General features: G+C 56.0%; 244 protein-coding genes and 1 tRNA gene (2 of these 245 running past the window's edge). 134 read left to right on the top strand and 111 right to left on the bottom strand.

Features of this window, described 5'->3' with window-relative positions:
* The 4 genes from tgtA to CDI07_RS03695 form a co-directional block, all read right to left on the bottom strand.
* Positions 1–316, bottom strand: partial view of a tRNA guanosine(15) transglycosylase TgtA gene (gene tgtA, locus CDI07_RS03710; RefSeq protein ID WP_088180324.1) — the beginning only. The gene continues 1,427 nt to the left of window position 1, outside the view; the window shows 316 of its 1,743 coding nt (coding positions 1–316); it begins with the start codon at positions 314–316; its stop codon lies off the left edge, out of view.
* A gap of 41 nt (positions 317–357) precedes the next feature.
* Positions 358–1,266, bottom strand: coding sequence for an inorganic phosphate transporter (locus CDI07_RS03705; RefSeq protein WP_088180323.1), 909 nt, complete (start codon positions 1,264–1,266; stop codon positions 358–360).
* Between the two features lie 92 nt (positions 1,267–1,358).
* On the bottom strand, positions 1,359–2,408 hold the full coding sequence (locus tag CDI07_RS03700; RefSeq protein WP_088180322.1) for a glycosyltransferase family 2 protein: 1,050 nt from the start codon (positions 2,406–2,408) through the stop codon (positions 1,359–1,361).
* Positions 2,409–2,432: 24 nt separating this feature from the next.
* On the bottom strand, positions 2,433–2,732 hold the full coding sequence (locus tag CDI07_RS03695; protein WP_088180321.1) for a hypothetical protein: 300 nt from the start codon (positions 2,730–2,732) through the stop codon (positions 2,433–2,435).
* Positions 2,733–2,822: 90 nt separating this feature from the next.
* Between CDI07_RS03695 and CDI07_RS03690 the strand changes: the two genes are divergently transcribed.
* Positions 2,823–5,423, top strand: coding sequence for an ATP-dependent helicase (locus CDI07_RS03690; RefSeq protein WP_088180320.1), 2,601 nt, complete (start codon positions 2,823–2,825; stop codon positions 5,421–5,423).
* Here CDI07_RS03690 and CDI07_RS03685 read toward each other — a convergent pair.
* Positions 5,415–6,119, bottom strand: a complete 705-nt coding sequence (locus CDI07_RS03685; RefSeq protein ID WP_088180319.1) for an ATPase domain-containing protein — start codon at positions 6,117–6,119, stop codon at positions 5,415–5,417. The two genes, CDI07_RS03690 and CDI07_RS03685, sit on opposite strands and share 9 nt — an antisense overlap.
* Positions 6,120–6,203: 84 nt before the next feature.
* On the bottom strand, positions 6,204–8,048 hold the full coding sequence (locus tag CDI07_RS03680) for a prolyl oligopeptidase family serine peptidase (RefSeq protein ID WP_088180318.1): 1,845 nt from the start codon (positions 8,046–8,048) through the stop codon (positions 6,204–6,206).
* Between the two features lie 92 nt (positions 8,049–8,140).
* Between CDI07_RS03680 and CDI07_RS03675 the strand changes: the two genes are divergently transcribed.
* Positions 8,141–10,060, top strand: a complete 1,920-nt coding sequence (locus CDI07_RS03675; RefSeq protein ID WP_088180317.1) for a GNAT family N-acetyltransferase — start codon at positions 8,141–8,143, stop codon at positions 10,058–10,060.
* Here CDI07_RS03675 and CDI07_RS03670 read toward each other — a convergent pair.
* From CDI07_RS03670 to CDI07_RS03660, 3 genes are read right to left on the bottom strand one after another with little or no spacing between them, the layout of a single operon-like run.
* On the bottom strand, positions 10,026–10,772 hold the full coding sequence (locus CDI07_RS03670; RefSeq protein ID WP_088180316.1) for a heparan-alpha-glucosaminide N-acetyltransferase: 747 nt from the start codon (positions 10,770–10,772) through the stop codon (positions 10,026–10,028). The two genes, CDI07_RS03675 and CDI07_RS03670, sit on opposite strands and share 35 nt — an antisense overlap.
* Positions 10,773–10,810: 38 nt before the next feature.
* Complete coding sequence (mrtA, locus tag CDI07_RS03665) at positions 10,811–11,413, bottom strand: CPBP family archaeomyxosortase MrtA (RefSeq protein ID WP_088180315.1); 603 nt, start codon at positions 11,411–11,413, stop codon at positions 10,811–10,813.
* Positions 11,414–11,446: 33 nt separating this feature from the next.
* Complete coding sequence (locus tag CDI07_RS03660) at positions 11,447–12,499, bottom strand: peptidylprolyl isomerase (protein WP_394335165.1); 1,053 nt, start codon at positions 12,497–12,499, stop codon at positions 11,447–11,449.
* A 178-nt stretch (positions 12,500–12,677) separates the two neighbouring features.
* Between CDI07_RS03660 and cysS the strand changes: the two genes are divergently transcribed.
* The 4 genes from cysS (at position 12,678) to CDI07_RS03640 (ending at position 16,264) form a co-directional block, all read left to right on the top strand.
* Positions 12,678–14,108: a cysteine--tRNA ligase gene (gene cysS, locus CDI07_RS03655; protein WP_088180313.1), complete on the top strand. Its 1,431-nt coding sequence runs from the start codon at positions 12,678–12,680 to the stop codon at positions 14,106–14,108.
* 90 nt (positions 14,109–14,198) lie between these two features.
* A complete protein-coding gene (locus CDI07_RS03650; RefSeq protein WP_088180312.1) occupies positions 14,199–14,846 on the top strand; it encodes a phosphoribosyltransferase in 648 nt (215 codons plus the stop codon).
* Positions 14,847–14,867: 21 nt separating this feature from the next.
* On the top strand, positions 14,868–15,191 hold the full coding sequence (locus CDI07_RS03645) for a hypothetical protein (RefSeq protein ID WP_088180311.1): 324 nt from the start codon (positions 14,868–14,870) through the stop codon (positions 15,189–15,191).
* 92 nt (positions 15,192–15,283) lie between these two features.
* On the top strand, positions 15,284–16,264 hold the full coding sequence (locus CDI07_RS03640; RefSeq protein ID WP_088180310.1) for a metal ABC transporter solute-binding protein, Zn/Mn family: 981 nt from the start codon (positions 15,284–15,286) through the stop codon (positions 16,262–16,264).
* A gap of 44 nt (positions 16,265–16,308) precedes the next feature.
* Here the strand turns inward: CDI07_RS03640 and CDI07_RS03635 are convergent, their stop codons facing one another.
* From CDI07_RS03635 to CDI07_RS03620, 4 genes are read right to left on the bottom strand one after another with little or no spacing between them, the layout of a single operon-like run.
* On the bottom strand, positions 16,309–17,202 hold the full coding sequence (locus CDI07_RS03635; RefSeq protein WP_088180309.1) for an ABC transporter permease: 894 nt from the start codon (positions 17,200–17,202) through the stop codon (positions 16,309–16,311).
* Entirely contained in the window at positions 17,199–18,251 is a 1,053-nt protein-coding gene (locus CDI07_RS03630; RefSeq protein ID WP_088180308.1) for an ABC transporter permease, read from the bottom strand. Before CDI07_RS03630 ends, CDI07_RS03635 begins: the two co-directional genes overlap by 4 nt.
* Positions 18,232–19,770 carry an ABC transporter ATP-binding protein gene (locus CDI07_RS03625; RefSeq protein ID WP_088180307.1) on the bottom strand — a complete coding sequence of 513 codons (1,539 nt, stop codon included), beginning with the start codon at positions 19,768–19,770 and terminating at the stop codon, positions 18,232–18,234. Before CDI07_RS03625 ends, CDI07_RS03630 begins: the two co-directional genes overlap by 20 nt.
* A gap of 45 nt (positions 19,771–19,815) precedes the next feature.
* Positions 19,816–21,045, bottom strand: coding sequence for a BMP family protein (locus CDI07_RS03620; protein ID WP_088180306.1), 1,230 nt, complete (start codon positions 21,043–21,045; stop codon positions 19,816–19,818).
* Between the two features lie 123 nt (positions 21,046–21,168).
* Here CDI07_RS03620 and CDI07_RS03615 point away from each other — a divergent pair, with 123 nt between their 5' ends.
* Both CDI07_RS03615 and ftsY read left to right on the top strand, forming a co-directional pair.
* Positions 21,169–21,618 carry a hypothetical protein gene (locus tag CDI07_RS03615; RefSeq protein ID WP_088180305.1) on the top strand — a complete coding sequence of 150 codons (450 nt, stop codon included), beginning with the start codon at positions 21,169–21,171 and terminating at the stop codon, positions 21,616–21,618.
* Between the two features lie 139 nt (positions 21,619–21,757).
* The gene (gene ftsY / locus CDI07_RS03610) at positions 21,758–22,663 is read left to right on the top strand and encodes a signal recognition particle-docking protein FtsY (protein WP_088180304.1); all 906 of its coding nucleotides are present in this window, start codon (positions 21,758–21,760) and stop codon (positions 22,661–22,663) included.
* On the opposite strand, the gene surE is transcribed toward ftsY, so the two are convergent.
* Positions 22,660–23,433, bottom strand: coding sequence for a 5'/3'-nucleotidase SurE (gene surE, locus CDI07_RS03605; RefSeq protein WP_088180303.1), 774 nt, complete (start codon positions 23,431–23,433; stop codon positions 22,660–22,662). The two genes, ftsY and surE, sit on opposite strands and share 4 nt — an antisense overlap.
* 60 nt (positions 23,434–23,493) lie before the next feature.
* Between surE and CDI07_RS03600 the strand changes: the two genes are divergently transcribed.
* The 9 genes from CDI07_RS03600 to CDI07_RS03560 all read left to right on the top strand — a co-directional run bounded on the left by CDI07_RS03600 (position 23,494) and on the right by CDI07_RS03560 (position 30,527).
* Positions 23,494–24,468 carry an archaeosine biosynthesis radical SAM protein RaSEA gene (locus CDI07_RS03600; RefSeq protein ID WP_088180302.1) on the top strand — a complete coding sequence of 325 codons (975 nt, stop codon included), beginning with the start codon at positions 23,494–23,496 and terminating at the stop codon, positions 24,466–24,468.
* Positions 24,469–24,618: 150 nt separating this feature from the next.
* Positions 24,619–24,891, top strand: a complete 273-nt coding sequence (locus CDI07_RS03595; protein WP_088180301.1) for a 2-oxoglutarate ferredoxin oxidoreductase subunit delta — start codon at positions 24,619–24,621, stop codon at positions 24,889–24,891.
* Positions 24,892–24,893: 2 nt separating this feature from the next.
* A complete protein-coding gene (locus tag CDI07_RS03590; RefSeq protein ID WP_088180300.1) occupies positions 24,894–26,084 on the top strand; it encodes a 2-oxoacid:acceptor oxidoreductase subunit alpha in 1,191 nt (396 codons plus the stop codon).
* Complete coding sequence (locus tag CDI07_RS03585) at positions 26,084–26,938, top strand: 2-oxoacid:ferredoxin oxidoreductase subunit beta (RefSeq protein WP_088180299.1); 855 nt, start codon at positions 26,084–26,086, stop codon at positions 26,936–26,938. Before CDI07_RS03590 ends, CDI07_RS03585 begins: the two co-directional genes overlap by 1 nt.
* Positions 26,939–26,943: 5 nt before the next feature.
* A complete protein-coding gene (locus CDI07_RS03580) occupies positions 26,944–27,456 on the top strand; it encodes a 2-oxoacid:ferredoxin oxidoreductase subunit gamma (protein WP_088180298.1) in 513 nt (170 codons plus the stop codon).
* Positions 27,453–28,601 carry a 2-oxoacid:acceptor oxidoreductase subunit alpha gene (locus tag CDI07_RS03575; RefSeq protein ID WP_088180297.1) on the top strand — a complete coding sequence of 383 codons (1,149 nt, stop codon included), beginning with the start codon at positions 27,453–27,455 and terminating at the stop codon, positions 28,599–28,601. The genes CDI07_RS03580 and CDI07_RS03575 overlap by 4 nt, the downstream gene beginning before the upstream one ends.
* On the top strand, positions 28,602–29,447 hold the full coding sequence (locus CDI07_RS03570; protein ID WP_088180296.1) for a 2-oxoacid:ferredoxin oxidoreductase subunit beta: 846 nt from the start codon (positions 28,602–28,604) through the stop codon (positions 29,445–29,447).
* Complete coding sequence (locus CDI07_RS03565) at positions 29,444–30,004, top strand: 2-oxoacid:ferredoxin oxidoreductase subunit gamma (protein ID WP_088180295.1); 561 nt, start codon at positions 29,444–29,446, stop codon at positions 30,002–30,004. Before CDI07_RS03570 ends, CDI07_RS03565 begins: the two co-directional genes overlap by 4 nt.
* 49 nt (positions 30,005–30,053) lie before the next feature.
* A complete protein-coding gene (locus tag CDI07_RS03560) occupies positions 30,054–30,527 on the top strand; it encodes a DUF192 domain-containing protein (protein ID WP_088180294.1) in 474 nt (157 codons plus the stop codon).
* Here the strand turns inward: CDI07_RS03560 and CDI07_RS03555 are convergent.
* Complete coding sequence (locus CDI07_RS03555) at positions 30,524–30,871, bottom strand: 6-carboxytetrahydropterin synthase (protein WP_088180293.1); 348 nt, start codon at positions 30,869–30,871, stop codon at positions 30,524–30,526. The genes CDI07_RS03560 and CDI07_RS03555 overlap by 4 nt on opposite strands.
* Before the next feature lie 160 nt (positions 30,872–31,031).
* On the opposite strand from CDI07_RS03555, the gene metG reads away from it, so the two are divergent.
* Complete coding sequence (gene metG, locus CDI07_RS03550; RefSeq protein WP_088180292.1) at positions 31,032–33,263, top strand: methionine--tRNA ligase; 2,232 nt, start codon at positions 31,032–31,034, stop codon at positions 33,261–33,263.
* Positions 33,264–33,267: 4 nt separating this feature from the next.
* On the opposite strand, the gene CDI07_RS03545 is transcribed toward metG, so the two are convergent.
* The 9 genes from CDI07_RS03545 to CDI07_RS03505 form a co-directional block, all read right to left on the bottom strand.
* Positions 33,268–34,209 carry a helix-turn-helix domain-containing protein gene (locus tag CDI07_RS03545; protein WP_088180291.1) on the bottom strand — a complete coding sequence of 314 codons (942 nt, stop codon included), beginning with the start codon at positions 34,207–34,209 and terminating at the stop codon, positions 33,268–33,270.
* A 49-nt stretch (positions 34,210–34,258) separates the two neighbouring features.
* On the bottom strand, positions 34,259–35,392 hold the full coding sequence (locus tag CDI07_RS03540; protein ID WP_193432408.1) for a hypothetical protein: 1,134 nt from the start codon (positions 35,390–35,392) through the stop codon (positions 34,259–34,261).
* Between the two features lie 154 nt (positions 35,393–35,546).
* Positions 35,547–36,386, bottom strand: a complete 840-nt coding sequence (locus CDI07_RS03535) for a helix-turn-helix domain-containing protein (protein WP_088180290.1) — start codon at positions 36,384–36,386, stop codon at positions 35,547–35,549.
* Positions 36,387–36,418: 32 nt separating this feature from the next.
* Complete coding sequence (locus tag CDI07_RS03530; protein WP_088180289.1) at positions 36,419–37,627, bottom strand: hypothetical protein; 1,209 nt, start codon at positions 37,625–37,627, stop codon at positions 36,419–36,421.
* A 61-nt stretch (positions 37,628–37,688) separates the two neighbouring features.
* The gene (locus CDI07_RS03525; RefSeq protein WP_088180288.1) at positions 37,689–37,970 is read right to left on the bottom strand and encodes a hypothetical protein; all 282 of its coding nucleotides are present in this window, start codon (positions 37,968–37,970) and stop codon (positions 37,689–37,691) included.
* A 30-nt stretch (positions 37,971–38,000) separates the two neighbouring features.
* Complete coding sequence (locus CDI07_RS03520; protein WP_088180287.1) at positions 38,001–38,753, bottom strand: sulfite exporter TauE/SafE family protein; 753 nt, start codon at positions 38,751–38,753, stop codon at positions 38,001–38,003.
* A 71-nt stretch (positions 38,754–38,824) separates the two neighbouring features.
* Positions 38,825–39,589 (bottom strand): sulfite exporter TauE/SafE family protein, encoded by a 765-nt coding sequence (locus CDI07_RS03515; protein WP_088180286.1) that lies wholly within the window; start codon positions 39,587–39,589, stop codon positions 38,825–38,827.
* 28 nt (positions 39,590–39,617) lie between these two features.
* Complete coding sequence (locus tag CDI07_RS03510) at positions 39,618–40,613, bottom strand: M42 family metallopeptidase (RefSeq protein ID WP_088180285.1); 996 nt, start codon at positions 40,611–40,613, stop codon at positions 39,618–39,620.
* Positions 40,614–40,622: 9 nt separating this feature from the next.
* Positions 40,623–41,624, bottom strand: a complete 1,002-nt coding sequence (locus tag CDI07_RS03505; RefSeq protein WP_088180284.1) for a 2-hydroxyacid dehydrogenase — start codon at positions 41,622–41,624, stop codon at positions 40,623–40,625.
* A gap of 125 nt (positions 41,625–41,749) precedes the next feature.
* Here CDI07_RS03505 and proS point away from each other — a divergent pair, with 125 nt between their 5' ends.
* The gene (gene proS / locus CDI07_RS03500) at positions 41,750–43,198 is read left to right on the top strand and encodes a proline--tRNA ligase (protein WP_088180283.1); all 1,449 of its coding nucleotides are present in this window, start codon (positions 41,750–41,752) and stop codon (positions 43,196–43,198) included.
* 51 nt (positions 43,199–43,249) lie between these two features.
* On the opposite strand, the gene CDI07_RS03495 is transcribed toward proS, so the two are convergent.
* A complete protein-coding gene (locus CDI07_RS03495) occupies positions 43,250–43,645 on the bottom strand; it encodes a pyrolysin (protein WP_088180282.1) in 396 nt (131 codons plus the stop codon).
* A gap of 89 nt (positions 43,646–43,734) precedes the next feature.
* Here CDI07_RS03495 and CDI07_RS03490 point away from each other — a divergent pair, with 89 nt between their 5' ends.
* Both CDI07_RS03490 and CDI07_RS03485 read left to right on the top strand, forming a co-directional pair.
* Complete coding sequence (locus CDI07_RS03490; protein ID WP_088180281.1) at positions 43,735–45,342, top strand: carbamoyltransferase; 1,608 nt, start codon at positions 43,735–43,737, stop codon at positions 45,340–45,342.
* 79 nt (positions 45,343–45,421) lie between these two features.
* A complete protein-coding gene (locus CDI07_RS03485; protein WP_088180280.1) occupies positions 45,422–46,591 on the top strand; it encodes a pyridoxal phosphate-dependent aminotransferase in 1,170 nt (389 codons plus the stop codon).
* Here the strand turns inward: CDI07_RS03485 and CDI07_RS03480 are convergent.
* The 3 genes from CDI07_RS03480 to CDI07_RS03470 are packed head-to-tail and all read right to left on the bottom strand — an operon-like array spanning position 46,588 to position 48,649.
* A complete protein-coding gene (locus CDI07_RS03480) occupies positions 46,588–47,232 on the bottom strand; it encodes a metallophosphoesterase (RefSeq protein WP_088180279.1) in 645 nt (214 codons plus the stop codon). The two genes, CDI07_RS03485 and CDI07_RS03480, sit on opposite strands and share 4 nt — an antisense overlap.
* Positions 47,233–47,243: 11 nt before the next feature.
* Positions 47,244–48,104: a M48 family metalloprotease gene (locus CDI07_RS03475; RefSeq protein ID WP_088180278.1), complete on the bottom strand. Its 861-nt coding sequence runs from the start codon at positions 48,102–48,104 to the stop codon at positions 47,244–47,246.
* 2 nt (positions 48,105–48,106) lie between these two features.
* Entirely contained in the window at positions 48,107–48,649 is a 543-nt protein-coding gene (locus CDI07_RS03470) for an adenylate kinase family protein (protein WP_088180277.1), read from the bottom strand.
* A gap of 140 nt (positions 48,650–48,789) precedes the next feature.
* On the opposite strand from CDI07_RS03470, the gene CDI07_RS03465 reads away from it, so the two are divergent.
* The gene (locus tag CDI07_RS03465; RefSeq protein WP_088180276.1) at positions 48,790–49,005 is read left to right on the top strand and encodes a hypothetical protein; all 216 of its coding nucleotides are present in this window, start codon (positions 48,790–48,792) and stop codon (positions 49,003–49,005) included.
* A 33-nt stretch (positions 49,006–49,038) separates the two neighbouring features.
* Here CDI07_RS03465 and CDI07_RS03460 read toward each other — a convergent pair whose 3' ends face one another.
* Positions 49,039–50,256: a methionine adenosyltransferase gene (locus CDI07_RS03460; protein ID WP_088180275.1), complete on the bottom strand. Its 1,218-nt coding sequence runs from the start codon at positions 50,254–50,256 to the stop codon at positions 49,039–49,041.
* Between the two features lie 326 nt (positions 50,257–50,582).
* On the opposite strand from CDI07_RS03460, the gene CDI07_RS03455 reads away from it, so the two are divergent.
* From CDI07_RS03455 to CDI07_RS03435, 5 genes are read left to right on the top strand one after another with little or no spacing between them, the layout of a single operon-like run.
* A complete protein-coding gene (locus CDI07_RS03455; RefSeq protein ID WP_088180274.1) occupies positions 50,583–51,203 on the top strand; it encodes a haloacid dehalogenase in 621 nt (206 codons plus the stop codon).
* Between the two features lie 28 nt (positions 51,204–51,231).
* Positions 51,232–51,807 (top strand): endonuclease V, encoded by a 576-nt coding sequence (locus CDI07_RS03450; RefSeq protein WP_088180273.1) that lies wholly within the window; start codon positions 51,232–51,234, stop codon positions 51,805–51,807.
* Complete coding sequence (locus CDI07_RS03445) at positions 51,804–52,442, top strand: DUF120 domain-containing protein (protein ID WP_088180272.1); 639 nt, start codon at positions 51,804–51,806, stop codon at positions 52,440–52,442. The genes CDI07_RS03450 and CDI07_RS03445 overlap by 4 nt, the downstream gene beginning before the upstream one ends.
* Positions 52,439–52,957, top strand: coding sequence for a hypothetical protein (locus CDI07_RS03440; RefSeq protein WP_088180271.1), 519 nt, complete (start codon positions 52,439–52,441; stop codon positions 52,955–52,957). Before CDI07_RS03445 ends, CDI07_RS03440 begins: the two co-directional genes overlap by 4 nt.
* 41 nt (positions 52,958–52,998) lie before the next feature.
* The gene (locus CDI07_RS03435) at positions 52,999–53,208 is read left to right on the top strand and encodes a PRC-barrel domain-containing protein (RefSeq protein WP_088180270.1); all 210 of its coding nucleotides are present in this window, start codon (positions 52,999–53,001) and stop codon (positions 53,206–53,208) included.
* On the opposite strand, the gene CDI07_RS03430 is transcribed toward CDI07_RS03435, so the two are convergent.
* Positions 53,209–54,672, bottom strand: a complete 1,464-nt coding sequence (locus CDI07_RS03430; protein WP_088180269.1) for a DHH family phosphoesterase — start codon at positions 54,670–54,672, stop codon at positions 53,209–53,211. It lies immediately after the preceding gene.
* Positions 54,673–54,786: 114 nt separating this feature from the next.
* Here CDI07_RS03430 and CDI07_RS03425 point away from each other — a divergent pair, with 114 nt between their 5' ends.
* Positions 54,787–56,535, top strand: coding sequence for a hypothetical protein (locus CDI07_RS03425; RefSeq protein WP_088180268.1), 1,749 nt, complete (start codon positions 54,787–54,789; stop codon positions 56,533–56,535).
* Between the two features lie 105 nt (positions 56,536–56,640).
* On the opposite strand, the gene CDI07_RS03420 is transcribed toward CDI07_RS03425, so the two are convergent.
* Entirely contained in the window at positions 56,641–57,390 is a 750-nt protein-coding gene (locus CDI07_RS03420) for a hypothetical protein (protein WP_145954971.1), read from the bottom strand.
* 133 nt (positions 57,391–57,523) lie between these two features.
* Here CDI07_RS03420 and CDI07_RS03415 point away from each other — a divergent pair, with 133 nt between their 5' ends.
* The 7 genes from CDI07_RS03415 (at position 57,524) to CDI07_RS10160 (ending at position 64,517) form a co-directional block, all read left to right on the top strand.
* Positions 57,524–58,318, top strand: a complete 795-nt coding sequence (locus CDI07_RS03415) for a winged helix-turn-helix domain-containing protein (RefSeq protein ID WP_088180266.1) — start codon at positions 57,524–57,526, stop codon at positions 58,316–58,318.
* Between the two features lie 28 nt (positions 58,319–58,346).
* The gene (locus tag CDI07_RS03410; protein WP_226996604.1) at positions 58,347–59,261 is read left to right on the top strand and encodes a UbiA family prenyltransferase; all 915 of its coding nucleotides are present in this window, start codon (positions 58,347–58,349) and stop codon (positions 59,259–59,261) included.
* A 57-nt stretch (positions 59,262–59,318) separates the two neighbouring features.
* Entirely contained in the window at positions 59,319–60,188 is an 870-nt protein-coding gene (locus CDI07_RS03405; protein ID WP_088180264.1) for a DMT family transporter, read from the top strand.
* A 262-nt stretch (positions 60,189–60,450) separates the two neighbouring features.
* Positions 60,451–61,023, top strand: coding sequence for a CBS domain-containing protein (locus CDI07_RS03400; protein ID WP_088180263.1), 573 nt, complete (start codon positions 60,451–60,453; stop codon positions 61,021–61,023).
* 95 nt (positions 61,024–61,118) lie between these two features.
* Positions 61,119–62,330, top strand: coding sequence for a hypothetical protein (locus tag CDI07_RS03395; protein ID WP_088180262.1), 1,212 nt, complete (start codon positions 61,119–61,121; stop codon positions 62,328–62,330).
* Positions 62,331–62,419: 89 nt separating this feature from the next.
* Positions 62,420–64,285 (top strand): ABC transporter substrate-binding protein, encoded by a 1,866-nt coding sequence (locus tag CDI07_RS03390; protein WP_343232457.1) that lies wholly within the window; start codon positions 62,420–62,422, stop codon positions 64,283–64,285.
* Between the two features lie 64 nt (positions 64,286–64,349).
* Positions 64,350–64,517, top strand: a complete 168-nt coding sequence (locus tag CDI07_RS10160) for a hypothetical protein (RefSeq protein ID WP_168169231.1) — start codon at positions 64,350–64,352, stop codon at positions 64,515–64,517.
* Here CDI07_RS10160 and CDI07_RS03385 read toward each other — a convergent pair.
* Genes CDI07_RS03385 through CDI07_RS03375 form a run of 3 tightly spaced genes read right to left on the bottom strand, consistent with a single transcriptional unit; the run spans position 64,511 to position 67,304 of the window.
* Positions 64,511–65,224, bottom strand: coding sequence for an ABC transporter permease (locus tag CDI07_RS03385; protein ID WP_226996603.1), 714 nt, complete (start codon positions 65,222–65,224; stop codon positions 64,511–64,513). The genes CDI07_RS10160 and CDI07_RS03385 overlap by 7 nt on opposite strands.
* Positions 65,221–66,162 (bottom strand): ABC transporter ATP-binding protein, encoded by a 942-nt coding sequence (locus CDI07_RS03380; RefSeq protein ID WP_088180260.1) that lies wholly within the window; start codon positions 66,160–66,162, stop codon positions 65,221–65,223. Before CDI07_RS03380 ends, CDI07_RS03385 begins: the two co-directional genes overlap by 4 nt.
* Positions 66,159–67,304, bottom strand: a complete 1,146-nt coding sequence (locus CDI07_RS03375) for a PQQ-binding-like beta-propeller repeat protein (RefSeq protein ID WP_088180259.1) — start codon at positions 67,302–67,304, stop codon at positions 66,159–66,161. The genes CDI07_RS03380 and CDI07_RS03375 overlap by 4 nt, the downstream gene beginning before the upstream one ends.
* Before the next feature lie 267 nt (positions 67,305–67,571).
* On the opposite strand from CDI07_RS03375, the gene hydB reads away from it, so the two are divergent.
* The 4 genes from hydB to hydA are packed head-to-tail and all read left to right on the top strand — an operon-like array spanning position 67,572 to position 71,647.
* Positions 67,572–68,678: an NADPH-dependent hydrogenase/sulfhydrogenase 1 subunit beta gene (hydB, locus tag CDI07_RS03370; RefSeq protein ID WP_088180258.1), complete on the top strand. Its 1,107-nt coding sequence runs from the start codon at positions 67,572–67,574 to the stop codon at positions 68,676–68,678.
* Complete coding sequence (hydG, locus tag CDI07_RS03365) at positions 68,675–69,559, top strand: NADPH-dependent hydrogenase/sulfhydrogenase 1 subunit gamma (RefSeq protein WP_088180257.1); 885 nt, start codon at positions 68,675–68,677, stop codon at positions 69,557–69,559. Before hydB ends, hydG begins: the two co-directional genes overlap by 4 nt.
* Before the next feature lie 10 nt (positions 69,560–69,569).
* A complete protein-coding gene (hydD, locus tag CDI07_RS03360; RefSeq protein ID WP_088180256.1) occupies positions 69,570–70,361 on the top strand; it encodes an NADPH-dependent hydrogenase/sulfhydrogenase 1 subunit delta in 792 nt (263 codons plus the stop codon).
* Positions 70,358–71,647: an NADPH-dependent hydrogenase/sulfhydrogenase 1 subunit alpha gene (gene hydA / locus CDI07_RS03355; RefSeq protein WP_088180255.1), complete on the top strand. Its 1,290-nt coding sequence runs from the start codon at positions 70,358–70,360 to the stop codon at positions 71,645–71,647. Before hydD ends, hydA begins: the two co-directional genes overlap by 4 nt.
* 82 nt (positions 71,648–71,729) lie before the next feature.
* Here the strand turns inward: hydA and CDI07_RS03350 are convergent, their stop codons facing one another.
* The gene (locus CDI07_RS03350; protein ID WP_088180254.1) at positions 71,730–72,458 is read right to left on the bottom strand and encodes a hypothetical protein; all 729 of its coding nucleotides are present in this window, start codon (positions 72,456–72,458) and stop codon (positions 71,730–71,732) included.
* A gap of 113 nt (positions 72,459–72,571) precedes the next feature.
* Here CDI07_RS03350 and CDI07_RS03345 point away from each other — a divergent pair, with 113 nt between their 5' ends.
* A complete protein-coding gene (locus CDI07_RS03345; RefSeq protein ID WP_088180253.1) occupies positions 72,572–73,021 on the top strand; it encodes a hydrogenase maturation protease in 450 nt (149 codons plus the stop codon).
* An 18-nt stretch (positions 73,022–73,039) separates the two neighbouring features.
* Here the strand turns inward: CDI07_RS03345 and CDI07_RS03340 are convergent, their stop codons facing one another.
* From CDI07_RS03340 to lonB, 4 genes are all read right to left on the bottom strand, one after another.
* Positions 73,040–73,333 carry a hypothetical protein gene (locus tag CDI07_RS03340; RefSeq protein ID WP_088180252.1) on the bottom strand — a complete coding sequence of 98 codons (294 nt, stop codon included), beginning with the start codon at positions 73,331–73,333 and terminating at the stop codon, positions 73,040–73,042.
* Between the two features lie 111 nt (positions 73,334–73,444).
* Entirely contained in the window at positions 73,445–74,782 is a 1,338-nt protein-coding gene (locus CDI07_RS03335) for a SufD family Fe-S cluster assembly protein (RefSeq protein WP_088180251.1), read from the bottom strand.
* Positions 74,775–75,521 carry a Fe-S cluster assembly ATPase SufC gene (sufC, locus tag CDI07_RS03330; RefSeq protein ID WP_088180250.1) on the bottom strand — a complete coding sequence of 249 codons (747 nt, stop codon included), beginning with the start codon at positions 75,519–75,521 and terminating at the stop codon, positions 74,775–74,777. The genes CDI07_RS03335 and sufC overlap by 8 nt, the downstream gene beginning before the upstream one ends.
* 103 nt (positions 75,522–75,624) lie before the next feature.
* On the bottom strand, positions 75,625–77,532 hold the full coding sequence (gene lonB / locus CDI07_RS03325) for an ATP-dependent protease LonB (RefSeq protein ID WP_088180249.1): 1,908 nt from the start codon (positions 77,530–77,532) through the stop codon (positions 75,625–75,627).
* Between the two features lie 117 nt (positions 77,533–77,649).
* Between lonB and CDI07_RS03320 the strand changes: the two genes are divergently transcribed.
* From CDI07_RS03320 to CDI07_RS03290, 7 genes are all read left to right on the top strand, one after another.
* Positions 77,650–78,453: a DUF2666 family protein gene (locus CDI07_RS03320; RefSeq protein WP_088180248.1), complete on the top strand. Its 804-nt coding sequence runs from the start codon at positions 77,650–77,652 to the stop codon at positions 78,451–78,453.
* Positions 78,454–78,530: 77 nt separating this feature from the next.
* Positions 78,531–78,914 (top strand): RidA family protein, encoded by a 384-nt coding sequence (locus tag CDI07_RS03315; protein WP_088180247.1) that lies wholly within the window; start codon positions 78,531–78,533, stop codon positions 78,912–78,914.
* A gap of 26 nt (positions 78,915–78,940) precedes the next feature.
* The gene (locus CDI07_RS03310) at positions 78,941–79,312 is read left to right on the top strand and encodes a Mov34/MPN/PAD-1 family protein (RefSeq protein WP_088180246.1); all 372 of its coding nucleotides are present in this window, start codon (positions 78,941–78,943) and stop codon (positions 79,310–79,312) included.
* 57 nt (positions 79,313–79,369) lie between these two features.
* Positions 79,370–79,747 carry a helix-turn-helix transcriptional regulator gene (locus CDI07_RS03305; RefSeq protein ID WP_088180245.1) on the top strand — a complete coding sequence of 126 codons (378 nt, stop codon included), beginning with the start codon at positions 79,370–79,372 and terminating at the stop codon, positions 79,745–79,747.
* Between the two features lie 4 nt (positions 79,748–79,751).
* Entirely contained in the window at positions 79,752–80,048 is a 297-nt protein-coding gene (locus CDI07_RS03300; RefSeq protein WP_088180244.1) for a MazG nucleotide pyrophosphohydrolase domain-containing protein, read from the top strand.
* 170 nt (positions 80,049–80,218) lie between these two features.
* The gene (locus CDI07_RS03295) at positions 80,219–80,668 is read left to right on the top strand and encodes an Lrp/AsnC family transcriptional regulator (RefSeq protein WP_088180243.1); all 450 of its coding nucleotides are present in this window, start codon (positions 80,219–80,221) and stop codon (positions 80,666–80,668) included.
* A 77-nt stretch (positions 80,669–80,745) separates the two neighbouring features.
* A complete protein-coding gene (locus tag CDI07_RS03290; RefSeq protein ID WP_088180242.1) occupies positions 80,746–81,459 on the top strand; it encodes a DUF92 domain-containing protein in 714 nt (237 codons plus the stop codon).
* Positions 81,460–81,588: 129 nt separating this feature from the next.
* Here the strand turns inward: CDI07_RS03290 and CDI07_RS03285 are convergent, their stop codons facing one another.
* From CDI07_RS03285 to CDI07_RS03245, 9 genes are all read right to left on the bottom strand, one after another.
* Entirely contained in the window at positions 81,589–82,644 is a 1,056-nt protein-coding gene (locus tag CDI07_RS03285; RefSeq protein ID WP_088180241.1) for an SPOUT family RNA methylase, read from the bottom strand.
* A gap of 84 nt (positions 82,645–82,728) precedes the next feature.
* Entirely contained in the window at positions 82,729–83,331 is a 603-nt protein-coding gene (locus CDI07_RS03280) for a 30S ribosomal protein S3ae (RefSeq protein ID WP_088180240.1), read from the bottom strand.
* A gap of 15 nt (positions 83,332–83,346) precedes the next feature.
* A complete protein-coding gene (locus tag CDI07_RS03275) occupies positions 83,347–83,607 on the bottom strand; it encodes a KEOPS complex subunit Pcc1 (protein ID WP_088180239.1) in 261 nt (86 codons plus the stop codon).
* Positions 83,597–85,024, bottom strand: coding sequence for a DHHA1 domain-containing protein (locus tag CDI07_RS03270; protein WP_088180238.1), 1,428 nt, complete (start codon positions 85,022–85,024; stop codon positions 83,597–83,599). The genes CDI07_RS03275 and CDI07_RS03270 overlap by 11 nt, the downstream gene beginning before the upstream one ends.
* 28 nt (positions 85,025–85,052) lie before the next feature.
* Positions 85,053–85,508 carry a 30S ribosomal protein S15 gene (locus tag CDI07_RS03265; protein ID WP_088180237.1) on the bottom strand — a complete coding sequence of 152 codons (456 nt, stop codon included), beginning with the start codon at positions 85,506–85,508 and terminating at the stop codon, positions 85,053–85,055.
* Positions 85,509–85,591: 83 nt separating this feature from the next.
* Positions 85,592–86,080 carry a lamin tail domain-containing protein gene (locus CDI07_RS03260; protein ID WP_088180236.1) on the bottom strand — a complete coding sequence of 163 codons (489 nt, stop codon included), beginning with the start codon at positions 86,078–86,080 and terminating at the stop codon, positions 85,592–85,594.
* 192 nt (positions 86,081–86,272) lie between these two features.
* A tRNA-Met gene (locus tag CDI07_RS03255) sits at positions 86,273–86,347 on the bottom strand.
* A 109-nt stretch (positions 86,348–86,456) separates the two neighbouring features.
* A complete protein-coding gene (locus tag CDI07_RS03250; protein WP_088180235.1) occupies positions 86,457–87,164 on the bottom strand; it encodes a hypothetical protein in 708 nt (235 codons plus the stop codon).
* Between the two features lie 13 nt (positions 87,165–87,177).
* The gene (locus tag CDI07_RS03245; RefSeq protein ID WP_145954970.1) at positions 87,178–87,618 is read right to left on the bottom strand and encodes a hypothetical protein; all 441 of its coding nucleotides are present in this window, start codon (positions 87,616–87,618) and stop codon (positions 87,178–87,180) included.
* A 144-nt stretch (positions 87,619–87,762) separates the two neighbouring features.
* On the opposite strand from CDI07_RS03245, the gene CDI07_RS03240 reads away from it, so the two are divergent.
* Genes CDI07_RS03240 through CDI07_RS03230 form a run of 3 tightly spaced genes read left to right on the top strand, consistent with a single transcriptional unit; the run spans position 87,763 to position 90,617 of the window.
* Positions 87,763–88,923, top strand: a complete 1,161-nt coding sequence (locus CDI07_RS03240) for an aconitase X catalytic domain-containing protein (protein WP_088180233.1) — start codon at positions 87,763–87,765, stop codon at positions 88,921–88,923.
* 9 nt (positions 88,924–88,932) lie between these two features.
* Positions 88,933–89,325 (top strand): DUF126 domain-containing protein, encoded by a 393-nt coding sequence (locus tag CDI07_RS03235; protein ID WP_088180232.1) that lies wholly within the window; start codon positions 88,933–88,935, stop codon positions 89,323–89,325.
* A 41-nt stretch (positions 89,326–89,366) separates the two neighbouring features.
* Positions 89,367–90,617, top strand: coding sequence for a site-2 protease family protein (locus tag CDI07_RS03230; RefSeq protein ID WP_088180231.1), 1,251 nt, complete (start codon positions 89,367–89,369; stop codon positions 90,615–90,617).
* Here CDI07_RS03230 and CDI07_RS03225 read toward each other — a convergent pair.
* Entirely contained in the window at positions 90,607–91,032 is a 426-nt protein-coding gene (locus CDI07_RS03225) for an HTH domain-containing protein (protein ID WP_088180230.1), read from the bottom strand. The two genes, CDI07_RS03230 and CDI07_RS03225, sit on opposite strands and share 11 nt — an antisense overlap.
* 258 nt (positions 91,033–91,290) lie before the next feature.
* Here CDI07_RS03225 and CDI07_RS03220 point away from each other — a divergent pair, with 258 nt between their 5' ends.
* The 5 genes from CDI07_RS03220 to prf1 all read left to right on the top strand — a co-directional run bounded on the left by CDI07_RS03220 (position 91,291) and on the right by prf1 (position 93,992).
* The gene (locus CDI07_RS03220; RefSeq protein ID WP_088180229.1) at positions 91,291–91,467 is read left to right on the top strand and encodes a class III signal peptide-containing protein; all 177 of its coding nucleotides are present in this window, start codon (positions 91,291–91,293) and stop codon (positions 91,465–91,467) included.
* 71 nt (positions 91,468–91,538) lie between these two features.
* The gene (locus CDI07_RS03215) at positions 91,539–91,727 is read left to right on the top strand and encodes a hypothetical protein (protein ID WP_088180228.1); all 189 of its coding nucleotides are present in this window, start codon (positions 91,539–91,541) and stop codon (positions 91,725–91,727) included.
* A 52-nt stretch (positions 91,728–91,779) separates the two neighbouring features.
* Positions 91,780–92,340 carry a HEAT repeat domain-containing protein gene (locus tag CDI07_RS03210; protein WP_088180227.1) on the top strand — a complete coding sequence of 187 codons (561 nt, stop codon included), beginning with the start codon at positions 91,780–91,782 and terminating at the stop codon, positions 92,338–92,340.
* 92 nt (positions 92,341–92,432) lie between these two features.
* On the top strand, positions 92,433–92,669 hold the full coding sequence (locus CDI07_RS03205; protein WP_088180226.1) for a pro-sigmaK processing inhibitor BofA family protein: 237 nt from the start codon (positions 92,433–92,435) through the stop codon (positions 92,667–92,669).
* 75 nt (positions 92,670–92,744) lie between these two features.
* The gene (gene prf1, locus CDI07_RS03200; protein ID WP_088180225.1) at positions 92,745–93,992 is read left to right on the top strand and encodes a peptide chain release factor aRF-1; all 1,248 of its coding nucleotides are present in this window, start codon (positions 92,745–92,747) and stop codon (positions 93,990–93,992) included.
* 2 nt (positions 93,993–93,994) lie between these two features.
* Here the strand turns inward: prf1 and CDI07_RS03195 are convergent, their stop codons facing one another.
* Positions 93,995–94,876: a dihydrodipicolinate synthase family protein gene (locus tag CDI07_RS03195; protein ID WP_088180224.1), complete on the bottom strand. Its 882-nt coding sequence runs from the start codon at positions 94,874–94,876 to the stop codon at positions 93,995–93,997.
* A 96-nt stretch (positions 94,877–94,972) separates the two neighbouring features.
* Here CDI07_RS03195 and CDI07_RS03190 point away from each other — a divergent pair, with 96 nt between their 5' ends.
* Positions 94,973–96,046: an ATP-binding protein gene (locus CDI07_RS03190; RefSeq protein WP_088180223.1), complete on the top strand. Its 1,074-nt coding sequence runs from the start codon at positions 94,973–94,975 to the stop codon at positions 96,044–96,046.
* Here the strand turns inward: CDI07_RS03190 and CDI07_RS03185 are convergent, their stop codons facing one another.
* Positions 96,047–97,975 carry an arginine--tRNA ligase gene (locus CDI07_RS03185; protein ID WP_088180222.1) on the bottom strand — a complete coding sequence of 643 codons (1,929 nt, stop codon included), beginning with the start codon at positions 97,973–97,975 and terminating at the stop codon, positions 96,047–96,049. It abuts the gene before it with no gap.
* Positions 97,976–98,044: 69 nt separating this feature from the next.
* Between CDI07_RS03185 and CDI07_RS03180 the strand changes: the two genes are divergently transcribed.
* The gene (locus CDI07_RS03180; protein WP_088180221.1) at positions 98,045–98,323 is read left to right on the top strand and encodes a lipoate protein ligase C-terminal domain-containing protein; all 279 of its coding nucleotides are present in this window, start codon (positions 98,045–98,047) and stop codon (positions 98,321–98,323) included.
* A 10-nt stretch (positions 98,324–98,333) separates the two neighbouring features.
* Positions 98,334–98,903, top strand: a complete 570-nt coding sequence (locus CDI07_RS03175) for a stage II sporulation protein M (RefSeq protein ID WP_088180220.1) — start codon at positions 98,334–98,336, stop codon at positions 98,901–98,903.
* Here the strand turns inward: CDI07_RS03175 and CDI07_RS03170 are convergent.
* Positions 98,835–99,968, bottom strand: coding sequence for a DUF354 domain-containing protein (locus CDI07_RS03170; RefSeq protein WP_088180219.1), 1,134 nt, complete (start codon positions 99,966–99,968; stop codon positions 98,835–98,837). The genes CDI07_RS03175 and CDI07_RS03170 overlap by 69 nt on opposite strands.
* Before the next feature lie 284 nt (positions 99,969–100,252).
* On the opposite strand from CDI07_RS03170, the gene CDI07_RS03165 reads away from it, so the two are divergent.
* Together CDI07_RS03165 and wecB are read left to right on the top strand one after the other, a co-directional pair.
* Positions 100,253–101,539 (top strand): UDP-N-acetyl-D-mannosamine dehydrogenase, encoded by a 1,287-nt coding sequence (locus tag CDI07_RS03165; protein WP_088180218.1) that lies wholly within the window; start codon positions 100,253–100,255, stop codon positions 101,537–101,539.
* The gene (wecB, locus tag CDI07_RS03160; RefSeq protein WP_088180217.1) at positions 101,536–102,669 is read left to right on the top strand and encodes a non-hydrolyzing UDP-N-acetylglucosamine 2-epimerase; all 1,134 of its coding nucleotides are present in this window, start codon (positions 101,536–101,538) and stop codon (positions 102,667–102,669) included. Before CDI07_RS03165 ends, wecB begins: the two co-directional genes overlap by 4 nt.
* On the opposite strand, the gene CDI07_RS03155 is transcribed toward wecB, so the two are convergent.
* Together CDI07_RS03155 and CDI07_RS03150 are read right to left on the bottom strand one after the other, a co-directional pair.
* The gene (locus CDI07_RS03155) at positions 102,666–103,271 is read right to left on the bottom strand and encodes a hypothetical protein (RefSeq protein WP_145954969.1); all 606 of its coding nucleotides are present in this window, start codon (positions 103,269–103,271) and stop codon (positions 102,666–102,668) included. The genes wecB and CDI07_RS03155 overlap by 4 nt on opposite strands.
* Positions 103,272–103,433: 162 nt before the next feature.
* Positions 103,434–104,693 carry a radical SAM protein gene (locus tag CDI07_RS03150; protein ID WP_088180215.1) on the bottom strand — a complete coding sequence of 420 codons (1,260 nt, stop codon included), beginning with the start codon at positions 104,691–104,693 and terminating at the stop codon, positions 103,434–103,436.
* A 188-nt stretch (positions 104,694–104,881) separates the two neighbouring features.
* Between CDI07_RS03150 and CDI07_RS03145 the strand changes: the two genes are divergently transcribed.
* The 16 genes from CDI07_RS03145 (at position 104,882) to CDI07_RS03070 (ending at position 116,859) form a co-directional block, all read left to right on the top strand.
* Positions 104,882–105,382, top strand: a complete 501-nt coding sequence (locus tag CDI07_RS03145) for a hypothetical protein (RefSeq protein ID WP_012571457.1) — start codon at positions 104,882–104,884, stop codon at positions 105,380–105,382.
* A gap of 267 nt (positions 105,383–105,649) precedes the next feature.
* Positions 105,650–106,156, top strand: a complete 507-nt coding sequence (locus CDI07_RS03140; protein WP_088180214.1) for a Na+/H+ antiporter subunit E — start codon at positions 105,650–105,652, stop codon at positions 106,154–106,156.
* Positions 106,153–106,407 carry a monovalent cation/H+ antiporter complex subunit F gene (locus tag CDI07_RS03135; protein WP_088180213.1) on the top strand — a complete coding sequence of 85 codons (255 nt, stop codon included), beginning with the start codon at positions 106,153–106,155 and terminating at the stop codon, positions 106,405–106,407. Before CDI07_RS03140 ends, CDI07_RS03135 begins: the two co-directional genes overlap by 4 nt.
* A complete protein-coding gene (gene mnhG / locus CDI07_RS03130; RefSeq protein ID WP_088180212.1) occupies positions 106,404–106,823 on the top strand; it encodes a monovalent cation/H(+) antiporter subunit G in 420 nt (139 codons plus the stop codon). The genes CDI07_RS03135 and mnhG overlap by 4 nt, the downstream gene beginning before the upstream one ends.
* Positions 106,820–107,104 (top strand): DUF4040 domain-containing protein, encoded by a 285-nt coding sequence (locus CDI07_RS03125; RefSeq protein WP_014788046.1) that lies wholly within the window; start codon positions 106,820–106,822, stop codon positions 107,102–107,104. Before mnhG ends, CDI07_RS03125 begins: the two co-directional genes overlap by 4 nt.
* Positions 107,105–107,106: 2 nt before the next feature.
* Positions 107,107–107,814 (top strand): Na(+)/H(+) antiporter subunit B, encoded by a 708-nt coding sequence (locus CDI07_RS03120; protein WP_088180211.1) that lies wholly within the window; start codon positions 107,107–107,109, stop codon positions 107,812–107,814.
* Positions 107,811–108,155 carry an NADH-quinone oxidoreductase subunit K gene (locus CDI07_RS03115; protein WP_088180210.1) on the top strand — a complete coding sequence of 115 codons (345 nt, stop codon included), beginning with the start codon at positions 107,811–107,813 and terminating at the stop codon, positions 108,153–108,155. Before CDI07_RS03120 ends, CDI07_RS03115 begins: the two co-directional genes overlap by 4 nt.
* Positions 108,152–109,639, top strand: a complete 1,488-nt coding sequence (locus CDI07_RS03110; RefSeq protein WP_088180209.1) for a proton-conducting transporter membrane subunit — start codon at positions 108,152–108,154, stop codon at positions 109,637–109,639. The genes CDI07_RS03115 and CDI07_RS03110 overlap by 4 nt, the downstream gene beginning before the upstream one ends.
* Positions 109,636–111,480 carry a proton-conducting transporter membrane subunit gene (locus tag CDI07_RS03105; protein ID WP_088180208.1) on the top strand — a complete coding sequence of 615 codons (1,845 nt, stop codon included), beginning with the start codon at positions 109,636–109,638 and terminating at the stop codon, positions 111,478–111,480. The genes CDI07_RS03110 and CDI07_RS03105 overlap by 4 nt, the downstream gene beginning before the upstream one ends.
* Positions 111,481–112,374, top strand: a complete 894-nt coding sequence (locus CDI07_RS03100) for a respiratory chain complex I subunit 1 family protein (protein ID WP_088180207.1) — start codon at positions 111,481–111,483, stop codon at positions 112,372–112,374.
* 10 nt (positions 112,375–112,384) lie between these two features.
* A complete protein-coding gene (locus CDI07_RS03095) occupies positions 112,385–112,975 on the top strand; it encodes an NADH-quinone oxidoreductase subunit B family protein (protein WP_088180206.1) in 591 nt (196 codons plus the stop codon).
* Positions 112,966–113,565, top strand: coding sequence for an NADH-quinone oxidoreductase subunit C (locus CDI07_RS03090; protein WP_088180205.1), 600 nt, complete (start codon positions 112,966–112,968; stop codon positions 113,563–113,565). Before CDI07_RS03095 ends, CDI07_RS03090 begins: the two co-directional genes overlap by 10 nt.
* Positions 113,566–113,575: 10 nt before the next feature.
* Positions 113,576–114,760: an NADH-quinone oxidoreductase subunit D gene (locus CDI07_RS03085; protein ID WP_088180204.1), complete on the top strand. Its 1,185-nt coding sequence runs from the start codon at positions 113,576–113,578 to the stop codon at positions 114,758–114,760.
* Between the two features lie 5 nt (positions 114,761–114,765).
* The gene (nuoI, locus tag CDI07_RS03080) at positions 114,766–115,500 is read left to right on the top strand and encodes an NADH-quinone oxidoreductase subunit NuoI (RefSeq protein WP_088180203.1); all 735 of its coding nucleotides are present in this window, start codon (positions 114,766–114,768) and stop codon (positions 115,498–115,500) included.
* Positions 115,501–115,620: 120 nt separating this feature from the next.
* Positions 115,621–116,217, top strand: coding sequence for a DUF996 domain-containing protein (locus tag CDI07_RS03075; RefSeq protein ID WP_088180202.1), 597 nt, complete (start codon positions 115,621–115,623; stop codon positions 116,215–116,217).
* A 57-nt stretch (positions 116,218–116,274) separates the two neighbouring features.
* A complete protein-coding gene (locus tag CDI07_RS03070; protein WP_226996602.1) occupies positions 116,275–116,859 on the top strand; it encodes a DUF996 domain-containing protein in 585 nt (194 codons plus the stop codon).
* Between the two features lie 41 nt (positions 116,860–116,900).
* Here the strand turns inward: CDI07_RS03070 and CDI07_RS03065 are convergent, their stop codons facing one another.
* Together CDI07_RS03065 and CDI07_RS03060 are read right to left on the bottom strand one after the other, a co-directional pair.
* Positions 116,901–118,202: a uracil-xanthine permease family protein gene (locus tag CDI07_RS03065; protein ID WP_088180200.1), complete on the bottom strand. Its 1,302-nt coding sequence runs from the start codon at positions 118,200–118,202 to the stop codon at positions 116,901–116,903.
* 76 nt (positions 118,203–118,278) lie between these two features.
* Positions 118,279–119,622 (bottom strand): leucine/methionine racemase, encoded by a 1,344-nt coding sequence (locus CDI07_RS03060; RefSeq protein ID WP_088180199.1) that lies wholly within the window; start codon positions 119,620–119,622, stop codon positions 118,279–118,281.
* A gap of 117 nt (positions 119,623–119,739) precedes the next feature.
* Between CDI07_RS03060 and CDI07_RS03055 the strand changes: the two genes are divergently transcribed.
* Positions 119,740–120,201, top strand: a complete 462-nt coding sequence (locus tag CDI07_RS03055) for an Lrp/AsnC family transcriptional regulator (RefSeq protein ID WP_014012145.1) — start codon at positions 119,740–119,742, stop codon at positions 120,199–120,201.
* Here the strand turns inward: CDI07_RS03055 and CDI07_RS03050 are convergent.
* Both CDI07_RS03050 and CDI07_RS03045 read right to left on the bottom strand, forming a co-directional pair.
* On the bottom strand, positions 120,198–121,274 hold the full coding sequence (locus CDI07_RS03050; protein ID WP_088180198.1) for a Xaa-Pro peptidase family protein: 1,077 nt from the start codon (positions 121,272–121,274) through the stop codon (positions 120,198–120,200). The two genes, CDI07_RS03055 and CDI07_RS03050, sit on opposite strands and share 4 nt — an antisense overlap.
* Before the next feature lie 10 nt (positions 121,275–121,284).
* On the bottom strand, positions 121,285–122,625 hold the full coding sequence (locus tag CDI07_RS03045) for a DUF438 domain-containing protein (RefSeq protein WP_088180197.1): 1,341 nt from the start codon (positions 122,623–122,625) through the stop codon (positions 121,285–121,287).
* A gap of 110 nt (positions 122,626–122,735) precedes the next feature.
* On the opposite strand from CDI07_RS03045, the gene CDI07_RS03040 reads away from it, so the two are divergent.
* The 3 genes from CDI07_RS03040 (at position 122,736) to CDI07_RS03030 (ending at position 124,509) form a co-directional block, all read left to right on the top strand.
* Positions 122,736–123,212, top strand: a complete 477-nt coding sequence (locus CDI07_RS03040; protein WP_088180196.1) for a DUF1858 domain-containing protein — start codon at positions 122,736–122,738, stop codon at positions 123,210–123,212.
* 26 nt (positions 123,213–123,238) lie between these two features.
* Positions 123,239–123,625 carry a transcriptional regulator gene (locus CDI07_RS03035; RefSeq protein ID WP_088180195.1) on the top strand — a complete coding sequence of 129 codons (387 nt, stop codon included), beginning with the start codon at positions 123,239–123,241 and terminating at the stop codon, positions 123,623–123,625.
* A gap of 71 nt (positions 123,626–123,696) precedes the next feature.
* Entirely contained in the window at positions 123,697–124,509 is an 813-nt protein-coding gene (locus tag CDI07_RS03030; protein WP_088180194.1) for a hypothetical protein, read from the top strand.
* A gap of 40 nt (positions 124,510–124,549) precedes the next feature.
* On the opposite strand, the gene CDI07_RS03025 is transcribed toward CDI07_RS03030, so the two are convergent.
* Together CDI07_RS03025 and CDI07_RS03020 are read right to left on the bottom strand one after the other, a co-directional pair.
* Positions 124,550–125,278, bottom strand: a complete 729-nt coding sequence (locus tag CDI07_RS03025; protein ID WP_088180193.1) for a cytochrome C biogenesis protein CcdA — start codon at positions 125,276–125,278, stop codon at positions 124,550–124,552.
* A 61-nt stretch (positions 125,279–125,339) separates the two neighbouring features.
* Positions 125,340–125,921, bottom strand: coding sequence for a CGP-CTERM sorting domain-containing protein (locus CDI07_RS03020; protein WP_088180192.1), 582 nt, complete (start codon positions 125,919–125,921; stop codon positions 125,340–125,342).
* A 92-nt stretch (positions 125,922–126,013) separates the two neighbouring features.
* Here CDI07_RS03020 and CDI07_RS03015 point away from each other — a divergent pair, with 92 nt between their 5' ends.
* On the top strand, positions 126,014–126,478 hold the full coding sequence (locus CDI07_RS03015; RefSeq protein WP_088180191.1) for a hypothetical protein: 465 nt from the start codon (positions 126,014–126,016) through the stop codon (positions 126,476–126,478).
* Positions 126,479–126,578: 100 nt separating this feature from the next.
* Positions 126,579–126,827, top strand: a complete 249-nt coding sequence (locus CDI07_RS03010) for a hypothetical protein (RefSeq protein ID WP_088180190.1) — start codon at positions 126,579–126,581, stop codon at positions 126,825–126,827.
* A gap of 3 nt (positions 126,828–126,830) precedes the next feature.
* Here the strand turns inward: CDI07_RS03010 and CDI07_RS03005 are convergent, their stop codons facing one another.
* Complete coding sequence (locus CDI07_RS03005) at positions 126,831–127,298, bottom strand: YbhB/YbcL family Raf kinase inhibitor-like protein (protein WP_088180189.1); 468 nt, start codon at positions 127,296–127,298, stop codon at positions 126,831–126,833.
* A 170-nt stretch (positions 127,299–127,468) separates the two neighbouring features.
* Between CDI07_RS03005 and CDI07_RS03000 the strand changes: the two genes are divergently transcribed.
* From CDI07_RS03000 to CDI07_RS02980, 5 genes are read left to right on the top strand one after another with little or no spacing between them, the layout of a single operon-like run.
* Positions 127,469–128,197, top strand: coding sequence for an SDR family NAD(P)-dependent oxidoreductase (locus CDI07_RS03000; protein ID WP_226996601.1), 729 nt, complete (start codon positions 127,469–127,471; stop codon positions 128,195–128,197).
* Between the two features lie 36 nt (positions 128,198–128,233).
* Positions 128,234–128,695, top strand: coding sequence for a DUF2284 domain-containing protein (locus CDI07_RS02995; RefSeq protein ID WP_088180187.1), 462 nt, complete (start codon positions 128,234–128,236; stop codon positions 128,693–128,695).
* A gap of 12 nt (positions 128,696–128,707) precedes the next feature.
* The gene (locus CDI07_RS02990) at positions 128,708–129,163 is read left to right on the top strand and encodes a hypothetical protein (protein ID WP_088180186.1); all 456 of its coding nucleotides are present in this window, start codon (positions 128,708–128,710) and stop codon (positions 129,161–129,163) included.
* A complete protein-coding gene (locus tag CDI07_RS02985) occupies positions 129,157–129,639 on the top strand; it encodes a hypothetical protein (RefSeq protein WP_088180185.1) in 483 nt (160 codons plus the stop codon). The genes CDI07_RS02990 and CDI07_RS02985 overlap by 7 nt, the downstream gene beginning before the upstream one ends.
* On the top strand, positions 129,620–130,621 hold the full coding sequence (locus CDI07_RS02980; protein WP_394335164.1) for a PIN domain-containing protein: 1,002 nt from the start codon (positions 129,620–129,622) through the stop codon (positions 130,619–130,621). The genes CDI07_RS02985 and CDI07_RS02980 overlap by 20 nt, the downstream gene beginning before the upstream one ends.
* Here the strand turns inward: CDI07_RS02980 and CDI07_RS02975 are convergent, their stop codons facing one another.
* The 11 genes from CDI07_RS02975 to CDI07_RS02925 form a co-directional block, all read right to left on the bottom strand.
* Entirely contained in the window at positions 130,622–130,936 is a 315-nt protein-coding gene (locus CDI07_RS02975; RefSeq protein ID WP_088180183.1) for a hypothetical protein, read from the bottom strand.
* Positions 130,905–131,519 carry a hypothetical protein gene (locus CDI07_RS02970; RefSeq protein ID WP_145954968.1) on the bottom strand — a complete coding sequence of 205 codons (615 nt, stop codon included), beginning with the start codon at positions 131,517–131,519 and terminating at the stop codon, positions 130,905–130,907. Before CDI07_RS02970 ends, CDI07_RS02975 begins: the two co-directional genes overlap by 32 nt.
* A 55-nt stretch (positions 131,520–131,574) precedes the next feature.
* On the bottom strand, positions 131,575–132,900 hold the full coding sequence (locus tag CDI07_RS02965; RefSeq protein WP_088180181.1) for a RuvB-like helicase: 1,326 nt from the start codon (positions 132,898–132,900) through the stop codon (positions 131,575–131,577).
* 63 nt (positions 132,901–132,963) lie between these two features.
* On the bottom strand, positions 132,964–133,911 hold the full coding sequence (locus CDI07_RS02960) for a hypothetical protein (RefSeq protein ID WP_088180180.1): 948 nt from the start codon (positions 133,909–133,911) through the stop codon (positions 132,964–132,966).
* On the bottom strand, positions 133,908–134,939 hold the full coding sequence (locus CDI07_RS02955) for a zinc ribbon domain-containing protein (RefSeq protein WP_226996600.1): 1,032 nt from the start codon (positions 134,937–134,939) through the stop codon (positions 133,908–133,910). Before CDI07_RS02955 ends, CDI07_RS02960 begins: the two co-directional genes overlap by 4 nt.
* Before the next feature lie 122 nt (positions 134,940–135,061).
* Positions 135,062–135,502, bottom strand: coding sequence for a hypothetical protein (locus CDI07_RS02950; protein WP_088180179.1), 441 nt, complete (start codon positions 135,500–135,502; stop codon positions 135,062–135,064).
* Between the two features lie 9 nt (positions 135,503–135,511).
* Positions 135,512–136,273, bottom strand: a complete 762-nt coding sequence (locus CDI07_RS02945; RefSeq protein ID WP_088180178.1) for a 7-carboxy-7-deazaguanine synthase QueE — start codon at positions 136,271–136,273, stop codon at positions 135,512–135,514.
* A gap of 39 nt (positions 136,274–136,312) precedes the next feature.
* Complete coding sequence (locus CDI07_RS02940; protein WP_088180177.1) at positions 136,313–136,636, bottom strand: helix-turn-helix transcriptional regulator; 324 nt, start codon at positions 136,634–136,636, stop codon at positions 136,313–136,315.
* 7 nt (positions 136,637–136,643) lie between these two features.
* Positions 136,644–136,862, bottom strand: coding sequence for a hypothetical protein (locus tag CDI07_RS02935; protein WP_088180176.1), 219 nt, complete (start codon positions 136,860–136,862; stop codon positions 136,644–136,646).
* A gap of 110 nt (positions 136,863–136,972) precedes the next feature.
* The gene (locus CDI07_RS02930; protein WP_088180175.1) at positions 136,973–137,224 is read right to left on the bottom strand and encodes a hypothetical protein; all 252 of its coding nucleotides are present in this window, start codon (positions 137,222–137,224) and stop codon (positions 136,973–136,975) included.
* A 53-nt stretch (positions 137,225–137,277) separates the two neighbouring features.
* Positions 137,278–137,778 (bottom strand): hypothetical protein, encoded by a 501-nt coding sequence (locus CDI07_RS02925; protein WP_088180174.1) that lies wholly within the window; start codon positions 137,776–137,778, stop codon positions 137,278–137,280.
* Positions 137,779–138,416: 638 nt separating this feature from the next.
* Between CDI07_RS02925 and CDI07_RS02920 the strand changes: the two genes are divergently transcribed.
* The 9 genes from CDI07_RS02920 (at position 138,417) to CDI07_RS02875 (ending at position 143,649) form a co-directional block, all read left to right on the top strand.
* On the top strand, positions 138,417–138,677 hold the full coding sequence (locus CDI07_RS02920; RefSeq protein WP_014012168.1) for a 50S ribosomal protein L37ae: 261 nt from the start codon (positions 138,417–138,419) through the stop codon (positions 138,675–138,677).
* 33 nt (positions 138,678–138,710) lie between these two features.
* Entirely contained in the window at positions 138,711–138,860 is a 150-nt protein-coding gene (locus CDI07_RS02915; RefSeq protein ID WP_012571411.1) for a DNA-directed RNA polymerase subunit P, read from the top strand.
* A gap of 52 nt (positions 138,861–138,912) precedes the next feature.
* Positions 138,913–139,545 carry a ribosomal biogenesis protein gene (locus tag CDI07_RS02910; protein ID WP_088180173.1) on the top strand — a complete coding sequence of 211 codons (633 nt, stop codon included), beginning with the start codon at positions 138,913–138,915 and terminating at the stop codon, positions 139,543–139,545.
* Positions 139,497–139,766: a KEOPS complex subunit Pcc1 gene (pcc1, locus tag CDI07_RS02905; RefSeq protein ID WP_088180172.1), complete on the top strand. Its 270-nt coding sequence runs from the start codon at positions 139,497–139,499 to the stop codon at positions 139,764–139,766. Before CDI07_RS02910 ends, pcc1 begins: the two co-directional genes overlap by 49 nt.
* A gap of 63 nt (positions 139,767–139,829) precedes the next feature.
* Positions 139,830–140,180 carry a prefoldin subunit beta gene (locus CDI07_RS02900; protein ID WP_088180171.1) on the top strand — a complete coding sequence of 117 codons (351 nt, stop codon included), beginning with the start codon at positions 139,830–139,832 and terminating at the stop codon, positions 140,178–140,180.
* Between the two features lie 29 nt (positions 140,181–140,209).
* Positions 140,210–140,542, top strand: coding sequence for a DUF3194 domain-containing protein (locus CDI07_RS02895; RefSeq protein WP_088180170.1), 333 nt, complete (start codon positions 140,210–140,212; stop codon positions 140,540–140,542).
* A complete protein-coding gene (locus CDI07_RS02890; protein WP_088180169.1) occupies positions 140,520–141,503 on the top strand; it encodes a bifunctional oligoribonuclease/PAP phosphatase NrnA in 984 nt (327 codons plus the stop codon). The genes CDI07_RS02895 and CDI07_RS02890 overlap by 23 nt, the downstream gene beginning before the upstream one ends.
* Position 141,504: 1 nt before the next feature.
* A complete protein-coding gene (locus tag CDI07_RS02885) occupies positions 141,505–141,831 on the top strand; it encodes a hypothetical protein (protein WP_088180168.1) in 327 nt (108 codons plus the stop codon).
* A 1,092-nt stretch (positions 141,832–142,923) separates the two neighbouring features.
* Complete coding sequence (locus tag CDI07_RS02875; protein ID WP_088180167.1) at positions 142,924–143,649, top strand: tRNA-binding protein; 726 nt, start codon at positions 142,924–142,926, stop codon at positions 143,647–143,649.
* Positions 143,650–143,745: 96 nt separating this feature from the next.
* On the opposite strand, the gene CDI07_RS02870 is transcribed toward CDI07_RS02875, so the two are convergent.
* The 3 genes from CDI07_RS02870 to CDI07_RS02860 all read right to left on the bottom strand — a co-directional run bounded on the left by CDI07_RS02870 (position 143,746) and on the right by CDI07_RS02860 (position 147,755).
* Complete coding sequence (locus tag CDI07_RS02870) at positions 143,746–145,605, bottom strand: aldehyde ferredoxin oxidoreductase family protein (RefSeq protein ID WP_088180166.1); 1,860 nt, start codon at positions 145,603–145,605, stop codon at positions 143,746–143,748.
* The gene (locus CDI07_RS02865) at positions 145,605–146,429 is read right to left on the bottom strand and encodes an aldo/keto reductase (RefSeq protein ID WP_088180165.1); all 825 of its coding nucleotides are present in this window, start codon (positions 146,427–146,429) and stop codon (positions 145,605–145,607) included. Before CDI07_RS02865 ends, CDI07_RS02870 begins: the two co-directional genes overlap by 1 nt.
* Before the next feature lie 90 nt (positions 146,430–146,519).
* Positions 146,520–147,755, bottom strand: a complete 1,236-nt coding sequence (locus CDI07_RS02860) for a 2,3-bisphosphoglycerate-independent phosphoglycerate mutase (protein ID WP_088180164.1) — start codon at positions 147,753–147,755, stop codon at positions 146,520–146,522.
* Positions 147,756–147,883: 128 nt separating this feature from the next.
* Between CDI07_RS02860 and CDI07_RS02855 the strand changes: the two genes are divergently transcribed.
* Complete coding sequence (locus CDI07_RS02855; protein WP_088180163.1) at positions 147,884–148,390, top strand: HIT domain-containing protein; 507 nt, start codon at positions 147,884–147,886, stop codon at positions 148,388–148,390.
* Here the strand turns inward: CDI07_RS02855 and CDI07_RS02850 are convergent.
* From CDI07_RS02850 to CDI07_RS02835, 4 genes are all read right to left on the bottom strand, one after another.
* Entirely contained in the window at positions 148,377–149,075 is a 699-nt protein-coding gene (locus CDI07_RS02850) for a hypothetical protein (RefSeq protein WP_343232455.1), read from the bottom strand. The genes CDI07_RS02855 and CDI07_RS02850 overlap by 14 nt on opposite strands.
* Before the next feature lie 43 nt (positions 149,076–149,118).
* Positions 149,119–149,871: an FAD-dependent thymidylate synthase gene (gene thyX, locus CDI07_RS02845; protein WP_088180162.1), complete on the bottom strand. Its 753-nt coding sequence runs from the start codon at positions 149,869–149,871 to the stop codon at positions 149,119–149,121.
* 91 nt (positions 149,872–149,962) lie between these two features.
* Positions 149,963–150,619 carry a DUF996 domain-containing protein gene (locus CDI07_RS02840; RefSeq protein WP_088180161.1) on the bottom strand — a complete coding sequence of 219 codons (657 nt, stop codon included), beginning with the start codon at positions 150,617–150,619 and terminating at the stop codon, positions 149,963–149,965.
* A 100-nt stretch (positions 150,620–150,719) separates the two neighbouring features.
* Positions 150,720–151,253 carry a DUF996 domain-containing protein gene (locus CDI07_RS02835; protein WP_088180160.1) on the bottom strand — a complete coding sequence of 178 codons (534 nt, stop codon included), beginning with the start codon at positions 151,251–151,253 and terminating at the stop codon, positions 150,720–150,722.
* Positions 151,254–151,486: 233 nt separating this feature from the next.
* Here CDI07_RS02835 and argF point away from each other — a divergent pair, with 233 nt between their 5' ends.
* Both argF and CDI07_RS02825 read left to right on the top strand, forming a co-directional pair.
* Positions 151,487–152,434, top strand: a complete 948-nt coding sequence (argF, locus tag CDI07_RS02830; RefSeq protein WP_088180159.1) for an ornithine carbamoyltransferase — start codon at positions 151,487–151,489, stop codon at positions 152,432–152,434.
* A 69-nt stretch (positions 152,435–152,503) separates the two neighbouring features.
* The gene (locus CDI07_RS02825; RefSeq protein WP_088180158.1) at positions 152,504–153,433 is read left to right on the top strand and encodes an RsmB/NOP family class I SAM-dependent RNA methyltransferase; all 930 of its coding nucleotides are present in this window, start codon (positions 152,504–152,506) and stop codon (positions 153,431–153,433) included.
* On the opposite strand, the gene CDI07_RS02820 is transcribed toward CDI07_RS02825, so the two are convergent.
* Positions 153,430–154,404 carry a hypothetical protein gene (locus tag CDI07_RS02820; protein WP_088181530.1) on the bottom strand — a complete coding sequence of 325 codons (975 nt, stop codon included), beginning with the start codon at positions 154,402–154,404 and terminating at the stop codon, positions 153,430–153,432. The two genes, CDI07_RS02825 and CDI07_RS02820, sit on opposite strands and share 4 nt — an antisense overlap.
* Entirely contained in the window at positions 154,404–154,982 is a 579-nt protein-coding gene (locus CDI07_RS02815; RefSeq protein ID WP_088180157.1) for a metallophosphoesterase, read from the bottom strand. Before CDI07_RS02815 ends, CDI07_RS02820 begins: the two co-directional genes overlap by 1 nt.
* Positions 154,983–155,041: 59 nt before the next feature.
* Between CDI07_RS02815 and CDI07_RS02810 the strand changes: the two genes are divergently transcribed.
* The 5 genes from CDI07_RS02810 to speB all read left to right on the top strand — a co-directional run bounded on the left by CDI07_RS02810 (position 155,042) and on the right by speB (position 159,673).
* A complete protein-coding gene (locus CDI07_RS02810; protein WP_088180156.1) occupies positions 155,042–156,130 on the top strand; it encodes a saccharopine dehydrogenase family protein in 1,089 nt (362 codons plus the stop codon).
* On the top strand, positions 156,108–156,767 hold the full coding sequence (locus CDI07_RS02805) for a 16S rRNA methyltransferase (RefSeq protein ID WP_088180155.1): 660 nt from the start codon (positions 156,108–156,110) through the stop codon (positions 156,765–156,767). Before CDI07_RS02810 ends, CDI07_RS02805 begins: the two co-directional genes overlap by 23 nt.
* Before the next feature lie 103 nt (positions 156,768–156,870).
* Positions 156,871–158,250, top strand: coding sequence for a sodium-dependent transporter (locus tag CDI07_RS02800; RefSeq protein ID WP_088180154.1), 1,380 nt, complete (start codon positions 156,871–156,873; stop codon positions 158,248–158,250).
* Positions 158,251–158,323: 73 nt separating this feature from the next.
* Positions 158,324–158,734 (top strand): translation initiation factor IF-5A, encoded by a 411-nt coding sequence (locus CDI07_RS02795; protein ID WP_088180153.1) that lies wholly within the window; start codon positions 158,324–158,326, stop codon positions 158,732–158,734.
* A 72-nt stretch (positions 158,735–158,806) separates the two neighbouring features.
* The gene (speB, locus tag CDI07_RS02790) at positions 158,807–159,673 is read left to right on the top strand and encodes an agmatinase (RefSeq protein WP_088180152.1); all 867 of its coding nucleotides are present in this window, start codon (positions 158,807–158,809) and stop codon (positions 159,671–159,673) included.
* Between the two features lie 5 nt (positions 159,674–159,678).
* On the opposite strand, the gene CDI07_RS02785 is transcribed toward speB, so the two are convergent.
* Together CDI07_RS02785 and CDI07_RS02780 are read right to left on the bottom strand one after the other, a co-directional pair.
* On the bottom strand, positions 159,679–160,368 hold the full coding sequence (locus CDI07_RS02785; protein WP_088180151.1) for a hypothetical protein: 690 nt from the start codon (positions 160,366–160,368) through the stop codon (positions 159,679–159,681).
* A 136-nt stretch (positions 160,369–160,504) separates the two neighbouring features.
* Entirely contained in the window at positions 160,505–161,851 is a 1,347-nt protein-coding gene (locus CDI07_RS02780) for a sodium:proton antiporter (protein ID WP_088180150.1), read from the bottom strand.
* Positions 161,852–162,013: 162 nt separating this feature from the next.
* Here CDI07_RS02780 and CDI07_RS02775 point away from each other — a divergent pair, with 162 nt between their 5' ends.
* Both CDI07_RS02775 and CDI07_RS02770 read left to right on the top strand, forming a co-directional pair.
* Positions 162,014–162,508 carry an HPP family protein gene (locus tag CDI07_RS02775; RefSeq protein ID WP_088180149.1) on the top strand — a complete coding sequence of 165 codons (495 nt, stop codon included), beginning with the start codon at positions 162,014–162,016 and terminating at the stop codon, positions 162,506–162,508.
* Positions 162,496–163,812, top strand: a complete 1,317-nt coding sequence (locus CDI07_RS02770) for a cation:proton antiporter (RefSeq protein ID WP_088180148.1) — start codon at positions 162,496–162,498, stop codon at positions 163,810–163,812. The genes CDI07_RS02775 and CDI07_RS02770 overlap by 13 nt, the downstream gene beginning before the upstream one ends.
* Before the next feature lie 23 nt (positions 163,813–163,835).
* On the opposite strand, the gene CDI07_RS02765 is transcribed toward CDI07_RS02770, so the two are convergent.
* Positions 163,836–164,306: a hypothetical protein gene (locus CDI07_RS02765; protein ID WP_088180147.1), complete on the bottom strand. Its 471-nt coding sequence runs from the start codon at positions 164,304–164,306 to the stop codon at positions 163,836–163,838.
* Positions 164,307–164,381: 75 nt separating this feature from the next.
* Here CDI07_RS02765 and CDI07_RS02760 point away from each other — a divergent pair, with 75 nt between their 5' ends.
* Together CDI07_RS02760 and CDI07_RS02755 are read left to right on the top strand one after the other, a co-directional pair.
* Positions 164,382–166,100, top strand: a complete 1,719-nt coding sequence (locus CDI07_RS02760; RefSeq protein WP_088180146.1) for a chloride channel protein — start codon at positions 164,382–164,384, stop codon at positions 166,098–166,100.
* A 9-nt stretch (positions 166,101–166,109) separates the two neighbouring features.
* The gene (locus CDI07_RS02755) at positions 166,110–167,384 is read left to right on the top strand and encodes a TIGR00375 family protein (protein ID WP_088180145.1); all 1,275 of its coding nucleotides are present in this window, start codon (positions 166,110–166,112) and stop codon (positions 167,382–167,384) included.
* On the opposite strand, the gene galT is transcribed toward CDI07_RS02755, so the two are convergent.
* Positions 167,377–168,360 (bottom strand): galactose-1-phosphate uridylyltransferase, encoded by a 984-nt coding sequence (galT, locus tag CDI07_RS02750; RefSeq protein WP_088180144.1) that lies wholly within the window; start codon positions 168,358–168,360, stop codon positions 167,377–167,379. The two genes, CDI07_RS02755 and galT, sit on opposite strands and share 8 nt — an antisense overlap.
* An 89-nt stretch (positions 168,361–168,449) precedes the next feature.
* Here galT and CDI07_RS02745 point away from each other — a divergent pair, with 89 nt between their 5' ends.
* The 8 genes from CDI07_RS02745 to CDI07_RS02710 all read left to right on the top strand — a co-directional run bounded on the left by CDI07_RS02745 (position 168,450) and on the right by CDI07_RS02710 (position 176,993).
* A complete protein-coding gene (locus CDI07_RS02745) occupies positions 168,450–169,415 on the top strand; it encodes a thiamine-phosphate kinase (protein ID WP_088180143.1) in 966 nt (321 codons plus the stop codon).
* Between the two features lie 40 nt (positions 169,416–169,455).
* Positions 169,456–170,337 carry a flippase-like domain-containing protein gene (locus tag CDI07_RS02740; RefSeq protein ID WP_088180142.1) on the top strand — a complete coding sequence of 294 codons (882 nt, stop codon included), beginning with the start codon at positions 169,456–169,458 and terminating at the stop codon, positions 170,335–170,337.
* Complete coding sequence (locus CDI07_RS02735) at positions 170,313–171,536, top strand: glycosyltransferase family 4 protein (protein WP_088180141.1); 1,224 nt, start codon at positions 170,313–170,315, stop codon at positions 171,534–171,536. Before CDI07_RS02740 ends, CDI07_RS02735 begins: the two co-directional genes overlap by 25 nt.
* On the top strand, positions 171,536–172,258 hold the full coding sequence (locus CDI07_RS02730) for a polysaccharide deacetylase family protein (RefSeq protein WP_088181529.1): 723 nt from the start codon (positions 171,536–171,538) through the stop codon (positions 172,256–172,258). The genes CDI07_RS02735 and CDI07_RS02730 overlap by 1 nt, the downstream gene beginning before the upstream one ends.
* Before the next feature lie 24 nt (positions 172,259–172,282).
* A complete protein-coding gene (gene amrS / locus CDI07_RS02725) occupies positions 172,283–173,329 on the top strand; it encodes an AmmeMemoRadiSam system radical SAM enzyme (protein WP_088180140.1) in 1,047 nt (348 codons plus the stop codon).
* Between the two features lie 2 nt (positions 173,330–173,331).
* Positions 173,332–174,156: a hypothetical protein gene (locus CDI07_RS02720; protein WP_088180139.1), complete on the top strand. Its 825-nt coding sequence runs from the start codon at positions 173,332–173,334 to the stop codon at positions 174,154–174,156.
* 200 nt (positions 174,157–174,356) lie between these two features.
* A complete protein-coding gene (locus CDI07_RS02715; RefSeq protein ID WP_088180138.1) occupies positions 174,357–176,168 on the top strand; it encodes an S-layer protein in 1,812 nt (603 codons plus the stop codon).
* Between the two features lie 45 nt (positions 176,169–176,213).
* Positions 176,214–176,993 (top strand): hypothetical protein, encoded by a 780-nt coding sequence (locus CDI07_RS02710; protein WP_088180137.1) that lies wholly within the window; start codon positions 176,214–176,216, stop codon positions 176,991–176,993.
* Here CDI07_RS02710 and CDI07_RS02705 read toward each other — a convergent pair.
* Positions 176,983–178,728, bottom strand: coding sequence for a radical SAM protein (locus tag CDI07_RS02705; RefSeq protein ID WP_088180136.1), 1,746 nt, complete (start codon positions 178,726–178,728; stop codon positions 176,983–176,985). The two genes, CDI07_RS02710 and CDI07_RS02705, sit on opposite strands and share 11 nt — an antisense overlap.
* 86 nt (positions 178,729–178,814) lie before the next feature.
* Here CDI07_RS02705 and CDI07_RS02700 point away from each other — a divergent pair, with 86 nt between their 5' ends.
* Positions 178,815–179,357 (top strand): ferritin family protein, encoded by a 543-nt coding sequence (locus CDI07_RS02700; RefSeq protein ID WP_088180135.1) that lies wholly within the window; start codon positions 178,815–178,817, stop codon positions 179,355–179,357.
* Here the strand turns inward: CDI07_RS02700 and rsmA are convergent, their stop codons facing one another.
* The 5 genes from rsmA to CDI07_RS02675 form a co-directional block, all read right to left on the bottom strand.
* Positions 179,358–180,179, bottom strand: a complete 822-nt coding sequence (rsmA, locus tag CDI07_RS02695) for a 16S rRNA (adenine(1518)-N(6)/adenine(1519)-N(6))-dimethyltransferase RsmA (RefSeq protein ID WP_088180134.1) — start codon at positions 180,177–180,179, stop codon at positions 179,358–179,360.
* Positions 180,176–180,796, bottom strand: coding sequence for a DUF655 domain-containing protein (locus CDI07_RS02690; protein WP_088180133.1), 621 nt, complete (start codon positions 180,794–180,796; stop codon positions 180,176–180,178). Before CDI07_RS02690 ends, rsmA begins: the two co-directional genes overlap by 4 nt.
* A 69-nt stretch (positions 180,797–180,865) precedes the next feature.
* Positions 180,866–181,228 carry an RNA polymerase Rpb4 family protein gene (locus CDI07_RS02685; RefSeq protein WP_088180132.1) on the bottom strand — a complete coding sequence of 121 codons (363 nt, stop codon included), beginning with the start codon at positions 181,226–181,228 and terminating at the stop codon, positions 180,866–180,868.
* 2 nt (positions 181,229–181,230) lie between these two features.
* Entirely contained in the window at positions 181,231–181,527 is a 297-nt protein-coding gene (locus CDI07_RS02680; RefSeq protein WP_088180131.1) for a 50S ribosomal protein L21e, read from the bottom strand.
* 143 nt (positions 181,528–181,670) lie between these two features.
* Positions 181,671–182,831: a tRNA pseudouridine(54/55) synthase Pus10 gene (locus CDI07_RS02675; protein ID WP_088180130.1), complete on the bottom strand. Its 1,161-nt coding sequence runs from the start codon at positions 182,829–182,831 to the stop codon at positions 181,671–181,673.
* A gap of 45 nt (positions 182,832–182,876) precedes the next feature.
* Between CDI07_RS02675 and CDI07_RS02670 the strand changes: the two genes are divergently transcribed.
* From CDI07_RS02670 to gatE, 3 genes are all read left to right on the top strand, one after another.
* Positions 182,877–183,170, top strand: a complete 294-nt coding sequence (locus CDI07_RS02670) for a transcriptional regulator (RefSeq protein WP_088180129.1) — start codon at positions 182,877–182,879, stop codon at positions 183,168–183,170.
* Positions 183,171–183,275: 105 nt separating this feature from the next.
* Positions 183,276–184,595 (top strand): Glu-tRNA(Gln) amidotransferase subunit GatD, encoded by a 1,320-nt coding sequence (gene gatD, locus CDI07_RS02665; protein WP_088180128.1) that lies wholly within the window; start codon positions 183,276–183,278, stop codon positions 184,593–184,595.
* A 5-nt stretch (positions 184,596–184,600) separates the two neighbouring features.
* A complete protein-coding gene (gene gatE / locus CDI07_RS02660; protein ID WP_394335163.1) occupies positions 184,601–186,484 on the top strand; it encodes a Glu-tRNA(Gln) amidotransferase subunit GatE in 1,884 nt (627 codons plus the stop codon).
* Positions 186,485–186,500: 16 nt separating this feature from the next.
* Here the strand turns inward: gatE and CDI07_RS02655 are convergent, their stop codons facing one another.
* A complete protein-coding gene (locus CDI07_RS02655) occupies positions 186,501–187,184 on the bottom strand; it encodes a hypothetical protein (RefSeq protein ID WP_088180127.1) in 684 nt (227 codons plus the stop codon).
* A gap of 213 nt (positions 187,185–187,397) precedes the next feature.
* Between CDI07_RS02655 and CDI07_RS02650 the strand changes: the two genes are divergently transcribed.
* Positions 187,398–188,051, top strand: a complete 654-nt coding sequence (locus CDI07_RS02650) for a hypothetical protein (RefSeq protein WP_088180126.1) — start codon at positions 187,398–187,400, stop codon at positions 188,049–188,051.
* Here CDI07_RS02650 and hmgA read toward each other — a convergent pair.
* On the bottom strand, positions 188,048–189,274 hold the full coding sequence (hmgA, locus tag CDI07_RS02645) for a hydroxymethylglutaryl-CoA reductase (NADPH) (RefSeq protein ID WP_088180125.1): 1,227 nt from the start codon (positions 189,272–189,274) through the stop codon (positions 188,048–188,050). The two genes, CDI07_RS02650 and hmgA, sit on opposite strands and share 4 nt — an antisense overlap.
* 17 nt (positions 189,275–189,291) lie before the next feature.
* On the bottom strand, positions 189,292–190,035 hold the full coding sequence (locus CDI07_RS02640; protein WP_088181527.1) for a MinD/ParA family protein: 744 nt from the start codon (positions 190,033–190,035) through the stop codon (positions 189,292–189,294).
* A gap of 153 nt (positions 190,036–190,188) precedes the next feature.
* Between CDI07_RS02640 and tdh the strand changes: the two genes are divergently transcribed.
* From tdh to truA, 4 genes are all read left to right on the top strand, one after another.
* The gene (gene tdh, locus CDI07_RS02635) at positions 190,189–191,241 is read left to right on the top strand and encodes an L-threonine 3-dehydrogenase (RefSeq protein ID WP_088180124.1); all 1,053 of its coding nucleotides are present in this window, start codon (positions 190,189–190,191) and stop codon (positions 191,239–191,241) included.
* 71 nt (positions 191,242–191,312) lie between these two features.
* Positions 191,313–192,818: a phenylalanine--tRNA ligase subunit alpha gene (locus tag CDI07_RS02630; protein WP_088180123.1), complete on the top strand. Its 1,506-nt coding sequence runs from the start codon at positions 191,313–191,315 to the stop codon at positions 192,816–192,818.
* A 10-nt stretch (positions 192,819–192,828) separates the two neighbouring features.
* Positions 192,829–194,553: a phenylalanine--tRNA ligase subunit beta gene (pheT, locus tag CDI07_RS02625; protein WP_088180122.1), complete on the top strand. Its 1,725-nt coding sequence runs from the start codon at positions 192,829–192,831 to the stop codon at positions 194,551–194,553.
* A gap of 243 nt (positions 194,554–194,796) precedes the next feature.
* Complete coding sequence (truA, locus tag CDI07_RS02620; RefSeq protein ID WP_088180121.1) at positions 194,797–195,600, top strand: tRNA pseudouridine(38-40) synthase TruA; 804 nt, start codon at positions 194,797–194,799, stop codon at positions 195,598–195,600.
* On the opposite strand, the gene CDI07_RS02615 is transcribed toward truA, so the two are convergent.
* A complete protein-coding gene (locus CDI07_RS02615; RefSeq protein ID WP_088181526.1) occupies positions 195,547–196,941 on the bottom strand; it encodes a DEAD/DEAH box helicase in 1,395 nt (464 codons plus the stop codon). The genes truA and CDI07_RS02615 overlap by 54 nt on opposite strands.
* Positions 196,942–197,014: 73 nt before the next feature.
* Between CDI07_RS02615 and CDI07_RS02610 the strand changes: the two genes are divergently transcribed.
* Positions 197,015–198,280, top strand: coding sequence for a UbiD family decarboxylase (locus CDI07_RS02610; RefSeq protein ID WP_088180120.1), 1,266 nt, complete (start codon positions 197,015–197,017; stop codon positions 198,278–198,280).
* A 3-nt stretch (positions 198,281–198,283) separates the two neighbouring features.
* On the opposite strand, the gene CDI07_RS02605 is transcribed toward CDI07_RS02610, so the two are convergent.
* From CDI07_RS02605 to CDI07_RS02590, 4 genes are all read right to left on the bottom strand, one after another.
* Positions 198,284–199,201 carry an ABC transporter ATP-binding protein gene (locus CDI07_RS02605; protein WP_088180119.1) on the bottom strand — a complete coding sequence of 306 codons (918 nt, stop codon included), beginning with the start codon at positions 199,199–199,201 and terminating at the stop codon, positions 198,284–198,286.
* A gap of 5 nt (positions 199,202–199,206) precedes the next feature.
* Positions 199,207–200,085 (bottom strand): ABC transporter permease subunit, encoded by an 879-nt coding sequence (locus CDI07_RS02600; protein WP_088180118.1) that lies wholly within the window; start codon positions 200,083–200,085, stop codon positions 199,207–199,209.
* 238 nt (positions 200,086–200,323) lie between these two features.
* Entirely contained in the window at positions 200,324–201,115 is a 792-nt protein-coding gene (locus CDI07_RS02595; protein ID WP_088180117.1) for an N-glycosylase/DNA lyase, read from the bottom strand.
* Position 201,116: 1 nt separating this feature from the next.
* Positions 201,117–202,085: a beta-ribofuranosylaminobenzene 5'-phosphate synthase family protein gene (locus CDI07_RS02590; RefSeq protein ID WP_088180116.1), complete on the bottom strand. Its 969-nt coding sequence runs from the start codon at positions 202,083–202,085 to the stop codon at positions 201,117–201,119.
* Positions 202,086–202,157: 72 nt separating this feature from the next.
* Here CDI07_RS02590 and folP point away from each other — a divergent pair, with 72 nt between their 5' ends.
* Positions 202,158–202,976: a dihydropteroate synthase gene (folP, locus tag CDI07_RS02585; RefSeq protein WP_088180115.1), complete on the top strand. Its 819-nt coding sequence runs from the start codon at positions 202,158–202,160 to the stop codon at positions 202,974–202,976.
* Here folP and CDI07_RS02580 read toward each other — a convergent pair.
* Genes CDI07_RS02580 through sppA form a run of 3 tightly spaced genes read right to left on the bottom strand, consistent with a single transcriptional unit; the run spans position 202,954 to position 205,431 of the window.
* Positions 202,954–203,949, bottom strand: coding sequence for an AI-2E family transporter (locus tag CDI07_RS02580; protein WP_088180114.1), 996 nt, complete (start codon positions 203,947–203,949; stop codon positions 202,954–202,956). The two genes, folP and CDI07_RS02580, sit on opposite strands and share 23 nt — an antisense overlap.
* Complete coding sequence (locus tag CDI07_RS02575) at positions 203,939–204,421, bottom strand: PH1570 family protein (protein ID WP_088180113.1); 483 nt, start codon at positions 204,419–204,421, stop codon at positions 203,939–203,941. The genes CDI07_RS02580 and CDI07_RS02575 overlap by 11 nt, the downstream gene beginning before the upstream one ends.
* A gap of 5 nt (positions 204,422–204,426) precedes the next feature.
* A complete protein-coding gene (gene sppA, locus CDI07_RS02570) occupies positions 204,427–205,431 on the bottom strand; it encodes a signal peptide peptidase SppA (protein WP_088180112.1) in 1,005 nt (334 codons plus the stop codon).
* Positions 205,432–205,525: 94 nt separating this feature from the next.
* On the opposite strand from sppA, the gene CDI07_RS02565 reads away from it, so the two are divergent.
* Positions 205,526–206,332: a sugar phosphate isomerase/epimerase gene (locus tag CDI07_RS02565; RefSeq protein WP_088180111.1), complete on the top strand. Its 807-nt coding sequence runs from the start codon at positions 205,526–205,528 to the stop codon at positions 206,330–206,332.
* On the opposite strand, the gene CDI07_RS02560 is transcribed toward CDI07_RS02565, so the two are convergent.
* The 5 genes from CDI07_RS02560 to CDI07_RS02540 form a co-directional block, all read right to left on the bottom strand.
* Positions 206,327–206,713: a ribonuclease III family protein gene (locus CDI07_RS02560; RefSeq protein ID WP_088181525.1), complete on the bottom strand. Its 387-nt coding sequence runs from the start codon at positions 206,711–206,713 to the stop codon at positions 206,327–206,329. The two genes, CDI07_RS02565 and CDI07_RS02560, sit on opposite strands and share 6 nt — an antisense overlap.
* Positions 206,710–208,035 (bottom strand): hypothetical protein, encoded by a 1,326-nt coding sequence (locus CDI07_RS02555; protein WP_226996621.1) that lies wholly within the window; start codon positions 208,033–208,035, stop codon positions 206,710–206,712. The genes CDI07_RS02560 and CDI07_RS02555 overlap by 4 nt, the downstream gene beginning before the upstream one ends.
* Positions 208,036–208,122: 87 nt before the next feature.
* Complete coding sequence (locus CDI07_RS02550) at positions 208,123–208,410, bottom strand: DNA-directed RNA polymerase subunit L (RefSeq protein WP_088180109.1); 288 nt, start codon at positions 208,408–208,410, stop codon at positions 208,123–208,125.
* The gene (locus CDI07_RS02545) at positions 208,400–209,032 is read right to left on the bottom strand and encodes a DUF2067 family protein (RefSeq protein ID WP_088180108.1); all 633 of its coding nucleotides are present in this window, start codon (positions 209,030–209,032) and stop codon (positions 208,400–208,402) included. The genes CDI07_RS02550 and CDI07_RS02545 overlap by 11 nt, the downstream gene beginning before the upstream one ends.
* A gap of 2 nt (positions 209,033–209,034) precedes the next feature.
* Positions 209,035–209,622 (bottom strand): exosome complex RNA-binding protein Csl4, encoded by a 588-nt coding sequence (locus CDI07_RS02540; RefSeq protein ID WP_088180107.1) that lies wholly within the window; start codon positions 209,620–209,622, stop codon positions 209,035–209,037.
* A 123-nt stretch (positions 209,623–209,745) separates the two neighbouring features.
* Between CDI07_RS02540 and CDI07_RS02535 the strand changes: the two genes are divergently transcribed.
* A complete protein-coding gene (locus CDI07_RS02535; RefSeq protein WP_088180106.1) occupies positions 209,746–211,626 on the top strand; it encodes a threonine--tRNA ligase in 1,881 nt (626 codons plus the stop codon).
* On the opposite strand, the gene CDI07_RS02530 is transcribed toward CDI07_RS02535, so the two are convergent.
* From CDI07_RS02530 to CDI07_RS02515, 4 genes are all read right to left on the bottom strand, one after another.
* On the bottom strand, positions 211,616–212,350 hold the full coding sequence (locus CDI07_RS02530; protein ID WP_088180105.1) for a hypothetical protein: 735 nt from the start codon (positions 212,348–212,350) through the stop codon (positions 211,616–211,618). The two genes, CDI07_RS02535 and CDI07_RS02530, sit on opposite strands and share 11 nt — an antisense overlap.
* A gap of 34 nt (positions 212,351–212,384) precedes the next feature.
* Positions 212,385–213,065 (bottom strand): TBP-interacting protein, encoded by a 681-nt coding sequence (locus CDI07_RS02525; protein ID WP_088180104.1) that lies wholly within the window; start codon positions 213,063–213,065, stop codon positions 212,385–212,387.
* 100 nt (positions 213,066–213,165) lie between these two features.
* Positions 213,166–213,960 carry a polyprenyl diphosphate synthase gene (uppS, locus tag CDI07_RS02520; RefSeq protein WP_088181524.1) on the bottom strand — a complete coding sequence of 265 codons (795 nt, stop codon included), beginning with the start codon at positions 213,958–213,960 and terminating at the stop codon, positions 213,166–213,168.
* Positions 213,961–213,965: 5 nt separating this feature from the next.
* Complete coding sequence (locus tag CDI07_RS02515) at positions 213,966–214,490, bottom strand: gamma carbonic anhydrase family protein (protein ID WP_088180103.1); 525 nt, start codon at positions 214,488–214,490, stop codon at positions 213,966–213,968.
* Between the two features lie 71 nt (positions 214,491–214,561).
* Between CDI07_RS02515 and hjc the strand changes: the two genes are divergently transcribed.
* From hjc to cyaB, 5 genes are all read left to right on the top strand, one after another.
* Complete coding sequence (gene hjc / locus CDI07_RS02510) at positions 214,562–214,963, top strand: Holliday junction resolvase Hjc (protein ID WP_088180102.1); 402 nt, start codon at positions 214,562–214,564, stop codon at positions 214,961–214,963.
* On the top strand, positions 214,953–216,479 hold the full coding sequence (locus CDI07_RS02505) for a hypothetical protein (RefSeq protein ID WP_088180101.1): 1,527 nt from the start codon (positions 214,953–214,955) through the stop codon (positions 216,477–216,479). The genes hjc and CDI07_RS02505 overlap by 11 nt, the downstream gene beginning before the upstream one ends.
* A gap of 73 nt (positions 216,480–216,552) precedes the next feature.
* Complete coding sequence (locus CDI07_RS02500; RefSeq protein ID WP_088180100.1) at positions 216,553–217,590, top strand: lysyl aminopeptidase; 1,038 nt, start codon at positions 216,553–216,555, stop codon at positions 217,588–217,590.
* Between the two features lie 170 nt (positions 217,591–217,760).
* Positions 217,761–218,315: an archaemetzincin family Zn-dependent metalloprotease gene (locus CDI07_RS02495; protein ID WP_088180099.1), complete on the top strand. Its 555-nt coding sequence runs from the start codon at positions 217,761–217,763 to the stop codon at positions 218,313–218,315.
* Positions 218,312–218,759: the 5' portion of a class IV adenylate cyclase gene (gene cyaB / locus CDI07_RS02490; RefSeq protein ID WP_088180098.1), read on the top strand. 107 nt of this gene lie beyond the right edge of the window; 448 of the gene's 555 nt are visible here — the first part of the coding sequence; the start codon lies at positions 218,312–218,314; its stop codon lies off the right edge, out of view. The genes CDI07_RS02495 and cyaB overlap by 4 nt, the downstream gene beginning before the upstream one ends.

Raw genomic sequence — 218,759 nt, 5'->3', positions numbered from 1 at the left:
TAACGTCCACACCGCCGTAGCGCATGAGCTGGAAGGAGCCGGAGTCAACCTCGACAATGCCATCGTAGTGGAGAAGCTTGTGGATTCCCATATCGATGGCCTTCTCTCTGAGCTCGGGCGTCTTGTAGATGATGTAGGAGTTAGTGATTATCATTCCAAAGCCCATCTCCTTGAGTTCCCTCGGCGTCACTATCAGCTGCTTCGGGTTGATGACCGGCATTATCGCCGGAGTCTCTATCGTTTTTCCGTTAACGGTCAGCTTTCCTATCCTTCCGGCGGCATCTCTCGCCTTAATCTCAAACTTGAACTCGACCATCTCTCAACACCGCTAAGCCCTTCGGTGGGGGGTTTAAAAGCCTAAGCCAGAAACGTTATGAGAACGTAGGATATCGCACCCGCGAAAACCGGCGCGATTACCCAGCCCTTCACGATTCCCACGAGGAGTTTGAGGTTCACGCGCTCGCCCTTGTAAAGGCCCAGGCCGCTTATGGCCCCGACTATGGCCTGACCCGAACTGACGGGAAGGCCTATCAGGTTGGCCGAGCTGACGGCTAGAGATGCCCCGAACTGGCTCGAAAAGGCCGAGGTTGGCCCGAGGGGTGAGATGTCCCTCCCGACCGTCATCATCACGTCGTAGCTGAAGGTCAGCGCTCCCATGGTTAGGGTAAGCGCCAGGAGGAGCTTAAACGGGCCGTCTATTCCGAGGCCTTCCATCAGCCCGGCCACGTTCGAAAGCTCGTTGGCGCCGAGGTTGAAGGCCGAAAAGGCCGCCGCGGTGAAGACGAGCCACTTCTGGGTCAGCTCGAGGTTCCGCAGACACTTTATCCTTCTCAGCAGGGGCTTGTAGAGCCTGTAGACAGCCACCGCGAAGAGAGCGGCGACGATCGGTGAGAGAACCCACGCCGATGCTATCCTGCCGACCGTTCCCCAGTCAACCGGCAGTCCGAGGGCGAGGGAAGCCCCGACGAGACCACCTATTATGGACTGGGTCGTTGAGATTGGCCTTCCCCAGAGGCTCGCAAGGGTTACTGCAGAGGCCGCGCTGAAGAGGACGAGTCCGACCTCACCCGAGGACATACCTTTGGCGAGCCCGGAGACCGTTCCGGAAACGCCGGAACCTCCAAGGAAGACCCCTAGAGTGGTGAATATCCCTATGATGAGCACGGCTCTCTTGAAGCCCAGTACGCCTGAACCAACGGCCGTTCCAACTGCCTTTGCACTGTCGTTTGCACCTATCGCCCACGCCATGAAGAGCGCCGTTATCATCGTCATCACTATAGTCTATTTGTTGCCCCATAATCTATATAGTCTATGTAGTACGGAAGTGAGCACTTAAAAGGGTTTCGCCCGGTATCCCATCATACCCTCCGGAGGAGCACCGAGAGATAGCCGTAGACGTGAAGAGTAAGGTAAAAGGCCGCCCAGAACCAGACTATAATCGGAAACAGGAGCGCGTTTATCAGCCTTCCGCCCTCGAAGAGGGTCGGTAAAAGCATCGTGAAGGTCTCGAAGAACCACCAGAGGGCGAAAAGCTCGAACCGGCCGGTGAGAAGGAGAAGCGGAGGAACAATCACATCGAAAAACGCCACAGCATCGGAGAGGAGCAGAAAGGCCAAATCCTTCGTGAAGCCTCCCCCGAGGTTTTTCAAATCCCCCAAAAACCAGCGCTTCCTCTGGCGCCAGAGGACGGCAAGGCTCTTGGGCATCTTCGTCCATACCCTCGCGCGGGGAGCGTAGACAACCTTCCCAAACTCCTTCACGGCCTTCGTCGTGGCATAATCCTCGACGATATCCTCGACGAAGCCGCCGATTCTCTCAAGGGCCTCCCTGCGGAAGGCAGCTATCGGGCCGGGGGCGAGGCTCAGGTCGTCCAGCTCCTTGGCCCTGCGGAACATCGCTATCCGGAGATGCTCCGCGTCCTGCGCCATCTCAAGGAAAGAACCTCCAGAGACGCGAACCTGGCCGCCGACTCCGAGGACTTCATCCGAGTAGAAGCGTCTCACAAGCTCCCCAACGGCATCAGGTTCAAGATAACTGTCGGCGTCGGTTGTGACTACAACCTCGCCGGAAGCCTTCGAGAGGCCGAAGTTCAAAGCCCTCGCCTTTCCACCGTGCTCCACCCTGTAAACCTTCAACCTGGCGTTTTTGACAGATGAAGCGGCCTCGAAGGTGCCATCCTCGCTCCCATCATCGACAACTATGACCTCAAAGTCGGGGTAATCCTGGGCAAGGGCAGATTCGATGGCGTTAAGAACCCTCCTCCCCTCGTTGTAGGCGGGGATTATTATGGAGACCCTGGGCTTCCATTCCTGAATTCTGTAATTCTTGAAAAGGCTAATTATGTAATTGAAGAAAAAGTAGCCGTCCCAGAGGAAGATGACGACGAGACCGAGGAGGAGCGGGTTCATGTTGGGAATTCCGGTGGGGAGCTTTTAATCTTTATCCGGGAGTTCTAAGGAGAGGGATTTCCCAATCCTGTACCTCACCACGTACCTCCCGTGCTCGAACTCGTCTTCCTCGGCCTCCAAAACATCCACGGGCTCGATTTCCAGGCCGAAGTCCAGGGCCTCCCACTTGATGTCATCGAAGTAGTCGTAGAGCCCGCACGTGGCGCAGAAGGAGCCGGAGAACTCGATGATGACCTCATCTCCTTCAACTCGAAGTATTTTCGCTTGAGCCTCGCTTCCGTGGAGCCTGTTGAACTCCTCTATGACACGCCTCAGGGATTCCATGTTCCCACCGATTTTAGTTCTCAATTGGCACTTAAAAAGTTTGTTAAGATAACCGAATAGCTTAAAAATCGAAAACCGAACCAACCTTCGATGAGCGGGGAAAGGATACGCTACGCCGAGAGGGAATACACCGATGAGAAGATATTCGAGATACTCAGCGAGCCAGTTAGGGAGTGGTTTAGGCGGAAGTTTGGAACCTTCACCCCTCCTCAGCGCTACGCGGTTATTGAAATCCACAAGGGCGAGAACGTGCTCATCTCGTCTCCAACCGGTTCGGGGAAGACGCTCTCGGCCTTTCTCGCGGCCATAAACGAGCTGATACTTTTGGCCAAGGCCGGGAAGCTTGAGGATAAAATCTACGTGCTCTACGTCTCCCCGCTGAGGGCGCTCAACAACGACATCAAGAGGAACCTTGAGGGTCCCCTGGCCGAGATAAAGGAGGTGGCAAAGGAGCTCGGCTATGAGATTCCGGACATAAGGGTGGGCATAAGGACGAGCGACACATCGAGTTACGAGAAGAGCAAGATGGTGAAGAGACCGCCACATATACTCATAACAACCCCCGAGAGCCTCGCCATAGCCCTAAACGCCCCGAAGTTCCGCGAGAGGCTCAAGACGGTCAAATACCTTATCATAGACGAGGTTCACGCGTTGGCGGAAAATAAGAGGGGAACCCACCTCGCGCTAAGCGTCGAGAGGCTCGCCAGTTGGTCGGAGAACGAGTTCGTGAGGATAGGCCTGAGCGCGACGATACACCCCCTTGAAGAGGTCGCGAAGTTCGTCTTCGGTTTTGACGACGATGGGAAGCCGAGGCCGGGCCTGATAGTTGACGTCAGCTTCGCCAAGGAGACGAAGATATGGGTCGAGAGCGTGGTTGACGACCTCGTTTACACGGACGCCGGGACGCTCAGCAATGCCCTGTACAGCCGCTTAGCGGAGCTCATCAGGGAGCACAGGACAACACTCATCTTCACGAACACGAGAAGCGGCGCTGAGAGGGTCGCCTACAATCTGAAAAAGCGCTATCCGGAGTTTGAGGGGTTGATCGAGGCACACCACTCAAGCCTTTCGAGGGAGGTTCGGTTGGACGTTGAGGAGAAGCTCAAGAGGGGGGAGCTTAAGGCGGTTGTGACTAGTACATCCCTAGAGCTTGGAATTGACATCGGTACAATCGACCTTGTAATCCTTATCGGTTCGCCAAAGAGCGTCAACAGGGCTCTGCAGCGTATAGGGCGTGCTGGCCACAGGCTTCATGACATCAGCAAAGGAGTGATTTTAGCTCTCGACCGCGACGACCTGGTCGAGGTTACCGTCTTGGCACACAACGCGAGGAACAGAAGGCTCGACCGGATAAGGATTCCCAAGAACCCCCTCGATGTCCTCGTCCAGCATCTCCTCGGAATGGCTCTCAATCAGGTGTGGAACGTTGAAGACGCGTACAGGCTTGTGAGGCGCGCTTATCCGTACAGGGACCTGCCCTTTGAAGACTTCATGAGCGTTCTCCGCTATCTCGCCGGGGAGTACGCTGGCTTGGAGGAGAGGAAGGTTTACGCCAAGATATGGCTTGAAGATGGCCGCTTCGGAAGGCGCGGCAAGATGACGAGGGCCATCTACTACATGAACACCGGTACGATACCGGACGAGGCAAAGATCAGGGTTTACACCATGGACAAGCAGATGATCGGAACGGTTGAGGAAGAGTTTGCCGAAAGGCTGATGCCCGGCGACATCTTCGTCCTGGCGGGCAGAACCTATGAATTCATAAAGAGCAGGGGCAACAAAATTTACGTGATTCCCCGCGAGGGGGCGAAGCCGACCATTCCGGCATGGTTCTCGGAGATGCTCCCGCTCAGCTTCGACCTTGCCCTCGACGTGCAGCGCTTTAGGAAAGAGGTTGCCGGCCTTGTAGGCAACCGCCGCGCCAAGAGCCTGCTCATGAGGAAGTACAGTATAGACGAGAGGGCCGCTAAGGCGATTTTGACTTATTTCCGCGAGCAGGCGAAGTATTCAACGGTCCCGGACGACGAGACGGTTCTCGTCGAGGAAGTCCTCGGGGAGAAGCGCAACCGCTACTTCTTCCACACACTCATCGGGAGGCGCGCAAACGACGCTTTAAGTAGGGCCTTCGCCTACCTCGTGAGCAAGTGGAAGAACTGCAACGTTGGGATAGCGATAAACGACAACGGCTTCGCCCTGCTCCTCCCGCCCGAGAAGAGGTTGAGCGAAGAGGAGATAAAACAGCTTTTCGAGCTTGAAGACCTCCGTGAGACTCTCAAGAGGGCACTCGACAACACGGAGCTCCTCAAGAGGCGCTTCAGACATGTGGCAAACCGAGGTCTCCTGATACTGCGGAGGTACATCGGAAGGAGCAAGCGCCTCGGCAGACAGCAGGTTATGGCCGTTGCACTGCTCAAAGTGCTCAAGGAGAACCACCCGAACTTTCCGCTGCTCAAGGAGGTCTACCGCGAGATAATGGAGGACAAGATGGATGTTGAAGCTGCCGAACTCTTCCTCAGCTGGGTCCGGGAGGGAAGGATAAGGGTGGTGGTCGAGCACAACGAACTCCCAAGTCCGTTCGCCTTCAACCTTGAGGTGATAGGCTCAAGCGACGTGGTCCTCATGGAGGACAGAAGGGAGATGATAAAGCAGCTCCACAGAAAGATAATGGCGATGATAGAGGCATCAGGGTAGTGAAATGACGCGGTCGTGGTGGACGACTATTCCCCTGTCGGTTATCTCGTAGGGGCGCATGCTGGAATCGAAGCCGCTTCCTCTGAACTTCAGTATCTTCAGTCCGCGGTAGAGCGTCCCCTGAATGTCAAACATCCTCAGCTCTATCAGCCCGCTGACGAGGTACTCCTCGATGTCGGTCTTCTGGAGCTCGGACGTCATCAGAACGGTGGCCCTCATGCGCATCATTGATTTTATGAACCCCAGGAACGCCTTTCGGTACTCCATCTCGTCGGAGGCGGTGAGCTTCAGCATGGTCACGGGGTCGAGCACGACCCTGGTGTAGTGCCTCTCCCTTATCTGCTCCCTTATCGCGTTTGTCATCTTCTCCAGACTGCCTGCGAACGACTCGAAGAAGTCCTCCACGAGGACGTACCTCTCCGAGGTCGGGGTTGCATCTATCAGAGTGAATCGGCTGTCGTTGATTCTAAAGCCCATCTTAGCCATGTCCGCCCTAAGGTTCTCGGCTGGCTCTTCGAGCGTCACGTAGAGAACGTTCTCACCGTTGGCGATTCCCGCCATTGCGAAGTGCATTGCGAGCGTTGTTTTACCCGTACCGGGAGCACCTTTGACGAGGTACGTCCTTCCGGGTATTAAACCGCCCCTGAGCATGACATCGAGTCCTGGGATACCCGTTGATATCCTTTTGCCGTACATGATTCCGCCCCTAGTTTATTACTCTCATTCCTAGATATAAGAACTTTTCGAGCTTCACGGAACAAAATGGAAATGGTTGAGATATCAAACCGTCCTGATGACGAAGGCCACGAGATCGGTCAGCTCCCTCGCCCTCGTTTCGGGTGAGGCGCCCATGTGGCCGCTCTTGGTCTCGACGCGGAGGTAGACGGGAGCGCCTACCTCTTTCATCATCATGAAGAACTTGAGCGCGTGCGCAGGGTGAACGCGGTCGTCGTGGAGACCGGTATAGATGAGCGTCGGCGGATACTTGGCGGGCTTCACGTTGTGGTACGGGCTGTACTTCAGCAGGAACTCCCTGTCCTTCGGGTCGTCAGGGTTTCCGTATTCGGGAACCCACACGCTGCCAATGTAGAGCCTGTGGAACCGAAGCATGTCGATGACGGGGTAGCCTATCAGCGCAGCGTCCATGACGTCCGGCCTCTGGGTGAGCGTTGCCGAGACCAAAAGTCCGCCGTTGCTCCTGCCCCACGCGGCAACCCTATAACCTTCGGCCTTGAGCTTGCCGAGAACCGCTATGAAGTCATCGAAGACGTTCTGCTTGTTCTCCCTCATTCCGGCGCGATGCCACTCCTCACCGTACTCGGAACCTCCGCGGAGATTGGCCATCGCAAACGTTCCGCCGCGCTTTATGAAGGGTATCGCCTGTGGGAAGAACCTCGGGGTTAGGGCTATGTTGAAACCGCCGTAGCCGAAGACCCACGCCTTCTTCTCGTCCCTCTCGCCCTTCACAAGGAAGTAGTGAACCCTCGTCCCGTCCTTCGAGACCGCGAAGTCCTCATCGACCCTGAAGTCCCCTTCAACCTCCTGCCCCTCTACGAGTTTAAGCTTCCCATCGAACTCGTAGAGCCTGTACGGAACCGTGAAGCTCTCGTATCTTATGAGCGCCTTCTTTCCATCGGTATCGAGGGGATGGGCGCTTCCCGGAAGGTCGAACTTCACTTCATCCAGCTTTTCACCGTCCAAAGAATAGATCTCAAGGCGGTAGCTCGCGTGGACGAGCCTGCCGGCGAGTATTTTCCCGTCCACGATGATTGCCCATTCTAGAGGGAATTCGCCTTCAGGAATAATCTCGGCAACTTCGCCGTCTCGGACTGCCACGACCTTTCCGAGGCCTTTCCCTTCCCTCGTGAGGACGTAGAGCTTTCCGTCGATTACATCGATCGGCTCGGCGGGCACCTCCGCTGAATATGCCTTCTCCCACCTCTCCGGCTCCGCTACCGGTCCGACGTATATCTCCGCCCTGTTCCAGCCGAAGGTCACCGTTACCATCGCCGTCTCCCCGTCGGTGCTCTTCCTCAGCGAGATGAAGTAGCCGGAGCCAAGGCCCTCGCCGAAAACCATCCTCTCCCCACTGCCGTCCTTCCAGAAGAGCCTCACCGCTGGAGCCTTAACCCCGTCGGGCGTTTCACCATGCCTGTAGAAGCGGGAGAAGTAGTAACCGTCCTCAAGGAAGGTTACGTTCCAGACCGAGGGCTTCATCTCGTCGATGAGCTTTCCGGTTTTGAGGTCTATGGTTCGGGTTATCCCCTCGTCGGCGCCGCCTATCGAGAAGCTGTAGGCTAGGAACCTTCCCTTCCCGTCGGCGGTGAAGCCTTGGAGCAGAACCTCGTCGTTGAACTCCTCCTCAAGGGCTTTGGAGTCAACTATGACATCGCCACCGAGCCATCCGATAAGCTGTCTCTCCTTCTCCTTGTACATCGCTATGATGCCCTTCTCGGTGAGCTTCGCACCGTAGAGCGTCGACATCGAATAGTACTCCCAGACCTCTGAAAACAGTTCGTCGCTCAGCTCCCCAATGAACTCCCTAAAGCGCTCGTTCTCCTCCTCGACGAGCCTGAGAACCCGCTCATCTTCGAGGTTTTCCATCCAGGCGTAGGGGTCTTTCATGAAAATCACCATCTTAACGTTGAAGTTTAGAAATAAAAAGGTTGTGAGGTAATGTTATAACCTTTCGCGACGAATTCATGGGGGTGGTTCTCATGATGATACGCGGGAAGGTTGTCGGGAGCGAAATCCCGCGCTTCAAACACCGCTGGTTTGGAATCCTTGAGGTCGAGAGCAGTGGGGAGAGGCTCAGGCTCTACATGACCGGCACCGTGGCCCAGTGGTTTTTGACGGGCGACGAGGTGGAGATAGAGGTTCTCAACGAGCCGAAGGAGAGAAACGGGATCAAAGTCCTTGACTTCGATGATTACCGGCTCTGGAAGTTCTACGGTGGGGATAAAATTCCGGTCTGGCCCCTCTGGGAGAGGGAGCTTGAGGCAAAGCGCTACTCACCGCTCACCGGAGAGCTCCTCTACACCTACAGGCTCAGGGCGAGAGAAGCTAAATATGAGAGCGATTTTGAAGCCATAGCGGAGCTTGAGCAATACCACTACGCCAGCCAGAAGGAGAAGGTCGCCCTATGGCGCTGCGAGAACGGACACATCTTCGAGGCGAACACGAGGGAAGCCTGCCCCGTCTGCGGAAGCGAGGAAGTGCACATACTTGAGATAAAGGGCTCGACGCCCGCTTCGAGGTTCCTCATAATCGAACTGGTGGAGAGGGAGGAGTACGAGCCGAGAATCCTGAGCTACGTCCGCATTGATCCCCCTATACCCCTCATGCACCGCAGACTGCCCAACGGCGATGTCGAGAGAAACATCCGCGAAAAGGTATTTCCAGAGGACTGGTTCCATCCGGCCTTCTGGCCCGAGAAGATCATGGAGGAGCTCTACGACGAGCTCAAACGGAAATACAAGAGGAGAATCGCCCGCTCGTACCTCTGGGAAGAGGCCAAGTGGAGGGCTTTAGCAGAGACCAACACCGCTGGGGCGAGGATTGCTAGGGTTGTCGTTCACCCCGACTACCGCTCCGACGGCCTCGGTCAGCTGAGCGTTAAATCCGCCCTTGAGTGGGTCGCCGAGAGAAGAATCCCCGAGATGAGGAAGAGAAAGCACCTCGTCGAGACCATAGCCCAGATGGCCCGCTACAACCCCTTCTTCGAGAAGGTCGGCTTCAAGTTCCTCTGGGAGACCGCCAGTGGAAGGCCGGTTCTCTTCTATCCGCTGACAGAGGAGGCGAAGGAGTATATCGAGAGGTTTCTGAGGGAGGACCCCCACGCGCCGGAGGGCGGGAGGCTGTGGAAGCCCAGCTACGGGAAGGTTGAGCCTCTGAGCGGGCCGATAAGGTTCATCAACGTGAGCAAGGTCTTCGAGAGCGAGCTCGACATTAAAGGATTGCCGGAGGAGATTCAGGAACTTCTAATGGCCTTTGGCGTGAGACACCGCGTCATTCAGAGACCCGTCCTGAGGAACCTCAACTTCGAGGTAGAGCCCGGGGAGCTGATAGCGGTCGTAGGTGCGAGCGGGGCAGGAAAGACGACTCTCCTGAGGCTGATCCTTGGAGCCGCCAACGGGTGGTGGGAGGAGAGGTTCAGGCCCACCGGTGGGGAGATAGAGGTTCCGGAGAACGTAAAGGTCTCGGTCCTGATACCCGGCGAGTTCGAGCCTAACTTCGGCTCCGAGAGCATACTGGAGCACGTTTACCGGAAGATCAGGGACATAAACGCCGCGGTGGAGATACTCAACAGGGCAGGGCTAAGTGATGCTGTGCTGTATCGGGCCAAGTTCTCTGAGCTGAGCACCGGACAGAAGGAGAGGGCAAAGATAGCCTCGCTTTTGGCCGAGAAGCCCAACCTCCTCCTGATGGACGAGTTCGCGGCCCACCTAGATACGCTCACTGCAATGAGGGTGGCCAAGAAGGTTGCGGAGATAATAAGGGAAGCGGGCATAACTGCTCTCATAATCACTCACAGGCCGGAAGTTCTAAGAGCGTTGGACCCGGACAAGGTGCTCTTCGTCGGCTACGGGACGGCGAGGATATCTAAACCGGAAGACCGGGAAGAGGACCGTAAATGAGCCTCAGCAGGGCCACGAGGATCGGCTGGTGAATCACGTAAATCAGGAGAGTGTGCCTTCCGGCGAAGGCAACGAAGTGAACCAGCGGATTCGATGGAAGGGCTATCTCCTTTTTTCTCCTCCCGTCCGGATAGAAAACGCTCCCGGCAGTCATCCCGAGGAGGAAGACCCCGAACCAGGGGAATATCGGGAAGTAATCGGGGGCGAAGTAGTTCTCCGGCATGATTCCAATCGGCAGAAGCCAGAGGCCATCGTGGAAGTTTCTAAGGACGAGGTATCCGAGGATAAAGAACGCCGCCCAGAGAGCGTTAAGACGCCCGAACCTGTGGAAAAACATTCCGAGAAGGGTGGCGACCGCGAGGAGATGGAGGATTCCAAAATGTATGGTTATCCCCAGTGAATACGTGGTGGCAGTAATCAGCAGCCCAAGGCCGAAGAGCTTGAAAAAGCGCCTGAGGTACTTCCCGTACGGTCTCGGAGTTTTCTCCAGCGTTCTGGAGTAGCTTATCCACATGGAGAGGCCCGAGGCGAAGACGAATACCGTGGCGGTGGTGACGGCAAACGCCATCCAGAAAGTCCTGTGGGAGGAGTATCCAAGGAACAGCCACAGGTCCGTGACGAAGTTGGAGACCACCATCATCGTTATTCCGATGCCACGGAGCAGGTCTATCTCCCAGTAGCGGCGGTCGGTGTACACCTCGGAGCCGAACATAGGATGGGTTTCTACCTCCTACTAAATAGGGCTTTCGCTCAGAGGAGAACGCAGAGCAGGTCGAAGAGAACCGACCCGAACCAATGGAGCAGAAAACTGGGGATGAAGCTCTCGCTCTTGAGGTCGAGCTTGGCGAAGATTATCCCCGCCACGAACGAGTATGGAACCTCTATTCCCGGCTTACCGATGTGCACGAGCGTGTAGGGGATGTCCTGTGCTAGTATGCCAAGCCATTCGTTCTTCCTGGCCAGCGGAAAGAGAATAATCCCGCGGTAGAACGCCTCGTGGGAGAACATTATCACCCCAACGGCCAGCTCCTTGAGGAAGAAATCGCCCCAGCCGGAGTACTCGAATATCGGGTAGTATTCCTTCATAGAGGGTACGTTTGCGCCGTAGAGGCTCAGGGGAATCGTCAGCAGAAACAGTATCAGCGCCCATTTGTAGCCATCTTTCTTTCCAATCTGCACTCCCAGTTCAGCGGGCTTAAATCCAAAGAGCCTCGCGAGGAGCAGGGGCGCGGCGAAGTAGAAGATGAAGTTGTAGCCTGCCCACCGGAAAATTCCGCCCCCACTGTAGCGGACGATGAGGATGAAGGGCATCAATGCAACATACAGAACCCAGGGGTTCCTCTTGAGCCTCATGGAGAAAAGTTGGGGGAGGAGAATAAAAGCCTTTCACTCCTCCTTCTTCTCACCGGCTTCCTCGGCCGCCTTGGCCTTCTTCTTGCTGGTGGTTTTCTTGGTCGTCGTTCTCCTGGTCTTCCTGCCCTTGGTGCTCTTCCTGGTGGTCTTCCTCTTGGGCTTCTTCTCCTTCTCAGCCTCTCCTGCCTCCTTGGTCTCCTTCGGTTCTTCGGTCTTCTCCTCGGTGACTTCTTCCGGCTTCTCCTCGACCTTCTCGGCCTCGGGCTCTTCTTTGACCTCTTCAGGCTTCTCCTCTGCCTCTTCCTTCTCCTCAGCCTTCTCCACGAGGGGCTCGCTGACCTCTTCCTCGAGCTCCACGACCTCCTTCTCCTCCTCGGGCGGCTTGAGGAGCTCGTCGACAGAGGGCTTGAAGGTAACCTCCTCGTAGCCTATGAACTTGAGGTCGCTCTCGAGGAGTATCTCGCCGAGGACGAGGGTGTTCTTGTCGACCTCGTTGAGGAGCTGGCCGAAGTCAACGGTAACGTCCTTCTCGCCGACCTCAATGATGACCTTCTCGGTGTCGACCATCGGCATGCGGAGCTCTATGAGGGCCTTGACCTTCTCAATCGGGTCTTCGATCTTCTCAACTATCTCGACCTCGTAGACGAGGTGCTTGCCCGCGTAGGGGTGGTTGAAGTCAACCCTTACTCTACCTCCGCTGACGGTCATGACCTTGCCCTTGAGCTTCCTTCCACTCTCGGTCTCTATCTCAACCGGCATTCCAGGGAACGGGTAGATGCCCTGCCTCCTGAACTGTCCGAGGGTGAAGGTCTTTATGAGCTTGGGGTCGCGCTTTCCGAAGCCCTTCTCGGGCGGGACTATTATCTCGTACTTCTCCCCGACCTCGAGCCCCTCGAGCTGCTCGTCGAGGCCTCCGAGGACGTGGCCCGCTCCAACGGCTATCGGAACCGGACCGTAGATTCCCTTCTCCGAGTATATGCCCGCTTCCTTGGCGACATCCTCAAAGGTGGTGTCGAATATCTCACCGGTCTCCTTGACCTTTCCGGTGTAGTGGAGCCTTATGACGTCTCCCTTCTGAACCTTCATCATCGTAACCTCCTTTCACTGCTCTAACCCCGATTGAAGGGGTCGGTTTTTAAGCTTTTGCCGAGGCACGGGGGCGGCAAAGGGTTCGGAAACAATCGAAAGCCATGCCCAAATCTGCCCAGAGCGAAGGCGATAACCTAATAAAAGGGCTTTGCAAAGTTCCCCCGGTGGTGAGAAGATGGCCATAAGAGTGTACAACACCCTGACGAAGCAGAAGGAGGAGTTCAAGCCCATTAGAGAAGGCGAGGTCAGGATGTACGTCTGTGGGCCGACGGTTTACGATTACACTCATCTCGGTCACGCCAGGACATACATAGCCTTCGACGTTATCCGGAGATACCTGGAGCACCGCGGTTACACGGTTCTCCTGGTGATGAACTTCACGGACATAGACGACAAGATAATCCGGAGAGCCAACGAGACCGGTGAGGACCCGAAGGAGCTGGCCGAGAGGTTCCTCCGCTACTTCCTCGAAGACATGAAAGCTCTCAAGGTCAAGCCGGCCGACATCTATCCCCGCGTTACCGAGCACATCGAGGACATCATAGACTTCGTGAAGAAACTGGAGGAGAAGGGTTACGCCTACGAGGGAAGCGACGGCGTTTACTTCGAAGTCCAGAGGTTTAAGGACTACGGAAAGCTGAGCGGGATAAAGCTCGAGGAACTCAGGAAAGGCGCTCGCGTCGAGCCCGGCGAGGGCAAGAAGAACCCGGAAGACTTCGCCCTCTGGAAGAAGGCCAAGCCAGGAGAGCCGAAATGGGAAAGCCCGTGGGGCGAGGGAAGACCGGGCTGGCACATAGAGTGCTCCACGATGAGCACCAAGTACCTCGGCGAGAGCTTCGACATCCACGGGGGCGGCAACGACCTAATATTCCCGCACCACGAGAACGAGATAGCCCAGACGGAGGCATGCACTGGACAGCAGTGGGTTCGCTACTGGCTCCACACCGGCTTCCTGATGGTGAACGGCGAGAAGATGAGCAAGAGCCTCGGCAACTTCGTGACGATAAGGGAGATGCTCGAACGCTACGACCCGGAGGTTATCAGGCTCTTCGTCCTCCAGAGGCACTACCGTTCACCGCTCGACTACACGGAGGAGGGCATGGAGCACGCCAAGAACAACCTCGAGAGGCTCTACAACACCCTCGAGAACATCCGCGTGGCCATGGAGAGGGCGGAGATTTCCTTCAAGTGGGGTCAGGAGGAGTTCGAGACCTACGAGGCGATAAGGAACGCGAGGGAGAAGTTCTACGAGGCGATGGACGACGACTTCAATACCGCTGAAGCCATGAAGGCAGTCTTCGAGGCCAGCAACGCCGTCAACAGGTATCTGACGAAGGTTGAGAAGCCGAAGGAGAGCATCCTCCGCAAGGCGATGGAGTTCTTCAGAATAGTCAGCGAGGTCTTCGGCATCTTCGAGGACTACTTCAGGGAGCAGAGGGCCGGCGAGGAGAAGGCGCTCATTCAGCTGCTGATAGACGTCCGCGCCCAGCTCAGAAAGGAGCGCAACTTTGCCCTGGCCGACAAGATAAGGGCCGAGCTCAGGGAGATGGGCATCCAGCTTGAGGACACGCCCCAGGGAACGATATGGAAGCGGGCCAGGCTCTGATTTTCCCACCCTCTTTTGCCATCTTCCAGTCAAATCCCAGAGCGTAACGCTTAAATATAACCTTCCCCTTGCTCCGTTAAGGGAAATGCAATGAAGAAGTTTCCGGCTTATCTCGCTTCTTGGGACGACATAGAAAGATGGGCAAAGGAAGGTGCCTGGAAGGTTCTGGAGGACGGATGGAGGCCGGACGTTATAGTCGGCCTCGCGAGGGGCGGCTGGGTTGCTGCAAGGCTCTACTGCGACTACCTAGGAGTCAAAGACCTCGTCAGCCTCAAGGTCGAGCACTGGGGCGTTACGGCGACCCCTGACGGAAAGGCCAGGCTCAAGTACGGAAGCAACTACGACCTGGGCGGCAAGAAGGTTCTCATAGTGGACGACATCAGCGACACCGGCGAGAGCCTAACGCTAGCGAAGAACTACGTCGAGGGACAGAAGCCGGCTGAGATAAAGGTCGCGACGCTCCTCACCATAAAGGGCTCGCGCTTCAAGCCGGACTACTACGGCGAGGAAATCGACTGGGCCTGGATAGTCTTCCCGTGGAACTTCGTCGAGGATATGATAAACCTCGTCGGCAACCTCTTCGAGGAGAGGGATGCTTTAACCACGGATGAAATCATCGAGCTGTTCAAGGAGCTTCACGGCATGGAGGTTCCGAAGGGCAAGCTTGAGGAAGCTCTCCGCATGGCTGAAAGAAGGAAGGTTTTTAAATTCCGGGAGGGTGCCTGGCGCAGGGCATGATGAAGTCCGGGAAGTGATAGTTTGAATAAGGAGAAAAAGGTCGAGGAGATCAAGAATCACAGCGTTTACGCTAGGGAAATCTACGACATGCACAGCGACAGCATAGACAGGGTTCTCGAAGACTACGACGACCTCAAGGAGGACTACCTGAACGACCACTCGCGGGCGAGGATAGTGCGCATAGTCTTCAACGAGGACAACGGCCTTCCACTGGCGATAGAGTTCAACAGGAAGGACGACAGCTTCAAGGGGTTCACGATAGCCATCGGCAAGCCCCACATCAAGAGCAACGGGAACGGAAAAGGGGAAACTGAAAACGCCCCTCAGGGAGAGACCAACGGCTGAGCTACTTTTTTACCCCCATTCTAAGCCTCTCCTGCACGAGCCTTCCGACAGCTTTTAAAATCGAAGGACGAACCGAATTAGGGTGACCGAAAATGAAGAGGTTACTGGTAATCATGATTCTCATCACCGGCATGATCGCACCGTTCGCAGGCGCGGCGAGTGAGAAACCTCTCGTCGTGGTCAGCATAGCCCCGCTGGCGGCAATAGTTCAGGATGCGTTCGGTGATTCGGTGAATGTGGTCTACCTGATCCCACCAGGCGCTGACCCTCACGAATACCAGCTCACGGCGAGCCAGATAGAGCTCCTGAGGAAGGCAAGCGTCATCGTGACGACTGGCGGCCATCTCCCGGTGGAGAAGAAGATAGCCGAGCTGAAGGCGGAGGGCACCGTAACGGGTGAGACGCTCTTTCTTGAGGATTACAAACGCGAGGGCTTCAGGTATCTCCCGGAGTACTGGTACGGGAACAAGGACAATCCCCACGGCGTCTGGCTCGACCCCACGAACGCGCTGGCGATCGCAAGGGCCACCGAAAAAGCCCTGGAGAAAGCAGACCCCCTCAACGCCGAGACATATCTGGAGGGATACCGGGACTTCGAGGTGAGGGTGAGGACGATAATGGAGGCATATCGCGTCCTCGTTGATGGGAACCACACCGCGGTGATCCAGATGCCCCCCGACCAGTACGCCCTGGAATGGCTCGGAATCAAAGCAATCGCCTCGATAAAGCCGGAGGAAGAGGTGCCGGCCATAGGTGTGGATGAGCTCGTTCCCACCGCGGCCAAGGCAGACGTTGTGGTCTACGCCGTGGACAGCCCCGACCAGCTCAAGGACGCGGCGAGGGAGCTGTCCGCCAAGAGTGGGAAGCCGGCCGCCGAGATAAGGGTCTTCTGGAAGGACGAACCGTATACCGAAGTTCTCAGGGAGAACAGTGCCGCGATAATCCGGGCCCTCGGAGGAAAGGCGCCTGAGGAAGGGCCTGCGACGAAGACCGACGTGAGCCGCTACGTTGCGGTCTCCCTCGTGGTTGGAATCGTTCTGGGGACGGCGTTGGGCGTAGTTCTCAAGAAGTGACGCTTTTCTTTTTTGCAAAATTCAAAAGGGGGAGAAAAGGGAGATCACTCCCTCTTGTAGGGCCTTCCGTCCCACTTCGGCGGCCTGGCCTTGCCGATGATTCCCGCCACGATGATGATGGTCATTATGTAGGGCAGCATGAGGATGAACTGCCCGGGGATTATGTGCTTCGGTGCCAGCCATGTGGCGAGGGCGTCGAAGAATCCAAAGAGCCAGCCGCCTATCAGCGAGACCAGCGGGTTCCAGCCGCTGAAGACCATGTTGGCCAGCGCTATGAAACCCCTGCCTCCGGACATCGTCTTGTGAACCAGCCCGAGCCAGTCGACGCTCATGAAGGCTCCGCCGAGTCCAGCCAGGGCGTGTCCGTAGACCGTTGACCAGAACCTGTACTTCTCGACGTTTATACCCAGCGCATCGGCGGCCTCCGGGTTCTCACCGACGGAGCGGACGCGCAGACCGAGCGGGGTCTTGAAGAGCACCCACCAGGTTACGATGGCTATCGCTACGGTCACCAAGACCATTGGACTCAGCTCGCCGTAGGGCGTTTTCCAGTGCCACATCTGGGCATCCTGAGGAAGCTGGTGCTGTCCGGCGGTTCCCCAGTAGGCCAGTATGCCGAAGGGAACCACACCCATGGCGAGCAGGTTGATGCCTATACCCGGGATGACGTGGTCGCCCTTGAGGTAGACGGTGAGGGCACCGTGGAGCATTCCGAGCAGGACGCCTATGAGTATTCCGCCGATGAGGCCAACGACGGCGTTGTGCGCAAGCTCGGCGAATATCGCGCCGAAGAAGGCGCTCATCAGGAGAACGCCCTCGTAGCCGATGCTGACCACACCGGCGCGCTCGCTCCAGGCGGCACCAACGCTGGTGAGCACTATCGGCACCATGGCCATGAGGGAGGTGAACAGTATAGTGAGGACGTCACCAACGTTCATTGGGCAGCCCCCCTGTGGATGGCTTTCCTAATCAGGTCGTACAGGCTCGGGATGGCAACGGTTATGACTATGATTCCCTGTATGACCTTGATGATTTCGAGCGGAACCTGTGCCTGCGCCTGCATCAGTGCAGTTCCAGCGCGGAGCATTCCGAAGAATATTGCCGCGAGGATGATTCCAAGCGGATGGTTCCTGCCGACCAGAGCGACACCGATACCGTCGAAACCGAAGCCGTAGATGTTCGCTCCTCCCTGGCTGATGGCATAGGTTGGCCCCTCACCCATTATCTTCATGGCACCACCCAGTCCGCTGAGCAGGCCACCGATGAGGAACGACCACATGACGGCCATCTTCGGGTTCATTCCGGCGTAGCGTGCGGCTTTCTCGTTCATTCCGCTGGCGCGCATTCCAAATCCCATGGTCGTGTGCCAGAGCAGGAAGTACGTCAGCAGTGCGGCGATTACCGCAATTATGATGGCTATTGAAAGGCCGTAGCCGATTTCGGGGAGTCTAGCTGCCACCGGGATTCTGATGGTCTTGTTGGGGTCGTTGGGGTTGGCGTATGGCCCGACTATGAGCCAGAGCACGAAGAACCAGCCTATCCAGTTGAGCATTATCGTGGATATGACCTCGTGGACGCCGCGGTAGACCTTGAGAACCGCCGCCGGAAGCGCCCAGAGTGCTCCGAGGAGCATGCCCATGACGAGGCCGAAGAGCATGTTGTCCCAGACGTTGGTGAATATCACCGCCGCTATGGCGCCGAAGTAGAAGGAGCCCTCAGCACCTATGTTGAATATTCCCGTCCTGGTGCCTATCGCGAAGGTCAGTGCCGTGAGCATTATCGGGGTTGCGTATCTGAGGGTCGAGGCTATTCCGTAGGTGCTTCCGAGGGCGCCCTGGAAGAGCCAGTAGTAGGCCTCGAAGGGGTTGTAGCCGAAAGCCAGGAGGACTATTGCACCTATGAGGAAACCGACGAATATGGCTATAAGGCTCTCGATGAACGGACGAACGTTCAAGGATTTGAGGAGCTCACTTCCTGATTTCTTCATAGCGGATACCTCCCATCATCATACCGATCTCTTCCGTGGTGACCTCTTCGGGCTTCACAATGCCCATGAACTCGCCCTCGTAGATTATTCCCATCCTGTCGCTGAGCTGGACAACTTCGTCGAGGTCTGCCGAGACGAGGAGAACGGCTTTGCCTTCGTTTCTGAGCTTCACGAGGTAGTTCCTGATGTATTCGGTTGAGGCGACGTCAACACCCCTCGTGGGCTGGGAAGCCACTATGAGCACGGGCTTCTTGCTGACCTCCCTGGCAACGATGAGCTTCTGCTGGTTGCCGCCGCTGAGGCTCTTGACCGGGGCGTCAACACCGGGGGCAACTATCTCGAACTCCTCTATGAGCCGTCCGGTGTGCTCCCTGGCCTTGTTCCAGTCTATCGTTCCCTTCCAGCGCTGGAACTCTCTCATCCACTGGAGACCGAGTATCGCGTTCTCCGTGACGGTCATGTTGAGTATCAGTCCCATGTGGGTTCTGTCCTCTGGGATGTGAGCCATTCCCGCCTCGTAGAGTTCCTTCGGGCTTCTACCAGTTATCTCCGTCCCATTCAAGATCACATGACCTTTCTCAGGCCTCCTCAGTCCGGTTATGGCCTCGATGAGTTCCGTCTGACCGTTGCCCTCGACGCCGGCTATTCCGAATATCTCGCCGGCCCTTACCTCGAAGGACAGCCCCCTAACGGCATCCTCGCCCCTGTCACCCTTGACCCAGAGGTCCTTGATCTCAAGTATAGGCTCCCCGGGCTCCTTGGGCGGCTTCTGTATCCTGAGAACCACGTCCCTTCCAACCATCATCCTCGCGAGTAGCTGCGGCGTTGCCTCACTCGTGTTGACGGTTCCTATGACCTCGCCCTTCCTGATGACGGTGACACGGTCGGTGAGCTCCATGACCTCGTTGAGCTTGTGGCTGATGAAGATTATCGTCTTCCCCTCGGCCTTCAGCTTCTTGAGAACGGCGAAGAGCTCCTCGACCTCGAGGGGCGTCAGTACCGCCGTCGGCTCGTCGAGTATGAGGACGTCAACGTCCCTGAAGAGCATCTTGAGGATTTCAATCCTCTGCTGGACTCCAACGGGCAGGTCCTCCACCGGAACGTCCAGGGGGACCTTGAAGTTCAGATCCTCCATGAGCTCCTGAAGCTTCTCGGTGGCCTTATCAACATCAATCTTTGAAAACAGTCCATGGCCCTCCATGCCCAGGATTATGTTGTGGAGGGCATCGAAAACCTCAACGAGCGTGAAATGCTGATGAACCATACCGATGCCGTGAGCGATGGCATCGGAGGGGCTCTTGAACCTGACCTCCTCGCCCCTTATGAAGATTTTACCCGAAGTCGGATGAAGCATGCCGAAAAGGACCTTCATGAGGGTGGTCTTTCCGGCGCCGTTCTCACCGAGGAGACCCAAAATCTCGCCTTTATACACGGTAAGGTCAACGCCCTTGAGGGCCTTAGTGCCGTCCGGATACACCTTGACGATTCCCTTCATCTCGATTATCGGTGTCCTCTCCATTGCAGCACCCCCTTTTTAAGTGGAGAAAAGAAAGGGGTTAAGAGCTCACTTGGCGAGCTCCATCATTTCCTGCCAGGTCTTGGCGGCGCGAACCTTCTCTATGCCTTCCTTGTCCATCGGAGCCGGGACCTTGATGGTGCCGGTCTTGATCTTGCCCTCAAGATCATTCACGGCTTCCCATATCCAGGCCGGAACCTGAGCCCTGGTGTCCTCGAGGTACTTCTTGAGTTCGTCCTTGCTGTTGAAGCCGAGGTCCTTGAGCTTCTGCTTCTGGGTGTCCTCCGGGAGCGAGTCGAACATGGCCATAACGTCGTCAACGCTGCTTATGCCGACACCGCCCTCCTTGAGGCCGAGCTCGACGATACCGCCCTTGAAGTTGCCCTCAACGGCATCCTTAACTGCGGTGTAGACACCGACGTCAACGCGCTTCATCATGCTGGCTATGATAACGCCTGGCTTGATCCAGTCCTGGGCTGAGTCAACACCGATGGCGAAGGGCGGACCCATCTTCTTGCCCTGGGAGTCGAGAACCTCTGAAACGGCGTCGAAGACACCGAGACCGGTTCCACCGGCGACCTGGTAGATAACCCACGCGCCCTGGGCGAGCTGGGCCCTGGCGGCCGCCTTACCCTTGGCAGCGTCGTTGAAGGTTCCTGTGTACTGGTAGATGACGTCTATGCTGACGTCCTTTCCGGTCTTCTGCTTGTAGTAGTCCTCGGCCCACTTGACACCGAAGCGGTAGCCGGCCTCGAACTTGTAGAGAACCGGTATCTCCATACCGAGGACGATTCCAACCTTGTCCTTGCCGTCGTTGGCCGCTATAAGGCCAGCGAGTGCACCGGCAAGGGCAGAACCTTCGTTCTCCTTGAACAGGATGCTCATGACGTTGTCCTTGTCAGGGATGTAACCATCGATGATGGCGAACTTCTGGTCGGGGTACTCGTCGGCAACCTGCTTGACGGCGTCGGTCATCATGAAGCCGACGGCTATGATAACGAGGTACTTCTTCTGGCTTGCGAGGGTCTCAAGGTTCTTGACGTAGTCGTCCTCGCTGTTGCTCTGAAGTTCAACCAGGTCCAGGTTGAAGTCCTTTGCGGCCTTGGACGCTCCGAGGTAGGCCATGTCGTTGAAGCTCAGGTCACCCCTGCCACCAACGTCGTAAACGATGGCAATGGCGCCCTTGGTGGATTCCTTTTCACCTGGAGAAATGCAGCCACTGGCCACTACACCGAGAGCCAAGAGGCCAATTAAAAACAAGCTAAACAGCTTCTTCATGCTAACACCCCGCGAGTTTTCAAAGGTATACCCGTAAAGCGCAATATATACTTTATGGTTCCCAGGAGGCCGAAAATTTGAGAAAGAATTTTAACCTTGGAGTAAAAGTTTTTTGTGATGACCATGCTGAAGAAAATAGCCGAATTAAATTCGGGAGCGGTTTTAATTACCGGCGACGGGAAGAGACTTGCGAGAATATACCTGAGCGCATGGGGAAAGGCAGGGAGGCGCATACTTGCTGAGTATCTGCCGTTCCAGGTCGACGGTGACGTCTACATAGGCTCTCCCTTCGAGAGCGACGACTTTGAGGTGTACCTCATAGTCAACCCGCTCTCACGCTCCAAGGCGGAGAGGGAAAAGCTGAAGGACTGGCTGGGGGAGCACAGGGACAAGCTCGTACTGCTCTACGAGCACAAGTACGTGAAGGACTCCATAACCCGCTATGGGATGAAGGAATTCATCGATTATCTAATCGCCTACAAGAGAGAAACCGTTGGCTTCGAAAGGTTGGACGTCATGCGCCTTGAGAACGGGAGGGTAGTGGAGAGCAAGACCTACGTCCGGAGGTACTGAGTTTATAAGCGGTGGAGCAGAGTTAAACCCGCCCGATGACGAGCGGTTTCGGGTCTGAGGTGTGATGACACCAGCTATCGCCGAGGGCACTTCATAATTATTATATAGGCATAAGTCGCTCGCTCATGGGGTGGTAAAGATGCTGGGAAAACTCAAGGAGAAGTTAGGCTCATTCGTGGACAAGGTCTCGCAGACTGAAATAAGCGAGAAGGACGTTGAAAACGCGCTCTGGGATCTGGAGATAGAACTTCTCGAGGCTGACGTTGCCCTCGAAACCGTCGAGGAGCTCAAGGAGAGGATAAAGGAGAAGCTCGTCGGCCAGAAGGTCAAGATAGGAACGAACAAGAAGGCCCTGGTTGAAGAGGCCGTCCGCGAGGCCGTTCTTGAGGTCCTGACACCCGAGAAGAAAATAGACCTCCTTGAGCTGATAAAGTCCAAGGAGGAGAAGCCCTTCGTCATAGCCTTTGTGGGCTTCAACGGCTCCGGAAAGACGACCACCATAGCCAAGCTCGCCCACTGGCTCAAGAAGAACGGTCTCGGCGTCGTCATAGCCGCGAGCGACACCTTCCGCGCCGGGGCGATAGAGCAGGTCGAGGAGCACGCAAAGCGCGTCGGCGTCAAGGTCATCAAGCACTCCTACGGTGCCGACCCAGCCGCCGTTGCCTACGACGCGATCCAGCACGCCAAGGCCAGGGGACTTGATGTTGTTCTCATAGACACCGCCGGGAGGAACGAGCTGAACAGGAACCTCATGGACGAGATGAAGAAAATAGCGCGCGTAACCAAGCCAGACCTGGTGATATTCGTCGGCGACAGTTTAGCCGGCAACTCCGTCGTCGAGCAGGCGAAGCAGTTCAACGAGGCGGTGAAGATCGACGGCGTAATCCTCACCAAACTGGACGCGGACGCAAGGGGCGGCGCCGCTCTGAGCATAAGCCACGCGATAGGTGCTCCGATACTCTTCGTCGGCGTCGGTCAGGGCTACGACGACCTAAAGCCCTTCGACGAGAAGTGGTTCGTGAAGAGTATCTTTGGAGAGGCTTAGAACAGCCTCTCAACTTCCCTCAAATCAACCCTCGCGGTCATGTCTATGTTTATCGGGGTCACACTGACTTTTCTCTCCACCTTCAGGGCGTAGGCATCCGTCCCGGGTTCGAACTCCCTGCATTTTCTGCCGACTATCCAGTAGTACGGGTTGCCCTTGGGGTCTATGCGCTCCTCGACCGTCGGCCGGTACATCCTGTGGGCAAGCCTCGTGACCGCTATTCCGGTCTCCTCGGTGGCGTCGTCCGGAACGTTCACGTTGAGCATGTCGACGCCTTCCGGAAGACCATCCCTCAGAACGGCCCGCGCCACCTTCCTCAGGAAGTGAGCGGCTATGGAGAAGTCAACCTCGCTTCCCTCGCCGAATTTGTACTTCTCCCGGCTGACCTCAAGGCTTATCGCCACGCTCGGAATCCCGTTGGTCGCCGCCTCTATGGCCGCGGAAGCAGTTCCCGAAACGGTTATCTCGGTGCTTAGGTTTTCCCCAAGGTTGATGCCGCTTATGGCCAGGTCAAAATCGGTGAAACGGGCCAGGGCGAATATTACACAGTCAACGGGCATTCCATCAAGACCGTAGGCCACCTTCGCCCCGGGAACGTCAACGAGCTTGGCCCTGAGGGGACGGTGAAGGGTCATGGCCCTTCCGCTGGCACTCCTCTGGAAGAGCGGCGCGACCACGTAAACCTCACCGAGGTCTTTCACGGCCTCGACAGCGGCTCGCAGCCCTTTGGAATAAATCCCGTCATCGTTCGTGATGAGTATCCTCGGCATGTTTGGGACTAGGCCCTCACCTTTAAAAACCCTAACTTCCAGCGAGGCTTAGGTGAGAGAATGACATACTGGACGAGCGAGGACAACGTCGCCGGGGAGCCTGGAACGGCACTTTTCATAATCCTGCCCACGATAGGATGCTACCGCTTTAGAATCAATCAGGCCTGCTACATGTGCGCCTACCCCACGGCCGCGCCAAAGGTAAAGTGGAGCCAGGACGCCATAGTGGACTACGTCAAAGAGGCCCTCAAGAAAATCGAAGGCAAAAAGGGGCCCTTCGCGGTCAGAATGTTCACCTCGGGCTCTTTCCTTGACAACGGAGAGCTTAAGCCCGAGACGAGGAGGAGAATCTTTGAAATTCTGGCCGCTCTGGATGAGGTCAGGGAGATAGTCATCGAGAGCCGGAGCGAGCTGGTCCGCTACGATGCCGTTAGGGAGCTGGCCGAGATAGTCCCCGATAAGCACTTCGAGGTTGCGATCGGCCTTGAGACGGCAAACGACGACATCGCCGATGTCTCAATCAACAAGGGCAACACATTTGAGGACTTCGTTAGGGCCGCGGAGATAACCCACGAGGCCGGGGCGAATGTCAAGACCTACCTCCTGCTGAAGCCTATTTTCCTGGGCGAACGCGACGGCATAGAGGACGCCAAGGAGAGCATAATCAAGGCCGAGCCATACACCGACACCTTCTCGATAAACATCACCGACATCCAGAAGGGAACGCTCTACGAGCGGCTCTGGGAGAAAAAGGAGTACCGCCCACCGTGGCTCTGGAGCGCGGTTGAGGTTCTAATCTGGGCAAAGAAGCGCTTCCCGGACAAGAGAATCCTGAGCGACCCCGTTGGAGCCGGTTCAAAGCGCGGGCCGCACAACTGCCTCACCGACTACGATAAGACCATAGGAAGGGCGATAAAGAAGTTCTCGGCGACTCAGGACCTGAGCCACATCGAGAACCTCAAGCCCGAGTGCCGTGAGAGGTGGGAGTACATAGTTGAGAACGGCCTCCTCGACTGGCAGCTGGTGACGTGGTGAAGTTATTTCGCTTTTGAAAGAATTTTCATGCTTTCTTTTCGCCGGCCTTATAACGCCTCTCGTGATTCTTTGATGCTCATTTATGGGCCCTCACGAAAGCTTTAAATGTTGACAAACGTAAAAGGGCTTAGCAAATCGCGGGTGATGCTTATGGCAGATGTCGAAGGGAAAACCGTGGTCGAAAGGTCTGACTACCTCGTTACCGGCAAGGCGGAAGGAATCGTTGAAATCGACGTGGACACTTTTCTGTGCAAGGGCTGTGGCATTTGCGTCGAGATGTGCCCGAGAAAGGTCTTTGAATGGAGCAAGGAGCTCAGCGAGAAGGGTGTCCACTACCCCGTCCCGGTTCACGCCGAGAAGTGCGTCAAGTGTAAGCTCTGCGAGCTTCTCTGCCCGGACTTTGCCATAGCCATAAGGTGGTGACAATGATTATTCGTGGAAACGAGCCTGAACAGCTCAGGCTCCTTAGAAAGCTCTACAAACCGGGCAACTACTTCATGCAGGGCAACGAGGCGGTAGCCTACGGCGCGCTCTTCGCCGGGTGCCGCTTCTACGCGGGTTATCCGATAACCCCCTCCAGCGAGATAGCGGAGACTATGGCTCGCGAACTGCCGAAGCTCGGCGGCTACTACCTCCAGATGGAGGATGAGATTGGGAGCATAGCCGCGATGGTCGGCGCCTCATGGACCGGGTTCAAGGTTATGACCGCCACCGCCGGACCCGGGTTCAGCCTCATGCAGGAGAACCTCGGCTACGCCGTGATGACCGAGACCCCGCTCGTTCTGGTCGACGTCCAGAGGAGCGGCCCCTCAACGGGACAGGCCACGAAGGGAGCGCAGGGCGACTTCTTCCAGGCCAGGTGGGGAACCCACGGCGACCATCCGATCGTTGCCGTTTCTCCGACGAGCGGGCAGGACGCCTTCTGGGAGACTATAAGGGCCTTTAACATTGCCGAAAAGCTGAGAACCCCCGTTGTGGTGCTCTTCGATGGAGTGCTCGCCCACACTAGGGAGCAGATAAAGATTCCGGACGTTTCGGAGGTCGAGATAACCTACCGCAAGCTTCCGGAGAACGAGGAAGAGGCAAGGCTCCCCTTCGGCGACCCCCATGGCGACGGCGTTCCGCCGATGCCGCTCTTCGGTCACGGCTACTTCACCCACGTTACCGGTTCGACTCACAAGGAGACCGGCCTGAGGGACGTTTACACCCCCGAGGTTCACGATAGGCTCGTGAGGAGAATCCACCGCAAGATTGAGAAGAACCGCGAAGTTTACGAGAAGTACGAGGAGCACTTCACGGAAGACGCCGAGATACTCGTCGTCAGCTGGGGAGTAACTGCGAGACCAGCCCTCGGAGCGGTTCTCCGGGCCAGGGAGGAGGGGATAAAGGTCGGCCTCTTCGTGCCGAAGACCGTCCACCCGTTCCCGGCCGAGAGAATGAGGGAGCTTGGAAAGCGTGTTAGAGCAATACTCGTCGCAGAGATGAACCTCGGCCAGATGATAATAGAGGTCGAGCGCTACGTTAACGACGACGTCCTCCTCAAGGGCGTGAACAAAATCGGCGGAGTGCCTCTGACCGTTGAGGAGATCCTCCGCGAGATAAGGGGTGTTGCCTGATGGCGAAGAAGATATACTCCACCTACCCGATGGTTAAGTACCTCCGCAAGGAGGCCCTACCCACAGCCCTCTGTCCCGGCTGTGGCGGCGGAACTGTCCTCAACGCCTTCGCGAACGCGATAGATAACCTCAAGATTGACCCCAAGGACCTCGTCGTCGTTAGCGGTATAGGCTGCTCCGCCTGGATAGCCTCACCGTATTTCCTCGCGGACACGCTCCACACGACCCACGGGAGGGCGATAGCCTTCGCCACCGGCGTCAAGGTGGGCCTTCCCGACAAGAAGGTCGTCGTCATAAGCGGTGACGGTGATCTGGCGAGCATAGGCGGCAACCACCTGCTCCACGCCGCGAGGAGGAACATAGACATAACCGTAATCCTCGTCAACAACTTCATCTACGGAATGACGGGCGGCCAGGTCGCCCCTACGACGCCCTTCGGCGCTAAAACCACCACCAGCCCGTACAGGAACATAGAGCACCCGCTCCAGATTTCCGAGACTGTTGCCGCCGCCGGAGCGAGCTACGTTGCCAGGTGGACCACTGCCCACGTCTACCAGCTCATCGAGAGCATAAAGAAAGCCCTCCAGGTTAAGGGCTTCTCGCTCGTCGAGGTCATCTCCCAGTGTCCCGTCCAGTTCGGAAGGAGGAACAGGATGAAGGAGCCGGCCGAGATGCTCAGGTGGTTCCTCAAGAACTCAGTCCCGGTCAGCAGGGCGAGAAACATGAGCCCGGAGGAGCTTGAGGGCAAGTTCGTCATAGGGGAGATAGTCAACAGGGAGAGGCCGGAGTTCACCACGGAGCTTAACAAGCTCATAGACGAGGTTCAGGAGCATTTCGGCCTTAAGGAGGAGTGAGAGCCATGCAGGTTAGGTTCGCAGGCATAGGCGGCCAGGGCGTTGTCCTGGCCGGTGTTATACTCGGCGAGGCCGCCGCCATAGAGGGACTGAACGTCGTCCAGACCCAGGACTACAGCTCCGCGAGCAGGGGCGGTCATTCCATAGCGGACGTGATAATATCCAAGGAGCCGATTTACGACGTCATAGTCACCGAGGCGGACGTTCTCGTCGCACTCGCCCAGCTCGGCTACGACACCGTCAAGGACGAGCTGAGAAAGGATGGGCTGTTGATCATAGACACCGACCTGGTTAAGCCCGATAGGGTCTACATCGGTGCCCCGTTCACGCGCCTGGCTGAGGAGAGCACCGGTCTGGCACTCACCGTTAACATGGTCGCCCTCGGCTACCTCGTGGCGAAAACCGGCGTTGTGAAGAAGGAAAACGTCGAGGAGGCCATAAGGAGGAGGGTTCCCAAGGGAACCGAGGATATAAACATCAAAGCCTTCAGGGTCGGTTATGAGGAGGGATGCAGATGAGATACCCTTTTCCGGTCGGTAAGAGTGATTTCATTCAGGGTGATGAGGCGATAGCAAGGGCGGCGATCCTCGCGGGATGCCGCTTCTACGCGGGTTATCCAATCACGCCCGCGAGCGAGATATTCGAGGCCATGGCCCTCTATATGCCGCTGGTGGACGGCGTGAGCATACAGATGGAGGACGAGCTGGCGAGCATGGCGGCGATAATAGGGGCTTCATGGGCCGGGGCCAAGGCCATGACTGCAACGAGCGGCCCAGGATTCAGCCTCATGCAGGAGAACCTAGGCTACGCGATAATGACGGAAACTCCGGTCGTTGTCGTGGACGTCCAGCGCGGCGGTCCATCAACGGGTCAGCCGACCCTCGCGGCCCAGGGCGATATAATGCAGGCCATCTGGGGAACCCACGGCGACCATTCACTCATAGTTCTCAGTCCCTCAACCGTCCAGGAGGCCTTTGACTTCACCATAAGGGCCTTCAACCTGGCCGAGAAGTACAGGACGCCGGTGGTTCTTCTCACCGACGCGGAGATAGCCCACATGCGCGAGCGCGTTTACGTTCCCCTGCCGGAGGAGATCGAGATAATCGACCGCAAGCTTCCGGCTAACGAGGATGAGGCGAAGTTCCCGTTCGGCGACATACACGGCGACGGCGTGCCGCCGATGCCAATATTTGGCAAGGGGTACAGAACCTACGTCACCGGTCTCACCCACGACGAGAGGGGAAGGCCCAAGACAGTGGACGCGGAGGTTCACGAGAAGCTCGTGAGGAGAATAATCGAGAAGCTGGAGCGCAACAGGGAGAACATAATCTCCTACGATGCCTTTGAGCTCGATGACGCCGAGATAGCGATAGTGAGCACTGGCATAGTCTCCCGCTCGGCGGTAAGGGCCGTTAAGATACTCCGCGAGAGGGGCGTTAAGGCCGGCCTTCTTAAGCTCAACACGATATGGCCCTTCGACTTCGACATGATCGAGGAGCTTGCCGAGCGCGTGAAGAAGGTATACGTCCCGGAGATGAACCTCGGACAGCTCTACCACCTCGTCAAGGAAGGCGCCAATGGAAAGGCGGAGGTCGAGCTGATAGCGAAGATAGGCGGCGAGGTTCACACTCCGATGGAGATAGTCGAGAGGGTGGTGGGCTGAATGTACCTGAAATCCGCTTACGAGATTCGCGACAAGTACCTGAGAAAGGACATGCTCCCGACGATATTCTGTCCGGGCTGTGGAATAGGCTCGGCGCTCCAGTACACTCTCCGCGCGATAGATGACCTCGGCCTCAACCCGGACGAGATAGTATGGGTCAGCGGAATCGGCTGTTCCTCCCGCGTTCCGGGCTTCGTCAACTTCGACGGCCTCCACACGACCCACGGGAGGGCCTTAGCCTTCGCCACCGGCATAAAGCTCGCCAATCCGGACCTCAAGATAATCGCCTTCATGGGCGACGGCGACGCGGCAGCCATCGGTGGGAACCACTTCATCCACGCCATCAGAAGGAACCTCGACGTCACGGTGATACTCATCAACAACTTCACCTACGGAATGACCGGCGGGCAGGTCGCGCCGACCGCTCTGAAGGGCCTGCGCGGAACGACGGCACCCTACGGCCAGTTCGAGAACCCATTCGACATAGCCGACCTCGCGGTTTCGGCTGGAGCCAACTACGTGGCAAGGTGGAGCGTCTTCAACTACCTCCAGGGAATCAACAGCATCAAGAAGGCCCTCAACAAGGAAGGATTTACCCTCGTCGAGTTCCTCTCGCCGTGCCCGATAAGCTTCGGAAGGAGGAACAGAATGAAGACCGCTCCGGAACTGCTCCGCTGGTATCAGAAGATAACCGTCCCGCTCGCGAAGGCCAAGAAGATGCCACCGGAGGAGCTCGAGGGCAAGATAGTCATCGGAGAGTTTGCCGACAGGGACAGGCCGGGTCTCGTGAGGGAGTACGAGGCGTACAAGAAGCGTGCCAAGAAGATGATGGGGTGGGAAGAATGAGGAAGGAGATACTCTTCAGCGGCTTCGGCGGTCAGGGAGTCATCCTGGCGAGCGTCATCCTCGGGAGGGCCGCGGCGGTCTACGAGGGACTCTACGCCGTTCAGACACAGGCCTACGGGCCGGAGTCTAGAGGTGGAGCGAGCAAGGCAGAGGTGGTCATAAGCGACGAGCCCATAGACTACCCCAAGACCCTCAATCCCGACTGTGCCGTCTTCTTCTCCCAGGAGGCCTACAACAAGTACCTCCAGACTGTGAAGAGGGGGGCACGGATAATAGTCGAGGAGGAGCTCGTTCCGCACAGGGACACCGAGTTCGAGAAGGGGCTTGAGGTGGTCTCGCTGCCGCTCACGGAGATAGCCGAGGAAACCACCGGACTGAGCCTCACCATGAACATCCTCACCCTCGGAATCCTGACGGCGTGGACCGGCGTCGTGAGCAGGGAGGCCATAGAGAAGGCCGTTCTGGATGCGGTCCCCAAGGGCACTGAGGAGATAAACCTCAAGGCACTTCACAAGGGCTTCGAGCTCGGGGAGAAGGCAAAGGCCGGAGACCTCTAATTCCCTTTCTTTCCCAAAAACTTATCAACCCGCGCTCCCATTTCTTACCATGCTCGTCAACGAGACCAAGGAGAGAACATGGCACGGGCATGTGAAGCTGGCGGACAGCTTCTTTAAGCGCTTCAGGGGATTAATGCTGGTTAGAAACGTCAACTATGCCCTGGTCTTCGTTCTTCCGGCGGAAACCAAGGCCAACGCATCGATCCACATGTTCTTCATGCTGAGCGATATAGACGTAATCTGGCTGGACTCCGCGAGACGAGTGGTGGACTTTAAAACTGCCCGGAAATGGCGGTTCTACGCTCCGAAAGAGCCGGCCAAGTACATAATAGAAGGGCCGGTGGGCCTGATAAAAACGCTCGACGTTGAGGAGGGCGATTTGATAAGCTGGACCCCAAGCGAGGAGAAGGAAAGGGCCGTGCCGGTGAAGGTGTCGCTGCCCGATGGTCTCTCCTTCGAGAAGGGAACCAACGGAATGGCGCTCACAGAGAGCGTGAGGGAAGTTAAGGTGAAGGGGAACTAAAACTCAAACTCCACCCCGTTCTCTTCTCCTTCCCAGAGGATCACTCTTTTGAGCCTGACATCACCAGGCAGTTTTTTTCCGACCTCTTCTGCAATCCACAGGGCCACATTCTCGGTCGTCGGGTTCTCGAAGAGCGTGTTTAGGTTCCTGTGGTCGAGCTTCTCAATGATTTCGTTCACGATTCTCCTCAGCTCGAGGAAGTCCATTACGTAGCCGTTCTCCAGGGGGCCTTCAACGGCCACTTCAAGCCTGAACGTGTGGCCGTGTATCTCCTCGGGCTCTCCGTTGATCAGAACAGCATGGGCCGCCTCGAATTTGAAGCGCTCGATGATTCTGGCTTTCATGAGGGTCACCACAGTCCATGGATGCCATCCAAACTAAAACCTTTGGGCAGAGATTATGCATAACTCAACATATTTCGGCCATTTAAAAATAACCCACCGTAATGCTTAAAACCCGCAGGTCTTATAAGGCTCTAAACCCATTGCCGGGACGGTGGTTAAAATGGTCAGGTACATGGTAACATCCGCTCTTCCTTACGCTAACGGTCCGATTCACGCGGGACACCTGGCAGGAGCGTACCTTCCAGCGGACATCTTCGTGCGCTACCTTAGACTTAGGGGCGAGGAAGTCTTGTTCATCTGCGGAACCGACGAGCACGGGACGCCGATAACCTTCCGCGCGCTGAAGGAGGGAAGAAGCCCGAGGGAGATAGTTGACGAGTTCCACGAGCACATAAAGACGACCTTTGAGAGGGCAAAGATAAGCTTTGACTACTTTGGAAGGACTGAGCTGCCGGTTCATTACCGGGTAAGCCAGGAGTTCTTCCTCAAGGCGCTTGAGAACGGCCACCTAGTCAAGAAGGTCACCAAGCAGGCCTACTGCGAGCACGACAAGATGTTTCTGCCCGACCGATACGTCATAGGCACCTGTCCCTACTGCGGCGCCGAGAACCAGCGCGGTGACCAGTGTGAGGTCTGCGGTCATCCACTGACGCCGGAGAAGCTCATCAACCCGCGCTGTAACATCTGCGGCAACCCGATAACCTTCAAGGACTCGGCCCACTACTACATCCGCATGCAGGACTTTGAGGAGCGGCTGAAGGAGTGGGTTCTCGGCCAAGAGCACTGGAAACCGAACGTCAGGAACACCGTTCTCGGCTGGATTAACGAGGGCCTCGAAGAGAGGGCCATGACGAGGGATCTCAACTGGGGAATACCCGTCCCCCTCGACGACGAGGACGTTAAAGGAAAGGTGCTCTACGTCTGGTTCGAGGCCCCAATAGGCTACATCTCGATCACAATCGAGCACCTGAAGAGGGAGGGAAGGGAGAACGAGTGGAAGAAGTTCTGGCTCAACCTCGACGGCGAGACCAAGGTCATCCACTTTATCGGCAAGGACAACGTGCCCTTCCACGCGATATTCTGGCCCTCCTTCCTGATGGCCTACGGAAAGTACAGGGATGAGGAAGTCGAGGCCGAGTGGAACCTGCCCTACGACATTCCCGCCAACGAGTACCTCAACCTCGAGGGCAAGAAGTTCTCCACCAGCAGGAACTGGGCCATATGGGTTCACGAGTTCCTAGACGCCTTCCCGGCAGACTACCTGCGCTACTACCTCACCGCCATAATGCCCGAAACTCGCGATAGCGACTTCAGCTTCGCCGACTTCAAGAGCAAGATAAACGAGGAGCTCGTTAACAACCTCGGAAACTTCGTTCACAGGGCGATGACCTTCGCCAACCGCTACTTCGATGGAACCGTGCCGGAGAGGGGCGAGCTGGACGACCTCGACAGACAGGCCTTCGAGGAAATCGAGAAGGCGTTTGAGGAGACCGGGGAGCTGATAGCCCGCTACAAGTTCAAGGACGCGTTAAAGCGGGTCATGGAGCTCGCCATCTTCGGCAACCGCTACTTCGACTACCAGAAGCCGTGGAAGACCGCCAAAACCGACCGCGTGAGGACGGCAACCACCGTGAACATATCCCTCCAAATAGTCAAGGCCCTTGGAATCCTGCTGGAGCCGTTTCTCCCCGATGCCAGCGAGAAGATATGGCACCTCCTCAACCTTGAGGAGCTCAAGCGCTGGAAGTTCACCGAGATTCCGGCCGGACACAGGGTTAGGAAGGCCACCCCGATGTTCAAGAAAGTAACCGACGAGGACATCATCTACTTCATCGTGAACTACATAGCACGGGGCAACCCCAAAAGCGCCAGGCTGCTCCTCGATAAGTATTACAAGCGGGACGATGTGATGAAGATTGCCCTCGAGCGCTTCGGGGAGGCCAAACGGGAAGAGGCCATGGCAATCCTTAAGAGCATCTATGGGGATGAAATCGGGGTCAAATCTGAAAAGCCCGGAAAAGTCTCGAAGAAGGAGAAGGTGAAGAAAAAGGAGGAAGGTGAAAGCATGGGATACATCAGCTTTGATGACTTCCTGAAGCTCGACCTGAGGGTCGGAAAGATAATCGAGGTCAAGGATCACCCGAACGCCGACAGGCTCTACGTAGTCAAGGTCGATTTGGGCGACGAGGTCAGGCAGCTCGTCGCTGGTTTGAAGAAGTACTACAAGCCGGAAGAGCTGCTCAACCACTACGTCGTCATCATAGCAAACCTCGAACCCAAGAAGCTCAGGGGAGTAGAGAGCCAGGGAATGCTTTTAGCAGCTGACGACGACGAGAACGTGGCTTTGCTCATGCCGGATAAAGAAGTAAAGCTGGGTGCGAGAATAAGGTGAGTGCTCAAAGTTTGAGCTCCACCCAGTTCTCCCTCTTCTTCTTGTAGACCCTCACGAGTCCCTGTTTCTCAAGGCGCTGGAACATTCTCCAGGCGGTCGTCTTCGGGATACCGAGCATCTCTCGAACTTCTGCCTGCTTGGCCCTACCGCCCCTGTCGAACAGATAGAGCAGGGCTTTCTCCTCGTCCTTCGTCAGTTCGTACTCCTTGAGGCGCCTCTCGAAGTCCTCCCTGCCGATGCCAGCGGTTTCTCCTCCATCATGGCGTCTCATGTAGACGAAAACTCCACCCACTGCAAGGACGAGGAAGGCTAGGACGCCGATCATCGTCCAGTCCCGGTTTGTGGAACCGCCGCTAGGAGCTTTGGCCGGTGTACTCGGAGTTGGTGATATCCCCAAGTTGGGAGACTCCGTAGTCGTTCCAGACACTGGCGGAGCTGTCATTGAAGTAGTTCCCGGTGGCCGGAATTCGAGAACATACGAAACCGTCTGGTTTCCAGCGGGCATGAGTATGGAGTTGCCGTTTATCTCGAGGGGTATGTCCGTCAGGTCAACTATAACCGCGTTGTCAGGAAAGGTTATTTTAACAGGGAGATTTGAACTGAAACGGATGCCCCATATGGAGCCATTCTTCGTAGTCAAGTCGGGGGTGTAATACGTTACCCTAATCCTAGTGGCGTTTTCAAAGTACACCACGAGCATGGAACCGTTTATTTCATTGGGGAGGGGATTTCCAGCCCCATCCACAACGGTTAGACCTTCAATGTCAGCCGCGAGGAGGGGGATGGAAACGCTAACGGTGTAATTCTCAGGCTGGATAATCTCCACTACCTTGACGTATCCATCCGGATAGACGATGAGTTCGCGGGATTCGGTGGAGTACTGCCCGCTCACGAGGGTGGTGAGCATTACTGAGATTATGAGCACAAGGACTGAATTGTTCCTCATTCAAGCACCTCCGGGCTTGGAAAAATGAAACGAAGCTGACAGAGACAGTTCAATCGGAGTCCCAGGGATCCCAGCACTCCGTTTCATTCATCCAGTCCTCTTCATCGGGGAAGTTCTCTTCCCAGGCATCCCAATTCATGTCATCGTCCATGCTACCCATCCATGGATCCTCTAGCTCCATAGTGATTTCCATCATCTCAAAGAGTTCCTCGTTTAGGACTTGAATCATCTCAAGCGCTTCATCATACTGAGCACTCTCAACGAGAAGGTTGAACTGCTCGTACATCGTCTGAAACTCTAGGAATTCCTCCTCAATACCGGTGGCATTCATCGTCATGTTTTCAAAGGGAGTTATTAGTTTTTCCATAAGCTCCATCTGTCTCTGCAGCTTCTCCATGAAAGTCCTGCTTATCTCCTCTGCCCTTGCAAAGACTATTCTCTCCGAGAGTTCTTCGACGGCATCCTCAAGCTTGTCCATGAGCTCCTCCGCGTACTCGAGGTCGCTCCGAAGAGAGGTGACGTTGCCGCTATCGAGGTCCTGGGCAACGACCATGTAGGCGGCCTTGGTCTCGTTGTAAAGCTCCATGACAGAGGTGACGTTGAGACCCTCGGCCTTGGCCTCTGCAATGACTTTCTCAACGTACGGGAAGTACTCCTCAGCCCTGTGAAGCTCTTCTCTAGCTTCCATTATCGTCTCATAGTACTCGTGCTCTTCCTCCATCTTCTTTTCCTCGTGCTCCCCATAGTGGTCAATGATATCCTCGATAACCTCTCTGTAGAGGCACAGAGCCTCCATGGAGGCGTTTATGCTGTCGCTGTAATTGCCTGCGTTGTAAAGCTCCCATGCCCGAGCACGCATTTCCTCAGCCCGGGAGTAGAGATCAAGGGTATAGTTAGAAATCGTGACGTTGCTCTCATTGAGCTCGGCTATCAGGCAGGCAGTGTAGTTGGCGACCTTATCCACTATCACGAGCAGATTGTAGGCCTGAATCGCGCTTATGTTCGTCTCGTTGGTGATGTTTGTGACATCAACAGGGGTGGCGTTGCTGGCCGGAATGGTCTGGTTGTCCACTACTGTGGTGTTGGTTGCAGTGCCATTCACACTGGCCGCCCATGCCGCGGTACTGAGCGGTAGCAGTGCCCCTATGAAGATCACCAGCAGAGTTTTCATACTCATCTTCATGGCCCTCACCTGACACTGTGTAGGTATCCACACGTATATTAGGAACCCGCCGGACTTTGCTCGTTTCAGAACGTTTCTCCACGTTTCTTTCTGCGGGAGAAGTGCTCAAGAAGAGAAAAGAAGTATTCAAACACCCCTGCTATATGCGGCAGCCCTAAAACCTGAGCTCCACCCAGTTTTCCTTTCTGCCCTTCAGAACCTTCACAAGACCCTTCCTCTCGAGGCGCTTGAACATCCTCCAGGCGGTGGTCTTCGGCAGGCCTATCGCCTCCCTAACCTCGGCCTGGCTGGCCTTCCCGCCTTTGTCGAAGATGTAGAGCAACGCGCGCTTCTCCTCCTCGTTGAGGTCGAGGTTCTCAAGCCTGGCCTGGAACTCCTCGCGGGTCGGCATTGAGCTCTGACCCCTTTTCTTTCTCCATAGGGCGTAGGCAGAGCCCCCGACTACCGCGAGCCCTCCAAGGAGAGCGAGATACGACAAACTGCCTGCCCCGCTCTCCCCTCCGACCCCTCTGCCGTTGAGCGTGTAGGAAACGCTCTGGTTTCCGGGGGGCATGGTTATTGAGTTCCCTGCTATCTCAAGCGGTATGTCGCTCAGGTCAACCACTATGGCGTTTTCGGGCAACACAACTGTGAAGGAATCGTTGGTCGCAACGTGAAGCGTCCACACCATGCCCTCCTTCGCGGTCAGGTCGGGGGTGTAGTAGGAGACCTTGACTACCTCGGCGTCCCCGGAATAGATGAGGAGACTTCCGTTCTCAAGCCGGAAGTTCAGGGGGTTTCCGTCCTCGTCCTCAACGATGACGTTTTCGTAATGGTCTCCTATGAGAGGAAGTTCAATCTGGGAGGAGTACTCCGCGGGCAGGAGTTCATATTCAACCTTGACGTAGCCGTCATCGTAAACCGTCAAAACCAGGGATGAGACGGTATATGCACTAACCCAAGGCAGGAGGATGAGCGTTGCCACCAGGAAGACTGCAACTTGCCTGAGTCTCATTTAAGCATCCCTCCGTAATGAAAAAGGAAAGGTCAGGAGTGGGCGAGTATGAACTCGTCTACCCTGTGGAGCATCTCTAGGGCTATCGCGAAGTGGGCCTTGGCCTGGAGGGGCTTCTTTGCCTTGAGAAGCTCGACGCCTATCCTGAGCTCCTGGGCGGCCACCTTCAGCTGAACCTCCGCCCTGGTGGTGTCGACACCCCTGCCCTTAAGCTCGCGGAGTGCCTTTGCGTCCTTCTGAATCCTGTTGTTCATCTCCCTGAGGAAAGCGCGGACGTCCTTCAGCTTTTCATCGAGCTCCCTCTCGCGAACCTTCCTGAGTACGAACTCAACGGCGTTGTGGAACTCAACTATGGTTTCCCTGTTATCCTTCATGACGGTCAGAGCGTCCTCCCACTTGCCCTCGTCCGCGAGAGCCTTGACCTGATCGTAAACCTCCGAGAAAGCATCGAGCCTCTCCTGGAGCTCCGTCACGTTGTAACCGTTCTGCTCCCCGACTTCGATTGCCTTCTGAGCTATCTCCATTCCCTTCTCGCCCTTGATCAGGAAGTCCTTGACGATCTCCTCGGCGTTTGCATAGGCGAGCTCCTCGCGGACCTTTCTCAGCTCCTCGTCGAGGAGAGCTTTCTTCTCCTTGGCAACTTCATAGTCTGCCTTCGCCTTTTCGTAGTCCCCGGCCTTAAGGTCATCTAGCACAACTTTGTAGGCATCCTTGGTCTCGTTGTAGAGCCTGGTGAGGTTGCTCACGTCTATCCCTTGGTTCTGGGCGATGTTTATTGTCTTCTCAACGAACCTGAAGTACTCCGTCATGCGCTCGATTTCCATCTTAATGCGTTCCCTTACATCCTGGACCCTCTCCTTGGCCTCCTTGAGAGCTGAGAGGGCAACCTTGTAGTGGTGCATGGCAGTGAGGCTGTCCAGTATCGAGTTGTAGTAGTCGCCGGCCTCGTATTCACTCATCGCCTTTTCCTTGTAGTCCTCTGCGAGCTCGTAGTGGGTTAATATCGTCGAGTTCTCGGGCAGCTTGTCCTTTATGGGTTCTATCTTGTCCTCGGCGAACTTGCTCAGCCTCTGAAGCTGGTCAATCAGCTGACCCGCTATCACCATCTCCCTGGTGCTGTTGTCCATTGCCACTCCGGTGTACGATTCGGTGGTGTTGTTGCTCTCAGCTAGACCCAGCGGTATTACGCTGCCAAGGAGCAGCATTGCCAGGGCCAGTGCAAAGCCCTTCATCCCCTTCATGGACATCACCGATGAAGGCTAGGCTCTGAACCTATTTGAGGACTCCGACGGAACGAACGTTTCAGAGCGTTCCATTCTTCTCAAGCTCCCTTATATGAAGTGCTGTGGCACATATTCCCTCCACCACGTTCCCAAAATGCGGAATCTCACCGAACTGGGCGTACAGGCTTCCGTAGTTCGGGTGCCACGCATCGACCTGCTCGCGTCCCCTGGCGGTGATGATGTACACCACCCACCCCCTATCCTTGAGGGTCTCAACGAGCTTCCATGCGTTCGTCATGTCGTTTTCATCCTCTATCTCGACTCCGTACTCGGTCTTGATTTTCTCGAACACTTCTTTCATGTTCTTCCCCAGAGGAACTAGTCAAGGAGATTAAAAACCTTTGAGTGCCTTGAGGAGGAGCCTCACCGCTACCATTATCAGAAGAACCGAGAACAGTATCTTAAACCGCCTTGGATGAAGCTTCGGAACCAGTCTGGCCCCCACGGCGGCCCCTATTATGAGACCTGGGGATAGCAGGAGCGCCGTTTGAAGGTCCACCTGCCCGAGTCCGATGTGGGTGGCCGTTCCCACCAGAGCCGTGAAGAACAGGGCGAGGCTGGACGTTCCAACAGCGTAATTCACGGGGAGACCCGCGAGGGTGTGGAAGAGGGGGACGTTCAATACCCCTCCGCTGACCCCCAAGAGTCCGGAGGTCAGGCCGGAGAGGGCACCGATTAGCGGGACCTTCCGGTAATTTATCCTCAGTGCCTCCCCGCGGTTTCTTACATCGTTTCGTTTGACGAAGACGTAGGCAACGTAGATTAGGAGAAGGCCGAACACTGCCTCCAGGATGTTTGAGTTCAGCATTCCCGAGAGGTACGCGCCTATCACCGCGGCCGGAATTGAAAAGACCTCCTTCAGGAAAGCCACTCGGTAGAGAACCCTGCCGGCCCGAATGTGAGCGTAGGCTGAGGAGAGGGAGCTTATCGTTATGCACGCGAGGCTGGTTCCGATAGCCACGTGAATGGGCAGTCCAAGGAACACCAGCGAGGGAACTATGAGGAACCCGCCTCCGACTCCAAACAGACCCGCTATGGTGCCTATGAGGGTACCTATTAAAACGGCCATCGCAGGGTTAAGCATTCCGCATCGGCCCGGTATCTCCGGGAGGGTTTATATAATTTAGGAGGGGTGAATCAAAGGAGAAGAGGGCCTCACGGAACAGGAAGTCCAAGGCCCTTCAGAATCATTCTCAGAGCCAAGAGGGCCATGACGACCGCGAAGGCCTTCTTCAGGCTGCTCGCCCTCGTTCTCTTCGCTATCCTCGCACCGAGCTGGGCGCCTATGATGAGGCCCGGAACAAGGAGAACCAGCCACTGGGTCTCCACATTGCCCATGGCGTAGTGTTTGAGCGCTCCAGCCGTTGCGGTGAAGACTATCGCAAAGCTTGAAGTTGCCACCGCGTAGTGTATCGGCAGGCCGAGGTAAGTCAGGAAGGGCACGTTGATTATGCCCCCACCTACGCCGAGGAGGCCGCTCGCTATCCCTGCGAAGAAGCCTCCAAGTGGAACCAGCTTGTAGTTAATCTCAACGTCCTCGAGCCTGACTTCACTCGGTTCGGCCGTTTTCTTGCGGTATATCCTCACCGCGACGATAATCAGCGCGAGACCGAAGATTACCTTCAGCTGGGCGGCACTTATAAAAGAAGTCAGCCACGCGCCGATGTAGGCACCGATTACGGCCGTCGAGGCCAGCAGAAGGCCGGCCTTGTAGTGTATTCTTTTCTGCCTTGAGTATGCTACCGCCGAGCTGAGGGATGTAAAGACGACAGCGGCGCTCGATGTGCCTACCGCGTGGTGTATCTCGACGCCGAGGAAGTTCAGCGTCGGAACTATCAGGAATCCGCCACCGAGGCCAAAGAGCGCCGCGAGTATGCCGATGAATATCCCGACTGCGAAGTAGCCGACGTATTTTAGCACCAAATCACCCCCGTCTTTGATTGAACGCTCACAGTTCGAAGGCTATCGCCTCTATGAGTTTTATCAGGGCCTCGAGGTCGGCCAGGTGGAGGATCTCGACTTCGCTGTGGAGGTACCTTATCGGAACGCTCAAAGCGAGAACCTCGCTCTTATGCTGGAAGGCCGATGCATCCGTTCCGCCGCCCGTGACACCTATCTGAAGGGGAATCTCGTTTCTCGACGCTATCTCGGTAACCTTTCTGGCGAGCTCCCTCGTGTAGATCGCGGAGTTATCAACGGCTCTTATCACCGCTCCCCCGCCGAGCTTCACATCACCGGTCAGGTCGCCGCAGCAGGCAAAGGAATCGACGGCGAAGGCGTACTTCGGTGAGTACCTCTCGGCCAAAAAGCGGGCACCCTTAAGACCAACCTCCTCCTGCACGGTGAAGGCAAAAATCCACCTTCCGTCCAAATCGTGGTCCACCAGGTCCTTTATTGCCTCAACTAAAGCGACGACACCGAAGCGGTCATCCAGCGAGCGGGTTGAAACGTAGCGGTGGTTGAGAACCGCAAAATGCTTCTTGAAGACCGCGTAATCAAGCGCCTTGACCCCAAGCGCTTCCGCCTCCTCCCTGCTCTCGGCACCGATGTCTATGACCAGCTTGCTCCAGGGAACCGTGTCGAACTTTCTTTCGAGGTTGAGGTGCACCGGAAGGGCACCTATGACGCCGTCGAGCTTTCCGTTCTCGGTTATAACATCAAAATGCCTCCCGTAGAGGAGTCTGTCGTCTATTCCGCCGATTTTCCTAAAGGTGAGCTTTCCGTCCGGTCTTATTCCAGTGATTAGAAGGCCTATCTCGTCCATGTGGGCCATGAAGATGCCCTTAAGCTCGCCCTCGCCGAGCTCGACTATGAGATTCCCAATGGTATCAACCGTGTAGTCGGCGTAAGGTTCAATCCATTCCTTTATCTTTTCCCTCACCCTCTCCTCGTAGCCCGAGATTCCGGGAATCTGCGTTATCTCCCTCAGCTCTTCAACGAGCATGATATCACCTCAGAGCATCCTCACCCTCTCCGGAGGGCGGATTTCGACCACTTCACGGTTCACCAGGGTGTCCGGAATCTCGCCGCGGAGAACCGCGAGAAGGTTCTTAACCGCCTGGAATCCCATATCCTCCATGGCCTCCTTTGAGAGACCTGCGTAGTGGGGCGTTAGGACGGTCTCCCACTCGTGCTTGAACAGCTCGTGCTCCTGAATCGGCTCGTTCTCGAAGACGTCGCTCGCGTAGCCCTTCAGCTTTCCTTCCTCGATGGCCTCCACGAGGGCCTTCTCGTCCACGAGGGTTCCGCGTCCGATGTTGACGAGGTACTTGCCTTCGAGGAGCTTTAGTCTCTCCGCGTTGATTATGTGGTAGGTCTCTGGAAGGGCGGGAAGGGCCAAAATCACGATATCGCTCTCCCTCAGGACGTCGTCGAGGGGAAGGTATCTCGCGTTTACTTCTTCCTCTATATCGGGCTTCCGAGAGCGGGACCAGTAGAGTATCTCCGTCCCCATCGCCTTCATTCTTCGTGCTATGGCCTTTCCTATGGCGCCCATCCCGAGGATTCCAACCTTTTTCCCATAAACGGTCTCTATATCCTTGAAGCCACCCCATATCGTCCGGTGGGAATCCCACTTGCCGGCGCGGATGAACCTGTCGGAGTAGGCTATCTTCCTGAGGAGGGCTATCGTGAGGCCGACCGCGAACTCCGCAACGGCTTCGCTGAGGACGCCCGCAACCTTTGTGACGTATATCCCCCTCTCCGTTGCCGCTTTAACGTCAACGTGGTCGTAGCCTGCTGAATGGCAGCTTATCACCCTCAGCCTGTCGGCCCTCTCGATGACCTCACGTGGAAACGGGTTCAGTGGAGAGAGTATCACCGCGTCGAATTCTTCTATTCGCTCCTTCAGTTCATCAACGTCGGGATACAGGATGAACTCGACGTCCGCGTACTTCTTGAGTTCCTCAACAGGTTTGCTCTTCATCTTAAAGAGAACGGCCACCTTCGGCCTCATGGTATCACCTTAAGATGGTTATCGAAACGAGCCTAATAAGGTTTTTGCATGGAATTCCTCAAAATTCCGGCCCGGCACCGGGAAAACTTAAAAACTTTTCCGGTTTCTCCCTTTAGGTGGTGTAGATGGGTAAGGTGGAGAGGAAGAAGTGGAGCGAGGAGTTCAGCGAGTGGTACAACGAGCTGATTGAAACGGCCGGAATCCAGGATAAGCGCTATCCGGTCAAGGGGATGAACATCTGGCTCCCGTACGGGCTGAAAATCATGAGGAACATTGAGAGGTTCATACATTCCGAGATGGAGAGAACCGGGCACGATGAGGTTCTGTTCCCGGCGCTCATCCCTGAAACCGAGTTCCAGAAGGAGGCCGAGCACATAGCCGGCTTCGAGGGCGAGGTATTCTGGGTCACCCATGCCGGCCACGACCCCCTCGATGTCAGGCTCATCCTTCGCCCGACGAGCGAAACCGCTATGTACTCGATGTTCTCCCTGTGGATCCGCTCCCACGCGGATTTGCCCTTCAAAATCTACCAGATAGTTAACGTTTACCGCTACGAGACCAAGCACACGAGGCCATTAATCCGTGTCAGGGAGATAAGCCGCTTTTTCGAGTCGCACACCGCCCACGACAGCTTTGAGGATGCAGAGAGACAGATAAAGGAGGACCTCCAGATATTCGACAGGCTTGCAAGGTTCCTAGCTCTGCCCTACATAGTCTCCAAGAGGCCCGACTGGGACAAGTTCCCCGGTGCCTACTACTCCCTCGGGGCAGAGGTCATGATGCCCGACGGCAGGACTCTCCAGATAGGAACCATGCACAACTACCGCCAGAACTTCGCGAAGGCCTACAACATCCAGTACGAGACGGAGAGCGGAGACCACGAGTACGTCCACCAGACCACCTTCGGAATGAGCGAGCGCCTTCTCGCGGCTGTCATAGCCATACACGGCGACGACAGGGGAATGGTTCTGCCTCCGACGGTGGCCCCGATACAGGTCGTGATCGTGCCGATTCCCAAGAAGGACGCCGAGGCTGACGTCTTCGCCTACGCCCGCGAGATAGCGGAGGAGCTTAGGACGGCAGGTCTCAGAGTCCACGTTGACGAGCGTGACATAAGGCCGGGAAGGAAGTTCTACGACTGGGAGCTCAAGGGAGTCCCCCTCCGTGTGGAGGTTGGTCCAAGGGACGTTGCGGGCAGAAAAGCCGTTATAGCCAGGCGCGACACCCTTGAGAAGGTCACGGTTGAGCGCGATGCCATCGTTGATGAGGTTAGGAAAACCCTCGATGCGATTCATGAGAACCTGTACGTCCGTGCCAGGGAGTTCCTTGAGAGCCACATAAAGCGCGTCGAGACCATAGAGGAAGCCAAGGCCGTCTTCGAGGACAGGCGCGGAATAGTGGAGATAGCATGGTGCGGCGAGGAGAGCTGTGGACTTGAGATGGAGGAGATACTCGACGCCAAGATGCTTGGAACGCCCTACCCCGAGGAGAAGGCCAAAGCCCCAGAGGGCAAGAAGTGTCCGGTCTGTGGCCGGGAGGCAAAATTTGTGGCGAGGTTCGCAAGAACCTACTGATCTCTTTTTTCAGCATTTACTTTTGACGTTCAAAGGAATAAAGAAGAGGAATCAGGCGGTCTGATTCTCAAGGGGAGCGAGCGCCTCTTCGAGAACCTCAACGGCCTGGCTCATGTAGAGGTAGGCCTTCCTTATGTGGACGCTGAAGACAACCCAGCTGAGGGTGCGGCTTCCCTGGGGGATGCCGTAGGTGAGGGCCTGGCTGTACTCGGCGCTCGCGTTGTTGTAAAGCTCCATCGCGAGGGAAAGGGTCTCGTTGCTGACGTTCATCTGAGCGCTGAGGTTGTAGAGCTCGTTGAACTTGTGCTCATCGCTCTGGTACAGGTAGTACCAGGCCATTGACTGCTTGATGAAGCTCTCATAGCTCCACGTCGCAGCGCTCACCGCCCCGGCGAAGGGGACGAGCACCAGGAGGAAAAGGGCCAGGATTGCAGCAACCTTCTTCATGGTTTCACCTCCAATACCTATTCATCCGCCCGGATTTTTAAATTCTTCCCTTCCCCAACGTTTAAAAAAGGAAGGTGGAATGCACCACCATGATTCTAGGAATCCACGACGGTCACGACGCGGGTGCGGCGCTCATTGACGGAGGTAGGGTATTCGCCGTCAACGAGGAGAGGCTCAACAGGGTCAAGAAATACAGGGGCTTTCCGGCCCTGAGCGTGCGGAAAGTCCTGGAGATGGCGGGGGCTAGTCCAGAAGACGTTGAAATCATAGCCGTTGCAGGCATATTCCGGAAGCAGAAACGACTTCTTGAGCTCGAGGAGAACCTCCACGCACTCTTCGGGCCCGAGTTTAAGGGGAAGGTCCTTTTCGTTGAGCATCATCTGGCCCATTCGGCATCGGCCTACTACACCTCTGGCTGGAGAGATGCCCTCGCAGTAAGCATTGATGCCGCGGGAGACGGACTGAGCTCCTCGATTTACGTCGCGAGAGATGGAGAGATGGTCAGGATAGCCCAGAGCACCTACCTCGACTCCCTGGGGGATTTCTACGCCTCCGTTACCGAGCTTCTGGGCTTCAAACCGATGCGCCACGAGGGAAAGGTAATGAGCCTCGCCGCCTACGGGAGGCCTACATACGATTTAAGCTCGATCATAGAGCTCAACGGGCTGAGCTTCGACAACCATCTCGGAGTAATCGGGGTTGAGGCGACGAGGAAGCTCGCCGAGCTCTTTGATTATCCCCTCAGACACTCCAGGGAGATCGCCCTCCAGATGAAGCGCGGAAAGCTTGAGGGTAAGCTCCAGAAAAAAGCCATGGAGATAGCGGCAAGCGCTCAGGCCCACTTGGAGAAGCTGATTGAGGAGCTGGGAGTTAAACTAACAGATAGAGGCCTTCCCGTTGCCTACGCCGGGGGAGTTGCCCAGAACGTCAAGGCGAACGCAGTCCTAAGGAAAATCTTTGGAGACGATAACCTCTGGGTCTTCCCGGCGATGGACGACGGAGGTCTGGCCTTCGGAGCGGCGGTTTTTGTGAAGGCGCAGATGGAGAGGCTTGACGGGAGATGGAGACCGTTCAGGCTGGAACACGTCTACCTGGGCCCAGATTATTCAGACGGACAGGTTGAGGAATTCCTGAGGAACGAGGGCGTTGAGTTCGAGGAGGTTGACGTTTCCGGTTTCGTGTCGGACGCCTTGGCCGAGGGCAGGCTGGTCGGTTTCTTCCAGGGCAGTATGGAGTTCGGGCCGAGGGCTTTGGGAAACCGCTCGATTTTGGCAAATCCTATGGATGAGGCCGTCAAGGAGAGGCTCAACGTTGCCCTGAAGCGCGATGTCTTCCAGCCATTCGCGCCTTCGCTGCGGTGGGAGAGGGCTGAGGAGTACCTCGAAGACCTCAACGGAAGGCCCAACGAGTTCATGACCATGAGCTACACCGCGAGCGAAAGCTTCAGGGAGCTCGCTCCAGCCGTCGTTCACGTGGACGGCACAACGAGGCCGCAGGCGGTGAGAAGGGAAATCAACCCGATTTACTACGAGGTAATTAAAGCCTTCGAGCGGAAGACCGACATGGGTGCGGTGCTGAACACGAGCTTCAACATGCACGGGGAGCCCATAGTCTGCTCGCCGGAGGACGCACTGAGAACGTTCAGAAGGGCGAAGCTCGACCTGCTGATCCTCGGGAAATTTGCTGTTCACCAGTGAACCTTTAAGCACTTCGATGAACATCTTTTCGTTGAGGTAAAGTTATAAACATTGTCCCCAAACTCCTTCGGTGATGCTTATGGCGCTGAGCGACAGGCTGGAACTCGTCAACCCTTCTGAGATTAGGAAGCTCTTCGACCTTGCCCAGGGTGTTGAGGGTCTCATCTCACTCGGAATCGGTGAACCAGACTTCGACACCCCCGAACATATCAAGGAGTATGCGAAGGAAGCCCTCGACAAGGGAATGACCCATTACGGGCCGAACGCGGGTTTGATGATGCTCAGGGAAGCCCTCGCGTGGAAGCTGAAGGAGCAGAACGACATCGAGGTTGATCCGAAGACCCAGGTCATGGTGACCGTCGGGGCGAACCAAGCTTTTCTGATGGGATTCGCGGCCTTCCTGAAGGACGGGGAAGAGGTTCTCATCCCGAGCCCGATGTTCGTCAGCTACGCCCCAACGGTTCTCCTTGCGGGCGGAAAGCCGGTCGAGGTTCCGACCTACGAGGAGAACGAGTTCAGGCTGAGCGTTGACGACCTCGAGAAGCACGTTACGGACAAAACCAGGGCCATCATAATAAACAGCCCAAACAATCCGACCGGTGCTGTTCTCACCAAGAAGGACCTCGAGGAGATAGCGGACTTCGCCGTTGAGCACGACCTCATAGTCTTCAGCGACGAGGTCTACGAGCACTTCGTCTACGACGGCGTTAAGAACCACAGCATAGCCTCCCTCGACGGCATGTTTGAGCGCACTCTCACCATAAACGGTTTCTCCAAGACCTTTGCCATGACCGGCTGGCGCCTCGGATTCGTGGCCGCCCCCGAGTGGATAATCGAGAGGATGACCCGCTTCCAGATGTACAACTCGACCTGCCCGGTTACGTTCGCCCAGTACGCGGCGGCGAAGGCCCTGAAGGACGAACGCAGCTGGAGAGCCGTCGAAGAGATGCGGAAAGAGTACGACAGGAGAAGGCACCTCGTCTGGAAGCGCCTGAACGAGATGGGACTTCCGACGGTCAAGCCCAAGGGAGCGTTCTACATCTTCCCGCGCGTGAGGGACACCGGCCTGACCAGCAAGGAGTTCAGCGAGCTGATGCTCCTGGAGGCCAAGGTCGCCGTCGTCCCTGGTTCGGCTTTCGGAAGCGCCGGGGAGGGCTACATCAGGATAAGCTACGCGACTGCCTACGAGCAGCTCGAAGAGGCCATGGACAGAATGGAAAAAGTGCTGAAGGAGAAGAAGCTCGTTTAAAGCTTCTTCAGCTCCACCTTTATCTCTTCTTCGAGTTCTATCACGGCGTAATACTTCCTGAAGAGCGGGCCGGGGTTCACCACTATGGTCTCTCCAATCCGGTCGATTCCCCTCCCCTCGTGTATGTGACCGCAGACAACCAGCGGGGGCTGCCTCTCCTCTATGAACTCCCTGAGTGCTCTGCTACCAACGTGATGGCCGAAGTGGACCCTGTCGGCGACCGTTCCATGGGGTGGAACGTGGGAGAGGATTATGTCCCCCTCGCGGTAGTTTCGCTCGAGTATCCCTCCAATCTCATCCTCCGTCAGCTCCCATATGGTGTGGAATGGCGTGATGTTGGAGCCCCCGATTCCAACTATGCCAACTCCACCGACCTCAACCCGCCTGTTGTGGGCGTTTATCCCCAGTTCCGTCAGGAGTTCCGGGACGTCTCTGCCGTCGCAGTTGCCGTGTACCGCCACCAGGGGCATCCCGAGCTCAAGCATTGGCGCCAGGACTTCCCTCGCCTTATCGGAACCGCTGAAATGCGTGAGGTCCCCGGCCACCAGAAGGGCGTCAAATTCCCCGCCCCTCAGCACCTCGGCAAGCTGACGGGCCCTCTTGGCGTTTCCATGGATGTCGGTAACCGCTATGAACCTCACGGAACCACCCCCTACGTGTAGATGCCCATCTCTTCGGCGAGCTTCAGGAGCCTCTCGGCCCTATCCTTCGTTGGAGGGTGCGTGGAGACCATGTCCGCGAGGTCACCCCGGAACGGGTTGACTATAAAGATGGGTGATGTCGCGAGGTTCCCTCCCCGCATCGGTCGGAAGGAGATTGCCTTTTCGAGCTTGAGAAGGGCGCTGGCCAGGGCGAGCGGTTTCCCGCTTATCCTCGCGCCGTGCTCATCCGCGAAGTACTCGCGCGAGGGACTGAGGCCAACGTGAAGGAAAATCCCCGCTATCGGCGTGAGAATCCTCAGAAGGGGACCATCGTTGGGGTTGCTCCTCTTCCTGGTGCGGGAGGGCGGGTTTATCAAGCGGTCGATGGAATAGGCCACGCCAAGGAGGGAGCCACCGATCACGGAGACTAGGGTCTGAAGGGGCGTGTCGTTGTTGATTATGTGTGCAATCTCGTGGGCAATGGCGCCCTCTATTTCCTCGGGGTCCAGAACCCTGAGAAGGCCATAGGTCAGAACTATCGTGCTGCTCCCGGGCCCCTTGCCGGCGGAGAATATGTTGGGGGTTCCAACCGGAGCCAGGGCCAGCCTGGGAACCGGAATCCCGGCGCTGGAGGCGAGCTTTCTCAGCACGGCGTACAGGTAGGGATAGTCACTCTCCCCAACGAGCCTTGCCCGGTACCATCTCATCAGAATCCGGTCGCCGTACCAGTAAACCAGGAAGTACGCGATGAGAACCACAACGATGGCCGCAGTGAGGCCCCTTCTCTCCCACAGGAGATACCCAATAATGACCGGGATAATCGCAACGAGGAGTATCGTGAGCAGAAACCTGAGCCATTTGAGGGCCCCCATATTTAATCCCCTCCGAGCATTAGATACTGGACGACGTCATCGTAGGCCCAGCTCCAGTCGACTATCCCAACTCTCCTCTTCACCCCCTCATTCAGGAGGGATAGAATCTCGTCAACCACTTCATCGGGAGTTTTGCCTGTGGTGTCCACCTCTATGACGTTTTCGTTCTCCTCGATGGCCTCGACGAGGATAACGTCCACGAGCTCGGCCTCGACGTTCTCGGCAAGCTTTTTGCGGGGATAACCCCTGGATTCGAGCCTCTCGGCCACCATCTTGGGATGCAGGCGGAGAACCACAACAACATCGGCTGGAACCAGGTGACTCAGGTGACCGTCTATCACAACATCCCTCCCGGAGAACTCATCCCCAACTGCCCGGGAGAGCTCGTCAACGTCTATCTCGATTTCATCCCCTACCTTCTCCCCGATGCCCTTTGCCAGGGCGAAGTCCTTTATGCTCACGTATTCATACCCAAGCCTTTCGCTCAGGATTTTGGAGACCGTGGTTTTACCGACTCCGGGAGTACCACTCACGGCGATTATCATCGATTTACCCCCGAGAACTCACTCTATTTTGTTACCGGAAGTTTATATGCTTGTTCCTCGTTAATCGTCGAATGTACATGTAGCATTCAGCGAAAACCTTTTAAGGACTATAGTTTCTATATAGACGCAGGTGACACGAAATGGAGAGGCTAAAATTACTTCAGAGGAAGTTGCACGTTGTGAAGAAGCAGAAGGAGCTCCTCATGCTTGAGGAGGCCAAACTCATAAGGGTGGCCCGTCAGAAAAAGGTGGCCGCCAAGAAGCTCGCCAAAGTCAAGAAGGAGAAAGTTGCCCTCGCCCTCGAAGAGGCGAGGCTCGTCAGGGTTCTCAAGCAGAACGGCTATCCCGCCGTCTGAGTTTTTTCAAAACTTTTAGAAAAGGAGAAAAGCTCAGAAGACGTTGAGCTTGTCCTCCAGTATCATCTTCTGTATCTTCGTTATGTCCGCGAGCCATGCATCCGCTATCTCGTAGGCCGGCTTCTGGATGGTCTCGAGGTGGTAGCCCTTCTTCGGGATAACCTGAACGCTCGCGACGAGCGGCTCGTCGATGGGCTTGCCTATCTGGCTGAGTATCCTGACGTAGACCTCCTCGACGCCCTCGACCTGCTCGGCGATGTCGTTGGCGATGAGCATCGAGAGGAGGTTGTAAATCTTTCCAACGTGGCTGACCGGGTTCTTTCCGGCCGCGGCCTCCATGCTCATGTGCCTGTTCGGGGTGATGAGGCCGTTAACGCGGTTACCCCTTCCAACGCTACCGTCGTCGCCGGCCTCGGCGCTGGTTCCGGTGACGGTGATGTAATAGATGCCCTTCTCCGGGTCGTCGGCGGTGTTGACGTAGATGTTGACCTTCCTCTCGGTGTGCTCCTCCGCAACCGAGCGGGCGGCCTCGTAGATAGCGTCCTTAACGGCCAGGTAGTCCTCGGGGGTCTGAACCTCGCTGTCAACTATCGCAGCGGCTATGGTGAGGTCTATCTCGTCGCCCTTCCTGAGGCCCATGACCTTGATGTCCTCACCGACGGCGGGGTACTTCCTCTTGAACCCGTCGCTGTTGAGGAGCCTCTCGGTCTCGAGGACTATCCTCTCGGTCTCGCTGAGGGGAGCGTAGCCAACTCCAAAGCTGGTGTCGTTGGCGAGCGGAATCGGGTTCTCCTTGGCCTTGTTAAAGACTCCAACGAGGTCAACGCTTCCCTGGCCTATGCGGGAGTCTATGACGACGTGGTTCTCAAGGTCCAGGTGGCGAACGGCCTTTCTGAGGTAGTCCTTGGCGGCCCTGATGGCTATCTCGTGAACCGGGAAGAACTCGCGGTCAACCATCTCGACGGCCCTTCCGGAGAGGAGGATGTATATCGGCTTGATGACCTCACCGCCCCCGAACTTCGGGTAGGCCCTTCCGCCGACGACCTCAACCTGGTCGGTGTTGTGGTGGAGTATGATTCCGTACCTCTTGATGTACTCTCTGCTGAGCGCCCTGCTGACGGCCTCGGCTATTCCATCGGCTATGCTGTCCGGGTGGCCGATTCCCTTCCTTTCAACGAGCTCAACCTTCTGCATCTCAACCGGAGTCCTCATGAGCTCCTCAACCACTATGTTCCTAACCTTCTCAGCCATGATCGTCACCCCTCAAGGTCTGTATGGACGGCTCTGTTCATCACTTTATATATTTTTCGGCATGAATTCGGGAGCCGAATATTCCTGAGAGTTATCAACACCAAAATCCTTAAAATTTTTCCCGAAAATTCTCCATACGGCATCCGACTACGCCCGGTGGCCCGGTCCCCGGAGCGTTCGGGCAGCGATGAAGGGGTGCGACGATGCCGGGCGGACAGGGCTTGGTCTCCGGACCGCCCGAGGGTGCCGTCGAGCTGCCGATGATGGTGGGGGATGGCCAAGCCCACATTTTTAACCGGTTCTTCCTAACATCCCCCGGTGAGAGCATGGAGCTAAAAACAATCATAGATGAGATACGAACCGTGCTGGATGAGAAAGACGCCCTGAGGGAGGAGGCTCTGAGACTCACGAGGGAGATAGTTCGCCTGAGTGGGGACGCCATAAAGGCCCTCCATCGCGGCGAAGCCGAGAAAGCCTCCGACCGTCTCAAACTTGCCGGCGAGAGGGTAAAGAGCCTGAGGGAAAAGCTCAGGGAGCATCCCGACATATACTTCACGGGCTACGTTCAGAGCGCCCACCAGGAGTTCGTGGAGGCGAGCCTGTTCTTCGCGTACATCACGGGCAGAAGATTCCCGTCACCATCCGAACTGGGGGTTCCGCACGCGGACTATGCACTGGGAATAGGCGACTTCATAGGGGAGCTGAGGAGGCGCTTCCTGATACTGCTCCTGGAGGGAGATATCGAGGGCGCCGAGGAGGTCTACCGTTTCATGGAGGCTATCTACGAGGAGCTCATGACTCTCGAGTATCCGAAGGGGCTCGTGAACATCAGGGGCAAGCAGGATCAGGCCAGGCACATCCTTGAGAGAACCCTCGAGGACCTGACGAGGGCAAAGCTGAGCAGAAAGCTGGAGGAGAAGCTGGAGACTGCGATTGGGAAAGAATGATGGCATAATTACATAATTCGGTGATTATGTGATTAATGAATTCGATGAAAAACTCCGGAAAATCGAGAGGGCCCAGGAAAAGCTGGCATCGAGGGTAGAGGAGAGACCGCTCAGACTGGAGGAGATAAAAACCGTCGCGGCGGTCGATGTCTCTTACAGGGGGGACACCGCCAGGAGTGCCTTCGTTCTCTGTTCTTATCCCGACTGCAAAGTCTTAAGGACGAAGGTCGTTGAGACCGAGGTTCCGTTCCCCTACATACCCACCTTCTTTTTCCTGCGCGAGACCAGGCCCATCCTGCTGGCCCTCAGAGGAGAGGAATTCGACCTCCTCCTGGTGGAGGGGCACGGGAAGGCACATCCCCGGGGATACGGACTGGCCTGCCACATCGGCCTGCTCATCGAAAGGCCCGTGATAGGGGTCGCCAAGAGGCCCCTGAAGGGAGTCGCGGAGAAAGACCTCAGGAAGATGGGAAAAGCTTATGTAAGCGTCGGCCATTTAGTCGACTTAGAATCTGCGGTGAGGCTCATCGAGCCCCTGCTTGAGGGAGGCTATCCAAAGCCGCTCAGGCTCGCCGACAGGCTATCTAAGAGGGGAGGCCTATGAAGAGGATAGAGATGCTCATACTGCTCGCCAGAAGAGGGGCGCTTGGAAAGAAGATAAAGATTACCCTTAGGGAACTCGCCAACGAGCTGGGAATCTCTCCCCAGTCGGTTCTCAGGCTCCTCGAGGAGATGGAGGAAGAGGGGCTCGTGGACAAGGAGGTAGTGGGAAGGAAAACGTATGTGGAGATCAGCCACGAGGGCCTGACCTTCCTTGAGAACCTGTGCGACGCCATTTCGGAGGCCCTCTACAACGGCATAATAATCGGTGAGGTAATCTCGGGAATAGGCGAGGGCGCGTACTACGTCAGGCAATACGCCCACCTGATGAAGGAGTACCTGGGATTCGAACCGTACCCCGGAACGCTCAACATCAGGGTGCTGTTTCCAAAGACCGTGTTCGATGCGTTCTGCGGCGTTAGACCCGTGATCCTTCCGGGTTTCGTGAAGGAGGGAAGAACCTTCGGTGACGTCAAGGCCTACCGCGTTCAAATAGAGGACGTGGAAGGGGCGATAGTAATCCCGTCGAGGACCGTCCATCCCCCCAAGATAGCCGAGATAGTTGCCCCGGTCTGCCTGAGGGAAGCCCTCGGGCTGAGGGACGGAGACAGGATAACCGTGAGGGTCGTGAAAGGATGAACTGGAAGTCGGTCCTCACCTGGGCGGGGGTTGGCTCCTTCGCTGGATTTGCAATAGCTGTTGCCATGTACTCCCCCAGAGGAAACGAAAACTTCGTGTACCTGATATACGCGGGCATGCTTCTCGGCGCCCTCCTCGGGGTGAGATACCCCATCGAGAGCAGGGCGTCGGCGTACGCTTTCCCGCTGGGCTTCGCCGCCACGTCACTCCTCGCGGGTCTATGGATGGTAAAACCGGTGGCGTCCAACGACATCTACGCGTTCCTCGCCATCGTGATGGCGGCCATGATACTCGTGGGAGCCAGCGGGTTCTTCGACATGTTTCTCGTGCCCCTGACCTACTTCGGCGGCTTTGCCGTCGCCATGCTAACCTTCAAGGGTTATCAGCCCCTTCAGGGGACGGAGGGGGCCGTCGTCGGCCTGTTCACGGTAGGGGTCATGGGGGCAATACTCGCGTTCTTCGCGGTCCTCGGAAGGTGGGCCTTCACCGCGGCCAGAAACATTCCCAGGAGGTAACGTTTAAATACGTTCACCGATAACCTAATTCGGTGATTAAAATGGTGATGCGCCTCTCAAGGCTCTACGGGAAGCAGATATACAACACCAAGGGCTACTACATCGGCTACGTTGACGAGATACTGATCGAGATCGACAGGGGGCAGGCCAGGATACTCGCCCTGGGCCTTCCTGGGGAGAAGGTGGGCGTGCCCTACGACAGGGTCACCGCGATTGGGGATATAATACTGGTAAAGGCAAGGGAAGAATGATCAACCCTCTTTAACTTTTAGCGCGTCCAGGAACTTTTCGGTTATGGCCTCTTCTGCCAGTCTCAGCAACGAGCTCTTGTCCTTCGCGAGCTTGAATATTCCAAGCGGAATTCTGGCACCGCCGGACTGCGTGTGTCCTCCGCCGCTACCTATGTCGCCGAAAGCCTCCCTGAGAACGGTCCCGATGTTGACCCTAACATCGCGGGTTCTTGCGGATATCTCTATCCTGTCGTCAACGATTCCAAACACCAGAACCGTCGTTATGCCCTCCAGCCGGAGGAGGAAGTCGGCCGACTCGGCTATGGCGTCGCGATTGGTGATGAAGCCAACGTTGCTGACGACGACGTTCTTGTATATGCGGCGGTTCATTATGGCCTTGGCCAGTATCTCGGCAGTCTCGGTGCTTATGTCGGGGTGCTCTATCTTATCGAGGAGCTCGTAATCAACCTTGCCCGCCAGGAACTCGATGGCCTTGAGGTCAACGTGGCTCAGCTTGGAGAACTTCTTGGTGTCTATGTAGATGCCGTAGAAGAGGGCCGTCCCGAGAGTCGGTGTGACCGATATGTTGAGGGTACGGAGGTATTCGGCCAGTATGGCGGACGATGAGTTCACCTCGGGCCTTATGTCGAGGAAGGCATCGTCGGGGAGGAGTTCCTGAAGGTGCTGGAGTATCTGGTGGTGGTCTATGAGTATCTTTATCTTTTCGTAGTCGTTGCCCTCCAGTATCGTTAGGTTCCCGTTGGGCTGGCAGTCCACGAGGGCTATCACGGGGTAGCGCTTGAGCTCGTAGGAACCGCGGGAAATCTTCCTTATGTCAACGCCGAGGAGGTTGACGAAGGCCCTGTTCTCGTGGTGCGTTATCTCGCCCCCGTAAACTATCTGGGTCTTGAAGCCGAGCGTCTGGGCTATGACGCTGAGCGCGGTCGCGCTGGCTATGGCATCCGGGTCCGGATTGTCGTGCATGACTATAAGAAGGGAGTCGTTCTTGGACTTGAGCTCCTTGAGCTTCCTCACGAGAAGGTTGGCATTCTTCCTCTCGCCCAGCATCATTACGGTCTTTACCATGGCGTCCTTGAGGGCGCTCCTCGGGGAAATCGCGTAGTCAACCTTGACCTCGGCCTCAAACTCCTCGTTTATCTGCGAGACGAGTTCGTCGAGGCTCACCTCGTCGGGGAGAACCGTTAGAATGGGAACCTCCTTGTTGTTGGTTCTTATGACGTAAACCGTCTTCTTTATTGTGTCAACGTCCATCGTGGCGATTATAACGAGTTCTGCCTTGTCTATACCTGCCTTCAGCAGTGTCGCGGTGTATGAGAAATCACCCTGAACAACCTGAAAACCGCTCTCCTCAAGGGCCTTTGCGCGAAGTTGATCCTTCTCGATGATTATAACCTCAAACTCCCCTTTGAGGGAGTCTGCTATCGAGCGGCCGATTGCGCCACCTCCGAGTATCAGCACCCGCATGTTTCTCACCTTTTTGCACAATAATGTTTAAATACAAGCGCCGATATACTAAGACGGTGAACTCCTTTCGGGATTTCTTTGATGGAAGGATATATATAGCTAATGGTGATGAGGATGCAGCTGCCAGACAAGCAACCGCTCATTGAGAACGTGGTAGTGACTTCGGCGGGGGAGCTGAAGGGCCTCATTGAAGAGGGCCTCTCGAAGGGCAACGGAGCGTTTCTAAAGATATTCGCCAAGGATTCAAGCGGTAAGTACTACCTGACCATACTCCTCGACAGGTCCAAGATTCTAGCCGCGGAGTGCCTCCTCGTGGACAAGAAGCAGGACCTCAGCGGGGAAGAGGCAATCAGCGTGTTGAAGTCACTCATTGGTAAACCCATGGTCGTTGACGTTTATGACCTTGATGAGCTGGAGATCAAGCTTTCAATAGCGGATAACGTTGATGTTTACGTCCAGACCCCAAAGATACCACTAAAAGAACTCCTCGGAGAGGCGGAGGAAGGGCCGCCGGCCAGGGAGGAGATGAAGGCAACGGCAACCGCAGCAGTGGCCAAGAGTGAGGTTCCAGCGACGCTCCCGGTGGTCGAGAAGGTAAAGGCGGAAGCGAAGGTCGAAGAGACCGCTGAGGAGAAACCCGAGGCAGTGCCGGAACCAAAACCCGCTCCGGCGCCCGTGGAGGAGAAGCCAGCCCCCGCCGGAAAGCCCGAGGTTGTTGTCAACCTGAGTGGGGGAAGCGTTCCCGAGAAGGCCTTCCAGGTCTACGCCGAAGACCTGCTCAAGGAGGCCAAGAGGATCAAGGGACTTAGGATCAACAAGATTGAGTTCGATGCAAACGTCGGTGAGGGAGTGGTCTACCTCAACGTTCACATCTACGGAAACTCCGATGGCAGCGCCAGGGACATAGAGATAGCGGAGAAGAGAATGCTCCACGCGGTCAGCAAGTACGCGCCGGTTCTCCTGAGGGAGGCAGAGATTAAACCGATAGTCAAGGACGTCAGCATCGTCATAGACGGCCAGGAAGTGAAGCCCCAGGAGATAGTGGACAGGGACAAAAAGAAGACGGGCAACGTGACGAAGGACGGCAGGATAAGCCTCGCGGTTCTGGAGGATGTATGGCCCTACTTTAGCGCGTACGCCAGAACAGTCGTCACGGAGATAGAGAGCGCGGGAATTCGGGTCAAGAAGGCCTACTTCGACGTGAAGGGAAGGAGGGAGTTCGAGATAAACCTCTCGATGGTCGCGGAGGCCGGGATGACCAAGGAGGCCGTCGAGAGAATAGCCCGGGACGTCCTTACTAGGCATGCCAGGGAGCTCGGAAGGTCCCTCAAGCGCTACATAACCGTGCACAACATCGACGTTGAGATCCTCGCGCCTGCGGTCACCTCCAAGACCACCAAGGAGACGGTGGTGACGTCGAGCAAAGCCGCCGAGGTTCTGGCAAAGAAGGAACTCCTCGAGAAGGAGGTCGAGCAGCTCCTGAAGCAGGCGGGAATAGATGAACTCGCTCCGTTCACTGAGGAAAAGAAGAAGGAAGCCGAGGAAGCCATGCTGAAGGGGCGCATCGAGCCGGCCATCGAGACGCTGAAGACCAGGATACACGCCGAGATGAAGATGATTCCAAGGGTCACGTTCAAGTGGCTCAAGCTGAACCACGAGATCAAGGATTCGACGATTCAGCTCGATATAGAGGCCAGCTTCCTGAGGGAGGAAACGGGGGGACTCTTCGGCTCGTTCTCGGGAGTCTCGGACAGCAAGATCAAGAAGGACATCGAGGACGCCATAAGGCGCATCCTGAAGGAAGTTTCAAAGGAGTACAGCATAAGGATAGAGCTGAGGAGGCTCAACATTATCATCCGCTGATTTCTTTTTATCAATCAGCACTCAAGATCGTCATCATCCTGACGTCAGTTCTGCCGAGGTCATCACATATTTGGTTCGTGTCCGAGGATTTATAATCCTGCCCCCTCAGCCCCGTGGAGCAGCGAGCGGCATGATGTTCTGGTGTTTGGTATCGTACCTGTAAGCCTTGGGCTCGAACTTAGCCAGAGGAGACTTGAGGACGTACATCTGCTCGGAGATTCCATAGTCACCTTTCTTGCTCGAGAATTCAAGCACGTAATCGTTGAACTCGATGTTCCAGGAGAGGAATCCCTTGGAAACCCTATCGGCTCCGAGGAGGTACAGCGAAAAGAGGTGCCTACCGTTTATGATGCGGTTGGAGAGGAGACGCTTGATGAGCTTTATGCTTCTGTCCTCACCGATTTCGAAGGCCATTCCATCGAGCGAGAACACGAAATCAACGACCTCTGTCTTGTCTGTTTTTCTGAATATCTCCCGATATATCTGCTCAAGCTTTGGGATGTAGGTCTCGGGGTTGAAACCCTCTATCCTGTAAACGTACTCCTCTGGGTGATGGAATCCGTATCTCGAGCCGAAAACGTCAATTATGACGAGGTTTCCCTTCTCACCTTCCTCCTCTATGTCAAGGCCCGCGGAGTTGGCGCGCAGGATCAGCCTCGGAAGGGGAAGGTTGTAGTTTATGATGATTCCCAGGGCTCCGTTGGATATCTGGTGCTTCAGTATCTCAAAGGGCAACGCCCAGCCTAGAGAGAAAGAGTCATAAATGACCAGTAAGCTGGAATTCTTCACGATTCCACCGCCAACGGCGGTATCTATGTAGTCTATTCCAGACGTTACCACCTTCATGTGTTTCACGCTACCTCATTTGTACGTTTGGGTATATAACGTTTTTGCTCTCCAACAACAAAATTGTTCTAGTTGAACAAAAATTCCGGGTTCGAGAAAAGTTTATTAGGAGGATAACCAAAAAAGAACGGGAGGAGAAGCCATGAATCCTGAAAACGTGCTCAAAATGGTTATAACCTCCAGCGTGCGCCATAAAGTGTTGCTCGCTCTCTCGGAGGCGCCAAAAACTCTCGGTGAGATTCACGGCCAGGTGGGCTCGACCAAATCCACCATCTCACACGCACTCAGCGACCTTATGGATGAGATGCTCATAATTCAAGACCCCGAGACCAAGCAGTACCAGCTCACCAACCTAGGCTACCTCGTGTCCCTTCAGGTGAAAAACATAATGGGGGCGCTGGAGAGCATCAGGAAGTTTGAGGAGTTCTGGCTCTCCCACGATTTGAGCGGCATCCCCGAGGAGCTTCTACTGAGGATAGGTGACCTAAGGGATTCGGAGCTCCATACCACGACGCCGGAGTACCTGAAGCTGCCCCACGAAATCTACATGGAGCTTATAAGGACGTCCAAATGGATTAAGGGGGTCTCCCCGATACTGTTCGCCGATTATCCCGAGGAGTTTCTGGAGCTGGCGTTTGGAGAGGACGTGGACATCGAGATAATAACGACCAGAACGGTGTACGAGAAGCTGGTTGAGCTATCGGCCCCAGAGGCCGTTGAGAAGGTCCGAAACCTTCCGAACGTCAGGCTGTACGTTATAGACGAGAATCCGAAGGTCGCTTTCACGGTGACCAACAACTTCCTGTCCCTGGGCCTGTTCCTTCCCAACGGAACCTACGACATGATGAACGACCTGATCAGCACCAGCGAGCGGGCCAAGAAGTGGGGGATAGAACTCTTCGAGCACTACAAGAGGAGGGCCGAGAGGGTTATCTGACTGGTTTAATCACGGATTAATGAAGGGTATGAGACTGTCATTTGATTACACTAGGTATTCGCAGGGGGGCGGCGTTGGGAACGCCGTCGGCTCAGGCTTTGGGTTAGTTTTGAGTCTGTTCAATTTCCTCATCTCCACGTCGGTGTTTCTGGCCGCAAGCGGCGTGTTTAAACTGTGTCTCTCCTTTCTGCTCTACGGTGTGGCCCCCCGATGGAACCTTCTAGCGGCCACGTTCCTCCTCGTCTTCAGCGTCTACGGCATCAACAAGCTGACCGACATCAAGGAGGACGAGGTCAACAACCCTGAGAGGGTCGGCTACGTGAAGAGGGTTGCCAAAGCTCTCAAGTACGCGGTGGTGCTGTCCCTCGTTCTGGCCGTTTTATTGAGCGCCCTCACGAGCCCGCTGGCTGTTCTGGTCGTGCTGTTTCCCATAGTTGCGGGCGCCCTCTACAGCATCAGGCTGCTCCCAGGTTATCCGAGGCTCAAGGACATCACGGGGGTCAAGAACCTAATAATAGCCGTCACCTGGGCGAACGGAACGGCGTTCCTCCCGTACCTAGTTGCCGGCGGGGTTGCACTCCAAAAGGTCGCCCTCATCTACTACTTCTTCTTCATGAAGAGCATGATAAACACTATACTCTTCGACGTCAGGGACATCGAGGGGGACAGGATAAACGGCATACAGACGATCCCCGTGAAGCTGGGGCTGGAAAAGAGCAGGGCGCTGCTGCTACTGCTGAACTCGACGTTCATACCCTGGATCGTAGCGGCCCACAGCCTTGGATACTTTGGAAAGTACATGCCTGTGCTGGCCTTCGCGATTCTGAACGGCTACGCCTACATCCTGTATTTCGCCCGGAGGAACTACAGGCCTGGAAAGGTTCTCGACGTCTGGGTTGACGGGGAGTGGTTCTACACCCTACCCCTGGCAATGGTCATATGAATTCTTCGTTCTCCATCGAAACGCTAAGTTTTTAAGCTAAACGTCACCGGTTCTCACATGGACGGCGTAATCCTCGGTGTTCTGGCGGCACTGGCTTCGGCCGTTTCATGGGCGGCCTCCACCATACTGATAAAAGTTGGCATGCGGGACAAGAGCCCGGTTGCCGTCAATATATTCCGGCTCTATGCCGTCGCGGTGATGTTCGCCGTTGTGTTCTGGATAAACGGCACTTTCTCCCAGATAACCCATCTCACCCCGACCCTCCTGGCGGTCGCCTTCGTTTCGGGTCTCTTCGGCTTCGTTATTGGCGATTACTTCTACCTGAACGCCCTGAAGATGATGGGCGTTTCCAGAACGGTTCCGATAACCTCCACGTACCCCCTCTGGGCGATACTGTGGGCGTTCCTTTTTCTAGGCAGGAGGATAAGCCCCCAGGTGATAATCGGGGCCGTTCTCGTCGTCACGGCCATAGTAGTTGTCCGGCGGGCGGAGGAGGAAGAGAGGATTGACCCCAAGGGTTTCGTATTCGCACTCCTCGCCCCCCTCTCATGGAGCTTTGCAATCCTGACGATGGACTGGCTGACTACCAGCATAGACGTTCTCCCGCTGGCAGGGATAAGGATGATGTTCGCGGCGGTTGGAGTCTCCCTCTTCCTGCCCAAATACGGGGCGGAGGTGAGGAGGATAACCCTGAGGGAGGCCCTGCTCCTCATCGGCGCGGCAGTTACGGGTCTAATGCTCGGCCAGTACCTCTTCGTCTACTCGATAAACCAGGTGGGCTCCCAGATAGCCGCCCCGGTATCTGCGGTGAACCCGATAATAGCCTCCGCCCTCGCTATAGTCCTCCTGAAGGAGCCGCCGAACAAGAAGATACTCGAGGGCCTTATCCTCGCGGTTCTCGGAGTGATACTCATCTCGACGGCATGAGGCGCAGGTTTTTAAGTTCTCACTCATATATTTAATCGCCGACAGTGAGGGGACAATGCGTCTCCTCATGGGCTCGGTTTACCCGCCTCCGCGAGGTATCGGGTTCCGTGAGCGGAGTGTGCTCACGCCGAGCCCACAGGGCCGGGAGCATCCACCCGCGCGAGCGAATGAACGCGGGCCTCTGTACCCGGCCCACACTTCGACGCCCTTCTGAGGAAGACTTATAACTTCCGGGACTGAAGTAAATAACTGGTGGTTATGTATGGTGATAATCCCCCGCCCGATAGACCCGAGGGAGATAAGGCGAATCAGGAAGGAACTCGATATAACCCAGGAGGAGCTCGCGGAAAAGGCGGGCGTGACCCAGGCTTACATCGCCAAACTTGAGGCGGGGAAGGTTGACCCCAGGCTCTCGACCTTCAATCGGATTCTCCAGGCTCTGTTAGAATGCAAGAAGGCCCAGCTCAAGGCGAAGGACGTCATGTCCTCCCCGGTCATCTCGGTCAAGCCCTACGAACTCGTCGAAAACGTCATTAAGATAATGAACGAGCACAACATCTCCCAGATTCCAGTCATAGCGGGCAACAAAGTCGTCGGCTCGGTCACGGAGCGAACGCTGGTCAGGCAGAGTCTCGAGTACGAGGACATCTACGACCGAAAGGTCATGGAGGTAATGGAGGAGCCCTTCCCCATAGTCAACGAGGACGAAGACCTCGAGGTCGTCAAGTATCTGCTGGAGGAACACCCGGCCGTTCTCGTTCAGAACAGGGAGGGGAAAGTTGAAGGCATCATAACCCGAGTGGACATATTCAGAATTGGAAAGGGGAAGGAGTAATATTCTTCCCACGGTCTTATCCAATTTTGGAAACGTTTTTATCGTTTACCACTCCAGTATTTTTAAAGGACGAATAAGACGCGGGGGAATGGCCGATGAGGAAGCTGCCAATCACGTTGATTCTTTTCGTCGTTCTCTTGTCCCAGTACGTCAGTGCCACAAGCATAGCGGTTGACGTTTCACATGATGAGGGAACGGTCGCGCTCGTCTCACCAATAGTCGACCCAACAACCGGGCGAATCGTTGCGGAGGGCATCATACCAACCCTATCGTGGTACGATTGGGGCTACATAGGATACAGCCCGGAGCTGAGGAAGGCAAAGGTCGTCCATCTGGGGAGCACCATAACCTACGACGCTCTGAAAAACGTGGACGTCCTGGTGATCGGACAGCTGTGGGAGGGTCTCTCACAGGATGAGATAGCCGCCATCGTGAGATGGTTCTCCGAGGGAGGAAAGGTCCTGTGGGTCTCCGGAGACTGCGACAGGAAGGAGAGCGCCTACGTACAGCGCAACGCCAACGAACTCCTCTCCGCTATACCGGGGGTAAAACTCAGAATAGACTACGCCACTGCAAAGGATACGTTCAGCAACGCTGGAAAGAGCGCCTACGTTTCCGGCTTCGTGAGGGTTGACCTCGAAACCCCCGACGCGAACGTTCTCAACAAGGGATACCAGGGGGAGATTGGCAAGGTCCTCTTCCACGAACCCGGCGTCCTGGCGTGGGTGGACGGCGATGGCAAATGGCACCCCCTAGTGGCAGGGGAGATCCCGGATGGCGTCTATAGAATAGTCACGACCAGCGGCAACGGAGTGATAGAGGACGACTATCCCCCAGAGGCAAGGGCGTACAAGGCATGGGAGCAGGGACTGTTCACGCTCCTAGCGGCGGAGTTCGTAAAGCTTCCCAACGGGGCGGAAAGCATTCTCATAGTCAGCGCTGAAAGCCCCTACGGCAGCCCGGTGCCGATATGGGTCAACAGGTACGGCAGCTACCTCTTTGACGGCCAGCAGTTCGTTACAAACCTTCTCCAGTGGGCGACCCTTGAGGCCTCCAAGATGAAGCCCGCGGTGGAGACAACGACGACAACCACCGCTCCAAAAACGACAACGACAACCACTACAACCCCCAGCACGTCCAGCGTCACAACCACCACAACGACCACCACGCAGGAGAGCGCTACTGCGGACGTCACCACCACGACAACGTCGAGCTCCGGGGAAACGCCCCTTTGGATCATAGGGGTCATCATTGCCCTGCTCATAGGAACCGCGGCCCTGGTGTTCCTGCTCATCAAGAGGCCGTGAGGCCGTCTCTTCTTTTTCCTTGATGGCAAAAATATCCAACAACTTTATATACCCTCGGCCAAATCAGTGATGGACAAATAATCCAGGTGATGCAGATGAAGAAGACCGCCGTCTTGCTCATGATCCTCATGCTGGGTGCAGTTATGGCCGCGGGCTGTATCGGCGGAAATGCCACCACAACCACGAGCAGTGGAAGCCCCAACGAGAGCCCCTCACCGTTGACCACAACGACGTCCAGCGCCTCTGAATTCGAAACAACTGCATCCTCCGTGGAGAGCCACTACCCCATCACCGTCACAGATTTTGCGAACAGAACAGTCACGATAGAATCCGAGCCCAAACGCGTCGTCACCATCGCCCCGAGCATAACTGAGGACCTCTACTACCTCGGTCTCTTCGACAGAGTTGTCGGGGTCACCGACTTTGACGACTTCCCTCCGGAGGTTGCGAACGTTACGAGGATAGGCGGCTACGGGAAGTACGCGAACCTTGAGGTCATAGCGTCGCTTAACCCCGACCTGATACTCGTTGACAGCTTTTCGACGGCTATCCTCGGCGACCTTGAAAAGATAGCCCCGGTAGTAGTCGTTGACCCCCACAGCATGAACGATATCCCTAAGGCACTTGAGCTCCTTGGGGAAGTCTTCAACGCACGGGAGAGTGCCAAGAAGGTCACTGCTGAGTTTCAGGAAGGAATAAAGGCAATAAGCTCGATGGTCGCCGGAGAGCCCAAGGTTGGAGTCTTCTACGTCGTCTGGAGCAACCCGCTCATGACCGCCGGCGGCGGAACCTTCATCAGCGATGTCATCAAGCTGGCCGGCGGGGAGAACATCTTCAGCGACACCACGGGCTGGCCGACGGTGAGCCCCGAACAGGTGCTGGAGCGCGACCCGGAGGTAATACTGCTCACCCCACACTGCGGCATGACCGTTCAGGACGTCTACAAAGGGCCACTGGCGAACACGAAGGCCGCCAGGGAGGGCAGGGTCTACGTGATTGAGAACGAGAACGACCTTATACACCCCAGCCCCCGCGTTGTTATGGGACTTGAGGCCGTGGCAAAGCTCCTTCATCCCGACGCCTTCCAGGTGAGTTATCCCATCACCGTCATCGACTTTGCCGGGAGGAAGGTCACCCTCGAGAGCGAGCCCCAGAGGATAGTCTCGCTCGCACCCAGCATAACTGAGAGCCTGTTCTACATAGGCGCGGGAGATAAGGTCGTTGGCGTGACCGACTACGACGACTTCCCGCCGGCGGTGAAGAACATCACCAGGGTCGGCGGCTACGGCAAATACGCCAACCTGGAAACCATAGCATCCCTCCAGCCGGACCTCATAATCGCGGACGGCTTTTCCACGGACATCCTCGACAGCCTGGAGAGGATAGCCCCGGTTATCATAGTCGACCCCAGGAACATCACGGATATTTACAACGCCCTCGAGCTGCTCGGCAGGGTAACCAACCGCGAGGAGGGGGCGAGGTCCGTTGCAGCCGAGATGAAGGCGGAGGTGAGCTACGTCTCCGTGATGGTCGCCGGGAAGCCAAAGGTCAGGACGTTCTTCATCCTCAGCTACTACAACGGCTACTGGACGGCCGGAGCGGGAACCTTCGTCAACGATCTCATAACTCTCGCCGGCGGAGAGAACATCTTCGGCGATGTAAGCGGCTGGGGAGCGGCGAGCGAGGAGCAGATAATCGCAAGAAACCCGGAGGTCATCATAATCTCACCGAACGCAGGGATAAAGCCCGAGGATCTCTGTTCGGGCCCGCTCTCCGAGGTTGATGCGGTCAAGAACGGGCACGTTTACGTCCTCAGCGATGAGAACCTCGTGGTCAGGCCCGGCCCGAGGATAGTCCACGGCCTCGAGGAGATAGCGGAATACCTGCATCCGGACGCCTTCAAATACCAACCCCAGCCGCTCGCGTGCAACGCCACTGCTTCGGCTGGAGGCTGAGCCTTTATTTTCACTTTTCGGGCAACCGTTAAAAAGCCCGTTTCCAACTTTTCTTGGTGGGAACATGGAGCGAAAGACGTTCTACAGAATCCTGCTCGTCATTGTCATCATCCTCACGGTCATCTACACCCTCGGAATAATGGGCCTCATACCCTTCCAATGGAGCTACTACATCACGATATTCATGATAATCCTCTTCTTGGCCCTCAGGATAGAGAAAAGACGTCAGTAGAGGGCCTTTAGCCTCCTCACGGAGAGAGTGATAAAGACCAGACCGATCAGAAGGAGCGCCAGAAGAGCGTAGAGCGGTGCCACGATGTCGTAGTAGTAAAGCATTGAGTACCTGAGCCCCTCAACCGAGTACGTCATGGGCGTTAAGAGACCCACCGCAACGAACCACTTCGGAAAGAGAGTCAGTGAAGCCAACGCCCCGCTGGTGAATATCATCGGAAGTCTGAGCAGGTTGAGCCACGTCATGACGTTTATCGGGTTCTCAACGGCGAGGGATACGTAGACGCCGAAGGAGGAGAAGGCCACGTTGGCCAGGATGAGGAAGAGGGCCGTCAGCGGCCAGTTCCAGACCGGATACACCATGAAGTACCTCACAAGGAGGAGTGTCACGAGGCTAACCATGAGGCCGAAGAGCGAGCCGACGAGAACCTTGGCGATGACTATTTCCCCGTATCTGATGGGGGCCAGAAGAAGGCGCTCGAACGTCTTCAGCCGCCTTTCGAAGATCAGCGACGATGAGACGAAGGACGTGGTCGCGAAGAGGGATGAGATGCTGATCAAGCCGGGGGCGAGATGGTCAACGTCCCCGAAGCGGACGATGAAGGCGAGGGTGAAGACCATGGGAAATATCAGTCCCCAGCTGATTGAACCCGGCTTCAGAAGGTACTCCTTGAGCTCCTTGTTCACTATGACAAGAATCCTTTTCATATCGGGCACCCCCCGCAGGTCGCCGGGCAGATCCGCTCCTCGTTCTCATCCGTGAGCTCGAGAAAGACCTCCTCTATGCTCGGAAGCTCCGTGGAGACGTGCCTCACAACGAGTCCGAACTCGTCCTTGACCTCCCAGAACTCCCCGAGGAATTTATCCGGGTCTTCGACGGTTACCACGATCGAATCCTCGTCAAACGTGGGGTTGTAGGGCTCCAGGAACTTCAAAAGCCTGTTGCTGATGGGCTCTACCTTGAGCCTGACCCTCACCCCAGCCCCCACGAGCTTCCTCAGCTCGTTCCTCTTTCCCAGGGCGACTATTTTTCCCCGGTTGATTATCGCTATCCTGTGTGGGAGAACCTCGGCCTCCGCCATGTTGTGGGTCGTCAGGAATATGGTCTTCCCCATCTTGTTGAGCGCCAGTATCATCTCCCTGACGAGCTTGGCGGACTGAACATCCAGGGCCACGGTTGGTTCGTCCATGAAGAGCACCGGCGGTTCGTGAATGAGCGCCGCCGCGATGGTTGCCCTCCGCCTATAACCGGAGCTGAGCTTTCCGAACTTTCTCTTTGGGGGAAGGTTGAAGTCCTTTATCAGGCGGGAGACGTTTTCCAGCGGGGCGTCGTAGAGCCTCGCCAGGAAGCGGAGGTTCTCCTCAACCGTCAGCTCATCGTACAGGTTGGAAACGTCTGGAACCACGCCGATGCTGCGCTTAACGTCCCGCCGCTGGGTTTTAACGTTGTACCCGTTCACGTAGGCTTCGCCCGCCGTTATGGATGTCAGCGTTGAGAGCATCCTCACGGTGGTCGTTTTTCCCGCCCCGTTGGGGCCCAGGAAGCCAAATATCTCCCCCTTTTTAACATCGAAGCTTATCCCATCGACGGCGGTGAAGTCGCCGTACCTCTTCGTGAGTTCCCTCGCCTCTATAACCCGCCTCACTCTCTCATCTCCCTCCACAGGAGTGCGATTACCAGAAGGATGAGCGCACCCAGTCCAACTGCCACGAGGGGACTTCCGAGTTCTCTCCTGAGCGGCGTTTCAGAGGTTTGGGTGGAGAGACTCTCCCCAAGGCTCATGAAGTCAACGTTTGCCTCGCAGATGTCCTTGCCGTGGAACCTGCGCGAGAGCGCTAGATACCTCGCTCCAGGGGATATCGCGACCTTCTCAACGGTCTCGTTGGGGAAGTAGTCCCAGAGGATCGTCCCGTTCGGGGCCACGAAGATGGCCTCATCGCCGCCGGTGGCGAGGGTATAGCCCTCGGCGGTCGCCACATCGGTGACGAGGAGGTAGAATGGAACCGAATAAACCTGGTTGCCGTCCCTGTCGAGGAGAACGACCTCGTTGAGGTTGCCTCCCAAGGCTATCCCGTTTCCATCGAACTCCATGTCCCTGATGAGACCATCGAACTTCCTCTCCCAGAGCTTCTCTCCCTTCCAGCTGAAGGCGTAAATGGAACTCCATGTTTCGTCCGGGGAAACCACGAGAGCAACGACCATCTCCCCGTCTCCAGCGACTTTCTTCACATCCCCCGGAAGGGTGAGGTTGAAAATGGGCGTTCCGTCATCCCTGAAGGCGACGAACCTCCCCCCATCGCCCCCGGCGAGTATTCTATCCCCCACGAGGTCGACGCTCCAGAGGTATGAGCCTATGTCCCTCTTCCACACCGGCTCCATGTCCCTGAAGAAGTACACGAAGCCATCAACGTTTCCCGCTACCGCAGTTCTCCCGTCCCGAGAGATGTCCACGCTGTAAACGACGTTTTCGGTCTTGTACTCCTTCAAAAGCTTCCCGTGGGGGTCAAAGAACTGGACCCAGTTGCCGTCGGTTCCAACGATGACTGTTCCGTTCTCACTAACCGCGACCGAATAGGCAAAGCCCCTCACCGGGGCCTTGAACTCCCTGCTCCCGTTGGGCTGCAGGAGTATGGCGTCGTAACCAAAGCCGAGGGCGAGGTCGCCTCTATCGTTGAAGGCCATGGAGAACACTATGCATTCGTCATGGTACGTCCAGTCCCAGCTGGGCTGGGCGCTCACGGGCATCAGTGTGATGAGAATCAGGATGAGAGGTAGGGGCCACCTCATTGTTTCACCCCTCAAAAATCGCTCCAGGGTTTTAAATTGTTAGTGGTTCATCGTTCTAACGGCTGAATGGTCTCAGAATGGGGAAAGCTCCCCGGGTGTGAGGGTGCAATTTTTTCCGAAGAACCGCGTGTTAGGCTCAACGAACTCTCCTCAACCTTTGGTTTAGAATTTTCGGGTTTAAAAACGCTTTTTTAACCTCCGGAGAAGCCTCAATTGAGGGGACAAAGATGAGCACATGCATAGTTATGTTCATTGGAGGTGGTTGGGTTGAGATACGTTAAGCTCCCGAAGGAGAACACCTACGCGTTCCTTGAAAGGTTGAAGGAGTGGGGCAAACTCTACGCCCCGGTTAAGATATCCGAGAAGTTCTACGACTTCAGGGAAATAGACGACGTCAGGAAGGTCGAGTTCAACTACAACAGGACCATAATGCCGCCGAAGAAATTCTTCTTCCTGCCCAGGGAGAAGCTCTTCGAGTTCAACCTGGCGAAGGCCGAGTACAAGGAGGTCATAGAGGACGTCGAGCCGTTCATACTCTTCGGCCTTCACGCCTGTGACATCTTCGGCCTCAAGGTGCTCGACACAGTTTACCTCGACGAGCTCCCGGACAAGTACTACAGGGTCCGCAGGGAGAAGGGCATAATCATAGGCATCAGCTGCATGCCCGACGAGTACTGCTTCTGCAACCTGCGCGAGACTGATTTTGCCGACGACGGCTTCGACCTGTTCCTGCACGAGTTGCCCGACGGCTGGCTCGTCCGCGTCGGAACGCCTATCGGCCACCGCATAGTAGACAAGAACATCAAGCTCTTCGAGGAGGTCACAACCGAGGACATCTGCAACTTCAGGGAGTTTGAGAACAGGCGCTCCAGGTCGTTCAGGTACCACGAGGACTGGAGCAACCTCCGCTACCTCCTTGAGCTCGAGATGGAGCACCCGATGTGGGACGAGCAGGCCGACATCTGCCTTGCCTGCGGCAACTGCAACACCACCTGCCCGACGTGCCGCTGCTACGAGGTGCAGGACATAGTCAACCTCGATGGTGAAACCGGCTACCGCGAGAGGCGCTGGGACTCCTGCCAGCTCAGGAGCCACGGCCTCGTTGCGGGAAACCACAACTTCAGACCGACCAAGAAGGACCGCTTCCGCAACAGGTACCTCTGTAAGAACTCCTACAACGAGAAGCTCGGCATAAGCTACTGCGTCGGCTGCGGAAGGTGCACCTACTTCTGCCCAGCTGGCATAAGCTTCGTGAAGAACCTGCGCACCATCATGGGACTTGAGGGCGAAAAGACCTGCCCGTCTGAGATAAGCGAGGAGATCCCGAAGAGGGGATTCGCCTACGCCTCTGAGATAAGGGGTGAGGACATATGAGCGAGGTAGTTCCCAAGGAGATTATGATGCCGGACGAGAACCCCTACGCGCTCCACAAGGTCAAGGTTCTCAAGGTCTATCAGCTCACCGAGAAGGAGAAGCTGTTCCTCTTCAGGTTCGAGGACCCGGAGCTGGCCGAGAAGTGGACGTTCAAACCCGGCCAGTTCGTTCAGCTGACGATTCCGGGAGTTGGAGAGGTTCCGATAAGCATATGCTCCTCCGCGATGAGGAAGGGATTCTTCGAGCTGTGCATCAGGAAAGCTGGAAGGGTCACCACGGTCATCCACAAGCTCCAGCCGGGTGACACCGTCCTCGTTCGCGGTCCCTACGGAAACGGATTTCCCGTTGACGAGTGGGAGGGCATGGACTTACTCCTCATAGCTGCCGGCCTCGGTACAGCTCCGCTCAGGAGCGTCTTCCTCTACGCCATGGACAACCGCTGGAAGTACGGCAACATAACCTTCATCAACACGGCCCGCTACGGAAAGGACCTCCTGTTCTACAAGGAGCTTGAGGCCATGAAGGACCTCGCCGAGGCCGAGAACGTCAAGATAATCCAGAGCGTAACCAGAGACCCCGAGTGGCCGGGACTCCACGGAAGGCCCCAGAACTTCATCATCGAGGCCAACACCAACCCAAAGAACACCGCCGTTGCCATCTGCGGCCCGCCGAGGATGTACAAGGCCGTTTTCGAGTCCCTCATCAACTACGGCTACCGCCCGGAGAACATATTCGTCACGCTGGAGAGGAAGATGAAGTGCGGAATAGGAAAGTGCGGCCACTGCAACGTCGGAACGAGCACGAGCTGGAAGTACATCTGTAAAGACGGCCCGGTCTTCACGTACTTCGACATAGTATCAACGCCTGGCTTACTGGACTGAGGTGGTGGAGATGGAAGGAAAGGTCAGAATCGGATTTTACGCTCTCACCTCATGCTACGGCTGTCAGCTCCAGCTTGCCATGATGGACGAGATACTCCAGCTGCTCCCGCACGCGGAAATCGTCTGCTGGTTCATGCTTGAGCGCGACAGCTACGAGGACGAGCCGGTGGACATAGCCTTCATCGAGGGAAGCGTCTCCACCGAGGAGGAGGTCGAGCTCGTCAAGAAGATACGCGAGAACGCGAAGATAGTGGTTGCCGTTGGCTCCTGTGCAGTCCACGGCGGCGTGCAGAGCTGGGAGAAGGACAAGAGCCTCGAGGAGCTCTGGAAGACCGTCTACGGCGATGGGAAGGTCAAGTTCGAGCCGAAGATGGCCGAGCCGGTGGAGAACTATATCAAGGTTGACTACCGCATCTACGGCTGCCCGCCGGAGAAGAAGGACTTCCTCTACGCCCTCGGTACCTTCCTCGTCGGATCGTGGCCGGAGGACATAGACTACCCGGTCTGCGTTGAGTGCAGACTGAAGGGACACCCGTGCATACTCATAGAGAAGGGTGAGCCGTGCCTTGGACCGATAACGAGGGCCGGCTGCGACGCGAGGTGCCCAGGCTTCGGAGTGGCGTGCATCGGCTGCAGGGGAGCAATAGGCTACGACGTCGCCTGGTTCGACTCACTCGCCAGGACGTTCAAGGAGAAGGGAATCAGCAAGGAGGAGATACTCCAGCGCATGAAGATGTTCAACGCCCACAACCCGAAGCTCGAGGAGATGGTTGAGAAGATATTCCAGGGGGTGGAAGAATGAAGAACCTCTACCTTCCCATCACCGTTGACCACATAGCGCGCGTTGAGGGCAAGGGCGGCGTTGAGATAGTCGTCGGAGACGATGGCGTCAAGGAGGTCAGGCTCAACATCATAGAGGGCCCGAGGTTCTTCGAGGCCATAACGGTAGGCAAGAAGCTCGACGAGGCCCTGGCAGTCTACCCGAGGATATGCTCATTCTGTTCGGCTGCCCACAAGCTCACCGCGGTTGAAGCTGCTGAGAAGGCGATAGGCTTCACCCCGCGCGAGGAAATCCAGGCCCTCAGGGAGGTCCTCTACATCGGCGACATGATAGAGAGCCACGCGCTTCACCTGTACCTCCTGGTTTTGCCAGACTACCTCGGCTACTCCAACCCGCTCAAGATGGTGGACGAGTACAAGAAGGAGATAGGCATAGCCCTCGACCTAAAGAACCTCGGAAGCTGGATGATGGACGAACTCGGAGCGAGGGCGATACACCAGGAGAACGTGGTCCTCGGAGGCTTCGGCAAGCTGCCCGACAAGGCCACCCTTGAAACCATGAAGAAGCGCCTCAGCGAAGCACTTCCGAAGGCGGAGTACACCTTCGAGCTGTTCTCCAAGCTCGAGCAGTACGAGGAGGTCGAGGGGCCGATAATCCACGTGGCGGTAAAGCCGAGGGGAGACGTCTACGGCATCTACGGCGACTACATCAAGGTGAGCGACGGCTTCGAGTTCCCGGTCGAGGACTACAAGAAGCACATCGTCGAGAAGGTCGTCGAGCACAGCTTCGCCAAGCACAGCTTCTACAAGGGCGAGAAGCCCTTCATGGTCGGTGCGCTTCCGAGGCTGGTCAACAACGCGGAGACACTCTACGGAAGGGCCAGGGAGCTCTACGAGAGCCACAGAGACCTGCTCAGGCCGACCAACCCCTTCGCGAACAACCTCGCCCAGGCGCTTGAGCTGGTCTACTTCATCGAGCGCGGCATAGACCTCATAGACGAGGCCCTCGCCAAGTGGCCGATAGCGCCGAGGGACCGGGTTGAGGTGAAGGACGGCTTCGGCGTCAGCTCCACCGAGGCCCCGCGCGGAATCGTCACCTACGCCCTCGAGGTCAAGGACGGCAGGGTCGCCTACGCGGACATAATCACTCCGACGGCATACAACTTCGCCATGATGGAGGTCCACGTCAGGATGATGGCGGAGAAGCACTACAACGACGACCCGGAGAGGCTCAAGTACCTCACCGAGATGGTCGTTCGCGCCTACGACCCGTGCATCTCCTGTTCGGTGCACGTGGCGAGGCTCTGAGCACTTTTTAATTTTCTCTTTAAATGGCGCTTTATCCTGGCAACTTCGGATTGAAAATACGAAAAAGTGAGCCGTTCCGAAATTACTTGCCTTCCATTTTTTCGCATGGAAAGTAGATTTTCCCAACGAAACCCTCGCCGACGGATCCAACGATATACACATCACCAACGGAGTATTTGTAGACGGCAGTGGTACTGCCGTTCGTGACCTTGCAGGCCGAGGGAAGGATGTATGTGTTGTTAATGAGCTTAACCGGAGGAGCATTGACCATTTGAATGGGTTCATTTAACTCCACGGTGACATTAAAGGTCTCATTCCATAAATTAAGCCTCTTCACTGACCATCCAAGGGGCCTAACAACGTAGTACGTTCCGTTTTTATCGACCTCGTAGTTGACAACCATGTTAACAACCCTCTTGGGAGTCCCAGAAACGTTAATGTTCACAAACGCCGTTGACCCGTTTTTCATCCATACAGTTATCGATGCGGGGAGTCCGTGTGAGTCTTTGAATTGATAATAGGGCACCATGTAAACGTCATTGGAGAGCCTAAACGCCGAGACATTGAAAACTGCCGAATCTGTTTTTACAAAGACTACGAGATATGAATAGTCGATGACGAGGTGACGATAACCTATGAAGTCCGCGCTCACGTTAACTGTGATGGCAGTCACGTTAATTGGAACCCTGAAAGGAACAGAGGTCACTTTAAGGGAGAATTCCTGGGAAGTATTTTTGGTTCCAGCCTGGCCAAGACACCCCGCGGAGAAAACGACGATGATCAATGCCAAGACCACAATCTTCCTCACCATAGGAACCCTCCTCACCAAGATCTTGAGGGCAATTATGACAACTGTCCATCGTATATATAAAGATTTTGGTAAGGCTCATAAACCCCTCAGAGTAACTGAAGGGGGGAGAAACCATGAGAACTCTTATCCTTGCCCTCGGCAACGAACTGATGAAGGACGATGGAATCGGACTGAAGGCCGGCAGAATACTCGCAGAAAGGGGGTACAACGTCCTCGACGTTGGCACGGACATATTCATGCTCTCCGCCCACTACAAAGGCGAGGAGCGGTTGATAATCATAGACGCCATCCTGAGCGAGAAGTTTCGGCCGGGCGAGATAATTCACCTGAGCGGTGAGGAGGTCTTCGAGAAGCTGAAGGCCGAGATAAGGAGCGCCCACTTCATGGGGGCGATAGACGGGCTTAAACTCCTGATGGCTATGGATGAACGCCTCGCCAAGGCGGATATACACTTCATTGGCGTCGTGGCCAAGGAGATAGACCTCGGGATGGAGCTCACCGAGGAAGTTGAAAGGGCCCTGCCGAGGGTCGTTGAGCTGGTTGAGGAACTATGCAAAGAATGAATTAAGGAATTGAATAAATCAGCCGAGAAGCATCTCAAGCTCCTTTCTCATTATGCTCCTGTTCATGAGCAGGTGAAAGATTATGAGGAACATCATGATGATGCCGTAGCGGGCGCGGAGCTTGAGGAAGTCGAGCTGGGTCATCCCCAGGAAGCTGCCGTTTTTGCTGGCGATCACCGTTCCAACCGTTATGAATATCACGCCCAGGAACATCACGAACAGCAGCATTGAGAAAGCGGCCTTTACCTTAAGTCTCTTCCTCATTTTGGGATTCTTTTTAGCCTCTTCGAAGGCCTTTGCCATCGGATCCATGCTATCACCCTAAAATGAGAGGACGGGGCGGTTATAACGCTTCGTTAGGAGTCTCCGGCGAAAAATCGGGAAAAATTAGGGGCGTTCCAAAACAAAAGAAATATTTTTCAATCACATGCCCCCGCTCACGGCGAGCTCGATTATCTTCCTTATCTCCACGAGGAACTCCATCGGGATGTCCTTGAGCATCGGCTCGAGGAAGCCCTTGACTATGAGCTGGGTCGCCTTCTCCTCGCTCAGACCGCGTGACATCAGGTAGAACAGCTCCTCCTCGCGTATCTTGCCTATCGCAGCCTCGTGGCTGAGCTCGGCGTCGTCGACCTTGCTGACGAGTCCGGGGTAGGTCTCCATCGTGGCTCTATCGCTCATCAGCAGCGCGTCGCAGCTTATGTGTCCCTTGGCCCTCGGCGCCTCCGCCCTTATGATGCCCCTGGTTATCACGGTGCTGTCGTCCATTATGACCGCCTTGCTGGCGTTTATTCCAGCGGCGCCCCTGCCCTGGAGGTACATCTCTCCTCCCAGGTCAACGTACCAGTCCTTCTGACCGAGGATTATACCGTTCAGCTCGACGTAGCCGTTCTCGTCCACCCAGTACTTGGGGTTGGCTATGTTGCTCCTTCCGGTTCCGAGGCCGACGGTGGTGTTGATGAAGCGGGCCCCCTTACCGATTCTCGCCCGGGTCATCGGCCTCGTGTGAACGTACTCCGGCCAGTTCTGGAGAACCGTCAGCTGGGCCTTGGCCCCGTCGCGGATGTACGCCTCGGTCATGTCGAGGTGCAGGGAGTGCTTGACGAGCACCGGGGCGGTGCATCCCTCTATGAGGTGGAACTCGCTGTTCGGCTCGGCTATTATGATTATGTGCGGCGCTTGGGCCAGTGCGCTCTCCTGGATGAGGAAGAACAGGTGAAGCGGGAACGGGACCTTTAGCCCTTCCTTGACGTAGAGGAAGATTCCGCCGTTCCACACCGCGGTATGGTAAGCAGCCATCTTGCTCTCATCAGCCCGGAACATCTGAAGGAAGTGTTGTTTAACGACATCAGGGTATCTCTTCACTGCCTCTTCCATCGGCAGAACGATGAGCCCCTTCTTTTCCCACTCTTTGAGGAACTCGTTGTATATTACCCCGGTATCGGTCTGAACCGCCAGGCCGGCTATGTACTTCTGCTCGACCTCACTAATGCCGAGTCTGTCGAGGAGGGCCTTCATCTCAGGGGGCAGATCGTCGAGGCTCTCGATGTTCTCGGGAACGCCGGCTATCTCGGGCTTGGCTATGAACCTCAGGAGTTCGTCCTCGCTGATTATGGGGTCCCTGTGGGGGGCCCTCTCGAAGGCTTCCAGAGCTTTGTACCTTATCCTCGTCATCCACTCCGGCTCTCTGTTCCTCCTGACGAGGTTCTCTATCTCCGCCGCTATTATCTCCTTGGCCTCCTGAACGGTTATCTCACTCATCGCAGCCACACTCCTCGAATATCTTCTGGAAGCCCTTCTCCTCAATCTCCCTAACGAACTCACCGCCCCTCTCAAGCACTATCCTTCCCTCGCGCATGACGTGAACCCGGAACCTGCTGGGGTCGAGGTGCCCGAGTATCCTGCCGTAGTGGGTTATCAAGAGAACGGCCGTTCCCCTCTCGTGGAGCTCCTCTATCTTTCTGCTGATGACGCTGAGGGAGTCAACGTCAACACCGCTGTCCGGCTCGTCCAGGATGAGGAGCTTGGGCTCCAGCAGGAGGGCCTGGAGGATTTCAAACCTCTTTCTCTCGCCACCGGAGAAGCCGACGTTGACGTACCTCATCAGGTCCTCCTCTTTGAACCAGAGCTCCTTGGCGGTCTCAACTATGCGGTCGTAGGCCTCCACCATGTCCATGCCCTTGACCTCCGCCAGAACCTGCTGGAGGAACTCCATTATCCTGACTCCCTCGACCTCCTCGGGGTGCTGGAACGCGAGCATTATGCCGCGCTTAACGCGCTCGTCCGGTGGAAGCTTGGTTATGTCCTCCCCATTGAAGGTTATCCTTCCCTTTTTGATTTCATACCTCGGGTGACCCGCGATGGTCAGGGCCAGGGTGGACTTCCCGGAACCGTTCGGTCCCATTATGACGTGAAACTCGCCGGCGCCCACCGAGAGGTCCACGCCCCGGAGAATCTCCCTGTCCCCAACAGTGACAATGAGGTTCTCAACGTTGAGCACTCGCTTCACCTCCAGCCTTACCTTGACTGGCCGTTTTTTAAGCATTTCTGGACAAAGGTGTAGAAGATTATGAAAGGTATGTCCCCAGAAAAGTTAGAAAAGCTCAGAGGGAAAGCGGGAGGGCCTCCCTTATGCGCCTGAGAAGCTCCCTCTTCTTCTCGCTCTCCTCTAGGGCTATCTCGAGCACCTCGTCTATGGTCTCAACCGGGAATATCTGCACCTTTTCGGCCTTGTCCTTGCTGAGGAACACATCCTTCTCGTTGCTCTTGGGGATTATCACCGTCGTTATGCCCGCCTCTATGGCGGCCTCTATCTTCGGCGTCGCACCGCCTATCGGGAGCACCTCACCGCGAACGCTGAGCGAACCGGTCATCGCCACGTCCTGCCGTATGGGTATCTCCTCGAGGGCGGAGATGACGGCGGTGGCAACGCTTATGCTGGCAGAGTCACCTTCCACGCCCTCGTAGGTCTGGAGGAACTGGACGTGGATGTCGTATCTGCTGATGTCCTCACCCTTGTAGCGCTTGATTATTGCCGAGACGTTCTGCACGGCTTCCTTGGCTATCTCGCCGAGCTTTCCGGTGACTATGATCTTGCCCTCCTCCTTGCTCGCCGCCGGGGCAACTACGGCCTCAATCGGGAGCACTATACCGCTCTGCTCGCCTATCACGGCAAGGCCATTAACGCGACCAATCTCGCTTCCCTCGGTCTTGATGACCTGATACTCCTTCTTGCGCTCGATGTACCAGTCCGCGAGCTGCTTCTCGAGCGGCTTCGCCATCCTGACGGCCTCAAGAACGTCCTCACGGTCAACGTACTTCTTGCCCTTCTTGACCGCTATGTCTCCGGCGGCCCTCACGATACCGCCGAGGTCGCGCAGGCGTAGGGTCAGGTGCCCCTTCCTGCCGGCGCGCTTCTGTGCCTCCCTGACTATCTCCTCAACGGCGTCGCGCGTGAAGTGGGGTATCTTGCCGTCGCGTATGACCTCCTGGGCAACGAACTGGATGAGCTTGCGCCTGTTCTCTATGGTGTCCGGCATCGTGGTGCGCATGTAGACCTCGTAACCGTAGCCCCTGATACGGGAGCGCAGGGCCGGATGCATCTTGTCAACGGTATCGAGGTTTCCGGCCGCGACGAGGACGAAGTCACACGGAACCGGCTCGGTCCTGACCATGGCACCGCTCGACATCTCGCTCTGGCCGGTTATCGGGAACTTCTTCTCCTGCATCGCCGTGAGGAGGTTCTGCTGCATCTTGAGGCTCAGCGTCGCCACCTCATCTATGAACAGGACGCCCCTGTGGGCGCGGTGTATCATTCCCGGCTCAACGCGCTCGTGGGCGGGCGTTCCCAGGCCGCCGCTCTGGAACGGGTCGTGGCGCACGTCACCGAGGAGCGCTCCTGCATGGGCACCGGTCGCGTCTATGAACGGTGCCTTGTTCCTTCCGCAGTTGTCAACGAGTAGCTTAGGAACGAGGACTGAGCCCTTGAGGCGCATGTTCGAGAGCGCCATTATCGTGAGTATTACAACGAAGAGGCCCATGAGGAGTGTGGTCGCGCTGAAGTCTATGAACAGGGCGAGCATGACCGTGAACATGACAAACAGAAGGATGTAGGATTTTATACTCTCCTGACCCTTGGCCTTCTCGCGGTACTTCTCGACTATCCGCCGCCCCTGGCAGGCGGGGACGGTCTTTATCTTGGGCATGTTCTCGTCTTCGGGGTTTGGAAAGACGAGTATGTCCTCCAGGTTCTCCGTGGGCAGCAGCTCCGCCATCGCCTGACCGAGCATTGACTTGCCGGTACCCGGCTCACCTATGAGAAGAACGTGCCTTTTCTGGGTCGCGGCGGTTCTGATGACTTCAACCGCGTGCTCCTGTCCTATGACCTGGTCAATGAGCTTCTCGGGAACCTTGACCTCCTCGGTCGTGTTGAACTCCATGCCTAGCTCAAGGCTCTCTCCATATTCCCTGGGGGCCAGGGCTTCCCTATTGACCTTCTCGTCTTCCCCCATTTTGCTTCCCTCTTCCACTCTCTCAAATTGGAATGCTCGGGGCGATTTATAACTTTTTTGAGAAGGTCAAGAAAAAGCTAAAATAGGCCTTGCCATCCATAACCCTTGGTGGAAGCGATGAAGGTTGAGGATCAGATTGTGTTCACGGCGCATCACGGGAGCTGGAAGGTGGCCGACAGGCTGATCGATATGGAGGACGAGAAGGTGGCCCACTTCCTGGCCAGCATCTCCAACACGGTCAACGCCAAGATACCCGAGTACCTGACGGAGGTCATGAACGTCGCGGGGATAATGAGCCTCGCTGAGGAAATCGGAAAGAAGGATTTAAGCGATGCCATTGTCGCCCTCAAGTCGCCCGGAACGGCAAGGAAGCTCGGTGCCCTCGTCTTCGAGGAGGACAAAAAGCTCAGGAAGCACCTCGTTGACGTGGCCAAGGCGGTCCTCGTGAGGGAAGTGCTCTCGAAGAAGGCCCCCGTGGAGTATCCGGAAGAGCCCCTGAGCGAGGTCAGGATAGTCTTCCCGTACAACGAAGACCACGTGAACTTCACGGCGTTTCATCTCAGCGCGGAGCACGGCAAGTGGAGGGCCGTTAGAAGGCTTATAATCGATGACAAAACGCCGATGGCAGACGTCGCGCGGCTCTTGGCGAGCATAAACGAAAGCATCGCGCTCAAGCTCCCGGTCTATGCGGGCATCGACCTCAAAGGCATAGACGCCTGGTTCGGCGAGTTCAAGAAGGTTAAGAAGGCCGGAATCCCGGCCGTTGTGGAGAAGTACAAGCACTTCCCGGCCGAGAACTACGCCCCCGATCCGTTCCAGGAGCATGCAAAAGTTTACGCCCTGAGGAAGGCCCTCGAGAAGATAGGCCTCCCCCTGGACGTCCCGGCCAAGAGCCTTGAGAAGTACCTGGAGAAGAAATGATGAGGCCGAGGACACCCGAGGGGAACCGATGAGGAGTCTTCGCTTCGCTGATTTCCATTCCCTTTGGAGGTGAAAGCATGAGGAAGGAGACAGTTCTCACCGAAAGGGCCCCGAAGCCGATAGGGCCGTACAGCCAGGGAATAATCGCGGAAGGAAAGTTCCTCTTCGTCTCGGGGCAGATACCGATAAACCCCGAAACCGGGGAACTCGTGAGCGGCGACATCGAGAAGCAGGCGGAACAGGCACTCAAAAACCTCCTGGCGGTCGTCGAGGCCGCTGGTGGAGGCGCCGAGAACGTGGTGAAGGTGACGGTGTACATCAGGGACATGGGCAACTACGCCAGATTCAACGAGGTCTACAACCGCTACTTCTCCGAATCCAAGCCTGCCAGGGCAGTCGTTGAAGTTTCAAACCTTCCGAAAGGGGTTGATGTGGAGATAGAGGCCATAGCGGTCCTTTGAATTTTTAACATTTTTCGGTGAGCGAAATGGAAGCGGTAAGGATCAGACGCGAGCTCCTGGAGTACCTGCTGGAGCTCGCCCGCGACTTCTATCCCAACGAATTCGCGGGCTTTCTGCGGGAGAGGGACGGGGTATTTGAGGAGGTCTTGATAGCCCCCAATCCACATTTCGGGAGCAGCTCCGCGTTCTTTGACACATGGATGCTGCCCTACGACGAGAGCATCAAGGGTACCGTTCATTCTCACCCTGGACCGAGTCCCTGGCCGTCCCAGGCGGATTTGAACTTCTTCTCGAAATTCGGGGGAGTTCACTTGATAATCGCCTATCCCTTTACCGAGGACAGCGTGAGGGCGTACCGCAGCGACGGAAGCAGGCTCGGGATTGAGGTTGTAGAATAACATCATGTGAAAATTCTTAAAAGGAAACCAACCATAATCCAGTTACAGGTGTTGCCCATGAAGATTAGGGACCTTCTGGACGGGCTGAACGAGAAGCAGAAGAGAACAGTCCTGCAGTGTGCGGAAACCTGCGGAATCCCGGACCTGGACAGGGAAGTTGACCTCCAGGTGGAAAGCGACACGATAAAGTTCCTGAAGGCGATTTCAAATCCACTCCGTCTCAGGATACTCAAGCTCCTGAGGGACAACTGGCTGTGCGTGTGTCTAATCTCAAGGATACTTGACCAAGATCAGACCCTGATAAGCCACCACCTACGCACGCTCAAGGGCCTCGGACTGATCGAGGAGAGGAAGGAGGGCAAGATGCACTTCTACAGAACCAATACCGAGGCGCTTAAGAGGTACCTCGACATGATCAGCATTGAGCTGGTGTAAGGCCATGAACGACCTCCAGCGGGAAGTTGACAGAATCGTCATGGAGTTCGGGGGGTACTGGACGCCGTTTGAGATGCTCGCTGCCCTGATGGAGGAGATCGGGGAACTTGCGGACGAGTTGTTGAAGGTGGAGGGCGTTAAGGGCTCAGGAAACAGGGAGCGCTTGAAGGAGGAGCTCGGCGACGTTGCCTTTGCCCTCTCCTGCATCGCCAACTACTACGACGTAGATCTGATGGACGCCCTCGAGGAGACCATAGAGAAGTACAGGGAACGGGACAGGGATCGCTGGAACAACGTATGAAATTTACATCAAGTGTGCTGTGGAGTTGTAACACAATGAACTACCATATAATTGGGTTATACGAGGGCGCGGAGGCACGGGTTACTAAGTGGTTAGAAATCTTCCAACTTATCGAAACATTTTTATAATCGGGCGCTCAATTTCCACCATAATTCGGGGGAGGTGGAGACATGGCTGATAAAATAAACGGAATAGATGTAAAGATTTTGAAGCTCCTCGCCAAGAACGCCCGCCTTACCTACAAGGAGCTTGCCGAAATTCTCGGCACCACTAGGCAGAGGATATCCCGCAGGATGGACCGTCTGGAGAGAAACGGCATCATAAAGAAGTACACCGTGATACCCAACTACGACGCCCTCGGTTACGTTCACGTCGTCCTCGGAATCACAGTCAAGCCCTCGGTCAACGTAGACGAGATAATCCCCGCCCTCGTTGAGGATGAGAACATCAAGATAATAGAGCGCGCGCTAGGTTCCCACAGCCTCATAATACACATCGTTGGGCCCAAGGATATGAAGGAGCTTGAGAAGATCATAAACGAGGTCTCCAAGAAGATACCGGGCATTGACAAGCTCGACATAACCTTCGTGACCGAGACCGTTAAGTTTGAGGTTCTTTAATTCCCTTTATTTCCTTCGTCAACCGCCGAGGGAAAGAATAATAAAGCCCCCACCTGCACTTCTCCCAGGTGGCAGAGATGCTTGAGAGAGCGGCAGTGGATATTGCAGTGGTTGCAGGGCTCGGCTTTGGTTCCTACAGGTTCAAGGCACTTGACGCTAAGGGGGCCGTTGCGGCGGCACTCCTCGGGCTCTCGGTTATCGAGCTGGGGGGAGTGTACCCATTCGCCGCGCTTCTGACCTTCGTGGTTCTCGGCGTTCTGGCCACCAAGTACAAATTCAGGGAGAAGGCCAAGCTCGGTGCCGCCCAGAGCAGGAACGGAATAAGGAGCTGGGGCAACGTCCTCGGCAACGGGCTGGCGGCGGTCATTTTCCTCGCCTTCGAGTACTTCTCCCATATGGACGTTTTCTGGGCCGCCAGTTTCGCCGCGATTGCAACCGCCAACGGCGATACCCTCGCCAGTGAGCTCGGTAAAATCTTCGGAAAGAGCCCGAAGCTTATCACGACACTGAGACCCGCGAAGCCCGGTACCAACGGTGCCGTCTCATGGGCGGGAGAGCTGTTCGCACTCGCAGGCGCCCTCATAATGGGCCTCTTTGCGCTCCCCGTAACGGCCGAAAAGGCCACGATGCTCCTCGCGGTTACCCTCGGAGGATTCATCGGGGTCAACCTGGACAGCCTCATAGGGGCGACCCTTGAGAACGAGGGGATAACCAACAACAACTCAACGAACTTTCTCGCGAGTCTCCTCGGAGGATTCATCGGCGCCGGACTCTTCTACCTCCTCGCGTGAAGTTTTAAAATCACCACGAGAACTTTTCTCGGCGGATGATGACTACGGCGGATTCCCGAGCGGTGAAGAAGACCTTAGGGTCTGACGCCTCACCAAACATAATTCGGGAATTGAAGAATTAAAGAAAAATTAGGCCTTTTCCTCCCGCTTCCTTGCGTACTCCTCATAAACCTCCCAGAGCGAGACGAGTGCGGCCGGAATGCCGTGCTCCGTGGCGAACGTCATGTACGGTGCGAGGTCAACCACGTAGTCGGCGAACCTGAAAAGGCCTCTGGGAATGCCCTCACGGGAGCCGACGAAGATTACGACCTCCTTCGAGTAGAACATGTCCTTGGCGAGGTTCTCCTTTACCTCCGCGAGGGTCGGCCCCTTGGGGTCTGTGATGATGAGCAGCCTCTTGCCCCGTCTCTTGTCCCTGACGACCTGATAGAGGTCCCAGACGCTCACCGGAACCTTTTCCACCTTCCAGGGATAGGCCTCGCGCTGTATCTGGTATCTGCTCTCCTGACCGATTCTAACCCCCTTTATGAACTCCGCCAGCTCGAAGGCGTCCATCTTCTCCTTGGGGGCGATTATCAGTTCCTTCACCTCGAAGGCCTGCGCAGCTCTTCCAATCTTCTCACCGAAGGAGCGGCAGGCCTTGTAATCGCCCCAGTAGGGCATCTGAACGAGCGTAACCTTGCGGAAAAGTTTTCTCGCGTCTATCTTGTCGGGTGTGAACTTTCTGAATTCCTCACCCGGGACCACGGAGATGTAGGCCCTGTCGCCGATTATCTCAACCTGAACGACCTTGTCCGGCCAGCTGAGGTTTACATCGGCATTCGTGAGCTCCCTTATTCTGGCGCCCAGCTCGCGGTTAACGTCCATGCTGGTGAACCCGTGCTTTCCGCGCCTCTTGGTCTTCACGGCGAAGGTCTCGCTCTCCCTGATCATGGGGGCGAGTTTCTCGGCGCTTTCGACTATTTTCTCAAGCTCGGCCGGGACCTCAACGATGACCGGAATCAGCCTCTCGACCTCCGGTATCTCCAGTATCTTCCCAGCGGCCTTTTCCTCGTCCGTCTCAACGATGACCAGGCCGTAGTAGCCCATTGGGGACGCCCAAACGCGGGCATCCGGGAGGGACTCCTTGATGTAGTTGGCGGCGACACTCTCCATTCCTCTCTGGGTCTTAACTATGAACTTCATAACCGCACCTCCGGGAGAAGAAGCGGGCGGGTGCTTAAAAGTCTGCCGAGTAGCCGAACGACGGGAGAATAGAATTGGGAGGCATCAAGCCTCCGGCTCGGCGAGAACCTTGATCTTTCTGATCTCGGCCCTCTTGATCGGGTATATCTTGCGCGCCTCTTTGGCCATCTCGGCGCCCATCTTGCCGCTGACGGCCTCGAGGATGAAGTCCTTGTAGTTGAGCTCCTCTGCCTTCTTGTAGATGATCTCCTTGATGATCTCCCTTATTGCCCTCTCCTGGCTGGTCTGGATGCGCCTGTAGGCTATGACCATGCCCATGACGCGGAGCTTGTAGCCGTCCTTGGTGGTGACGTTGAATATGCCGTCAACCCTGGTGGTTCTCCTCCTGACGAGAGAGCGGATGTAGCTCCTCGCGAGGGTGTGGCCCTTGAACTTGGTGTAGGCGTTCTGGCCCTTGACATCGTAGATCTGGAAGTAGAGCTTGACCTGGCCCTTGGTGAAGTCGCCGGTGAGGTCCTTGAGGGTGGTCTCGATGACCCTTCCGATGACCTTCTCGGGGTCGTCGGCGGGGGTGAGGCCGATCTCCTTGCTTCCGAAGAAGTCCGGAGCGTAAACTATGTACCACTCTTTCATCTTCCACTTATCCTTGGTAGCAGCAGCCCTCTTCCTTGGGTTACCCTTTGCCATCTCAACACCTCCAGTTCACACCTTTTCGGTAACATCTTCGGCGATTTTGATTGAAAACACCAAATCGTCCAGCGCTTTGATGAGTGTCTCAATCTCACCCGAGTATTTAACCTTTGTTATGACGTCCCCATCTTCCCATCGGGTTAGCACATTTAAACTTTTCTTTAGGCTCTCAGGAAGGCCCACGTTGTCCACTTCGAGTGCCTCGGCTATCGCCTCGGCCCTTCCCGGGTCGCCGTAGTGCCAGACTATCTCCGCCCTAGCCTCAATCTTCACTGCCCTTTCCCTCCACCTGCCTTCCAAGCGCCTCGTTGAAGAGCCTTATGAACTCGTCCAGCCTGTCCTTCGGGAAGCGGATTCCAGCGGCTATTGCGTGTCCTCCGCCCTCGCCGCCGAGCTTCTCAGCTACCGACCTGAGCGCCTCTCCGAGGTGGTAGCCCTTCGCCAGGGCTTTCTCGGTTGTTCTTGCGGAACCCTTCACGAGGTTCTCATCCTCATCGCTGTCCGCTATAACGACCACCGGCTTCTCCGGGTCGGCGAGGCCGGCGTTTATCGCTATGTTGGCGGCTATTCCAACGAGCGTGTCCCTGATGTTTTTGCCGGCGTAGAAGACGTAGGCATGCTCCCCCTCGTCGGCCATGCTCCAGTTCTGGATGAGGAACTTCCTGGCCTCTATCTGCTCCCTCTTGTAGTCCTCCAGCATCTTTCTAGCGCGCTTGTAGGCATCCTCGTCGCCGAGGCATATGGCAACGCCCAGGGTTCCGGCGTTTAAGCGACCGGTGGCGTTGAGGAGTGTCGCAAACTCCCTCGCCTCGTGCCTGGGATCGCCCTCCGGGTAGAGCGGGCTTATCACCACGTCGCCGATGAGCCGGTCTATTGCCTCCTTTGGGGCACCGTGCTTGATGAGGTGTATCACCAGCGCATCGTGGAGCTTCCGCTTCTCCTCCTCGCGGAGCTGCCAGTACCTAATGTCTGGGTCAAAGCCCCTGGCACGTAGCCACTCTATTGCCTTCCTCTCGTCCCCGGTGACCTCTGGAATCTCCGGATGGGTGGCGTAAGCGAGCATCTGATAGAGCGGCCGGCTCTCCCTCCCAAAGAGGCGGAGCTCCTTCCTAACCTCCAGGATATCCAGCTTCTTCCCGTCTTCGAGTATGTCGTTGTTGAGCCCATGGAAGGTTCCGTCTATCTCCTGCATGTCACCAACGGCGCCGACGATGGCAACGTACGCCATGTCCATGTTCCTCTCGTTCATCTCCTTGGCGACGAAGTAGGCGACGCCGGAACCGCTGAGGTCTCGAACGCTGTTGGCGCCGAATGGAACGGGATTCACCAGCACGTGAGAATCCGTGGAGAACTCGTCCTTCTCGGGGGGGTGATGGTCGGCAACGACGACGGTTGCCCCCTCGAGGTGCTTCTCGATCAGGCTTATTGAGCCGCTCCCAAGGTCGCTGAAGACGTATATCCTGTGCTTCTCCGAGGCGAGCTCCTGAACGAGCTCCTCACTGAGCTGCTTGACTATACTGAGCTGGAAGGTTCCACCCTCACGGGCAACGGCCCTGGCCAGAACGGCACCGGCGGTTATCCCATCGGCATCGCGGTGGGAGATTATCCTGATAGTGTGCCCTAGCTCGATGTGCATCTTGATTAGCTCTGCTCCCTCGCGGGCCTTCTCCAAGAAAGCGCCCCGGTCCATTTTACCACCTTATAAGAAGGAAAGGGGATCAGCGAACCAGGAGCTTGGCCTGCTCCGGATCGTAGCGCCACTTGGCGGGCAGCTTGCCGGTTCTCCTGTAGTACTTGACGAGGCGCCTGATCTTGCTCTCGGTGAGCTGAAGGCCCCTCCTGGAGTGCTTGTCCTTCGGGTGCTGTTCGAGGTGCTTCCTGAGCTTAACCGCCTTCCTGATGAGGGACATAAGGTCCTCCGGAAGCTGCGGTGCGAGGCCATTCTCCTCGAGGATCTTGGTTATCTTCTTGCCGGTGATGAGCTTGACGCTCGGGATGCCGTACTGGTCCCTGAGGATGGTTCCTATCATCGCCGCGCTGTAGCCTTCCTTCCTGAGCTTAATAACGAGCCCCTCGACCTCCTCCGCCGTGTACTCAACCCAGGTCGGCGGAGCGGTCCTCGGAGGCCTCTTAGAACCTGATTTACCCCTCTTTCTCGCGTGTATCCTTGCCATATCATACACCTCCCGGTGACGGCCAGCTCCCGCCAGCCGCCCCTTCGCATCAGCCTAAAGGAAGGAGTTTAAAAAGTTTGCCATCAGTGGCAACTGACGGCTCCGCCTTCGTCTCCAGTCCAAGAGCATTTGTCTACAAGCTTCCCGCTTGCGTCATATAAATACGCAACATCGCCCCCATTGTTCCAAACAGGTGCTCCTCTGCCCCAATAGAGATCTGAATCAGTATCGGTCCCAGAGCCCGTATGTACTTTCACGCTTGCCCCCGGTTCGAGGATTAAGGAGGGAAACACATACACGTGATTGGCGTCATCCTTCAGCTTCCATCCCTCTAAATTTACAGCCTCACAGCCCCTGTTTTCAATGATAACGTATTCACTGTTTAAGGCGTCTCTGTCATTCACTTCTGGACCTCCGGCATCATAGTTGACATAGCTTATGACAACGTTATCGCAGCCCACTTCAGTGGCAGAGTTAGCGACTCCATACAGAACTTTAACCACTAAAAGAACCAGTACAAGAACAGCGGCTATCATCAGGAGGTACTCAAGGGATGACTGTGCCCTCTCCATCCCTCACCCCCACCAGTTTTTACATAACAAAAGTAAATAAAAGTTTTACCCCCCATATTTTTCAGAACTGCATCTTATAGGCCTATGGATTAGGAAGTGAAGAGGCAAAGGATGTGCCAACCTTAGTTACATTTCAAACTATTGAAACATGATAACACAAAAAGTTTTGAAAACACAACGAAAAGCACGCTATAGCGGGGGGAGGATTTGAACCTCCGACCTCCGGGTTATGAGCCCGGCGGGCACTCCTAGCTGCCCCACCCCGCTGCTCGATCCGTAGTTAGTGAACCGTGCAGGGTTTATAAATTTTGCGGGAGTGAACGGAACGATGGGATTGCAAGGAATAAAAAGGGTAAAAAAGGAGTTGCCGTGCTCCTCATCCCATGGGCGTTATGTGGACGACGATCTTTGAATCCTCCGTCTCGAACTCAAACCTGCGCGGAACGCCGCTGGAGTCGACGAAGACATGCCAGGTCTTGCCCGATTTCGTGGTGAACTCGTACTCAAAGAGCTTCTCCTTGAGACCCAGTCCCATCAGTATCCTGTCGGATAGGGAAACTGAGCTCTTAACCTCCCTGAGGTCGCGGGAGTTGAGGAGCGCATCCCTGAAGGCCAGTGTGGGAAGGCTTCCCCGTATCATGCCCACAGCCGTGTTGCTGTCTACCCCGTAATACTTCTCCCAGAGCTCCTTAACGTCCATGGTGGTTCCATCCGCAAGGGTTACGGTTCCCGAAACTTCCCCCGTGAGCAGGTTGACGGTTATCTGGCCGTGCATCGCCAACGAGCCGTTGATATAATACTCCTCCGACTCCGTAACAACGCCCCGGACCATGTCAACTGCCCCCGTCGTCACGACTTTGCCGTGGTACTCGAAGTCCTTCTTGAGGACGTTCGAGCCCCCGTTGTTAATCACGTAGACCCTGTACTGGTCGAACTCGATCTCACGGACGAACTGGTACTTGTTCATGCTTCCCATTGCAGAGGCGAGTGCCTTCCGTGAGGGCGGCTGCGAAACGGCATAGGCTGCTCCCAGCATTCCCCCGAGGAGAACCAGCACGAACAGCAGGACGAGATACCTCCTCATTCACATCACCCCCTCAGTAGGAACCCAAATCCCCCACGAATTCATAGTGCCACTTCATGGTCAGCGTGGAGCTTGGGCCGCCGTCAGCGTCGCTGAGATACGGGTAGTAGAAGTTGCAGGTGAAACTGCCCTGGTGGTAGGTCCAGGACCTGTAAAAGCCGGCGCTGTTGCTGAGGCGAACGTAGGCGTAGTCCAGAGAGTAGAGCCCTACGAAGGGGAACGATATCTGCGAGTATCCGGAGCCGGAGTACCAAGAGGTCGAGTACGATATCACTTTACCCTGCATCTTGAAGGTGTAGGTGAGGCCTACCCTCTTGGTGGCGTAGAACGTTGGCCCGCTGTCAGACAGCACGACGTCGTAGGTGTCGGCCCCGTAGACCATCGCGGGAGTCGCTAGTACACTACAGAGAACCAAAAACAAAACAATTGCCAGTTTTCTACCACTAAGTCTCATCATGGGCACCTCCCGATAGTTGGGCATTACTTATTGTCTTTAAAATACTATAAAAATTTCTGAGTAATTTTGATATCACCCTGACTTCTGAAAGTGGAGGAAGGGCTTATAAGCAGCAAAGCGTCGAACCAAATAGGTGGTGACATGTATCTAACGAAGGAGGAGGAGCTCATACTCGCCGGGGAGTACGGCTACGCACTCCAGAAGGCCATGGAGATACTGGTCGCCCTTGGCGAAATCTACGGTGCGGAGAGGCTCATCCCGATCAAAAGCGCCCAAATCGCGGGCGTTTCCTACAAGAACATCGGCGATGCCGGAACAGAGTTCCTGAGGGATTTCGCCGATGCTGGGGCAAAGGTTTCCGTTTACACAACGCTCAATCCAGCCGGCATAGGCGACGACGAGTTCATGGAGAAGCAGATGGAAGTTCTCGAACTCTACAGAAGGATGGGTATTGAAATTACCTCCACCTGCACGCCCTACTACGGCGCGAACCTCCCGAAGTTCGGTGACCACCTGGCCTGGAGCGAGAGTTCCGCGGTAAGTTTTGCAAACTCCATACTTGGGGCAAGGACGAATCGCGAAGGTGGCCCGTCAAGCCTGGCCGCAGCTATAGTGGGCAAAACCCCGAACTATGGCTTCCATCTGGACGAGAACCGAAAAGCCACGGTTGTGATTACTGTCGATGCCAGGGTAGAAACCTTCGTAGACTACTCAGCTCTCGGCTACCACCTCGGTAAAGTCCTCGGCAATGATGTCCCCTACTTCAAGGGACTTAGACCATCGAACGTCGAGTACCTCAAGGAGATAGGTGCAGCGATGGCCGCGAGTGGCTCGATAGCGCTCTATCACGTTGAGGGAGAGACCCCGGAGTATCGCTGGGCCATTGCCGATAAACTCGAAACGATAGCGGTGGAGGAGAGCGACATACGGGCTGTAAAAGAGGCTTTCTCAGACGACTGGAGTGAGATAGACATGATACTCATCGGCTGTCCCCACGCCTCCCTTGCGGAGATAAAAGAGGTGGCGGAGCTTCTGAGAATCCGCGGAAAACCCCTGAAGATTCCGCTGTTCATCACCGCTGGAAGGGCGGTCAAGGCTCTGGCCGATGCGCTCGGATACACAGAAACGATAGAACGCTACAACGGCCGCATTATTCCGGACGTCTGCTTCGTCGTGTCCCCAATCAAGGGATGGTACAGGGGGATAGCCACCAACAGCGGTAAATCGGCGTTCTACTTCCGATCCTTTGGATTCAGCGTGAGGCTCGACGATGCCGAGAACCTGATAATGGAGGCGCCGTGAGGTGGAAGCATGAGGCTCAAGGGTAGGAAGATAGTCGGGGGAAAGGCCGAGGGGGAGCTGGTAGTCTCCCAGAAACCTCTATCGTTCCTCGGTGGCGTTGATCCTGAGACGGGAATCGTGACAGACGCGGAGAGCGACATCAGAGGGCAGAGCATCGCGGGTAAGATACTGGCGTTTCCGAGGGGAAAGGGCTCAACCGTCGGTTCATACGTTATCTATGCACTCAAGAAGAACGGCAAGGCGCCGAGGGCTATAATCGTCGGCGAAGCGGAGACCATAGTCGCAACAGGGGCCATAATAGCCGGAATTCCGATGGTGGATGGGGTGGACGTCTCGAAGCTCAGGAGCGGGAAGAGGGTCACCGTTAACGCCGACGAGGGACTGGTCGAAATTGAGGAATAGCCTTTTTAAGCCCTCGGTCAATTCCTTTTCAGGGAGTCAAAATGCCGAAGGGAGTCTACGAGTGCATCAACTGCGGGCACAGGGAGGTGCTGGATTCCACAGAGCCCCTTATCGAGAAAGGCTGCCCTAAATGCGGCGGAGACATGGTTCTAGTGGAGTTTCAAACGGAACCAGAAGAGCTGACGCTTCCCCTTCATCACGATGTCCCATTCCTTCCTGAGGCCGTTGAGAGGAAAGTTAAGGAATTTTACGATGCAGAGCTTGAGAGAATAGACGGAAGGGTTTTCGTGTTTAAGGTTCGTGAGATTCGAGAGGAGAACTTTGAGAGGGTTCTGAGTGAACTGGAGGAGCTCGGCTACTGGGCGGCGCTCAAAAAGCGCGGTGGTGATATTCTACTGTTCGTGTTCCCTGCCCAGGGGATAAAGGAGGACAATCGGTGGCTCCCGTGGATTTTTCTGATAGCGACAATATTCACGACGCTGTTCGCGGGCTACTACCTCTCATCCCTCTACATCCAGCTGCTCGATTACTACAACCTTCCCGGGATAAGGAATCCCTACGTTAACGCAGTGGCGTTTTCCATAAGCGTAATGGCCATACTCGGAACCCACGAGCTGGGCCACAAGATCGCCGCGGCCTACCACGGCGTCAGGGCAACGATGCCCTATTTCATACCGTTCCCCAGCATGCTGGGAACCCTCGGGGCGGTCATAAGGGTCAAATCCCCCCTACCAACTAGGAACGCCGCCATAGACCTCGGCGTCAGCGGCCCCATAGCCGGCTTTCTGGTCGCCATACCCGTGAGCATAATAGGGCTGAAGCTCTCAGTGCCGATACCTCAGCACCTTGTTCCCCCCACAGAGGGAGGAATAGTCTTTGGCGAGAATCTCTTTTTCATGTTAATCGAGAAGTACGTGGTGACGTTCCCCGAGAACAGCGTTGTGTTCCTTCATCCGGTCGCCATCGCTGGATGGGTCGGGATTCTGGTGACCTTCCTTAACCTCATCCCGGCGGCCCAACTCGATGGGGGACATATAGCGCGCTCCTTCCTCGGGGAGAAGGCCCACAGGTATTTAACAATGGTCGTCGGACTCGTCCTCATAGGAATGAGCTTCCTCTGGATTGGATGGCTCATCTGGGGAATGCTGGTTCTTCTGATGGGCTCGGTTGGAAATCCCGGGGCACTTGATGAGGTCTCCCCGATATCCAGAAAGAGACTCCTCCTGGCCATTATTGCGGTGATAATATTCGTTATCTCAGCGACGCCGCGGCCGATGTGGGTCAGCGGCTGATCTTCTTCCCCTCCTTGAGTATCTGCTCGATGTCGTAGTATATGGAGTCCCTCGAAACGCCGAACATCCTCGCTATCTCCGATATGTTGAGGACCTTGGGGTTGTAGTTGAAGTCCCTGAGAACCTTGGCAAGGAGCTCGCGCCGCTCCTTAATGGTGTACTCATCAAAGGCTTTGACCTCGAGGGGTGCGTTGTAGACCAGAACTCCCACCGCGTAGGTTCTCCTGGTAACGGGTGTTGTATAAGTTCCAATTTCAAAATCGACGATTTTAGCGTTTCTTGGGAGGGCCCGATTGAGCTTTTCCAGCGCTTTTTGAATCGCATCCTCCTTGTGCTTGCCGGGGGAGTAATCGGCCAGAACGCCCTTCCGCGCGTTACCCTGGGGATCGAGTAGAAGGGTCACCGTAAGGTTCATAAAAGCTCCGAAAGTAAGATGAATCTTTGAAGAATATATAACGCCCCCTCGGTCAGATAGTAGATCTCTCGACTTTGCCACCACATCCTTCACACAATCCTCAATATTAACAGACTCCGATTGTACCGCCAGTAATTCCACGCGACCACCCCTGGGCTTTCTGCAGTATTGGGGAGATTTGACTTAAATTTGAGGAGAAAGCTATATAAGCTTTTTTAGTGCATTAATGTATGAAGTAATCCTTCGGGGGTGAATAACATGAAGAGGAAAGCCCAAGGTGCCATCGAGTACCTGTTTATGATTGCGGCTGCCCTGATAATAATCCTGATTGTGGTCAGGCAGCTGAGGGGTAGAACTAGTGCTGCAACAGATACGATAAACAGCACCTCAGAGGCTCTGGAGAGCAACCTTACCAATCTAAGTCAGACTGGGTGATTAGGTTAATTTTTGTTATTTTCTTCCAATCTTTTTTTGGATGGTAAATTATTGATTTATGGGGGGTTAGTATGAATAGAAAGGCTCAGGCATCATTGGAATATATCTCCATGTTTGCGGTGGGTATGCTCATAGCGGCTATAATAATCTATAAACTAATCGGTGTCAAAGGCCTCGCTAGATGGGCAGGTTCTCAGATGAGCAATACTGGTGAAGAGATATCAGAGAACCTCCAGAACCTGAGTAACACCACGAAGTGACAAGGTAAACCTTTTTAGGATGCCCATTTCAGCTTTATTCTAGGTGATGAGTATGGGATTCCTGTCCTTCGGTTCAAAGAAGGATAAAATAAAAAAGCTCATAGAAGAGGAACGCTTTGATGAGATAGTTTCTATGGCAGTGAAGGACAAAAAAGCTCTGAATGCACTTATAGAGCTTCTTGACGATAATGCGCCGGGCATCAGAGGGGACGCACTACTGATTCTGGGAATGGTTGTCGAGCAGAGGGGAGATGCGATTGAACCCCACGTGGACAAGGTATTCCCCAAAGCCATCGAGCTGACCAAAAACAGGAACCCCTACGTGAAGGAAAACGCGATGATTCTTTCGTACGAGCTCGCCCGCAGATTCCCTGACAAAATTATGGGGCTGAAGGGCACCATCGTTGAGGATCTCATAGAGGAGCTCAAGGAAGGTGACAAGAACACCAAAGGCTTTGCATTGATGCTCTTGGGCGAGCTGGGAGCCAGCGAGGCGAAGGAATACGTTGAAGAGCTCGTCAACGTTGAGGACAAGGTGATACTCCCCTTCGAGGGCAAAAAGTGGGTCCCGCTGGGAGAGATAGCCAGGGAAGCCCTCGAAAAACTTTCGTGATTTGAAATCCCATTGATTTATTTTCGCTTTCGTTCCAGTTTCTGCGAAAGGTTAATAAGGATGGTTCAGTATTAACTACTTCAGGTGATACCATGATATCGGAGCTACTGTTCCTGTTTTTCCTGTTCCTGGCCATCCTGCTGGTGGTCAAGGTCGGCTTCGGCATAATCAAGTACCTAGTGGCCAACGCGATAATCGGCCTGATAATACTGTGGTTCACGAACTGGATAGGAATATCGGACGTGCCACTGACTGCACTTAACGTGCTCGTGGTGGCCATCGGCGGCATACTGGGAGTTATAGCACTCATAATAGTCTACTGGTTCTAGCCGCTTCTTCCTAAACTTTTATAAATTCCTCGCGTTTTCTTCGTCCGGGAGAGAATTCTCAGGGGAGTGATGCTCATGTCTCACAAGTCAGCTGAAATGTACGAACTCAAGAAGAAGGTCGATGAGCTGAAGAGCTATCGAGGCCGGGCAACCGAGCTGGTCAGTCTATATATTCCCGCTGGATACGACATAAACAAGGTCATGCAGCAGTTGCGAGAGGAGTACGGAACGGCGCAGAACATCAAGTCCAAATCAACTCGAAAGAACGTTCTCGGCGCCCTTGAGAGGGCCATGCAACACCTCAAGCTCTACCGCAAGACGCCCGAGACGGGTTTGGCCCTCTTCGTTGGCAACGTCAGCGAGCAGGAGGGCGTCAGCGACATAAAGCTCTGGGCGATAGTCCCGCCCGAGCCGCTGAAGGTCAGGCTCTATCGATGTGACCAGACCTTTATAACCGAACCCCTTGAGGAGATGCTCCGCGTAAAGGACGCCTACGGCCTCATCACCGTTGAAAAGAACGAAGCGACGATAGGCCTCCTCAGGGGAAAGCGCATTGACGTCATCGACGAGCTGACTTCAAACGTTCCCGGAAAGACCCGCGCCGGTGGTCAGTCGGCGAGGCGTTACGAGAGGATTCGCGAGCAAGAGACCCACGAGTTCATGAAGCGCATTGGTGAGCACGCCAACAAGGCCTTTCTCCCGCTCCTTGAGAAGGGCGAGCTCAGGGGAATAATCATCGGCGGCCCCGGGCCGACCAAGGAGGAGTTCGTTGATGGGGACTACCTCCACCACGAGCTTCGAAAGAAGGTCATCGGTGTTGTGGACATCAGCTACCACGGCGAGTACGGTCTGAGGGAGCTCGTCGAGAAGGCCAGCGACATACTCAAGGACCACGAGGCGGTCAAGGAGAGGCACCTCATACAGGACTTCTTCAGGCACCTCGTCAAGGACACCGGGATGATAACATACGGTGAGAAGGAGGTAAGGAAGGCCCTTGAGCTCGGTGCCGTTGACACGCTCCTGCTCAGCGAGGGCTACGACAAGGTTCGCGTTAGGGCAAAGTGCAACAACTGCGGCTGGCAGGAAGAGAAGACCATGAGCGAGCAGGAGTTCCACGTCTACAAGAAGAAGCTCACTCACTGCCCCAAGTGTGGCAGTCAGAACATAAGCTTTGAGAAGTGGGACGTCGCCGAGGAGTTCATAAAAATGGCGGAGGAGAGCGGCTCCGAAGTCGAGATAATCTCCCTTGACACGGACGAGGGCCAGCAGTTCTACAAGGCCTTCGGGGGCCTCGGAGCCTTCCTCAGGTACAAGATTCAGTGAACTCAGCCCAGCACCTCGGCGAGTAGCTTTCTTATTCCCTCTTTTACCTCCTCTCCATCCATCAGATACGGGGGTCTGAGGACCGGCTTTATCGAGAATCCCCTTATGGACATGGCGAGCTTTATCGCGGAGCCGAAGGATGAGGCGAGGTCATAGACCCTCGACAGCTTTGCCAGTCTTCTCGCGTGCTCGAAGGCTTCTTCGAACCTCTTTTCTTGAAAGGCCTTGTAGAGGGCCAGATGAACCTCCGGAGCGAAGTTGGCACAGGCCATTATTCCCCCGTCCCCGCCGAGGACGAGCGTGTTCAGAAAGTGCTGGTCTAGGCCGGTGAAGACCTTGAAGTCATTTCTCTCCCCCTTCACCTCGAGGATTACGTCGCGGACGTGGTTGACGCTGTCAATAGTCTCCTTGACGCCGGCGATGTTCGAGTACTCCAAAGCGAGGCGTTTGATGAGGGAAACACTGAGCGGGTTGGCGCAGGCAGGGATGTTGTAAAGTATAATAGGAATATCGGTTCTCTCGGCGACCATCGAGTAGTGTGTAAACAGGGCCTCGTCGTTCAGGGGGCAGTAGTATGGGGGCGCTATGACGACATAGTCTGCACCGATGTCCTGGGCGTGCTTCGTAAGCTCAACGACCTCAAAGGTGTTGGATGAAGCAGTCCCCACGAGGTAGAACGACGCGTTAACGAGCTCCCTGCCCTTCTCGGCCAGGAACTTTCTCTCCTCGACGCTGAGACTCGTGAACTCCCCTGTTGTCGCATTGATGAATATCCCGTGAACGCCAACCTTCTGGAGAAACTCAAGGTGCTCCTTGAGGGCCGGAACATCGATGGAGTAGTCCTCGTTGAAAGGAGTTACAAGGGGCACTATAACACCGCGCATGAGACCACCGAAGATTTTTGGGAGAGGGAGTATTTTAGGGTTCCGGGAAAAGGTTTTAAGTATCGGTACCGATACCTGGTATCGGGGGCGATACCTATGCTCTTTGACCCAAGGCCAAAGGAAAGAAGGGAGGAGATGTTTGATAGAGAAAAAGAACTCAATGCCATCCTCAGGGGAATGAGAGACTATCCAATCACCCTCCTTATTGGCATTCGCCGTGTGGGCAAGAGCTCGCTCCTGAAGGCGGCCCTCAACGAATATCAAGGCATAGGGCTCTACCTCGATGCCCGCCGTATCTATGCTGCAGGGAGCGGAAACATAAGCCCTTCCGTCCTAGCGGGTGAGCTTCAGCGGATAGTGCTCGGAAGAGGACGTTTCGGGTTTCTCCGAGGCATCAGCGTGGAAAGGATTAACCTCGCAGGAATACAGTTTAAGCCCAAGAATCCGACGCCGATGGATGTCCTTGAATTCCTTAATGAGTTGGGGGAAAGAACTGGAAAAAAGGTCGTCATCGCCTTTGACGAGGCCCAGTACCTTAGATTCTATGGTTCAAAGGGTGGGAAAGATTTACTCGCGGGCATTGCCTACGCCTACGATTCACTCCCCAACTTGAGTTTTGTGTTCACGGGCTCTGAGGTTGGCCTGCTCCATGATTTCCTAGGGATAGAGGACTACTCCAGCCCCCTCTACGGCAGAATCTACGAAGAGGTCGAAGTGAAACCTTTCAGCAGGGAGCTATCGGAAGCCTTTCTGAGGCAGGGATTTGAAGAGATTGGAATCGACGTTTCTGAAGACGAAATAAAAAGGGCAGTTAATGAACTCGATGGAATCCCCGGCTGGCTGGTCGAATTTGGCTTCAACTACTGGAAAAAAGGAGAGTTTGAGAGTGCCCTGGAAGGCACCCTCGCAAAGGCCAGAACTATGATAAAGGAGGAGCTGCTGGAGCTTGAAAAGCGTTCTCCCCGGTATTCGTTAATCCTGCAGGCTGTTGCCATGGGGTTATCCCGCTGGTCAATGATCCGGAACTACATCGAAGCCAAGAGCGGACCTATAACTAACGCAAGGCTGGCCACTCTCCTCAAAAACCTAGAAAAAATGGGGTGGATAAAGAAGGAAAACGATGAGTACCGGATAATTGACCCGGTGGTGGAAAAAATATTGAGGGGGTAACTACATCTTCTCCGGCGCCTCTATGCCGAGCAGTTCCAGCCCGTTCCTGAGAACCTGCTTTACCGCAAGCACGAGGAGCAGCCTCTCCTCCACTATTCCTGCCTCCGCCTTGAGCACCGGGTGGTCCATGTAGAACTTGTTGAAGAGCGAAGCGAGTTCGTTGACGTACCACGGAATCAGGTGGGGCTTAACGTCCTTTCCTGCAACTTCAACGATCTCCGGGAATTTGGCGAGGAGCTTCACTAGTTCTTTCTCCCTGTTGGTAAGCTTTGAGAAGTCGGCCCTCTCAAGAAGCGCCTTCCACTCGGTCTCTATGCCCCTCTCCCCGGCCTTCCGGAGGATCGAGGCACAGCGCGCGTGGGCGTACTGGACGTAGGGGGCGCTCTCGCCCTCGAAGTTGAGGACGTCCTCCCACCGGAAGGTTATCACTTTGTCCGGGCTGTACTTGACGAGGTTGAAGCGAACCGCGCCGACGCCGACGGCCTCCGCGATGTTATCCTTCTCCTCGTCGCTCAGACTTGGGTTCTTCTCCTCCACAAGCTCCCTAGCCCTCTGAACGGCCTCGTTGAGAACCTCGTCAACCGTGAAGCCGACCCAAGTTCCCCTCCTGCCCGAGAACTTGCCCTCCGGCCTGACGACGTGCTCGTAAGCCAGGTGGTGGAAGTTCTCCGCGCTCTCCTCGAAGCCGAGGAGCTGAAGGGCGTACTTTATCGCCATCTGCGGGTGCTTTTGCTCGGCACCGATGACGTTGATGACTATATCTGCGTTTCCAAACCTTCCAACCATCTCCTCCCCATCCGGAGCAGTCGTCCAGGTCTCGTGGTCTTCATGCCTATCCCAGGGCTTGTAGAGCATGTCGGCACTGACCTTTCCGAACTTCCAGAGATGGTAGGCGATGTCCTTACCGGTGTAGGTGGCGGTTCCATCGCTCCTCTTGAGGACGAGGAAGGGGTTCTTCATGTCTGGGAAGAGCCTCCTCAAATCCATCACGAAGGCACCCTTGTACTTGCCTTCCGTGGCCCAGAAGAAGTTCTCGTTGGCCTCGATGAGTTCGTAGGCCTCGTTAAAGATTCCGCTCCTCATTATGTCGCTCTCCCAGCTGAGGAGGTCGTAGGTGATGCCCATGCGGTAGGTTGTCAGCATCTGAGCCTTGACAACGCGCTCGGCGAGCTTCCTGCCGATTTCTGCTATCTCGTTGTCTCCCTCTTCGAGCTTTTTCATCAGCTCGCGAACTTCTGTCTCAACCTTCGGGTTCTCCTCTATGCGCTTGTTCACCTCGACGTAGAGCAGTCCCATAACGTGATCGATGAAGTCCTCCTTCAGGCCCTTCTCCCTCAGCTCGGCCTCAAGCCTCTCGAACTCATCCTTCAGATGGAGATAGCCCCAGAGAACCTGGGCAAACTGGACGCCGAGGTCGTCTATGTAGTTCTGAACCTCGACGACGTAGCCGAGCTTCCTCATTATCCGAGCCATAGTATCGCCGAGGACGGCGTTCCTCGCGTGCCCCATGTGGAACGGCTTCGTCGGGTTCACGGAGGTGTGTTCCACGATGACCTTCTTTCCAGCCCCAATCTTGCCCTCTCCGTAGGCGTTCCCTTCCTCAAGTATCTCGCGGACGAGGGCTTTGCCGAAGACGTTGTAGTTGAGATAGAAGTTGATGTAGCCGTTGACGGCCCTGACGTCGGCAATTTCCTCGGGTAACTTCTCCCTAAGCCTCTCAACGACCTCCTCGGCGATGAGCTTTGGCGCCTTCCTGAAAACCCTCGCCAGCTGGAAGGAAACCGTCGTTGCGAAGTCGCCAAGCTCGATGCTCGGGGTGTCGTCGAAGGTTATCTCACCTTCCCACTCCTTTCCTGCCTCATCCAGCATTTCCTTCAGAGTTTCCTGGAGGATGAGCCTGATATTCTCCTTAACCTGAGCGTATCCCATTCCCACCACCGCAACCACTTATACCCAACCTTTAAAAAGTTCTCCGAGGGATTTACTTTGGGGATGGGTATGAAGCACCACGTCGGAGAGCACAAGGCCAAGAAGGGCCTTATAAGGATAGAATTCGACGAGAGAGACGGTATAGCCGAGCACGTCAAGATTACGGGAGACTTCTTCATGCACCCCGAGGAGACCGTTCAGGAGCTCGAAAGGGAGCTTGAAGGACACAGACTCGAAGAGCTAGAGCAGGTGATGGACGAGTTCTTTGCAGTGAGGATGGACGTGGAGATGCCCTACGTCAACGTCGAGGACTTCAAAATCGCCTTGAAGAACGCCCTCAGGGAGTGAGGTGAGCCCCTTGCTCAAACCTGATGTGGAGGTTCCCAAAAGGACCCTCGGATACCTTTTAATCGTTTTCCTTGCGGCATCTTTTCTCGGTTACGCTTTTGCCATTGGAAACCCCGATGCCGCGATGGAGGCCGTTAAAAGGCTTGCCGAGCAGATAGGACCGATATCCGACTCCAGCTTTGAGAACTTCGTCAAGATATTCACCAACAACTCGATGGTGGCCCTCTTCATGCTTCTCTCCGGCCTCTTCTTCGGCCTCGGTCCATGGCTCATAATGGCCTTCAACGGCTTCGTGGTTGGCCTCGTCGTCAGGGCCGTTCAGGAGAGCGGAGAGCTTTCGTTCCCCCAGATAATCCTCGGACTGATACCCCACGGAATCATTGAGATACCGGCGATAGCACTCGCGGGAGTCTCGGGGATAGTCTGGTACCGCGAGATAGTGAGGGGTGAAGGAGAAACTGGAGAGAGGTTCAGGAGGGGAGCGGAAAAGGCTTTGAAGCTCTTCGCGGTTTCAGTGCTGCTCCTCCTTGTGGCTGCCCTCATTGAGGCCTACGTAACCCCGCGCGTTGCCGGGGTCTGATGATTCTTCCACTTTCATCGTCATGAACGTTCCGAACTCCTCGTAGGTCTCTATCTCGCGCAGGATTACGTCCATGGGGTTCTCGAAACCGCTCACAACGCTCCGTATGTAAGCGCGGTAGCCACCGTTCATCTCCATCATGCGCTCCGCCATCATGGCGACCTTCACCGGGTCGGTTGAGTGGAACTTCACACCCTTCTCCACGAGCCACTTGGTGACTGCCAGTAGCTTTCCAGGATAGGTTGAGATCGTCGGGGTTCCAAGGGCTATGGCCTCTCTGTTCATCGTTCCCCCGGCACCTATCATAAGCTTGGCATAGTAGAGAAGGCTGAGGCTGTCAACTGGCCTTTCGGGCATTATCACGTTTTCAAAGTGCTCAAAGCGTTTCCTCTGCTCCTCAGTCCTGGGGAAGAGCACTATGGGGGCCTCGGGGAGGAGCGGGATAACGTCCTCGAGCACACTCTTCGGAGGTCCGTTGAAGTAGTTGGCCTTTATCGGCTCCGTGCGCATGACGATGTACTCCCCGCGCCTCAAGCCCAGCTCGTTCAGGACCTTCCTGTCCGGGATGAAGCCGTAGAGGTGCGCCAGCTCGGAGAAGCCCTTAACCGGACGCATCCCATTTGGATCGGCGCCGCACCTGAGGAGCTCGTAGGCGTCTATGGCGGTTGGATAGAGAAGGAGCGTGGTGTACGGGAGTATCAGCTTGTTCTGGGCAACGGCCGTCTCGTTGTCAACGAAGCCTATGGCGGGTATCTGGAGACCGAAGGCAACCCTCGGTGCCTCGGCGGAGTGCTTGTAAATCGCCAAGTCGGGCTTCTCCTCGATTATGAGCTTGGACAGCTTGTACATCCTCTCGGTGCCCGCTAGGAGCTTGCCCTCGAGGGTTGCACCGCCGTGCTTTCCGACCACGTAGTAATCAAATCCAAACATGTCGAGGATTCCAGTGAGACCATCAAACTCGCGGGTTGTGATCAGAACCTCGTGTCCGGCCTTCTCCAGCTCCTTTATTACACCTTTGAAAAAGTGAACGTGAGGGGCGTTCGTGATGTCAATCCATACCTTCATTTTACCACCCATTTACTGGACAACTCTGTTCAATATAAGGCTTTCCCAAAAACGATTGTGAAGCGTTCTTTTCAAAGTTTTGCCACACCATGTTAAGGCCAACAAACGTTTAAAACGCTTTCTTTCGCTGAAACTGAAGAAGTCATACGATATCCCGGCAGAAGAAAAACGGTGGATGGACAAAGAGGACCCCAAACTGCACAGGTTCAGGAAATCCGTCCGGAAATCGTTTTTTGGAAAAGACTTTTATTCAAGGACGGAGTTAGGGGTAGTGGGTGGAAAGCATGCTGGACAGGATAGGGGACAGAAGCGCAGAGATAGCTGTGATAGGTCTCGGTTACATAGGCCTCCCGACGGCAATAATGTTCGCCAACGCAGGTTTTAGGGTCACTGGGTATGAGATAAGGAGAAACGTCGTCGAGAGCATAAACTCCGGAAAGGCCCACATAGTGGAACCAGAGATAGACGATCTCCTTAAAAAGGCCATCGAAAACGGCACCCTGCGGGCGACCTCCAATCCAAACGATATCAAGGGAAAAGACGTCTACATAATCTGCGTTCAGACACCCCTCAGGGAGGATAAGACCCCAAACCTAGAATTTCTGCGGAGCGCCATTGAGACCGTCGCAAAGGTCATGAAAAAAGGTTCGCTGGTCATAATCGAGAGCACCGTTCCTCCGCTCACGACAGTTAGGATGGCGGAACTCATAGAGGAGCTCAGGGGATTCCGGGCGGGGGAGGACTTCTACATGGTCCACGCCCCGGAGAGGGTGATGCCGGGCAGGATATTCAAGGAACTGGTTTACAACTCCCGCATTTTTGGTGGAATAACTCCGGAGAGCGCGGAGCTGGCTGAGAAGCTGTACCGTTCCTTCGTCAGGGGGCAGACCTTTAAGACCAGCTCAACCGTCAGCGAGGTTGTCAAGCTCATGGAGAACACCTTCCGCGACGTCAACATCGCCCTAGCCAACGAGTTCGCGCTCCTCGCACACCAGTACGGGATAGACGTCTTCGAGGCGATAGAGCTCGCCAACACCCATCCGAGGGTCAAGATTCACGTTCCAGGCATCGGCGTCGGCGGCCACTGCCTTCCAAAGGACCCCCATCTGCTCGTCTGGCCCGCCGAGAGGGACTTCGGGCTGATAAAGCTGGCCAGGGAGATAAACGACTCGATGCCTCTGCTCACGAGGGAACTCCTGTTCAACGCTCTTGGAGAGGTCAACGTCCCGCCAAACGACGCCGTCGTGACAATTCTCGGCCTCGCGTACAAGGGGAACAGCGATGACACGAGAAACTCCCCCGCGTTTGCGCTCATTGATGCCATCAAGGATGATGTGGCCGAGGTCAGGACCTACGACCCGTTTGTCGGTGGAACCCATCAAAATCTGGAGGATGCCCTCAACGGAGCGGATGCAGTCGTCATAGCAACCGATCACACCGCCTTCAAGTCCCTCAACTGGGAGGATCTCGGTAAGCTCATGAGAACGAGGATCCTCGTGGATGGAAGGCACGTTGTTGAGAAACCGCCCCGCGGGTTCGTCTTCAGGGGAGTTGGGAGGGGAGAGTATTGAAGCCGGCCTTCGTCTTCGGAACGAGGCCCGAGATAATAAAGCTGGCACCGGTCATAAGGGCGTTCGAGGAGAGGGGCGTCAAGCCGCTTCTCATCCACACGGGGCAGCACTACGACTACGAGATGAGCAGGGTCTTTTTGGAGGAACTTGAGCTCGACGGGATAGACTACCACCTGGAGGTCGGCTCCGGCACCCAGGCGGAGCAAACGGGAACCGCGATGATAAAGATCGAGAGGGTCCTGATGGATGAAAGGCCGGACGTGACCCTTGTGCAGGGAGACACCAACACGGTTCTGGCCGGGGCCATAGCGAGCGTTAAGCTGAAGATACCGGTCGCCCACGTCGAGGCTGGACTGAGGAGCTTCGACAGGACGATGCCGGAGGAGATAAACAGAATCCTGGCCGACCATGCGAGTGAGATTCTCTTCGCCCCAACGGAAGAGGCGAGGAGGAACCTTGAGAGGGAAGGGATAACCGAGAACGTTTACGTCGTTGGCAACACGGTGGTCGATGCCGTTCTTCAGAACGCGGAGATAGCGGAAAAGAAGAGCGACGTTCTCGAAAGGTTCGGCCTCAAACCGAAGGAATACGTCCTGATAACCGCCCACAGGGCCGAGAACACGGACAGCAGGGGAAACCTGACAAAGTTCGTTGAGATACTTGAGGCCCTTCCGATAAAGGCCATCTATCCCATGCACCCCCGCACGAGGAACAGGCTGATGGAGTTCGGCCTGTGGGAAAGGATAAGCTCGATCGAGAATCTGATTATAACCAAGCCCCTCGGCTACCTCGACTTCCTCAAGCTGGAGAAGAACGCCTTCGCGATAATGACCGACTCTGGAGGAATACAGGAGGAGAGCATAATCCTCAACGTGCCCTGCCTCACACTGCGCTACAACACCGAGAGGCCGGAAACGGTCACTGCTGGCGGCAACGTCCTCGTTGGCCTAGAGAAGGAGCGGGCTTTGGGGTACCTCCAAAGACTCCTAGAGGACGAGAGGTTCTACCGGGAAATGGCAGAGGCGCCGAATCCCTTCGGCGACGGAAGGGCCGGGGAGAGGATAGCAAAAATACTGCTGGAGCTTCACGAGAAGGGGGAGCTGAGGGTCAGGAGCTCAAGGTTTATTTAATCTGAGCCTTCCCGCATCTTTTTCTTCAGTTTAAAGCTTTCTGCCTGGTCGGCAACGGCCTTCGCTGCCTGCCTCAGGAGGTAGTCCCGGTAGCCCTTGAGGGCGATGAAGCCCTCTGATTCGTCAGAAACATCGGCGATGATGTAGGCCTGGAACTGGGGCTTTTTGGTCCCTTCAAACTCTATCAGTGCCCTCCTCTTGTCTGTGGCGTTCTTGTACTTGAGGTAGTGGCTCGGATCGCCGACGCTTGAGTAGACAGCGATTACCCGTACGTGCCCTTTTGAGAGTACCGGAGAATAGCTGACGTTGAACCACTCCACCCAGACCGCCAGAAACTGACCGTCGCATTCCACCGGAGCGGAGAGTGTCAGAACCTTGTGCCCCCTTGCCCTCAGTTCAGCGGCGACCAGGTTTCCGAAAGGGGAATCCGGATACACGCAGAAGCCCTCGTTGAATGTGGCGTTGGCGTTCCGCAGGCCACCAATTTGAGCACTCGCATGGGTCTCGGACCTGGCCAGGGCAAAGTCTCCGAAGTAGAATGCGAGGGTTAAGATTATCACAACCATACCAACGAGGTGCACCTTCTTCATCTTCTTCCCCAATAAAGTAACACTCTCACGTGATTTAAACTTTTTGGAGTTAGATTTGAACGATGTTCAAAAGATTTATGGATTCATAATTTGAGTGGTGATGTCAGTGATTGTCGACGGTACGACTCCCGTGTTCGCGCTGATGATGCCGTTCATCGAGGAAAAGGTGCATGGTTAGATTGGCGTGCCGATGTAGATGCCGTGCCTGGTACGGACTATCCTTATTTTTATCCTGTCCCCTATCTCGGCGTCCGTGTTTATGACCTCGATGAGTCTGTTCCTAGCTTTTGCCAGCATCTCGCCCTTTATTCTCCCAGGGAGAACTATCTCTGCCTTGACGATTTCCCCTGGCCGGAAGGATAGGGGGATGAACTCGCGCTTTTCCATGCCGAAGTGCTTCGGCTTCAGGACGAGCGGCCTCATTCCGGTCTTCTCCTCAAGTTTTCTGAGCCATGCGTAGAAGTCCTTGAAGGGAACGAGCTTCGCTATCGTCGGGTTCCTGCCGAACTTGTAGGGTATGTAGTTCTGGAAGCCTAGGGCGGGCCAGCGCTTTCCGGCGCCTATCTTCCTGGCAAATTCTATGAAGGCCTCGGCCTCGTCGTCGTTTACCCCGAAGATTATGACCGGGGCGAGGAGGACGTCTATTCCGGCGTTGACTAAAGCCTCCGCCATGTCGAGAACGTGCTCAAGGTCGTAGCTCTTCATCCCCATGAGCATCCTCGCCTTGTCCGGGTCGAGGGAGTGAATGGAGAGGTTAACCCGGTCGAGGCCCGCCTCCGCCAGCTCCTCAACGAGCCTATCGTTCAGAAGCGTTCCGTTGCTCTGCATCGAGATTACCGAGACGTTGGGATGCTCCTGAAGGGCCTGAACGAGCTCGACGCGGAAGGGATAGATAAGGGGCTCGCCCTGCCCGTCCAGGTGGGCCTCTAACCCCTTGCCCTTTATCCCAGCAACCTCGTCGAACCACTTCATGAGGTAGTCAACGTCAACCACGTAGTCGAGCTTCCTCGTTCTCGAGTAAGGCCCCTCGTCCACGGAGCAGAACACGCAGCTGAGGTTGCAGCCGCTCACACCGCGGACCTGAATGAGGTTGGTCCCCCTGTCGATCAGACCGAAGGCGTTGTAGCCGAGGAGCGGAACGTCCATGCCCTCATGGATGTAGATGACCTTTCTTCCCGTGTAACGGTTTCTCAAGAGAGCACCGAGGTTGTTCTGGATGTAGATGGCTATGTACTTCTCAACGTCGGGATAGTCGGTGTCCACTAGGAGGGCACCGTCTCTTGCGGTTATGGCTGGTTTCACGCGATATTTCCTTTTAATCACTCTCGCAAGCTCGTCCTTCTCAAAGTCAGCGTAGAGCGTCTCGCGCCAAACAAGTCTGATGCTCTCACCGGCGTCTTCAAAATGGGTATGGGGGAGCCTTACCTCGATCATGTTTCCGGGTTTCGCAGAGATTTTAAAAATCCGCCGATGGATAAAACATCCGTTCCACGGTGATGGGTTCCAGACATCCGCGCCCAAAGATTTTTAAGGAAAGACCTTTTGCCATCATGCGAACATGGAAACATTTTAATATTATTGAATTAAACAGTCTAGTGATGGACTAGTGTGGGTGATAGGTAATGTGGGGAAAGATCGAGCATTACTTTGACGAGTATCCCGTGAGGAAGCAGATCGCCAAGACACTCCTCAAGTACGGCCTCAGGGTTTCCGATGACATGAAGATCAAGGCCGGTGACATAGAGGTTCCGTACACCAAGATTGCGAAGGCCCTCGACGTTGACCGGCGCGTTGTCAAAGAAACCGTTGGGATGATACTCAAGATACCCGAGCTGAAGGAGATATACACCAACCTTGAGCCGACCGTTCACATGAAGTACGTTGGAAGGCACGTCGGCTACGGCGTCATAGAGATCGAGCCCGAACCCAGGGCGATAGGCATACTTGCCAAGATCGCCCAGAAGATAGCCGAGAGGGACATAAACATCATCCAGGTCGTTGCCGAAGATCCCGAACTCTATCCCGAGGCCACCCTCACGATAATCACCGAGAAGCCGATTCCTGGCGACCTCATCAACGAGCTCTCCAAGCTTGAGGGTGTCAAGAGGATATCTATCTACTGACGGGTTTCCTCATTTTTGATTGAAATTTTCATCACTTTTTCATAACATTCTGTAAACAAATTTGGGAACTTCATGGCTCCTCTAAAGTTATGCGCCATGAGGAACCCTTTCTAACATCAGAGAACAAGTCTGATGCCCTCATTTTAACCAAACGTTTTAAACCTTTGTTATTCGCAGGTAAGGTTTATAAGCCATTGTTTAAAACCAAAAATTAGCTTCGCTTAACTCTATTGGGAGCACTTCCATCAACCTGCGGAGGGTTGTCGAATGGGAGAAGCAAGCAGGATAAGCCGCTACCTGTACACGGTTATCGTACTGTTCCTGATATGGCTGTTTCTAACGGCCAGTTTGGACCCACAGGAACTGGAAATCGGCCTACTACTGTCGCTCATCGTCGGTGCGTTCACCTACGAGATATTCACAACGAACGGCCTCGCAAACCTCAACCCCAAGAGGATAGCATACGCAATAGCCTACATCCCCTACTTCCTGTGGGCTATGATAATGGCGAACCTCGACGTCGCATACAGGGTTCTGCATCCCAAGAGACCAATAAACCCTGGAATCGTTGAGTGCAGGACCGTTCTCGAAAGCGACGTTGGGAAGCTCAGCCTGGCGAACTCCATCACCCTGACTCCGGGAACCATAACCCTCGACGTGGACGGTGACAAGTACTTCATCCACTGGATAGACGTCAAGGACGATTCTGTTGAAGGTGCCTCCAAGAACATAACCCAGCCCTTTGAAAAGTTCCTGAAGGTGATCTTCGGATGATAGGGATAAACTTTTATCTCGCGCTCATAGCCGTAGCGACGCTGCTCAGCATGTACAGGGTCTTCAGAGGGCCAACCACCGTTGACAGGCTCGTCGCCGTTGACATCATGACCACCATAACCACTGGGCTCATGGTCCTCTTCGCGCTCTACTACCAGAGGATGATATTCCTCGACGTTGCCCTGGTCTACGCGATACTCGCATTCGGTGGAGTCATAGCCTTCGCGCGCTACATGGAGGGAGGCCTATGAACGCGCTCGCCGCCATCGGTGAAATCCTCGTGCTGCTGGGAACGTTCTTCTACTTCCTGTCGGCGCTAGGTCTTATCAGAATGCCGGACGTCTACAACAGGATGCAGACCTCGACCAAGAGCGCGACCCTTGGAAGCCTCGGTGTCCTGGTGGGCGTCGGTATCTGGGCGCTAGGCACCGACTTCGGAAGCATCCCCTGGCTCACGAAGACCATAGTTATAGCCGTCTTTCTCCTGCTCACCAACCCGATAAGCGCCCACGCGCTCATAAGGGCAGCCTACAAGAGCGGCATACCCCTCTGGGAGGGCAGCGTCGTTGACAAGTACAGGGAGCACCTGGAGGCCAAGGAGAGGGAGGAAGTTGAGGCCCCCGAGGCACCCGAAGAAACACCCGCTGAGGAGGGTGGTGAGGAATGAACTGCATAACCTGTATCGAGTACATCATAGTCGGCATCATGATAATATCCGCGGTTCTCGCGGTGGAGTGGAGAGACCTCCTGGCGGCGGCCGTTGGAATGGCCGCGGTCAGTCTGTTCGCCTCGCTGCTGTTCTTCATGCTGCAGGCGCCGGACGTCGCAATGACGGAGGCAGCTATAGGCGCAGCGCTCAGCGGTGCGATATTCATCTTCGCCATCAAGAGAACCCAGCGCTTTGAGACGGAAGAGGAAGAGAAGCCCGGCTGGTGGGTGAGGTGGTGAAAATGCTCAAGCGCGCACTCGCTATAATCCTGCTCCTCATCGTGGGTTACTGGCTCGCCCAGGGCCTTGCTGGAGTTCCCTTCGGCCAGGACAAAATGCTAGTGGGGCAGTACTACCTCGACAACGTGAAGCAGCAGACCGGAGCCGTCAACGCGGTCACCGCCGTCGTCGTCAACTACCGTGGATTCGATACCCTCGGTGAGGTCACCGTTCTGTTCATAGCATCAACCGGAGTCGGTGCACTCCTCTGGAGGAAAAAGAAGAAGAGAACCGCCAAGACCGAGGGTTCGATAGTCCTCACGACCGGAACCAGGCTTCTGGTGCCCTTCGTCATGCTCTTCGGTGCCTACATCTTCATCCACGGACACCTAACACCGGGAGGAGGATTCCCTGGCGGAGCCACCATCGCCACCGCGTTCCTGCTGCTCTATCTGGCGTTTATAACCTACGAGATACCCCACAAGGGCTTCGAGAAGACAGAGGGACTCGCCGGAATGGGCTACGTTATCGTCGGCCTCATTGGTCTCTCCATAGGCGGCTACTTCCTCTTCGACTGGATATGGCAGACATGGAACTTCGGCACGGAGAACGTTGGAAGGCTCCTCAGCGGCGGATTCATACCGATAATCTACACCATCATCGGCCTGAAGGTCGGCACTGAGCTCAGCGGCATCATCGACAACATGCTCAAGGAGGAGGTGAGCGAATGATCAGCGTCTACTACTTCGGCGCCATAGCCCTCATCCTCGTGGGCCTCTACGCGATACTCGTCAAGAAGAACCTCCTGAAGGTTCTCATCGGACTCAGCATAATGGAAACCGGCGTGAACCTGCTCCTCATCAGCGTGGGCTACGTCTCCGGAAGGAGCGCACCCATACTGAGCGAGGGAATCGGCCCGAACCAGGCCGTTGACCCGATTCCACAGGCCCTCGTGCTCACCGCGATAGTTATAGGCGTTGCCACCACCGCCATGGCCCTTAGCGTCGCCATGCTGATCTACGAGAAGTACGGAACCCTTAACATCGAGGAGATAAGGAGGTTGAGAGGATGAACGGGCAGTACGCCGCTCTGCTCATAGCGCTACCCCTCATCAGCGCGTTCTTCGTGCCCCTGCTGAAGGGCGCCGGAAAGAACGCGATCAAGTACTTCCTCATAGCTGTCACCGCACTCCAGACGGGAATAGCCGCGTGGGTGTTCCAGTGGGTTTACTCCACGGGCCAGCCGATAATCGTCATCGCCGGCGGTTGGAGGCCGCCCGTTGGAATCAACCTGTACTTCGGCCACTTCGCGGCGCTCTTCGTGCTCATCGTCGCGGCAATCAGCTTCCTCATGGCTGTCTTCAGCCTCAGGGCAATCGAAGTCGAGCCCATAGACAAGTACGCCATGCTCTTCCTGCTCCTCATGCTCGGAGCCACCGGCATGATAGCGACGGGAGACATATTCAACCTCTTCGTATTCATGGAGATAACCGCAATCAGCGCCTACGCCCTAACCGCCTACAACAAGACCGGTGAAGCCGCTGAGGCCTCGATGAAGTACATAATCCTTGGCGGAATCGGTTCCAGCTTCTTCCTCGTGGGCATAGCGCTCATCTACGGTTCCCTCGGAACTCTCAACATGGCACAGATAGCGCAGCTGGCCGCAACAATGGACCCGACCGTCGCACAGGTGGGACTGGCGCTGATAATCTTCGGCCTAGCCGTCGAGGCGGAGCTCTTCCCGCTCAACGCCTGGGCCCCCGATGCATACCAGGCCGCTCCGCACCCGGTGACCGTCATGTTCTCGGCTTTCGTCGTCAAGGCGGGCCTCTACGCCATGGCCAGGATTCTCTACCTGATGCAGGACGTCGGAAGCTGGGGTTCCGTCCTCAGGCTCCTCGTCGTGCTGGCGACGCTCACGGTAATCGTTGCGGAGCTCGCCGCGCTCAGGCAGAGGAACGTCAAGAGGATGATAGCGTACTCCAGTATAGCCCAGATAGGCCTCATCGCGCTCGCCCTCGCCCTCGGAACCCAGAGCGGTGTTGACGCCGGCGTCTTCCATATGATAAACCACGCCATCGTGAAGGCCATGCTGTTCCTCGCGGTCGGCTACGTTGCGATGACCCTCGGAGGGGCAGAGATTGAGAACTTCAGGGGACTTGGAAGGAGGATGCCGCTGACTGCCTTCGCGATCTCAGTGGGCGCCATAGCCACCGTCGGAATACCGCTGTTCAACATATTCTGGAGCAAAATCAGGATAATACTCGCCACCCTCCAGGTGGGCTACACTTGGGCGGCTGTCCTGGTGCTCACCGCAAGCGTCGTGGAGGCCGTCTATTACTTCAGACTGCTCCACACGATCTGGTTCGAGGGAGACGGAGAGAGGATAGACGAGAACATCGTTATCGGCCTCATGGTACTGTTCCTCGCGGCCCTCGTGGTCGTGATAGGAATCTACCCGGACTACGCCTGGAACCTCGCCCAGAAGGCCGGAAACGACATCTTTAACGTTGCCCAGTACGTTAAGAACGTGCCACTGATGGGGGTGGGAGCATGATCAACGAACTCCTCATCATAATCTTTGCGCCCCTGATAGCTGGAGTCATAGCGTGGGCGCTCGATATAAAGGGCGTGAGGGAAGCTATAGGCCTCATAGGCGCGGCGATACCCCTCGCGTACCTCGCCAAGCTTTACTCAACCGTCCTGAACGAGGCGGTAAACTACTCGGTTACGGTGAGCGGGTTCACCCTGCAGTTCCAGCTCAACACCATGAGCTGGTACTTCGCGGCGGTGGCCTCGCTGGTGGGCCTCGCGATGGCCCTCGGAATGGCATCAACCTCGAAGAGCTCCTACGACTGGCTCTTCGCCCTGATGAGCTACACGGGAGTGCTCGGTGTCTTCCTGAGCCAGGACTTCGTGGGATTCTTCCTGCTCTGGGAGATGATGACCTTTGCCAGCTTCATGATGGTCATCAGGAGGAACAAGCACGAGTCCCTCAAGTACTTCGTGCTGAGCGTTATCGGAGCCTACGCGATGCTGATAGCGATAGGCATCCTCTACGCCAAGACCGGAGCGCTCGACTTCGCCACCATAAGGCAGGCACTCTACGTTGACGCAAGCCTCGGAGCGATAAGCACCGCCGAGACGGCCCTCATATTCGGGCTGTTCCTGACGGCGTTCGGCGTTAAGGCCGGTGCCGTTCCGCTCCACGTCTGGGCGCCCGGAGCTTACAGCGAGACCGACCAGAGCTACACGACCTTCTTCAGCGGTGCCCTCAGCAAGGCGGGAGCCTATGGATTCCTCCTGCTCTACATCCTCATGGGCTACAAGCTCTACGCGGCCTTCGGAACCTTCCACGGGCACCTGACCTTCGCATATATAATCGCGTGGATAGGGGCGATAACGGTAGTCGTTGCAGGCTTCCTAGCGGTCCTCCAGGAGGACATCAGGAAGCTCTTCGCCTACTCGTCGGTCAGCCAGGTCGGCTACATACTGCTCGCCTTCGGACTCGGCAGCAGCCTCGGCTTTGCCGGAGGTCTCTTCCACGTGCTCAGCCACGCCGTGTTCAAGGGCCTTTTCTGGCTCGTGACCGCTGCCATAATCCTCCAGACCGGCAAGACCCAGTTCAAGGACATGGGAGGCCTCGCTGAGAAGATGCCCTTCACCTTCGCGATGGGCCTGATAGCGGTGCTGAGCCTTTCGGGAATTCCGCCGATGGCGGGCTTTGCCAGCAAGTGGCTCATATACGAGGCGGCCATAAGCGCCCACATGCCCCTCGTTGCAGGCGCCATATTCCTCGGAAGCGGCATAGCCTTCGCCTACGTGGTCAGGTTCCTCTACGCGGTTTGGTTCGGCCAGAGGCCGAGCGACCTTGAGGACGTTAAGGAGGCACCGCTCCCGCTCCTCATAGGAATGACCCTACTGGCGATCCCCAACCTGCTCTTCGGTGTTGCACCGGGCATAGTCACCAAGTACCTCAACAGGATGCTCGGAGGGGAAATCGTCGGCGGTGACTACTACAAGCTCGTTACCCCGACGGGAACCTACAACGCCCTGCTCGTGACGATAGCCCTCACAATCGGCCTGGTCATAGCCGGACTGGTGTATCTCTACGGCGCCAAGGTGAGGAAGATAAAGGTGACAAACACCTACCAGTCGGGTAACCCCGTCACTGAGGAGTTCAACCTCAGCATCAGGAAGAACTTCTACAGGCCACTCGCCGAGGCCCTGGAGTTCTGGCTCAAGTACAGCTGGGACAGGTTCTACGAGCGCCTGGCGGGCATAGTGGAGGACTTCGCAGACTCGATCAGACAGTCCCTGTACAACGGCAACGTCCAGAGCTACTCGTGGTACCTGGCGATAGTGCTGCTCATACTCGCACTGTGGGGGGTGTTGTGAATGATTGACTGGAAGCTCATCCTGGAAGTCATTGGAATGCTGATATACGCCACCTTCATGGGCTTCATATTCATGGGCATAGAGAGGAAGGCCATGGCAAGGATTCAGCGCCGCGTTGGACCGCCTATATACCAGCCGATAATAGACACCCTCAAGCTGCTGGGCAAGAAGGAGAGCGTCACCCATGGATTCATCTACGACTTCGGCCCGATATTTGCCCTCGGAGCCAGCATCGCAGCACTGCTCTTCATTCCCCTCGCAGGCTTCCGTCTCTTCAGCGTCAACGCCGACCTCATAGTCGTTGCATATCTCCTTGAGGTGCCGATGCTCGGCATAATGCTCGGTGCGATGAGCTCAGGAAACCCCTACTCAGCGGTCGGTGTCCAGCGTGGACTGCTCACCATGGTGGCCATGCAGCTGCCATACGGTCTCGCGCTGATAGCCGTCATCCAGCACTGGGGAACCTTCAAGCTGAACGAGCTGGTGTCCCTCCAGCAGGCCCACGGATGGAGCATCCTCGTCCCGGCACTCTTCCTGGCAATGATAGTCTTCGACATAGTCTTCCAGGCGATGCTCGGCCTCGAGCCCTTCGACATAATCACCGCCCCGGCGGAAATCTCGATGGGTCCCATGGTCGAGTACGGCGGCAAGCACGCGGCAATACTCTTCACCCAGCACGCGGTTCAGCTCTTCGCAGAGACGGCATTCTTTGCGGTAATCTTCCTCGGAGGAGCCAGCAACCTGCTCGAGCTGCTCATCAAGCAGATAGCGGTGCTCTTCATAGCGATATTCGTGGCCAGCATCTACCCGAGGTTCACCATAGACCAGGCGGCCAAGTTCTTCTGGAAGTGGCCGACCATACTGGGAATAATAGCCGTGCTCCTGACGATGTGAGGTGATGTGGATGAGCGAGAGAAAGAATGACGATTTCATAAGCTACGAGCTCCAGGAGTTCAAGCTCTTCGAGCCCCTGTTCAAGTGGGCCAGGAAGAAGAGCCTCTGGATAGTGGCCTTCTGTACGGGCTGTGGCGGTATCGAGATGCCGCCGCTGGCCACCGCCAGATACGACTTCGAGCGTTTCGGAATAATGCCAAACCCTGCACCGAGGATGGGTGACCTGTTCCTCATCACGGGCTACGTTACCCCAAAGACCCTCAAGAGAATCATCATAACCTACGAGATGATGCAGGACCCCAAGTACGTGCTGATACACGGCTCATGCCCGATAAACGGCGGAGTCTACTGGGATTCCTACAACGTCGTCAAGCAGTTCGACAAGTACCTGCCGGTTGACGTGGCGATAGCCGGCTGCATGCCAAGGCCGGAAGCAGTTATGGACGGAATAATGGAGATAATGCGCAAGATAGAGGAGGGAACCGCCGACGGCTGGAAGCGCTACAGGGAGAACTACGAGTACTACAGGAAGAATCAGGACGAGCTGTTTGGAGAAGGATGGCGCGAGAAGGACGCCAGGAGGTGGCTGGCATGGATATGAACGAGAAGCCCAAGGTCGAGGAGAAGGTTGAGGAGCAAAAGCCCCAGGAGGTTCCAGAAGTGGAGGCTCCAAAGCTCCCCGATACCAAAGAGGGGAAGCTGGTTGCGGAGGTGCTTGAGAAGGCACCCTACGCCGAGGGCAACGTCAGGCGAGAGAGGCGCGTTGAGTTCAAAGTCCCCGCGGACAGGATAAAGGAGTTCCTCGAACTCGCGAGTGAGAAGTTCGAGATGCTCATTCAGATAAGCGTCGTTGACTGGCTCAAGGAGGGTGAGTTCGAGCTTGTCTACCAGCTCTGGAGCGTCAGTGAGAGCGTTCACGCCTTCGTGAGGACGAGGATACCCAGGGAGAACGCAAAGATGCCGACCGTCATGGACATCTGGCCGGTCGCCGAGACCTACGAGAGGGAGGCTCACGAGTTCTTCGGCATAATATTCGAGGGCAACCCGAGGCTCGGTCCCTTCATCCTCGAGCCGAGGGAGTACGAGAAGCACCCATTCAGAAAGGACTTCAACATGATAGGCTACGTCAAGACGATCTACGGCGAGGATTTCGACAGATACGACGAGAGCAAGACCAACTATGTGATATGAGGTGATGATCATGGCGAATTTGGAAGTCCCGAAGGAACTTAGGGAAGAGGCAAAGGCCCACGATATGTACCTTCACCCCATAGACAAGGATACCTACGAGCTGTTCTTCGGTCCGCAGCACATGGCCACCGAGAACTTCAGCATAATCCTGAAGATGGATGGAAGCAGGGTTGAGAAGGCCATAGTCAACCCCGGATTCCTCCACCGCGGTTTCGAGAAGCTCGCAGAGCAGAGGCCCTACTTCACCAACATCGCCCTGCTCCTCCGTATATGTGTTCCCGAGAGCGACGTGCCGGAGAACATCTACTCCATGGCGGTTGACGAGATAGTCGGCTGGGAGGTTCCGGAGAGGGCCCAGTGGATAAGGACTGTAGTCCTCGAGATGGCCAGGATGAGCGCCTGGATGTTCTGGATAATGGGCTTTGGAAACGAGATAGGTCTCTATACAGCGGGCCAGTGGGCTGCAGCCTATCGTGAGAGGTTCATGCGCCTCTTCGAGGAGCTCACGGGCGGTAGGGTCTACCACATCTACACCGTGCCCGGAGGAGTCAGGAGGGACATACCCGGTGACAAGTGGCTCCGCCAGCTCAGAGACACCGTCGAGTACCTAAAGGGCAAGCTCAAGGACTTCGACGAGATACTCTTCGACAACTACATAACCTTCGAGAGGACTGAGGGAGTTGGTGTAATGGACAAGAGGTTCGCGCTGAAGCACGCCGTCACCGGTCCGAATCTCAGGGCCGTCGGCGTTCCCTACGACGTCAGGAAGGATGACCCGTACCTGTTCTACCCAGAGCTCGAGTTCGAGGTTCCGGTCCTGAAGGAGGGGGACAGCCTGGCCAGGGTCCTCGTGAGGAGGTACGAGATGGAGCAGGACCTCTACATCCTGGAGCAGCTCCTCGATATGGGGCCGCCGAGCGGGCCGTACATGGTCAAGGACGCCAGGCTCAAGGCCCTGCCGAGGTTCAAGCCGCCGAAGGGTGACGCCTACGCCCACGTCGAGAGCACGAAGGGAGACTTTGGCGCCTACGTCGTCAGCGACGGAACCCACAAACCGTACAGGGTTCATATCAGAGGCCCGAGCCAGAGCCACGGAGTCACGGTGCTTGAGGAGCTCCTGAAGGGAGCGCGCCTTGCGGACGTTCCGGTCATCCTGAAGACCCTTGACAACTGCCCGCCGGACATAGACAGGTGATGAAGATGGAGAGCGTTGAGAAGCCAAAGGTTAGGGTCGTCGGCGAGGAGAAGGTCAAGCTCAAGAAATCATTCGTCAAGCCGTGGATGGGCATCAAGTACCTCTTCAAGAAGCCGGTCACGCTAAAGATACCCTTCGAGCAGATAGAGCCGGCACCGAAGTACAGGGGATTCCACACGCTGAACTGGAAGACCTGCGTCGGCTGTAACTTCTGCGGCCAGATATGTCCCGCCAGGGCCATAGAGATGACCTGGATCGAAGTGGACGGCAAGATGGAGAAGAGGCCGCACCCGAAGGTGGACTACGGCAGGTGTACCTTCTGCCAGTTCTGTGTGGACGTCTGCCCGACCGGTGCCCTTGACTTCACCGAGAACTACTACCTCACCACCGGCGGCCTTGAGGAAGACTTGGAGCTCTACGACTGGGTGCCCATAGACCCGAAGAAGGTCAAGGAGCTCAACGAGAAGTTCAGGGACTACCGCTTCCCGGTCGTCAAGATCGAGAAGCTGGAGGACGGTACCCACATCTACCACCTCCGCGACGGCGACAAGATAGAGTTCAAGATACTCGGCTACGGTCTGAGGCCACCCAAGAAGCCGACGCCGGCCAAGCCACCTGCGAAGCCTGCCAAGGCCCCGGAGAAGAAAGAGGCCGCCAAACCGGCCGAGAAGAAGGAAGAGAAGCCTGCCGAGAAGGCCGAGGAAAAAGCTCAGGCCAAGCCCGAGGAGAAGAAGGAGTGACCCTTTTCCTTTCTTTAATCCCCCAACTTTTCTGAAATCCAGATCCCCCGAACGCAGTATCGTGGCCAAGAATCGCAACTTTTTAAAGTAGTAATGCCCAAAGCTCTCAGAGGTGATTTCATGGCGGACCTGAGGAGCGAGAGGAGCCTCGGACTCGTTGGCTCAGTGCTCGTTCTGGTGGGGGGATTCATCGGTGTGATCCCCTACATGGGGATCTTCAAGGGGACCCTCTCGTTGGTGGGGGAGATACTTGTTCTCATAGCGCTCAAGGGCATCGGGGACAAGCTCGGCGACGACAGGCCCTTCAGATACTACCTCTATTCAGTCATAGTCTTTTTCGCCGGCCTGCTTCTGGCGGTAATCCTAATGATCATTGGCGTGTTCTCGATTTCTAACTCAACGATGGCCTTTGGGCATCCTCTCCACAGCTCAATGGGAGTCTTTGGGGCGACTATGGTGACCCTCGGAGGTCTGGCGGTAGTGGCTGTGCTCGTACTCGGCATATACTTTGACATCAAGGCCTGGCGCGCGGCCTACGAGGTGACTGGCGTGGAGGAGTTTGACCAGGTTGCAACCTGGACGAAATGGGGCGTGATAACCCTCATAATCTTCGTGGGAGTTATACTGCTCTTCATCGCTGCGGTATACCAGATAATAGGCTTCGCAAACCTGCCGGAGGAGATTGAAACCTCAACCCCAACAAACGTGGCATCGTGAGCCCATCTTCTCACTCTTTTGGGTAACGTTTTTAAGCTTGAGGTTGATTTTTATACGGTGGTTTCGGTGACCGTTGTTAACGTTAGCAGTGAAAAGAACATGGGAATGTGGGGGGCAATCCTCACCCTCGTCGGCGGTTTTATACCGTACATCGGCAGTGTGGTATCGTTGATCGGCTTCATCCTGATACTGCTGGCTCTGAAGGGAATAAGCGATGCCGTAGGCGACGAGAGGCCCTTTAAGAACTACCTCTACGGCGTCATCTTTGCTATAGGCGGTCTGATAGTCATCCTCGCCCTGCTGTTCGGAACCTTTGCCCTCGTTCCAGCGGGATGGCACCTCAGCGAATCGGCCGGAATAGGCCTGGCGATATTTCTCTTCATACTGTTTGTGGCCCTGATAATAGGCGCCGCCTACTTCCAGAAGAGGGCCTGGCTTGCGATGTACGAGATAACCGACACCAAGGAGTTCAAGGACGCCGCCACGTGGGTGTGGTGGGGCGCACTTACTGCCATAATCCTCGTTGGATTCCTGCTGCTCCTGATCGCGCGCGTCTTCGTCATAATAGCCTTCAACAAGATGCCCGCGGAGCTTGGAGAGGAGCCGGAGCCAGCCCCAGCGGAAGAAGAGGTAATCTGGTGACCCCTTTTCTTTTGTCTTTTTGTGTTGTAAAAAAGAAGAACTCAGAGGAGCCTGTCGAGCACTATCGCCGTAAGCGCTCCAACAGCCATCCCAGACTCCAAGATGCTGGCGACTATCTTCGGGAAGGCCGCCAGGAACTCCGCCGGGAGCTGGGGTGCTCCGAGACCGGCTATCAGTGCGGCGGCCAGTACCAGCGTGTTCCTGTCGTTGAACTCGACCCTCTCCTTTATCAGCCTCAAACCCGTGACGCTTATCATTCCGTACAGCGCCAGGGTCAGGCCGCCGAGAACCGGCGCGGGCATTGAGGCGAGGACTCCCCCGAACTTCGGAACCAGCGAGAGGAGGATCAGAATAACCGCCCCTATCTGCACCACGTACCTGCTGCCAACCTTCGTGAGGGCCACCACACCTATGTTCTCCGAGTAGCTCGTCGTTCCACACGCGCCGAGGAGGCCCGCTATCGAGCAGGCCAGGCCCTCGCTGCCTATTCCCCTCGCTATGTGCTTGCCCGTTATGTCCGAGCCCGTGACGGTGGCTATCGCGTGGTAGTCCCCGACGCTCTCTATGATGCTCACCATGAAGGCGAAGAGGAGCAGGACTATCGCCGTTGTGTCGAATACCGGTTCGCCCCACGGGAAGGGCCTTGGGATGCTCACAACCGGCAGGCTCTTTACCAGTCCGAAGTCCGTGAGGCCGAGGGGAACGCTCACAAGGTAGCCAACCGCAGCACCCACCACGACAGGCATTGCCTTCAGGCTTCCCTTCGCCCTCAGAGCGACCATAACGGTCGTGAGGAAAGTTATGGCCGCCACCAGGGTTGCCCTGGCGATGCTCCCCCCTGACGGGTCCGCGTAGAAGTTGAAGAAGTTCTTAACCGCAACGTCGGCTAGGCTGAAGCCTATCAGCGTTATCGTGACGCCCGTGACCAGCGGGGTGAAGAGCTTCCTGACCTTCCCGATTATCCCGAGCCATCCAATGGCTGCCTCTATCAGGCCCCCAACGATCAGCGCACCCTGGACCGCGGCCATTCCGAGGCTTGAGCCAATCGCTATGAGGCCCGGAATGAAGGCGAAGCTTGAGCCCTGCACTATCGGATACCGGGAGCCTATCGTCGTCTGGAGCAGTGTTGCGATGCCCATCGCCAGCAGAACGGCCTGTATCATGAGGGCAATCTCGGAGCCGCTCAGACCAACTGCACCCCCAACGACTAGGGGCACGGTGACGGTGGCACCGAACATCGCGAGAACATGCTGAAGGCCAAAAACCAAAGCCTTTGAAGGTTCAACCTTATCCTCGATTCCAACCTTGAGTACAGGTCCTTTCATCGTCTCAAGGGTTTCCATTAAAGCCCGCTCAATCTGTGTAAAGGTTTGTTTAAAAAGCTTTCGGAGGCAGGGAAAATAGACAGAAAAATGTCAATCACCAGCCCTGAACCTTCGTCAGAACATCGTCCGGAACCCTGCCCTCCTCGACGTCCGCTATGGCCCTCTCCAGCCTGTTGAGACCCTCCTCTAGGAGTTCCTCCTCTATCGTGAGGGGCGGCTGAATCCTCAGCACGTTGCCCTGAAGGAACGCAAGAACTAAACCCAGCTCGTAGGCACGCCAGACGACCTTCCTGGCCTCCTCATAGGCTCTCTCCTTGGTCTCCCTGTCCTTCACAAGGTCAACGCCGAGCATCAGGCCGAGACCGCGAACGTCGCCGATGAGCTCGTGCTCCTCCTTCATCTTCTCGAGCCTCTTTCTGGTGTACTTTCCGAGCTTCTCCGCCCTCTTGAGCAGGTCCCTCTCCTCTATCTCCTCGATAACCGCCAGGGCCGCCCTGCTCGTCACGGGGTTGCCGCTGAGGGTGAAGGTGTGTCCAAGCGACGGGAGGGAGTCCATAACCTCGGAGCGCCCTATTATCGCGCTTATGGGGAGTCCGCCGCCGAGGGGTTTGGCTATCGTTATGACATCGGGGGTGACCCCGAAGTGCTCTATCGCGAACCATTTGCCCGTCCTCCCCATGCCGCTCTGAACCTCGTCCACTATGAGGAGAATCCCGTGCTCGTCGAGTATCCTCTTGACCCTCCTGAAGTAATCCTGTGGCGGAACGACCATTCCGGCGTCGCCCTGTATCGGCTCGGCGAATAGGGCCGCGACGCCGTCGGCGTAGACCTCTCCCTCGAACTTCTCCTTGATGTAGGAGACGCACTCCATTTTGCAGGTCTTTGGATCCTTCCCGAAGGGACAGCGGTAACAGTTAGGGTACGGGAGGTAATGAATACCGCTCAGCTCACCGACTATGGAGCGAACCTCGAAGTCGAGGCCCGTTATACTCATCGCACCGTAGGTTGCCCCGTAATAGCTCCTGAGATAGCTGAGTATCGTTCTCCTCCGCGTGTAAGCCCTCGCGAGCTTTATCGCCCCATCGTTGGCATCGCTCCCACTCATCCCAAAGCTGACCTTCGCGCTCTCGATGGGCGATATCTCGGCGAGCTTCTCAGCCAGGAGGAGCGGCTCAACCGGGAAGCCGTAGATGAAGGTGAAGTGTATCAGCCTCTCCGCCTGCTCCCTTATCGCGTTCACGACCCTGGGATTGTTGTGCCCAACGTTCTGAACGGCGGCGTCGCTCAGGAAGTCTATGTACTCCCTGCCCTCGATGTCCCAGACGCGAGCGTTCTCAGCCTTGACGCCCACTATCGGCGCGTAGGTGACGCGAGCCGACCTCGGAAAAACCCGTGAATAGCGCTCCACAACCTCCTCCTTGTTTCGGGGATAGTTCATGCTCTCACCGTACTGCTATACGCGTTTGAAATTAATAGCAATTTCGCCCAGATTTTGCTAATTTCGCAGAAAAAATTAAAAGGATAGCAAAATATTGACAAAAATTGAGGTGAAAAAATGCGTACTAGTGAGCATCTTGACGAACTGGACAGGATGATACTCCACATCCTCCAGGAGGACGGGCGGGCCAGCTACTCCGAGATAGCGAGACGCCTCAAGGTGCCGGAATCGACTGTCAGGCTCAGGGTGAAGAAGCTCGTCGAGAGGGGCGTCATAAGGAAGTTCTCGGCGCTCATAAATCCATTTAAGGCCGGTTACTCAATAGTCGCGTTCATAGCGGTCGACGTTGAGCCGAGCAGGGTGAAGAAGGCCGCGGAGGAGCTGAGCAAGCTGCCGGAAGTGGACGTTCTGGGCATAGCGACCGGGGCGCACGATATACTCATGCAGGTAACCGTTAAGGACCTTCAGGAGCTCGAGAGCTTCCTCATAGAAAAGCTGGGAAGAATAGAGGGGCTGAGGAGCACGGAAACGTCAATCCTGACGAGCGTAAGGAAGTGGGGCTACGCGAGGGTGTTCTAAGTCACCCTCTCGAGACCATCCTTTTTGACGATGTACGTGTCCTCGTGCTTTATCGCCCCCTCCGGAATCATCAGCGGCGAATGGATAACCGTTAGAACCATGTTCTCCTGAAGCTTCGCGGCCCTCTGCGGGACGACTATGGTGGCGATGGGGGGCTCCTCTATGAGCAGGCCAACGCCGTGGGTGTAGCCAGCTATGTAAGCTTCCCCAAAGCCCCTCTCCTTGAAGAAGTTCGCGAGCTTCTTCTCGACGGTGTTCAGTGCAACGCCAACCTTCGTCTCCTCAAGCGCGATTCTGTAGGCCTCTTCCTTGGTCTCGATGGCCCTCCTTACCCTCTCGCCCGGCTCGCCGACCACAAAGGTTCTCGCCACGTTGGCGTAGTAGTTGTTCCAGTCTGCACCGATGACGACTGTAACGACCCCGTTCTCGGGGGCTTTCAGGTCGCGGAAGGGCTCGGCGTGCGCCCTCGGCGTCGTTGAAACGTAGACCTTCGGGTCTTCGCTGCCGCTCAGCATGAGCTCCCTTACAACTTCAGCCGCTATCTCCAGCTCGCTGAGGCCCGGTTTTATGACCTCCTCGGCGACCTTCATACCGCGCCCGGCTATTTTCCCGGCTTTCCTGATGTTGTCGAGCTCCCACTCTTCCTTTATCATCCTCAGCCCCATAGTGAGGTCGAGGATGTCCACTATCTCCACGGTCGGGTTGAGGCGCTCGAATATCTTGAGGAATATGAGGTAGGCGTCGCGCTCTATGCCGAATTCGAGTCCAACGCGGCTCATCCCGTTGCGGTGTATCCAGCCCACAACGCCGGCCATCAGGTCCTCCACCTTCTGAAACTCCATGACGTTCTCGATCCAGCTCTTCTCCCTGAAAAGCTCGGCCTCGCCCTTGACGACGTAGACCACCGGCTCGCCCTCGGCAGGAATGAGGAGGCTCGGCCGGAGCCACTTGGTTCCGGTGAAGTAAATGAAGCTCGAGAGGGTTCTTATCACCGCCCCGTCTATCTCGTTCTCCCTCAACAGCTCCTGAAAGCGCTCCACCCTTCTTCGGAATATCTCCCTGTCCCCGCGCACATGAACCACCTCAGTCCCTCCAGTCCAGCAGTCTCTTCTCGCCCTCAATCCTTTTATATGGCTCGATGTCCATCGTCATCTCAAGGGTGCCGAGGTACTCGCCGTCCCTCCCGAACAGCGGGACGTACCTGATGTAGACGTACTTCGGCCCGAGCCGGAGCCAGAAGGCTGCCTCCTTCTTCCTGCCCTCCTTAAAGGCCTTGAGGATTTTGTTCACTATGTGGACGCTCTTCGGGGGATGGCAGAGCTGGACGGGCCTTCCGAGCACGGACGGGGTTCTCGCGAATATCCTCTCCCCCGGCGAGAAGAAGCGAACCCTGTCGTCCCTGTCTATGAATGTCACGTCCACCGGAAGGGCCTCGAATATCGCCTTTAGTTCCTCAATGTTCACGTAGCCGGTTCCAAGGTCTATATCCCCCTCGCGTTTGAGTTCTGACTTGTCGAACTCCAGAGGCTGGCCCTTCAACGCCTGCTGAATCTCCCTCGGAAGGTTCAGCAGTTCCTCAACACTCAGCTCTGGGTCGATCTCCCATGGATGGAGCGGCTCAACGTCCTCTCCCGGGTCCCACACCGGCGGATTAACCTTGTAATAGCCGAACTCGTCTTCCTGCATCCTTATTGCCTTCCACTCCCCATCGCTCAGCAGCGCCTTTAGGGTTGGGTAGTAGATGTTGTTCTCCCTGAAGACCATATCGCTCAGCGCGAATGAAGCCTCGCCGGCCTTTTCCTTAAAGCGCTCAACGAACTCTTCCCAGGGCATTCTGTCCCTTTTCCTCAAAAGCCCGGCCAGGTGCTTTACCATGAACCTTATCTCATCGTGCTTCGTCCAGAGAACGGTCGCTATCGCCGTCAGACCCCTGCGCTCGATGTAGGGGAAGGTGAGCATCTCCTCGCGGTTGTAGTGGGTAAAGCCGACCTTCCTGAGGTTGCCCACTATCTCCTCCAGGACGCCGAGGATTTCCTCCCTCATGCGCTCGTCCTTGGTCGTTGCTAGGGTTCTCGCGTAGAGGTTGAGCATCTCGGCGTCCTTCATTATCTCCTTGTTCTCGAGGTAGAGTGTCTTGAGCGGGTGCCCGTCGGGAAGGGCCCTCTCCTCGAGTTCCTCCGTTCCGGCAACCGCTTCCCTGAACAGCTCGACGTGGAGGTCGCACATCTTCGCTATGTCCTTGGCAGATATGCCCTCCTTCACCAGCTCCTGCTCTATGATCGGAATCTCCAGGGGGGAGATGCCACCCAACACGACCCTGAACTCTTCCTTGAGTTCGTTAACGTCCTCCCCCTCATGAATCCGGAGAAGGAGCCTCTTCAACTGCTCCTTCTTGTATTCGCGATTGTTCAACAATTCAGTCATCTTTACCACCTTCATGACAAGTGTCATATAAAACGTTTATAAGCATTGCTGGGCATATCTGCCCAACAAAGTTTATATGCCGCGCGTCATAAAAGATGACGGTGGAAAACATGATACTCGATGTTCGTGGATTGCAGCCCCCACAACCGGCTGTCATGATGGTGGAAGCCCTCGCCAAGCTCGAGGCGGGGAAAACTCTTGAGGTAATCGGCGACAAGCCTTTCGTTGACATGATAGGGAAGCTTGAGGAGGCCGGTTACAGGATTGAATTGAAGGAAATCGGTGGAGCCTTCGTGCTCAGGATAACCAAAACCGAGAACTCGAGAGAGCTCACGATGGAGCTCAAGGAATGCGACGACAGGCTAGAGGAAATAACCGAGGAAACCAACGTGGCCCAGCTCCTCAAAGCCTACCCGGAGTCCCTTAAGATACTCGTGAAGTACGGCTTCTCACCCCTTGAGAACCCGGAGATGAGGAGAACCCTCTCCAAGACGATAACCCTGAGGGACGCCAAGAGGCTCCTCGGAATGAGCGACGAGAGGTTCAAAAAGATGATGGAAGAGCTCAAGGGACTGGAAAAGGCTTAAATATTCCGCGCGTCATAGTGGTACCCATGAAGACGAACGCCTTTGACGTCGCCGCAAGGTACGTGTATCCCTCCCTGCGGCGAAGACTCGTTGAAATCCTTCGCGGAAAGGGCCTCAAGCAGACCGAGATAGGGGAGCTCCTGTACATCACGCAGTCCGCCGTCTCGCGCTATCTGAGGATGGACAGGGGAGCCCTGATAGACGTCTCGAAGTTCCCGGACATAGAGGCCAGGGTGATGGCGCTGGCCGAGAGAATAGTTAGGGAGAGGCCGACCGAGTACGAGATTCATTCAGAGCTCGTCCGGATATCCCTCGAGATGCTCGGCAGGGGCTACGTCTGCTCCCTCCATTCACAGCTTGACCCGGAGGTCGATCCCGCCAAGTGTAGGGTCTGCCTGGAACTTTTCGGCTGAACTAAGGCTTCTAGGGCGCTCTAAGGGAAGGTTTAATACCTTTCGACGCCTATTTTAGCCCGGTGATTTCCGTGAAAAGGGCACTCGTAACTCTCACACCCCCCGAGAGCAAGAGGCTGATAGCCAAGGCAGTCGTGGCCATGCCGGAAGTTCAGCACGCGCTGAAGCACGGCTTCGTTTACATAGCCACTGGAACCACTGCTGCATACATAGCCGAGGAGATTCTGGGGGAGGAGATAGAGAAGGAGAAGTGGACCGTTGGCATAATAAGCAAGGGGCGAACGTGCGTCACACCTAAGCAGACGTGGCCCAAGCACCTCGTCCTCTACAGGGGCGAACCGTTTGATGATCCACTGGAAGCCCTCAAGCGTATGGGCCCGAAGGACGTGTTCATCAAGGGCGCCAACGCGATAGACATCAACTGGAACGTTGCAGTTTTTGCAGCGGCTCCCGACGGCGGGACGATAGGCAAGACCTTCGGCTGGACGATAACGAAGGGTGTCTTCACGATAACGCCGGTGAGCCTTGAGAAGTTCGTGCCGACGCCGGTCGAGGAGAGCGCCAAGCTCACGGGCATCTACTCATTCGACTGGGGAACCGGGCTTTACTCGGCCCTCGTGCCGATACCGCATTCACATCCCGTCACCGAGGTCGAGGCGTACAGAATACTCGCGGGAGTCGAGGCGATTCCGATAGCGGCAGGCGGCGCTGGGGGTGCGGAGGGAAGCGTCACCCTCGTCCTTGAGGGCGATGACGAAGCCATGGAAAAGGCGAAGGAGATAACGAAGGCAGTTAAGGGTGAGCCTTACCTCGAGCCCTACACAGAGGACTGCTCGATATGTCCGTTCGCGAACATCTGCGGCCTTGGAAGCGGCGCTTTTTGAGCCATATCCATTCTCCTTCCTTATAAAGCCTCATCGAGCGTCAAAGCGAAGCACCGGTCAGAACCCAGACCCCTATCGCGATCAGCAGAATCCCCGCAACGACCGAGAGCTCCCGGCTCCTCCTCACCATGGCCTGGGAGAAGCGCTTGCTCTCCGTGACACTGCCCATGGCGAGCAGTATGATCACCAGCGGCAGCACAAACACCAGGTTGTAGAGGGCCAGCAGGAGGAAGGCGAGGGCCTGCCCTGCCTTCGAGATTATTATCGCATAGACTAGATAGCTCCCGGCAGAGCATGGAAGGAGCGTGGTGGAGACTATGATGCCCAGGGTGAAGGCCCCCACGGCTGTGGCGTCGCTGCTGAATATCCTCTTCTTGACGCCCTTCTTGTCGGCTATGCGCGACTTCTCCATCAGCCCAGTGGCTATGGTGTAGGCCCCGAAGATTATCGCGGCAACCCCCGCGACCCACAGGGGCAGGTAGCCGGCGAAGTAGAGCAGGCCGACTCCGAGGAGGTAGTAGGATATGTACACCGCTGCTATAAAGGCGGCGCCTATGAGGTAGAGCCGTCTCTTGGAAATCTCCCTGACCGAGAGGGCTATGAGGAGCATGGTGTATATGACGAACGTGCACGGGTTTATGGAGTCCGTCATCGCAAGGGTGAAGAACTGGGGGATGAAACTGGTCATGCCCAGTGCCCACAGCGCCAGGGAGCTTATCCCGAAGGATGCGAGGACTATGAGCGCCAGACCCTTTATCTCACTTCTCATGGTAGAAAGTTATCGCGGGTCTTTTTGTGGCTTTCTAAAACAAAAAGTTGAGAACGAAAGGTCAGCGCCTCCGTTTGAGGAGAACCAGGGGAACAACCGCGAGGGCAACCAGTATTCCCGGCCCGCAGATTCCACTGTTGCCCGGCGTGGTCGTGGTTGTGGTCGTCGTTACCGGCTCATCCGGGTTCCGGTGTTCAACGTAGATAACCTGGAGCTTCTGGATTATGGTTTCGTTTTTTATTATGTACGCCTTTCCCCCGGTTACAAGGATCAGACCGCCGTTGTCCATCGCGGCCTTCACTATCTCCGGGGCCATTGAGACGTTGAACTCCCCCTCGACTATGGCTTCAAGTTTACCGTCGTAGGCTATGCCTATGGCCGGGACCCCCGCTATGCCCGTGTACTGGTACTGGACGCCGAAGAGGGCCTGGTTCTCGGCGTTGTCCACCAGCTCATAGTAGGTGAAGCTGTCGTTCCCGTAGACCCTCGGTATCTCCTCCTTCATCTTGCGGCAGTGGGGGCAGGTCTTCGCACCGTACATGTAGAAGTGGAGCTTGTCCGGATTCACCTGGGCTTCCGCGACGGCGTATGATACCGTCGAGATAAACAGCAGCCCTATGATAATTAAAACCAACTTTTTCATCTTCTCACCCGAACCTTATTCCCGTGGGAAGTTATAAACCTTGGCCGCGGAAAGCTTAAATCCTCCGAGTTGCAAAATTCTTGGGGATGATCATGCAGGAGTGGTACCGCTCCAGGGCACTGTACGAGGCGGTTCTTAAACTCGTCAACTCTGGAAAGACCGAGGAAGCGCTTCAGATGGCGGACGGGATACCCGACAGGGTGATTCGCTCCAAGGCGTTCTCGCACATAGCCATTGAAGTCGCACGAAAGGGCCGGGACTACGGGGAGGCCCTGGAGAGGGCGGTGAAGGCCGCCCTCGATATAGAAAACCACGAAGAAAGCACAAAGGCGCTCATGAGCCTGGCCTTCGAGTTCCTGAACCTCGGAAAGCCCGACGAGGCCATGAGGATATCCAGGTACATAACCGACCTCTCGAACAGATCCAAGGTTGAGGCCGAAGTTGCCCTAACCCTGGCCAAGGCAGGGAAGATTTCAGAGGCTATGGAGATAATCAACGGCATAATGGACGATGACGTTAAGACGTGGGCGATGTCCAGACTGGCCAGCCAGCTTTAGCTCAAATTTGCCTATTTTCCCGTGACATTTTTAAAAATTTAACACGCAACAATCCACAAGGCTTTTTTAGGCTCTCCCGTTTCCCGTCCGGGTGAGAAAAATGAACGGTGGAGAGATAATAGGACTCCTGGGAATGCTGCTCCTCGTGGGCTCGTGGGTTCCCCAGACAGTGGAGACGATAAGGAAGAGGCACTGCCCGCTGAACTTAGAGTTCATCCTGATCTACGTCCTGGCGGCCAGCTTCCTGACCGTCTACTCGTACATAATACGGGACTGGATATTCTTCACACTGAACTTCCTCTCCGCGTTCCAGAGCGCGGTGAACCTCTTCGTCAAGCTCCGCTACTGAGCCTCAGTCCCGCCTGTACAGGCCGACGAGTTCGCCCCACTGGACGACGTGGCCCTTCATGGCCTCCTCCAATTCCCTTCTTCCGGAGCCGGGCCTGAGGTTGAGTGTCGTGTCGAGGCCGTAAACCTTGAAGTGATAGTGGTGTATCCCGTGGCCCCTCGGCGGGCACGGACCGCCGTAACCTACCATTCCGAAATCGTTGCGTCCCTGAATCACGTGAACAGGGGCATCAACCTCCGGCTGTTTTGGAACCCCCTTGGGTATCTCGCCCAGGGGCGGAATGTTCCACGCTATCCAGTGGGTGAAGGTTCCACCGGGGGCGTCGGGGTCGTCCATGATGATGACCAGGCTCTTGACCTCCGGGTCTATGTGCCCTATGAATATCGGGGGGTTAACGTTCTCCCCATCGCACGTGAACTCAACGGGTATGTACTCCCCGTTGTGAAACACCGAACCTATCTCAAGGTCCATACTCATACCTCCTTCGGGTTTTTCATGGGACGTGCATCCTGCGATGCACACCCCCAAAATCAAAACCAGTGCTACCGCGAATCCCCTCATGTTAATAAGTCCTTTTTCAAACGTAAAAATATTTCGGCGTTAGGCTTTATTAAGTTCATCCCCCAAAATAGTACCCGGTGATGGCTGTGGAGCTGGCCGGGAAGGTTGCCCTCGTCACCGGTGCCGGGCGGGGAATAGGAAGGGCAATAGCCGTTGCCCTTGCGGCGAAGGGAGTGAACGTCGCCGTAAACTACGCCCACAGCAGAGACAAGGCCGAAGAGACCGCTGAACTCTGCCGCTCCCACGGCGTCGATGCAATTGTAGTAAAGGCCGACGTGAGCAGTCGCGAAGAGGTCAGAAAGATGGTTGAAGAGGTCATCGACCACTTCGGAAGGATAGACATCCTCGTGAACAACGCCGGAATCCTCGGAAAGGCCCTGAAGCCGATGGAAGTCACCGACGATGACTGGGACGCCGTTCTAGGTGTCAACCTCAAGGGGGCCTTCATAGTCACCCAGGAAGTTCTCAGGTACATGAAGAAGGGCAAGATAGTCAACATCGCCTCGATAGCCGGGAAAGACGGGGGAACGGTCGGTCCTCACTACGCGGCCTCGAAGGGCGGACTGATAGCCCTCACATTCAACCTCGCAAGGCATCTCGCCCCGGGCATCCTCGTCAACGCAATAGCGCCTGGACCGGTTGACACCGAGCTGATAGGCCCCGAGATAAAGGAGAGGCTCCGCTCGCTCTCCCTGACTGGTGAGATAGCCAAACCCGAGGAGATAGCCCACGCGGTAATTTTTCTCCTCGAAAACGACCACATAACCGGTGAACTCATAGACGTCAACGGCGGCAGGCTGATGGATTGATTTTTAAGCTCCTTCCCCATCTTTTCTTGATGCCCCATGAAGGTGCTGTGGGAGAGGGAGATTCCGGCGGATGAGATAGTCGTTTCGCCCAGACCGGTCTGGAAGTGCCGCTCCTGCCCGATGTACGGCAAGAGACCGAGCTGTCCGCCCCACGTCCCGAACTGGAGGGAAGCGAGGGAGTGGGTGCGGCACTTCAAGAGGGCCCTGATAGTGAAGTTCGAGATAGATATGGAGCGCTTTGAGGATGAGAAAAGGGAGGCCCTGCTGTACCTCCTGGCGAGGGAGGAAGAGTTCTTCAAGAGGGGAAAGATGTACGCAATGGCGCTGTTTCCCGGCTCCTGCAACCTCTGCGACGACTGTCCATTCGAGAGGGGCGAGCCGTGCAGGATGCCGACCAAGGTCAGACCGAGCATAGACGCGGTGGGCATCGAGATTGGAAAACTCGTGGAAATCAACTTCTCCGAAAGCGTTTTGTACGGGATGGTGCTAATTGAATAACGGTGCGAACGGATGAAGGAAAACGTCTCCCCCGCCGGAACGAAGTGGGGAATCTCACTCATCATGACGCTCGTGTATGCCTTCGGGGCCGCGTGGTTCTACTATCTGCCGGCAAAGGGCGAACCTAATCTCGAGGTGGAGTTCTGGCAACTGCTGCTCCACTTCCTCCTTCTCAGCTTTCTCTTCTGGATAGTCCTGGTTCCGGAGAGGAAATCGAGCAAATCCTCCGACGTTCTCATGTTCACGGTTCTAACGGTTCCCGCAGGAGTGTTCGCCGCACTCCTCCTCATCTTCGCCGCTGGGGGCGTTGGAGTTCACGAAACCTACGGTCTCGAATACATCGTGATGGCGCTGGTGCCGTTCCTGATCGCCCACAAGACCGTTAAGGGGCGGATTTCAGCGGTTCCATTCGTTTTGGCGCTGGTTTATGGAGTCATAGCGTACGTCTGGGGGAATGGATTATGGTGAAGGTTGCGTACATAACCCTTCTCGGCCGCTCGCCGTGGGCGGTCGTTAACACCTACTACAAGCTCCTCACACGGGGAGGGAAGGCCGAGAGGATATACATATTCACGGAGGAGCGCTACCGCCACAACCTGCTCAAGGTCGTCGAGGCGATTAAGGCGATTTCAGAGGCGTACAACCTCAACCCGAGAATAGAAACAGAAGTCGTCCCAGACTACGGCTTCTTCGTCGCCGACAGAAAGTTCAGGGAGCTGTTCTCCAAGCTGGAGCGCGAGGGCTACAGGATGGGTCTGGACATAACCTCGGGCAGGAAGGCCCTCGTTGCCGCCGCGATAGTCCAGATAAGGCAGTTCCCCGTGGCGTTCATAGTTTACATGGGACTCCTCGACCTGGACTTCCCGGACAGGCCCTACATGATGATTCCAACCCACATGCAGCCGATAAAGAACTTCCTGGGTGATGAGAGTGAGGGAGACTAGCGAGGTTATAGAGAAGCCCGAGCTTCAGATACTCCTCAACGTTCTGGGGGACATTAGGGTGAGCTATCCGCTCTACGGGCTACCTTTACTGAAGGCAAAGCCGGTGGAAACCGGCTACCGCGTTGAGCTCACTGTGAACAGGCGGGAGTTCAACGAGCATGTTCCGGAGTACCTCTCCCACGAACTCCCCACCTGGACAGACTTCTACGAGTGCTTTATATCGGCTGGCATCGTGAGGTACGCGAACATCCATGAGTTCACCCAGAACCTGGAGCTCTACGAGAGGCTCAAGAAGGGCGTGGCCTTCGCTCCGGACACCAACCTCTTCTACCACCGCTTCATCTCGGGCTTCAAGCCCCTCGACAGGTACCAGATAGTCGTGGCGGAGGGCGTGAAGAAGGAGATAGAGAACGCCATGAACTACAAGTACCGGCATAGGGAGCTGGAGGAGATACGGCGCGAGGTTAGAAACGGAAGCCTCCTCCGGGAGTTCAGCAACAGGCGGACGAAGAGGAGCAGGAAGGCCGCGTACATAGCCCTCAAGGAGTTCGAAAGGCTGAAGGACAGGATAATCATAGCCGAGAGCGTTAAGGAGCAGGCCCACAACAACGACGAGATAATAGTCAAGTCCCTCAAGCACTACGACAACATGACGCCAACTCTGCTCGTCTTCCTCACGGCGGACATAGCTATAACCGATGTGGCCGAGATGGAGGGGCTGGAGTACTTCCTCTTCAAGTACCCTCGCCAGGAGATTGGACGGCACGACGTTACGGCCTACCAGCTCAGAACGCTCCTCTTCAACCTCGCGGCGGTTTTCGGCGTCATAGAGGTGAACGGAATAACGATTTTCGGCGAGTTCGGAGGCAAGGGCGGGCTGAACGAGCTCAAGCTGATCTTTCCAACCGAGAACAGGGCCTACCACGAGTTCGAGTTCCACCTGAAGCTCAGCAGGAAGCTGATGAGGATAATGGGAAGGTAACTAAGCCCCCCTCTTGAACTTGATGACGAGGGCCGTCATCACCAGGATAAAGATGAAGAGGGCCAGTATTTCAGCGATTGCCTCGTGTAGGGGCAGGAGCAGGATGGACATGGAGACGCCGAGTGCAACCAGCTCATCGCCTTCCCTGCTTCCTCCCCAGTACCTGTACTCCAGGGCGAAGGTTAGCCAGGCGAGGAGTACTACCATCGCTCCCGTGGGCGTCAGCTGCCAGAACAGCAGTGCCAGCCCCAGGAACAGAAAGGGCAGGCGTAGAGAAGTCGTCTCACTCTCCCACCCCCAGTATAAGCCCCCCATTATTCACCTCAACATTTTTCCAGGCAGTCACGACGGAGAAGAAGTAGTGTCCTGGCCCCTCGACCCTGACGACCAGTTTCAGGTCGCCCACCTCCAGCAGGGTAGAGTTGGAAGCGCCGTCGAGGTAACCCCGGCTCCAGCTTCCTGAAGCCTTCACCTCTTCTCTGGGCTTTACGGTCAAGAACGCCCTGTAGTCATTGCCGTGGTACCGTATACACACTGGAATCCTCTCGGCGTAGGGGACGTAGGCGGTCCCCTTTATCGGACGGGCGTTTATGATAACCTCGAAGTCCTCCAGTTCGTACGGTGGGGAAAGCCTCAGGGCGGAGATGGTTATGCTGGCGTTCATCTCGTCCCCGATGACTCCCGCCTCGAAGGAGTAGATGGTGGCGTTGAGACCAGAGAAGTAATCCGCGACCTCGTCGGAGATTCCCGCTGGAACGACGATACCGCCGGAGAAAGTTCCGTTGAGCGGGACGTAGACGGGTCTGACGTTCGTCCCCCAGAAAAAGCCGAGGAGTGCAACGATGACCGGGAACACGAACAGAACTTTCCTACCGGCGATTTTTCTCATATTTCTCACCAAGAGAAGTTAAAAAGCAAGAACTTAAAAGTTTTACGAAAGCAGGGGAGAAGTTTCACTGAAGCATGCCCTCCAGTTTCTCCACGAACTCCATGCTCCTCCTGAGGTCCGCGAAGTACTCCTTCGCCCTCTCGATGTGCTCCTTCTCCACCCTTCCGCCCTTCGCCAGGACGCTGGCCGGAGCCAGGAGCTGCACCGCGTAGCGCAGGCTGGTCTTCTCGCCGAGCTCCGCGAGGTACTCTATCGCCTCCTCGCTCACCTCAATCTTCTCCTCCTTCGCCCTTATCTTGACTATCTCCCTGATTTCCTCCTTCCTGTATGGCTCGGTGTTGATTATGAGCAGCCTGTCGAGCATGTCGATGGGTATCCCGTGCGGGGCTTCGAGATCGGTGCCCCTTATCTTCGTCCTTCCGCGGTTCGTCGCGAGGATAAGGATCGGCGCCAGCTCGCTCTCCATGGCCCTCGCGAGGAAGGAGAACGCCTCGATGTCGAGCATGTGAACCTCGTCTATGAAGAGAACCCCCGGCACGAGGCTGGCCTTCCCTTCTTCGATCCACTTCTTGACGGTCTCATCAACGCGTCCCCTTATCTCGTCGCTTATCTCCGCCCCTGTGCTGAAGAGCAGGCCGAAGATGTTGCCCCTTGCATTGGCAACGTCGAGGTCGTGGAGGGTTACCGTGTAGGTGAACTCCTTTATCTTGAGAACCGGTCCGCTCGGCAGGTTCACCCTGCGCTTGAAGAACAGTCCCTCTTCCTCCTTCGTGGTTCCTATCTTCGAAATCCTTCCGGTCTCGGCGTCAATCTGTATGACGTCGCCCTCCTCAACGCCCATCTCCATGAGCTGATAGGCTATCTCCCTGCCGGCCCTGATGGTCTTCTCATCGTCCTTGGTGCGGAGGGTTATGACGACGCTCTCGGGAATCTCGACGTAGGGGTTGAACGGGTGCCTGGTGCGGTTTATCCTTATCTCCCTGACCTCACCCTCGTAGACCTTCCTCTCCTCGCTTATCCTCACTCCTATGGCCCTCCTCAGGACCTCCTTTAGGAACTCGGTCTTCTTGACCTCGGCGGAGTAAATCTCGCTTCCCGCTATCTGGACGAAGGGAACGTCCTCACCGAGTTCCCTCGCTATGCCCATAGCTATGGCCGTCTTACCGCTTCCCGTCGGGCCGACGAGAAGGATTCCCTTTCCGGCGAGCTTGCCGCGCTTGATGAGTTCAACCGCTATTCCCGCCGCTTCCCTCGCCTTAACCTGTCCGACCATTCCGTCGGCCATGAACTTCGCCTTTCCATTCTCGTCGAGACCGAGGCCCTTGATGTGGGAGTGGCTTCCAATCCTCTCGAAGCTCCTCGGTGCGGTCACTTCCTCTATAACTGGCATGGCACCACCCCCTTAATCTTTCCAGGGGTTACTAAAAGAGGGGGAGATTTAAAAATTTGACGCTCACATGTGGGCCTTCCAGAAGCGCCTTATCGCCCCGAAGGCCTCCTCCTCTGGGGCGTAGTCCTCGGCTATCTCGGCCAGGAGCCGGTGTTCGCTGGCCCTTCCGCGGAGGGTGAATGCGCGCCTCAGCGACGGGAAGGAAGCGGCAACGGCGGCACCCATTGAACCAATGATCGATGTAAATCCGTGGGGGAAGAGCAGTTTTCCAACGAAAAAGCCCGAGGCCAGAAGAAGGGAGCCCAGGGTGAAGTTGACGAACCTCTTGGGCAGGGCTATCGGGAATTCGGCGTAGGGAATCCTTCCATCAGCGCCGTCCACGTAGGCCCTGTGGGTGAGAAAGCCGTACCTGTAACTGAGACGCCATATTGGGTAGTATACGAGGCCGTCCAGGGTCACCTCAAAGCCCGTCTCGTCCAGTCCGACCCTGCCCCAGTGAAAGTGGTGCCTGGCTTCCTCCTTCAGGAGCTTCCCCACCGTCAGTCTGAGCTTTTCCCTCGCCTCATCCTCGCTCAGCGTTTTCTCCACGAGCTTTCCCTTAACCCTGCCGTCGAAGTACCTCCTCCCCCTGGTGGGCAGGGGATAGTTCATCAGCTCGTTGAAGCCATCCGCCGCGGGGACGGTAAGGTAGTTGAAGAACTCGACGTTGCCGGCCCCCTCGGGAGAGAACGTCCCCGTGTAGGTCATGCCGGTGGCCTTTACGAAGAACACGTAAAAGGGTATGTAGAGCAGTTCTCGCCCAATGAGCTGGGCCTTCCACTCGACGTCATTGGGGGAAAGGCGCTGGAGCCTTATGAAGGACATCAGGGGCTTCCAGGGGTCCTCAACCCTCAGTGGATACGTGAACGTCTTCACCTCGCCGAGCCGTATCTGGAATCCGCAGTAGGGGCACGTCACTATTCCTCCTTCAGCCTCGAACTCGGCACCGCAGTTGGGACACCTGACCCTCATCGCTCAACCCTCACGTCCCTGGCCATCTTTCGCCCGTACCCTCTGGCGAGCTCAAATCCAAAGTAGGCAAGAAGGCCGGGGATTACCAGGGCGAGGAGGGCTCCCTGTCTGGCGTGGGCGACGAGGTTCCAGTACTCCACGTTGCCGTATGGGGCCGTGAAGAACGCTGCCACCCCCACTCCCACCAGCGCCGCAAGGGCGTACGCCACCTTGCGCCAGACCCTTACCGGCTCAAGAGCGAGCACTTCCTTTCCTTTGTGGCCGTCGTATGCAATGAAATAGGTTCCGCCCTCGATGTCGTAGTACACCTTCCAGAGGGGGTAGAACACGAGGGCAAAGTCCTCGACCTCACCGCTGAACCAGAACGCCCTCATCTCCTTGTCCTTTGGAACGTGGACTTCCTTGGCCCTGTCCGATGCCCTGTCCAGAAGCGCCGCCTTTGCCTGCTCCCTTCCGAAATCGGTGTTCAGGAAGTCCGGCTCGAGTTCCTCCCACTTCTCGGGAGTGAGTTCGGATATTGGCCTTGACTCCATAATCCTGGAGAGGGCGCGGCTTATCTCCCCCGACGCGATGTAAGCCCTCCGTTCCATCTTCCTAGCAAGCTCCTCAACAGCCACGTCGTAGACGCTCCTCCTCGCAGGGACGCAGACAATGGATTTCTCCTCAAAATTTCGGGATCTGACAACTCGCTTTGTCTTATTGCCCTCTTTGATTTTGTCCACGTACCGAACGTATCCATTTCCCTTTACCCTGCCGAACCATATCGGAACGTAGAAGCCCTCAACCTTCGCAACCTCGATCTTCCCGCGGAGGCCCAGGTAGTCCTTGTCCCTCCTCACGCGCTCCCAGAAGAGGCGCAGGATTTCCTTCTTTGGAATGCTCTCAACGAAGAAAACGTTCTTCTCGGTGAAAATTTTGTCGTAGGAGTTGGGATAGCCGCAGTAGGGGCAGACAACTATTATATCCTCCGGCGTGGTCTCGAGGGGCGCACCGCACCGCTCGCACCTGAGGACCTCGATGATTACCACCACGGATTGGGAGGAAGTTAAAGGTTAAAAGTTTTTGGCTCAGGCCGTCGATCCCGGGCATCGTTCACCCCAAAGGCCAATGTCATCATCGCCGTATTCACTTCGGAAAATACCTTAAAAGCTCACCTGTATCTCAGCCAGAAGTACAGGGACGCGCTCCCCACGATGATGGAAACCGCGAGCAGGAAAGCGCCGACGAACCTGGCCACATATGAGTTCTCTCCGATGGCCAGCCACCCTATTATCAACCCCGCCGGGATCAAAAGGAAAACCGCCTTTTCCGACTTCCAAAAGAAGGCGGGAATCAGAAAAGCCCCTGCCAGAAGGTAAAGCGGATTCTCATAGTTCAGGAACAGCAGAATCGGGAGGAGAACGCCGAGAACGAGGTAGGCCTCTCCAGAACGCTTTGAGGGCCTTGAACGGTTGAGTACATGGACGCCGGCAAAAAGCACTGCAAACGCCGCCAGAAGGAGTATAAAAGAAAGCCTCCCACCGGAATCCTGGAAGTATGCCGAGAGGCCAACGAGGACGAGGGAGAGCGCAATAAGCGCCTCACCCTTCACGCTCTCACCTCAGAGGACGTTGAGGTACTTGTGAACCTGGAAGCTCAGGCCGACGTTCTTTCGGCCCATGATGAGCGAAGCCTCGCGGTAGAACTCCATAAGCCTCACCTGACTAATCTCGATCGGCTCCCTCGGCTGGATTACGAGTGGGGCCAGGCCTTTCAGTAGCTCCGCGTACCAGCGGACGTTCTCGATGTTCGTTTCCGACGTAACGACGAGCTTGGCGTAAACTTTGGCCCCGGCTTCCTTCAGAATCCTTATGCTCTCCACCTCGCGGAGAACCAGAGCCCTCCAGTTCTCCGTCGCTCTCGCGGTCTCGTCCTTTATGTCAACGCTCGCATAATCCGTGAGATTGGCGACCTCCTCAACCAGCTCCGGAAGGCCCCCGTGGGTTTCAAGGAAGTTGTCGAAGCCGAGGCTCCTCATCTCCTCCATGAGAGCTTTGAGCGGTTTTATCTGGAGCGTCGGCTCGCCGCCGGTGTAGCTTATCGAGTGAAGGTCGCCGGTATCGAGGCGCAGAATGGCATCAACAACATCGTCGAGCTCCGCTGGATTCGGTCGGTACTCGAACTTCCCGGTGAACGGCTCGACTTCATAGCGCCAGCGTGAAACCCGGGAGGCGTCTATGTACTCCCTGGAGTCGCACCAGAGGCAGTTAAGGTCGCAGCCGGCAAAGCGAACGAAAATCTGCCTCCTGCCAAAGGCAGAACCCTCGACGCTTCCCCCCTCCCCCTGCCAGCTGTTAAAGACCTCGGCCATTACGAGCTTCATGTCAGACACTACCCCGGGCCAGTTTTAAGGATTTGGCTCTCAGTCACTCACTTGAGGTTGACCTTTAACGCTCCTCAGGATTTCTCCGATGCACGGAACATCGGCCCGCGTTCGGTAGTACTTCCTCACTATCATGCGCTTTTCGTCCAGTTCTACCCGGTACTCAAGGAGTCCCGCGTTCAGGAGCTTTCTGAGGTGCGAGATGAGCAGGGGCTTCGATATTCCCAGCGCCTCCCTGAGCTCCCTGCTGGTTTTCTCTTCCTCCATGCACAGCGCCAGTATCCTGAGCCTGGTTGGACTCGAGAGGGCCTTGAACGTCTCGGAAAGCCTCTGGATGTCCCCGTCAACGTCCCTCTCATGCATCAGTCCATCACTCCTTGAGTTCCTCCCTGAGTTCCCGAATCTCTTCCCTGAGGAGCCTTATCTCCTCAAGCAGGGCGGACATAGAATCCTCCATGCCAGGGTTTGCAGGCTTTGAGGTCTCCGAGGAGCCGGAACAGCGGACTATGAGGAAAACTATCCCCGCCACAATTGCCAAGAGCAGGAGCCAGCCCAGGAATTCGGTTCCCGGGGGCATGGGTACGGGCATCTTTCATTCCCCCTTTCGGTTTTCATTACAGTCAACATTGATTCTACCAGGTAAATATTTGTTTACCCTATATATAAACATTTCCATTGAGAAGAAATGAGGCAAGGGATTCAGAGCTCGACGCCCTTCACGTGCTCGCTCACGTAGCCCTCGAGAATCTCAACCTTTACGCTCCGGTCCTCACCGGTCATGTCGGCCATCAGCTGAACTCCCCTCGCGTAGTCCCAGAGGCGCCTCTTTGCCTTGTCCGTGACCCTCTCCGCCATGACGATTATCTCCCTCTCGTCGGGCCTCTCGCTCACGATCTCGATGACCTTCCTAGCATCTTCCTCTGTGAAGGTTCCCCTCTTCTTGAAGAGCACGGCCACCACCTCCAGCTTTAATTAAATAATTCTGTAATTCGGTGATTACATAATCAGAGGTATCTCATCAGCAGTTCAACGGCTTCCTCGAATATCTCCCTGTCCCTTCCATCGAGAACGCTCTCCAGATAGTGTAGGCTGACGAGGTTGAGGATTATGTAGGCGGTGTTCCTGTCCAGACCAAGGTCATAGGCCTCGTAGTAGACGATCTCCCTGCCCAAGGCGTCGTTGAGCATCTCCACGAAGTAAGCTATGTCTTCCACGCGGAGCTCGTCCCATTTGCTCTCCATCTCGTCGAAGTAGCGCTCCATGACCCTGAGCGTTTCAAGGTCAACCTTCAACGTTCCCTCAAAGTAGGGGAACTCACCCACGCGGAAAATCTTGACGCCCTCCTCGTCCTGGACGCCTATGTAGTCCCACAGGAGAACGCCTTCAACTGGATTGTGGCCGTATTTGCTTGCCAGGTAGGAGAAGCGTTCCATTATCTCGGTCATGTCATCGAGAAACTCCTCTTCGTCGCGGAAGTGTATTATCTTGCTTATCGTTCCGGCCATGTTCTGCACCTATGGGTGAGTTAGCCCAACCGTTATAAGGTTTTGTGCATAGGAAGAATTGCCCGACGAGTATTGGGTTGCGATGACGTCGGGACCCCCCAGGGGGGCGACATCTCCACTGCCCCCCTTACAAACTTTTCTGGTGAAAAGTTTGATCAAATAATTCTGACTGCTCATGAGGCGGGTTTTATAGTCTGTGCAGTTTAAGGCAGGTAAGTTTTGTTGTTGGTTTGTTTTATAATTACGATTTAACAGTGGTTCACTCTCAAGAAAGGCGTCCGTTGGACGCCAGAATAGGAGTGAACCCTTGTAAAAAGTCCAGCTTAATGTTAAACCTCTTTTTCCTATAGCAAATTTTAGAGCGCACGCATTATCCTCTGCCAGTTCGACAGGAAAAGAACTTTTTGGTGAAGCTTTTTCCAAAAGCTTCAATCACACACTTTGGTGAAACTTTGCCGGGCAAAGTTTCAACGCTCAGATAAATTTTATAAGGGAATCTTCTATCAATCGGCGGGTTTAAAGGAACCGCGAACTTTGATGAAACTTTACCACGCAAAACTTCCGGGCAAAGGTTTATAAAACGTCCCCGGAAACACTCTCCAGTCGTGAAAATCGGTTGATAATTAGAGGTGATGCTCATGGGAAGGACTACTAAGGTTGGTTCAGCCGGAAGATACGGTCCAAGGTACGGTCTCAAGATTAGAAGAAGGGTCGCGGCCGTTGAGGCCAAGATGAAGCAGAAGCACGTCTGCCCGGTCTGCGGAAGGAAGGCCGTCAGGAGAATTAGCACGGGCATATGGCAGTGCCAGAAGTGCGGCGCCACCTTCGCCGGCGGTGCCTACCTGCCGACCACTCCGGCCGGAAAGGTCGCCAAGCGTGTCACGGCCTCCAAGGCCTGACCCCTTTCCTTTGCTTAGTTTAGGGTGATAACCATGGTGATGGCCGTTTACCGCTGCGCAAAATGTGGAAAGGAGGTCGAGCTCGACCTCGAAAACACCAGGGAAGTCCGCTGCCCCTACTGCGGCAGCAAGATACTCTACAAGCCCAGGCCCAGGGTGGCCAGGCGCGTAAAAGCGATCTGATTCTTTCGTTTCGAAAGCCTTTTATCGCTTAAACGAATTTTGAGTGAGGGCTATGATGCTGATAACGACTTCCCACAGACCCACAAGGAGGACGAGGAGCTTCGGCCACGACCTAGAGAAGGTCTTCCCCAACTCGCTCTACCTGACCAGGGGAAAGAAGACCATCCAGGACCTGCTCATGGAGGCCTACGACAGGAACTACGAGAGGCTCCTGATAGTCAACGTCTGGAAGGGGAACCCGCTCAAGATGACCTTTATCAAAGTTGACCCCGAGGACTGGGGCTACCTCGGCTACCTGTACCTCCACGGCATCAAGCTCCAGCGCGAGATCGGTTTTAGGGATATAAGGCCAATACGCGAGGAGATGCCGCTTGTTGTGACCACCGCAAAGCGCGTCGGACTCGACCACGTTGCCTTTGCCCAGGTTTTCGCCGAGCTGACCGGCGGAAAGTTCGTCCCGAGAAAGGAGCGCTCCCTCCTCGGGATAGCAGACAGGTACAACACCGACGTTTTGAGCGTCATCGAGAGGCACCCGCGCGGAATGGCGGTCAACTTCTACCGCCTGGACGTCAATAAGGAGAAGGCCGTTGGCCCTCTCATAAGCGTCAAGATCTGGATAATGGAGGACGGGCGGAGATGGGACTACAAGGAAGCGATTCTGAAGCGTGGCCCATCGAAGGAGTGATCGAGCTCTCCTTTCCCGATGAGGAGACCGCGAGAATAGTTTACGAAAGCGTTCTGTACGAGCACGAGAGTGTGCCCTATCGGAGGAGCAGAATAGAGTTCCTCCGTGAGGGGAACAAGGTGATAATCAGGTTTCTTGCCCGGGACAACTCGGCCCTGCGCGGAACGCTGAACTCCTATCTGAGATGGATTAAGGTCGCTATGGATTCCCTGGAAGTTTAGCCTAAACTATTTAAAGCCCACCCCTTATTCTAACCCGGCATTACGATTACGGAGGTGTTGATTATGCAAAACATTCCGCCCCAGGTTCAAGCCATGCTCGGCCAGCTTGAGAGCTACCAGCAGCAGCTCCAGCTCGTCATCCAGCAGAAGCAGAAAGTTCAGCTCGAGCTCACCGAGGCAAAGAAGGCCCTGGAAGAGCTTGAGAAGGTCGAGGATGGAACGGTTATCTACAAGACCGTCGGAACGCTCATCGTCAAGACCGACAAGGCCAAGGCCGTCGAGGAGCTGAAGGAGAAGGTTGAGACCCTTGAGGTCCGCCTGAACGCCCTCGAGAGGCAGGAGAAGAAGCTCAACGAGAAGCTCAAGGAGCTTACCGCGAAGATACAGTCCGCCCTCAGGCCCACCGCGGGCTGACCTCTTCTCTTCCATTTGGGGGGATAGCAATGGACAAGAGTGCCAGCGAGAGAAGGGTTATCCACATCGGCCTGCCGGAGCTGAGCGAGGAGCAGCTTATAGAGGTAGGCGAGATCGCGCAGGAGACGATAATCAAGCACGTCTTCGACGTCCTCAACAGGAGCGACGTCAAGGATATAGAGGTCACGATGAGGATAAACCGCGACGAGACCCTTGACCTTGAGGTTGAGGTCTACCTTGAGGTACCCGTTTTCGTGAAGGTGGACGTTGAGAGTCTCATAGATGAGGCCGTTGAGGAGGCCTACGCGGTCGTTGAGAGAAAACTGAGGGAGATTGTGGATGAGGGGAAAAATAAGGCTTAAGCGCTTCCTGCAACGCTCACGGGATAAATCTTTCCTCCTCCTCTGCCACCACAACGCCGACCCCGATTCCCTCGGATCAGCGATAGCCTTCGCACTCTACCTCAAATCAATCGGCGTTGAAAACGTGAGAATAGGTGTCGCCCAGAGCGTCTCCTCCTACGCCAAGAGGCTGCTCACCTTCTCACCCGTTCCGCTCGAAAAGGACCCCCTGGTTGAGGAAGAGGTTGTCGTAATCTTCGACACCTCATCCATTGAACAGCTCGAACCCATCGAGATTCCGCGCGGTAAGACCGTTATCGTCATCGACCACCATGCCGAGAAGGAGAGACCCATCAGAGCTGATATAGCCGTCGTCGATTCATCACGCACCTCCACGGCAGAGATAGTCTGGGAGCTTTTCAAATACTTCAACTTCTACGACGAAAAAGCCGTTAAGGCCCTTCTCGCCGGAATAGTCACCGACACGGCAAACTTCCGCTTCGCGAACTCGAAGACCTTCAAGGCCGTAAGCGAGATGCTGGAGCGCTTTCCGGTACAGATGGGAGAGATTTTCCAGCTCGTGGCCCCTGTCAGCGACGAAAACATAGACCAGGCGAAGCGCATGGCCATCCTCAAGGCCTGCCAGAGGATGGAGATAAGGAAGTTCAGGAGGTATATCATAGCGGTCTCCAAGGTCTCTGCATACGAGTCCCTCGCCTGCAAGACGTTCCTGAACCTCGGCGCGGACATAGCCGTCGTGGGGAGCGAGAAGAGGGGTGTTCGTATTTCCGCGAGGGCAAAGGAGAGCCTCGTGAAGAAGGGCCTGCACCTCGGCAAAATCATGGAGATGGTTGGGCCTGTAATAGACGGCGCAGGTGGGGGCCATGCCGGAGCCGCCGGGGCTAACGGAAAGAAGAACCTCGACGAGGCGATAAAGCTTATCCTGAAGGAGATTGAGAGGTTTTTGAGGGAGGTTGATTGAGATGGCAAAGTGCCCGCTCTGCGGCAGTTCCCTCGACTGGGCAGGATTGATAGAACAGATGCTCGCCATTGAGAACGCTGATGAGATTTTCCGGGACCGCGAAAAGTTCATGGAGGCCTTTGAAGGCTTCGTCTTCAAGTGCCCCCACTGCGGTGAGGAGTTCTACGGAAGGAACCTTCCAGCGAAGGAGGCCGAGAAGGTGTTTGAGCTGCTCAACGAGTTCAAGGGCTCCATAGACTGGGAGAACCGGAAGGTTCGCCTCAGGCTGAACAGCCTCTTGGCGCTCGACACGATGCTCGAGAACTGGGACAAAAAGGTCAAGGGTTAGCGATAGCCTTTTTTACTTTCGTTCCCTACTCCTAGCGGTTGGTGGTTCTCGTGGAGGCCGTGGAGCTTTACCTATCAAAGGGGGACTATAAAAACGCACTGAGGAATGCGCTGGAGATTGAAGACCAGATAAAACGCCTGATAGCCCTGACCGAAGTCCTGACGGCCTTTCCGCGGGACGAGGTTTTAAGCCACATGCTGGAGACGCTCGAATCCGTAAGCGGAACGCCGGAGAAGGCTTTGGCGTATTCGATCCTCGGCAGGGCCCTCTACACACTCGACAGGGACAGGGACGCGGAGGCCTACTTTGAAAACGCCATAGGCATCGCTAGGAGCATAGACTCCCCGCGGGTTAGGGGGGAGGTTCTGGCGGGGATAGCGCGGAATCTCGTTCTCTCAGACCGATATAAGGACGGATTGGAGCTTTTCAGAGAGGCCGTCGAGCTCCTGCAGGCCTCGAGGGGACTGTCATCGGCGGCAACGTCGTCCCTCATAAAGGTCGCTCGATTGATTGAGAAGAGCGCCGACGAGATACCAAATGAGATAGCCCTGGACTTCTACGAACTGGCCCGGGACGTTTACGCCTCGATATTCTTCAAGCTCCAGGCAAAGTACCTCGAGGACAAGATGGAGCTGATAAATGACGTCCTGAAGAGGGGCAAGATAGCCGTGGAGGAGCTTCTCGAGAAAGGGGAGGTCGAGCTCGCGATTTCAACGATGCGCTTCCTCCCGCTGGAGGGCAGGGCGATATCGATGCTCGAGCTGGCTTACTGGCTCTATCTCCACGAGCAGCCGAGACTCGGAAGAAGGGTCTTCGATGACGCCCTCGAGATAGTCTTCGTCGGAAAGTTCAAACCAACGGACGGTGAGCTGGACAGGATAGCGAGGCGCTTCCTGCGCATAGGCTTTCTGGAGGAGCCGCTTATCCTTGCCGGCGTTATCAGGGACGATGGGATAGCGTCGGAGCTCCTCGGAGAGGTGGCTTTGGCCTACGCCCGCTGGGGCGATAAGACCAGAGCCCGCTCGATAGCCGAGGGGATAAGGGACGAAAGCGTTAAGAACCGCGTTTTAGAGGCACTGGAGGGTGAGAGTTATGTGGGACACGAGCAAGGATTACCGCTTACTGGTGGCGGAGAAGGCGGTGGAGCTGTTCCTGAAGACGGTGGAGCACGCGAAGTTCAAGGGGAAGTGGAACAAGAAGGGAGCGATTCAGCTGGCGAAGGAGATGATTCCGGAGATACAGGCGATGAGGTACAGCTACGTGGAGCCAAAGGAGCTGATTGAGACACCGCAGATGAAGGCGCTGAAGGAGAAGGCCAGCGGTATAATCGAGGCCCTAGGTGGAGAGGACTGGCACCACAAGTTCATCAGCTTGGCCGATAAGAGCGAGCGCGAGAAGGTCGAGGAGCAGGTCGCGAAGGTCAGGTTCTTCCTCAACACAATCCTCGGCCTGGACAAACGCCTCGCCCTCGGAAAGATAAACGACCCGGTTATAGCGGTCGACATTAAGGTCGGTGAAGTCATGAGTGTCGGCAAGCACCCGAACGCCGACAGGCTTCTGGTTACCAACGTGAACATCGGAGACAGGGCCATAACGGTCGTCACCAACGACCTGACAGTGAAGGAAGGGAACCGCGTGGCAGTGGCCTTACTCCCGCCGGCCAGCTTCCGTGGAATCGTCAGCGAGGGAATGTTCCTCGGCGCCGGAGAGGGCGTCCTCAAGGATGTGAAGGGAGAAATAGGCGGCCTGCCCAAGGGAGTCCCGCTCGAGGCCTTCAACGAGACGAGGAACCTGGTCGAGGCGTTTTTGAAGGGGTGAGCCGTTCTTTTTCACCTGCCACTACATGTGGTTTGATTTTTCTCCCTTTGGAGAATGCCATAGCCTGAAGGGCCCAAAGAATGGGGGAAAGAGAACTCAGATAAGCCCCATCCTCTTCTTCACGACCTCCAAAGCCCTCTCTGCATCATCCCTGAACTCCAGATAGCCGAGCTCTTCCATCGTCTCCGGCAACGGAACGCCGAGCTCCTCGTGCCAGCCCCTCAGCCTGTAGAACTCCTTCCTCGCTTCAAGGAAGTCGTTGTAGTCTATGAAGGCCGCGTTACCCTCCGCAGGCCCGTCTGGCTCGGGCTCCCACCAGCGCGGTGGAATCGTGTCGTCGAGCGGCGGCGTAACCCAGTCGAGGGCGTCGTGTATCCTTGCTATGCTCTCAACTGCCTGCGCGACCTTCCTGAGCTTCTCTACCGTCCACTCCTCGCCGGTTGCTAGGGAGTAGAGCCTCGCCAGGTCCTCCATCTTGTAGGAAACGAACTTGCACGTTCCGAGCATGTCCGTTATGTAGCTCTCGTCCCTGCCCTCTATCATCGACGGGACGAGTTCCTTAGCAGGCCCCTGGTTGGGCAGCTGGTGCGGCCTCGGCCAGCCCCTCAGGTGACTCGCCCCAACGTCGGCGGTGGCGTAGCTGAGGGCGTAGGTCCTCCTCCCGCGAGGGTCCCAAGCGGGGCTTTCCATACCCTTGACGTGAACTGCCAGTTCGCAGCCCCTGCCGAGTCTCTCGCAGGCCCTCTTAACGCCGTCCGCCAGAATCGCCCCAAAGCCCTTCCTCTCTGCCATCAGCTTAATGAGCCTCTCCTCCGCTTCCTCGTCACCGAAGCCGTTGACCGGGAAGCCTATCTCATCCTTCGTGATTAAGCCCCTCTCCACCATCTCAAAGAGCCAGCCGATGGTCGCTCCGGTCGCTATGCTATCCAGGCCAAGGTTGTTGACGAGCCAGTTGAAGTACGCCACCGCCGGGAAGTTGAACACTCCGGTCGCGGCTCCGAGCATGGCAATGCTCTCGTATTCGGGCTTGACGCGAACCTTTCTGCCCCTGTATTCAACCTCGACGTAGCGGGCGCACTTTATAGGACAGCTCTTGCCGTGGACGAACCACTCGGGCTCGATCTCATATTTCTTGACCTCGTCTCCGGCGAGTCTGCTCGCGAGCTCGTCCGGGATATAGGGCCTCGAGAAGTTGTACGCAGGACTCATTCCAAGGGAAGCCGAGCTCCTCAGCCCATCGCTCGTGCCGTAGTTTCTGCTGTGCTCGTACTTCGGATCGGTGGCGAAGTGGTCGTAGAACTCCTGCCAGAGTCTCTGGAACTCCTCGGGGTTGGCCACCCTCGGCTTCTCACCCGGTTCAACGACAACGGCCTTGACCTTCTTGCTCCCGAGGACCGCTCCAAGGCCGCCCCTTCCGCTCGCCCTCTCTGTGTCGTAGATGACGTTGGCTATCCTGCTCAGCTTCTCTCCGGCCGGCCCGATGAGCGCCATGCTCGCAGTTGGGTGCTCCCTCCAGAGTTCCTTGGCCACCTCATAGTTTCCTTTACCCCAGAGGTGCCCTGCGTCCCTAATCTCCACCTCACCATCATGGACGTAGAGGTAAACCGGCTCCTCAGCTTTACCTTCGATTATCAGGGCGTCGAGGTGCCCCTTGAGCTTCGGCCCGAAGGCGTCTCCACCGCTGGAGTCGCTTATGAGCCCCGTCTCTGGGCTCTTGCTGACCGCTATGACCTTGCTCGAACCGGGTATGAGGCCCGTCAGTCCCCCCGGCGCGAAGACGAACTTGTTGGCCGGGCTTAACGGGTCGGTTCCGGGCGGAACCTCCCGGTAAATCAGGTAGTAGCCGAGCCCTTTCCCGCCGATGAACTTCCTTATCACCTCGTCGGGCAGTTCCTCATATGTCACCCTTCCAGTACTCAGGTTAACCCGGGCTATCCTGTTATGGTAGCCGTACATTAGACGCACCCCCTCGCCTTCTCCCTATCATTCTTCGTGAGCCTCCAGCCCATCGCACCGGCGTTCTCTTCGATATGGGCCTTGCTGCCCGCCTTAGGAATGGCTATAACGTTGTCCTCCCAGATGAGGTAGTTCAAAGCCACCTGCGCTGCGGTTTTGTCGTAGGATTTTCCAATCTCTGCCAGACATTGGTTTCTCGCGAGCGAGCCCTTCTCCAGTGGAGTGTAGGCTATGAGCGCCATCTTTTCGCGCTTCATGTAATCTAGAAGCCCGCTCGTCTCGGGCCACCTGTCGCGGAGCGAGTACTTCACCTCGTTGGCAACTATCTCGTACTTCCTCATAGCTTCCTGGGAGCGCTTGAGAAGCTCAAGGTCGAAGTTGCTGACGCCTATGTAGCGAATGAGTCCCTCATCCACAAGCTCCTCTAAGGCGTGAAGCGTTTCCTCGATTCTTCCCCACTCTGTGCCGGGCCAGTGGAGAAGGTAGAGGTCTATGTACGTGCCGAGCCTCTTCGCACTCGCCCTTGCGGCCCTCTTTGCACTCTCGCGGCCGAAGTGGGTTGGCCACACCTTGCTGATGATGAAAATCTCTTCGCGCTCGAAGCCCCTAATCGCCTCCCCGACGAGCTCCTCGCTGTGACCGGCTCCGTAGAACTCGGCCGTGTCAATGAGGTTAATCCCCAGCTCCAGACCGTATCTCAGGGCCTCGATGTTTTCCTTATCGCGAGAATAATCGGGGCTCTCGTAGCCCCCTATGCCCCACGTGCCCATGCCAATGGCCGTAACGGCCTCGGCTTTGATACTCTTCAAGTCCTTAAGCACCATAACCTACCACCACGTCGGTAGAATTGGGAAACCGAACTTAATTAAGGTTTCCATCTGAACGCTAAGATAAAGGGACAAAAATGGGGAACACTAAGCCCCGAACTTCTCGGAGCGGTTCATGAGGTCCATCATTATCGGCACTATGTCGTGGCCCTTTATCCTGCCGAGGCCGCCGCGCATGCACTCGCGCTCGCCGAAGCTCTCCGTGTAGTCGGGCCTAACGCCGCCACCGGCTATGAGAACCGGAACAGGGTCACCGCTGTGGTTCATGACCTCACAGGGCGTTGAATGGTCGCCGGTTATTGCTATGACGACGTCCTCAAGGTCAACCTTGTCAACTATGTATCCTATCATCCTGTCGGCCTTCTCTATCATCTCGACCTTGAGCCTCGGGTTGTTGTCATGGCCAGCGGCATCGGTCGGCTTGAAGTGCAGGAAGACGAACTCGTACTCATTGAGGAGCTCGACCACTTTTCTCGCCTTCGCCATCTCGTCGGTGTTGTACTCGCCGGTGGCCCCCTCTGGGGTGTATATGTCGAAACCTATCGCCCTTGCGACGCCCTTGACGAGGGAAACCGCAACGACCGCCGCTGCCTTTACCTTCCACTGCTCGGTGAACTTCATCGGTATGTCCGGATAGGTGCCGGCGCCCCTCACCAAGAGGTAGTTGGCCACGGGCTTACCCGCCTTTCTGCGCTCCTCGTTGACGGGGTGCCTTTCGAGAACCTCGTGTGCCTGTTTGACGAACTCGTTGAGAATCTCCGCAACGCGCCTGCTCTCCTCGTCCTCCCAGGCGAACTCGTGGGGAGGCTTTCCTGCCTCGTGCGGATCGTTCTCGCCGACTTTATAGCCAGCCGCCATACCCTTGAGAACGAGAACGGCCCTGTGACCGGTCGCTCCAACGAAGATGAAGTCAACGGGGAGCTTAACGTTCTCCTGGATGGCCTTCGCCAGCTCGTGGGCTTCCTCTGTGCTTATCCTTCCGGCGCGCCTGTCTGTTATGACGCCGTTCTCGATGGTCGCGAAGTTTACGCGGAAAGCCAAGTCGTCCTCATCGAGGTCTAGACCGACGCCGAGGGCCTCGAGGAAGCCCCTTCCGCGGTAGACCTTGTAGGGATCGTATCCGAAGATGCTCAGATGAGCGGTGTCGCTGCCAGCCGGCTGTCCGGGCTTTATCGGGTCCTGCTGGCCCAGTATTCCCCATCTCGCGAGTCCATCCATGTTTGGGGTGTTTGCGTACTCAAGCGGAGTTTTTCCTCCGAGCTCCTTTATCGGCCTGTCCCCAAGGCCATCAAGGATTATGAGAAGTCCCTTCCTCTGCTTCATACCTATCACCTGGAGTGAGTAGCGGCATGGAGTTAAAAGCTTTGTTGACCGGATTTGAACCGCTTCATCACCCGGAGTTTCAAAAAAGCTTTTAACCCCTCCCCCTTTCTCCCACTGGAGGTGAGGGAATGAAGATAATGTGGGCACCGTGGCGCATCGAGTACATACGCTCACCGAAGCACGATGGCTGCATATTCTGCGATTTCCCGAAGGAGAACCGCGATAAGGAGAGGCTCATCCTCTACCGCGGGAAGCACTGCTTCATAATCATGAACAACTACCCCTACAATCCCGGTCACGTTATGATAGCCCCCTACCGGCACGTTGGAAGATGGGAGGATTTAACCGATTACGAGCTTCTTGAGATGATGCAGCTCTCCCAGCTCATGATAAAGGCCCTGAAGAAGACGATGAATCCGCAGGGCTTCAACATGGGTGTGAACCTCGGCCGTGTTGCCGGCGCCGGAATAGACGACCACGTGCACCTCCACATAGTGCCGAGGTGGAACGGGGACACGAACTTCATGCCGGTGATAGCGGACACCAAGGTAATCCCGGAGTCGCTTGAAGAAGCCTACGAGGAACTCAAAGCGGCGATAGATGAAATAGTGGAGGAGACTTCTAAATCCTCCTGACCTTTATCTTAAACATATCGTCCAGGGGCAGACCATCAAAGAGCTCCGGGCCCACCTCCAGCACCGGGAGGTCTGCCTCGACCACCGTTTCCTTGTTCTGGGAATCCCTCACCGTAAGCCGGACGAGCCTCCCTCCCCTGACCGTTGCGGAGATTCTGACACCATTCTCGGACACGCCTTCAAGCATGAAGTCCTCGCCCCTGAGCTCCCAGACTATCCTCTTGATGAGCGCGGGGGCACTCTCGGGGGTCACGTGATGCACGACGCCTTCGTCCGACTCCAGTTCCAGCACAGGACAGGTTGCCTGAGCGCTGCAGAAGTCCCTTATCGCTTCGGCTATGCCTCTGGCGAAGTTCTCCAGAGGCTTGCCCATGAGGAGTTCACCGAATCCAGACCAGCTGGCCGTCACTTTAAGCCTGTTTCCCTGCATTTCAAACGTCACCGTGAGCACTCCCTTTTCCCCGGTGAAAGTGTATACTGCAGCGTTCCTTCTGAATCCCAGGGCCAGCGTGAACTCGTAACCAAAGTCAAATATGAACCTGGGAACGTTAAACCTCACCGTATCACCGTGTAAACTTTCGAAGTACGGAAAGAACGGAAGGGTCTTCTCCGGCTCGCTGAGGATTACCTGGAGACCTTCCCATGAATGGGGCAATTCTACCTCGTAGCTTCTGGTTTTCACCATTACTCACCGAGAATTTGTAAAAAAGGCCATGTAAAAAGGTTTCCTAAACCGTTGGTTCAGAACCCTCAACGAGAGCCTTCCATCTCTCCTTCGTCCTCTTCCAGCAGCCCGGCGGCATAAGCTCGCCCTCTGGACAGTAACCAAGCTGAACGCATCTGGGTCCGAGCTTCGCCCACTTGATAATCGGCCTCAGGTCGTCGTTCTTGGCTATCTCCTCCAGCATCTTCCAGGCCACTTCCCTTATCTCCCACTGGGCCCTCTCGCACGCCCTCAGGCCGAAGAAGTGCTTCAGCTCGCGGAGGTTCATGGTCATGACGAGCTTAGTCCTCACCGCCTGGGGGAGTATAAAGCGCGCGTCCTCCTGGTGGCTTCCCCGCTCGATGGTCTTTTTGTACAGCTCTATCGAACGCTTCATGAGCGCCTTCCATTCTTCAAGGAGTTCCGGATCGTCCTTTATGGACTCCGGGATAACGAAGGTCTCCTCGACGTCCTCAGGATTCAGCACGATGTAGCGCTGGCTCTGCTGCGTGTAGCTCGCTATCCTGTGCCTTATGAGCTGGTGACTGCAAACGCGAGAACAGCCCTCGATCGCGAAGGTTAAAACAGCGTGTTCCAGTATCGACTCGTGGCCGTAGCCCAGAACCCGGGGCAGATGCATCCGAACGTCCTCTTCGCCCATGCGCTCGAACGCTTCCGTCTCCCATTCATCCCAGTAGCTTATGAGCGCCGCCCAAGTGACAGTTTCGAGAGGTTTTTTCGTATAATTGACAAGGGTAACCCTGATCCCATCCCCCATTCGTGCCACCGGAGATAGAAGAGGCCCAGGTTTATTAGGTTTACCTTGGGGTCAAAAATAAATGGAGGGAACCGAGTTCCCACAAAAGGGCCTAATCCTGCGGGGCTTCCTCAGAGGGTTCCTCGCTGGCCCCGGCAGGCTCCTCCTCGGAGGGTTCAGTGCTCTCGGTCTCCACGGTTTCCTCTGGTACCGGCTCGGGAGTTGGTTTCTCCTCGGGCGCAGGCGTCTCACTTACCGCCCCTGGAAGCTCCTCCGGGAGGGCGAAGAACGCCATGATCTCGAGTATGGCGCCGACCAGGATGAAGAAGTACCCTATCATGAGGAGCATGAGTATCGAGCCTATGAGGTAGAAGAGCGCCGCCGTGTGGAACGTTCCAACGCCCGTTTCTTGGGCTATTGCGTCGTAGCTCTTCTTCATGAACCAGACACCTATTATCATGAGCACTACCGATATGAAGCTCCAGACGCCAAAAGCCGACATGAGCTCGGCGACCTGCTCTGGGTCGTGAATGACGTCCGCCATTTTGTCCCACATGTCGTAGAATGCCCACGAAAGCACCAGGCTGGCGACTATGTTAAGCATCGCCGCCCAGACGTAGTCCTTGAATATCTTCTCCTTCTTAGTGGCCTCGGCTATCTCCTTCACTGCAAAAAGCTTCATGATGAAGCCCACGAGATAGGTCACGTAGAACAGGCTGAAGATTGCGCCGATGCCACCCCATGTTCGTGCGGTTTTCAAACTTCCCATGTTATCACCCGTAACCGGTACGATTTTCGGATATAAAAGTGTTTTCCCATAAATGGAGAAACGTCGAATTCGCAACAAAGACAAAGGGAAACGGAGAAAATCATTCCTCCAACGAAACGGGCACCTGCTCCTCAGCCGTCTGGGCAACCTCGTCGGGCAGGGAGAAGAAGGCCACTATCTCGAGCACGGCCGCCACGAGGAGGATTACCAGCCCCAGCCCAACGGGAACCAGGATGGCACCGGCGATGTACAGCAGCGCCGTTGTGTGGAAGGTCCCAACGCCGGTCTCCTCGGAGATCATGTCGTAGCTCTGCTTCATGAACCACACTCCGATGAACATTATTATGGCCGCTATGAGGCCGCCCATGCCCATGGCACCGATGATGCCCTCCGGGGACTCGGAGAAGCCCATCGCGAACATCGTGCCCCAGATGGTCGCCACAAGAATCAACGCCGCTATGATGTTCAGTATCGCCGCCCAGAGGTACTTGCTGAATATCTCGCCCCTGCCGGTGGCCTCTGCGATGTCCTTGACCGCAAAGAGCTTCAGTATGAAGCCCACAAAGCCAAGCCCCACCAGGGTGAGGATCGCACCTATACCTCCCAGGAGCTTGGCGTTCTTCAATTCGCTCACGTTACATCACCCCGTTAATGTTGGACGGCGATTTATAAAAGGCTTTTCACCACAAACCATAAAATTTAGGACACAGTTCCGTCGGAATTGCATCAGTGGAACAAAGGATGCACCAATGCCCATTACGTTTGGAAAGTTCAAGAACGCTGATGCTCAAAAGATTTCAGCCGGGAGCAGGTTTATCCGACGAAAGGGTTATTAAAAGAGAGCGCCAGCATTAATCGGTGATGCACATGGTGGTTAGCCTTGCAGGAAGGGATGTTCTCTGCCTTCAGGACTTCACGAGGGAGGAGATTGAGACTATTCTCAAAACTGCCGAAATGATGAAGATATGGAACAAGATAGGCAAACCGCACCGCGTTCTTGAGGGTAAGACTCTGGCCATGATCTTCCAGAAACCTTCGACCAGGACGAGGATCTCATTTGAGGTTGGAATCTACCAGCTCGGCGGCTACGGCCTCTACCTCAACGCTCAGGACCTGCAGCTCAGGCGTGGCGAGACCATCGCAGACACCGCCCGCGTTCTCAGCAGGTACGTCGACGGAATAATGGCTCGCGTCTATGCCCACAAGGACGTTGAGGACCTCGCTAAGTACGCGAGCGTTCCGGTCATCAACGGTCTGAGCGACTTCTCCCACCCGTGCCAGGCTCTGGCCGACTACCAGACCATCCTCGAGAAGAAGGGCCGCATAGCCGGTCTCAAGGTCGTCTACGTCGGTGACGGAAACAACGTCGCCCACTCCCTCATGATAGCCGGAACCAAGCTCGGTGCCAACGTCGTCGTTGCAACTCCGGAGGGCTACGAGCCGGACGAGAAGGTCATCAAGTGGGCGGAGCAGAACGCGGCCGAGAGCGGCGGTTCATTCGAGCTCCTTCACGACCCGGTCAAGGCCGTCAAGGACGCCGACGTCATCTACACCGACGTCTGGGCCAGCATGGGCCAGGAGGCCGAGGCCGAGGAGAGGAGGAAGATATTCCAGCCGTTCCAGGTCAACAAGGACCTCGTCAAGCACGCCAAGCCGGACTACATCTTCATGCACTGCCTCCCGGCCCACCGCGGCGAGGAGGTCACCGACGACGTCGTTGACTCCCCGAACAGCGTCGTCTTCGACGAGGCCGAGAACAGGCTCCACGCCCAGAAGGCAGTGATGGCCCTCGTCATGGGCGGGATAAAGGTTTGAATGCCTTTTTCTTAACCCTTTAATTCTCGGGACGAAGAACCTTTTAAACCTCTTTTCATATCTCCCTCCATGCTCGAGAGGTTGTTTTCCCTCGGCTACTCCAAGACATTCGCGGAGAGGTATTATGCCCTCTGGGGCGAGAGGGCATTAGCTATAGCCGAGGCCATGGAAAAACCCCTGCCGAGATGCTTCCGTGTGAACACGCTCAGGATAGAGGTTCCCAGACTTACCAAACTCCTCAACAAGAAGGGCTTTCAATTCAAACGCGTCCCCTGGGCGAGAGAGGGCTTCTGCCTAACTCGCGAGCCCTTCTCGATAACCTCCACACCGGAATACCTTGGTGGCCTCCTCTACATCCAGGAGGCCAGCTCGATGTATCCGCCGGTGGCACTCGAACCGAAGCCCGGTGAAACCGTTGCCGACATGGCGGCGGCACCTGGGGGCAAAACTTCCTACCTCGCCCAGCTGATGGGGAACGAGGGGATAATCTACGCCTTCGACGTCGGTGAAGAACGCTTAAAGGAAACTCGTCTGAACCTTTCCCGCCTCGGCGTTACGAATACGGTCCTCATCCACAAGTCCTCGCTCCACATGGCCGAGCTCGGCGTCGAGTTCGATAAAATCCTCCTGGATGCCCCCTGCACCGGCTCAGGCACCATACACAAGAATCCCGAGCGGAAGGGCAACAGGACGATGGAGGATGTGAAGTTCTGCCAGGGGCTGCAGATGCAGATGATTAAGGTCGCCCTTGAGAACCTCAAGCCCGGCGGGATACTCGTCTACTCGACCTGCTCGCTCGAGCCGGAGGAGAACGAGTTCGTTATCCAGTGGGTTCTTGATAACTTCGACGTTGAACTGCTCCCGCTCCGCTACGGCGAGCCAGCTTTAACGAGTCCCTTCGGAATTGAACTTAGCGAAGAGATAAGAAGGGCGAGGCGCTTCTACCCCGACAGGCACGGGACGAGCGGCTTCTTCGTTGCGAAGATTAAAAAGCTCTAATCCTTGGATTCTGCAACCAGGACTTCCTCTATTTTTTTAAGCCTCTCCAAGACGTCCTCGCTGAGGTTCCTCTCCAGCTCCTCACGGGCGGCCTTGGCAAGCTCGAACTTCGAGTCGTACTTCCCGAGGGACGTCCAGTGAATCTTCTTGCCCTCTAGGAAAACGTCTATATCGCAGAGACGCTTGTATCCAACGTACTCGATGCCCTTCAGCAGGAACTTAACGCGCACCGGGTCCTCCCACGTCAGCAGCTTGAGCTTGTACACCGGAACGCGCATGAAGGGCCTCGGATAGTCCCAGTCCCATCCCTCCCCGACGACAAAGCCAAGGTCGAGGTCCTCTATGACCATCATCAGCCGCTCTATGTTCTCATCGTAGCGCTTGTCGGTGTCGTAGATTTTAATGGTTATCTCCTTCCATTCGGGCATCAGCCGGAGGAGGAGCACCGGAACGTCAATCGTTAATTCATGGTAGACGCTCAGGAAGTCCCTGCGTATCAGAACCGCCCCCGAGATTTCATCCGGCCCGATGGGGGCGCTGAGCTTCTTCGTCGTTACGCCGATTATCGTGTCCCCGGCTTCACCCTCGTCGAAGGCCGTTCTGATGTCCATGATTTCGCCGCCGTACTTCTCGGCCAGCAGCTTGAGCCCGTCCTCAACGTTGGTGGGTATCCTCAGGAGGATTAGGGTGCTCTCAACGTGCACCTTCTCCACGGGGAGGTTTCGGTTGACGACCTCGCTGAGAACGACTGGGGCGTGGGCCCCTATCAGGAAAGCCGTCTCCGGCGGGATGGTCTCCTTCTTCCATTCCTCCGTTACGAAGACGACGGTTTCAAACTCGTTGCTGAGTTTGATCGCCTCATCTGTCGGCAGTTCTTTGACACCAAATGCCTCAGAAACGGCCTTTTTCACAAACTCCCCATCCTTGGCTCTGAGAAAAATTATAGACGGACCAAATCGGAGAACCTTCATCATATTCCCCTCCACATCTTGTAACCCCTATCAAAATCCGTTCCGCCGGGGTATTTAACGCGATAGGTCTGCCTGCTCGGCAGAAGAACGAAGTTGACGCCGAGAACGCCGTTTAGACCTCTCTCGATGAGCTTGAAGTTGTGGCCGTACAGCCTAAAATCGGCGTCCAGGTTAGCCACGTCCCTCCACGTATGGCCCAGGGCAAACCTCGCACCCTCTATCTCGATGACGGTCCCGGGCTCAACGACGGCATCACCGAAGAACTCCCTGACCAGCTCCGGGTCGTCCTCGTTTCCCGGAACGACGTAGAGTTTCACCCCGTAGCCCTTGAGAACGTGGGCGAGCTTCCTTATTGCACCCTGGTAGCGGGGCCTGAGCTCGGGCCGTCTCTCTAGCTTTACGTTGTCGGCCAAGTCGCCGGTGTGGATGACATAATCCGGATCGGTTTTTTCTATGAGCTCACCGATGAAGCGGTAGACGCTCTCGGGAGTATCGCTTACGTGCATGACCTTCGTCTCATGGGAGGAGGCAAGCACTTCAAGGACCCTTTTCCGGAAGATAGGCAGCTTGAATGGCATTGGAGAGACTAGGAGCAGGGCTTATATATACCTTGCCACAACTCCCATGGGGTGTTGATATGAAGGTTCTCGTTCTCGGTGCCGGAAACGTTGGAAGGGCGATAGCCTGGGATTTGAGGGATGAGTTTGACGTTCACGTGGGGGACGTCAGCGATGAGAGGCTGAAAGCCGTCTCTGAATTCGCCACGCCCCTGAAAGTTGATGCGTCCAGCTTCGATTCCCTCGTTGAGGCCATGAAGGGCTTTGAGCTTGTGGTGGGTGCCCTGCCAGGGAGGTTCGGATATCAGGCAGTTAGGGCCGCGATAAAAGCGGGCGTTGACATGGTCGACGTCTCGTTCATGCCAGAGAACCCGCTGGAGCTTCGCGATGAAGCAGAGAAGGCGCAGGTGACGGTTATATTCGACGCCGGCTTTGCCCCCGGGCTGAGCCACATCCTGATGGGCAGGATATGGCAGGAGATGGACGAGCTGAGAGAGGGCTACATCTACGTCGGCGGCCTCCCGAAGGAGCCCAGGCCACCACTCTATTACAGAATTACATGGTCCCCTAAGGATTTAATTGAGGAGTACACGAGGCCGGCGCGCGTGATAAGGGGCGGCGAGGTTAAGGCGGTTGACCCCTTCGAGAGGATTGAGGGGGTAACCGTGGGCGACTTCGAGTTCGAGGCCTTCGTGAGCGATGGCCTGAGGAGCCTCCTGGAGAGCGTTAGGGCGGAGAGGCTTGAGGAGTGGACGCTCCGCTGGCCGGGGCACCTGAAGAAGATGAGGGTTTTGAGGGAGCTCGGCTTCTTCAGGCCGGAGCACGTTGACAAGACGCTCGAGGTCATAGCCCCGCTCATGACCTACGAGAGCCCGGACTTCTCGATAATGCAGGTGGTCGGAAGGGGAACTCTGGACGGCGAGGAAAAGGAGATAGGCTACCTCCTGTACGACGAGGAGAAAGAGGGCTTCACCTCGATGGCCCGCGTCACGGGATTCACCGCGGCCATAATAGCGAGGCTCGTGGCCGAGAAGGGTTGCATCTTCGGAGTTATCCCGCCGGAGATACTTGGGATGCGCATAGACACCTTCGAGAGAATCGCGGGTGAGATTGCCGAACGGGGCATAAGGCTCGAGAGGTGGGAGAATGCTCCACCTGGTGATAGCTGAGGCGGAGCTTGAGCTCGTCCCGAAGGCCATACTAGACCATCCTGCCGTTGTAAACCACGCTAGGAGGAGGGGAAAGAGGCCCGACGAGATACTGGTGGACGGCACATACCACCACGCGGCCATCAAAAAGCTCCCGGACGGCGAGAGGCGCGGCCGGCCGGACATAGTCCACGTCTGCCTCCTCAACGCCCTCGAGAGCATTGCCAACAAGGAAGGCCTGCTGAGGGTCTACGTCCACACCAGGAACGACGAAGTGATTTACATCAAACCGGAGACGAGGATTCCGAGGAACTACAACCGCTTCGTTGGACTGATGGAGAGCCTCTTCAAGAACCGCGCGGTTCCGAGGGACCTAGAACTGCTCCGCATTGAGGAGAAATCCCTTGAAGAGCTTGTGGAGGAGCTGAACCCCGACGGAGTTTTCGTGATGCACGAGAAGGGAGAGCCGACAAAACCGTCGGAATTCGGAAAAATCCTTTCGGAGCTCCGCGAGCCCACGGTAATCGTCGGTGGGTTCCCACACGGCGATTTCAGAGCAGAACCCCCGGGAAAGAAAATAAGTCTCTACAAAGCTCCGCTGATGGCATGGACAGTTGTGAACGAGGTAATCATCAGCTTTGAGCACTGGATTCTCTGAAAACGCCCGCGGGGGCATAACGTTTTTATATTACCTCCTGTTTAATTCCCCGTAAGCTTCCTGGAATAACGGGCTAGAAACATCTCCACGGGGGTGTGAATCGATGAGAAAAATAAGCTTCCTGATGGCGTTTTTGATAACCGGGTACATCCTTGGAATCTGGAACTTCCTGGTTCTGCCCAAGTACTACATAAACTTCGGGCTGAAGGGATTCCTGATATCGCTGATACCGATGCTCGTAGCGCTGTTCCTGATATACAGCGAGGCGGAGAGCACAAAACGCACCAGATACCTTATATACGAGCTGTTCTTCAAGATATCACGCACCCCGGCGCTGATATTCGTGCTCATCATGTTCCTGCTCGTGATCCTCGGAATAACGACCTACTACTCCTCGTACAGCCTCATATACATCTTTGGCATCGGACCCAAGTACGTCCCGGCCATCGCCCTTGGAACGATACTCCTCTCCGTGATCCTTCTCCTGCTCGCCAAAGGCAAGACCCTCGAGGTCATCTCGGTGCTGTCAGTGCTCTTCGTGCTCTTCGCAATCCTCTCGGCCATCATAGTCAGGAACCAGGCCCTCAGTGCCGTCACCGCGCCGCAGGCCGCCCACTACATGAACAACGCAGTCTCGGCGATAACGTCCTTCGACCAGCCGCTTTCCATCAAGGGAATCCTCTACATGCTCATATCGGTCCTCGTTTCCTTTGGACTCGGTGCGGGCGTTTACTACGTGGTCGGAAGCTTCACCCCGGAGGAGCTTGACCTCAGGAAGGTCCTCGCGGCGGTTTTCGTCCTCCAGATAATACTCAGCTTCGCGGCAGCTTTCACCGTCGCCTACTCCCTCGGCGCGGCATATCAGGGATTCGGAAAGGCGTTCCACAACCCCAACATCCCCGCGGAGGAGTCCATGAAGCTCTACCTCGGCTTCCAGAACCTCAAGGAGTACGCCACCAACAGCGAGAAGAGCCCGATGGACTCGATTGAAGTGTTCTACTCGATTCCCTACGTACTCAGGGGTAACATCGCCAACGCCGACAGGTTGGTATACCTGCTCATGCTGTCGCTCTACTTCGCCGGGCTGACCACCATCATAGTCCTCATCGAGATGGGCAGCCAGATACTCTCCGAGGTCATGCAGCTCGGGAGGAGCAAGAGCCTGACGCTGGTGGCCTTCCTCGGCCTCGTGCTCTCCGCAACGATGGTCGTAAGCGACATCAGAACCATGTTCGTCGTCGTGCCCTTCAGCGTCGGTGCCCTCATAGCGGCGGTGGAGGCCTACCCGCTCCTCTCAGGCGAGCTTGCACACAACAAAGGGATCGTTGGGGGCATAATCGCATTGCTCCTCCTGGCCGGCATCGTGAGCCTCTACTTCACCCTCAGGGCCCCAGGAACATCGATCAAGATTGGGGCACTGCTCGGTCTCGTCCTCTTCGTGCCGGTGCTCATGAACAGCATGCTGATGAAGACCCGCCGCTGAACTTTTCCATTTTCAAAAATTTTTTAAAGACCCTTCCCAATCGGTTTTAGAACGCTTATGGGAGGTCTGAAAAATGGGAGACAAGACCAAGGTTCAGGTTAGCAAGCTCAAGCCGGGAAGGTACATCCTTATCGACGGTGAGCCCTGCAGGATCGGCAACATAACCGTTTCCTCGCCTGGCAAGCACGGCTCCGCCAAGGCCAGGATCGAGGCCGTTGGAATCTTCGACGGCAAGGTCAGGAGCATCGTCAAGCCCACCAGCGCGGAGGTTGACGTTCCGATCATTGACAAGAGAACCGCCCAGATCATCGCCATGACCCCGGACACCGTCCAGATCATGGACATGGAGACCTACGAGCTCTACGACGTTCCGATCGAGGGCGGCGTCGCCGACGAGATCAAGGACCAGCTCAAGGAGGGCATCAACGTCGAGTACTGGGAGACCCTCGGAAGGATCAAGATAATGAAGCTCAAGGGCGAGTGAGCCCTTCCGCTCTTCTATTTCCCGCAACCTTTTAAGGAAGCACTCCAACCAATTCTCACCGGAGGTGCGACTATGGACTTCCTGTACACCTACGAGACACTCAAGCTGGAGTTTCCCCTCGTTGAACCGGAGGAGGCAAGGTTTGCAATCATGGGTGTCCCCTTCGATGGAACGACCAGCTTCAAGCCCGGCGCGAGGTTCGGCCCGACGCTCATCAGGCACGCGACGCTCAACCTCGAGAGCTACATCATTGACTACGACGTTGACATAGCGGAACTTCCCATAGCGGACATTGGGGACGTCGCTGTTGTCGCCGGCGACCCCAGGAAGACCGCTGACCGGGTTAGAGAGACCGTTGAGGAGCTCAAGCACGCCAATCCCAACGTTATCCCGATACTCCTCGGCGGCGAGCACTCCCAGACCCTCGGAGCCGTTGAGGCGCTCAAGCCTGCCAGCTACGTCGTCTTCGATGCCCACCTCGACCTGCGCGAGAGTTACGAGGACAACCCATACAACCACGCCTGCGTGGCGAGGAGGATAGGTGAGCTGGGAGTCAGGGAAGCCATGTTCGGGATAAGGAGCGGCACGAGGGAGGAGGTCGAGTACGCGGAGAGGGAAGGTATAGCGTGGGTGCACGCGAGGGACTACGACTTCGATGCCTTCGTCGAGCTGGTGAAACCCCTCCCTGAGCCGGTCTACCTCTCGGTTGACATAGACGCGTTTGACCTCTCACTGGTTCCGTCAACGGGGACCCCTGAAGCCGGTGGTTTGAGGTTCTGGGAGGTCGTCGAAGCCATGGAGTGGCTCGTGGAGAACAAGAGAATAGCCGGCTTTGACATAATGGAGGTCGCAGGGAGCAGTCTTGGCGACGTAACGGCTCTAACGGCGGCAAAGCTGCTGTTCCATTTCATAGGGGCGATGGGAAAAGAGAAACCATGAACATTTCATTCTTTCAAGTGGTCCGGCTGGGGGAGTATGTCAACGGACGTGGCCCCGAACCGCACGGGGGCGTTTTCTAGGGGCTTCTTCATGGAGTACGGGTACTCCCACTTGAGGACCATTGCTATTCCCGTCCCGAAACCGAGCAGCTCCATAACGACGTCCTGGATCTTGTTCCTCATGCTCTCGTAGAGCCAGGGCATGTTCGGCTGAAGAACAACCTCGAAGAACTCCCAGGCGACTCCAACGAGGACGAGGGCAAAGAAGCTTATGGAGATTATTTTCAAGGGACTCCAGTGGAGGTTGTAGGTTCTCGACGACTCCAGAACGACCTCGTTGAATATGACCCACGTCACGAGCCCGCCCAGGTAGTGGCTCGGTATATCCGCACCCTTCCAGAACTGGTTGTACAGGTCGAGGTGGATGAAGGGGACGTTGAGAAACGTTATATGGGCCGCCATGAATATTGCAAAGAGGGCATAGACGCTGTCGTTGTAGAACGGACTTACCCACGGCCAGATTCTTCGGCTTGGCTTGGGATAAATCCATCGGACGAAGCTGGGGACGAAGAGTGATACAAAGCCTGCAGCGGTGGCGTAGATTTGATCAAACTTTCCGTACATCAAAGCGCTGATGAGGCCCAGAAAAACGATGGTCCTGGCGCCCATTATCACTCCTTTCTCCCACGTCCGCATTCAAACCACCTAAGCTCCCTCCACGTGATTCCATAATCCGTCGGGCTTTATATACTTGTCGGCCAAAAATGGGCAATATCCGAACTAAAACGAGCCGAAACAAAAACCATCTTGGTGATAAGGGTTGAAGGGAAACTCAAGAGGGGGGTCTGTAACCCGCCTTCTTCATCTCCCTCTCGATGCTCCTCACCTCGAGAAGTTTCCTCCTGAGTATCGGGACCCAGAGGGTCTCCACGAGGACCGTGACGAGAACTGTGATTATGGTGACGCTGAGGATTATCTCTCCCCACTGAATCAGGTCCGGGTTGTTGTAGGTGATGCCGAGGGTCAGCGGAAGGCTGGCAAGGGCCGCAGGAACTACCCCCCTCGGGCCCTCAAGCGATATGAAGAGGTACTCCTTGAAGGGGCGCCACTTCAGTATCGGGAGTGAAGCCAGTGGCCTGGCCACCAGCATCAGGACGAACGCTATGATTACACCCTGCACGATGTGGCCCTTTATTATCTCCGGGTTCAGGCTCGCCCCCAGGAGGGTGAAGATGAATATCGTGAATATTGCCGAGAGGCTCTCGTTGAAGTGGACCTCCCTCTCAACCGCCCTCATGACCCTCTTGACCACGGGAATGTCATCCTTGAAGAAAACCTTGTGGTTGCCCAGAACTATACCCGTAACCGTCACCACCAGATATCCGGAGGCCTGAACCAGCTCTCCCAGGAGAAAGCCCCCGAACGCCATCACGAGGGAGAATATCACTATCTCCGGAAAGTCCTCCACCTCGGCCCGTTTCAGGATGCCGTATCCGACGACGCCCAAGGCTATCCCAATCAGTATCGAGGCACCCATCTGGTACAGGAAGAAAACGACGGCCGCTGGGTAAAGACCGATGTAACCGGCTATGGTCTCAAGGAACCTCGCACTGGACGCCTCGGGAACTAGCATCGCGACGGCCACGGAGGCGAGGACTATGCCCATCGGATCGTTGAATATCGACTCGGTGACGATGACCGTCTCGATGTCCTCGCGGACACGGTACTGCCTGAAGAGGGGAATGAGGGTCGCCGGGTCAGTGGCGGCTACGATCGCCCCGAAAAGGAACCCGACGATGAAAGGCACGTGAAAGAGCCACGAGAAGATCCCACCGATGATGAACGCTGTGATGAGGAGTCCGATGGTGTCAAGGGTCAGTATCGTCTTTGAGTTTCTCTTCAGCATCTTCCAGCTGAGGGTGTGCCCCTCGGTGAAGAGTATCATCACCAGGCCGAAGACACGGACGTAGTTGAAGAGCTCGTTGGCGAGGCTCCTGTTCAGGAGGCCAAGGACGGGACCGACCAGTATGCCGAGGAACATGAAGAGGGGAATGTAGGATACGTTAAACTTCTTGCTCACGAGGAGGGAGACAAGTCCCACGGCTAGAACTACGAAGAACACGTAGACCATCAGGTCAACAGTTGGAACCAGGACGTTCGATGCGCCCGTTACAGACATCGCTATTCCTCCGATTAATTTTGCCCTCAAGGTTAATAAGCATGCCGAGGACTTCTTTTGTTATCCTTATTGGTACAATGTTCTAAACGTTTCGCCGGTGTCGCGTTCAACCCACAAAGTCTTAAATAGAACTTTTTTCATCAATCAGAATTGGTGATGACCGTGGAAGTCGAGTCCGCCCTCGAGAGATTCCACTCACTTAAACTGGGCGATATAATACCCAGATTGGAAACGATGCCCGTGGTAACGGCCGATTCCGACCTCCTCAGCGTCCTTAAGATACTCAGAACCAGACACCACGTTTGGGTGGTTGACAGCAGGGAGAACATGAAGTTAGTGGGGGTCATCAGGTACATAGACGTCATAGACGTCCTTCTGCCGCCGGAGGCCCACAAGTTCAAGCTGGGAATGACGAGCAAAACCATGCGCTCGATGCTCGGTGGCGCCACAAAGGCGGAGGACGTGGCCGAGAGGCACGTGCTGACGGTGGAGGAAGACGCAACGGTTCTCGACGCACTGATGAAGATGCGCAAGTACAGGATTCAGGTGCTGGCGGTCGTAAAGGATGGTAAGCTGGTGGGTGAGGTGAGCCTCCGCATACTGATAGACGAGCTACTCAGACTGCTGCGGGTGGGTGGTGCCCAATGGAGAGCGTGACGTGGCTTCTCTTCGCCCTTGGACTCTCGCTAATCCTCGCGAAGATAGGGGACAGCATCATCGAGCGCTACGAGCTCCCTGGAGTCCTCGGAGAGCTGCTGATGGGAATGATACTCGGAAACCTTGTTTACTTCGGCATAGTCGGGCCCCAGTACCTCCCGATAGTCAGCGGCGAGGCCTTCACCACCGACATGACCGTGGTGGCCAACTTCCTCGCCAAGCTGGGTATAATATTCCTCCTGTTTCTCGGTGCCCTCGATGCAGACCTTGAACAGCTCAAGAAGACGGGCCTCACGGCCACCGTCTCGACGGTTCTCGGTGTCTTCGTCCCCCTCGTGGTCGGCTGGTTCGCCCTCATGGAGATGGGATATCCTAGCAGGGAGGCCTTCGCGGGTGGCGTTCTCCTCACCGCCACCAGCATCGGCCTGACCGTCAGGGTCATGATGGATTTGGGGGTTCTCAAAAGCGAGGTTGGTGCTGCCTCCCTGAGCGCGAGCGTTATGGACGACTTTCTTGGAATAGCCCTCGTCATCTTCGCCGTCGGAAGCGGTGGCCTTCTTGAGCTCTCGGTTAAAATCGTGGCGTTCTTCATTCTCACCGGTGTCATCTGGTGGTTCCTAGTCGATTATTACATAAAGTTCGCCGAGAGGCTTCACGTTGAGAAGGGAATCCTCGGAGTGGTTCTTGGAATGATGTTCCTCTTCGCGGCTTTGGCTGAGGGCTGGTTCGCCGCGGCCATCGAGGGTGCGTTCATGATGGGTCTCGTCCTCTCGAAGCTCCCCGAAGGAAAGCGCCTCATGGAGGACGTGAAGGCCATCGGTTACGGCCTGCTTATACCGTTCTTCTTCGTCCACACGGGAGCGATGCTAAACCTCACGGTCTTCGAGAACGCCAACGCCCTGATCCTGGCCGCGGTTCTCACCGCCGTTGCCGTCTTCGGAAAGGTCCTTGGAAGGGGATTCGGAGCGTGGATAACCGCCTGGGGACGCGGAAGGGCCTTCCTTTTCACAAAGAAGAACCTCTGGATGTCGCTCCAGATGGGCATCGGTTCGGTTCCGAGGACTGAAGTTGCGCTCGTTGACCTTATGGTGGCAATCCACGGCGGTGCGATAAGCCCGGAGCATGCCCCTGAGTTCATAGCGGCGACCCTGATATTCATAACGGTCTCCGTGCTGATAACCCCGCCGCTCCTCAAGTGGGCGTTCAGGGAGGAGATAGAGACAACGAGGGCGCAGAAGGCCAGCGCAAAGGTCGAGAGGATAGAGAGCACGAAGAAGAGGATAAAAGAACTAAAGAGAGCTTAATAAACACTTTTTCCTTTTCTATCTCAGCCGAAGAAGGCGCCCATCATGTCCATCTGCTCCTCGCTCATGGACTTTATCTTGAACTCGGGCATCTCTGGGAGCAGTTTCTCGTATTCTTCCTTTGTAATCTCCTCTACCTCTCCGTTCTTGACGCGGTAGAAGATGCCGTACTCGGGGTCGCGGTATGCAACGAGGAACTCCTCGACCTCGATGTCGTCGAAGTCCACGAAGATGACGTTTCCGCCCGTGTAGGGGCGCCGGCACTTGAAGGGGAAGCTTGAGGAGTTGAGCATCGCATCGCCGAGGGCCTGGTTGGCCTTCTCGCCGTTTATTTCGGTCCAGAACTTCCTGCCCTCGAAGTCACCCTCAACGACGATGAGAAACCTCTTCCCGTCGAGCTCGGCGACCGGGGCGCCTTTCTCCGCGAGTATCTTGAACAACTCGCCGATTGTCTCGGCGTTCCTGAGGGAAGCAACGAATCCTTCAACCTTCATGGTCTCACCAGAACCCCTTCTCGCGGAGGACTATAAAAGCTTAAGCTTTTTATTGGTGACACCAAACCTCCCTTGATGGTGTCGAAACGGCAGTACCTCAAAAAGTGGGGAATTGTCATCGCTTTTTCAATCCTGGCAGGCCTAGTTGGCGGTTTGGGGGCGATAGTCTTCAGGCTGGCCATAGGCATAGTCCACGGCTTCTTCTTCGGATGGCTCCTTCCGAACGTTTCCTACGAGGTGGGCGGCGTCAACCTCGGCTACATACTCCTACCAACGCTCGGTGCGCTGGTGGTCACGCTCTTCGTCATAGAGTGCCCCGAGATTAAGGGGAACGGCATCCCCGAGGTTATAGAGGCGGTTATATTTAAGGGCGGTAACATACCTGGGAGGTTCGCGGTTTTGAAGACGATAGCCACCGCGATAACCATAGGCTCCGGCGGCAGCGTGGGACGTGAGGGGCCGATAGGATTCATCGGGGCTTCCCTGACCTCCATTCTGGCGCGCTGGTTCAACCTGTCGAGGGAGATGAAGAAGCTCTTGGTCACCTGTGGCCTGGCAGCAGGCATAGCCGGCACCTTCAACACACCACTCGCGGGGGCGATGTTTGCCCTGGAGGTCGTCTACATGGGGGCTTTCTCGATAAACCTCGTGCCCATATTCATAGCCGCCGTCACCGGCAACGCCCTGACGCTCGCCGTCCTCAACAGGGCGGTGGAGATAGACATCCCCGGAAACATCGGGCATACGCTACCAGAGCTCCCCCTCTTCTTTCTCCTTGGCCTGGGCCTCGGCCTCCTGGCGGCGTTCTACGCGCGGTTCCTCTACCGCATGGTTGACGGCTTCTCCGAGTCGAAGATACCTGAAACCCTGAAGCCCGCGATAGGCGGCTTCGGAGTCGGCGTTCTTGGAATGCTATTTCCCATCTACGGTATATTCGGGATAGGCTACGAGGGCATGAGGATGGCGTTCTACGGTGAGCTGGCGATTGGACTGCTCGTGACCCTCGGACTCGTCAAGATGCTCGCCACGGCCCTGACGCTCGGTTCCGGCCAGAGCGGCGGCGTCTTCGCCCCGAGCCTCTACATAGGAACCATGTTCGGCGCGGCCTTTGGACAGATTGTAAAGCTCCTCCTGCCGGGGCTGGGTGTGAACCCCGCCGTCTACGCCCTGGCTGGAATGGCGGCCTTCTTCAGCGGCATGACGCAGGCCCCGCTCACCCAAATACTCATGGTAACGGAACTCACCAGGAGCTACGCCGTTCTCCCCCCGGTGATGACCTCTGCCACCATAGGCTTTCTAACGGCCCGGTTCTTCCTCAAGGGGGAGTCCATCTACACCCTCAAGCTCATCAGAAAGGGCTACCACGTGAAAACCGGAAAGCCCGTCATCCTCGAGACCATCTCCGTCGGCGAGATAATGACCCGCGAGCCTGTCTACGTCACCGAGAACCAGACGCTCTTTGACGTGGAGCACCTGATAGGCGAAACCGGCCATGACTGCTTCCCCGTGGTCAATGAGAAAATGGAGGTAGTGGGCATAATCGGCATAAAGGATATCCTGAAAAAATCCCCGAGCGTTAAGCGGATGCCTGTGAAGCGATTCATCCGCCGGCCCTACGGGGTAACGTACCCAACGGAGACGGCCGAGGATGCCTTCGAGAAACTCATGGCCTACGACCAGAACCTCCTTCCGGTGGTTGAAAGCCCCGAGAGCAGGAGGCTCATCGGAGTCGTGACCAAAAGGGACATATACCGCGCCTACTACCGCGGTTTGGAGGGAATGTACATCGAATGAGGTGATCCCATGCAGGTTGATGCCGACCTCCACATACACTCGCGCTACTCAAAGGCGGTCTCGAAAGCCATGACCATCCCCAACCTCGCCGAGAACGCGAGATTCAAGGGGCTCGGGATAGTCGGAACTGGCGATATACTCAACCCGAAGTGGGAGGAGGAGCTGCTTAGGTACACCGAGAAGGTGGACGAGGGGACCTACGAGAGAAACGGAATCCGCTTCCTCCTCACGGCCGAGGTGGAAGACAATCGGCGCGTTCACCACGTCCTGATCTTCCCGAGCATCTCCACCGTCCGGGAGATGAGGGAGGAGTTGAGGAAGTACTCGGGGGACATAGACACCGAGGGAAGGCCGAGGGTTAACCTCCCAGCGTCGGAGATAGCAGACATCGCCAACGAGCTCGGCGTCTTGATAGGACCGGCGCATGCCTTCACACCCTGGACGGCTCTCTACAAGGAGTACGACAGCCTCAGGGAGGCATACCAAGGGGCAAAGGTCCAGTTCCTTGAGCTCGGCCTCTCGGCGGATTCGGAGATGGCCGACAGGATAAAGGCCCACCACTCGCTGACCTACCTCAGCAACAGCGACGCCCATTCCCCGATGCCCCATCGCCTTGGGAGGGAGTTCAACCGCTTCGAAGTGAAGGAAGCGACATTCGAGGAGATACGGAAGGCCATTCTCAAGAGGGGAGGTAGAAAAATCGTTCTCAACGCCGGCCTTGACCCCAGACTGGGCAAGTACCACCTCACAGCATGCTCTCGCTGTTATGCAAAGTATTCGCCGGAAGAGGCGCGGGCGTTCAAGTGGAAGTGCCCGAAGTGCGGCGGCAGGATAAAGAAGGGCGTTCACGATAGAATCCTCGAGCTGGCCGACACGGAGGAGAGACCGAAGGACAGACCGCCCTATTTACGCTTAGCCCCTCTGGCGGAGATAATCGCGATGGTGGTAGGGAAAGGAGTTGAGACGAAGGCAGTTCGCGTAATCTGGGAGCGCTTTTTGAAGGAGTTTGGAAGCGAGATAAGGGTTCTCGTCGATGTCCCGCTGGGGGGTCTGGCGGAGGTTCACGAGGAGGTTGCGAAGGCCATCTGGGCCTACAGGGAGGGCAAGCTGATAGTAATCCCTGGAGGCGGAGGAAAATACGGCGAGATACGACTGCCAGAGGAGATAAGAACGGCCAGAATAGAAGACCTCGAAGCCCTTGAGGTCGAAGTTCCAAAGGAGGAATACCGGCCGAAGCAGACGAGCCTCATGAAGTTCCTCGGGGGAAGCCGCGGGGCTAAGTGAAGCACCTTCCCTTCGCACCAATTCTTTTTATCACCTTTCTACAGGCACCCTTCAGCTTCTCTGCATTCTCCTCGGGAATTCCATCATAGGTAAAGTCCCAGGTTCCCATTTCTATCCCCGCGGCGTACTTGATTCTGCCTTTCTCCCTCAGGATTGGGTAGAACTCGATGTGGAGGTGGTAGAAGCCGTAGGTTCCCTTGAACGGCGCCTGGTAGAGCATCATGGTGTAGGGCATGTCCCTTTCCAGGACGGCGTTGAGGGTTCCGGTCGCAGTCCTGAGCGTGTCGGCCAGGTCTGCGAGCTCTTCCTCCGTCAGCTGGGTGAGCCACTGAACGTGCCTCTTCGGATAGACGTGAACTTCAAATGGCCAGTTCGCGAAGAAGGGCATGAAGATGGCAAAGCTTTCGTTCTCGTATATCGCCCTCTCACTTTCCAGCTCCTCGCGCAGAATCCTGCAGAAGAGGCACTCGCCGGTGCGTTTGAAGTATCCCCTCGAGTTCTCGATTTTGAGGCGAACCTTGAGGGGTATAAAAGGTGTCGCGTAGAGCTGGCCGTGGGGATGGGTCAGGCTAACACCTATCTCCTCGCCCTTGTTTCGGAAGATTGAGACGTAGGCAACGCGGGGATTTTTCTTCAGTTCTGCGGTTATGTTTTTCCATAATTCAACAACTCGGGTCATAGCGTCGAGGGACAGCTCGTCGAGGTCTCTGAGGTCGTGCTCAGGGGTTTCGACGATAACACTACACTGGCCGAGCGCCCTTGCCTTCCTGTAGAACCCATCTCGCTCGGGCCTGGGGGCATCGAAGGACAGCATGGGAAACCTGTTCGGAAGCAGAAGAACCTTCCAGCCGTAACCGGTTTCCTCGTTCCCGGGGCAGAAGGGGCAGAAGTCCCTCGGCCTCCAGGGGCGTTTCCTCCTCGCCGCCGAGACCATGACCCACTGACCGGTCAGGGGATTGTACCTCAGCTCCCTCATCTCCACCACTAACTTGGATTGACTGAAGAACATAAAAGCTTGGCGAAGGCTTTAAATCCCATGACCCAACTGGGAGTGAGGGATAGGGGGTGGAGAGGGAGATAATCGAGCTCTTCAAAAGGCACCTCAAGCTCCAGGGCGACCTGCCGCTGGGGGACGATGCAGGCGCGATCCGAATCGGTGACGAATGGTTGGTCGCCACCAACGACATGCTCGTGAGAAAAACGGACGTGCCGGATATAATGACGCCCGAGCAGGTTGGATTTAAGGCCGTCACCATGAACGTGAGCGACATCGCGGCTATGGGAGCGAGACCGGTGGGGTTTCTCTTCTCACTGGGCGTTCCGAAGGATATTGAGATGGACTATCTCGAGGGCGTTGCGGAGGGGATAGGAAAGGCCATCGAGTTCTATGAAGTCCCCGTTCTCAGCGCCGATACGAACGAGGCGGACGATTTGATAATAGACGGAATCGCCCTTGGAAGGACGAGAAGACTCCTCACCAGGAGCGGGGCGAAGCCGGGCGACCTGGTCTGCGTGACCGGCGACATCGGCAGGGCCCTGGCGGGGTTTCTCGTGTGGAGGCGCGGCCTCGACGTGCCGGAAAAGATAAGGAAACGCCTCTATGAGAAGCTCCTCGAACCGAGGGCGAGGGTTCCCGAGGGGATCGAACTGAGCGGGCTTGCAAACGCGGCGATTGACATAAGCGACGGTCTGAGTAAGGAACTGCACCTCCTGGCCAAGATGAGCGGGGTGAGGATAGAGGTCGAGGCCCAGAAGCTGCCGATTCGGGATGAGGTGAGGGCAGTGGCCGGGGTCCTTGGGTTGGATCCGATTGAAATTGCCCTCGCGAGCGGGGAGGAGTTCGAACTCGTTTTTACGATTCCAAAAGAAGTGCTGGAAGGCGCCAACGTCAACTGCACCGTCATTGGAAGGGTCCTTGAAGGGGCGGGGGTTTACATTACCATCAATGGAAAAAGGCAGGAGATGCCCGTTCTGGGCTGGGAACACCTTAAGGGAGAAGCAAAGGGAACGTATAGAGTGTTGTTCCGATAACGTTTTAAAATCCTAGGCCGACTTAAGGTAGGTTGTGACTATGCTAGAGAGCCTTGCCACGTCAGCACAGCAGTATTTTTCAGTGGTCGTTACCGCCTCCCTCAAGTATCTCATCCTAGCCTTCCTCACGTACTACGTGAGCGTCGTTCTCTACGGCATCCGCTGGAAGCTCGTTCTGAGGGGCGTCGGTAGGGACGCACCCCTCCATGAGCTCGTCAAGGCCATACTCGCCTCGATTTTCATGAACAACGTCACCCCAATGAGCAGGAGTGGGGGGGAACTGCTCAGAATGGCGTGGGTTTCCAAAAAGGCGAACATCCCCACGGGAGTCTCCGCGGTCAGCATAGTCTACGAGCGCATACTGGAGACCATTCCGATATTCGCCCTCTTTCTAGTTGGCATGATGTACTTCTCATCCGGGGAACCCCTCCCGTTCATAATCCTTGGCATAGCCGGCGTGATCCTGATATGGATTAAGTGGGACGCCTTTGTGAGGCTCTCACTCCGCGTCTTCAGAACCCCCGTGACCGATGACGAGATGAAAAAGATAACCGCACTCCGGAGCATGCACAGCCTCAACATGGTGGCGGTGCTGCTCAGCTCCACAGTCTGGCTCCTCGACGTCGTCAGACTGAAGCTCATAGCCCTCGCATTCGGCCTGAATCTAGCATGGAGCTTCATAGCCGTAATCTCTATAGCGAACCTCCTCTTCGGCCTCATCGCATTCACTCCAGGGGGCGTGGGAATAATCGAAGGGGGCCTTGTCGGGACACTCACGTACTTCGGAATTCCGATGGCGCTCGCGGTTTCAATAACCCTCCTGGAGCGCTTTGTCTCGTACGTTGCCAGCAGTCTAGTGGGGCTAGCGGTTCTCCTGACGTCCGGAGGGGTCGAGATATGGAAAGCCTTAAGATCGCAATAGCCAGCGACTGGTTCTATCCTAAAATCGGGGGAATAGAGTCCCACATCGATGAACTGGCTCGCAACCTCGTTCTCATGGGGCACGAGCCCTACGTCCTGACCCACGACTACAGGTACATGAAACCCTACGTCGACAGCTTTCCTTATCCCGTTGTCAGGTTTCCCGCGACGCTTTACTTTAAGAAATATCACTCCAGCGTTGGATTCTCGCAGTTCTGGAAGATAAACGAGTTCTACAAGGAGATTGGATTCGACATAACCCACGTTCACAGCATATACTCTCCCCTGGCCGTTGCTGTGTCGAAGATATCGAGGGGAATCCGGAACGTTCCGGTGGTCGCCACCAACCACTCCTTCTACGGCAGGCCCTCCCTGGACTTCCTGATCGGCCCATTCATCAGGCACCACCTCAAACGGATAGACACCTTCGTTGCCGTCAGCACGCCCGTCGCCGAGGATACCAGAAACCTGCTGGGGAATAAGCTCAACGGTCGTCCCGTCCTCGTGGTTCCTAACGGAATAGACGTCAAAAAATGGCGCCCGCCGGAGCCGGAAGAAAGGGAAAAAGCCAGAAGGGACCTCGGGGTGAGGGACGAGATAGTGGTTCTGTACCTCGGAAGGATGACCGAGCGCAAGCAGGCCCACAGGATACCGATGATGATGAGGGAGGCACTCAAACGGAGCGAGGTTCCGAAAAGCAAGGTGAAGCTCGTAATGATAGGGAACGGTCCGATGCGCCCGGTGCTGGAGAGGAACCTCAGGGAAACTGGCATAGGGGAGATAACCGAGCTGTACGACTTCATGGAGAGGGGGAGACTTCTCCCGCTGTACTGGGCGGCCGACCTGGTTCTCATGCCCGGTATCCTCGAGGCCTTTCCAGTTGTGGGGCTTGAGGCCATGGCCACCGGGAATCCTGTGATAGGACGGAACGAGAGTGGACTATCGGACATGGTTCTCAACGGAATCACTGGACTTCTCGCGGTGAGTGAGGAGGGAATGGCAAAGAACCTCGCTGAAGCCTTCCAGAACAGGGAAAAACTGGTGGCCATGGGGGTTGAGGCCAGAAGAAGGGCCGAGAAAGAATTCTCATGGGACGTTGTACTGCGGCGGCTTATGCGGGTGTACCGCTGCACCATGGAGATGGGGGAGAGCGTTGACAGGCTGTACCTGCTGTACAAGGCGATGAGGAGGCTGGGATGATGCTCGTTTCAATAACGTTTGATGTCGAGCACGACTGTCCGCCGTACCTCACGACGACGCGGGGAATGGAGGAGGGGCTTCCGAAGCTACTGGACCTGATGGCCGAGAAGAAGGTGAGAGCGACGTTCTTCTTCACGGCGGAGATGGCGAAGCGCTTTCCGGAGCTTGTTAAACGGGTCATCGATGAGGGGCACGAGCTGGGGAGCCACAACTACAACCACGAGCGGCTGGATAAGCTCACCAAGGACGAGGGCGAGAGGGCCATCGTGAAGTCCCTTGAGGTACTGAGGGAGTTCGGAGAGGTAGTTTCATTCCGCGCCCCAAACCTGCAGTTCCCTAATTACTATTATGATATACTGGCTAAAAACGGAATCCTCGTTGACTCATCCAAGGCAACCTACAAGGGCTACCGCGAGGGAGTGAGGTTTTTCGGTGATGTTCTCGAGGTTCCGGCCTCGACGACCTCGTCCGTTATAAGGCTGCCATGGAAGATGCAGAAGCTCGTCCATGCCCGCCTGAAGGAGCCCCGCGTCTACTTCGCCCACCCCTGGGAGTTCGTCCCCATGCAGAGGGAAAAAATCCGGTGGGACTGCAAGTTCAACACCGGGGACAGGGCCGTTGAGCTGCTCGGAATGTTGATAGACCACTACCGGCGCCAGGGGGCGGAGTTCTTGACGATGCGTGATTACTACGAAGTATACCAAAAACTTAAACGGGAGTGAGCCTACTACAATCCGGTGAGAAGCATGCGCGAGGCTATGTACTGGGAGCCGCTAGATGGCGGAAAGGTGAGGTGCAGACTGTGCCCCCTCAACTGCATCATAAACGAGGGCCAGCGCGGCTCCTGCAGGGTGAGAAAGAACATCAACGGAAAGCTCTACACGTTCAACTACGGTAAGGTTTCGGCGATAGGAACGGACCCCATAGAGAAAAAACCTCTCTTCCATTTCTGGCCGGGCTCCTGTGCGCTCTCGATAAGCACCGTTGGCTGCAACATGCACTGTAAGCACTGCCAGAACTGGGAGATAAGCCAGGCCGACGAGAACTTTCCGTACCTCCACGACGCGACCCCGGAGGGAATAGTGGCCCTGGCGAGAAAGTACAACTGCGAGAGCATAGCCTACACGTACAACGAGCCCGTGATATGGTACGAGTTCGTTCTTGATACGGCCAAGCTCGCCAGGGAGGCAGGTATATACAACCTCCTCATAACCAACGGTTACATAAACGAGGAGCCGTTCAGGGAGCTGGCACCGTACATAGACGCCACGAACATAGACATCAAGGCGTTCGATGACACCTTTTACATGAAGATAGCAGGCGTTCCGAGCGGTGAGCCGAGCAGGAGGACGGCGGAAATAGCCAAAAAGGAGTTCGGAATCCACGTCGAGCTGACGTACCTAATCATCCCGACGCTCAACGACAGAGAGGAGGAAATTAGAACCTTCGCCAGATGGGTGGTCGAGAACCTCGGAGACGACACACCGGTTCACTTCTCACGCTTCTTCCCTCACTACAAGCTGACCCACCTCCCACCAACGCCGGTTGAAACCGTCGAAATGGCCTACCGGGTTGCCAGGGAGGAGGGACTCAAATTCGTCTACGTCGGCAACGTGCCCGGACACGAGGGGGAGAACACCTACTGCCCCAACTGCGGCAAACCTTTAATAGTGCGCTGGGGATTCAAAATCACCGAGTACCACATCAAGGATGGGAAGTGTGAATACTGCGGTGAACCCATCCCCGTAGTGGGTACGTACAAGAAAAAGCGATATAACTGGATGTGGTGGTGAAATTGGCCGAAATCGAGGTTATTTTTTACATCGAAGGCATAGGGAACGACAAGAAAGTTTTAGAAAGGGCCCTGGAGGAGACCGCGAAGAACCTCCGAGAGGAGAAGGGCGTCAAGATCAAGTACGTAAAACTGGAAGATGTCATAGAGAGCCCAGAGGAAGAGCTGCTCAAGTATTCCGGGGTCATAGAGGCCCAGGTGGCTGGAGAACTTGGGGATATAGTTCGCCTGACCCTCAGGTATTCCCCCGCGGTGGTCGAGGTTCTCAAGCCTGGAAAGCTGGAGATGGAGGCCAAGGACCTTATGAAGACCCTCGGGGAGGTATCACTCTTCATGGGGAAGCTCATGAAGCAGTTTGGTGGCCTGGCAGTTTATCCAAAGCTCGATGACATCCCAGAGCCAAAGGTGGGCTACCCCAGGGAGGAGATAGAGGAGCTGATCGTGGAGGACAGAAACATCCTGTATCGCTTCGTTATAGAGGTTTTCGGGGAGAGCGAAGAGGCCATCAAAACTACCATGGGGAAGGCCCTCAGCATCGAGGGGTGCAGGATAAACAAGCTCATTGTCCAGGGGCAGATGGAGGGGGAGAACTTCAAGGGACTCCTGGCTGCGGAGCTCCTTTCACCGTTCGAGACGCTCTTCCAGCTTACGGCCAAGTACGCGCCGGTTGCGATCTCGATCCTGGAACCAGAGATTATAGACATAACCGCCAACGAACTTCAGAATACACTGACCGACCTCGGTGGCTTCGTCAACGAGCTGGTTACGAGGCCTGTGAAGAGGCAACTCGTGGAGAAGAAGAACACGGAGTTCAAATTGAACCCTTGATATTATCGGCAAAAGGCGAAAAGCCTATAGGCATTTAATTAAGCTTCCTTTCATTTTTACGGCAATGAGCGAGCTTCTTTTAAGCGGAGAAAGGGTCTGAAAGCGAAAAGTATATATACCCTAACTGGGTAGAAAGTCATTGACAATACATATTAGACCATCCCAGGGCGTAAGCCCAAGATTAAGGAGGTGTTGGGAAAATGAAAGTGAAGAAGATCGCGGCCCTTGCAATTGGTGCCGCAATGGTTGGAGCCACCATGGGCTTTGCCAGCGCTCAGCCGACCGTTCCGAACATACCGAAGGACTTCTTCGTTAACGCCGATGGAACCCCGAACGTTAAAATCGTCGTTGGAAGTACCGCTGCTGCTATGGACGTTGCCAGCGCTGCTGACATCGCCGTTGCCCTCGGCAGCATGCTCTACACCAGTGAGCAGGCCGAGGTTCAGAACGGCTACGTCAAGGTCAAGGCCGAGTACGAGCCCGAGACCGTTAAGAAGTGGACCATCTACGCCTACAACTACGACACCATGACTGGAGACCACGGTCTCACCATCAACGGCAGCGAGGACTGGGCCACCAAGTACACCGAGCTTCCGGGCGACTACTGGTGGAACGGTGCCGCTTACGTTGACACCTACAGCGAGTGGAAGGACTGGTTCACCGTCACCACCACCCTCGCCGACAAGGACAAGGTCAACGATGACCAGCTCATCGACTGGCACATCACCCTCGGCAAGATAAGCCTCGACGCTAAGGACCCGAGCGACTGGGACAAGACCTACCCGCCCAAGGACGCTGACCTCGTTGTCACTCCGGGCAACGTCACCGTCTTCGTTGACTACAAGCTCTACAACTACACCGTGACAACCAGCGAGAAGGTTAGGGACGAGTACCCAGAGTGGGGCGTTCCGGCCAAGTACGAGAACGTTACCAACTGGTACATCGGCGATGCCGAGAACATGGCTGCCGACGGCGGAACCGAGGTTGACGTCTACAGCGAGGGCGTTGGCCAGGGCGACACCTTCACCGTGTTCGGCCAGACCTACTACGTCCTCAGCGTTGGAAACGACAGCTTCGTTGCCGGTCTCGACAAGGGTGAGGCCTGGTACCAGGTCGGCCAGCCGCAGGCCATCGAGGGCACCGACTGGATAGTCACCGTCCTCGACATAAGCATCATCGACCAGAGGGCCCTCGTTGTCGTTAAGAACGCCGTCACCGGCCAGGAGAGCGACCAGAAGATCCTCGAGGAGAACCAGGACGTTGACATCTTCGGCGACGGAAGCGTTGTCCTCACCCTGCTGGACACCTTCGTCGGTATCGACGGCCACCTCATAGCCAGCATCAAGGCCCAGGTCGACGTCAAGACCTACGAGAGCGAGGACACCATCACCTACGACGGCAAGAAGTGGGAGATGACCATCAACACCGACGGCGGATACATAAAGAACATCACCCTCGTTAACAAGGACACCCTCGAGGGCAACCCGGTCGACATCTTCGGCACCTACAACCTCTGGTACAAGTTCGAGATGAAGACCCTCAACGAGAAGGACGTTGGCTACGACATCGACGGAAACGGCACCATTGACGACGTTGACCGCGTTGTCGCCTACGCCTACATCTGCCTCAAGGAGAAGGAGGGCAAGGTCGTCGAGAAGGAGCTCAAGGTCGGCGACGACGTCCTCGACACCGACTACAAGGTGGAGGGCATCTACGGTGACGTGGTCACCCTCAAGCCGGTCACCAGCCCGATAACCGTCATGGACTACGAGGTCAACATGGATGACCCAGGAAGCAACCTCATCCTCATCGGCGGTCCGGTTGCCAACAGCATCACCAAGTACCTCGTTGAGCAGAACATCAGCAAGGTCGACTGGTACAACAGCCCAGGCGACATCGAGTACATCCAGGACGCCCTTGGCGGCTACGACGTCGTCATCGTCGCTGGTGCCACCAGGGACGAGACCAAGGTCGCCGCTGAGGCCCTTATGGAGTACCTCGCTGGCCTTTGAAGGCCTTTCATTCTCTTTTAATTCCCTTTTCTGGGGGTTTTGGCATTGGATCAAAAGAGACTCGCAGTGGTTCTTGTAGTTCTCTTGGTGATCGTTGCTCCAATCAGCTACGTACTCTACTCGTACCATGCCTTCAGTGCGGTGATAAATCCCGGAGCCCCAAAGGCATCCACGCAGTATGTCATGATTTACACGCCCTCGGGACAGTTCTACGCCCTTACAGCAGAACAGTACCAGAAGCTAATCGAGGAAGGCACAAGACCCCCCGCTGGCTCAAAGCTCTTCAACGTCACGGTAGACAGCTACATAACGGGAAGCCCCGAGGTTGACCTCAACCTGACGGTCAGGAGCTTCTACGAATACTTCACCATAGTGATGGGCGACCCCTCTGTCACCAACTGCAAAGACGCGCCCCAGCTGTACATTGGAGACTGTAAGTATCGGACGCTGGCCGTCTCTGAGATATCGGGGGTTGTCTCCAACATATTCACGACCAACTACTACATAAGAGGTCTACAGATGGGCTACGATAACGCCACGGCCAAGCAATACGCCTTCAACCAGACGTGGCTCAGATACAGAAAGGTCTACCTCAACTTCTGGACAAAGGTGGACATAGGCCGCGGCAAACTTGGAAACGAGAATCATCTGGCAGTGATACTCATCGGACCGGCGGAGGGTGCAACGGAGAACAGGATATTCGCCCCCCGGAAGGGCACGCTGGTGATAGAGGGGACCACCGACGAAACGCTGAGGGCAGAGGTTGTGCTGATAGAGAATATCATAGGGTTCTCCTGGCCGGAGAACAGCACGGCTACACGGTGATCAGTCCGTCCAGCATTTCCCTTTTATCTTCCCCCACCGTGAGGAAGAACTCGTTCTCGTCCCTGAAGGGCCGCTTTGAAAGGATCCTCACGACGTTCTTCTTCCCGATGCCCGGCAGGTACTGAAGGACCTTAGGCGTCTCGGTGTTCACGTTTATGGGAACCGGAACGCCGGTGATACTCCTGAAGCCGTGTCCAACGATGAGGACGTTGTAGAACCTGTTAAGCTCTATTTGCTTGGGGATACCCACGATGAGCGGATAGCTCCCTATCTGCCTTCCGTAGGTGAGACCGTTCTCGAAGACCTCGGTCCGAACGTCCCTGAGAACAGTCCCCACTGGAACGAGGCGTTTCAGCATTGGAAGGTCAATCTCGTGCCGTATCTTGTACTTGTAGTGCTGGATGAGCTTCTTGTGCTTCTCGATCTTGACCCTGTCCCTCATGTGCCACAGAGGGGTTCCGGGAAACACGACAACCTGACGGATGTTTATCCTGCGAACCATCAGCCCGTCATCCAGAAGGCGCTTAAGAAACTGAAACGTCAGCTCGTAGCTCTTCTTGGTCTCCCCAGGCAGGCCAAAGATGATGTTGATTCCAGGGAGAAGCCACGGCATGCCGTTTGGGCCTCTCTTCCCTCCAACCTCGTTGAGGAGCCTAACGGCTTCATAGGTTTCTTCGGCGGTGGCATTCAGGTTGTTCAGCTTGGCAACCTTCGGATCGGCACTTTCGAGGCCGAAAGCAACGACGTTTCCGGACGTTCCGTATTTTATGAGAGCCTTTGCGATCCTGGTGCTCTCATCGGGATAGTTGGCTATCACGGCGGGATTGGCGTTGTCAACGTGGAGAGTCCTCAGATTAGGGGCAACAGAACGGATTCCGGCGAAGAGTTTCTCGATGGCCTCTGGATTGGGAACTGGAACGCGGCCGTCCGGCCTTGCCATGTATGAGAAGATGCAGCTCTGTCTCCCAACGCGAAAGTGTCTGACGCCGAGCCGATAGAGTGCCTCCACTTCCTCAACGATATCCTTTATCGGCCGGTTCTCCACCACCCTATAACGTACGGGCTCGGTGCAGAAGGAACAGCCCCCAATCCCCATTGCCTTTGGACAGCCTCGCTGGGTCTCAATCTCCACTATAACGAAATCCGGATAATCCGGGAACTGTCTGACTACCTCAGCCCCCAGAATCGCGTAATCCCTGAGTTCGTCGTACCTCCTGAAGCGGAAGGGGTCAGCATCACGGGGATTCCTCAGGAAATCGTGGAGGAACGCCTCCAGATCGCCGTAAACTATGTGGTCAAAAATCGTCTCGGCCATCATCAGTTCACGGGAGCTTATTCTCGTGCCCCCCGCATGGGCCGACCCCATGAAAGCCGGCCCGCCGAGGATTTTAACTCCCTGGAGGGGCTTCAGAAACTTGGCCACCTCCTCAACCTGGGAGGGCACGGCCGAGAGGTACTTGCCGGGTGTGTGCAGACCGCCGATGTAGACGAGGAGGTCGGCCTTTTGAAGGATTTCCCGCGCTTTTGGAAAGTTTGGAGTCTTGTTTTTGGTGGCTATCCCTTTCTCACCCTCGAAAGTGGCCCGAAGGTCGTCTATTGTCAGGTAAAAAACCGCGGCGTCTTTGTGAGCTTTTTTTATGGCCCCGTAGGCGTAGCGGGGATATATCCCCATGTAAGGGGGAACGCCGAGTCCCGCGGGTTCATCGGTATAGCCGTCAATGATGGCGATTATCATGGTCTGGAGTTAGTGGGGCCTTTTAAAAATCAATCGCCGGCGAAAAGTATAAACACAGGAAATCCATAACATACCGGGGGAGGGTTATGAGCGAATCTCGATACAAGACCGAAGAAGAGAAGGCCAAATTTAGGGAGATACTGGCGGCCATCTCCAAACTGAACCACAAGGAGCTGCTGGCCTACTGGATGGACCAGGAAGTGAAAGAGGCGGAGATGTACCACAAACTCCACCAGCTCAGCAGGGACGTCAACTGGGACGAGCGTGTATCCAAGCTGTTCCTCCAGCTCTACAAGGAGAGCCTGGGGCACGCGGAGGCCCTGCTGAAGATGTTCAAGGAAATGTTCCCAAATGAAAACCCACCGAAGGTCAGCCTGCCCGCCCTGGAGGTTGAGCTCTCCGAGGAGCGGCTGAGGGATATGGTCTACCACGGCGACCTCAAGGACATTCTGGAGTACCTGATGGGAACCGAGAAGCTGGCCCACGATGTTTACCAGTACCTGGCCGAGAGAACCGAGGACGAGAACTCCAAGGCAACGCTGATATGGCTCGCCAACATAGAGAACGGCCACTACCAGAAACTGAGGAACCTGTACGTTACCCTGTTTGGAACCGAGCCGGAGGAGTGATCAGCCCAGAATTCCTTCCTCAACGAGGAACTCCTCGATAGTCTTAACTTCCATTGGGGTGAGCTGAAAGACTCTCTTTTTAGCGTGGGGCATCGCGGAGAGAACATCTCTGGCCCTCTTGAATTCATCCTTGCTCAAACCCAGCATATGGTGGGATTTCTTCAAGGCGGCCAAAACAGTGCTCCTCCTGTGCTGAAAGAGTGCCCTCACGAGGTCTTCGTTGAGTTCTATCCGCTCGTCTTTCGGCTTGGGTTCTAGCACCACCACTGCCGAGTCCACCTTCGGCCTCGGCCAGAAAGCGCCCCTACCGATGCGCTCCACGAGCTCAGCGTAGGCCTTCGCCCGAACCATCAACGAGAGGCGGGAGTAGTTCCTATCCCCCGGCTCCGCCACCATCCTCTGGGCGAACTCCAGCTGGTATATGAGAACGGCCCTCTCGAACTCATACTTTAGAAAGCGGAAGGTTATGGGGGACGAAATCTGATATGGAAGGTTGGAGACTATCTTGTTGAACTCTGGAAACTCAACCCTCAGTGCGTCGCCCTCTATTATCTCGACGTTCGGCCAGTCGTACTCCTTCCGGAGTATCTCGACGAGGCGATGGTCCTTCTCGATGGCGTAGACCTTCCCGGCGCGCTTGCTCAAGGCATCGGTGAGGACCCCAAGGCCCGGACCAACTTCGAGAACGGTATCGTTTTCATTCAGTCCGGCCCTTTCGACGTTCCGTTCGATTATATCCGGCACTACCAGAAAGTTCTGTCCAAGATCAGAATTTGCCTTCAGATTGTACTTGGAAATGAGAGAAAAGAGGCGCTCCCTCATACGCGGAATATCCTCCTGGATCCGACGAAGAGCCTGTACCTGTCCTTGCCCTCAAGCTCATCGACGACGCGCTTGGCTATCATCTTTGCCGGATCGGGGAGTCCCTTAACGCGGTGGCGGAGGTCATCGAAGCTCTTGAAAGGTTCCTTCTTGCGCTCGTCCAGTATCTCCCACATGTGCTTCTTCCCTATTCCAGGCAGCAGTTCCAGGCTGTGGAGCCTGTTGGTTATTGGCGGGGCCATGTTGAAGAACTGCACGAAGCGCTCCTCGTTGTTCTTAACTATCTCCTCAACAACATAGGGAAGCTCGGCCTTGGCCGTGGCCGTCAGCTCATCGTAGTGAATCTTCTTGTTTATCATGAGAATCTTGTCCCTCTGTCCCTTACCTATGAAAACTCTCTCGTACAGCATGAGGTCTTCCTTGGGGGCCACCTCAAGGAGCGTGAATGCCTTTTCACCTATAACCTGCGCAACGGGCTTCCCGGTTCTCCTACCGGTCCTCAAATCGGTGTAACCTTCGGGCAGATAGTCCAGCACGTAGGCGTACTCCTCATACTCAACGTTCCGCCTCTTCTTTTCGAGGCTTTCCCTGTAAGAATGTCTCCGGTACCTATCCATTGTCTCTCCCCCAGAAGTTATACCCTCCCGGAGTTTTTATACTTTGTCTAGGAAAAGGAAAAGAAGAGGTCACTCCCTGTAGTCGTCGAGGAGCTTTATTATCTCCTCGGCTTCCTCTTTGGCGGGCATGTAGTCCTCCTTGCTGAAGATCACCCGTATGTCGAAGTAGTCCTCGGGCATCAGGTCGACGAGCTTCGCGGCGAGCCTCTCGTCCATCCAATCGAAGAGCTCCATGAGCTTCCCCTTCAGCTCGACCGCCTGCTCGGGCTTGAGCTTCGCGAAGCGCTCGGCATGCTCAAGGCTAACCCTAGCCTCGTAGAACATTGGCTCCTCGGGGTTCTCCTCCATCCCCTCTGCCTTGCGCCTCTCGAGGAGCTCCTTGGTTTCGGCTATCGTAAGGTACCGCTCCTCGAGCTTCTTTCTCCCGATCATGCTCATCCCTTCTGGGCCCTGAGGTGAACCGGGTGGATGAAGAAGGTCTTAACCTTGCCACCGTCCTTAATCTGGACGACGTAGGCGTCGCCGCGCTTACCAACGACGGTTCCGGTTCTTCCGTGGAACCTCGGGTCGGGCATTCCCCTGTGGTAGCTCGGCTCGATAACTATGTGGACCTTCTGCCCGGTCTCAAACTCCTGAAGGAACCTGGTGAGAGGCGGAAGCCCCCTCCTCCTGGGGCTCTTGCTGAGCTTCCCGCGGGTCTTCCTCCTAAAGCTGTGGGCCTTTTTGACCATTCCTATCACCTCACGGATTTTTATCCATCGCGCAACGGACGCAAAGGCGTATCCAGTTTTCAGGAATTTCCAGCCTTTTCGGCATATCAACTAAGCCTGTTATGGCTTCGCTATCCAATCGGCGAGAACCGTTTATAAAGTTTTCAGTCATCGAGGATGTTCAGCACGTCCAGCCTTTCACACCAGGCGGACTTTCCAAGGAGGTCGCTCACCGAGGGCTTCGTGCGGCCTTTGTCCCCCGATACAAGCTCCTTGATGTACAAGCCCCCATCGGTAACGAGGCGAAGCTCGAAGTGCTTTTCATCGAGCCACCTTGCCTCCGCCTCGTGAACCCTCTTGACCCTGACCCTGTCAGCCCTCGCATTCCTCACGCGCCAGGGGGTTCTCTGGTGAATCTCAAGTCCCTTGAGCTTCCTGGCAACATCCTCTGCCTCCTCCGGCGTTACCCCATCGTCAACACGGACGAGGGCGAGGTATTCCTTCCGGTGATTCCGCGTGAGGACTTCTTCGGCCTCCTTCGGTGAAACGAAGCGCAGGTTCAGAACCTCTACCTTTCCGCTCGCGTTTATCTCCCTCGCTATCGCGTCGAGGTCGAGTCTTCTTCGTTTGGGACGTTTGACTTCAACTATGAACGGCCGCCCGTTGCCGAGCATCCGAACGTCAACGTCTTCCCTTCCGGCTCCCTTAAAAACGCACTTTCCGGCGGATGTTTTCGAAAACGTGCGACAGATTATCGAGGCGACGCTGTCCTCGAAGTCGGGCAGCGGTGTCTGCGGGATGCCCTGTACGAGCTTCCGATAACGGCCGTAGACGTAGAGGGGGTTTATCTGGACCTCAATTTTACCGGAATACGGTTCGACGATGAAAACCACGTCTGGGTTCTTGGCTGTATCCTTTCCAGTTGCCCTTCCAAAGGCCTTTCCAAGCTCGCGGTTGAACTCACGGTTTATCGGCTCAGCTGTGTCGATTCCAAATTCCTTCCAGATGGCCTCTTCCCTTTCGCGTATTTCCTCCGGAAAGCGAGAACCGACAAGGAAAGTCTCGAACTCGATGCCGGAAGCGGCACTTTTCATGCCCTCAATGAGCTCGGGAATTCTTTCAAAGACGTTGCCGCACAGCTCGCACGTTTCGGACTCTTCAATCGGCGGCAGGCCTCGCTTGGAGCGCTCCATGTTGAGAACGAACCTTATCGCTCTTCCGCGCTCCTCGTTTGTCCCTCTACCGAGCTTCGCGAAGAGCCTCCCCAGGCAATGGTCACAGAGCCTGTGAGACTCAAGCACCCTTTCGGCGTTCTCAATTATCATGCTCCCACCCTAAGATTTATATCTCGCCAGTCAGAGCTTCTCGCGATGATGACTCGTAGGCAGCGCATAATAAAGCTTTTGGAGGAGAGGGACTACTCGCCGGGAGAGCTCGCACTGGCCCTTGAGCTGAGGGGCAGGGGGGCGAAGAAGGTCATCATCGAGGATCTGAAGGCCATCCAGAAAACCCTCAAGCGCGAGGGGAAAGTGCTCCTCATAAAGCCCGCCGAGTGCAGGAAGTGCGGCTTTGTCTTCCGGCCAGAAATCCACGTTCCCTCCCGCTGTCCTCGGTGCAAGTCCGAGTGGATAGAGGAGCCGAGGTTTAAGATCGAGGCCAGGTAGTTGTCACTCCGACAAAATTTATAGGGAATTCCGGCCGATTTTTGTCACTTGTCCAGCCCGAAGGTTTATATTGGATTGAGCGCACTATCCCCCGGAGGGAGAGCTATGCGCAAAGTTGAGAGGTTTATGAAGGATAAGAATCTAGAAGTCGGAGATTACGTCCGGATAATCGAAAAGGAGAACGGAAACACGAGTGTCTATGAGGGTATCGTTATGAACCCCTACGAGCTCTCCAGCGGCGAGACACTCACGCTGAAGCTCGACAACGGATACAACATCGGTATACTGGTTGACCAGATCGTGTCCGTTGAAATCATCGAGAAGGCCGCTCCCAAGGAAGAGCTGCAGTTCGAGGAGGTCTTCCCCAAGAGGCCAGGACTCCCCAGCGTTGCCATAATAGGAACCGGCGGAACCATAGCGAGCAGGATTGACTACAAAACTGGCGCCGTCCACGCGGCCTTCACCGCTGAGGAGCTCGCCAAAGCCGTTCCTGAGATATTCGACATAGCGAACATAACTCCAAAGCTTCTCTTCAACATAATGAGCGAGGACATGCGCCCGGAGTACTGGGTCAAGATAGCCCACGAGGTTGCCAGAATGCTGAACAACGGTGAAGACGGTGTGGTCATCGCCCACGGAACGGACACGATGGCCTACACCGCATCGGCGCTCAGCTTCATGCTCCGGGATCTGGGCAAGCCTGTGATTCTAGTTGGCTCCCAGAGGAGCTCCGACAGGCCGAGCAGCGACGCGGCGATGAACCTCATCTGCTCCGTCCGGATGGCGACTGCAGACTTCGGAGAGGTCGCCATCGTCATGCACGGCGAGACCGGCGACACCTACTGCCTGGCCCACCGCGGAACCAAGGCGAGGAAGATGCACACGAGCAGAAGGGACGCCTTCAGGAGCATAAATGACGTTCCGCTCGCAAAGATATGGCCGGCGGGCAAAATCGAGTTCCTCAGGGACGACTACAGGAGGCGAACCGAGAGCGAGGTCTGGGTGGACGACGAGATGGAGGAGCGCGTAGCCCTCGTCAAAGCGTTCCCTGGAATCCAGCCGGAGGTCATAGACTTCTTCGTTGATAAGGGCTACAAGGGACTCGTCATCGAGGGAACGGGCCTCGGACACGTGCCAACGTACCTCATCGACTCGATAAAGCGCGCCACGGAGGAAGGCCTCACCGTCTGCATGACCAGCCAGTGCCTCTACGGCAGGGTGAACCTCAACGTCTACTCAACCGGAAGGAGACTCCTAAAGGCCGGCGTCATACCGTGCGAGGACATGCTTCCGGAGACGGCATACGTCAAGCTCATGTGGGTTCTCGGCCACACCGACGACCCGAAGGAAGTGCGCGAGATGATGCTGACCAACTACGCCGGCGAGATAACGCCCTACACGAGGTTTGACACTTTCCTGAGGTGATAACGATGGCGTACGATTACGAAAAGCTCGGTCTCAAGGTCGGTCTTGAAATCCACAGGCAGCTGGACACCAAAAAGCTGTTCTCACCCGTCCCGAGTGAGCTCAGCGACGAGGTTGAGTTCACGTTCCAGCGGAGGCTCAGGCCCACGATAAGCGAGCTGGGCGAGATAGACCCTGCTGCGCTGGAGGAGTTCAAGAAGGGTAAGAGCTACATCTACGAGGGCAACCACCTGCTGGCGGACCTCGTCTACATAGACGAAGAGCCGCCCCACATGCCCGACGAGGAGGCGCTCAAGGTTTCCCTCCAGATAAGCTACCTCCTCAACGCCACTCCGGTTGACGAGGTTCACTTCATGCGCAAGATAGTCATAGACGGCTCCAACGTCTCCGGCTTCCAGAGGACCGCGATAATCGCCATGAACGGAAGGGTCGACACCCCCTGGGGAAGCGTCGGCATTCCGACGATCTGTCTGGAGGAGGACGCGTGCCGTATCGTCGAGAGGAGGGAGAAGGAGGTAATCTACCGCCTCGACCGTCTGGGAATCCCGCTCGTTGAGATAGCAACGACGCCGGACATACACCACCCAGAGCAGGCAAAGGTCGTGGCCAAGTACATAGGCGACGCGCTGAGGGCGACCAGAAAGGTCAAGCGCGGTCTCGGAACCATCAGGCAGGACCTCAACGTCTCCATCAGAGGGGGAGCGAGGGTCGAGATAAAAGGTGTGCAGGAGCTGGACATGATACCGGTCATCATCGAACGCGAGATTGAGAGGCAGCTCAACCTGCTCGAGATCAGGGACGAGCTCAAAAGGAGGGGAGTCAACCCCGAGGACATAAAGGAAGAGTTCCACGACGTTACGGATATATTCGAGAACACCGGCTCGAAGATAATAGCGAGGACGATAAAGAGGGGCGGAAAGGTTCTAGCGATAAAGCTCCCCAAGTTCCGCGGGCTTATAGGAAAGGAGATACAGCCCGGAAGAAGGCTCGGCACCGAGATGGCGGACAGGGCCAAGAAGTACGTGAAGGGCATCTTCCACATCGATGAATTACCGAACTATGGAATTAGGGAGGAAGAGGTCAAGGCCGTCATTGAGAGGCTTGGCCTCGGAGAGGAAGATGCCTTCGTTCTCGTTGCCGCGGAGGAGGAGACAGCGAAAAACGCTCTCCGGGAGGTTCTCCAGCGCGCGAGGGAGGCCATTGAGGGAGTGCCAGAGGAGACTAGAAGGGCCCTGCCGGACGGAAACACCCAGTACATGCGCCCGCTCCCGGGCAAGGCCAGGATGTACCCGGAAACAGACATACCGCCGATACTGATAACCAGCGAGATGAAGGACGAGATACTGGCAAATCTGCCGGAGCTGCCGCAGGAACGCGTTGAGCGCTACGTGAAGGAGTACAGGATAGACAGAAGCCTTGCCGAGACCCTCGTTAACGACGAGCGCGACGAGCTCTTCGAGGAGCTGATAGCCAAGGGCGTCAAGCCGTCCCTAGCGGCCTCGATACTCGTGGTAGTCCTCAAGGGGCTCAAGAAGGAAGTTCCCATCGAGAACGTCACCGATGAGCACATCAGGGAAACCTTCGACCTCTACCTGAGAGGGAAGATAGCCAAAGAGGCCTTCGAGGAGATATTCAAGGAGCTGGCGGAGAACCCGAAGAAGAGCGCCGCCCAGGTGGCGGAGGAGAAGGGCCTGACGCTCCTCAGCGAAGAAGAGGTCGAGAGGATAATAGACGAGGTCGTTCAGGCGAACATTGAGGTCATCAAGGCCAAGGGAATGGGCGCGATGGGAATGGTCATGGGAAGAGCCATGGCGAAGCTCCGCGGAAGGGCGGACGGGAAGCTCGTCAGCTCTCTCGTGAGGAAGAAGATTCAGGAGGCCACTTCCTGAGGCCCCTCTTTTTTCATTAAACTCCCAAGAACTTGCGGACTTTGAATTTTAGATAACCAAAAAACGCACTGTTGAGGTATGAGTCCGTCGAATGGGCGAAGAGCGTTCTTGCTATCCTGTGATCTTTGAAGTGGAGAAACGCCAGCTCCCGGAGATCCTTCTTATCAAACAGCAGAATCGTGTTGGCAAGCACCCGAGCCCCAAAAGCGTCCAACGGGTCATAACGTATCCTGGCGAGCTTCCGCGGGCTTCCTAGTCTAATCCGCCTGTAGTTTCTGGCGATTATCTCGTCGATGAGCGTGAAGGTCCCTTTTCTAAATCCTGCGGGATGGTCTTTGATCTCGATCTTCGTGGGCTGAACCACCTTATCGAGCACGTAGTACTCCGGGAACAGCTTTTCGCGGATTTTGACCAGCTCAAGAAGATTGAACAGGGCGGTTAGATAAGTCTCGATAACGGTTTCGGGGGTGATATCCAGGTAGTAGAGCTCGTCCAGCAGGGCCCCCTTTCCCTTCGGGCATTCCATTCGCAGAAGCTTTGTTCCGTGGGAATCCACGATGTAAAGACCGCTATCGAGGAGAAAGCTCTTGTAGGTAGGGGACTGGATAACCGCGTCCTCGAACAGTAGCTCAAACAGCTTTGAAGTCGAACTTACGAGCATCGATTTGCACTTATGTCCCTCTATTTCAACCGGGATCATTGGAGACTCCCCAACGTGTATTGGAAAATCTCCTAAATTAACCTTTCTTCGACCCAATGTCGGAAAATCAGTAGAAATGTCAACAAAAGTGAGCAACTGGAAATTCAAAACCTAAAAATGGTTACAGAGGGAACCCCTTAAAATACGGGCTTCAACATCATGGGACCGTTGAAGCAGAGTGAAAGTTTTAAACTCTGGAGAGTATTCAGTACGATGGGCACCGCGGGGAGATTCCGGTCGATTCTCCATGGATGGAGGGGATCGAAGAAGTCCCTCAAGTACATGAGGGTTAGGTGCGATATTCTATCCGAGTGTATAAAGAGGACTGAGGGACTTCTCGACTCAGAGGGAATACGCTACTCGCGGCTGATCGATCCGGACCCGTACATGATAACGGCCATGGCAGAGCCTTTTTACGGGAGGGGCAAATTTTTAGGGATACTAGAGCTGAGGGATGAGCTGAGCCGTGCGTTCTACCTGATCGAGTCGGACGTCCCGATAAGCCTCAAAAGCATTCCCGGACTGGAGTTCACCATGACCTTTAGGGTGCGGAAAAAGGAGGGACTGGCCGCACTCCTAAGGGTCATACACGAAGGAAAGGTCGGCGGGGCGAGGCATAAACACCGCTCCACGCTGAACTTCCTCACCAGCTTCTTGGGGAGCTTCTTCCTGTCCACGGTAATGGACTTCGAGAGCTATTGGGTCCAGCTCATCATCATGCTAATTCTGACGGTCCTTCTGTTCCTGATACTCGACTACCCCTTCTCGCTGCTTTACTTCAAGGGCGTTGAGGTAGTCTCAGAGGCAGAAGCATTAACGAAGGTCTTCGTTCTCAAGGTTAAGCTGGAGGAAAAGAAAAGGAGCTAACGCCCCAGCTCGGCGTGGGCCTTTGCCAGGTGCTTTGCCGCTATTGCCGCCAGGAGGGAGAGCTCTCCGGCGAGAACCGCACCGGCTATTATCTCCGCGAACTTCTTGGCATTGGTTCCAGGCGGGTCCCCTCCGCCGGCAACGCCCATTATGCTCAGCGCTTCCCTCTGGGTCGGGACGCGCGTTCCTCCGCCGACAGTTCCAATCTCAAGGCTCGGCATGGTAACGCTTACGTAGAGGTCGCCCTCCGGCGTAACCTCCGCGAGGGTTATGCCGTGTGAGCCCTCGGTAATCTGAGCCTCGTCCTGTCCGGTGGCGAGGAAGATGGCCCCGACTATGTTTCCAAAGTGGGCGTTGAAGCCGTAGGAGCCGGCCTGGGCCGAACCGACGAGGTTCTTCCGGTAGTTGACCTCGGCTATAAGCTCAGGGGTGGTTTTCAGCTTCTTCTCAACTATCTCGCGCGGGATTATGGCCTCGGCGATAACGGTCTTTCCGCGGCCGTTGATGAAGTTCATTGCGTTCGGCTTCTTATCAACGCACACGTTGCCCGAAAGCGCGAGGTACCTCACGTCCGGGAAGTGCTCCTCGATGACCTTCATTATCTCCTCGCTCGAGATGGTAACCATGTTCATGCCCATGGCATCGCCGGTCTCGAACTCGAAGCGCAGGTAGAGGTTGTTGCCGACGATGTAGGGCTTAACGTCCCTGAGCTTGCCGTGTCTGGTGACCTTGCTGACGGCCTTCTCCTGGAGGTAGCCGATGTTGGCCTTGACCCACTCGGCAACTTCCCTCGCTCTCCTTGCGTCCGGGCACTTGAGGAGCGGCGCGCGGGTCATCTTGTCGTCGATTATGGTCGTCTTAACGCCCCCCGCGGCAGTGAGGGCGGAACAGCCACGGTTGACGCTCGCAACGAGAGCTCCCTCCGTGGTGGCAAGCGGGATGTAAAACTCGCCCTTGGCGTATTCCCCGTTGATTTTAAGCGGGCCGGCAACGCCCATCGGTATCTGGACGACGCCTATCATGTTCTCGATGTTCTTGCCGATGACCCTCTCGGGGTCTATCGAGTAGTGCCCTATGTTCTCAAGGCTGACGCTGAGCTTCTTCTCCAAGGCACGGCGCCTCACCTCGGTGGCGAGCCTCTTGTCGCCGTTCGTGTACCTCTCAACCTGGTGGAGCTTCACCTCTCCGCTGGCTACCTTATCCACAAGCTCTTCCACGTTCATACCAACACCTCCAGAAATCAGCCGAATATCCACTCCTCAAGTATCTCCCCCGTTTCCCTCAGGGCTATGGCAGCGTCACTCTCGGGGAAGTACTTAACGATTGGAATACCCTCGTTGATGGATTCCGGAACGTTGTAGTCGAAGGGAATCCATCCAATGACCGGAACGTCGAGGTCGCTCTCAACCGCCTCAACGATCTTCTCAACGACATCGGCGGACTCCCTCACCTTGTTCAGGATGACGCCGATGTTGAGGTTGTACCTCTCGCCCAAAACCTTGAGCTTCTCAATCTCGTTCTTCACCATGGTCTCGAAGGAGTAGATGGGTGAGCGCTCGATTTCAACAACTATCAGCTGGTAGTTGGCCACCTCGAAGGTCGGGAGGGTGTCAAAGGGAATACCCGTCGGGGAGTCCACGAATACGACCCCAAACTTGTATTTGACCTTCTCAAGTATCTCCACCAGCCTCCTCGGCGAGATTCCAAGAACGTCCTGGAGCTGCGTGCTACCGGGCATAACGTGGACCCCCGTCTGGGGGTGCTTGTATATCGCCCATTCCGGGTCAATGTCCGGATTCCTCAGAAGGGAGTGAAGGGTATACTTAACGGTGTCGAGGGAGAAGTGAAAGCCGAGGTTGGGGAGGTAAAGATCACCATCAATAGCCAGTACACGGTACTCCCGCATGGCCAGGTAAGTGCTAAGGTTGGCGGTCATCGTGGTCTTTCCAGCGCCGCCCCTCCCCGTCACGACTATCAGCGCCATCTTTAAACCCCCTTTATCAAGTGGAAAATACTCAAAAGAGGATATAAGGTTTCCGATGGGCATGGAAAACATCTCACCTCCTATCGTCGGCCGCAAAAGGTTTATATCATCCCCCGTTCAGATAGGCATTGTAAGGTTAAGGAGATGATTGCCATGGCCGAGAAGATGCCCGCGATTGTAAAAACCAAGCCCGCTTACGGTGCTGAGCTCGTCGAGGTCGACGTTCCAAAGCCCGGGCCGGGCGAGGTTCTCATCAAGGTTCTCGCCACCAGCATATGCGGAACCGACCTCCACATCTACGAGTGGAACGAGTGGGCCCAGAGCAGGATCAAGCCGCCCCAGATTATGGGCCACGAGGTGGCCGGTGAGGTCATCGAGGTCGGTCCCGGCGTTGACACCCTCGAGGTCGGCGACTACATAAGTGCGGAAACGCATATCGTCTGCGGCAAGTGCTATGCGTGCAGGCACAACCGCTACCACGTCTGCCAGAACACGAAGATCTTCGGCGTCGATATGGACGGTGTCTTCGCGGAATACGCGATAGTTCCGGCCCAGAACGCCTGGAAGAACCCGAAGGGCATGAAGCCCGAGTACGCCACCCTCCAGGAGCCGCTCGGCAACGCTGTTGACACCGTTTTAGCGGGGCCGATAGCCGGAAGGAGCACTCTCATAACCGGCGCCGGACCCCTTGGGCTGCTCGGCATAGCGGTTGCCAAGGCTTCGGGAGCTTACCCGGTCATCGTGAGCGAACCGAGCGAGTTCAGGCGTGAGCTGGCCAAGAAAGTCGGTGCGGACTACGTGGTCAATCCCTTCGAGGAGGACCCGGTTAAGTTCGTGATGGACGTGACCGACGGGGCAGGAGTTGAGGTGTTCCTCGAGTTCAGCGGTGCCCCCAAGGCTCTCGAACAGGGTCTCAAGGCCACCACCCCCGGTGGAAGGGTTTCCCTGCTCGGTCTGTTCCCCCGCGACGTCACGCTGGACTTCAACAACCTGATAATCTTCAAGGCCCTCGAGGTTCACGGCATAACCGGAAGGCACCTCTGGGAGACCTGGTACACCGTGTCCAGCCTGATCCAGAGCGGCAAGCTCAACCTCGACCCTGTTATCACCCACAAATACAAGGGCTTCGATGATTTCGAGGAAGCCTTCGAGCTTATGCGCGCCGGCAAGACCGGAAAGGTGGTCTTCTTCCCGCACAAGGGTTGACCCATTTTCCCTTTTCTTCCACCGCAATTCTTAAGTAACTCTTCTCAAACTCAACCCAAGGAGGTGGCCCTATGAAGCTAAGCTACCAGGAAAAACTCACGCTCATAAAGCTCAACGAGGTTAAAAGGGTCAAATTCGACGAGCTCGTCGAGAAAACCGGCCTCGACCAGGTCGCGGTCATGCGCTCCGTCCTTGGACTCCAGAGCAGGGGACTGGCGAGGCTCGAGGAGAGAAGCGAAAGGATAGCGAAGCTGACCGAGACCGGGAGAAAGTACGCGGAGATAGGCCTTCCCGAGTGGAGGGCGCTGGCCGTTCTGAGGGAGAGGGGAAAGATAACCCTTGACGACCTGAGGGACGTTCTCAGCGAGGATGAGCTGAAACCGATAGTCGGCCTTCTGAGGAAGGAAGGCTGGGCATCCGTGCGGAAGGAGGACGGGAAGCTCGTTCTTGAAATCACCGAGAAGGGCATGGAAGCCGGGGAGAGACCCATTGATAAAGCCCTCAAGCTCCTCGCCGAGAGGAAAGTCGTACCCCTGGGTGAAATTGAGAAACTGGTTCCGGCCAAGGAGCTTAAGAGGAGAAAGATAGCCGAGGAAGACACGGCAACCGAGAGGTTCGTGGAGATAACCCCCGAGGGAGAAGAGCTCGTGAGGAAGGGCCTTGAGCTGAAAGAGGAGGTCTCGACCCTCACCCCCGAGCTGATAAAGTCCGGCAAGTGGAGGGAAGTCGAGTTCAAGCGCTTCAACATCCAGGCCCCGGTAAGGAGATTCTACCCCGGCAAGAAGCAGCCATACAGGGCTTTCCTCGACAAACTGAGGAGAAGGCTAATCGAGATGGGCTTCATAGAGATGACCGTTGACAGCCTTATAGAAACTCAGTTCTGGAACTTCGACGCCCTCTTCCAGCCCCAGAACCACCCGGCGAGGGACTGGACGGACACGTACCAGCTCAAATACCCGAAGAGCGGCCACCTGCCCGGGGAAGAGCTGGTTGAAAGGGTGAGGGCTTCCCACGAGCACGGAGGAGACACAGGCTCCAGGGGCTGGGGCTACGTCTGGTCGCCGGAGAGAGCGATGTTGCTGATGCCAAGGGCGCACGGAACGGCGCTCAGCGGCAGACAGCTCGCTAAAGGCGTCGAGATTCCGGGGAAGTACTTCACAATCCAGCGCGTCTTCCGTCCGGACGTCCTCGACAGGACACACCTCATAGAGTTCAACCAGGTTGACGGCTTCGTCGTCGGCGAAGACCTGACCTTCAAGCACCTCCTCGGAATACTCAAGCGCTTCGCGGTGGAGATAGCCGGAGCGAAGAAAGTCAAGTTCCTGCCCGACTACTACCCGTTCACGGAGCCGAGCGTCCAGATGAGCGCCTACCACCCGGAGCTCGGCTGGGTCGAGTTCGGTGGAGCTGGAATCTTCCGCGAGGAGATGACCAAAGCCCTGGGCATAGACGTTCCGGTCATAGCTTGGGGAATAGGAATAGACAGGCTGGCCATGTTCAAGCTCGGAATAGACGACATACGCTACCTGTTCAGCTACGATCTACGCTGGCTTAGGGAGGCGAGGCTCGTCTGGTGAGGTGATGGGGATGCCAAAGTTCGACGTTTCCAAGGCTGATCTCGAGAGGCTGGTAGGAAAGACCTTCACCGTGGAGGAGTGGGAGGACCTCTTCCTCTACGCGAAGTGCGAGCTGGACGACGTCTGGGAGGAGAACGGTGAAATCTACTTCAAGGCAGACTCAAAGGACACGAACAGGCCCGACCTATGGAGCGCCGAAGGTATAGCGAGGCAGATACGCTGGGCGCTCGGCTTCGAGAGCGGTCTTCCAAAATATGATGTTGAGGAGAGCGGCGTAACCGTTTACGTTGACGGGAAGCTGAAGGACATCCGTCCCTACGGTGTCTACGCGATAGTTGAGGGGCTGAGCCTCGACGAAGAGGCACTCAAGCAGATGATAAACCTCCAGGAGAAGGTCGCCCTGACCTTCGGAAGGAGGAGGAGAGAGGTAGCGATAGGAATCTTCGACTTCGACAAGGTGAAGCCACCGATATACTACCGTGCCGCCGAGAAGACCGAGAAATTCGTCCCGCTCGGCTTCGAGGAGGAGCTTACGCTGGAGGAAATCATCGAGAAGCACGAGAAGGGGAAGGAGTACGGCCACCTGATCAAGGACAAGCCCCACTACCCGCTCCTCGTGGACAGCGAGGGCAAAGTTCTCTCGATGCCCCCGATCATAAACTCCGAGATAACCGGCAGGGTGACCACCGAGACCAGGAACGTCTTCGTTGACGTGACCGGCTGGGATTTGAAGAAGATAACCCTTGCCCTGAACGTGGTGGTTACAGCACTGGCCGAGCGCGGCGGGAGGATAAAGAGCGTTAGGGTAGTCTACCCGGACTTCGAGGTTGAGACGCCGGACCTAACCCCGAAGTCCTTCGAGGTCGAACTGGACTACATCAAGAAACTGACGGGACTCGAGTTAAGCGATGGGGACGTGAAAAACCTTCTGGAGCGCATGATGTACGATGTCGAGTTGGTTGACGGGAAGGCAAGGCTGCTCTACCCGGCCTTCCGCGACGACATAATGCACGCCCGCGACGTTCTGGAGGATGTTCTCATAGCCTACGGCTACAACGAGATCGAGCCCGAGGAGCCGAAGCTTGCCGTCCAGGGCAAGGGGGACAAGTTCGTCGAGTTCGAGGACGCCGTCAGGGAGCTTATGGTTGGCTTCGGCCTGCAAGAGGTCATGACCTTCAACCTCACCAACAGGGATAACCAGTACACGAGGATGAATCTCCCCTGCGGGGAGCACCGGGAAGAGTGCGGGGACTACTCCAACCATCCACCCGCTGAGCTCGTCGAGATAGAGAACCCGATAAGCCCCAAGTGGTCGGCGCTGAGGGGATGGCTCACCCCGAGCCTGCTCGATTTCCTGAGCCAGAACACCCACGAGGAGTACCCGCAGAGAATCTTCGAGGTCGGAAAGGTCACGCTGATAGACGAGGACAGGGAAACGAAGACCGTGAGCGAGAGCAAGCTGGCCGTTGCCCTGGCCCACCCGCGCGTAACCTTCACCGAGGCCAAGGAGATACTGGAAAGCGCCATGCGTCACCTCGGCTTCGAGTACGGGCTTGAAGAAATAGAGCATCCAAGCTTCATTCCGGGCAGGGTGGGGAGAATCATCGTGAACGGGAAAGAAATCGGCATCATCGGGGAAATCCATCCGGCCGTCCTAGAAAACTGGGGAATAGAAATGCCAGTGGCGGCCTTTGAGCTGTTCCTGCGGCCGCTCTACAGGGAACCCTACCTCTAATCCCCCTTTTTTAAGCCCTTCTGAAGCAGCGTGCACATTATTTCAAAGTTCGTGACGTTCGTGAGTATCTCCATGTCAACTATCTCAGCCATGAGCCCACCTCCAATTAGAGCTGGAAGGCGCCCTTTATCAACCTTTCCGGCAGTTTATTGAATCCCGTCCAAAATCAGGGTTTGCATTTGTAAAATAACCCGTCGTTCCGTCGGGAAAAGGCATTTATACCCTCCGCCGGATTCACCAACCATGAGGATTGCCCTCAGGATAGCGTACGACGGCACGGCATTCTACGGATTTCAGAGACAGCCGGACGTTAGAACCGTCGAGGGTGAGCTAATCAGGGTTCTCTCAAAGCTCGGAGTAATAGGGGACGCCGAGAGCTCGAACTTCAAAGGGGCCTCCAGAACCGACAGGGGCGTCTCCGCGTTCTTCAACGTCGTGGCCTTTGACGTTGAGAACAGACCCGACCTGGTTAGGGGGGAGGTTCTCAACCACCACCTCCGCGATGCCTGGGTTCTCGGCGTTGCTGAGGTGCCGGACGGCTTCCACCCGCGTTTCTGGGCAAAGTCAAAGACCTACAGGTACTACCTGGTTGATGAGGGGTTCGACGAGGAAGCCATGAGAAACTGCGCCTCCCTCTTCATCGGAACGCACGATTTCTCCGCCTTCGCTAGACTGGAGCCGGGAAAAGACCCTGTGAGAGAGCTGACGCGCCTTGAGGTGAGCCGGCGCCACGGCTACTACGTCATAGAGATTGAGGGCAAGAGCTTCCTCTGGGAGATGGCGAGGAGAATAGTCAACGCCATTCGCCTCTGCGGGCTGGGCCTGATGGAGCCCGAGGAAGTTGAGAGGATGCTCGCGGGGGACTACGAGAAAAAGGTACCCCCCGCGAGACCGGAGGGCCTGATACTGTGGCACATATCCTACGAGGGAATAGAGTTCGAGGGGGATGAACGGGGCCTCAACAAGGCGAAGAGAGACCTGTTCGAGCGCTACTCACGAGCGCTTACGAGAGCGGCCCTTCTTGGGGACGTTCTCATCGAGCTTTGAGGCCATCTCCCTGTCGTAGTACATGCCGTAGTACTGCTTGAGCGCCTTCTGCCTCTCGATGAAGTGGGTGAAGAGCAGGGGGTCGTCGTCCTGGACATCAACGATGACGGCCTTCATTCCCTTCTTCGGCCTCAGTGCGCGACCTATCGTTTGGATCGTCATGATGTCGCTCTTTCCGCCGCCGGCGAGGATTATCGCCGAAATCTCGGGTATGTCAACGCCCTCCTTCAGGAGGGTGGAAACCAGGACCGGGATCTCGCCCTCCTTAAACGCCTCCAGTATCTCCCACCTGTTTGGGCTCTGGGAGCTGAGGAACTCGGCCTTTATCCCCTCCGCCTCAAGCATCTCCTTCAGAATCCTGCCGTGCTCTATGCGCTTCACGTCAATGAGGATGCGGTGCCCTTTCCTGGCGAGCTCAACGGCCTTCTTGACTATCGCCCTGTTCCTCTCGTCGTTGTTCATTACCATGTCCTCGTACAGCTCCTTGTAGCGCTCGCTGAACGACGGCATGGTCGATTCATAGGTTATTATCTCGAAACGAGGCTTTGCAAGGAACCTCTCCTTTATCAGGTCCTCGGCCTTGACCTCGAATATGGTCGGGCCAACGACGGCCTCGATCTTTATCTCCTCCCCGCGAACGCGGCGCCAGGGGGTCGCCGAGAGGCCGAAGCGGTAAACCTGGGGGAGGCTGAGTCCGAGCTGGTAGAACTTCTCGGCGGCAGAGGTTCTGTGGCACTCGTCGAACATCACTATCGCGTACTCGTTCTGGAGCTTCTCCGCGCCCCTCGAGAGGAGGGTCTGTATCATGGCAACGGTAACGCCGCGCTCCTCCCACTTGTTGTCCCCGACTATGCCGGGCTCAACGCCCAAAACTTCCCTAACCTTGTCCGCCCACTGGTAGAGGAGTTCCTTCGTGTGGACGACTATCAACGCAGACAGGTCGAGCTCGTGGATTATCCTGAGGCCGACAACGGTTTTACCGCTCCCAACCGGGAGGGAAAGAACACCCATCTTCTCCTTGAGGGCCTTTTTTATCGCCCTCGCCTGGTATCTGCGCATGACGTAGTTCTCGTTCCAGGTGGAGTTGAGCTTTACCCCCCTGACCTGCCTCTCGTCCTTAATCCTCACCCGGTAACCCTTGCAGTTGAGGAACTTCTTAACCCTCGGAAGAACACCCACGGGAAACGTTCTCTCGTAGGGGTCGTAGAGGCTCTCCGGCTTCTCCCATTTCCCGAAGTCCTTCTTGTAGCTCAGCAGCTCGTATATCTTGAAGTAAACCTGGGGGTCAGCCTTCTCGATTTTCACCAATGCCGAACCGTCAGGGATGCGAAGGACTACCATAGGCATGGCCAATCATCGGGGGTTTGGAAAAAGGCTTTATAGACCTTTTGGAACACCCATCTAAGGTGATAGAATGCTGAGGGAAATCATCGAGCGTTTTGAGGATACCGTCATCGTGGAAGAGCCCGTGAGCAAGGAGCTTGGGATAACCAAGTATCTCGTGAAATACCGCGATAGACCGGTCCTCTTCAGAAACGTGGACGGCTGGACCGTTGCAGGCAATATATGGAGCACGAGGGAGAGGATAGCGGACTATCTGGGGACCGAGAAGGAGAAACTCCTCCACTTCATAGCGGATGCCATGGAAAACCCCGAACCCTACAGGATGGTTGACGGTGCACCCTTCATGGCGAACTCCACGGCCGACTTCTCGCTCCTCGAGCTTCCGATTCCAAAGTACTACCCCAAGGACGGCGGCCAGTACTTCACATCAGCCATGGTCATAGCCAAGGACGAAAACGGCTTTGTCAATACCTCCTTCCACAGGATGATGGTCATTGATGAGAAGAGGGCCGCCATAAGACTCGTTCCAAGGCACCTCTACGCCATGTGGAAGGAAAAGGCCGAAGCCGGGGAGGAGTTGGACGTCAGGATAGTCGTCGGGAACCCGGTTCACCTCCTAATCGCCGGCGCCACGAGCGTGGCCTACGGTGTAAGCGAACTTGAGATAGCCTCGGCGATGAGCCGGAGGGCCTTCGGAAAGCCCCTCGAGGTCTTCAACCTCAGGGGAATACCCGTTCCGGTTGAGACGGAGTTCGTCTTCGAGGCGAAGATACTTCCCGAGCTGACCGATGAAGGGCCCTTCGTTGACATAACCGGAACCTACGACTACGTGAGGAAGCAGCCGGTGGTGGTTTTCGAGCGCATGCACCATGTGGACGAGCCCGTTTTCCACGCCCTCCTGCCAGGTGGCTACGAGCACTACATGCTGATGGGACTTCCCAAGGAGCCGCAGATTTACGCCAGCGTTAAGAGGGTCGTTCCAAAGGTTCACGGTGTAAGGCTGACCGAGGGAGGTGCGATGTGGCTCCACGCCGTCGTCAGCATAACCAAGCAACACGACGGAGACGGAAAGAACGCGATTCTTGCTGCTTTCGCCGGACACCCCAGCCTGAAGCACGTGGTCGTTGTGGATGAGGACGTGAACATATACGATGACAGAGAAGTGGAGTGGGCGATAGCGACGCGCTTCCAGGCCGATAGGGATCTGGTGGTCATCCCCAACGCCCGCGGCAGTTCCCTCGACCCCTCCGCCGAGAAGAGCCTCACCGCGAAGTGGGGAATAGACGCGACCAAGCCCCTGGATAGAAAGGAAGAATTCGAGAGGGCCAGGCTCTAGCCCTCACTCCACCATTTTGAGGAATATCTCCTCAAGGCTCGGGGCCTTGATCTGCATGGTGAGAATCTTAGCCCCCCGTGCGGCAACGAAATCGTGAATCTGCTCCCTGATGTCCTCCGATGCCACTATGCGGTACTTCTTCTCGCCCAGCGGCGTGACCTTCCACTCGACCCCCGTGAAGTCCACCGGAACGTTGGTCTCCACCACGATTGTGTAGCCCGCCTTCTTCAGGAACTCCCTCTTGATGTTGTCAAGGTTGTCCTCAACCCGGAGCTTACCCTTGACTATTACGCCGACGGTATCGCATATCTCCTCGACGTGAGCCAGTATGTGGCTCGAGAAGAAGACGGTCTTCCCTGCCTTCTTCTGCTCTTTGATGATGTCCTTGAACTCTGCTATTCCCGTCGGGTCGAGGCCGGTCATCGGCTCGTCAAGGATCAGGAGCTCCGGGTCGTTGATGAGCGCCTGGGCGAGCAGGAGGCGCTGCCTCATTCCCTTCGAGAACTTGCCGACCTTCCTATCACGTTCCTCCCACAGGTTGACCAGTTCAAGGAGCTCCCTGATGTTCTTCTCCCTCTCGGCCTTCGGGATTCCGAACGCGTCGGCTATTATCTCAAGGGTCTGAACCGGGGTGAGGAAGTCCCAGAGGGTGGCGTGCTCCGGCATGTAGCCTATGCGTTTTTTGGCCTCAACGAGCCGGTTCTCGTTGAACTTTCCATCGGCGAAAACCTCAAGGTCGAAGAGCTGAATCCTTCCCTCCTGAGGGAATATCAAACCAAGAGTGCTGAGGATGGTGGTGCTCTTTCCGGCGCCGTTGGGGCCGAGGAAGCCGTATATCTGGCCGGGCCTGACCTCAAGGTTCAGGCCATCGAGGGCGCGAACGTCCTTGTAAACTTTAACGAGATTCTCGATTCGTATCATCGTCATCACCTCAGATCCATGCGGAGGAAGCGGTAGAAGCCGATTCCAAGGTACACCAGCGTGAGCCCCACGAGTATTCCGAAGTTCGTGAGGTTGTTCCTGATGGCATAGGCCATACCGCGGTACTCGGCGGTGGCACTGTTGATGTTACCCTGGGTGTCCGATAGCGTCCCAACGTCCCCCGTGATAACGCCAACCTGGGAAGTAGGGACGTAGAACAGGTACTTGGTGGTGTACTCCTTCTGGAGCGCCTTGATATCCTCATATCCCATGTTGGGGTTGTTAAGACTGTCCCTGATGGCCAGATATCCAACGATGTTCGGCATTATGAGGAAGAGCACGAACGCCAGCACGAGGGCCGCCCCAAGGGCCGAGCTGGAGGACTTGATGACGGTCGAGAGGATGTAGCCCAATGCAACGAGCTGAACCATCGCCAGGAGGAGCAGCATGTTGAGCAGCAGGACGTCAACGACGAGCTGACCGCTTAACGGTGCACCCAGATAGACCACGCCAAGTATTCCGACGAGCGTGGATATCAGAAGCGCCATCAGCAGGACGGCGGAGTGGGCAAGGAACTTGCCGCCAATGTAGCCCAGCCTCTTTACAGGCTTGCTCATGGCAACGCGCAGCGTTCCCTTCTCAATCTCGCTGTTTATCGCGGTGGCACCCATCAGGAGGGCGAGGATTCCGATGAAGAAGCCCGCCATTCCGGTGACGAACTGTATGAGGAACGTCATTGCACCCTCGACGGTGAGGTCCTCAACCCCCGCGCTCTTCATTATGTAGAAAACCGGGATGTAGAGGAGTATCATGATTCCCAGAATCAGCCAGAGCTTCTTAGTTCGAAGGCTCTGCTTAAACTCAAGCTGAAATCCCCAAAGCATGCACATACCCCCTTATTGCGATGTCGGAGTGAATCCCCCTCACTCGACTACAACTAACACAAGGAGTATAAAAATTTTGCCTATCGAGTTGAAGCGATGACGCCCCTTCAAGGTTGCCAATCGAAGTCACATCTCCAGTTATAAGGTTCCCAAACATACCTTCCACCCCGATGCATCGAACTTCGAGGTATTGTTGGTGTCAAGATATTTAAGGCTTTGGGCTTGACGAGACAGAAAGTTAGAGGTCTGCGAGCCTCAAAACATCCTCCCACTTCGTGCAGTGTTCTTTCAGCCGCCTGAGAACCTCGGCACTTCCCCCCAGAACCGGCCAGAGTATCGAATCTATGTGGAGCGGCGGAATCCCAGTTTTCCCCGCAATTCTTCCCCAGAAGCTCACCGGCGGCTCGTTCGTGAACCTCTTAGTGTAGGCGTTTATCCTCACGTCGTCGGGTATCTCGATGACCATTGGGTAAGGCACGAACTCCCCAAAGGCTATCCTGCCCGCGTAGCCGAACATCTTGACGGCGAAGACTATCGTCTTGGCGCTTCTCTTCGAGCCGAGGGCCTTTGCAAGCTCGTCGCGAAGGCGTTCCATGCCGTTGAAGTAGTAGTCCCTCAGGCCACTTAGGGAGAGCGAATCGAGAAAAGGCTCGAGCCTTTCCAGCCTCCTCACCTTTCCGGCGACCAGCCTTCTGTTGGTCCTCGAATTCGGCAGAAAGGAGGAGTACGCCTCGGCTATGCTTCCCGCAGGCGGGTTCTCGGAAAAGTACCTGGAGAACTCCCACCACCACCGTTCGCCCTTCGCCGTCAGCTGATAGCTCACAATGGAATTCGCTATGACCAGCTTGATAAAGAGCTCATCGTCCCCAAGGTTCGCATGGAGGTTTTTGAGGGCATCGAACTGGAGGTCAACCCTCTCCTCGATGGTTCGGGCGCAGTCGAGGCCAAGTTCGCTTAGGATCTCTCTGAGAACCTCCACCTTTTTCTCGTTGGCCTTATATTTTACCCTGATGAACCTATCCAGCGTCACCTCAACCACCCACGGATTTTATCAGCCTCTCAAGGAACGCGCTGTCACCTATTACCTCCGCACCGGCGTTGTTGGGCAGACCGAGCTCGACCTTTGCCCTTATCCCGTGCTCCCGCAGGTAGTCGTGGGCCTCAGCGTTGAGCCTCTGAAAGTCATTCCTGAGTATCAGCCCGTAAACCGTAGGTCCCCAGGAGCTCTGACCGCAGCCGTAGGTTTTCTCCGCCAGAAAGTCGAGTATAAGCTTAACGTCCTCCCTGAACTCGCCACCCTGATACGGCTCGAAGTGCTTTCCAACGAGCCTCTGTATCGCGGAGAGGTGCTCGCCAAAGGTCTTCACGTCCCTCTCCCTCAACGCGGGCAAAAGGCCGAGCAGAACCCGGTGGCTTATCTCCATGGCAACGTCGGCCCTTCCAACAACGCCCGCCATCACGGGCTTTTCCTCCTCCTCGTCGAGGCCGGGCTTGAGCTCGGGAATAACCAGCAGAAAAGCCCACTCCTCCGGGAAGTCCTCGCGGAATATAAGCGGGGGAAGGCCATCCCTGACGCCGCCGTCTATCACAAAACCACCGTAGGCGAAGGAGTAGATTCCGGCACCGCCGTTCTTGCCCCTTCCAAGAATCCTCGCCAGCTCCTCTACCGAGACGTTCAGGTTCTTCAGCCTCGCTATCCCTGTCGCAACGGCCAGGCTGAGCTGGGTCGTGGAGCCCAGGCCCACGTGCCGGGGGATGGCCTTTCTAACCTCGACGATGTAGTTGACCCCTGTCTCATAGGCTGAGTTCATGCGCTTTATGGCGAATTCGATGGTTTTTCTGTCCTCGCCCTCAGCCGCTATCTCCATGGCCTCGCCCTCAATGATTTTAACTTCGTAGCCGCCTTCGAGGGCAACGCCGAGGCTCCCGAATCGCCTCCCAAATGTGGCGGCGGGGTCTATGAGACCGAGATGAAGCCTCCTAGGAGTGCGGATTATCATGAGGATCACCAGAACTGGAAGGGCGAAAGTCCTTTTATACCCAGCGGCCATTTCAATGTGGAGGGTGAAACCATGAAGTTCGCGGGGATTGATTTAAGGGAGCCCAGGATAATGGGCGTCATCAACGTTTCGCCGGAGAGCTTCTACAAGGGGAGCGTCAGGAACGACGAGGACCGACTGATCGAGACCGCGGTAAAGATGGTCGAGGATGGGGCGTCTTTCATCGACATCGGCGCCAAATCAACCGCCCCCTACCTTGAGACCCAGATTCCGGTCGAGGAAGAGGTAAGGAGAGCCGTTTGGGCGATTAAGACCATTCGCGACCACGTTGACGTTCCCATAAGCATAGACACCACTAGCGCGAGGGTGGCCGAGGAAGCGCTCAAAGCGGGAGCGGATATTATAAACGACGTCACCGGCCTGAAGGGAGACCCGAAGATGGCAGAGGTGGCCAGGGACTACGGGGCTCCTGCAATAGTTTGCGCCCATGGAGAAGTGAGGAACCTCAGCGACCCGGTTCACACCGTGATAGACTTCCTGGAGGAGAGTCTCATCATAGCCGAGAGGCACGGTATCGAGGAGATAGCCATAGACCCGGCGATAGGCTTCCTCCGCCCGGAGTGGCCGCCCTGGTACGAGTGGGACTCGAAGGTCATAGCCAACCTCGACATCCTTAAAATCTTCGGAAGGCCAATCCTCGTCGGAGTATCCAGGAAGTCCTTCATAGGGGCGATAACCGGAAGAAAAGACCCGGCGGAGAGATTGCCTGGAAGTTTATCGGCAACGGCAATAGCCGTCCTAAAAGGAGCGCACATCGTTAGAACGCACGACGTCAAAGAGACCCTCGACGCGGTCAGGGTGGCCGCATTCATTCGGCGCTTTTCACCTTGACTTCCTTCCATTCTTCGACGAGCGTCGCCAGCAACGAGAGGGCCACGGGTCCGATTATTATTCCAACGAAACCGAAGGCCAGATAACCGCCGAAGATTCCAACGAGTGAGATGAGCGCGTTGACGCCCTTCTCCCTTGTTCCAAGCCTGGGCCTCAGGAGTATATCGGGAAGAGGTGAGATGAAGACGATTCCGTAAAGGGCAAACACAATGGCGCCGGCAACGTTGCCGCTGTTGAGCATGTAAACCGCCCCGGCAAGCCAGACAACCCAGCCTCCGAAAACGGGGAGGAGCTCAAAGATAACGGTGAAGATTCCAGCAGCTATGGCTCCTCCGGGCTTGGCGAGTTCAAAGAGAATGAAACCACCGGCGGTGAAGACACCCTTGAGGATGCTGATGGCCAGCCAGCCGCGGAGGAGGCTGTGGAGTGTCTCGCCGGCCTTCTCGAGGAGTTTTATTGCCAGCTCCCTATTCTCGGGCGGTAGGAGCGAGTAGACCTCTCTCCGAATGGCCCGGGCGTTTATGAGCATGCCGTAAAAGGCAAAGACCATAACTATGGCCTGGAGGGAGAGCTTGGGAAGGGAGTAGGTGTAGCCGAGAACGTACTCCTCAAAGCGATTCGGGATGTCCTCTGCGAGCTTCTGGAGGAGTTCGTAGACGGCAGCCGGAAGGTTCCAGGTGAGGAGCCACTCGAAGAAGGCGTTGATGTAGTACGCTAGCGAGCTCTTGACGTCGTTTATCCAGAGGGCGAATCCGATTATGAAGAGGAAGGTGATCAGGGTGAGAATGGCCGTCATGGTGAACGCCGAGACCCTGTTGCCGGTTTTCTTCGCCAGTCTCTCGTGGAGGGGGTAGAGGATGTAGGCGAGCGTCACCGCCAAGATGATGGGAGAAAGGATGGGACTAACCGTTTCCCATACGAGGTAAAGGACTATGAGCGAAACCGCTATCCAGATTCCCGCCTCAAGCTCCATCCAGCATCCCCAGGTACTTCAGTATAAGTTCCCTCGCGCTCGGCTTGTTGAAGACTATGAGGGTCTTGGTACCCTCGTCAAGGATGAAATTCTTCCCAAGGGCTAATAAACCTTTCTTGAGCTTGTGAATCTCCGCCTTCTCGAAGTCTATGCTCTCCCTGACTTCCTCAGGCGCACCCGTCTCCTCTAATGCCTTCTCCAGCCTGTTGAGAACGCTCTGGTTGAGGAACTTTACCGGGCTCGGCCTGAACTCCTCGGCAACCGCTTCACTGCCGTCCATGTAGATTCCCCAGAACTCCTTGGCGCACTCGAAGGGATAGACGTAGTCCCCCCCGTAGTCGGGGAGGTACAGCTCCCTGATGATGGCAAGGAGAAGCCTCCTGGCGTCGCCGCCGTAGAACTCCACCTCAAGGTGAAACTTCCCATCGGCGAAGCCGTTCTCAAACACCTCGAGCTTCTCCTCGCAGAGCATGGCCATCACCCCGTTTTTATGTAAGCGCTAACGTACCTCGGATCGAGGAGCAGGGCGGTGCTCCCGAATATCCCGAAATCTGCCGGGGACGAGCCTTTGTAGATAACTATCCTCGGGTTGGTGACGTTGAGCATCTCCCCAAGTACGCTAACTGCGTAGTCGAGGTCGCCGGTCTCGTCAACCAAGCTTCCGGTAACGTTCATTGCGAACCACGTCCTACCGGTCGCGTATTTCTTTGTCTCGTTGATGCTCATGCCCCTGCCGTTGCTCACCGCCTGGAGGAAGCCCTGGAAGTACGTATCAACCATCTCGGTTATCATGGCCTTCTCCTCGTCGGTGAGGCCGCGCCATTCGGCGCCCATGTCCTTGTAGGGACCGGTCTTGAAGACCTCGACCTTTATTCCGTTCGTCTCGTAGTTCTGTTGGAGGTTGTAGTGAACGTAGATAACGCCTATACTCCCCACCTCTGCCAGGGGATCGGCTATTATTTCCTCGGCACCCACGGCTATGTAGTAACCGCCGGAAGCGGCTATACCTCCTGTGTACGCGACAACCGGCTTTACAAGGTTGAGCTTCCGGACCGTGGAATATATCTCCCTCACCGGCCCGACGTAACCGCCGGGGCTCTCTATCCACAGGACAACTCCCGCGATGGAATCGTTCTTGGCGATTTCCCTCAGGGTGGGAATCACGCTGAGGGCCGTGTAGTCGTCTATGAGGCCGAAGATGGGAACTATGGCTATCGTCGCGTTGCCCTCGGGCATGTTCTGCTCCCTCAACTGGGCCTTCAGAAAGTCAATCTGCCTCTGGAGTTCGTCTATCTGGAGCTGGTACGAGGTGGTGTTGCACGTGACGTTGGGCCCCTGGACGAGAACGGTGGTCGTGACGTTGGATGGATGATAGCCCTTCAGTTCCGAGTTCTGCATGTAGAGCAGGAGGACCGCTACACTCGACGCCGCGAGAAGGAGTATGAGAACCGCAGCAATGTACTTCCAGATGTTTTCCCTCATTCGCTCACCCACCTATATCTCCAGCCCGAACTTTTAAACCCTGTCCCTCGGTAAGCTTTTATATTCAGCGCTCAACTCTCTCGTAGGTGATAGTATGGAGATAGGCGTAACGATTTACCCGCACTTCGTCACCAAGGACAAGACCCTTGCGTCGGTTTTGGCGGACGTTAAGATAAAGAACTACGACTTCGTCTCGATATTTCCGCACACGCTGGGACTCATAATGAACGGCGTCGTCATCGAAAAGAAGCTCAGGAACATAGAAACGACCCTCCGCGGCGTCGGCATTGACTACCTCGTTAGAATGCCCACCTCCGTCAACCTGCGCGACCACATCTACTACACGCGCCACTTCCGCGTCGCCAGGGCGATGGCAGACGTAGCGATAAAGCTCGGTGCCAAGGTTATCGTGATGCAGAGCGGAAGAACCGGAAGGCTCGACCTTGAGATAGAGGCGATACAGCAGCTCGCCGACATGGTGGCGCCGTTTAACATAAAGATAGCCCTTGAGAACACCTTCAGCGTCAAGGACACGCTCTACGTGGTTGACAACGTGGACAGGGAGAACGTTGGATTTGCCCTCGACGTGGCCCACGCCTTCCTCAGCGCCCAGGGCGATGCCGACAAGCTGCTTGAGGACGTCAAGCTCGGAACTGACAAGACGGTAATACTCATGATACACGACAACTTCGGAAAGCTCTTCCCGCAGGTTGAGCCCGAGGATGCCCTCGCCTACGGCGTCGGCGACCTGCACCTGCTCCCGGGGGAGGGAAGCATACCCTTCGGAAAGGTTCTCAAGCTCTTCGGAGACGTTCCTCTCCTCCTGAAGGTCAAAGACCCGGAGAAGTTTGCGAAGGTTCCGACAAAGATGGGGCTCATAGAGCTGCTGACGAGCCTATAGCCCCAGCCTCTCCCCTATTACTTTGAAAACCTCGGCGAAGGCCCTCCCTATTGCTTCCTTCCTCCTTGAGAAGTGAGTAACGTCTTCGCTGAAATTCTTCATCAAAATCTCGACGGCTTCCTCCACCGTTATCTTCCCCTCGAGCCACGCGTAGGCGAATATTGCCTCCGCTATGTCGCCCTTGCCGTGCTTGTCGGTTCTCGGAGGAATAACGTGCCTCAACCCGGCCAGCTCGAGGGCTATGCTCAGCGAGGCGTTCGGAACCCTCTCGCCCGTCGGTCGTCCAAGGTATTCGCTCAGAGCCAGCGAGAAGACGAAATTGACCAGCGAATCTCCGAACTTTGAAAGTCCCTTGTCGGTGAAGTCCATCTCGTACCTCAAGCTCTCACCCACTTCCTCTCCGAGAGCCAGGCTTTAAGGTTTTTGAGGTGTGGAACCGTGGCGGTGAGTATCACCGCGTATAGGAGAAGTGTCAGCCCGATGCTGTAGGCAACGTACGGCTCATCGGAGAAAACCCTGAACGTCACCGCGTCAACGAAGTGGACGAGCGCCCAGTTGGGGTTCTCCATGTGGACGTGGAACCAGAACGCTGAGGGCTGCATTATGGGCCAGATTCCGGCGTACACCGCGGTAAACAGTGAGAGAATCGTCACGGCACCCCCTTCAAGCGCAGCGAGTATGATCAAGAACGCCACCAGAGGAACGAGGTACTGTGGGTTGACGCGCCAGTACGTGGCCGTGAAGACGGCGTACGCAAGGGCGGCCGAGACTGCCAGATTTCGGTTAAACGCATGCCTGATGAGAACCAGCGAGAGAAGAACGAGGGCCGGAACGTACCAATGCCGGAGAACGGGGAGGGTGTCGCTTCCCTCGGTCATGTGGAGGTAAGTCGCGAGGCTCGAGACCCCGTTCATGCTGTAGGAGAGCGGAACGGTGTACGAGACGTTCAGCCCCCTCAGCAAATCCGGTAACCCCTTCAGACTCGATGGACAGAGGAGTATCATGGGAAGGAACGGAAGAAGACCGCCAAGCAGGAAGAAGGCAATGCGCTGGACGGCCCTCCTCCCCCCCAGCACCGCATCCCAGAGGGAGAGAAGCGCCGGAAATACGAGCGTGTGCTTGACAGCGAGGGAAAATCCGTAGAGGGCATAGGAGAGACGCTCCCTGCCCGTTAGGTAAAGGCCGAGGAGGAAAAATGCGAGCGCAAGCCCGTCGAACATCCCGTAAACGGCAGAGACGTGTATCGTGATAGGGTTGAGGTAGTAGAGTGCAGCGCCGAGGATGGCGAGCTTTTTGCTTTTCTCCCGCAGGAGAAGGTACAGGAGAAAGGCCACGGCAGTGTCGGCGAGGAGGAAAACCAGCTTGACGGAGAACGCCCACGTCGGGTCAACGTAGACGTAGTAGTTCCCACCGCTCCAGAAAGCCCTGACGGAACCCTCGGCAACGTACCTGATGAAGGCAAGGATGTATGCCATGACCGGGCCGTAGACGTAGGGCCAGGGATAGGGCCAGCCCTTATTCCAGAAGCCGGTCGCGTCGGCATAGGAGTAGAAGCACGCCTTGTGCTCAATCATGGTTCCGGCAAAGCCGTAGAACTGGGCCAAATCGCTGCCGGCTGAATACGGCGCAAGGGCAAGCCTCAGGGAGAGGCCGGACAGTATGATTAGGAGCAGGAGATATCTCGAACGTTCCAAGCATTCCACCCCGGAGGGGGTCGTTGATTTCAACTTAAAGTTAGAAGAGTTCGGCATTTAAGGGTTTGGGTGGGAACGGAAAATGAGAGAAGGGACTCACTCGCTTATGGCAGCCTTCCATGCGTCGAGAACGGCCCTGGCCCTGTCGAATATCTTCTGAGCAGCCTCCTCAAGGGCCTTCTCCGGGGTCACCTTGCCGTCGGTGACGATCCTGAACTTGGGCTTCCTGGCCATAAGGACCGGGTGCTCGATGGTGTAGCCCGCGAAGGTCACGTGCTTGTTCTCGTGGAGCACCTCGTTGAGCAGGTTGGCGAAGGTGTGATCCTCCCCCTCAAGGTAGAACTCGAGGACGTTTTCCTCACGCTTGATGACCTCAATCTTCATTTTCCTCACCCTCTAAGTGTTTGAGCAGTATCTCCAGCGCCTGCTCCTTGTTCTTCACCAGTTCGTATTTAAACTTATCCTCCTTCCACTCGGCGAGGCCGAGTCCAACGAGCAGGTCAATGACCTCCATGGGGTCGATGCCCTTGAGAACCGCCACAGGAAGGATAACCTCCCTTATCTGCCTGGTGGTCTGAAGGGAGATGTCCGAGAGGTATTCGCCGAGAGTCCCCGTCAGGGCAACCAGCTCCTCCCAGGGCATGGACGTTATCAGCTCGCCCTCCCTCACTTCAACGGTTTCGCCCAGGAGTTCCAGGGTCTTTACGAGTATCGGGGTCGAGACGCTCGCCCCGGATTCCCTGAGAAGGTCGTCTATCGTGTAGCGGTAGAGGCCGCGTCTGTCTGGGTACAGCTTGGCCCTGACGCGGTTGTGTATCTCCCTTATCCTGCGGATGGCTTCCCTGATGTCCTCCTTGGTTCCCTGAACGTTTATCTTGAGGTCGTTGAGCTTGGCGTGAACGTAGATGAACGCGGGAAGGCGAAGCCTCTGGAGCTCTCTGAGGAACTCCTCCTTCTCCCTGTCGTCCCGGACGTGAATCGTTATTACCTTCTTTGCCCTCGCCATGCTCACACCTTCAGCTTCCTGTAGAGGGAGGACAGCTTCCTGGTCTCGACGTGGCCGCAGCGCGGGCATACCAGCTTGTCGCCGCGCCTCACGAGGGGAGCCCTGCACCGGGAGCATAGGGCGTAGATAACACCCAGGTCGTGGCCCTTGGTGGACAGCTGGATTGGACTCTTCTCGTTTGCTATGACCCTCGCCCTGATGATGTCGCCTATCTTGAACTCGCTGCTCATGCCCTCCACGTAGCCCTCCCTGACCTGGGAGATGTGGATTCCGGCGAGTTTCGATGTCGCTATCTCCCTGTCGTTCCTCCCCTCGATTTTAATGAGCTGAACTATCGCCGCCTGGGGCTTGACCTCGAGTATCTTCGCGATAACGATGTCGCCCGGCTGCGGAAGCGGGGGTGTGTCCGTCACGGGCTCAACGCTTATCTCCATTTTATCCGGGTCTATCCTTACCTTACCTGCCCTTATTGCATAGAGCTCACCGTTCTCCTCCTTAACGCCCTCGCCGGGAAAGTACTCCTCGATGACGCCGAGGTAGTCCCCAGGAAGAACCAGGTCACCGTTCCTTGCACTCCTCTTTTCATCCATTCTCCCACACCTCCATGAAAGTTCCAGCCCGGATTTTTTAAGCCTTTGCCATCTGGGGAGAATTTATAAAGGCAGGGGGAAAAGTTTTAGTAATTCCAATTGAGCCTATGGTGGTGGTTAAGGATGAGAATGCTTCTGATACACAGCGACTATTTGGAATACGAGGTAAAAGACAAGGCCCTTAAGAGCCCCGAGCCGATAAGCGAGGAGCAGAAGAAGGGCAGGCTTGACGAGGTTCTGGCGGTTTTCATGAGCGTTGAGAAGGCCGACGAGACCAACCCGGAGGAGGTCGTTGAGAAGGCCGTTGCCGAGATTAAGGACGTTGCATCGCAGGTTAAGGCCAACAGGATATTCGTTTACCCCTTCGCACACCTCAGCAGTGAACTTGCGAAACCTGACGTGGCGCTGAAGGTTCTCCAGATGATCGAAGAGAGGCTGAGAGATGAGGGCTTCGAAGTCAAGCGCGCCCCCTTCGGCTATTACAAGGCCTTCAGGCTGAGCTGCAAGGGACACCCGCTGGCCGAGCTCAGCAGGACGATAGTCCCGAGCGGCGAGGCGGTCAGCAAGGAGGAGCGCAACATAGCCCTCGAGAAGGAGGAGGAGCTCAAGAGCTACTGGTACATCCTCACGCCCGAGGGAGAGCTCGTTGAGGTCGAGAAGTTCGACTTTACAGGGCATGAGAACCTCAGGAAGTTCGCCAACTACGAGATAAGCAAGAGCAGGGTGGCGGAGAGGGAGCCGCCCCACGTCAGGATAATGCTAGACCAAGAGCTAGTTGACTACGAGCCAGGAAGCGACCCCGGAAACCTCAGGTACTACCCGAAGGGCAGGCTCATCAAGGGTCTCCTCGAGCAGTACGTCACCGAGAAGGTCATAGAGTACGGCGCCATGGAGGTCGAGACCCCGATTATGTACGACTTCGAGCACCCGGCGCTCGAGAAGTACCTGAACAGGTTCCCGGCGAGACAGTACGTGGTGAAGAGCGGCGACAAGAAGTTCTTCCTCAGGTTTGCGGCCTGCTTCGGCCAGTTCCTCATCAAGAAGGACGCCACGATAAGCTACCGCAACCTGCCGCTCAGAATGTACGAGCTGACGAGATACTCGTTCAGGCGCGAGAAGAGCGGAGAGCTCTCCGGCCTCAGGAGGCTCAGGGCCTTCACGATGCCGGATATGCACACCGTAGCTAAAGACCTCAAGCAGGCCATGGACGAGTTCAAGAAGCAGTACAAGCTCAGCATGGAGGTTCTCCGCGGCGTTGGCCTCACCCCTGACGACTACGAGGTTGCCATAAGGTTCACCGAGGACTTCTGGAAGGAGAACAGGGACTTCATCATCGAACTGGCGAACATAATCGGCAAGCCGGTCCTCATCGAGATGTGGAAGCAGAGGTTCTTCTACTTCATACTCAAGTTCGAGTTCAACTTCGTGGACAACCTCGACAAGGCCGCAGCCCTGAGCACCGTCCAGATTGACGTCGAGAACGCAGAGCGCTTCAGCATAACGTACTACGACGAGGAAGGAAAGGAGCGCTACCCGCTCATCCTCCACTGCTCGCCCAGCGGCGCCATCGAGCGCGTTATGTACGCAATCCTCGAGAAGCAGGCCAAGCTCCAGGCGAAGGGTGTAAAACCGATGTTCCCGCTCTGGCTCAGCCCGATACAGGTCAGGGTAATCCCGGTCAGCGACGAGGTTCTCGACTACGCGCTCTACGTTGCAGGAAAGCTCGAAGGCGCGAAGATTCGTGTTGACGTTGACGACACCGGCGACAGGCTCAACAAGAAGATAAGGAAGGCCGAGAAGGAGTGGGTTCCATACGTCATCGTCGTCGGCAGGAACGAGAAGGAGCAGGGCACCGTAACCGTCAGGAGGAGGAGCGACGGAACGCAGGTAGAGATGCAGCTCGAGGATCTCATCAAGGAGATAAAGGGCCAGACCGAGGGCTTCCCCTACAGGCCGAGGCCCCTGCCGTTACTCCTCAGCAGGCGCCCCAAGTTCAGGGGCTGATTTTTCTTACCTTCAACTTTTCCATTCCCTTCCTCTTCGTAACACGGAAGGAATACATCTCAGGCTCAAAATCCTCGTAAGGTGCGGATATAAGGTACAACGCTTCTTTGAGCCCTGTTTCTTCCAGCCACGATTTGGCGAGGATCACGTAGTCACTTATCCCGGAAACCCACGCCACAAAGCGGGTTGAGACGACGTCTCTGTTCAGGGCCAACACCAAGATGGAGTCCGGAAGTTGGCGGGTTCTGGACGCTAGGGTCTGGTTCAAGAGTTTTAGAGTGTTTTCCTCACCAAGGAGCAGTGAGACCCCATCCAGTGTGTAAACCAAGCGGAAAACAGGCCTACAACTAACCAGTTCCCGAAGGTAAACGTCATATATCCTGTCGATCTTGGGATTTAGGGTCTCGGGCTCAACTTTGTCCAAGTAGAAGACGTTCGGGAGTGACTCCTTTGAACCGTATCTCGTGCCGAATAGGTCTATTACAGCGACATTTCCGTCGTGAAGTGCCTTCTCCATATCAAAACCAACGGTACCGGTCTTTCGTATTAACGACCTGATTGGTCCCACATAGTTGGACACAATGCCTACACGACCGTTCTCAACCGCATGCCTTAGGAGAAGGAGGGGTATCCTCCACGCGGAAGAATAGGCGTCGTAGATGATGCTGACGGTAGAACCGGGAAGGCATTCCTCCCGGAAGATGTCAATAACGTTCATCTCCATTGCCCTTCCCCCAGTAAAGGTGAGGGGAAGGAAACTATGCCGCTCCCTTCATGCCGGAGGTTATCTCGTTGAGGAAGTCCCTGGCCTCTTCGCTGAAGTCAGTCATTGGAACCTCCTTGCCGTACTTGTCGTAGATTTTGCCGTCCCTGAAGTTTATCTCAAAGACCTCGTAGCGCTCCTCGCTCTTCTCGTGGTGCTTTATGCCGTGTCCCTTGAGGTGCCTCTCGAGGCTCTCGACGTCAACGTACTTCCCGCACTCCTCGCACTTGTAGAACTGCCAGAAGATGTAATCCTGGCCGGCGAGCATGTTGTTCTTGATGTGGTTGATGAAGGCCCCCCCGAGGTACTCGTAGAAGTCCTCCTGGATGAGGTTATCCCCATCCTCGACGACCTTGAAGCCGCTCCAGACTATGTGGTCGTTTATGTCCGCGAGGGTCGCCTTAAGGTAGCGGTAGGTCAGTATGAAGACGCCGTTGTGGACGAAGAAGACGCTCTTGTCGGGTATGGCGATTATCCTGATTCCCTCGCCGCTCCCGTTTTCGGCCATCTTCTCGGCGTGCTCCCTGTTGTCGGCGACCTCTATCGTGACCCTGACGTTGCTCTTCTTGTGAAGTCCGATTATCTTTCCACCGTTTATCTCCCAGTGATAGTCATCCAGATATCTCACCTGGGCATAGACCTTCTTGATTCTCGGGCTCAGCTCACCGTAGGCCATTAATCACCACCGTGAGAAAATCACCCCCAACGTTAATAAGCTTTAGCGGAAAATTTTAAAAAGGGTCGTTCCGGCATGGGATGGCTCCGATGATGGAAAGCTACCTTCCAAAGCGCCTCTGCCTCTTCTGGTACTCGCGAATGATTCTGAGGAAGTCTATCTTCCTGAACTCGGGGAAGTAAACGTCAACGAAGAAAAGCTCGCTGTAGGCGATTTGATACAGGAGGAAGTTGCTTATCCTCTCCTCCCCACCGGTTCTTATAACGATGTCCGGGTCGGGCATGTTCGGGTAGTACAGGTACTCCTTTATGAGGTCCTCATCAACGTCCTCAGGCGTTACCTTTCCGGCCAAGGCGTCCCTCACTATGTCCCTCACGGCGTCGGCTATCTCGCTCCTCCCCCCGTAGGCGAGGGCGATGTTGAGGGTGTAGTTGCCGTACTTCCTCGTGGCTTTCTCGGCCTCCTCAGCGGCTTTCCTGACGTTTTCAGGCAGGAGCTCCCTCCTCCCCAGGACGTTCACCCGGATCCCGTACTTGTGAACCCTCTCGTCCTCGAGGAGCTCCTTGAACTTCTCCTCGAAGAGGTTCATGAGGGCGTTTACCTCCTCGGGGGTTCTCTTGAAGTTCTCGGTGGAGAAGGCGTAAACGGTGAGTGTCCTTATGCCGAGCTCGCGGCACCACTCGAGTATCTCCTCAAGCTTCTGGGAGCCGAAGAGGTGCCCGTACCACGGGGGTTTCTCCAGCTTCCGCGCCCATCTCCTGTTCCCGTCCATTATGATGGCCACATGCTTTGGAATTCTCCCGGACTTAACCTTGTCCAGAAGGTAGCCTTCGTAGACATCGTAAACGGGCTTGAATAAAATGTGGGGAACGTGGGAAAGGAGACGGGAAATCATGACCATCACTCAATCTTCTTCCTGCCGGAGAGGTGCATCTCGGCAAGCTCTATGTAAATCTCGGCGTTCTTCTTGGTCCACTCGATTTCCTCCTCACCGAGCTGCCTGACGACCTTGCCGGGAACGCCAACGACCAGGCTGTAGTCCGGTATCTCCTTACCGGGCGGAACGAGCGCCCCGGCACCGATGACGACGTGCTTGCCTATCTTGGCCCCGTCGAGTATGATGGCACCCATGCCTATGATGGTGTAGTCGCCTATCTCCGCACCGTGAACGACGGCGTTGTGGCCGATGGTGACGTACTTGCCTATTATCGTGGGCTGCCCGTGGGAGGTGTGTATGCTGACGTTATCCTGGACGTTCGAACCTTCGCCCACGTAAATCTGCTCTATGTCACCCCTCAGAACCGCCGACGGCCAGACGCTTGTCTTCGCCTCGAGGACGACATCGCCTATGACCGAGGCGGTCTCATCGATGAAAGCGGTCTCGTGAATTTTAGGCTTCTTTCCGGCCAACTCATAAATCGCCATGTTCATCACCGGCCTTAACTCCTCGACATAGCTTATAAACCTAACCGGGCAATATAGGATGAGGGAGTGCAATGAAGTACAGAAGGGGTGCCAGCGCGGAAAGGGAGCTTATAAAGATGCTCGAAAAGGCCGGTTTCGCGGTGGTGCGCTCCGCCGGGAGCAAGAAGGTTGATATCGTGGCCGGCAACGGGAAGGTCCACCTCTGCATAGAGGTGAAGAGCACCAGGAGCGAGAGGCTATACTTCAGCAGCGAGGATTACGAGAAGCTCGTCTCCTTTGCCGGAAAGTTCGGGGCAAAGCCTGTTATAGCGGTCAAGTTCGTGAACAACGGCTGGCGCTTCTTCCTCCCGGAGAGCCTCGAAAAAAGTGGCAAAAACTATAAGGTGGGCCTGCAAACAAAGAACTATCTTACCTTCGACGAAGTTATCGGGAGGCAGAGGTCCCTCGAAGGGGTGGTAAAGGGTGAAGTTTAAGGGCATGCTGCTGATAATCCTGCTGGTTCCGATTCTTCTTCCTAACGTGAGCGCCCAGTCACCGCTCGTAATAGTCCCGCTCAACGATGAGTTCACGGGTGTTCCAGGGGATACCATAATAATCCCGTTCCAGCTCAGAAACCTGGGGAATCAGACGGTGTCGAACGTCACAGTGTACGTTACAGGCCCAACTGAGGGCTTTCTCTACGGAAGCAAGGTGATAAGGGAACCTATAGGCCCAAACGAAACGATCCAGGACACAATCTCCGTCAAAATACTCAACCTTGACCCCGGACGGTACAACCTGACCCTCGTGGCGAGGGTCGGCTCCAGCTACTCCGAAGCCCAGATAACTGTCAGTGTTAAAACCCTCGTGGACTACGCACTCAGCATTGACGTCAACGACGAGTACACCTACGGCAGCAACGTCACCGTGAGACTGAAGATGACCTCCCAAGCGAACGGCGTTATCATAGGCCGGCTTGGATACACGCTCACCCGCGATGGCAGCGTTCTGGAAACGTTCGTCACCACGATATACCTCCGGCCGGGCGAGAGCTGGATAAAGGACGTAAAGCTCACGACGCCCAGGGTCGGCGATTACTCCGTGTACTTCTGGGCAAACTTCAGCGGGAGGTTCAAGAGCAAGACGGCAACGTTTCGGGTGTACCAGAGAAACCTGAGGTACGATGCATACTTCAGGGACGGGGCCATATACGTCCACGTTTACGACGAGAACGGTCAGGGCGTTCCGGACATCTCCGTGAAGATAAACGGGATACCCTTCAAAACCGACAACGAAGGAACCGTTTCGTACCTGGTAGATAAGCCGGGAACCTACGAGGTCATCCTGAACCTCGACGGAAAGATAGTGACGACCTTCGTTGAGGTTAGAAAGCTGTTCATAAGTGCCGCCCAAGAGAACGAGACGCTCCTCGTGAGGGTCGTGGATTCCACCGGAAACTCCGTCCCCAACATAACGGTCACCGCCTCTGGGCCTCTCGGCAAGGACTACTCGACCACGAACGCCTCCGGCCTGGCTGAGGTGGACCTTAAAAAGGTCGGCTACGGGACGATAATGCTCCGCGCGGAGAGCAGCAGGTACATAGGCGGCGAGGCCAGCGTGAAGGTAACGCAGCCGGTCACTCCAACCCCGACACCAACGACGACCACGACGCCCCCGCTGACCACTACCACCACCCCGACAAAGCCTCCGAGGAGCTACGGACCGCTGGCGGCCATACTCCTGATTGCTGGCGTAATCCTGGCCGGAACCTCGTATGCAGCGTTCTTCAGGCCGATAGTCCAGGAGGAGATGCTCGACAGGTACTACTTCGTCAAGGTGAAGGCGCCCAGGCTGAAGGGCGTTGATAACTTCAGGTTCGAGAAGGGCGTCAACGCGATAGAGGTCAAGGCAACCAAGGGCAAGGCCGAAATAGGTGACGGAACCGTTGTGTGGGAGATCGACCATCTGGAGCCAGAGGAGGAGGCCTACCTACAGGTCATCCTCGGCTGAATCCCTTTTCTTTCGTAAACCTTATTAACACGGGCGGATACATTCAGATGGAAATCTAAAGGAGGCGAAAGCCATGGTGGACATTGAACTGCTCAGGAAGGTTGTGGAAGCGCCGGGAGTTTCCGGCTACGAGTTCCTTGGAATAAGGGACGTCGTTTTTGAAGCCCTGAAGGACCACGTGGACGAGATATACGTTGACAAGCTCGGCAACGTTATCGCCCACAAGAAGGGGAACGGGCCTAGGATAATGATCGCGGCCCACATGGACAAGATAGGCGTCATGGTCAACCACATAGACAAGGAGGGCTACCTCCACGTCGTTCCCGTTGGAGGCGTTGACCCCAGAACCCTCGTCGCCCAGAGGATAAGGTTCTTCACCGAGAAGGGCGAGCGCTACGGCGTCGTCGGCCACATACCGCCCCACCTCCAGAAGCCGGAGGACAGGAAGAAGGCCGCCGACTGGGACACCATCGTTGTGGACGTTGGCGCGGACAGCAAGGAGGAAGCCGAGGAGATGGGCTTCCGCGTTGGAACCGTCGGTGAGTTCGCTCCAGCGTTCGTCCAGCTCAACGAGAACAGGATTGCGACGCCATATCTCGACGACCGCGTTTGCCTCTACGCCATGATAGAGGCCGCCAGAAGGGTTGAGAACCACGAGGTGGACATATACTTCGTTGCCTCCGTGCAGGAGGAGGTCGGCCTGAGGGGCGCCAGGGTTGCCAGCTACGCCATAGATCCCGAGATAGGCATAGCCATGGACGTCACCTTCGCCAAGCAGGTCGGCGACAAGGGCAAGATAGTTCCGAAGCTCGGCGGCGGCCCGGTCATGGACGTCGGTCCGAACATCAACCCCAAGGTTCGCGCCTTTGCCGACGAGGTTGCCAAGAAGTACGGCATAGAGCTCCAGGTCGAGGCCAGCCCAAGGCCGACCGGAACCGACGCCAACATAATGCAGATCAACCGCGAGGGCGTTGCGACGGCAGTCCTCAGCATACCGATACGCTACATGCACAGCCAGGTCGAGACCGCCGACCTGAGGGACATAGACAAGACCATCGAGTTCGCCAAGCACTTCCTCGAGGAGCTTCGCGAGATGGATCTCACTCCGTGAGGTCTCTTCTCTTCTTCCTTTGGAAAGGTTTATCTCCCCCAAGGAGAATTAGATAACGGTGGAAGGCGTGAGGGCAGAGCCTATACCGGCCCGATTCCCGCCTTCGATTGGGGGTTCCCGCAGTCCGTACACGCGCCGGGTGAAGCCCGAGCTTAGGAGGGGAGCCGGGGATGATACTCCTCGTACCCATCGGAAGGATTGATGGGCGGGTGATTGAGGCGGTGAGGGAGTTCGTCGGTTCTTACTACACCTCCCTAGGCCTCCCCGTCGCGGTGAGTGATGCCCTTCCCGAGGACCTGTTCTCCGACGCTTACAACCCCCTGAGACGCCAGTACCTTGGGAGGAGGTTCTTGCCCGCGCTCTCCGAAGTGGGAAGGAAGAGGAGAGCGCGCGCCGTCCTCGGGATAACCAACCTCGACCTCTACGAGGAGGGGCTGAACTTCATTTTTGGCCTCGCACATTCTGGACTCGGGGCGGCGGTTATCTCGACGTTCAGGCTCAGGCCCGAATTCTACGGAGATGCCCCGGACGAGAGGCTCTTCGTCGAGAGGACAATCAAGGAAGCCATGCACGAGCTGGGGCACGTTTTTGGTTTAGGACACTGCCCTGATGAGCGGTGCGTCATGCACTTCTCAAACTCCATAGTTGACACGGACATCAAGGAACCCATTTACTGTCCTGCCTGTCTCAGGAGGCTTAAGAAAAACCTGGAGGTTGGGTTATGATAGAGATTGAGGTTAAGGGTTACGCGAACGAGGCAGTGTTTGAGCGCGTTAGGGAGAACTTCAAGCTGATACGGAAGGAGTATCACGAGGACACCTACTTCAGGCATCCGTGCAGGGATTTCGCCGAAACCGATGAAGCCCTCAGGATAAGGATAAGACGCTTCAACGGGCACTTCGAGGCGTTCCTCACTTACAAGGGGCCGAAGATAGACCAGAACTCGAAGACCCGGATGGAGATAGAGGTCCCGATAAGCGACCCCGACAAGCACACGGAGATACTCAGAAACCTAGGTTTCGAGGAGGTTCTCACCATAGAGAAGACCCGAGAAAAGTACTACGTGGACAAGGGCATCATAATAGACCTCGACGAGGTGAACGGTCTTGGAAAGTTCATTGAGATCGAGGCCCTAGCCGAGGGGAAAGAGGTCGTCGAGGAAACGGTGA

The organism is Thermococcus sp. 5-4, from assembly GCF_002197185.1.
GTDB classification, from domain to species: Archaea; Methanobacteriota_B; Thermococci; order Thermococcales; family Thermococcaceae; genus Thermococcus; species Thermococcus radiotolerans.
The sequence above is the reverse complement of the archived record's forward strand: the minus strand, read 5'-3'. Positions and strand labels throughout refer to the sequence as shown.

What these genes read in the sequence shown, in the direction of transcription:
- CDI07_RS03705 (WP_088180323.1), bottom strand. Translation starts at nt 1,266, where the DNA reads ATGATAACGGCGCTCTTCATGGCGTGGGCGATAGGTGCAAACGACAGT.
- CDI07_RS03700 (WP_088180322.1), bottom strand. Translation starts at nt 2,408, where the DNA reads ATGAACCCGCTCCTCCTCGGTCTCGTCGTCATCTTCCTCTGGGACGGC.
- CDI07_RS03695 (WP_088180321.1), bottom strand. Translation starts at nt 2,732, where the DNA reads ATGGAATCCCTGAGGCGTGTCATAGAGGAGTTCAACAGGCTCCACGGA.
- CDI07_RS03690 (WP_088180320.1), top strand. Translation starts at nt 2,823, where the DNA reads ATGAGCGGGGAAAGGATACGCTACGCCGAGAGGGAATACACCGATGAG.
- CDI07_RS03685 (WP_088180319.1), bottom strand. Translation starts at nt 6,119, where the DNA reads ATGTACGGCAAAAGGATATCAACGGGTATCCCAGGACTCGATGTCATG.
- CDI07_RS03680 (WP_088180318.1), bottom strand. Translation starts at nt 8,048, where the DNA reads ATGAAAGACCCCTACGCCTGGATGGAAAACCTCGAAGATGAGCGGGTT.
- CDI07_RS03675 (WP_088180317.1), top strand. Translation starts at nt 8,141, where the DNA reads ATGATGATACGCGGGAAGGTTGTCGGGAGCGAAATCCCGCGCTTCAAA.
- CDI07_RS03670 (WP_088180316.1), bottom strand. Translation starts at nt 10,772, where the DNA reads ATGTTCGGCTCCGAGGTGTACACCGACCGCCGCTACTGGGAGATAGAC.
- mrtA (WP_088180315.1), bottom strand. Translation starts at nt 11,413, where the DNA reads ATGAGGCTCAAGAGGAACCCCTGGGTTCTGTATGTTGCATTGATGCCC.
- CDI07_RS03660 (WP_394335165.1), bottom strand. Translation starts at nt 12,499, where the DNA reads ATGAAGGTTCAGAAGGGAGACGTCATAAGGCTCCACTACACCGGAAAG.
- cysS (WP_088180313.1), top strand. Translation starts at nt 12,678, where the DNA reads ATGGCCATAAGAGTGTACAACACCCTGACGAAGCAGAAGGAGGAGTTC.
- CDI07_RS03650 (WP_088180312.1), top strand. Translation starts at nt 14,199, where the DNA reads ATGAAGAAGTTTCCGGCTTATCTCGCTTCTTGGGACGACATAGAAAGA.
- CDI07_RS03640 (WP_088180310.1), top strand. Translation starts at nt 15,284, where the DNA reads ATGAAGAGGTTACTGGTAATCATGATTCTCATCACCGGCATGATCGCA.
- CDI07_RS03635 (WP_088180309.1), bottom strand. Translation starts at nt 17,202, where the DNA reads ATGAACGTTGGTGACGTCCTCACTATACTGTTCACCTCCCTCATGGCC.
- CDI07_RS03630 (WP_088180308.1), bottom strand. Translation starts at nt 18,251, where the DNA reads ATGAAGAAATCAGGAAGTGAGCTCCTCAAATCCTTGAACGTTCGTCCG.
- CDI07_RS03625 (WP_088180307.1), bottom strand. Translation starts at nt 19,770, where the DNA reads ATGGAGAGGACACCGATAATCGAGATGAAGGGAATCGTCAAGGTGTAT.
- CDI07_RS03620 (WP_088180306.1), bottom strand. Translation starts at nt 21,045, where the DNA reads ATGAAGAAGCTGTTTAGCTTGTTTTTAATTGGCCTCTTGGCTCTCGGT.
- CDI07_RS03615 (WP_088180305.1), top strand. Translation starts at nt 21,169, where the DNA reads ATGCTGAAGAAAATAGCCGAATTAAATTCGGGAGCGGTTTTAATTACC.
- ftsY (WP_088180304.1), top strand. Translation starts at nt 21,758, where the DNA reads ATGCTGGGAAAACTCAAGGAGAAGTTAGGCTCATTCGTGGACAAGGTC.
- surE (WP_088180303.1), bottom strand. Translation starts at nt 23,433, where the DNA reads ATGCCGAGGATACTCATCACGAACGATGACGGGATTTATTCCAAAGGG.
- CDI07_RS03600 (WP_088180302.1), top strand. Translation starts at nt 23,494, where the DNA reads ATGACATACTGGACGAGCGAGGACAACGTCGCCGGGGAGCCTGGAACG.
- CDI07_RS03595 (WP_088180301.1), top strand. Translation starts at nt 24,619, where the DNA reads ATGGCAGATGTCGAAGGGAAAACCGTGGTCGAAAGGTCTGACTACCTC.
- CDI07_RS03590 (WP_088180300.1), top strand. Translation starts at nt 24,894, where the DNA reads ATGATTATTCGTGGAAACGAGCCTGAACAGCTCAGGCTCCTTAGAAAG.
- CDI07_RS03585 (WP_088180299.1), top strand. Translation starts at nt 26,084, where the DNA reads ATGGCGAAGAAGATATACTCCACCTACCCGATGGTTAAGTACCTCCGC.
- CDI07_RS03580 (WP_088180298.1), top strand. Translation starts at nt 26,944, where the DNA reads ATGCAGGTTAGGTTCGCAGGCATAGGCGGCCAGGGCGTTGTCCTGGCC.
- CDI07_RS03575 (WP_088180297.1), top strand. Translation starts at nt 27,453, where the DNA reads ATGAGATACCCTTTTCCGGTCGGTAAGAGTGATTTCATTCAGGGTGAT.
- CDI07_RS03570 (WP_088180296.1), top strand. Translation starts at nt 28,602, where the DNA reads ATGTACCTGAAATCCGCTTACGAGATTCGCGACAAGTACCTGAGAAAG.
- CDI07_RS03565 (WP_088180295.1), top strand. Translation starts at nt 29,444, where the DNA reads ATGAGGAAGGAGATACTCTTCAGCGGCTTCGGCGGTCAGGGAGTCATC.
- CDI07_RS03560 (WP_088180294.1), top strand. Translation starts at nt 30,054, where the DNA reads ATGCTCGTCAACGAGACCAAGGAGAGAACATGGCACGGGCATGTGAAG.
- CDI07_RS03555 (WP_088180293.1), bottom strand. Translation starts at nt 30,871, where the DNA reads ATGAAAGCCAGAATCATCGAGCGCTTCAAATTCGAGGCGGCCCATGCT.
- metG (WP_088180292.1), top strand. Translation starts at nt 31,032, where the DNA reads ATGGTCAGGTACATGGTAACATCCGCTCTTCCTTACGCTAACGGTCCG.
- CDI07_RS03545 (WP_088180291.1), bottom strand. Translation starts at nt 34,209, where the DNA reads ATGAGGAACAATTCAGTCCTTGTGCTCATAATCTCAGTAATGCTCACC.
- CDI07_RS03540 (WP_193432408.1), bottom strand. Translation starts at nt 35,392, where the DNA reads ATGAAGATGAGTATGAAAACTCTGCTGGTGATCTTCATAGGGGCACTG.
- CDI07_RS03535 (WP_088180290.1), bottom strand. Translation starts at nt 36,386, where the DNA reads ATGAGACTCAGGCAAGTTGCAGTCTTCCTGGTGGCAACGCTCATCCTC.
- CDI07_RS03530 (WP_088180289.1), bottom strand. Translation starts at nt 37,627, where the DNA reads ATGAAGGGGATGAAGGGCTTTGCACTGGCCCTGGCAATGCTGCTCCTT.
- CDI07_RS03525 (WP_088180288.1), bottom strand. Translation starts at nt 37,970, where the DNA reads ATGAAAGAAGTGTTCGAGAAAATCAAGACCGAGTACGGAGTCGAGATA.
- CDI07_RS03520 (WP_088180287.1), bottom strand. Translation starts at nt 38,753, where the DNA reads ATGCTTAACCCTGCGATGGCCGTTTTAATAGGTACCCTCATAGGCACC.
- CDI07_RS03510 (WP_088180285.1), bottom strand. Translation starts at nt 40,613, where the DNA reads ATGCTCGTTGAAGAGCTGAGGGAGATAACGCAGATTCCCGGAATCTCG.
- CDI07_RS03505 (WP_088180284.1), bottom strand. Translation starts at nt 41,624, where the DNA reads ATGAGGCCGAAGGTGGCCGTTCTCTTTAAGATGAAGAGCAAACCTGTT.
- proS (WP_088180283.1), top strand. Translation starts at nt 41,750, where the DNA reads ATGGGTAAGGTGGAGAGGAAGAAGTGGAGCGAGGAGTTCAGCGAGTGG.
- CDI07_RS03495 (WP_088180282.1), bottom strand. Translation starts at nt 43,645, where the DNA reads ATGAAGAAGGTTGCTGCAATCCTGGCCCTTTTCCTCCTGGTGCTCGTC.
- CDI07_RS03490 (WP_088180281.1), top strand. Translation starts at nt 43,735, where the DNA reads ATGATTCTAGGAATCCACGACGGTCACGACGCGGGTGCGGCGCTCATT.
- CDI07_RS03485 (WP_088180280.1), top strand. Translation starts at nt 45,422, where the DNA reads ATGGCGCTGAGCGACAGGCTGGAACTCGTCAACCCTTCTGAGATTAGG.
- CDI07_RS03475 (WP_088180278.1), bottom strand. Translation starts at nt 48,104, where the DNA reads ATGGGGGCCCTCAAATGGCTCAGGTTTCTGCTCACGATACTCCTCGTT.
- CDI07_RS03470 (WP_088180277.1), bottom strand. Translation starts at nt 48,649, where the DNA reads ATGATAATCGCCGTGAGTGGTACTCCCGGAGTCGGTAAAACCACGGTC.
- CDI07_RS03465 (WP_088180276.1), top strand. Translation starts at nt 48,790, where the DNA reads ATGGAGAGGCTAAAATTACTTCAGAGGAAGTTGCACGTTGTGAAGAAG.
- CDI07_RS03460 (WP_088180275.1), bottom strand. Translation starts at nt 50,256, where the DNA reads ATGGCTGAGAAGGTTAGGAACATAGTGGTTGAGGAGCTCATGAGGACT.
- CDI07_RS03455 (WP_088180274.1), top strand. Translation starts at nt 50,583, where the DNA reads ATGGAGCTAAAAACAATCATAGATGAGATACGAACCGTGCTGGATGAG.
- CDI07_RS03445 (WP_088180272.1), top strand. Translation starts at nt 51,804, where the DNA reads ATGAAGAGGATAGAGATGCTCATACTGCTCGCCAGAAGAGGGGCGCTT.
- CDI07_RS03440 (WP_088180271.1), top strand. Translation starts at nt 52,439, where the DNA reads ATGAACTGGAAGTCGGTCCTCACCTGGGCGGGGGTTGGCTCCTTCGCT.
- CDI07_RS03435 (WP_088180270.1), top strand. Translation starts at nt 52,999, where the DNA reads ATGGTGATGCGCCTCTCAAGGCTCTACGGGAAGCAGATATACAACACC.
- CDI07_RS03430 (WP_088180269.1), bottom strand. Translation starts at nt 54,672, where the DNA reads ATGCGGGTGCTGATACTCGGAGGTGGCGCAATCGGCCGCTCGATAGCA.
- CDI07_RS03425 (WP_088180268.1), top strand. Translation starts at nt 54,787, where the DNA reads ATGCAGCTGCCAGACAAGCAACCGCTCATTGAGAACGTGGTAGTGACT.
- CDI07_RS03415 (WP_088180266.1), top strand. Translation starts at nt 57,524, where the DNA reads ATGAATCCTGAAAACGTGCTCAAAATGGTTATAACCTCCAGCGTGCGC.
- CDI07_RS03410 (WP_226996604.1), top strand. Translation starts at nt 58,347, where the DNA reads ATGAGACTGTCATTTGATTACACTAGGTATTCGCAGGGGGGCGGCGTT.
- CDI07_RS03405 (WP_088180264.1), top strand. Translation starts at nt 59,319, where the DNA reads ATGGACGGCGTAATCCTCGGTGTTCTGGCGGCACTGGCTTCGGCCGTT.
- CDI07_RS03400 (WP_088180263.1), top strand. Translation starts at nt 60,451, where the DNA reads ATGGTGATAATCCCCCGCCCGATAGACCCGAGGGAGATAAGGCGAATC.
- CDI07_RS03395 (WP_088180262.1), top strand. Translation starts at nt 61,119, where the DNA reads ATGAGGAAGCTGCCAATCACGTTGATTCTTTTCGTCGTTCTCTTGTCC.
- CDI07_RS03390 (WP_343232457.1), top strand. Translation starts at nt 62,420, where the DNA reads ATGCAGATGAAGAAGACCGCCGTCTTGCTCATGATCCTCATGCTGGGT.
- CDI07_RS10160 (WP_168169231.1), top strand. Translation starts at nt 64,350, where the DNA reads ATGGAGCGAAAGACGTTCTACAGAATCCTGCTCGTCATTGTCATCATC.
- CDI07_RS03385 (WP_226996603.1), bottom strand. Translation starts at nt 65,224, where the DNA reads ATGAAAAGGATTCTTGTCATAGTGAACAAGGAGCTCAAGGAGTACCTT.
- CDI07_RS03375 (WP_088180259.1), bottom strand. Translation starts at nt 67,304, where the DNA reads ATGAGGTGGCCCCTACCTCTCATCCTGATTCTCATCACACTGATGCCC.
- hydG (WP_088180257.1), top strand. Translation starts at nt 68,675, where the DNA reads ATGAGCGAGGTAGTTCCCAAGGAGATTATGATGCCGGACGAGAACCCC.
- hydD (WP_088180256.1), top strand. Translation starts at nt 69,570, where the DNA reads ATGGAAGGAAAGGTCAGAATCGGATTTTACGCTCTCACCTCATGCTAC.
- hydA (WP_088180255.1), top strand. Translation starts at nt 70,358, where the DNA reads ATGAAGAACCTCTACCTTCCCATCACCGTTGACCACATAGCGCGCGTT.
- CDI07_RS03350 (WP_088180254.1), bottom strand. Translation starts at nt 72,458, where the DNA reads ATGGTGAGGAAGATTGTGGTCTTGGCATTGATCATCGTCGTTTTCTCC.
- CDI07_RS03345 (WP_088180253.1), top strand. Translation starts at nt 72,572, where the DNA reads ATGAGAACTCTTATCCTTGCCCTCGGCAACGAACTGATGAAGGACGAT.
- CDI07_RS03340 (WP_088180252.1), bottom strand. Translation starts at nt 73,333, where the DNA reads ATGGATCCGATGGCAAAGGCCTTCGAAGAGGCTAAAAAGAATCCCAAA.
- CDI07_RS03335 (WP_088180251.1), bottom strand. Translation starts at nt 74,782, where the DNA reads ATGAGTGAGATAACCGTTCAGGAGGCCAAGGAGATAATAGCGGCGGAG.
- lonB (WP_088180249.1), bottom strand. Translation starts at nt 77,532, where the DNA reads ATGGGGGAAGACGAGAAGGTCAATAGGGAAGCCCTGGCCCCCAGGGAA.
- CDI07_RS03320 (WP_088180248.1), top strand. Translation starts at nt 77,650, where the DNA reads ATGAAGGTTGAGGATCAGATTGTGTTCACGGCGCATCACGGGAGCTGG.
- CDI07_RS03315 (WP_088180247.1), top strand. Translation starts at nt 78,531, where the DNA reads ATGAGGAAGGAGACAGTTCTCACCGAAAGGGCCCCGAAGCCGATAGGG.
- CDI07_RS03310 (WP_088180246.1), top strand. Translation starts at nt 78,941, where the DNA reads ATGGAAGCGGTAAGGATCAGACGCGAGCTCCTGGAGTACCTGCTGGAG.
- CDI07_RS03305 (WP_088180245.1), top strand. Translation starts at nt 79,370, where the DNA reads ATGAAGATTAGGGACCTTCTGGACGGGCTGAACGAGAAGCAGAAGAGA.
- CDI07_RS03300 (WP_088180244.1), top strand. Translation starts at nt 79,752, where the DNA reads ATGAACGACCTCCAGCGGGAAGTTGACAGAATCGTCATGGAGTTCGGG.
- CDI07_RS03295 (WP_088180243.1), top strand. Translation starts at nt 80,219, where the DNA reads ATGGCTGATAAAATAAACGGAATAGATGTAAAGATTTTGAAGCTCCTC.
- CDI07_RS03290 (WP_088180242.1), top strand. Translation starts at nt 80,746, where the DNA reads ATGCTTGAGAGAGCGGCAGTGGATATTGCAGTGGTTGCAGGGCTCGGC.
- CDI07_RS03285 (WP_088180241.1), bottom strand. Translation starts at nt 82,644, where the DNA reads ATGAAGTTCATAGTTAAGACCCAGAGAGGAATGGAGAGTGTCGCCGCC.
- CDI07_RS03280 (WP_088180240.1), bottom strand. Translation starts at nt 83,331, where the DNA reads ATGGCAAAGGGTAACCCAAGGAAGAGGGCTGCTGCTACCAAGGATAAG.
- CDI07_RS03270 (WP_088180238.1), bottom strand. Translation starts at nt 85,024, where the DNA reads ATGGACCGGGGCGCTTTCTTGGAGAAGGCCCGCGAGGGAGCAGAGCTA.
- CDI07_RS03265 (WP_088180237.1), bottom strand. Translation starts at nt 85,508, where the DNA reads ATGGCAAGGATACACGCGAGAAAGAGGGGTAAATCAGGTTCTAAGAGG.
- CDI07_RS03260 (WP_088180236.1), bottom strand. Translation starts at nt 86,080, where the DNA reads ATGGAGAGGGCACAGTCATCCCTTGAGTACCTCCTGATGATAGCCGCT.
- CDI07_RS03250 (WP_088180235.1), bottom strand. Translation starts at nt 87,164, where the DNA reads ATGAGGAGGTATCTCGTCCTGCTGTTCGTGCTGGTTCTCCTCGGGGGA.
- CDI07_RS03245 (WP_145954970.1), bottom strand. Translation starts at nt 87,618, where the DNA reads ATGAGACTTAGTGGTAGAAAACTGGCAATTGTTTTGTTTTTGGTTCTC.
- CDI07_RS03240 (WP_088180233.1), top strand. Translation starts at nt 87,763, where the DNA reads ATGTATCTAACGAAGGAGGAGGAGCTCATACTCGCCGGGGAGTACGGC.
- CDI07_RS03235 (WP_088180232.1), top strand. Translation starts at nt 88,933, where the DNA reads ATGAGGCTCAAGGGTAGGAAGATAGTCGGGGGAAAGGCCGAGGGGGAG.
- CDI07_RS03230 (WP_088180231.1), top strand. Translation starts at nt 89,367, where the DNA reads ATGCCGAAGGGAGTCTACGAGTGCATCAACTGCGGGCACAGGGAGGTG.
- CDI07_RS03225 (WP_088180230.1), bottom strand. Translation starts at nt 91,032, where the DNA reads ATGAACCTTACGGTGACCCTTCTACTCGATCCCCAGGGTAACGCGCGG.
- CDI07_RS03220 (WP_088180229.1), top strand. Translation starts at nt 91,291, where the DNA reads ATGAAGAGGAAAGCCCAAGGTGCCATCGAGTACCTGTTTATGATTGCG.
- CDI07_RS03215 (WP_088180228.1), top strand. Translation starts at nt 91,539, where the DNA reads ATGAATAGAAAGGCTCAGGCATCATTGGAATATATCTCCATGTTTGCG.
- CDI07_RS03210 (WP_088180227.1), top strand. Translation starts at nt 91,780, where the DNA reads ATGGGATTCCTGTCCTTCGGTTCAAAGAAGGATAAAATAAAAAAGCTC.
- CDI07_RS03205 (WP_088180226.1), top strand. Translation starts at nt 92,433, where the DNA reads ATGATATCGGAGCTACTGTTCCTGTTTTTCCTGTTCCTGGCCATCCTG.
- prf1 (WP_088180225.1), top strand. Translation starts at nt 92,745, where the DNA reads ATGTCTCACAAGTCAGCTGAAATGTACGAACTCAAGAAGAAGGTCGAT.
- CDI07_RS03195 (WP_088180224.1), bottom strand. Translation starts at nt 94,876, where the DNA reads ATGCGCGGTGTTATAGTGCCCCTTGTAACTCCTTTCAACGAGGACTAC.
- CDI07_RS03190 (WP_088180223.1), top strand. Translation starts at nt 94,973, where the DNA reads ATGCTCTTTGACCCAAGGCCAAAGGAAAGAAGGGAGGAGATGTTTGAT.
- CDI07_RS03185 (WP_088180222.1), bottom strand. Translation starts at nt 97,975, where the DNA reads ATGGGATACGCTCAGGTTAAGGAGAATATCAGGCTCATCCTCCAGGAA.
- CDI07_RS03180 (WP_088180221.1), top strand. Translation starts at nt 98,045, where the DNA reads ATGAAGCACCACGTCGGAGAGCACAAGGCCAAGAAGGGCCTTATAAGG.
- CDI07_RS03170 (WP_088180219.1), bottom strand. Translation starts at nt 99,968, where the DNA reads ATGAAGGTATGGATTGACATCACGAACGCCCCTCACGTTCACTTTTTC.
- CDI07_RS03165 (WP_088180218.1), top strand. Translation starts at nt 100,253, where the DNA reads ATGCTGGACAGGATAGGGGACAGAAGCGCAGAGATAGCTGTGATAGGT.
- CDI07_RS03150 (WP_088180215.1), bottom strand. Translation starts at nt 104,693, where the DNA reads ATGATCGAGGTAAGGCTCCCCCATACCCATTTTGAAGACGCCGGTGAG.
- CDI07_RS03145 (WP_012571457.1), top strand. Translation starts at nt 104,882, where the DNA reads ATGTGGGGAAAGATCGAGCATTACTTTGACGAGTATCCCGTGAGGAAG.
- CDI07_RS03140 (WP_088180214.1), top strand. Translation starts at nt 105,650, where the DNA reads ATGGGAGAAGCAAGCAGGATAAGCCGCTACCTGTACACGGTTATCGTA.
- CDI07_RS03135 (WP_088180213.1), top strand. Translation starts at nt 106,153, where the DNA reads ATGATAGGGATAAACTTTTATCTCGCGCTCATAGCCGTAGCGACGCTG.
- mnhG (WP_088180212.1), top strand. Translation starts at nt 106,404, where the DNA reads ATGAACGCGCTCGCCGCCATCGGTGAAATCCTCGTGCTGCTGGGAACG.
- CDI07_RS03125 (WP_014788046.1), top strand. Translation starts at nt 106,820, where the DNA reads ATGAACTGCATAACCTGTATCGAGTACATCATAGTCGGCATCATGATA.
- CDI07_RS03120 (WP_088180211.1), top strand. Translation starts at nt 107,107, where the DNA reads ATGCTCAAGCGCGCACTCGCTATAATCCTGCTCCTCATCGTGGGTTAC.
- CDI07_RS03115 (WP_088180210.1), top strand. Translation starts at nt 107,811, where the DNA reads ATGATCAGCGTCTACTACTTCGGCGCCATAGCCCTCATCCTCGTGGGC.
- CDI07_RS03110 (WP_088180209.1), top strand. Translation starts at nt 108,152, where the DNA reads ATGAACGGGCAGTACGCCGCTCTGCTCATAGCGCTACCCCTCATCAGC.
- CDI07_RS03105 (WP_088180208.1), top strand. Translation starts at nt 109,636, where the DNA reads ATGATCAACGAACTCCTCATCATAATCTTTGCGCCCCTGATAGCTGGA.
- CDI07_RS03100 (WP_088180207.1), top strand. Translation starts at nt 111,481, where the DNA reads ATGATTGACTGGAAGCTCATCCTGGAAGTCATTGGAATGCTGATATAC.
- CDI07_RS03095 (WP_088180206.1), top strand. Translation starts at nt 112,385, where the DNA reads ATGAGCGAGAGAAAGAATGACGATTTCATAAGCTACGAGCTCCAGGAG.
- CDI07_RS03090 (WP_088180205.1), top strand. Translation starts at nt 112,966, where the DNA reads ATGGATATGAACGAGAAGCCCAAGGTCGAGGAGAAGGTTGAGGAGCAA.
- CDI07_RS03085 (WP_088180204.1), top strand. Translation starts at nt 113,576, where the DNA reads ATGGCGAATTTGGAAGTCCCGAAGGAACTTAGGGAAGAGGCAAAGGCC.
- nuoI (WP_088180203.1), top strand. Translation starts at nt 114,766, where the DNA reads ATGGAGAGCGTTGAGAAGCCAAAGGTTAGGGTCGTCGGCGAGGAGAAG.
- CDI07_RS03075 (WP_088180202.1), top strand. Translation starts at nt 115,621, where the DNA reads ATGGCGGACCTGAGGAGCGAGAGGAGCCTCGGACTCGTTGGCTCAGTG.
- CDI07_RS03065 (WP_088180200.1), bottom strand. Translation starts at nt 118,202, where the DNA reads ATGGAAACCCTTGAGACGATGAAAGGACCTGTACTCAAGGTTGGAATC.
- CDI07_RS03060 (WP_088180199.1), bottom strand. Translation starts at nt 119,622, where the DNA reads ATGAACTATCCCCGAAACAAGGAGGAGGTTGTGGAGCGCTATTCACGG.
- CDI07_RS03055 (WP_014012145.1), top strand. Translation starts at nt 119,740, where the DNA reads ATGCGTACTAGTGAGCATCTTGACGAACTGGACAGGATGATACTCCAC.
- CDI07_RS03045 (WP_088180197.1), bottom strand. Translation starts at nt 122,625, where the DNA reads ATGACTGAATTGTTGAACAATCGCGAATACAAGAAGGAGCAGTTGAAG.
- CDI07_RS03040 (WP_088180196.1), top strand. Translation starts at nt 122,736, where the DNA reads ATGATACTCGATGTTCGTGGATTGCAGCCCCCACAACCGGCTGTCATG.
- CDI07_RS03035 (WP_088180195.1), top strand. Translation starts at nt 123,239, where the DNA reads ATGAAGACGAACGCCTTTGACGTCGCCGCAAGGTACGTGTATCCCTCC.
- CDI07_RS03025 (WP_088180193.1), bottom strand. Translation starts at nt 125,278, where the DNA reads ATGAGAAGTGAGATAAAGGGTCTGGCGCTCATAGTCCTCGCATCCTTC.
- CDI07_RS03020 (WP_088180192.1), bottom strand. Translation starts at nt 125,921, where the DNA reads ATGAAAAAGTTGGTTTTAATTATCATAGGGCTGCTGTTTATCTCGACG.
- CDI07_RS03015 (WP_088180191.1), top strand. Translation starts at nt 126,014, where the DNA reads ATGCAGGAGTGGTACCGCTCCAGGGCACTGTACGAGGCGGTTCTTAAA.
- CDI07_RS03010 (WP_088180190.1), top strand. Translation starts at nt 126,579, where the DNA reads ATGAACGGTGGAGAGATAATAGGACTCCTGGGAATGCTGCTCCTCGTG.
- CDI07_RS03005 (WP_088180189.1), bottom strand. Translation starts at nt 127,298, where the DNA reads ATGGACCTTGAGATAGGTTCGGTGTTTCACAACGGGGAGTACATACCC.
- CDI07_RS03000 (WP_226996601.1), top strand. Translation starts at nt 127,469, where the DNA reads ATGGCTGTGGAGCTGGCCGGGAAGGTTGCCCTCGTCACCGGTGCCGGG.
- CDI07_RS02995 (WP_088180187.1), top strand. Translation starts at nt 128,234, where the DNA reads ATGAAGGTGCTGTGGGAGAGGGAGATTCCGGCGGATGAGATAGTCGTT.
- CDI07_RS02990 (WP_088180186.1), top strand. Translation starts at nt 128,708, where the DNA reads ATGAAGGAAAACGTCTCCCCCGCCGGAACGAAGTGGGGAATCTCACTC.
- CDI07_RS02985 (WP_088180185.1), top strand. Translation starts at nt 129,157, where the DNA reads ATGGTGAAGGTTGCGTACATAACCCTTCTCGGCCGCTCGCCGTGGGCG.
- CDI07_RS02980 (WP_394335164.1), top strand. Translation starts at nt 129,620, where the DNA reads ATGAGAGTGAGGGAGACTAGCGAGGTTATAGAGAAGCCCGAGCTTCAG.
- CDI07_RS02975 (WP_088180183.1), bottom strand. Translation starts at nt 130,936, where the DNA reads ATGGGGGGCTTATACTGGGGGTGGGAGAGTGAGACGACTTCTCTACGC.
- CDI07_RS02965 (WP_088180181.1), bottom strand. Translation starts at nt 132,900, where the DNA reads ATGCCAGTTATAGAGGAAGTGACCGCACCGAGGAGCTTCGAGAGGATT.
- CDI07_RS02960 (WP_088180180.1), bottom strand. Translation starts at nt 133,911, where the DNA reads ATGAGGGTCAGGTGTCCCAACTGCGGTGCCGAGTTCGAGGCTGAAGGA.
- CDI07_RS02945 (WP_088180178.1), bottom strand. Translation starts at nt 136,273, where the DNA reads ATGAAGCTCGTAATGGCCGAGGTCTTTAACAGCTGGCAGGGGGAGGGG.
- CDI07_RS02940 (WP_088180177.1), bottom strand. Translation starts at nt 136,636, where the DNA reads ATGCATGAGAGGGACGTTGACGGGGACATCCAGAGGCTTTCCGAGACG.
- CDI07_RS02935 (WP_088180176.1), bottom strand. Translation starts at nt 136,862, where the DNA reads ATGCCCGTACCCATGCCCCCGGGAACCGAATTCCTGGGCTGGCTCCTG.
- CDI07_RS02925 (WP_088180174.1), bottom strand. Translation starts at nt 137,778, where the DNA reads ATGGCCGGAACGATAAGCAAGATAATACACTTCCGCGACGAAGAGGAG.
- CDI07_RS02920 (WP_014012168.1), top strand. Translation starts at nt 138,417, where the DNA reads ATGGGAAGGACTACTAAGGTTGGTTCAGCCGGAAGATACGGTCCAAGG.
- CDI07_RS02915 (WP_012571411.1), top strand. Translation starts at nt 138,711, where the DNA reads ATGGTGATGGCCGTTTACCGCTGCGCAAAATGTGGAAAGGAGGTCGAG.
- CDI07_RS02910 (WP_088180173.1), top strand. Translation starts at nt 138,913, where the DNA reads ATGATGCTGATAACGACTTCCCACAGACCCACAAGGAGGACGAGGAGC.
- pcc1 (WP_088180172.1), top strand. Translation starts at nt 139,497, where the DNA reads ATGGGACTACAAGGAAGCGATTCTGAAGCGTGGCCCATCGAAGGAGTG.
- CDI07_RS02900 (WP_088180171.1), top strand. Translation starts at nt 139,830, where the DNA reads ATGCAAAACATTCCGCCCCAGGTTCAAGCCATGCTCGGCCAGCTTGAG.
- CDI07_RS02895 (WP_088180170.1), top strand. Translation starts at nt 140,210, where the DNA reads ATGGACAAGAGTGCCAGCGAGAGAAGGGTTATCCACATCGGCCTGCCG.
- CDI07_RS02890 (WP_088180169.1), top strand. Translation starts at nt 140,520, where the DNA reads ATGAGGGGAAAAATAAGGCTTAAGCGCTTCCTGCAACGCTCACGGGAT.
- CDI07_RS02885 (WP_088180168.1), top strand. Translation starts at nt 141,505, where the DNA reads ATGGCAAAGTGCCCGCTCTGCGGCAGTTCCCTCGACTGGGCAGGATTG.
- CDI07_RS02875 (WP_088180167.1), top strand. Translation starts at nt 142,924, where the DNA reads ATGTGGGACACGAGCAAGGATTACCGCTTACTGGTGGCGGAGAAGGCG.
- CDI07_RS02870 (WP_088180166.1), bottom strand. Translation starts at nt 145,605, where the DNA reads ATGTACGGCTACCATAACAGGATAGCCCGGGTTAACCTGAGTACTGGA.
- CDI07_RS02865 (WP_088180165.1), bottom strand. Translation starts at nt 146,429, where the DNA reads ATGGTGCTTAAGGACTTGAAGAGTATCAAAGCCGAGGCCGTTACGGCC.
- CDI07_RS02860 (WP_088180164.1), bottom strand. Translation starts at nt 147,755, where the DNA reads ATGAAGCAGAGGAAGGGACTTCTCATAATCCTTGATGGCCTTGGGGAC.
- CDI07_RS02855 (WP_088180163.1), top strand. Translation starts at nt 147,884, where the DNA reads ATGAAGATAATGTGGGCACCGTGGCGCATCGAGTACATACGCTCACCG.
- CDI07_RS02850 (WP_343232455.1), bottom strand. Translation starts at nt 149,075, where the DNA reads ATGGTGAAAACCAGAAGCTACGAGGTAGAATTGCCCCATTCATGGGAA.
- thyX (WP_088180162.1), bottom strand. Translation starts at nt 149,871, where the DNA reads ATGGGGGATGGGATCAGGGTTACCCTTGTCAATTATACGAAAAAACCT.
- CDI07_RS02840 (WP_088180161.1), bottom strand. Translation starts at nt 150,619, where the DNA reads ATGGGAAGTTTGAAAACCGCACGAACATGGGGTGGCATCGGCGCAATC.
- argF (WP_088180159.1), top strand. Translation starts at nt 151,487, where the DNA reads ATGGTGGTTAGCCTTGCAGGAAGGGATGTTCTCTGCCTTCAGGACTTC.
- CDI07_RS02825 (WP_088180158.1), top strand. Translation starts at nt 152,504, where the DNA reads ATGCTCGAGAGGTTGTTTTCCCTCGGCTACTCCAAGACATTCGCGGAG.
- CDI07_RS02820 (WP_088181530.1), bottom strand. Translation starts at nt 154,404, where the DNA reads ATGAAGGTTCTCCGATTTGGTCCGTCTATAATTTTTCTCAGAGCCAAG.
- CDI07_RS02815 (WP_088180157.1), bottom strand. Translation starts at nt 154,982, where the DNA reads ATGCCATTCAAGCTGCCTATCTTCCGGAAAAGGGTCCTTGAAGTGCTT.
- CDI07_RS02810 (WP_088180156.1), top strand. Translation starts at nt 155,042, where the DNA reads ATGAAGGTTCTCGTTCTCGGTGCCGGAAACGTTGGAAGGGCGATAGCC.
- CDI07_RS02805 (WP_088180155.1), top strand. Translation starts at nt 156,108, where the DNA reads ATGCTCCACCTGGTGATAGCTGAGGCGGAGCTTGAGCTCGTCCCGAAG.
- CDI07_RS02800 (WP_088180154.1), top strand. Translation starts at nt 156,871, where the DNA reads ATGAGAAAAATAAGCTTCCTGATGGCGTTTTTGATAACCGGGTACATC.
- CDI07_RS02795 (WP_088180153.1), top strand. Translation starts at nt 158,324, where the DNA reads ATGGGAGACAAGACCAAGGTTCAGGTTAGCAAGCTCAAGCCGGGAAGG.
- speB (WP_088180152.1), top strand. Translation starts at nt 158,807, where the DNA reads ATGGACTTCCTGTACACCTACGAGACACTCAAGCTGGAGTTTCCCCTC.
- CDI07_RS02785 (WP_088180151.1), bottom strand. Translation starts at nt 160,368, where the DNA reads ATGCGGACGTGGGAGAAAGGAGTGATAATGGGCGCCAGGACCATCGTT.
- CDI07_RS02780 (WP_088180150.1), bottom strand. Translation starts at nt 161,851, where the DNA reads ATGTCTGTAACGGGCGCATCGAACGTCCTGGTTCCAACTGTTGACCTG.
- CDI07_RS02770 (WP_088180148.1), top strand. Translation starts at nt 162,496, where the DNA reads ATGGAGAGCGTGACGTGGCTTCTCTTCGCCCTTGGACTCTCGCTAATC.
- CDI07_RS02765 (WP_088180147.1), bottom strand. Translation starts at nt 164,306, where the DNA reads ATGAAGGTTGAAGGATTCGTTGCTTCCCTCAGGAACGCCGAGACAATC.
- CDI07_RS02760 (WP_088180146.1), top strand. Translation starts at nt 164,382, where the DNA reads ATGGTGTCGAAACGGCAGTACCTCAAAAAGTGGGGAATTGTCATCGCT.
- CDI07_RS02755 (WP_088180145.1), top strand. Translation starts at nt 166,110, where the DNA reads ATGCAGGTTGATGCCGACCTCCACATACACTCGCGCTACTCAAAGGCG.
- galT (WP_088180144.1), bottom strand. Translation starts at nt 168,360, where the DNA reads ATGAGGGAGCTGAGGTACAATCCCCTGACCGGTCAGTGGGTCATGGTC.
- CDI07_RS02740 (WP_088180142.1), top strand. Translation starts at nt 169,456, where the DNA reads ATGCTAGAGAGCCTTGCCACGTCAGCACAGCAGTATTTTTCAGTGGTC.
- CDI07_RS02735 (WP_088180141.1), top strand. Translation starts at nt 170,313, where the DNA reads ATGGAAAGCCTTAAGATCGCAATAGCCAGCGACTGGTTCTATCCTAAA.
- CDI07_RS02730 (WP_088181529.1), top strand. Translation starts at nt 171,536, where the DNA reads ATGCTCGTTTCAATAACGTTTGATGTCGAGCACGACTGTCCGCCGTAC.
- amrS (WP_088180140.1), top strand. Translation starts at nt 172,283, where the DNA reads ATGCGCGAGGCTATGTACTGGGAGCCGCTAGATGGCGGAAAGGTGAGG.
- CDI07_RS02715 (WP_088180138.1), top strand. Translation starts at nt 174,357, where the DNA reads ATGAAAGTGAAGAAGATCGCGGCCCTTGCAATTGGTGCCGCAATGGTT.
- CDI07_RS02705 (WP_088180136.1), bottom strand. Translation starts at nt 178,728, where the DNA reads ATGATAATCGCCATCATTGACGGCTATACCGATGAACCCGCGGGACTC.
- CDI07_RS02700 (WP_088180135.1), top strand. Translation starts at nt 178,815, where the DNA reads ATGAGCGAATCTCGATACAAGACCGAAGAAGAGAAGGCCAAATTTAGG.
- rsmA (WP_088180134.1), bottom strand. Translation starts at nt 180,179, where the DNA reads ATGAGGGAGCGCCTCTTTTCTCTCATTTCCAAGTACAATCTGAAGGCA.
- CDI07_RS02690 (WP_088180133.1), bottom strand. Translation starts at nt 180,796, where the DNA reads ATGGATAGGTACCGGAGACATTCTTACAGGGAAAGCCTCGAAAAGAAG.
- CDI07_RS02685 (WP_088180132.1), bottom strand. Translation starts at nt 181,228, where the DNA reads ATGATCGGGAGAAAGAAGCTCGAGGAGCGGTACCTTACGATAGCCGAA.
- CDI07_RS02680 (WP_088180131.1), bottom strand. Translation starts at nt 181,527, where the DNA reads ATGGTCAAAAAGGCCCACAGCTTTAGGAGGAAGACCCGCGGGAAGCTC.
- CDI07_RS02675 (WP_088180130.1), bottom strand. Translation starts at nt 182,831, where the DNA reads ATGATAATTGAGAACGCCGAAAGGGTGCTTGAGTCTCACAGGCTCTGT.
- CDI07_RS02670 (WP_088180129.1), top strand. Translation starts at nt 182,877, where the DNA reads ATGATGACTCGTAGGCAGCGCATAATAAAGCTTTTGGAGGAGAGGGAC.
- gatD (WP_088180128.1), top strand. Translation starts at nt 183,276, where the DNA reads ATGCGCAAAGTTGAGAGGTTTATGAAGGATAAGAATCTAGAAGTCGGA.
- gatE (WP_394335163.1), top strand. Translation starts at nt 184,601, where the DNA reads ATGGCGTACGATTACGAAAAGCTCGGTCTCAAGGTCGGTCTTGAAATC.
- CDI07_RS02655 (WP_088180127.1), bottom strand. Translation starts at nt 187,184, where the DNA reads ATGATCCCGGTTGAAATAGAGGGACATAAGTGCAAATCGATGCTCGTA.
- CDI07_RS02650 (WP_088180126.1), top strand. Translation starts at nt 187,398, where the DNA reads ATGGGCACCGCGGGGAGATTCCGGTCGATTCTCCATGGATGGAGGGGA.
- hmgA (WP_088180125.1), bottom strand. Translation starts at nt 189,274, where the DNA reads ATGAACGTGGAAGAGCTTGTGGATAAGGTAGCCAGCGGAGAGGTGAAG.
- CDI07_RS02640 (WP_088181527.1), bottom strand. Translation starts at nt 190,035, where the DNA reads ATGGCGCTGATAGTCGTGACGGGGAGGGGCGGCGCTGGAAAGACCACG.
- tdh (WP_088180124.1), top strand. Translation starts at nt 190,189, where the DNA reads ATGGCCGAGAAGATGCCCGCGATTGTAAAAACCAAGCCCGCTTACGGT.
- CDI07_RS02630 (WP_088180123.1), top strand. Translation starts at nt 191,313, where the DNA reads ATGAAGCTAAGCTACCAGGAAAAACTCACGCTCATAAAGCTCAACGAG.
- pheT (WP_088180122.1), top strand. Translation starts at nt 192,829, where the DNA reads ATGCCAAAGTTCGACGTTTCCAAGGCTGATCTCGAGAGGCTGGTAGGA.
- truA (WP_088180121.1), top strand. Translation starts at nt 194,797, where the DNA reads ATGAGGATTGCCCTCAGGATAGCGTACGACGGCACGGCATTCTACGGA.
- CDI07_RS02615 (WP_088181526.1), bottom strand. Translation starts at nt 196,941, where the DNA reads ATGGTAGTCCTTCGCATCCCTGACGGTTCGGCATTGGTGAAAATCGAG.
- CDI07_RS02610 (WP_088180120.1), top strand. Translation starts at nt 197,015, where the DNA reads ATGCTGAGGGAAATCATCGAGCGTTTTGAGGATACCGTCATCGTGGAA.
- CDI07_RS02605 (WP_088180119.1), bottom strand. Translation starts at nt 199,201, where the DNA reads ATGATACGAATCGAGAATCTCGTTAAAGTTTACAAGGACGTTCGCGCC.
- CDI07_RS02600 (WP_088180118.1), bottom strand. Translation starts at nt 200,085, where the DNA reads ATGCTTTGGGGATTTCAGCTTGAGTTTAAGCAGAGCCTTCGAACTAAG.
- CDI07_RS02590 (WP_088180116.1), bottom strand. Translation starts at nt 202,085, where the DNA reads ATGATAATCCGCACTCCTAGGAGGCTTCATCTCGGTCTCATAGACCCC.
- folP (WP_088180115.1), top strand. Translation starts at nt 202,158, where the DNA reads ATGAAGTTCGCGGGGATTGATTTAAGGGAGCCCAGGATAATGGGCGTC.
- CDI07_RS02580 (WP_088180114.1), bottom strand. Translation starts at nt 203,949, where the DNA reads ATGGAGCTTGAGGCGGGAATCTGGATAGCGGTTTCGCTCATAGTCCTT.
- CDI07_RS02575 (WP_088180113.1), bottom strand. Translation starts at nt 204,421, where the DNA reads ATGCTCTGCGAGGAGAAGCTCGAGGTGTTTGAGAACGGCTTCGCCGAT.
- sppA (WP_088180112.1), bottom strand. Translation starts at nt 205,431, where the DNA reads ATGAGGGAAAACATCTGGAAGTACATTGCTGCGGTTCTCATACTCCTT.
- CDI07_RS02565 (WP_088180111.1), top strand. Translation starts at nt 205,526, where the DNA reads ATGGAGATAGGCGTAACGATTTACCCGCACTTCGTCACCAAGGACAAG.
- CDI07_RS02550 (WP_088180109.1), bottom strand. Translation starts at nt 208,410, where the DNA reads ATGAAGATTGAGGTCATCAAGCGTGAGGAAAACGTCCTCGAGTTCTAC.
- CDI07_RS02545 (WP_088180108.1), bottom strand. Translation starts at nt 209,032, where the DNA reads ATGGCGAGGGCAAAGAAGGTAATAACGATTCACGTCCGGGACGACAGG.
- CDI07_RS02540 (WP_088180107.1), bottom strand. Translation starts at nt 209,622, where the DNA reads ATGGATGAAAAGAGGAGTGCAAGGAACGGTGACCTGGTTCTTCCTGGG.
- CDI07_RS02535 (WP_088180106.1), top strand. Translation starts at nt 209,746, where the DNA reads ATGAGAATGCTTCTGATACACAGCGACTATTTGGAATACGAGGTAAAA.
- CDI07_RS02530 (WP_088180105.1), bottom strand. Translation starts at nt 212,350, where the DNA reads ATGGAGATGAACGTTATTGACATCTTCCGGGAGGAATGCCTTCCCGGT.
- CDI07_RS02525 (WP_088180104.1), bottom strand. Translation starts at nt 213,065, where the DNA reads ATGGCCTACGGTGAGCTGAGCCCGAGAATCAAGAAGGTCTATGCCCAG.
- uppS (WP_088181524.1), bottom strand. Translation starts at nt 213,960, where the DNA reads ATGATTTCCCGTCTCCTTTCCCACGTTCCCCACATTTTATTCAAGCCC.
- CDI07_RS02515 (WP_088180103.1), bottom strand. Translation starts at nt 214,490, where the DNA reads ATGGCGATTTATGAGTTGGCCGGAAAGAAGCCTAAAATTCACGAGACC.
- hjc (WP_088180102.1), top strand. Translation starts at nt 214,562, where the DNA reads ATGAAGTACAGAAGGGGTGCCAGCGCGGAAAGGGAGCTTATAAAGATG.
- CDI07_RS02500 (WP_088180100.1), top strand. Translation starts at nt 216,553, where the DNA reads ATGGTGGACATTGAACTGCTCAGGAAGGTTGTGGAAGCGCCGGGAGTT.
- CDI07_RS02495 (WP_088180099.1), top strand. Translation starts at nt 217,761, where the DNA reads ATGATACTCCTCGTACCCATCGGAAGGATTGATGGGCGGGTGATTGAG.